The sequence below is a fragment of the Vibrio aquimaris genome (assembly GCF_009363415.1).
Lineage (GTDB): Bacteria > Pseudomonadota > Gammaproteobacteria > Enterobacterales > Vibrionaceae > Vibrio > Vibrio aquimaris.
Window position 1 is genome coordinate 1901856 of the sequence record NZ_CP045350.1, and the last position, 230686, is coordinate 2132541.

The 230686-nt window shown below is 42.2% G+C and carries 191 protein-coding genes, 1 other RNA gene and 3 pseudogenes (2 of these 195 only partly in view); 76 read left to right on the plus strand and 119 right to left on the minus strand.

Going from position 1 to position 230686, the window contains the following annotated elements; genetic code table 11:
- Window positions 1–1236: the 5' portion of a sensor domain-containing phosphodiesterase gene (locus FIV01_RS08885; RefSeq protein WP_152430684.1), read on the minus strand. It extends 1233 nt beyond the left edge of the window; 1236 of the gene's 2469 nt are visible here — the first part of the coding sequence; its start codon is at window positions 1234–1236; its stop codon lies beyond the left edge, outside the window.
- Window positions 1237–1426: 190 nt separating this feature from the next.
- On the opposite strand from FIV01_RS08885, the gene FIV01_RS08890 reads away from it, so the two are divergent.
- Window positions 1427–3658 carry a YgiQ family radical SAM protein gene (locus tag FIV01_RS08890; RefSeq protein WP_152430685.1) on the plus strand — a complete coding sequence of 744 codons (2232 nt, stop codon included), beginning with the start codon at window positions 1427–1429 and terminating at the stop codon, window positions 3656–3658.
- 71 nt (window positions 3659–3729) lie between these two features.
- On the opposite strand, the gene serC is transcribed toward FIV01_RS08890, so the two are convergent.
- On the minus strand, window positions 3730–4812 hold the full coding sequence (gene serC / locus FIV01_RS08895) for a 3-phosphoserine/phosphohydroxythreonine transaminase (protein ID WP_152430686.1): 1083 nt from the start codon (window positions 4810–4812) through the stop codon (window positions 3730–3732).
- Window positions 4813–4943: 131 nt separating this feature from the next.
- Window positions 4944–6206, minus strand: coding sequence for a DUF945 family protein (locus FIV01_RS08900; protein ID WP_152430687.1), 1263 nt, complete (start codon window positions 6204–6206; stop codon window positions 4944–4946).
- A gap of 437 nt (window positions 6207–6643) precedes the next feature.
- On the opposite strand from FIV01_RS08900, the gene FIV01_RS08905 reads away from it, so the two are divergent.
- Window positions 6644–7198: a hypothetical protein gene (locus FIV01_RS08905; RefSeq protein ID WP_152430688.1), complete on the plus strand. Its 555-nt coding sequence runs from the start codon at window positions 6644–6646 to the stop codon at window positions 7196–7198.
- A gap of 47 nt (window positions 7199–7245) precedes the next feature.
- Here the strand turns inward: FIV01_RS08905 and FIV01_RS08910 are convergent, their stop codons facing one another.
- Window positions 7246–7833, minus strand: coding sequence for a TfoX/Sxy family DNA transformation protein (locus FIV01_RS08910; protein ID WP_152430689.1), 588 nt, complete (start codon window positions 7831–7833; stop codon window positions 7246–7248).
- A 345-nt stretch (window positions 7834–8178) separates the two neighbouring features.
- Here FIV01_RS08910 and FIV01_RS08915 point away from each other — a divergent pair, with 345 nt between their 5' ends.
- From FIV01_RS08915 to FIV01_RS08945, 7 genes are all read left to right on the plus strand, one after another.
- Complete coding sequence (locus tag FIV01_RS08915) at window positions 8179–9099, plus strand: HDOD domain-containing protein (protein WP_152430690.1); 921 nt, start codon at window positions 8179–8181, stop codon at window positions 9097–9099.
- A gap of 28 nt (window positions 9100–9127) precedes the next feature.
- Window positions 9128–10042, plus strand: a complete 915-nt coding sequence (locus FIV01_RS08920) for a LysO family transporter (protein WP_152430691.1) — start codon at window positions 9128–9130, stop codon at window positions 10040–10042.
- Between the two features lie 105 nt (window positions 10043–10147).
- Entirely contained in the window at window positions 10148–10663 is a 516-nt protein-coding gene (locus FIV01_RS08925) for a hypothetical protein (RefSeq protein ID WP_152430692.1), read from the plus strand.
- 140 nt (window positions 10664–10803) lie between these two features.
- On the plus strand, window positions 10804–12450 hold the full coding sequence (panP, locus tag FIV01_RS08930) for a pyridoxal-dependent aspartate 1-decarboxylase PanP (protein ID WP_152430693.1): 1647 nt from the start codon (window positions 10804–10806) through the stop codon (window positions 12448–12450).
- Window positions 12451–12713: 263 nt separating this feature from the next.
- Window positions 12714–13568 (plus strand): MurR/RpiR family transcriptional regulator, encoded by an 855-nt coding sequence (locus tag FIV01_RS08935; protein WP_114784521.1) that lies wholly within the window; start codon window positions 12714–12716, stop codon window positions 13566–13568.
- 101 nt (window positions 13569–13669) lie between these two features.
- Window positions 13670–13936, plus strand: coding sequence for a GrxA family glutaredoxin (locus FIV01_RS08940; RefSeq protein ID WP_114784519.1), 267 nt, complete (start codon window positions 13670–13672; stop codon window positions 13934–13936).
- Between the two features lie 179 nt (window positions 13937–14115).
- Window positions 14116–15798: an aspartate:alanine antiporter gene (locus tag FIV01_RS08945; RefSeq protein ID WP_152430694.1), complete on the plus strand. Its 1683-nt coding sequence runs from the start codon at window positions 14116–14118 to the stop codon at window positions 15796–15798.
- A 44-nt stretch (window positions 15799–15842) separates the two neighbouring features.
- On the opposite strand, the gene FIV01_RS08950 is transcribed toward FIV01_RS08945, so the two are convergent.
- From FIV01_RS08950 to FIV01_RS08965, 4 genes are all read right to left on the minus strand, one after another.
- The gene (locus FIV01_RS08950; RefSeq protein ID WP_152430695.1) at window positions 15843–16520 is read right to left on the minus strand and encodes an ABC transporter permease; all 678 of its coding nucleotides are present in this window, start codon (window positions 16518–16520) and stop codon (window positions 15843–15845) included.
- Between the two features lie 3 nt (window positions 16521–16523).
- Window positions 16524–17264, minus strand: coding sequence for an ABC transporter permease (locus FIV01_RS08955; RefSeq protein ID WP_114784513.1), 741 nt, complete (start codon window positions 17262–17264; stop codon window positions 16524–16526).
- 114 nt (window positions 17265–17378) lie between these two features.
- On the minus strand, window positions 17379–18149 hold the full coding sequence (locus FIV01_RS08960; protein ID WP_152430696.1) for an ABC transporter substrate-binding protein: 771 nt from the start codon (window positions 18147–18149) through the stop codon (window positions 17379–17381).
- A gap of 64 nt (window positions 18150–18213) precedes the next feature.
- Complete coding sequence (locus tag FIV01_RS08965) at window positions 18214–18984, minus strand: ABC transporter ATP-binding protein (RefSeq protein ID WP_152431699.1); 771 nt, start codon at window positions 18982–18984, stop codon at window positions 18214–18216.
- Between the two features lie 613 nt (window positions 18985–19597).
- Here FIV01_RS08965 and FIV01_RS08970 point away from each other — a divergent pair.
- The 3 genes from FIV01_RS08970 to FIV01_RS08980 all read left to right on the plus strand — a co-directional run bounded on the left by FIV01_RS08970 (window position 19598) and on the right by FIV01_RS08980 (window position 24894).
- Entirely contained in the window at window positions 19598–21145 is a 1548-nt protein-coding gene (locus FIV01_RS08970) for a DUF3360 family protein (protein ID WP_152430697.1), read from the plus strand.
- Between the two features lie 283 nt (window positions 21146–21428).
- Window positions 21429–23705: a formate C-acetyltransferase gene (pflB, locus tag FIV01_RS08975; protein WP_152430698.1), complete on the plus strand. Its 2277-nt coding sequence runs from the start codon at window positions 21429–21431 to the stop codon at window positions 23703–23705.
- A gap of 187 nt (window positions 23706–23892) precedes the next feature.
- Complete coding sequence (locus FIV01_RS08980) at window positions 23893–24894, plus strand: lipid A deacylase LpxR family protein (protein ID WP_415846743.1); 1002 nt, start codon at window positions 23893–23895, stop codon at window positions 24892–24894.
- Here the strand turns inward: FIV01_RS08980 and FIV01_RS08985 are convergent.
- Window positions 24891–26771, minus strand: a complete 1881-nt coding sequence (locus FIV01_RS08985; RefSeq protein ID WP_152430700.1) for a methyl-accepting chemotaxis protein — start codon at window positions 26769–26771, stop codon at window positions 24891–24893. The two genes, FIV01_RS08980 and FIV01_RS08985, sit on opposite strands and share 4 nt — an antisense overlap.
- 226 nt (window positions 26772–26997) lie before the next feature.
- On the opposite strand from FIV01_RS08985, the gene pflA reads away from it, so the two are divergent.
- Together pflA and FIV01_RS08995 are read left to right on the plus strand one after the other, a co-directional pair.
- Entirely contained in the window at window positions 26998–27738 is a 741-nt protein-coding gene (gene pflA, locus FIV01_RS08990; protein ID WP_152430701.1) for a pyruvate formate lyase 1-activating protein, read from the plus strand.
- 67 nt (window positions 27739–27805) lie between these two features.
- Window positions 27806–28471 (plus strand): energy-coupling factor ABC transporter permease, encoded by a 666-nt coding sequence (locus FIV01_RS08995; protein WP_152430702.1) that lies wholly within the window; start codon window positions 27806–27808, stop codon window positions 28469–28471.
- 28 nt (window positions 28472–28499) lie between these two features.
- Here the strand turns inward: FIV01_RS08995 and FIV01_RS09000 are convergent.
- Window positions 28500–29228: pseudogene (locus tag FIV01_RS09000) on the minus strand (ISAs1 family transposase); the annotation flags it as partial.
- A 375-nt stretch (window positions 29229–29603) separates the two neighbouring features.
- Between FIV01_RS09000 and FIV01_RS09005 the strand changes: the two are divergent.
- From FIV01_RS09005 to FIV01_RS09025, 5 genes are all read left to right on the plus strand, one after another.
- Window positions 29604–30275 (plus strand): hypothetical protein, encoded by a 672-nt coding sequence (locus FIV01_RS09005; RefSeq protein WP_152430703.1) that lies wholly within the window; start codon window positions 29604–29606, stop codon window positions 30273–30275.
- A gap of 403 nt (window positions 30276–30678) precedes the next feature.
- A complete protein-coding gene (locus FIV01_RS09010) occupies window positions 30679–31176 on the plus strand; it encodes a YfbU family protein (protein ID WP_152430704.1) in 498 nt (165 codons plus the stop codon).
- 279 nt (window positions 31177–31455) lie between these two features.
- Window positions 31456–33390, plus strand: a complete 1935-nt coding sequence (locus tag FIV01_RS09015) for a PrkA family serine protein kinase (RefSeq protein ID WP_114784497.1) — start codon at window positions 31456–31458, stop codon at window positions 33388–33390.
- A 134-nt stretch (window positions 33391–33524) separates the two neighbouring features.
- Window positions 33525–34793 (plus strand): YeaH/YhbH family protein, encoded by a 1269-nt coding sequence (locus tag FIV01_RS09020; RefSeq protein ID WP_152430705.1) that lies wholly within the window; start codon window positions 33525–33527, stop codon window positions 34791–34793.
- Between the two features lie 10 nt (window positions 34794–34803).
- Complete coding sequence (locus FIV01_RS09025) at window positions 34804–36342, plus strand: SpoVR family protein (RefSeq protein ID WP_152430706.1); 1539 nt, start codon at window positions 34804–34806, stop codon at window positions 36340–36342.
- Between the two features lie 105 nt (window positions 36343–36447).
- On the opposite strand, the gene kdsB is transcribed toward FIV01_RS09025, so the two are convergent.
- From kdsB to FIV01_RS09050, 5 genes are read right to left on the minus strand one after another with little or no spacing between them, the layout of a single operon-like run.
- The gene (gene kdsB / locus FIV01_RS09030; protein WP_152430707.1) at window positions 36448–37200 is read right to left on the minus strand and encodes a 3-deoxy-manno-octulosonate cytidylyltransferase; all 753 of its coding nucleotides are present in this window, start codon (window positions 37198–37200) and stop codon (window positions 36448–36450) included.
- Complete coding sequence (locus tag FIV01_RS09035; RefSeq protein ID WP_152430708.1) at window positions 37200–37379, minus strand: Trm112 family protein; 180 nt, start codon at window positions 37377–37379, stop codon at window positions 37200–37202. Before FIV01_RS09035 ends, kdsB begins: the two co-directional genes overlap by 1 nt.
- Window positions 37360–38367, minus strand: coding sequence for a tetraacyldisaccharide 4'-kinase (gene lpxK / locus FIV01_RS09040; protein ID WP_152430709.1), 1008 nt, complete (start codon window positions 38365–38367; stop codon window positions 37360–37362). The genes FIV01_RS09035 and lpxK overlap by 20 nt, the downstream gene beginning before the upstream one ends.
- A 3-nt stretch (window positions 38368–38370) precedes the next feature.
- Window positions 38371–40119: a lipid A ABC transporter ATP-binding protein/permease MsbA gene (gene msbA, locus FIV01_RS09045; RefSeq protein ID WP_152430710.1), complete on the minus strand. Its 1749-nt coding sequence runs from the start codon at window positions 40117–40119 to the stop codon at window positions 38371–38373.
- 31 nt (window positions 40120–40150) lie between these two features.
- Window positions 40151–42250: a DNA internalization-related competence protein ComEC/Rec2 gene (locus FIV01_RS09050; protein WP_246210382.1), complete on the minus strand. Its 2100-nt coding sequence runs from the start codon at window positions 42248–42250 to the stop codon at window positions 40151–40153.
- Between the two features lie 146 nt (window positions 42251–42396).
- Here FIV01_RS09050 and FIV01_RS09055 point away from each other — a divergent pair, with 146 nt between their 5' ends.
- Complete coding sequence (locus tag FIV01_RS09055) at window positions 42397–42942, plus strand: DUF2062 domain-containing protein (RefSeq protein ID WP_114784483.1); 546 nt, start codon at window positions 42397–42399, stop codon at window positions 42940–42942.
- 85 nt (window positions 42943–43027) lie between these two features.
- On the opposite strand, the gene lolE is transcribed toward FIV01_RS09055, so the two are convergent.
- From lolE to lolC, 3 genes are read right to left on the minus strand one after another with little or no spacing between them, the layout of a single operon-like run.
- A complete protein-coding gene (gene lolE, locus FIV01_RS09060; RefSeq protein WP_152430712.1) occupies window positions 43028–44272 on the minus strand; it encodes a lipoprotein-releasing ABC transporter permease subunit LolE in 1245 nt (414 codons plus the stop codon).
- A gap of 1 nt (window position 44273) precedes the next feature.
- Complete coding sequence (gene lolD / locus FIV01_RS09065; protein ID WP_152430713.1) at window positions 44274–44960, minus strand: lipoprotein-releasing ABC transporter ATP-binding protein LolD; 687 nt, start codon at window positions 44958–44960, stop codon at window positions 44274–44276.
- Window positions 44953–46158, minus strand: coding sequence for a lipoprotein-releasing ABC transporter permease subunit LolC (gene lolC, locus FIV01_RS09070; protein ID WP_152430714.1), 1206 nt, complete (start codon window positions 46156–46158; stop codon window positions 44953–44955). The genes lolD and lolC overlap by 8 nt, the downstream gene beginning before the upstream one ends.
- Before the next feature lie 165 nt (window positions 46159–46323).
- Between lolC and FIV01_RS09075 the strand changes: the two genes are divergently transcribed.
- The 4 genes from FIV01_RS09075 to FIV01_RS09090 are packed head-to-tail and all read left to right on the plus strand — an operon-like array spanning window position 46324 to window position 51778.
- Entirely contained in the window at window positions 46324–46893 is a 570-nt protein-coding gene (locus FIV01_RS09075) for a PilZ domain-containing protein (RefSeq protein WP_152430715.1), read from the plus strand.
- A 7-nt stretch (window positions 46894–46900) separates the two neighbouring features.
- Entirely contained in the window at window positions 46901–50362 is a 3462-nt protein-coding gene (mfd, locus tag FIV01_RS09080) for a transcription-repair coupling factor (RefSeq protein WP_152430716.1), read from the plus strand.
- 52 nt (window positions 50363–50414) lie between these two features.
- A complete protein-coding gene (locus FIV01_RS09085) occupies window positions 50415–51188 on the plus strand; it encodes a peptidoglycan binding protein CsiV (protein ID WP_152430717.1) in 774 nt (257 codons plus the stop codon).
- A 44-nt stretch (window positions 51189–51232) separates the two neighbouring features.
- Window positions 51233–51778, plus strand: coding sequence for a GNAT family N-acetyltransferase (locus FIV01_RS09090; protein WP_152430718.1), 546 nt, complete (start codon window positions 51233–51235; stop codon window positions 51776–51778).
- A gap of 212 nt (window positions 51779–51990) precedes the next feature.
- Here FIV01_RS09090 and FIV01_RS09095 read toward each other — a convergent pair whose 3' ends face one another.
- The 4 genes from FIV01_RS09095 to FIV01_RS09110 all read right to left on the minus strand — a co-directional run bounded on the left by FIV01_RS09095 (window position 51991) and on the right by FIV01_RS09110 (window position 56707).
- Window positions 51991–53226 (minus strand): anthrax toxin-like adenylyl cyclase domain-containing protein, encoded by a 1236-nt coding sequence (locus FIV01_RS09095; protein ID WP_152430719.1) that lies wholly within the window; start codon window positions 53224–53226, stop codon window positions 51991–51993.
- A gap of 673 nt (window positions 53227–53899) precedes the next feature.
- Entirely contained in the window at window positions 53900–55240 is a 1341-nt protein-coding gene (locus FIV01_RS09100) for a S8 family serine peptidase (RefSeq protein ID WP_152430720.1), read from the minus strand.
- Between the two features lie 105 nt (window positions 55241–55345).
- Window positions 55346–55582, minus strand: coding sequence for a hypothetical protein (locus FIV01_RS09105; protein WP_152430721.1), 237 nt, complete (start codon window positions 55580–55582; stop codon window positions 55346–55348).
- A 465-nt stretch (window positions 55583–56047) separates the two neighbouring features.
- On the minus strand, window positions 56048–56707 hold the full coding sequence (locus tag FIV01_RS09110; RefSeq protein WP_152430722.1) for a glutathione S-transferase family protein: 660 nt from the start codon (window positions 56705–56707) through the stop codon (window positions 56048–56050).
- A gap of 122 nt (window positions 56708–56829) precedes the next feature.
- On the opposite strand from FIV01_RS09110, the gene FIV01_RS09115 reads away from it, so the two are divergent.
- Window positions 56830–57408, plus strand: coding sequence for a TetR/AcrR family transcriptional regulator (locus FIV01_RS09115; RefSeq protein WP_152430723.1), 579 nt, complete (start codon window positions 56830–56832; stop codon window positions 57406–57408).
- Between the two features lie 177 nt (window positions 57409–57585).
- Here FIV01_RS09115 and FIV01_RS09120 read toward each other — a convergent pair whose 3' ends face one another.
- On the minus strand, window positions 57586–58875 hold the full coding sequence (locus FIV01_RS09120) for an NAD(P)/FAD-dependent oxidoreductase (RefSeq protein ID WP_152430724.1): 1290 nt from the start codon (window positions 58873–58875) through the stop codon (window positions 57586–57588).
- A 464-nt stretch (window positions 58876–59339) separates the two neighbouring features.
- Here FIV01_RS09120 and FIV01_RS09125 point away from each other — a divergent pair, with 464 nt between their 5' ends.
- Window positions 59340–59795: a lysozyme inhibitor LprI family protein gene (locus FIV01_RS09125; protein WP_152430725.1), complete on the plus strand. Its 456-nt coding sequence runs from the start codon at window positions 59340–59342 to the stop codon at window positions 59793–59795.
- 47 nt (window positions 59796–59842) lie between these two features.
- Here FIV01_RS09125 and FIV01_RS09130 read toward each other — a convergent pair whose 3' ends face one another.
- Window positions 59843–62164 (minus strand): phosphocholine-specific phospholipase C, encoded by a 2322-nt coding sequence (locus FIV01_RS09130; protein ID WP_152430726.1) that lies wholly within the window; start codon window positions 62162–62164, stop codon window positions 59843–59845.
- 350 nt (window positions 62165–62514) lie between these two features.
- Here FIV01_RS09130 and FIV01_RS09135 point away from each other — a divergent pair, with 350 nt between their 5' ends.
- On the plus strand, window positions 62515–63993 hold the full coding sequence (locus FIV01_RS09135) for a BCCT family transporter (RefSeq protein WP_152430727.1): 1479 nt from the start codon (window positions 62515–62517) through the stop codon (window positions 63991–63993).
- Between the two features lie 64 nt (window positions 63994–64057).
- Here the strand turns inward: FIV01_RS09135 and FIV01_RS09140 are convergent, their stop codons facing one another.
- Together FIV01_RS09140 and FIV01_RS09145 are read right to left on the minus strand one after the other, a co-directional pair.
- Window positions 64058–65395: a hypothetical protein gene (locus tag FIV01_RS09140; protein WP_152430728.1), complete on the minus strand. Its 1338-nt coding sequence runs from the start codon at window positions 65393–65395 to the stop codon at window positions 64058–64060.
- Complete coding sequence (locus FIV01_RS09145) at window positions 65385–66818, minus strand: T3SS effector IpaJ family cysteine protease (protein ID WP_152430729.1); 1434 nt, start codon at window positions 66816–66818, stop codon at window positions 65385–65387. The genes FIV01_RS09140 and FIV01_RS09145 overlap by 11 nt, the downstream gene beginning before the upstream one ends.
- A gap of 473 nt (window positions 66819–67291) precedes the next feature.
- Here FIV01_RS09145 and FIV01_RS09150 point away from each other — a divergent pair, with 473 nt between their 5' ends.
- Entirely contained in the window at window positions 67292–67474 is a 183-nt protein-coding gene (locus FIV01_RS09150; RefSeq protein ID WP_152430730.1) for a YqaE/Pmp3 family membrane protein, read from the plus strand.
- Between the two features lie 80 nt (window positions 67475–67554).
- Here FIV01_RS09150 and FIV01_RS09155 read toward each other — a convergent pair whose 3' ends face one another.
- From FIV01_RS09155 to hinT, 7 genes are all read right to left on the minus strand, one after another.
- Window positions 67555–68307 carry a hypothetical protein gene (locus FIV01_RS09155; RefSeq protein WP_152430731.1) on the minus strand — a complete coding sequence of 251 codons (753 nt, stop codon included), beginning with the start codon at window positions 68305–68307 and terminating at the stop codon, window positions 67555–67557.
- Between the two features lie 106 nt (window positions 68308–68413).
- On the minus strand, window positions 68414–68950 hold the full coding sequence (ycfP, locus tag FIV01_RS09160) for an alpha/beta hydrolase YcfP (protein WP_152430732.1): 537 nt from the start codon (window positions 68948–68950) through the stop codon (window positions 68414–68416).
- A gap of 82 nt (window positions 68951–69032) precedes the next feature.
- A complete protein-coding gene (locus tag FIV01_RS09165) occupies window positions 69033–69902 on the minus strand; it encodes a phosphotransferase (protein ID WP_152430733.1) in 870 nt (289 codons plus the stop codon).
- Window positions 69903–69919: 17 nt separating this feature from the next.
- Window positions 69920–70510 (minus strand): penicillin-binding protein activator LpoB, encoded by a 591-nt coding sequence (lpoB, locus tag FIV01_RS09170; RefSeq protein WP_114784451.1) that lies wholly within the window; start codon window positions 70508–70510, stop codon window positions 69920–69922.
- A 69-nt stretch (window positions 70511–70579) separates the two neighbouring features.
- On the minus strand, window positions 70580–70969 hold the full coding sequence (locus tag FIV01_RS09175) for a YcfL family putative periplasmic lipoprotein (protein ID WP_152430734.1): 390 nt from the start codon (window positions 70967–70969) through the stop codon (window positions 70580–70582).
- A complete protein-coding gene (locus tag FIV01_RS09180) occupies window positions 70966–72360 on the minus strand; it encodes a COG3014 family protein (RefSeq protein ID WP_152430735.1) in 1395 nt (464 codons plus the stop codon). The genes FIV01_RS09175 and FIV01_RS09180 overlap by 4 nt, the downstream gene beginning before the upstream one ends.
- A 102-nt stretch (window positions 72361–72462) precedes the next feature.
- Entirely contained in the window at window positions 72463–72813 is a 351-nt protein-coding gene (hinT, locus tag FIV01_RS09185; RefSeq protein ID WP_114784444.1) for a purine nucleoside phosphoramidase, read from the minus strand.
- Window positions 72814–73215: 402 nt separating this feature from the next.
- On the opposite strand from hinT, the gene FIV01_RS09190 reads away from it, so the two are divergent.
- On the plus strand, window positions 73216–74385 hold the full coding sequence (locus tag FIV01_RS09190) for a DUF1887 family protein (protein ID WP_152430736.1): 1170 nt from the start codon (window positions 73216–73218) through the stop codon (window positions 74383–74385).
- Between the two features lie 52 nt (window positions 74386–74437).
- Here the strand turns inward: FIV01_RS09190 and fadR are convergent, their stop codons facing one another.
- Window positions 74438–75277, minus strand: a complete 840-nt coding sequence (fadR, locus tag FIV01_RS09195; protein WP_152430737.1) for a fatty acid metabolism transcriptional regulator FadR — start codon at window positions 75275–75277, stop codon at window positions 74438–74440.
- Window positions 75278–75968: 691 nt separating this feature from the next.
- Here fadR and nhaB point away from each other — a divergent pair.
- Together nhaB and dsbB are read left to right on the plus strand one after the other, a co-directional pair.
- Window positions 75969–77558, plus strand: a complete 1590-nt coding sequence (nhaB, locus tag FIV01_RS09200) for a Na(+)/H(+) antiporter NhaB (protein WP_152430738.1) — start codon at window positions 75969–75971, stop codon at window positions 77556–77558.
- A 120-nt stretch (window positions 77559–77678) separates the two neighbouring features.
- A complete protein-coding gene (gene dsbB / locus FIV01_RS09205; protein WP_152430739.1) occupies window positions 77679–78197 on the plus strand; it encodes a disulfide bond formation protein DsbB in 519 nt (172 codons plus the stop codon).
- An 81-nt stretch (window positions 78198–78278) separates the two neighbouring features.
- On the opposite strand, the gene FIV01_RS09210 is transcribed toward dsbB, so the two are convergent.
- Window positions 78279–81104, minus strand: a complete 2826-nt coding sequence (locus tag FIV01_RS09210) for a DNA translocase FtsK (protein ID WP_152430740.1) — start codon at window positions 81102–81104, stop codon at window positions 78279–78281.
- A 191-nt stretch (window positions 81105–81295) separates the two neighbouring features.
- Window positions 81296–81790 carry a leucine-responsive transcriptional regulator Lrp gene (gene lrp, locus FIV01_RS09215; RefSeq protein WP_114784432.1) on the minus strand — a complete coding sequence of 165 codons (495 nt, stop codon included), beginning with the start codon at window positions 81788–81790 and terminating at the stop codon, window positions 81296–81298.
- A 174-nt stretch (window positions 81791–81964) separates the two neighbouring features.
- Between lrp and ald the strand changes: the two genes are divergently transcribed.
- The gene (gene ald / locus FIV01_RS09220) at window positions 81965–83089 is read left to right on the plus strand and encodes an alanine dehydrogenase (RefSeq protein ID WP_152430741.1); all 1125 of its coding nucleotides are present in this window, start codon (window positions 81965–81967) and stop codon (window positions 83087–83089) included.
- A gap of 76 nt (window positions 83090–83165) precedes the next feature.
- Here ald and yfbV read toward each other — a convergent pair whose 3' ends face one another.
- Entirely contained in the window at window positions 83166–83618 is a 453-nt protein-coding gene (yfbV, locus tag FIV01_RS09225; protein ID WP_152430742.1) for a terminus macrodomain insulation protein YfbV, read from the minus strand.
- Between the two features lie 346 nt (window positions 83619–83964).
- Between yfbV and FIV01_RS09230 the strand changes: the two genes are divergently transcribed.
- Together FIV01_RS09230 and pta are read left to right on the plus strand one after the other, a co-directional pair.
- Entirely contained in the window at window positions 83965–85161 is a 1197-nt protein-coding gene (locus FIV01_RS09230) for an acetate kinase (RefSeq protein WP_152430743.1), read from the plus strand.
- A 110-nt stretch (window positions 85162–85271) separates the two neighbouring features.
- Window positions 85272–87416 carry a phosphate acetyltransferase gene (pta, locus tag FIV01_RS09235; protein WP_152430744.1) on the plus strand — a complete coding sequence of 715 codons (2145 nt, stop codon included), beginning with the start codon at window positions 85272–85274 and terminating at the stop codon, window positions 87414–87416.
- A gap of 68 nt (window positions 87417–87484) precedes the next feature.
- Here pta and FIV01_RS09240 read toward each other — a convergent pair whose 3' ends face one another.
- From FIV01_RS09240 to FIV01_RS09290, 11 genes and pseudogenes are all read right to left on the minus strand, one after another.
- Window positions 87485–88429, minus strand: a complete 945-nt coding sequence (locus tag FIV01_RS09240) for a glutathione S-transferase family protein (RefSeq protein ID WP_152430745.1) — start codon at window positions 88427–88429, stop codon at window positions 87485–87487.
- 132 nt (window positions 88430–88561) lie between these two features.
- On the minus strand, window positions 88562–89554 hold the full coding sequence (gene oppF, locus FIV01_RS09245) for a murein tripeptide/oligopeptide ABC transporter ATP binding protein OppF (protein ID WP_281361273.1): 993 nt from the start codon (window positions 89552–89554) through the stop codon (window positions 88562–88564).
- The gene (gene oppD, locus FIV01_RS09250) at window positions 89551–90522 is read right to left on the minus strand and encodes an ABC transporter ATP-binding protein (RefSeq protein ID WP_246210453.1); all 972 of its coding nucleotides are present in this window, start codon (window positions 90520–90522) and stop codon (window positions 89551–89553) included. Before oppD ends, oppF begins: the two co-directional genes overlap by 4 nt.
- A gap of 47 nt (window positions 90523–90569) precedes the next feature.
- On the minus strand, window positions 90570–91472 hold the full coding sequence (gene oppC / locus FIV01_RS09255) for an oligopeptide ABC transporter permease OppC (protein WP_152430747.1): 903 nt from the start codon (window positions 91470–91472) through the stop codon (window positions 90570–90572).
- A gap of 16 nt (window positions 91473–91488) precedes the next feature.
- On the minus strand, window positions 91489–92409 hold the full coding sequence (oppB, locus tag FIV01_RS09260; protein ID WP_152430748.1) for an oligopeptide ABC transporter permease OppB: 921 nt from the start codon (window positions 92407–92409) through the stop codon (window positions 91489–91491).
- Window positions 92410–92495: 86 nt separating this feature from the next.
- Window positions 92496–94121 (minus strand): ABC transporter substrate-binding protein, encoded by a 1626-nt coding sequence (locus FIV01_RS09265; protein ID WP_152430749.1) that lies wholly within the window; start codon window positions 94119–94121, stop codon window positions 92496–92498.
- A gap of 650 nt (window positions 94122–94771) precedes the next feature.
- On the minus strand, window positions 94772–96442 hold the full coding sequence (locus tag FIV01_RS09270; protein ID WP_152430750.1) for a pyridoxal phosphate-dependent decarboxylase family protein: 1671 nt from the start codon (window positions 96440–96442) through the stop codon (window positions 94772–94774).
- Window positions 96443–96694: 252 nt separating this feature from the next.
- Window positions 96695–98590, minus strand: a complete 1896-nt coding sequence (locus tag FIV01_RS09275) for a methyl-accepting chemotaxis protein (RefSeq protein ID WP_152430751.1) — start codon at window positions 98588–98590, stop codon at window positions 96695–96697.
- Window positions 98591–98907: 317 nt separating this feature from the next.
- Complete coding sequence (locus FIV01_RS09280; RefSeq protein ID WP_152430752.1) at window positions 98908–100422, minus strand: M20/M25/M40 family metallo-hydrolase; 1515 nt, start codon at window positions 100420–100422, stop codon at window positions 98908–98910.
- A 158-nt stretch (window positions 100423–100580) separates the two neighbouring features.
- Window positions 100581–102017, minus strand: a complete 1437-nt coding sequence (locus tag FIV01_RS09285) for a serine protease (RefSeq protein WP_152430753.1) — start codon at window positions 102015–102017, stop codon at window positions 100581–100583.
- 178 nt (window positions 102018–102195) lie between these two features.
- Window positions 102196–102675: pseudogene (locus tag FIV01_RS09290) on the minus strand (methyl-accepting chemotaxis protein); the annotation flags it as partial.
- 307 nt (window positions 102676–102982) lie between these two features.
- On the opposite strand from FIV01_RS09290, the gene FIV01_RS09295 reads away from it, so the two are divergent.
- Complete coding sequence (locus FIV01_RS09295; RefSeq protein ID WP_152430754.1) at window positions 102983–104008, plus strand: lytic polysaccharide monooxygenase; 1026 nt, start codon at window positions 102983–102985, stop codon at window positions 104006–104008.
- A 56-nt stretch (window positions 104009–104064) separates the two neighbouring features.
- Here the strand turns inward: FIV01_RS09295 and FIV01_RS09300 are convergent, their stop codons facing one another.
- From FIV01_RS09300 to FIV01_RS09320, 5 genes are read right to left on the minus strand one after another with little or no spacing between them, the layout of a single operon-like run.
- Complete coding sequence (locus FIV01_RS09300; RefSeq protein WP_152431701.1) at window positions 104065–104769, minus strand: ABC transporter ATP-binding protein; 705 nt, start codon at window positions 104767–104769, stop codon at window positions 104065–104067.
- 19 nt (window positions 104770–104788) lie between these two features.
- Window positions 104789–106072, minus strand: coding sequence for an ABC transporter permease (locus FIV01_RS09305; RefSeq protein ID WP_152430755.1), 1284 nt, complete (start codon window positions 106070–106072; stop codon window positions 104789–104791).
- A 3-nt stretch (window positions 106073–106075) separates the two neighbouring features.
- Window positions 106076–107290, minus strand: coding sequence for an ABC transporter permease (locus FIV01_RS09310; protein ID WP_152430756.1), 1215 nt, complete (start codon window positions 107288–107290; stop codon window positions 106076–106078).
- A complete protein-coding gene (locus tag FIV01_RS09315) occupies window positions 107290–108558 on the minus strand; it encodes a TolC family protein (protein ID WP_152430757.1) in 1269 nt (422 codons plus the stop codon). Before FIV01_RS09315 ends, FIV01_RS09310 begins: the two co-directional genes overlap by 1 nt.
- A complete protein-coding gene (locus FIV01_RS09320; protein ID WP_152430758.1) occupies window positions 108551–109684 on the minus strand; it encodes an efflux RND transporter periplasmic adaptor subunit in 1134 nt (377 codons plus the stop codon). Before FIV01_RS09320 ends, FIV01_RS09315 begins: the two co-directional genes overlap by 8 nt.
- A gap of 425 nt (window positions 109685–110109) precedes the next feature.
- Here FIV01_RS09320 and FIV01_RS09325 point away from each other — a divergent pair, with 425 nt between their 5' ends.
- On the plus strand, window positions 110110–112155 hold the full coding sequence (locus tag FIV01_RS09325) for a M4 family metallopeptidase (protein WP_152430759.1): 2046 nt from the start codon (window positions 110110–110112) through the stop codon (window positions 112153–112155).
- A gap of 54 nt (window positions 112156–112209) precedes the next feature.
- On the opposite strand, the gene FIV01_RS09330 is transcribed toward FIV01_RS09325, so the two are convergent.
- Window positions 112210–114024, minus strand: coding sequence for a ricin-type beta-trefoil lectin domain protein (locus FIV01_RS09330; RefSeq protein WP_152430760.1), 1815 nt, complete (start codon window positions 114022–114024; stop codon window positions 112210–112212).
- A gap of 584 nt (window positions 114025–114608) precedes the next feature.
- Between FIV01_RS09330 and FIV01_RS09335 the strand changes: the two genes are divergently transcribed.
- Entirely contained in the window at window positions 114609–115898 is a 1290-nt protein-coding gene (locus tag FIV01_RS09335; protein ID WP_152430761.1) for a sphingomyelin phosphodiesterase, read from the plus strand.
- Window positions 115899–116129: 231 nt separating this feature from the next.
- Window positions 116130–116792: a DUF4360 domain-containing protein gene (locus tag FIV01_RS09340; protein WP_246210454.1), complete on the plus strand. Its 663-nt coding sequence runs from the start codon at window positions 116130–116132 to the stop codon at window positions 116790–116792.
- Between the two features lie 66 nt (window positions 116793–116858).
- Here FIV01_RS09340 and FIV01_RS09345 read toward each other — a convergent pair whose 3' ends face one another.
- From FIV01_RS09345 to FIV01_RS09360, 4 genes are all read right to left on the minus strand, one after another.
- Window positions 116859–117536, minus strand: coding sequence for a hypothetical protein (locus FIV01_RS09345; protein ID WP_152430763.1), 678 nt, complete (start codon window positions 117534–117536; stop codon window positions 116859–116861).
- 297 nt (window positions 117537–117833) lie between these two features.
- Window positions 117834–118205 (minus strand): polysaccharide biosynthesis C-terminal domain-containing protein, encoded by a 372-nt coding sequence (locus tag FIV01_RS09350; RefSeq protein WP_152430764.1) that lies wholly within the window; start codon window positions 118203–118205, stop codon window positions 117834–117836.
- Window positions 118206–118490: 285 nt separating this feature from the next.
- Complete coding sequence (gene safD, locus FIV01_RS09355) at window positions 118491–119861, minus strand: sulfoacetaldehyde dehydrogenase SafD (RefSeq protein ID WP_152430765.1); 1371 nt, start codon at window positions 119859–119861, stop codon at window positions 118491–118493.
- Window positions 119862–119878: 17 nt separating this feature from the next.
- The gene (locus FIV01_RS09360; RefSeq protein ID WP_152430766.1) at window positions 119879–120706 is read right to left on the minus strand and encodes a sulfite exporter TauE/SafE family protein; all 828 of its coding nucleotides are present in this window, start codon (window positions 120704–120706) and stop codon (window positions 119879–119881) included.
- Window positions 120707–120905: 199 nt separating this feature from the next.
- On the opposite strand from FIV01_RS09360, the gene FIV01_RS09365 reads away from it, so the two are divergent.
- A complete protein-coding gene (locus FIV01_RS09365) occupies window positions 120906–122291 on the plus strand; it encodes an aminotransferase family protein (RefSeq protein ID WP_216649447.1) in 1386 nt (461 codons plus the stop codon).
- On the opposite strand, the gene pdxR is transcribed toward FIV01_RS09365, so the two are convergent.
- The gene (pdxR, locus tag FIV01_RS09370) at window positions 122275–123747 is read right to left on the minus strand and encodes a MocR-like pyridoxine biosynthesis transcription factor PdxR (RefSeq protein ID WP_216649448.1); all 1473 of its coding nucleotides are present in this window, start codon (window positions 123745–123747) and stop codon (window positions 122275–122277) included. The two genes, FIV01_RS09365 and pdxR, sit on opposite strands and share 17 nt — an antisense overlap.
- Window positions 123748–123892: 145 nt before the next feature.
- On the opposite strand from pdxR, the gene FIV01_RS09375 reads away from it, so the two are divergent.
- Complete coding sequence (locus tag FIV01_RS09375; protein ID WP_152430768.1) at window positions 123893–125533, plus strand: alanine/glycine:cation symporter family protein; 1641 nt, start codon at window positions 123893–123895, stop codon at window positions 125531–125533.
- Between the two features lie 46 nt (window positions 125534–125579).
- On the opposite strand, the gene FIV01_RS09380 is transcribed toward FIV01_RS09375, so the two are convergent.
- Both FIV01_RS09380 and FIV01_RS09385 read right to left on the minus strand, forming a co-directional pair.
- Window positions 125580–127775 (minus strand): sensor histidine kinase, encoded by a 2196-nt coding sequence (locus tag FIV01_RS09380; RefSeq protein ID WP_246210385.1) that lies wholly within the window; start codon window positions 127773–127775, stop codon window positions 125580–125582.
- A 15-nt stretch (window positions 127776–127790) separates the two neighbouring features.
- Window positions 127791–130007 carry a putative bifunctional diguanylate cyclase/phosphodiesterase gene (locus FIV01_RS09385; RefSeq protein ID WP_152430769.1) on the minus strand — a complete coding sequence of 739 codons (2217 nt, stop codon included), beginning with the start codon at window positions 130005–130007 and terminating at the stop codon, window positions 127791–127793.
- Window positions 130008–130361: 354 nt separating this feature from the next.
- Here FIV01_RS09385 and FIV01_RS09390 point away from each other — a divergent pair, with 354 nt between their 5' ends.
- Window positions 130362–131960 carry an ATP-binding cassette domain-containing protein gene (locus FIV01_RS09390; protein WP_246210387.1) on the plus strand — a complete coding sequence of 533 codons (1599 nt, stop codon included), beginning with the start codon at window positions 130362–130364 and terminating at the stop codon, window positions 131958–131960.
- A 32-nt stretch (window positions 131961–131992) separates the two neighbouring features.
- On the opposite strand, the gene FIV01_RS09395 is transcribed toward FIV01_RS09390, so the two are convergent.
- The 9 genes and pseudogenes from FIV01_RS09395 to FIV01_RS09435 form a co-directional block, all read right to left on the minus strand.
- Complete coding sequence (locus FIV01_RS09395) at window positions 131993–132688, minus strand: substrate-binding periplasmic protein (protein ID WP_172971828.1); 696 nt, start codon at window positions 132686–132688, stop codon at window positions 131993–131995.
- 80 nt (window positions 132689–132768) lie between these two features.
- Complete coding sequence (locus FIV01_RS09400; protein ID WP_152430772.1) at window positions 132769–133437, minus strand: type 2 periplasmic-binding domain-containing protein; 669 nt, start codon at window positions 133435–133437, stop codon at window positions 132769–132771.
- A 24-nt stretch (window positions 133438–133461) separates the two neighbouring features.
- A complete protein-coding gene (locus FIV01_RS09405) occupies window positions 133462–133641 on the minus strand; it encodes a hypothetical protein (protein ID WP_152430773.1) in 180 nt (59 codons plus the stop codon).
- A gap of 114 nt (window positions 133642–133755) precedes the next feature.
- Complete coding sequence (locus tag FIV01_RS09410) at window positions 133756–135099, minus strand: anthrax toxin-like adenylyl cyclase domain-containing protein (protein WP_172971829.1); 1344 nt, start codon at window positions 135097–135099, stop codon at window positions 133756–133758.
- 379 nt (window positions 135100–135478) lie between these two features.
- A pseudogene (locus FIV01_RS20740) lies at window positions 135479–135592 on the minus strand (GNAT family N-acetyltransferase); the annotation flags it as partial.
- A 111-nt stretch (window positions 135593–135703) separates the two neighbouring features.
- Window positions 135704–136945: an NRAMP family divalent metal transporter gene (locus FIV01_RS09420; RefSeq protein WP_152430775.1), complete on the minus strand. Its 1242-nt coding sequence runs from the start codon at window positions 136943–136945 to the stop codon at window positions 135704–135706.
- Between the two features lie 749 nt (window positions 136946–137694).
- Window positions 137695–138399 (minus strand): HNH endonuclease, encoded by a 705-nt coding sequence (locus tag FIV01_RS09425; RefSeq protein WP_152430776.1) that lies wholly within the window; start codon window positions 138397–138399, stop codon window positions 137695–137697.
- Between the two features lie 145 nt (window positions 138400–138544).
- Entirely contained in the window at window positions 138545–139189 is a 645-nt protein-coding gene (locus tag FIV01_RS09430; protein WP_152430777.1) for a hypothetical protein, read from the minus strand.
- 314 nt (window positions 139190–139503) lie between these two features.
- Window positions 139504–140250, minus strand: coding sequence for a hypothetical protein (locus FIV01_RS09435; protein ID WP_216649449.1), 747 nt, complete (start codon window positions 140248–140250; stop codon window positions 139504–139506).
- Window positions 140251–140824: 574 nt separating this feature from the next.
- Here FIV01_RS09435 and FIV01_RS09440 point away from each other — a divergent pair.
- The 8 genes from FIV01_RS09440 to FIV01_RS09475 all read left to right on the plus strand — a co-directional run bounded on the left by FIV01_RS09440 (window position 140825) and on the right by FIV01_RS09475 (window position 149098).
- Window positions 140825–143140, plus strand: coding sequence for a type VI secretion system Vgr family protein (locus FIV01_RS09440; protein WP_152430778.1), 2316 nt, complete (start codon window positions 140825–140827; stop codon window positions 143138–143140).
- Window positions 143140–144465: a hypothetical protein gene (locus FIV01_RS09445; protein WP_152430779.1), complete on the plus strand. Its 1326-nt coding sequence runs from the start codon at window positions 143140–143142 to the stop codon at window positions 144463–144465. Before FIV01_RS09440 ends, FIV01_RS09445 begins: the two co-directional genes overlap by 1 nt.
- A 10-nt stretch (window positions 144466–144475) precedes the next feature.
- Window positions 144476–145303 carry a hypothetical protein gene (locus FIV01_RS09450; protein ID WP_152430780.1) on the plus strand — a complete coding sequence of 276 codons (828 nt, stop codon included), beginning with the start codon at window positions 144476–144478 and terminating at the stop codon, window positions 145301–145303.
- Window positions 145304–145322: 19 nt separating this feature from the next.
- Window positions 145323–146153 carry a hypothetical protein gene (locus FIV01_RS09455; protein WP_152430781.1) on the plus strand — a complete coding sequence of 277 codons (831 nt, stop codon included), beginning with the start codon at window positions 145323–145325 and terminating at the stop codon, window positions 146151–146153.
- The gene (locus FIV01_RS09460; RefSeq protein ID WP_246210389.1) at window positions 146143–146997 is read left to right on the plus strand and encodes a hypothetical protein; all 855 of its coding nucleotides are present in this window, start codon (window positions 146143–146145) and stop codon (window positions 146995–146997) included. Before FIV01_RS09455 ends, FIV01_RS09460 begins: the two co-directional genes overlap by 11 nt.
- A gap of 203 nt (window positions 146998–147200) precedes the next feature.
- On the plus strand, window positions 147201–147410 hold the full coding sequence (locus FIV01_RS09465) for a hypothetical protein (RefSeq protein WP_152430782.1): 210 nt from the start codon (window positions 147201–147203) through the stop codon (window positions 147408–147410).
- A gap of 4 nt (window positions 147411–147414) precedes the next feature.
- Window positions 147415–148245, plus strand: a complete 831-nt coding sequence (locus tag FIV01_RS09470; protein WP_152430783.1) for a hypothetical protein — start codon at window positions 147415–147417, stop codon at window positions 148243–148245.
- Window positions 148235–149098, plus strand: a complete 864-nt coding sequence (locus FIV01_RS09475; protein WP_246210390.1) for a hypothetical protein — start codon at window positions 148235–148237, stop codon at window positions 149096–149098. The genes FIV01_RS09470 and FIV01_RS09475 overlap by 11 nt, the downstream gene beginning before the upstream one ends.
- A gap of 79 nt (window positions 149099–149177) precedes the next feature.
- On the opposite strand, the gene ffs is transcribed toward FIV01_RS09475, so the two are convergent.
- Together ffs and FIV01_RS09485 are read right to left on the minus strand one after the other, a co-directional pair.
- An RNA gene (gene ffs / locus FIV01_RS09480) (signal recognition particle sRNA small type) lies at window positions 149178–149274 on the minus strand.
- A 184-nt stretch (window positions 149275–149458) separates the two neighbouring features.
- Window positions 149459–150199 (minus strand): VP0952 family biofilm-associated protein, encoded by a 741-nt coding sequence (locus FIV01_RS09485; RefSeq protein ID WP_152430784.1) that lies wholly within the window; start codon window positions 150197–150199, stop codon window positions 149459–149461.
- Window positions 150200–150248: 49 nt separating this feature from the next.
- On the opposite strand from FIV01_RS09485, the gene FIV01_RS09490 reads away from it, so the two are divergent.
- Together FIV01_RS09490 and tesB are read left to right on the plus strand one after the other, a co-directional pair.
- Window positions 150249–150551 carry a DNA base-flipping protein gene (locus tag FIV01_RS09490; protein WP_152430785.1) on the plus strand — a complete coding sequence of 101 codons (303 nt, stop codon included), beginning with the start codon at window positions 150249–150251 and terminating at the stop codon, window positions 150549–150551.
- A 165-nt stretch (window positions 150552–150716) separates the two neighbouring features.
- On the plus strand, window positions 150717–151574 hold the full coding sequence (gene tesB, locus FIV01_RS09495) for an acyl-CoA thioesterase II (RefSeq protein WP_152430786.1): 858 nt from the start codon (window positions 150717–150719) through the stop codon (window positions 151572–151574).
- Window positions 151575–151580: 6 nt separating this feature from the next.
- Here the strand turns inward: tesB and FIV01_RS09500 are convergent, their stop codons facing one another.
- Complete coding sequence (locus tag FIV01_RS09500; RefSeq protein ID WP_152430787.1) at window positions 151581–152048, minus strand: Lrp/AsnC family transcriptional regulator; 468 nt, start codon at window positions 152046–152048, stop codon at window positions 151581–151583.
- A gap of 118 nt (window positions 152049–152166) precedes the next feature.
- On the opposite strand from FIV01_RS09500, the gene FIV01_RS09505 reads away from it, so the two are divergent.
- Window positions 152167–153231 (plus strand): PLP-dependent cysteine synthase family protein, encoded by a 1065-nt coding sequence (locus FIV01_RS09505; RefSeq protein WP_152430788.1) that lies wholly within the window; start codon window positions 152167–152169, stop codon window positions 153229–153231.
- Window positions 153232–153296: 65 nt separating this feature from the next.
- Here FIV01_RS09505 and FIV01_RS09510 read toward each other — a convergent pair whose 3' ends face one another.
- On the minus strand, window positions 153297–154184 hold the full coding sequence (locus tag FIV01_RS09510; RefSeq protein WP_152430789.1) for a Tim44 domain-containing protein: 888 nt from the start codon (window positions 154182–154184) through the stop codon (window positions 153297–153299).
- A 198-nt stretch (window positions 154185–154382) separates the two neighbouring features.
- On the opposite strand from FIV01_RS09510, the gene FIV01_RS09515 reads away from it, so the two are divergent.
- The 3 genes from FIV01_RS09515 (at window position 154383) to FIV01_RS09525 (ending at window position 157925) form a co-directional block, all read left to right on the plus strand.
- Window positions 154383–154973, plus strand: a complete 591-nt coding sequence (locus FIV01_RS09515) for a TetR/AcrR family transcriptional regulator (protein WP_152430790.1) — start codon at window positions 154383–154385, stop codon at window positions 154971–154973.
- A gap of 26 nt (window positions 154974–154999) precedes the next feature.
- Window positions 155000–156871: an MFS transporter gene (locus FIV01_RS09520; RefSeq protein ID WP_152430791.1), complete on the plus strand. Its 1872-nt coding sequence runs from the start codon at window positions 155000–155002 to the stop codon at window positions 156869–156871.
- Window positions 156872–157001: 130 nt separating this feature from the next.
- Window positions 157002–157925, plus strand: a complete 924-nt coding sequence (locus FIV01_RS09525; protein WP_152430792.1) for a YeiH family protein — start codon at window positions 157002–157004, stop codon at window positions 157923–157925.
- Here the strand turns inward: FIV01_RS09525 and FIV01_RS09530 are convergent.
- Entirely contained in the window at window positions 157922–158104 is a 183-nt protein-coding gene (locus FIV01_RS09530; RefSeq protein ID WP_152430793.1) for a hypothetical protein, read from the minus strand. The two genes, FIV01_RS09525 and FIV01_RS09530, sit on opposite strands and share 4 nt — an antisense overlap.
- Before the next feature lie 202 nt (window positions 158105–158306).
- Between FIV01_RS09530 and phnR the strand changes: the two genes are divergently transcribed.
- Window positions 158307–159008, plus strand: coding sequence for a phosphonate utilization transcriptional regulator PhnR (gene phnR / locus FIV01_RS09535; protein ID WP_152430794.1), 702 nt, complete (start codon window positions 158307–158309; stop codon window positions 159006–159008).
- A 17-nt stretch (window positions 159009–159025) separates the two neighbouring features.
- On the opposite strand, the gene menE is transcribed toward phnR, so the two are convergent.
- The 6 genes from menE to FIV01_RS09565 all read right to left on the minus strand — a co-directional run bounded on the left by menE (window position 159026) and on the right by FIV01_RS09565 (window position 166161).
- On the minus strand, window positions 159026–160396 hold the full coding sequence (menE, locus tag FIV01_RS09540) for an o-succinylbenzoate--CoA ligase (protein ID WP_152430795.1): 1371 nt from the start codon (window positions 160394–160396) through the stop codon (window positions 159026–159028).
- Window positions 160396–161382, minus strand: a complete 987-nt coding sequence (gene menC / locus FIV01_RS09545; RefSeq protein ID WP_152430796.1) for an o-succinylbenzoate synthase — start codon at window positions 161380–161382, stop codon at window positions 160396–160398. Before menC ends, menE begins: the two co-directional genes overlap by 1 nt.
- Window positions 161383–161474: 92 nt before the next feature.
- Window positions 161475–162341 (minus strand): 1,4-dihydroxy-2-naphthoyl-CoA synthase, encoded by an 867-nt coding sequence (gene menB / locus FIV01_RS09550; protein ID WP_152431707.1) that lies wholly within the window; start codon window positions 162339–162341, stop codon window positions 161475–161477.
- A gap of 15 nt (window positions 162342–162356) precedes the next feature.
- Window positions 162357–163151, minus strand: a complete 795-nt coding sequence (gene menH / locus FIV01_RS09555) for a 2-succinyl-6-hydroxy-2,4-cyclohexadiene-1-carboxylate synthase (protein WP_152430797.1) — start codon at window positions 163149–163151, stop codon at window positions 162357–162359.
- Window positions 163141–164856 (minus strand): 2-succinyl-5-enolpyruvyl-6-hydroxy-3-cyclohexene-1-carboxylic-acid synthase, encoded by a 1716-nt coding sequence (menD, locus tag FIV01_RS09560; protein ID WP_152430798.1) that lies wholly within the window; start codon window positions 164854–164856, stop codon window positions 163141–163143. The genes menH and menD overlap by 11 nt, the downstream gene beginning before the upstream one ends.
- On the minus strand, window positions 164857–166161 hold the full coding sequence (locus tag FIV01_RS09565; protein WP_152430799.1) for an isochorismate synthase: 1305 nt from the start codon (window positions 166159–166161) through the stop codon (window positions 164857–164859).
- Window positions 166162–166374: 213 nt separating this feature from the next.
- Here FIV01_RS09565 and FIV01_RS09570 point away from each other — a divergent pair, with 213 nt between their 5' ends.
- A complete protein-coding gene (locus FIV01_RS09570) occupies window positions 166375–167589 on the plus strand; it encodes a pyridoxal phosphate-dependent aminotransferase (protein ID WP_114787290.1) in 1215 nt (404 codons plus the stop codon).
- Window positions 167590–167706: 117 nt separating this feature from the next.
- Complete coding sequence (yfbR, locus tag FIV01_RS09575; RefSeq protein WP_246210392.1) at window positions 167707–168300, plus strand: 5'-deoxynucleotidase; 594 nt, start codon at window positions 167707–167709, stop codon at window positions 168298–168300.
- Window positions 168301–168309: 9 nt separating this feature from the next.
- Here yfbR and FIV01_RS09580 read toward each other — a convergent pair whose 3' ends face one another.
- From FIV01_RS09580 to FIV01_RS09595, 4 genes are all read right to left on the minus strand, one after another.
- Window positions 168310–169365 (minus strand): hypothetical protein, encoded by a 1056-nt coding sequence (locus FIV01_RS09580; RefSeq protein WP_152430800.1) that lies wholly within the window; start codon window positions 169363–169365, stop codon window positions 168310–168312.
- Between the two features lie 23 nt (window positions 169366–169388).
- Window positions 169389–171002: a methyl-accepting chemotaxis protein gene (locus tag FIV01_RS09585; RefSeq protein WP_152430801.1), complete on the minus strand. Its 1614-nt coding sequence runs from the start codon at window positions 171000–171002 to the stop codon at window positions 169389–169391.
- Between the two features lie 97 nt (window positions 171003–171099).
- The gene (locus FIV01_RS09590) at window positions 171100–171510 is read right to left on the minus strand and encodes a type 2 periplasmic-binding domain-containing protein (protein ID WP_152430802.1); all 411 of its coding nucleotides are present in this window, start codon (window positions 171508–171510) and stop codon (window positions 171100–171102) included.
- 9 nt (window positions 171511–171519) lie between these two features.
- Window positions 171520–172647, minus strand: a complete 1128-nt coding sequence (locus tag FIV01_RS09595; RefSeq protein WP_152430803.1) for a porin family protein — start codon at window positions 172645–172647, stop codon at window positions 171520–171522.
- Between the two features lie 375 nt (window positions 172648–173022).
- Between FIV01_RS09595 and FIV01_RS09600 the strand changes: the two genes are divergently transcribed.
- The gene (locus FIV01_RS09600; protein WP_152430804.1) at window positions 173023–173712 is read left to right on the plus strand and encodes a type 2 periplasmic-binding domain-containing protein; all 690 of its coding nucleotides are present in this window, start codon (window positions 173023–173025) and stop codon (window positions 173710–173712) included.
- Window positions 173713–174348: 636 nt separating this feature from the next.
- Entirely contained in the window at window positions 174349–175665 is a 1317-nt protein-coding gene (locus tag FIV01_RS09610) for an anti-phage deoxyguanosine triphosphatase (protein ID WP_152430805.1), read from the plus strand.
- On the opposite strand, the gene FIV01_RS09615 is transcribed toward FIV01_RS09610, so the two are convergent.
- Both FIV01_RS09615 and FIV01_RS09620 read right to left on the minus strand, forming a co-directional pair.
- Complete coding sequence (locus tag FIV01_RS09615) at window positions 175654–176670, minus strand: adenosine deaminase (protein WP_152430806.1); 1017 nt, start codon at window positions 176668–176670, stop codon at window positions 175654–175656. The genes FIV01_RS09610 and FIV01_RS09615 overlap by 12 nt on opposite strands.
- Before the next feature lie 345 nt (window positions 176671–177015).
- Window positions 177016–177621 carry a tRNA-uridine aminocarboxypropyltransferase gene (locus tag FIV01_RS09620; RefSeq protein ID WP_152430807.1) on the minus strand — a complete coding sequence of 202 codons (606 nt, stop codon included), beginning with the start codon at window positions 177619–177621 and terminating at the stop codon, window positions 177016–177018.
- A gap of 3 nt (window positions 177622–177624) precedes the next feature.
- Between FIV01_RS09620 and rrtA the strand changes: the two genes are divergently transcribed.
- The 3 genes from rrtA (at window position 177625) to FIV01_RS09635 (ending at window position 181538) form a co-directional block, all read left to right on the plus strand.
- On the plus strand, window positions 177625–178188 hold the full coding sequence (rrtA, locus tag FIV01_RS09625; RefSeq protein ID WP_152430808.1) for a rhombosortase: 564 nt from the start codon (window positions 177625–177627) through the stop codon (window positions 178186–178188).
- A gap of 103 nt (window positions 178189–178291) precedes the next feature.
- Window positions 178292–179626, plus strand: coding sequence for a DEAD/DEAH box helicase (locus tag FIV01_RS09630; protein WP_152430809.1), 1335 nt, complete (start codon window positions 178292–178294; stop codon window positions 179624–179626).
- A 310-nt stretch (window positions 179627–179936) separates the two neighbouring features.
- Complete coding sequence (locus FIV01_RS09635; protein ID WP_152430810.1) at window positions 179937–181538, plus strand: hypothetical protein; 1602 nt, start codon at window positions 179937–179939, stop codon at window positions 181536–181538.
- Window positions 181539–181613: 75 nt separating this feature from the next.
- Here FIV01_RS09635 and sohB read toward each other — a convergent pair whose 3' ends face one another.
- A complete protein-coding gene (gene sohB / locus FIV01_RS09640) occupies window positions 181614–182675 on the minus strand; it encodes a protease SohB (protein ID WP_152430811.1) in 1062 nt (353 codons plus the stop codon).
- An 89-nt stretch (window positions 182676–182764) separates the two neighbouring features.
- On the opposite strand from sohB, the gene FIV01_RS09645 reads away from it, so the two are divergent.
- The 4 genes from FIV01_RS09645 to FIV01_RS09660 all read left to right on the plus strand — a co-directional run bounded on the left by FIV01_RS09645 (window position 182765) and on the right by FIV01_RS09660 (window position 188793).
- Window positions 182765–183508, plus strand: coding sequence for a YciK family oxidoreductase (locus tag FIV01_RS09645; protein ID WP_152430812.1), 744 nt, complete (start codon window positions 182765–182767; stop codon window positions 183506–183508).
- A 120-nt stretch (window positions 183509–183628) separates the two neighbouring features.
- Entirely contained in the window at window positions 183629–184303 is a 675-nt protein-coding gene (gene imuA / locus FIV01_RS09650; protein WP_152430813.1) for a translesion DNA synthesis-associated protein ImuA, read from the plus strand.
- Window positions 184303–185706, plus strand: coding sequence for a Y-family DNA polymerase (locus FIV01_RS09655; protein WP_152430814.1), 1404 nt, complete (start codon window positions 184303–184305; stop codon window positions 185704–185706). Before imuA ends, FIV01_RS09655 begins: the two co-directional genes overlap by 1 nt.
- A 15-nt stretch (window positions 185707–185721) precedes the next feature.
- Complete coding sequence (locus FIV01_RS09660; protein WP_152430815.1) at window positions 185722–188793, plus strand: error-prone DNA polymerase; 3072 nt, start codon at window positions 185722–185724, stop codon at window positions 188791–188793.
- Window positions 188794–188883: 90 nt separating this feature from the next.
- Here FIV01_RS09660 and FIV01_RS09665 read toward each other — a convergent pair whose 3' ends face one another.
- Both FIV01_RS09665 and mlc read right to left on the minus strand, forming a co-directional pair.
- Entirely contained in the window at window positions 188884–189831 is a 948-nt protein-coding gene (locus FIV01_RS09665; RefSeq protein ID WP_152430816.1) for a chemotaxis protein CheV, read from the minus strand.
- Between the two features lie 125 nt (window positions 189832–189956).
- On the minus strand, window positions 189957–191174 hold the full coding sequence (gene mlc / locus FIV01_RS09670; RefSeq protein ID WP_152430817.1) for a sugar metabolism global transcriptional regulator Mlc: 1218 nt from the start codon (window positions 191172–191174) through the stop codon (window positions 189957–189959).
- A gap of 283 nt (window positions 191175–191457) precedes the next feature.
- On the opposite strand from mlc, the gene pyk reads away from it, so the two are divergent.
- Window positions 191458–192900, plus strand: a complete 1443-nt coding sequence (pyk, locus tag FIV01_RS09675) for a pyruvate kinase (RefSeq protein ID WP_152430818.1) — start codon at window positions 191458–191460, stop codon at window positions 192898–192900.
- A gap of 22 nt (window positions 192901–192922) precedes the next feature.
- Here pyk and FIV01_RS09680 read toward each other — a convergent pair whose 3' ends face one another.
- Together FIV01_RS09680 and cydH are read right to left on the minus strand one after the other, a co-directional pair.
- Window positions 192923–194077 (minus strand): patatin-like phospholipase family protein, encoded by a 1155-nt coding sequence (locus tag FIV01_RS09680; RefSeq protein ID WP_152430819.1) that lies wholly within the window; start codon window positions 194075–194077, stop codon window positions 192923–192925.
- Window positions 194078–194085: 8 nt separating this feature from the next.
- Window positions 194086–194178, minus strand: a complete 93-nt coding sequence (cydH, locus tag FIV01_RS09685; protein ID WP_152430820.1) for a cytochrome bd-I oxidase subunit CydH — start codon at window positions 194176–194178, stop codon at window positions 194086–194088.
- 133 nt (window positions 194179–194311) lie between these two features.
- On the opposite strand from cydH, the gene FIV01_RS09690 reads away from it, so the two are divergent.
- From FIV01_RS09690 to FIV01_RS09700, 3 genes are all read left to right on the plus strand, one after another.
- A complete protein-coding gene (locus FIV01_RS09690; RefSeq protein WP_152430821.1) occupies window positions 194312–194902 on the plus strand; it encodes a porin family protein in 591 nt (196 codons plus the stop codon).
- 479 nt (window positions 194903–195381) lie between these two features.
- Window positions 195382–196848 carry a sodium-dependent transporter gene (locus tag FIV01_RS09695; RefSeq protein ID WP_152430822.1) on the plus strand — a complete coding sequence of 489 codons (1467 nt, stop codon included), beginning with the start codon at window positions 195382–195384 and terminating at the stop codon, window positions 196846–196848.
- Entirely contained in the window at window positions 196845–196946 is a 102-nt protein-coding gene (locus FIV01_RS09700; protein WP_114787266.1) for a MetS family NSS transporter small subunit, read from the plus strand. Before FIV01_RS09695 ends, FIV01_RS09700 begins: the two co-directional genes overlap by 4 nt.
- 53 nt (window positions 196947–196999) lie before the next feature.
- On the opposite strand, the gene FIV01_RS09705 is transcribed toward FIV01_RS09700, so the two are convergent.
- The 16 genes from FIV01_RS09705 to yceD form a co-directional block, all read right to left on the minus strand.
- Window positions 197000–197425, minus strand: a complete 426-nt coding sequence (locus FIV01_RS09705) for a hypothetical protein (RefSeq protein ID WP_152430823.1) — start codon at window positions 197423–197425, stop codon at window positions 197000–197002.
- Between the two features lie 241 nt (window positions 197426–197666).
- Entirely contained in the window at window positions 197667–198101 is a 435-nt protein-coding gene (locus FIV01_RS09710) for an RDD family protein (RefSeq protein ID WP_152430824.1), read from the minus strand.
- Complete coding sequence (locus tag FIV01_RS09715; protein ID WP_152430825.1) at window positions 198101–199717, minus strand: PTS transporter subunit EIIC; 1617 nt, start codon at window positions 199715–199717, stop codon at window positions 198101–198103. Before FIV01_RS09715 ends, FIV01_RS09710 begins: the two co-directional genes overlap by 1 nt.
- Window positions 199718–200142: 425 nt before the next feature.
- The gene (locus FIV01_RS09720; RefSeq protein WP_152430826.1) at window positions 200143–200928 is read right to left on the minus strand and encodes a TatD family hydrolase; all 786 of its coding nucleotides are present in this window, start codon (window positions 200926–200928) and stop codon (window positions 200143–200145) included.
- Window positions 200919–201881, minus strand: coding sequence for a DNA polymerase III subunit delta' (gene holB, locus FIV01_RS09725; RefSeq protein ID WP_152430827.1), 963 nt, complete (start codon window positions 201879–201881; stop codon window positions 200919–200921). Before holB ends, FIV01_RS09720 begins: the two co-directional genes overlap by 10 nt.
- Window positions 201878–202513, minus strand: coding sequence for a dTMP kinase (gene tmk, locus FIV01_RS09730; protein ID WP_152430828.1), 636 nt, complete (start codon window positions 202511–202513; stop codon window positions 201878–201880). Before tmk ends, holB begins: the two co-directional genes overlap by 4 nt.
- Window positions 202510–203526 carry an endolytic transglycosylase MltG gene (mltG, locus tag FIV01_RS09735; RefSeq protein WP_152430829.1) on the minus strand — a complete coding sequence of 339 codons (1017 nt, stop codon included), beginning with the start codon at window positions 203524–203526 and terminating at the stop codon, window positions 202510–202512. Before mltG ends, tmk begins: the two co-directional genes overlap by 4 nt.
- On the minus strand, window positions 203520–204326 hold the full coding sequence (gene pabC, locus FIV01_RS09740; RefSeq protein ID WP_152430830.1) for an aminodeoxychorismate lyase: 807 nt from the start codon (window positions 204324–204326) through the stop codon (window positions 203520–203522). The genes mltG and pabC overlap by 7 nt, the downstream gene beginning before the upstream one ends.
- 76 nt (window positions 204327–204402) lie before the next feature.
- A complete protein-coding gene (gene fabF, locus FIV01_RS09745; protein WP_152430831.1) occupies window positions 204403–205647 on the minus strand; it encodes a beta-ketoacyl-ACP synthase II in 1245 nt (414 codons plus the stop codon).
- Between the two features lie 91 nt (window positions 205648–205738).
- Window positions 205739–205972 carry an acyl carrier protein gene (acpP, locus tag FIV01_RS09750; protein ID WP_004406112.1) on the minus strand — a complete coding sequence of 78 codons (234 nt, stop codon included), beginning with the start codon at window positions 205970–205972 and terminating at the stop codon, window positions 205739–205741.
- Between the two features lie 231 nt (window positions 205973–206203).
- On the minus strand, window positions 206204–206938 hold the full coding sequence (gene fabG, locus FIV01_RS09755; RefSeq protein WP_172971850.1) for a 3-oxoacyl-ACP reductase FabG: 735 nt from the start codon (window positions 206936–206938) through the stop codon (window positions 206204–206206).
- Window positions 206939–206961: 23 nt separating this feature from the next.
- On the minus strand, window positions 206962–207885 hold the full coding sequence (fabD, locus tag FIV01_RS09760) for an ACP S-malonyltransferase (protein ID WP_152430833.1): 924 nt from the start codon (window positions 207883–207885) through the stop codon (window positions 206962–206964).
- Between the two features lie 125 nt (window positions 207886–208010).
- Entirely contained in the window at window positions 208011–208961 is a 951-nt protein-coding gene (locus tag FIV01_RS09765; protein ID WP_114787255.1) for a beta-ketoacyl-ACP synthase III, read from the minus strand.
- Between the two features lie 5 nt (window positions 208962–208966).
- A complete protein-coding gene (plsX, locus tag FIV01_RS09770; protein WP_152430834.1) occupies window positions 208967–209992 on the minus strand; it encodes a phosphate acyltransferase PlsX in 1026 nt (341 codons plus the stop codon).
- Window positions 209993–210001: 9 nt separating this feature from the next.
- Window positions 210002–210172: a 50S ribosomal protein L32 gene (gene rpmF / locus FIV01_RS09775; protein ID WP_114787253.1), complete on the minus strand. Its 171-nt coding sequence runs from the start codon at window positions 210170–210172 to the stop codon at window positions 210002–210004.
- 31 nt (window positions 210173–210203) lie between these two features.
- Window positions 210204–210728, minus strand: coding sequence for a 23S rRNA accumulation protein YceD (gene yceD, locus FIV01_RS09780; RefSeq protein WP_152430835.1), 525 nt, complete (start codon window positions 210726–210728; stop codon window positions 210204–210206).
- A 154-nt stretch (window positions 210729–210882) separates the two neighbouring features.
- Here yceD and FIV01_RS09785 point away from each other — a divergent pair, with 154 nt between their 5' ends.
- Entirely contained in the window at window positions 210883–211470 is a 588-nt protein-coding gene (locus FIV01_RS09785; RefSeq protein ID WP_152430836.1) for a Maf family protein, read from the plus strand.
- A gap of 49 nt (window positions 211471–211519) precedes the next feature.
- Here FIV01_RS09785 and rluC read toward each other — a convergent pair whose 3' ends face one another.
- Together rluC and FIV01_RS09795 are read right to left on the minus strand one after the other, a co-directional pair.
- Window positions 211520–212470, minus strand: a complete 951-nt coding sequence (rluC, locus tag FIV01_RS09790; RefSeq protein WP_152430837.1) for a 23S rRNA pseudouridine(955/2504/2580) synthase RluC — start codon at window positions 212468–212470, stop codon at window positions 211520–211522.
- A 283-nt stretch (window positions 212471–212753) separates the two neighbouring features.
- Window positions 212754–212966, minus strand: coding sequence for a hypothetical protein (locus tag FIV01_RS09795; RefSeq protein WP_114787249.1), 213 nt, complete (start codon window positions 212964–212966; stop codon window positions 212754–212756).
- A 65-nt stretch (window positions 212967–213031) separates the two neighbouring features.
- Here FIV01_RS09795 and rne point away from each other — a divergent pair, with 65 nt between their 5' ends.
- The gene (gene rne / locus FIV01_RS09800; protein WP_152430838.1) at window positions 213032–215929 is read left to right on the plus strand and encodes a ribonuclease E; all 2898 of its coding nucleotides are present in this window, start codon (window positions 213032–213034) and stop codon (window positions 215927–215929) included.
- Window positions 215930–216231: 302 nt separating this feature from the next.
- A complete protein-coding gene (locus tag FIV01_RS09805) occupies window positions 216232–217791 on the plus strand; it encodes a SulP family inorganic anion transporter (RefSeq protein ID WP_152430839.1) in 1560 nt (519 codons plus the stop codon).
- Between the two features lie 49 nt (window positions 217792–217840).
- Here the strand turns inward: FIV01_RS09805 and rnd are convergent, their stop codons facing one another.
- The 8 genes from rnd to FIV01_RS09845 form a co-directional block, all read right to left on the minus strand.
- Entirely contained in the window at window positions 217841–218956 is a 1116-nt protein-coding gene (gene rnd / locus FIV01_RS09810; protein WP_152430840.1) for a ribonuclease D, read from the minus strand.
- A 189-nt stretch (window positions 218957–219145) separates the two neighbouring features.
- A complete protein-coding gene (gene fadD / locus FIV01_RS09815) occupies window positions 219146–220834 on the minus strand; it encodes a long-chain-fatty-acid--CoA ligase FadD (RefSeq protein ID WP_152430841.1) in 1689 nt (562 codons plus the stop codon).
- Window positions 220835–220948: 114 nt separating this feature from the next.
- Entirely contained in the window at window positions 220949–221806 is an 858-nt protein-coding gene (locus FIV01_RS09820; protein ID WP_152430842.1) for an alpha/beta hydrolase, read from the minus strand.
- A complete protein-coding gene (locus FIV01_RS09825; protein ID WP_152430843.1) occupies window positions 221803–222360 on the minus strand; it encodes a Slp family lipoprotein in 558 nt (185 codons plus the stop codon). The genes FIV01_RS09820 and FIV01_RS09825 overlap by 4 nt, the downstream gene beginning before the upstream one ends.
- Before the next feature lie 19 nt (window positions 222361–222379).
- A complete protein-coding gene (locus FIV01_RS09830) occupies window positions 222380–222682 on the minus strand; it encodes a chromosome partitioning protein ParA (RefSeq protein ID WP_152430844.1) in 303 nt (100 codons plus the stop codon).
- 22 nt (window positions 222683–222704) lie between these two features.
- Window positions 222705–223406 carry a tRNA (adenosine(37)-N6)-threonylcarbamoyltransferase complex dimerization subunit type 1 TsaB gene (gene tsaB / locus FIV01_RS09835; protein ID WP_152430845.1) on the minus strand — a complete coding sequence of 234 codons (702 nt, stop codon included), beginning with the start codon at window positions 223404–223406 and terminating at the stop codon, window positions 222705–222707.
- 8 nt (window positions 223407–223414) lie between these two features.
- Complete coding sequence (gene yoaA / locus FIV01_RS09840) at window positions 223415–225340, minus strand: DNA repair helicase YoaA (protein WP_152430846.1); 1926 nt, start codon at window positions 225338–225340, stop codon at window positions 223415–223417.
- 136 nt (window positions 225341–225476) lie between these two features.
- Window positions 225477–225677 carry a hypothetical protein gene (locus FIV01_RS09845; protein ID WP_152430847.1) on the minus strand — a complete coding sequence of 67 codons (201 nt, stop codon included), beginning with the start codon at window positions 225675–225677 and terminating at the stop codon, window positions 225477–225479.
- A gap of 196 nt (window positions 225678–225873) precedes the next feature.
- Between FIV01_RS09845 and purU the strand changes: the two genes are divergently transcribed.
- Window positions 225874–226707: a formyltetrahydrofolate deformylase gene (gene purU, locus FIV01_RS09850; protein ID WP_152430848.1), complete on the plus strand. Its 834-nt coding sequence runs from the start codon at window positions 225874–225876 to the stop codon at window positions 226705–226707.
- 49 nt (window positions 226708–226756) lie between these two features.
- On the opposite strand, the gene FIV01_RS09855 is transcribed toward purU, so the two are convergent.
- Window positions 226757–228769: an NADPH-dependent 2,4-dienoyl-CoA reductase gene (locus tag FIV01_RS09855; protein ID WP_172971830.1), complete on the minus strand. Its 2013-nt coding sequence runs from the start codon at window positions 228767–228769 to the stop codon at window positions 226757–226759.
- 198 nt (window positions 228770–228967) lie between these two features.
- Here FIV01_RS09855 and sppA point away from each other — a divergent pair, with 198 nt between their 5' ends.
- Window positions 228968–230686 carry the 5' portion of a signal peptide peptidase SppA gene (sppA, locus tag FIV01_RS09860; RefSeq protein WP_152430849.1) on the plus strand. 132 nt of this gene lie beyond the right edge of the window, so only the first 1719 of its 1851 coding nucleotides appear in the window; the start codon lies at window positions 228968–228970; the stop codon falls past the right edge of the window.

Here is a 230686-nt window from a genome sequence, read left to right on the forward strand (position 1 = left end):
ATTGCGATCATAAAAAGCCACTCGTTTATCTTGCCCTGAATGCAGTTCAAGTAATGCTTGAACTGCATGAGATAGCAGCTGCTTTGGCGCCATATCTCTTGAATATCTTATCGATACTCCAGTTAAACCCTGCTTTAAAGAAAGTGCGACAGAGCTTTGTGAATGCTTAAAGCTCTGAAAAAAGGTTTTTATGGCCTGTCTAATTAAACGTATACCTTGCTTCTTGTCAGCAATAGCCACTTTCATCACTACAGCAAAGCGGTCATCGCCAATATAACCAGCATGACTGATCAACTTATTTCCCAGTAAATAGCTGGCAAACTGGCGTTTTGTTTCCTGAGCATTAGGTTCTGGAAATTGTGGCTGTAAGGCGAGAATAATCTGAATGTTTTCTTGAGATATCGGCTGTGGATCATCTTCAATATTGTTAAGAAAAGCATCACTTGTTGGCAGTTGAGTCAGTAAATCCACCCCACCAGCTTGCCTGTCATCAACACATTGAAGGTGGTCAGATAAATCTGTACCTAAGCCCAAGAAATAAGACTCACCATTTCCCGGTGATACTTTATGGATTGTCAATTTTTGGGGGAACGTCGAACCATCGGCGCGTTTGGTTAAGATTAATCCACTCCAATGGCCGTTATTTTCTATGCCATCCCATAAATTCTTGTAATAGTCGCTACTTAGTTTCTCTGCATTAAAAACGCTAGTCTCTTTCCCTATTATGTCTTCAAGAACATACCCTGTACTCTTCTCAAAATGGCGATTACATGCCAGTATCCGCGTTTTTTCGTCCGTCACCAGCATGCCATGATGGAAGTTCTCAAACATCGCATAGAATATCTCTGCTGCGACAATATCGGACGGGATCACAAGGCAAGGTAACAAGGTCCCTTTTAATAAAGAATGCTCTTCTACTGTAATTTTAAATTCTACATAGCTAAAGAGACTGTCGGGTGTCATGATACAGCAGTGAAAATAACGAACCCTGTGTGTACTGATTGCCGCTCGAAGCACCTCGCGAGCCTTATTTCTTTGAGCTGGAGGTAAACGTTTCAATAATTCCTTGGCTGAAATAGTCGGTTGAGAATAGCCAAAAAGAGATTTCATGGCTTGTGGTTCACAACTGAACTCCTGAGTGGTGAGGTCAAGCTGCCAAGAATAACTCTCGTATTTGTGCCAACGAGATGTTTGCTGTGTATTGGATACTTCTTTACCTGAGTTTCCTTGTCCCATACAGACAGACCTATTGCTTCTAAACGTCTAATACTATGATGTTAACTGCTTAGCACGAGAATTTGCGTTAGGTGGTCTACAAGATTGGCATTTTCTAAACTGATAGATACTGTATTAGACAGCTTTATTGGGGTGGATAGAGAACAAACAAGTCGCTATAATTCGCGCTCCTTGAAGTAGAGACAATAATATGTACGCTAAGACCACTCCTATTCATGAATACAAAAAATACTGGGCTGAATGCTACGGTACCGCTCCGTTTCTCCCGACAAGCCGTAAAGAGATGGATGCATTAGGATGGGACAGCTGCGACATCATTATCGTCACTGGGGATGCTTATGTTGACCACCCAAGCTTTGGTATGGCCATTATAGGTCGATTGTTAGAGGCTCAAGGTTTTAGAGTTGGTATCATCGCGCAACCAGAATGGCACGACAAAGAAGCATTCACAACGCTTGGCCAGCCAAACCTATTTTTTGGCATCACTGCAGGCAATATGGACTCAATGATCAACCGCTACACGGCAGATCGAAAGTTACGCCATGATGATGCCTATACTCCGAACAATGAAGGCGGAAAGCGACCAGATCGAGCGACTCTTGTTTATTCTCAACGTTGCCGCGAAGCTTATAAAGGCGTTCCAATTGTGCTGGGTGGTATTGAAGCAAGTCTGAGAAGACTCGCTCACTATGATTACTGGTCAGATAAAGTGCGCCGTTCTATTTTGTTCGATGCCAAAGCCGATATTCTTTTATTTGGCAATGCCGAACGAGCATTAGTTGAAGTAGCCCATAGGCTCGCTGACGGCGAGGATATCGCCAGCATGACCAATATACGTGGTACAGTTGTAAACTTAGCCTCAGAGCCTGACGGCTATAAGATTATCGACTCTTCACGGATTGAAAAACCACGTAAAGAAGCCTTTATTCCGCCCAACCCTTATGCTGTTGAAGAAAAATGTGATATCAAAGCCAAGGATAAAGACGAGCAAGCAAAACCCATCACCATTCGTCCCTCACGTCACGACGCTGCAACAACTGCGGTACGTATACCGAACTTCGAGAAATTGAATAACGATCGTATTCTTTATGCACATGCAAGTCGTATTATGCATTTAGAAACCAACCCTTATTCGGGCCGTGCCTTGATACAACGTCATGGGGATCGCGAGCTGTGGGTCAATCAGGCTCCGATTCCTCTCTCTACCGAAGAAATGGATTATGTGTTTGGATTGCCTTATGCGAGAGTACCTCACCCTCAATATGGTAAAGCAAAAATTCCTGCCTATGACATGATCAAAACGTCCGTTAACATCATGCGTGGCTGTTTCGGTGGATGTTCGTTTTGTTCAATTACTGAACATGAGGGCCGTATCATACAAAACCGCTCTCAAGAGTCGATTCTAAATGAGCTTGAAGAAATCCGAGACAAGGTTCCGGGCTTCACCGGTACCATCTCCGATCTCGGCGGCCCGACTGCTAACATGTACCGTTTAGGCTGCAGTGATCCTAAAGCAGAGGCGAATTGTCGACGTCCATCTTGTGTCTTCCCAGGAATTTGTAACAAACTTAATACGGATCACAAACATACCATAGACCTGTACCGCGCAGCCCGTAAGGTCAAAGGCGTTAAAAAAGTCATGATAGCATCAGGTGTTCGCTATGACTTAGCTATTGAGTCACCTGAATATGTCAAAGAGCTGGTTACCCATCATGTGGGCGGCTATCTAAAGATCGCTCCAGAACATACCGAAAAAGGTCCGCTTGACTTAATGATGAAACCAGGAATGGGGACATACGATAAGTTCAAAGAAATGTTCGAAAAATACAGTGCTGAAGCCGGAAAGAAGCAGTATCTGATCCCTTATTTCATTTCCGCGCACCCTGGTACCGAAGATGAGGACATGCTTAACCTAGCTTTGTGGCTTAAGAAGAATAATTTCGAATGTGATCAGGTACAGAACTTCTACCCTTCACCTATGTGTAATGCAACCTCAATGTATTATTCAGAGACTAACCCTCTCAAACGAGTGAAGTACAAACAACGCGAGGAAGTGCCTGTAGCCAAAGGAGAACGGCAGCGCCGATTGCACAAAGCATTACTGCGCTACCATGATCCAGCCAACTGGCCAATCATACGTGAAGCATTAATCAATATGGGTAAAAAACATCTGATTGGAGATAAGCCGAGTTGTCTAGTACCAGAAGAAGATGTGCAAACCTTAACACCTGCCCAACGTAGAAAGTCTGGCCGTCATGGTGCAAACCGGTTTGCGACTAAACACACCACAAGTCAGCCTGGATTTGAAAAAATGCATGGTAAAGGGACTAAACCTAAGGGTAAGTTTGGCTCTGGAAGCAACCACAAGTCCAATAATAATCTGACTGATAGTAATACGAAGCGCAGCAAGAAAAGAAGATAAGAGCGGTCAATACTGGGGTTGAATGAAGAGCACTTGATAACAGAATCTCGTGCTCTAAATTTGACGGAGGTTTAAGCGTTATCTGCCGCAAACTCTCTCATAAACTCAACCAAGGCTTTTACACCTTCTATCGGCATTGCATTATAAATTGACGCCCGCATTCCTCCTACAGCTCTGTGACCTTTAAGCGAAACTAAGCCTCTCTCAGACGCTTGTTTAAGAAATACTTCATCTAATTCAGGTTTTGCAAGTTGGAAAGGCACATTCATACGCGACCGGTTTTGAGCATGGACATCATTACTATAAAATGCTGAACTATCGATATAGTCATACAAAATTGTGGCTTTCTCAATGTTAATTTGCTCGATGGCACTTACCCCTCCCTGCCCTTTCAGCCACTTAAAGACCAAACCAGATAAATACCAAGCAAATGTCGGAGGAGTGTTAAACATCGAGTCTTTTTCTGCCAATACCTTATAGCTCATAAAACTAGGTAAAAGTTCATAAGCCAAATCAAGTAGGTCGTCACGCACAATAGCAATACAAATGCCTGCGGGACCGATATTTTTTTGGGCTCCCGCATAAATAACACCATATCGTGAAACATCTATCTTACGCGAGAGTATGTTAGAGGACATATCAGCAACAATAGGTAATTTGGTATCAGGCAGATCAGATATTTCAATCCCATCAATGGTTTCATTAGGGCAAAAGTGGACATAAGCAGACTCAGGATCGATCTTCCAATCTGAGGCTTGTATCACTGCCACTCTGCCTTCTTTTGTGGTTTTTGCATCAACAAGGTCTACTTGACAGTACTTTTCTGCTTCTTTCACTGCGCTTTGAGCCCAGTAGCCCGCATCAACATAGGTTGCTTTTAGTGAGCTTCCAAGTAAGTTTAGAGGCACTGCCGCAAATTGTGCACGAGCACCACCTTGGCAGAACAGTACTCTATAGTTGTCTGGAATATCGAGTAAATCCCTTAGGTCCTGTTCTGCTTCTTCAGCCACTTGAATAAACTCTTTGCTTCTGTGACTGATTTCCATCACTGAAGTACCAAGCCCATTCCATTCAACAAACTCCGCTTGTGCTTTTTGCATTACTTCTTTAGGCAACCCAGCAGGGCCAGCACTAAAGTTATACACATTCTCCATTCCCAAATTCCTTGTCTACGCTTTTAATAGAGGTTTTATTGATTAATACCACGTTTTTTTGTACATAAAAAGCAAGAAAAGAGGTCTTAAGACCTCTTTTTAATTAAACAGCAAAAATTTACCGGTTAGGGCTAATTTACAGCTGGCAAGAACAGTTGTATCAGGGGTATTTTTTGACCACTTTCAAATACTAAATTACCATCTTTAAGCTCAGCTTTAAGCTGATAACCCTTATCATCTTGACCGATAAATTCCTGAACTAAAGCCTCATCAATGCTTTGTTTAATGAATGGGTATTGCTCTACAAGGCCATTCGAGAAGAAGGTGTCAATATCACCGCTCAAGGCAGGCAAAAGCTTAGCTGGGTTTTTCGTAATCTCACTCGTGCCTTCAGGAACAGACACTTTACCCACACTATTAAACTCACCAGCATCTCCCAGTGTCAATGTTGCTTTATTCACCGATAGGAAGAAACCTTTGTCGAATAGTGTATCCACATAAGGCATGGCGTGCTGGATGTCTTCAGGTGTTAAAGTCGGGCTGTTCTGATACAAGCTAATCAGGTGGTTAAAAGCATTACTGTCTAATCCACCAAACTCAACGTCAAGTCCTAAATTTTCTGCTTTACCTTCAGGCATTTCTAATTTAGATATATTGACAACATGCTGACTATCTACGCGAGAAGACGCCTCGTCTATCGATGAAGAGAATTCATACTTGGCCTCTTCCATATTAAATATGGAAGATTGCTGAGCGTCGGATATTTTCACATCTGAGATGCGTATTTCTTGATCACCCAACCAAAAGTTATCTTGCTTTCGGCCATCTCCTACGCCTTTAATTCCAGAAATCAACATTTTCTCTCCAGAATTAAAATCGATTTCAACCGAAGGCACATTGAGGTCATAGCTAACTTCACCGAGCACGGTTAAATGCCCTTTAAGAGTGGAAGCGGTCACAGAGATCATCGCAGCATCTTCACCTTCAGAAGACTGATGCCAATTACCCAGTTTTAGTGAGTAATCTGTGTTACCGTTGAGCTGGGTAACGGTAGTCAACTTTAATGGAAAGCGTTCACTATCCTCTAACGTCGACTCAGCTTTTAAACTCAAAAGCCCATGAGTAACATGGCTATTGACAACAAATTCCGTTGGAAAGCCATCCAATTCGAGTTCTTTTGCTAGGACGGGGTCATGTATTGTATACCGTGTTGTCACCTCTGAAGATAAATATCCCCTATCATAAGAAATTACTTCCGCTTTCAATGATTCATTGGTTAAATGCGCGACACCGTCCTTAATAACATTTTGGCCAATTTGACCAACAGCCAAAGGCCAACATAATGCTAACGCAATTGCGCCGCCAATAGCGCCATATTTTTTTAATTGATGCATGTTTTATCTTTACTCGAGTATTAATTACAGTTTACGCCAAAAAACTCTCTATTAAATCATAGCATTGGTGTTTTACCATATTATAAGTTTAACGATCCGCACGTTACACTCACTGGTACTAGTCTAGTCCACACGATCAAAAGGTGGGTCAATTCACTGTGAGGTTTTATTCCACCTCATAACACCCAATTGCAAAACACATTGTCTCCTTACACAAGTTATCCTCCCACTCAAAGTCAAAATTAAAAGATAAAGATGGGTAATGAATCTCTTTTTGAAATTCATTTTGGTGTAAATTTTGCTCTTTGATATAAAGAGTGACAAAACAATGACATTTTAGTGGTGTCATACCACGAGAATGCATTATGATGTTATGGTATGACAGTGCTCAGTCGCAATAGACCGAGGAAATTAACAAGAAAAGGTTTTTCTTTCATATGCGTAATAAAATCTTAGCTGCTGCCATAGTGCTAGCATCCGGTCAAACTCTTGCAGAGACGGACCCAAACAGCCCCGCCGTAATGAGTAACTTTAGCTACGATTACATAGAAGCCAGAATTGGAGCAAGCCCAGTAACCTTCGGTACTGCTGTAAGTAAGTCTGTCCACCCAAATGCTCACTTCATCGGTAGAATCGACTCTGAGTTCGAAGGAGATTATGATGCAGCCGCAGGTTTTGGCTTTCATGCTCCGATCAATAACTGGGCGGACTTTACTGGTGAAATGCTCTTCCGCGTAGTGGATTTTGATGGCAGAGAAGGCAAAGGCAGCGATACCGGTATGGAATTGAATTTAGGTGTTCGCCAGTGGCTGGGGCCTCAACTCGAAGTCGGAGGCAAAGCTGGTTACGTAAACATCGATAATGATGACGATTGGATTGGTTCTGCATACGCTCGCTTTCATGCGACAGAGCTATTTTCTATCGGGGGTGAAGTTAGGATCAACGACTTCTATGGCGACCAGCTAATGTTCACAACACGTTTTAAACTCTAATGATCAAAAGCCGAGTGACACTCGGCTTTTCTTGAACCTATCATTATTTAAATGCAACTTGCGAGCAATTGACGCTTACGCGGTTCTTGAATCAACTTCCAGTGTACGCCATCTATTGCACCGGCAAACTTCCAAAGTAGCTTCACATCAACATCATTGCCATATGTGGCTTTCACCTTTGAGAACACTTTAGGAGCACCAAGCTCAACAAACGTATCTACATCGCCAATACCGGATTTTTTTACCATACGCTCAAGCGTTAGTTGCATATTTGGCAAGTCACGTAAACGACGACTGGCGGATGATTTTTTATGATGTCGCTGAGAAACAGAAAATTGCATTGATTGCCGCACAATATCGTCAAGCTTTGCGCTTCTCGAAAGAAAAAGGCGCGTTACATCATAATAGTTCACCGTTGCTGTCGTCTGTTTTTTTACGTGACGGTATTTGGTACACCCCAACTGCATCAATTGCCTATCGAGTTGTTCTCCCCCCCGAATAAACACTTGCCCAGAACTAATCAAGGCAAACATGGCACCTTGTTTAAAGAGGCCCAGCCCACCAAACATTGAACGCTTTTGGAAACTCCCGAACTTATTTACATACGAGATAAAGTTTTGCTCTGTCATATCCATGATCCTTTTAAACCAGAAAACCCCGATTATTTGACGATCACCAGATGGCAGCAGATATAAGCGAAAAAATATACCTGTGTCAGAAAACCTCTAAGTTATGATTTGTTTTGACCTCTGACTCCAAGTCCATAAATGGTAGTTAACGATAAAAAATATGTCTATGCACAGATCACATCAATCCGGCTAGACTAGCTCTAAAGCGCGACTAAAATCACATAAAGTATCTTTCCATACTGAGTCAACATCAATATACACATATGCAAATCCATATTTTATATCAATGATTTGCATAATGATTACTATGCTAGGTAAAATATATATGGTAGAAGATAACGCTTAATTAGAATGAACCATCTGTCTTTTTTTTGGCTTCCCGAAAACGAGGAGCTCTTGATCAAAGGTATTGAGTCTGAATTCAATACCTTGGTAGAACATGCCATTACATCTGGTAAAATAACATTACCTCCAATCCCTGAAGTCGTACTAAAAATACAAAGGCTCTGTACTAAAGATTGCACGACTGTATTTGATATCGCTGATTGTTTGTTTGAAGATCCTGGCCTTGCCGCTATCGTTATCAGAGTAGCAAACTCAGTGATTTTTAACCGTCGTAATATTACCTGTACTGACATTGTCACAGCCGTTTCACGTCTGGGAATCTTGAGAGTTCGCGATATAGTCACGGCCCAAGCAATAGAACAACTTAAACATTCCGTAAATTTAAGTCGCGGATGCAATCAAATGCTTATAAATAGCGCCAGCACTTCACGAGAGCTTGCTGCAACTATGGTGATGGTGGCAAAGGGTTTCAAAGAAATCTCCCCCAGTGATTATGAGTACCTAGAGACAGATAAGGCATTGCTGACAGGGTTGCTAGCAGATATTGGGTTTTTCTGCATTGTTAGCGAATACCATACTTATCTAGAAAAAGGGAATTACCTAGATGAAGACATCGCATTTCAGGTATTTAACAACTTATGTGCTGGTGCGAGTGAACTGGTATTAAAACAGTGGGGTTTTGACCATGATTTTATTGATGTTGCAAGTAACAACGCCACTCAAATAAAGAAAGTTAATGTCAGCTACCTCGATGTAGCCCGTATTGCTAATCATATTCTCATGTTCCGCCGTCAAGATAACCAAATCGATGAACATACTGTCGAATTTGATGTTACGGGGGCAGATATACTATACAAATTGAGTAATTTGAGTGATATTGAGTTCAAATCAAAAATCAATGAACTCATCAGCGCTAGCGGTTTATAAACTAGGCTAGCCATTACTTAGGGATATCATGCCTACGGGAATGCTTTTTATTTTTGCCCCACTCCTTGTGGGGTACCTTATTCAAACGTCAAATACCGCTTTTCTCTCCGGAGTTAATCGGGCAACAAATTATTTAATTGTTGTTATCTTGGCTTTAATGGGATTGAGTCTGGCTTCACTAGATAATCTGGGTCAAAATCTACAGTTGATACTTAAGTATGTTGTTGTCTTCTCTGTATGTATTGGACTAAGCAACTTAGCGGCACTTCCAATCGTTGATAAGCTCTTCCCAATTAGGGTTGAAAGCAAAAAAAATACCCTTTCACTTTCAACTATGGCTTTCGAGTCAATAAAGCTAATTCTCTTTGTTGGCATAGGTCTGGTTGCGGGCAGACTTCTATACATAGATCTAAGCTGGGTGGATATAGCAAGTGAATCTGTTTTATTCGTTCTCTTATTTCTGATTGGGATTCAACTCAGAAATAGTGGGCTCTCCTTACGTCAAATTTTACTCAACAAGCAAGGAATGATCATTGCCATCACTATAATTACAACTTCAATTTTGGGAGGAGCTGTGGCTGCAGTGATACTTGACTTGGAACTTTATCAAGCACTCGCCATGTCTTGTGGGTTTGGTTGGTATTCTTTATCAGGGATTCTCATGGGGGATGCTTTTGGACCAATATTTGGCGGAGCGTCATTTATGATTGAACTAGTTAGAGAACTCGTTGCCTTAGTTATGATTCCACTGGTTATACATTCACGACCTAGTGTCGCTATAGGTTACGCAGGAGCTACAGCAATGGATTTTACATTGCCAATTATTCAAAGTACTGGAGGCGTTCGCTGCGTACCGATTGCCATTGTCAGTGGATTCATTTTGAGCCTATTAGTACCTTTATTGATGCTGTTCTTTGTCTCTCTTGTAGAGCAGATCGCATGATTTTATCTTTCATTTCATTATATTAATGACTCAGCCATGCTATACAATTTAATGAATAATATTGAGTGACTTAATAATATATAACCTTAGAAAAAAGGAATAATTATGACACGTCTACTGATTGCATTGTTGTTAGGAGCAACCTCTACCATGGTTGCCGCAGCCGACAATGCATGTTTATCCAAGAAATACGATGCTTACATTGATGCTTCTCTTCATTGGTATGAAGATTTAGCCAAGCTAACTAGCGAACAATTCCCTGACCTAAAAGAAGTCAGTGAATGGTTCTTAGAAGGTCGAAAAAACCATTTTGAGCTCAACAGAGCGGCTGTCCACTACTATTTAGAAAATGACCCTTCGAAGATTGCCGTAAACCAACCAGTCGAGTCTTGGCTCTTACTCGAGCAGAAAGATATTAAGACTTTATCGTCTCGCAGTGATGAATTAGGTCGACTGGCTCAAGTAACCTACAGTGATCGTCAATCAAAACCACATGACCAAAACTATGATCTTAGGTCTGCTTTTGCTGATTTGTTAAGTCATCCAACCAAAATTGATAGTGCACTTAAACGTTATAACCAAGCTATCAAAGACTTAGAAAGCATGTCATGTGAAACCTAGCCTTGGTGTCACTGCCAAGAATATTATCAAAGCAGTGACACTTCACATTGCCAGAGAAGATCAAGCAATTAACTCGGGACTTTAAACCGATTTTCGTTTAGATTGGCGCGGCAACAGAGTGACAAGAGCAAAGTAGTTGTATGATAACCAAACATAAAACGGCTGACGTAAGCTTCGACAGTCTGCTTAAAATATTTACTGTCCCTGAAGGGCCCGATTCAACACTGACTAAAATCGAAGAAAGGCTCTCGCAAAACCTTAATCAATTTTTACGTGAACATATTGTGGCAGAAGAGAAGCCCCTAAAAGAGATTGAAAAAGACTTCTTCTATTCCACTATTCCAGAGAGTCCAGAGTTTGTCTCTGAGCATACTCAGCACCTCCTTGATACCTTAGTTTCACACTCGGTTCATACCTCAGCACCAAGCTTCATCGGACATATGACATCAGCATTGCCCTATTTTTTGATGCCGTTGTCAAAAATCATGATCGCTCTCAATCAAAACTTGGTGAAAATAGAAACATCCAAAGCCTTTACCCCGTTAGAACGTCAAGTACTAGGCATGCTGCATCGATTGGTATATAACCAAAATGACGATTTCTACACAAAGTGGATGCACAGCGCACAACATTCACTCGGTGCTTTTTGCTCGGGTGGAACAATCGCAAACATCACCGCCCTTTGGGTTGCGAGAAACAATGCATTAAAAGCACAAGGAGAATTTCAGGGTGTAGAGAAAGAGGGGCTTTTCAGAGCGATGCAACATTATGGTTATCAAGGCCTTGCCATTCTGGTATCAGAAAGAGGACATTACTCTCTGAAAAAATCTGCCGATTTGCTGGGACTTGGCCAGCAAGGTTTAGTCGCGGTCAAAACCGACCATAACAATCGTATATGCCCACATGCATTGAACGAAAAGATTGTTGAGTTAAAGAAAAAAAATATCAAACCGTTTGCGGTTATAGGAGTAGCAGGGACCACAGAAACAGGCTCGATTGACCCTTTACCTGAGATGGCCGAGATATGCCGTGAGCACGACTGCCATTTTCATATCGACGCAGCTTGGGGCGGCGCTACCCTAATGTCAAATAACTACCGTTATCTCTTACAAGGTGTTGAAAAAGCGGATTCAATTACCATCGATGCCCACAAACAGCTTTATGTTCCCATGGGGGCTGGAATGGTTCTCTTCAAGGATCCCGAAGCCATGAAATCTGTTGAGCACCACGCACAATATATACTTCGAAAAGGCTCAAAAGACTTAGGCAGTCATACCTTGGAAGGTTCTCGATCCGGTATGGCGATGCTGGTTTACGCCGCAATGCATATTATTAGCCGCCCGGGTTATCAGCTGCTTATCGATGAGAGTATCGAAAAAGCCAAGTATTTTGCCACACTAATACAGGCGCAAGATGATTTTGAGTTGATATCAGAACCTGAGCTTTGCTTACTAACCTATCGTTATATTCCCTCTGAAGTACGTGAGGCACTTAAACTTGCTTCACCAGAGTGCAGAAAACACCTCAATGAGTTAATCAATGAACTGACTCAATTTATCCAAAAACGCCAACGAGAAACAGGAAAATCATTTGTTTCGAGAACACGTTTAAACCCGGCTCGCTGGGGTAAACTTAATACGATTGTATTTCGCGTCGTTCTGGCAAACCCGCTTACGGGACACGATATACTCAGTTCAGTACTAGAAGAGCAAAGAAACATCGCTCAGCAAGCACCCAATTTGATGGCAAAAATCCTAGCAACATCCCAAACCATTGAAGCGAGTTGAAAATTTCTTTCTAAATAAGTGTAACTTGCCTACCATTGGACCTCTTTAAGAGAAGGTTTTTGCAAAGATAAAGACTATTTTATCTCTTTGAGACATATTTAGTTTGAGGCCTGTCATGTTTACACTTATCGAAGAGTGTAAATATTACAGTAAACCTTAAGCTTGGGTTTATACTGGGCCACATGGCGCTGGTTGGCAATTGTACGTAAGTAATAACGCCTTAAATTATCCAGCAAGTTGTTCTCTATACCTTTGTGAACACTATGAATACAATAGAAAAAATTCAGAAAAATCTAGAAAACTTCAGCAAGTCGGAGCGCAAAGTTGCTGAAGTCATAATGGCATCGCCTCAAACCGCCATTCATTCTAGTATTGCTACTCTTGCGAAAATGGCTGATGTCAGCGAGCCGACCGTAAACCGCTTCTGTCGTAGGCTAGATACTAAAGGCTTCCCTGACTTCAAGCTTCATCTTGCTCAAAGCCTTGCTAACGGAACTCCTTATGTCAATCGTAATGTTGAAGAAGATGATGGCCCAGATGCCTATACACATAAAATCTTTGAGTCCACAATGGCCTGCTTGGATGTGGCAAAAAATAGCTTAGATTCTATGCAGATCAATCGAGCGGTTGATCTTCTCACTCAAGCCAAACGCATCTCTTTCTTTGGTTTAGGTGCATCTTCGGCCGTTGCCCGTGACGCTCAAAATAAGTTCATTCGCTTTAACATCCCTATCACCTGTTTTGAAGACATCGTTATGCAGCGAATGAGCTGTATTAATTGTACGGATAACGACGTCATTGTTCTGATATCACATACTGGTCGTACGAAAAGCTTGGTTGAGATTGCCAACCTTGCTCGTGAAAATGGAGCCACCGTTATCGCAATAACGGCGAAAGATTCTCCGTTGGATCAAGCGAGCTCTCTTTCCATTTCACTGAACGTCCCTGAAGACACGGATGTGTACATGCCAATGGCAAGTCGCGTCGTGCAAATGACAGTAATTGATGTACTGGCAACAGGCTTCACGTTAAGACGTGGTTCAGGCTTTAGAGACAACCTAAAACGGGTTAAAGAAGCGCTTAAGGACTCACGCTACGACAAATTATCTCACTTCTAAACAAATAGGTTTGACCTATCGAACCAACAGGTAAATGCCTCTTTATTTTTCAGCTCGATTCGGGCATAGTGGCGCCTATCAGAATAAAGGAGAATGACAATATGTTCGTAGTTATCTTTGGTCGTCCAGCCTGCCCTTACTGTGTTCGTGCAAAGGAACACGCTGAGACATTGAAAGCAAAACGTGATGACTTTAACTACCGTTATGTAGATATTCATGCAGAGGGCATTTCAAAAGCTGACCTTGAGAAAACTGTCGGAAAGCCAGTGGAAACTGTTCCACAAATCTTCATTGATGAAAACCATATCGGTGGCTGTGATGACTTTGAAGCGTATGCAAAAGAACATTTAGGTCTGTTTGACGCATAATCAGAATTTGTTGAAGCCGCTTAATATAGCGGCTTTTTTGTACCTGTTATTTAATCCTATTGCAAAATATTTGGCACAAGTCAGTAAATCGTCAATTATACAAATTAACACTTATCATTTCTCTTTATTAAGTTACAATTTGCTCACTTAATCTATGGCACCGAAGTAAGAGCTGCCCCGTGAACATTGATGTTTTATCTCTGCTTGAGCAAAACCCTATTCTACTAATTTTTGTTGCACTCGCTATTGGCTTAGCCATAGGAAAAATTCGCTTTGGTAATCTGCAACTCGGCAATTCCATCGGTGTTTTGCTCACTTCATTAGTCATGGGACATCTGGGTTTTACATTCAATGCAGACGCATTGACCGTCGGGTTTATGTTATTTATCTACTGCGTTGGCATAGAGGCAGGTCCCAACTTCTTTGGTATCTTTTTTAGAGATGGTAAGCATTATTTCATTTTGAGTATGGTGGTCTTATCTAGCGCTATTTTTATCACCTACTTTGCCAGCCATAACCTAGGTCTTGATTTCGGACTCTCTGCCGGAATGATGGCTGGTGCACTTACGGCAACTCCTGTGCTGGTTGGCGCTCAAGATGCTCTCAACTCTGGTCTTGCCACCACGCCACATGCTATGGACTTTTCTGAGGTGATTGAAAACTTATCTGTTGGTTATGCCATGGCTTACCTAGTTGGTTTGATCAGCATGATTGCCTTTGCCAAATTGCTGCCAAAGCTTCAAAAGCAAAATTTGTCCGACTCTGCACAGCAGATAGCACAGGAACGAGGGTTGGGAAGTAATGGACAGCGTAAAGTTTATTTGCCTATCATTCGCGCCTACAGAGTTGGACAGGAGCTCATTGACTGGAGCGATGGAAAAAACCTTCGCGAATTGGGTATTTACCGCCAAACTGGTTGCTATATAGAGCGTATTCGTCGCAATGGGATCCTTGCCCACCCTGATGGCGACGCAATTTTGCAGCAAGGTGATGAAATTGCACTGCTTGGATTCCCTGATAGCCACGCGAGGCTCGATCCTAGTTTTCGTAATGGCAAGGAAGTGTTTGACCGCAACCTCCTAGACTTGCGAATCGTTGAAGAAGAAATCGTGGTAAAAAGCGATGCTATGGCAGGTAAACGTCTCTCTGATCTCAACTTATCCGAATACGGTTGTTTCCTTAACAGAGTTGTCCGAGCTCAAATAGAAATGCCCATGGATCTCGATATCGTACTGGCTAAAGGAGATGTTCTTCAAGTGAGTGGAGAAAAGAGCCGAGTTCATGGTTTAGCAGAAAAGATTGGGTTTATTTCCATCCATAGCCAGATGGCTGATCTGCTGGCATTTTGCAGCTTCTTTATCCTAGGGATTATGTTTGGATTGATCACCATGACTTTTGGTCAGGTATCGTTTGGCTTAGGTAATGCCGTAGGCCTTCTCCTCTCGGGGATTTCGCTAGGTTTCTTACGAGCTAACCACCCAACTTTTGGTTACGTACCTCAAGGTGCCTTAAACATGGTCAAAGACTTAGGCCTAATGTTTTTTATGGTTGGGATAGGCCTGAGCGCGGGTGGGAAAATGTTTGAACACCTTGCCGAATTCGGCCCACAAGTGATTGGCCTTTCGTTCTTGGTCAGCGTTGTTCCAGTAGCTCTTGCTTACCTCGTGGGCGCTTATATCCTGAAGATGAACAGAGCACTGCTATTTGGCGCTATCATAGGAGCTCGAACCTGCGCCCCAGCCATGGACATAGTCAATGACTATACCAAGTCAACTATTCCTGCGCTTGGCTATGCAGGTACATACGCGATTGCAAATATATTAATGACATTAGCTGGTACCGTGCTGATTATATTGAGCTGAAGTTTCAGACATAAAAAGCTTCCTACAGGAAGCTTTTTTTATCTTTAGCTAAGCGGCCTCAAATAGACGAGAAATCGCTTTTCAGCCTGTTTAAAGCACCAAATAATAATAAAGGTCAAACACATATAGAAAAGGCCGGCCGTCAGAAACGACTCAAAAGGGGCGTAATAACGAGAATTAACAAGGCGAGCAGCTCCGGTCAAATCCACTATGGTCACAATTCCAGCAACTGCGCTACCATGAAGCATAAAAATCACTTCGTTACTGTATGCTGGTAGAGCTCGGCGCAAGGCACTGGGTAGAATGATACGACGATACGTCATTAGTGTACTCATTCCATATGCTTTGGCCGCTTCTACTTCCCCTTTAGGTAGCCCATTTATCGCACCTCGAATTATTTCTGCGGTATAGGCAGAAGTATTGAGAACAAAAGCCACTAGAGCACAGAACCATGCATTTTCCCAAAGAGTATCTTTGACAGGAAAAAACTGATCCATACCGTAATAAATGAGGTAAAGCTGAACTAAGAGTGGAGTGCCACGAAAAAAGTAGATAAAAGCCCAACTCGGCCCTTTGAACAAGTAGTGAGTACTATTACGTGCGATACCTAATGGGATTGCAACAAATAGACCAATAATAAGAGAAGCAACCACCAGCCAAGTCGTGGTCCAGAGCCCCCCGAGATAAATTGGTAAACTTTCAATGATCAGTGAAAAATCCATCAACTACCTCGTATGGATACTGAATTTACGCTCAACAAGTTTGAGTAACCCCGTTGAGACACTGGTAAAAAATAGAAAAATGACAGCAACTGTCATGTAAAAGGTAAATGGCATTTTTGTTGAGCCAGCAGCTAGTGCGCTCATACGAACCATGTCTTCTAAACCAATAATCGAGACAAGTGCCGTGGTTTTAAGAAGCACAAGCCAGTTGTTTCCAAAACCTGGCAGAGCATGGCGAATCATTTGTGGCAACAAAATACGACGAAAAGCGAGTGCTGAGCTCATACCATATGCCTTGGCCGCTTCCAACTCCCCTCTATCGACCGCCATGATAGCACCACGAAACGTTTCCGCCATATAGGCGCCAAAGATAAACCCAATGGTAAGAACACCTGCTATAAATGGGCTTACGTCGATATAGTCGGGTAAATATGAGGTCCACTCATGACTTGGGTCACTTGCAGTAAACCATTCATTTAGCCATTCGTTGATTGAATACAAACTATTGTTGAGTAATATTTGCCCACCGAAGAATATTAACATCATTAATACAAGATCAGGGATACCGCGAATAACAGTGGTGTATAACGTCGCAATCGCTCTCGCCCAGCGATAAGGTGCCATCTTTGCCAAAGCCCCCAACATCCCTAGCACCATCGCGAGCAGCAAAGAGAGCAGCGCGACTTCAATAGTCACTATGGCCCCTTTCAATATAGAGGCTTCGTATCCTTGTAAATCCAACATAGGTAAGTTCCTAAGCTCTGGGTTTAAATCATTGGTTAGTTCTGAATAACAGTTAGAATGAAAAAGACCGCTGACCTACCCCAGAAAGCACATCAGCGGGCCTTTTAGTCAAGATTATTGCCCGTAAACATCGTAGTCAAAGTACTTATCGGCAATCTTTTGGTATTCACCTTTTTCACGAAGTGATGCAATCGCTTCATCTAACTTTTCAGTCAAATCTTTGTCTTGCTTACGTACTGCAATACCAAAACCTTCGCCAAACCACTTAGGGTCTGTTAGTGAAGGCCCGACAAACTCGTACGCATCACCACCCGCTTTGTTTAAGACCCCTTCCTCAAGAGCAGAAGCATCGCCCAAGACAGCAACAACTCGACCATTTGCTAGGTCAAGATAAGCTTCATCAAACGAGCCGTAACGGACAATTTCCACTTTATCGCCATAATTATCAGTTAGATACTTATCGTGCGTGGTCGCTCTTTGTACTGCAATTTTTTGCCCATCTAGGTTATCAAAGTCTAGATTAGCCCCTTTTTTGGCAATGAATTTATTCGGGATAAGAGCATATTTTCCGGTAAAGTCTACCTTCTTCTTGCGCTCTTCTGTAATCGACATAGCGGCAATAATTGCATCGTATTTACGCGCTAACAGCGATGGAATAATCCCATCCCAGTCTTGTGCAACAATCTTACATTTCACCTTCATTTCATTACATAGTGCATTGGCCATATCAACATCAAAGCCCTTCAAAGAGCCATCGGCTTCTGTCCAACTAAATGGAGGGTAAGCCCCTTCAATCCCAAAGCGAACTGTCTTCCATTCTTTCGCTTGAACAAGCCCTGTCAATGCGGTCGCAGCGAGAGCCGCTACTACTAGCCATTTTTTCATTTCATACTCCTTTAAACATGATTTCTTAATATTTGCAGAATCTGTGGTACGGATTACAACAGACTCAGTAGATAGATGAGATAAATTGTTGTAAACGCTCTGAATCTGGGTTAGTGAAGAGCTTAGCAGGCTCACCCTGCTCTTCCACTAGACCTTGATGTAAGAACATGACGTGGTTAGAAACATCGCGTGCAAATGCCATTTCGTGCGTTACAACTAGCATTGTCCTGCCTTCTTCAGCAAGATCTCGCATTACACCAAGAACTTCACCCACTAGCTCTGGATCGAGTGCTGAAGTGGGTTCATCAAACAGCATCACTTCAGGATCAACGGCAAGAGCTCTGGCTATTGCTGCTCGCTGCTGCTGGCCTCCTGAGAGATGACCTGGGTAATAATCTTTCCGCTCATAAAGACCGACTTTTTTCAGAAGTAGCTCAGCATTCTCTATAGCTTGAACTTTAGGAACACCAAGTACGTGTACTGGCGCTTCAATAACATTTTCAAGCACCGTCATGTGCGACCAAAGATTAAACCCTTGAAACACCATTGCCAATCTGGAACGTATACGCTGGACTTGTTTTTCACTCACAGGCACAGACTCACCTTGACGATTGGTTTTCATTTGGATCAACTCTCCGTTAACCCAAATTTCACCGTTAGTGGGCGTTTCTAAAAGATTTACACATCGTAGGAAAGTGCTTTTACCTGAACCAGATGAACCAATGATAGAGATCACGTCACCTTTGTGAGCTTGAAGAGAAATTCCCTTTAGCACCTCATTATGGCCAAAGGTCTTATGCAGTTCCTTTATATTTAGCGCGGCTGCATCATTCATGCGCTCATTACTCCCTGTTTTATTATCGCTTATCCAAACAAAGAAGCTTGGCACTGAAAGGCTAAATTCAAGCCTTATCTCGCTACAAACTAGCACCGCACCGCTTAACATGCAACAAATCATTAACCAGTCAAAAATGAATTCATAGTCACGTTAAATACATTTAAATGCAAATATTTTGCAGAACCAATCCATCAATCGCATAAAAACAAAAAGAGCAGAATGGTTAGACGCTAAAAGAAATTAACATTTTTATAAAAAACCGGAACCATCTCAATAATTTAATCAATAGAGAGATAAATTGCACAATTGGTTGCTTAACGCCTCTCATCAGTTTGAAAATCACTTTCACTTTTTCAATTCTCAATTCCCTAAATCACCTGATATGTAGTTAACTTTCATATTTATTTATAAGGTGATCTAAATCAATTCACCTCCCAATATTGCGGTTTACACTCACACAAAAGATAAAACTCTCAATAAGAGAGAGATCTTTCTCAACTGTTGGCCCATTACTATTTATGGCCCCAGAAAAGTAGTTAAGCACATCTGTGTATCTACACAATTTACTTCTTTAACTACAAACACTCTCTATGCTAAATATGAGGAATCTATGTCAGACGCAGCCAAAACATCGCATTCTGATTCAGATATCGAAGCCAAAAGCTATCGTGATCTCCACCGTCCAGCCTCCCAGTTTAGATGTCGCACAGACTACTTAGACCATGAGCTACAGATAATGAAACCCCGACGTTTCGGCTTGAACTTACCCTTAAGAGATTTCAGGTTTGAACTTGAAGACCTTGTGCCCGCTCTAGCAGGAACACTGGGTATTATCGCCATGTATTCAGCAGTAATGATGTCTTGGGCTGAAGGACTTACAGCTGCTTGGGACCACATCAACTTAGGCAAAGATTTTGCCATCGAGGTCTCACGCGTTGAGATGCTTATTCCAGCGTTTCTATTCTGCATATTGGCTTCAGGAATAGTGAACCCCAAAGCAAACTTGGCAGGCAATCACGGCCCTATGATCCCACTGATAGGAACCATTGCACTCGCCGGTGCCCACCCTCTCGCCTTAGCCATATTAATTGGTGTATTTGGCCTACTACTCAGTTTCTTTAAAGGTGGTTCTAAGTTGGTCAACCTAACTTCTGAAGGAACAGCGGGGGGCTTACTCATTTTTCTCGGTTTAACAGGCACCATGAGCCAGATTAACGCTATCCAAGACTGGGCGGTCGGACTTCAATCTCCATCTATTGCCGCTGGCAGTATGGGTTATGTAGGCTTAGTGGTGCTAGGCATTACTATTTCTTTATACGCGTTATTAGCAAAACTTAACAAACGCTGGCTCGCGATACCTGTTTGCGCCTTTACTGGCTTAGCCGTTGCGCTAACATTTGGGGCTGGTTTTGACATAGAGTTTGTTACTGAACCTGGCCTGCCTAACCTAAACCCAGCTTATTGGTGGGGCAATACTGAGCAAGGCTGGATGCTTGGCCTACCAAACGCCGAACATTTTATCGCATCTTTACCTTTTGCAATATTAGCTGTCGCCATGTGGTCACCGGATTTCCTTGGTCATCGAATTTTCCAAGAATTAAATTACCCTAAGAAAACCGAAAAAGTACTCATGGATGTTGATGACACTATGACTATGTGCTCGGTTCGTCAGATGGTCGGCACAGCAATAGGTGGTGGTAACATTACTTCGTCATGGGGAACCTATATGATCCCTGCTGCTATTGCCAAACGCCCAATCCCTGCTGGCTCAATTCTTCTGGGACTGCTTGTGATACTCATCGCTATTCTCGGGTTTCCAATGGATATTGCAGTATGGCCACCTGTTATGCGCGTCGCTCTGTTGGTAGGTGTATCTCTTCCACTTTTAGAGGCAGGCATGCAGATGGTCAAAGACTGCAAAGACTCACAAGCTGCAGGGATTTGTATCTTTGGCTCTGCGATTGTCAATCCTGTTTTAGCTTGGGCACTGACCATGCTCCTAGATAATAATGGCCTAATTGGTGATAAAGAGCGGGCAAAGCGCCTATCCTTTGTAGATAAAATCATTATTCCAGTCAGCGTATTGGTTATCTGCTTAGCCGCCATGCTCGCCGTAGGCATGCTTGAAGGCCAATACGGTATTCAAGCTTGGCTTTAGCACCCTACCTTTTGAGGGCAACACTATTGTTGCCCTTATTTTTGTTTAAAAAGTTTATCATTTATTGATTTAGTTTAAGGTTTGCAGTTTTTTTTTAAACTATTGTAGATATCGAAGGCAAACATCATTCACGAGTAGCAATATTTATGGTGAGACTGGATCTGGATAAATTTAGCCCACTATACATATTGTTATTCAAAAATTGAGTGTCGTTCTTGTATTAGAACTCTGGTTGGCTCAACGGCTAGATAGTGCTCATTTAAATTAATAAGGTAGGTATGTCATGGCAGAGCAATTTGCTAAAGCTTGGGAAGGTTTTGCTGAAGGTGATTGGCAAAATGAAGTCAATGTTCGTAATTTCATTCAAAACAACTATACCCCTTATGAGGGCGACGAATCTTTTCTAGTATCAGAAGGGACTGAAGCAACAAATGCTTTGTGGTCCAAAGTCATGGAAGGAATTAAGCAGGAAAATGCAACCCATGCTCCTGTTGACTTCGATACGTCCGTCATTTCAACCATAACTTCACATCAAGCTGGCTACATCAATAAAGACTTAGAAACTATTGTTGGCCTACAAACTGAAGCCCCGCTAAAACGCGCCATCATTCCTAATGGTGGTATTCGCATGGTGGAAGGCTCGTGCAAGGCTTACGAACGCGAACTCGATCCTCAAGTTAAAAAGATATTTACTGAATACCGTAAGACACATAATGCAGGTGTTTTCGATATCTACACTCCTGACATTTTAAAATGTCGAAAATCCGGCGTACTTACTGGTCTTCCTGATGCTTATGGTCGTGGACGCATTATCGGTGACTATCGCCGCGTCGCACTTTACGGTATCGACTACCTAATGAAAGATAAGTTGGCCCAGTTTGCTTCGCTGCAAGAGCGTTTCGAAAACGGTGATGATTTACAAATGACGATGCAACTTCGCGAAGAAATCGCTGAGCAGCATCGTGCCCTTGGCCAAATGAAAAAGATGGCAGAGTTTTATGGCTTTGATATCTCTCGTCCGGCAGAAACAGCCCAAGAAGCGATTCAATGGACTTACTTTGGGTACTTAGCTGCGGTTAAATCACAAAACGGTGCGGCTATGTCACTAGGTCGAACTTCTACCTTCCTAGATATCTACATTGAACGTGACATTGCTGCGGGCAAGATTGATGAAATCAGAGCTCAGGAAATGATTGATCACTTTGTCATGAAGTTACGCATGGTGCGTTTCCTTCGTACGCCTGAATATGATGATCTTTTCTCTGGCGACCCTATCTGGGCAACAGAGTCTATGGGCGGTATGGGGCTAGATGGTCGCACACTAGTAACCCGAACTAACTTCCGTTTCCTCAATAGTTTATACACTATGGGTCCATCACCTGAGCCAAATATTACCGTACTTTGGTCTGAGCAATTACCTGATGGATTTAAACGATTCTGTGCCAAGGTTTCGATCGATACGTCTTCTATTCAGTACGAGAACGATGACCTGATGCGCCCGGACTTTGAGTCAGATGACTATGCTATTGCATGTTGTGTTTCACCTATGGTGATTGGTAAACACATGCAATTCTTTGGTGCTCGCGCTAACCTTGCTAAGACACTACTTTATGTGATCAATGGCGGTGTCGATGAAAAGCTTAAGGTCCAAGTTGGTCCAGAGATGCCCAAAGTAGCAGACGAAGTTCTCAACTTTGACAGTGTTTGGGAAAAATTGGACCTGTTTATGGATTGGCTAGCCAAGCAATATGTTACGGCGCTAAATAGCATTCACTTCATGCATGATAAGTACAGCTACGAAGCAGCTCTCATGGCCCTTCATGACAGAGATGTTCGTCGTACTATGGCTTGTGGTATCGCAGGGTTATCTGTGGCGGCGGACTCATTATCTGCTATCAAATATGCCAAAGTAAAACCCGTTCGAGACGAAGACGGCATTGCCATTGACTTTGAAATCGAGGGTGACTATCCAAAATTTGGTAACAACGATGCGCGCGTTGATGACATTGCCTGTGAATTAGTCGAAGTGTTCATGAACAAAATTCGCTCACTAAAAACGTACCGCAATGCTATCCCAACTCAGTCTATCCTAACGATTACCTCTAATGTCGTATACGGCAAAAAGACAGGTAATACACCCGATGGACGCCGTGCTGGAGCACCATTTGCTCCTGGTGCTAACCCAATGCACGGTAGAGATGAAAAAGGCGCTGTCGCTTCGCTAACTTCAGTAGGAAAACTGCCTTTTGCTCATGCAAAAGATGGCATTTCATATACTTTCTCAATCGTACCCAATGCTTTGGGTAAAGAAGAGGGGTCACAAAGAGCAAACTTGGCCGGTCTTATGGATGGTTATTTCCACCATGAAGCAGGGATTGAAGGCGGTCAACACCTCAATGTTAATGTTTTGAACAGAGACACTCTTGAAGATGCGGTGAAACACCCAGAAAAATACCCGCAACTGACTATCCGCGTATCAGGCTATGCCGTTCGTTTTAATTCTCTAACGGCTGAGCAACAGCAAGATGTCATAGCAAGGACGTTTACCGAGTCTTTGTAAACATTTGCTAATCCTATGACTTAAAGCCCCATTTCGGGGCTTTTTTCCTCAACCAAATTATCCCCACTTCCTTGATCTCTATAGCAAATAATAGACACATTGCACAAATGTCTATCCCAATCATCGATTAATCCAGACTATCCTGTACTATCAAGACTCTTATTAAATTATGAGCAAGCCAATGAAAATCAAAAGCATTCTTTTTACCCCTCTCCTGCTGATTTCATCTGTCTGCCTTGCATCGGAAAAATCTACGTTGGCATTTACTATCGATAATGATGGCATTTTCGGTGTGGACAAAGATTATACTAGCGGGCTATTTCTGACCTATTCCACAGGGGCGATTACGCCTTATGCTATTTTCAGCCCTCTTAGCCTGTCATACTGGGGCGGCACATCATTAGATAAATTAGAATTTCTCATTGGCCACAAGATGTATACGCCTTCAGATATAGAGGCCACAACCCCACAAATCAATGACCGGCCTTATGCCGGATACTTTCACGGCGAGTTTAACTACATCAGCTTACATCCGCAGCAAGCCCAACGATTTAATCTCACCATAGGGGCAACGGGAGAGGATTCATTAGCAGAAGAGTCTCAAGACATCGTTCATGGCATTGTAGGATCGGATGAGCCCAGAGGATGGGTTTATCAGGTTGATGAGGGATACGTCGGCAGTGTAGGGTATTTGACTCATATTAACCTATGGCGAGATACCGCAATAGCTAATACAGACTGGGAAATATCTAGTGTTTCAGAGGTCAATTTGGGCAACTTTCGTAGTGATATATCAACGGGGTTGATGTTTCGCTGGGGAGCAGATCTCGCTGGTAGTATGGGAGCAGCGAACATAGATAATGAAAATCCGTTCCGTGCTAGCATGCTAGGCGCTTCAAAGTCAGGATGGTTCGCGTATGGTGGGATTGAAGCAAGGTACAGATTTAATGATGTTACTATTGAAGGTTCTCGTCCCGGTGTAGATACCTATGCAGCCCTAAATGGACATAACGCTAATATTTATGATGTCACACTAAAGGAAGACCAAGCGACGGCTGTTGCTGGAATAGCTTGGTATAACGAGCATTTTGGTGCCACTGCCACTGCCACTGTAAAAACAGCAGATTATGAAGAAGCTGATAAATCTATCTACAGCTCAGGCAGCTTATCACTGTATGCTTTTTTCTAAATTGTAAATCTCTGGCAGTCACTATTTAGGCTGCCGGCCCTCTCCTCAACGACTTGACTAACAGAACGTAACTGCTCATTGTTTTGTTCCAACTCTTTCATCGCACTAGAGATTTGAGTCATGCTATCAGCCATCGACTGACTGGTCGTAACCAATTCCTTAATTGAAGCAAAAATAACATCGGTCTGATGAGAGGCGTCATCTGCTTTTTCAGTAATGGTATGCATCGCCTGCATGGCCTCATGTCCCTTTTCTTGCCCTGTCTTCATCGAAGTTTCCGACCGCCCCATATACTGAATGACCTCGGCGCTCTCTTTCTTCATTATGTCTATGGTCTCAGAGATCTCCGCCACTGCATCCACTGTTCTCACCGCAAGGCTGCGCACTTCATCTGCAACAACAGCAAAGCCACGTCCTTGCTCACCGGCCCTAGCTGCTTCTATCGCTGCATTCAGTGCAAGTAAGTTTGTTTGCTCGGCAATACCATTAATAATGTCCATAACAGAATCAACCTTAGCCGATGCTTCTTCTAACTGCTGAATGTGTCCCGCAGCAGACGTTAAGATGGTGCCAACTTCTTCTATCGACCCAATAGCAGCCTTGATAATACGAGCTCCATTCTCTGCAGACTGAGTGGAACTGCGGCTAATTTCAGCCACCAGCTCCAGAGATCCAGAGACTTCTTGGGTAGTGATACTGACCTCTTCGGTCGCAGAGGCCAGAAGCTCGGTTTGCCCTAGTACTTCTGATTGATGGTGTGCTAATAGATCTAAACCCTTATTCAATTCGGCCGCATTCTCTGATAGAGCTTCACTGCTCGCTTGCACCCCTGATACGAGTTCACCCAAGTTCTCACATGTTTCATTTATGCTCGATGCCAGTCGATTAAACTCATCGTTGGGGTTTTTAGTAAGCGTCATACGCTTAGATAAATCCCCTTCTGACAAATTATGCAGAATCTCTCGAGTCTTCGCTAACGAACGAGAAAGCGAACTACTTTGCATGATAAAGATCGATATGGTGAACACTGCCAATACAATACACGCCACCAAAATTGACCATACCGTTTGACCTGAAGAGTTTTCCGCTGAAGATTGATACTGAGCGCTGATGGTACCAAGCTCACCAGTAGCAGCAGCAATAATGCTTTTAAGCTGCATTTTTGTAGAAATGAGTTGCTGTTCGACACTACCCAGTTGTTTTGAGAGCTCACTTACCCTTTTAAACGTAGCTTTATATTGTTCGATTTCTTTTTCGTAAAGGTCCAACATTGCATACACATTGGACATGCTTTCAAATGCACCCATGGCGCGATTAAACAACTTAAGGTTTTTCTCATTAGGTTGAAGCAAATAATTTTGTTGGGATTTCACCATTGCCTGAAAATCAGAATTGAGCGTCACCATACCTGTCTCAGCAATTTTTTGTTCAACAATAGTGGCGAGCTGCTTAAGCTCTCCCAATTTCCCTTCTTCGATATTGAACCCCAACTCCTGTTTGAGACCTAACCAAGGGATTACCGCCGCTTCGAAATCACCAATACTCGTTGCTAATTCAGTCGCATAGCTCTCCAAACCCAGTGTGTTTAAGAGAGACAAGTCATTGTTAACGGCGGCAACGATATCCGAGATGTCCTCTTTCGCTTTTGCTACTTGAGAGCCTTGCAAATTGTCTAATTCACTACTCAGTATGAGAATCTTGCTTTGAGTTTGGTATATCGAAATCGATCCAGACGATATATCACCACTGCGATTATACTGCTCACTCATATAAGTCAGTCGAGAAGAAGTAAACACCGCAAGCATAATAAAACCTATGGTTAGCACCATAAGAAACAAGGTGACTTTTTGTTTCTGAGAAAGCGCAAGTATATTCATAGAACATCCTTTTACATCAGTTGATGTATTCCAAACTTGCCTAGCCGACTTGTATGTATATAGTTAAAAAATTGTACATTACGTGATATTTTCTTTAACTATATATTAGTCTATGTAACGCTTTTTTTGTTAGCTACTAGAAACTTAGCTTGATCCCCTTAAAAACCTATATTACCCCTACTTTTTGTAATAAAATAACGAAAAATAAATCGCCAGAGAAGAGTCTATGTCAACGATTGGTCGTATCCATTCTTTCGAATCTTGTGGAACTGTTGATGGACCCGGAATTCGCTTTATCGTGTTTATGCAAGGGTGCTTAATGCGATGCATGTATTGTCACAATAGAGATACTTGGGATACCCACACTGGTAAAGAAATAACTGTTGAAGAGATCATCAACGAAGCAAAGAGTTATCGCCATTTTATGAACGCATCGGGTGGTGGTGTCACCTGCTCTGGTGGAGAAGCCATGCTACAGCCAGAATTTGTGCGGGATTTTTTTCGTGCGGCTAAGGCTGAGGGTATTCACACTTGCCTAGATACAAACGGCTATATTCGTAAGCACAGTCAGGTTATAGATGAAGTGCTAGAAGCAACGGATCTCGTCATGCTAGACCTAAAGCATATCAATGACGAGGTGCATCATGATTTTATTGGTGTCTCAAATAAACGTACGTTAGATTTCGCTCGGTATCTACAAAAGATTGGGCAAAAGACATGGATACGATATGTAGTCGTACCAGGCTACACCGACAGCGCAGAAGATGCCCACCTTCTGGGAAGATTCATCCAAGATATGGACAACGTAGAAAAAGTGGAACTACTGCCCTATCACAAGTTAGGTGCCCACAAATGGGAGGCTTTAGGCTTAGAATACCCTCTTGAGGGTGTTGAACCGCCATCCAAGCAAACTATGGATAATGTGGTATCAGTTATTGAACAATATCACTCTAACGTAAAATACTGATTCCAAAACATCGTTATTTCATCAACAATGCCAGGACTATCTGGACTGGTATTTCGAGTAAATTGCTTTGCAACTATCAGAGCTGTGTTTCCTAACCATTATTCTGCTCTCTATTAAATGGGTGTGGAAGGATATTGCATTAAACTTAATGTCTAAGCTGCGCCTTGAAATGAACTTTCAGCATGTTACATGTGGGACTATCATTCTATTGGCCCTGTTATGGCCACTTGAAGCCAGTGTAAAAGATAACCTAACCATTCATTTCTTAGCGCTCACTACTTTAACCCTTATGTATGGCTGGCGAAGTGCTTGTGGTCTAACCATTGTAATTTCAATATCACTTTGTTTTTTCGGTCAAATTGATCCCTATCAATTACCCAGCTACATTGTTTTATCGGGCTTTATACCCATATTAATCAGTTACAGTGTTTTCTTGCTGAGCTACTTATATCTACCAAGAAATATTTTTGTGTTTATTTTTGTAGCAGGCTTCTTTAACGGCGCTTTCACTGGCAGCATGCACCTGTTAACGAATGCAGTTTATCTGCTATCTCTTGGCGCTTACGACTGGACGACCATATCAGATAACTATCTGATATTTATGCCTTTACTTGCATTCCCTGAAGGACTACTAAATGGTGTAGCAGTTACCATTTTAGCCGTCTTTAAACCAGAGTGGCTGCGTGTCTTTTTCGACCGAGATTATATCTACAATCATTACCGAGATAAGTAGCCTGCAGAACGCTATAGATTCCCCACTTTTTCACCACCTGACTAACGCCAGTACTTAATATTGCCGCTAGCATTGATGTATGCATCATGCATCGCTTTTGTTTTCCAACAATGCGTAGCTTGGTTGACTCTGCTCGAAACATATTCAGGCTCATATGACGTAAGCAAGACAGATTCTCTGCACCATGAGCTTTGTATATCTGACACACATCTTCATTCATGCTTACATCAAGCACCCAATACATTGACTCTATACCCCAATGTTCTCTAACTGTCATCGCAGCTTGCTCTGCGCTAATCTCTTTGGATCTGATGTAGTAACGATACTCTAGGTAGATTGCTTTTCCTTTCTCAAGGCAGAGGTTTTCAACCATAACAATGCTCTTTAAGCCTTTCCAGCGAGAGAAGTTACCTTCAATTTTCTTATTATCAAAGACATAGCATTGGCGAGACTCTATACGCCCATGCCCTTCTTCAAACGAGATGTCACCTGCCACACTTGCTCGCTGACATGAGAACGCCTTTTCTATCGCTTGTCAGAGTTTTCCTTGGTTACACTTAACCGCAAGCCAGTAATCTCCACCTTGTTCTACGATGGTTTGAAAGGCCATTGCATCAATAGTCACCAAAGCTCCCTTAATATCGAGCATATTTATCAATTCAGGGATTGCCTTTATTTCATTACCTTTTTGCTCGGTTTTTAGCTGGCCCAATACGAGCTTGTTTGATGAAGCATAAGTACTGATCATATTAAGTGACAATAAGTAACCTTAGCCCCTTGGCGTTGGTCAATAATTGTTTGAAAGTGTTCTTTGCAGTGGTCAATGTACATGGTGCTCTCGCGAAAAAGGGAGTATATGATCACGGCTAAATGTAATCGTCAAATCGTTCGTAATTTTGACTAAAAAACGTTCACGACCTCACCCTAGGTTACATACGACTAACTGCAATATGTCACCGACCGACTATGAAAAATCCTTTAGAAAAGTGTCCTAAAAAAGTTTCGTAGAACAATCTTAAGTTTTTGAGTGAGTAGGAAATTGACGGAACATTTCAGTTTTAACCATGTGATTTGAAGTTAGGCTTGGTCTTTAATGTTAATAATGTAATTAAACTTTTATGGTTGTATTGTCATGAGACCAACTGAACTTTCCCCCCATCATTGTACAAATTATCAAGGCTTATCTGGAGGCGCTTTAGAGTCAACCACTAATAGGTTAGAGGTTACTAGAGTCTCTAACGTAGAGGATAGATGGTTAGGTTTTATAAAGAATATACCCTTAATTGGAGATTCTATTATACGTGATGAATTGTATACACGTCCGATATCTAATATGCCAAAAGAAATCAACGAAATAAAGTCATCAATGATAGATGAAAAAGTAAAGGAAATGGTTGACGGATTACAATCTCTGAGAGATGAAAGTGGACATATTACACTTGAAGAAGAACGGAAGATTAAAGATTTAGCCGAGCTGAGTGTTCTTTCCATTTTAAGTGAAGGTGCTTCCTTGCAAAGAAACCATGAGATGAATAAAACGAGAGATAACATATCGATGTTATCTAGTTTCATATCATCCTTTATGAAAAAAGATGGAATTAAATATTCACATATAGTTGAAAAGAAGTCTCAAAGTATCATTGAAAATTACAATGACAATAAAATAAATGAATTCAATGATCTATCCATTAAGGATAAAAAATTTGTTTATGAAGAAGTTATAAATTCATCCTCTAAAGCAAACGCAAATCTATTGGATAAATTCGTAAAATCTGTTTGTGATAAATTATATGAACTAATTTAGATGATATTTTATATATCTCATTGAGAAATAGAGAGCCATCATTTTAAATGAGGGCTCTTATGGGGCCACTTGGGATCGGGAGTCGTCTTGATATTTTACTGATGACCAATCGCGTCACAACAGCGTAGAATTCAGAATTTACCTCAAGCTGCGACCATAACCTTAACCAGTACCGAAAAGCGAGTCGCCAAGTTTGATGATATCGCTGGTTTAAACAGTTGAGTGGCTGCGTGTCTTTCCGACCGAGATTATATTTACAATCATTACCGAGATAAGTAGCCTGCAGGACGCCATAAATTCCCTACTTTTTCATAGAAAACATGTGTTGAGATCATATTTATATCATTACCTAATCGATAAGCTGAACGCAGTGCAAAATTTATCAGACTTTAAAGGAAAGATTATGGAAATGACCAACGCTCAGCGTTTGATTCTGTCAAACCAATATCAGCTGATGTCACAGCTAGACCCAGAAAACAAAGCAAAATATTCTCGGCTCAGGAATATAGTAGAGCGAGGCTATGCTCTTCATTTGCGTGAGCTAGACAAGAACTTCGGCGTCCTCGACGAAGTAGAATGTAGAAAAACTATCGATGTGATGGAAATGTTCCATGCGATGCAAGAGTCATACAAGGGGCTAACACAAGAAGCTCAAAACAAGATTGAGCCAAGACGGCTTACCTTCCTTGGTTTTGATATGGCTACCGAGTCTGAGTATGTACACTATGTTCGCTTTCTAGTTTCTTCAGAAGGTGCGTATCCAAGCTTTGATCAAACTCATCAATTTAACGCTCAAATGCCAATGTTAGACAAATATCATCGAATGTTGGATGTTTGGCGTACATGTCCACGCCAGTATCACTTGTGTGATAATGAAATTACACGAATAATAAATGCCTGACTCACAGAGCGCTGCCGCTCGGCAGCACTCCACCTCAACAAGCCCACTTTCGAACAATTTCAAAAACTAACACATCCATCAATAAGTTTATTATTACAAGACGAAGTTTACTGCGTCTTAATGGCCTTACTTTAAGCAAGTGGTCAAACATCACAATTTGCAAATAAATACATATTTTTTAAGCAAAATTCTAAAAACCAACTACTCTTTATTATGAAGGGATTTGTTTTTTCTATGCGGGTTGATTGTCTGTAAGGCAGGTTCAGAGGGGAAGTCATTATGAGTATTTTCGACCATTACCAATCACGCTATGAAGCAGCCAAGGATGAAGAGTTATCTTTGCAAGATTTCTTGGCGCTTTGTAAAGATGATAAAAGTGCTTACGCTAACGCAGCAGAGCGCCTACTGATGGCTATTGGGGAACCAGAATTAATTGATACTGCGCAAGACCCTTGCCTAAGCAGAATTTTCTCTAATCGAGTAATATCTCGGTACGAAACATTTAAAGACTTTTATGGTATGGAAGAAGCAATAGAGCAAATTGTTTCTTACCTTAAACATGCGGCTCAAGGTCTTGAAGAACGTAAGCAGATTATTTATCTACTTGGGCCTGTGGGTGGTGGTAAATCATCACTAGCCGAAAAGCTAAAAGCACTCATGCAGCAGGTTCCAATTTATGTACTCTCAGCAAATGGGGAGCGAAGCCCTGTTAATGATCATCCATTCTGCCTCTTTGATGTGACAGAAGATGGTGATCTACTAAAACGCGAGTACGATATTGAGAAACGCTATCTTCGCTCCATTATGTCGCCATGGGCAGCGAAAAGACTTCATGAGTTTGGCGGTGACATCACTAAATTTAAAGTGGTCAAGGTACGGCCATCTATCTTGGATCAAGTCGCAATTGCCAAAACCGAACCTGGAGATGAAAATAACCAAGACATCTCCTCGCTGGTCGGAAAAGTCGATATTCGTCAGCTAGAGCACTACTCACAAGATGATCCAGATGCTTACAGCTATTCGGGCGCACTCTGTCGAGCAAACCAAGGGCTGATGGAGTTTGTGGAAATGTTCAAGGCACCAATCAAAGTGCTCCACCCTCTACTTACTGCGACACAAGAAGGTAACTACAACGGTACAGAAGGCTTATCAGCACTTCCGTTCGACGGTATGATCCTTGCCCACTCCAATGAATCTGAGTGGCAAACCTTCCGTAACAACAAGAACAATGAAGCTTTCTTGGACCGCGTATACATTGTAAAAGTCCCATACTGTCTTCGAGTTTCTGAAGAGATCAAAATTTACCAGAAACTGCTCGACCACTCAGAACTATCTAAGGCCCCATGCTCTCCAAGTACACTAGAGTTGCTGTCTCAATTTAGTATTCTTTCGAGACTTAAGGATCCAGAGAACTCTTCGATTTTCTCCAAAATGCGCGTTTACGATGGAGAAACATTGAAAGATACGGATCCAAAAGCAAAAAGCTATCAAGAGTATCGAGACTTCGCTGGCGTAGACGAAGGTATGTCTGGCCTGTCAACGCGTTTTGCGTTCAAAATTCTTTCTCGCGTTTTCAACTTCGACCAAACTGAAGTTGCAGCGAATCCAGTTCATCTTTTCTATGTTATCGAGCAGCAAATTGAACGTGAGCAATTCCCGCAAGAAACCGCAGAGAAATACCTAGAGTTTCTCAAAGGGTATTTGGTGCCAAGATACGTTGAGTTTATTGGTAAAGAAATTCAAACCGCGTACTTGGAGTCTTATTCAGAATATGGGCAGAATATCTTCGACAGATATGTCACCTATGCAGATTTCTGGATTCAAGATCAAGAGTATCGCGACCCCGAAACCGGACAACTGTTTGACCGTTCCGCTCTTAATAACGAGTTAGAAAAAATCGAAAAAACCGCAGGGATCAGTAATCCTAAAGATTTCCGCAACGAAATTGTTAACTTTGTACTTAGAGCGCGTGCAAGCAACAACGGGCAAAACCCAGTGTGGACCAGCTACGAGAAACTCCGTACCGTCATTGAGAAGAAGATGTTCTCAAACACAGAGGAATTACTACCCGTTATTTCCTTCAACGCTAAAACCTCTTCTGAGGATCAGAAGAAACATGACGACTTCGTTGCTCGTATGATGGAGAAAGGTTATACCGAGAAACAGGTCCGCTTGTTATCAGAGTGGTACTTGCGAGTACGTAAATCGTCTTGATAGCTAAGAAGCGTTTCCTCTTTGAAAAAGAGGAATACGGCCAATGAATTAGCAGCCAGACTTGACCATCTGGCTGCGTATTGGATGTGAGAACATACTCTCATTGTGAGTGTGTAAGATACGAGGGATGACTCATGGCGCAGTTTATTGACCGACGACTGAACGGCAAAAATAAAAGCGCGGTAAACCGCCAACGATTTTTGCGTCGTCATAAAGAACAAATCAAAGAATCCGTTGCAGACGCTGTCAACCGCCGATCAATTACTAATACAGAAACTGGCGAAGACGTTGCAATTCCTCACAAAGACATTAAAGAACCTATTTTCCATCAAGGCAAAGGGGGAGTTAAAGAACGCGTTCACCCTGGCAACGACCAGTTTATCACTGGAGACAAAATAGAACGTCCTAAAGGTGGAGGTCAAGGAGGTTCAGGCGAAGGGGACGCCAGCCCTGACGGTGAAGGCCAAGACGAATTTGTATTCCAAATATCCAAAGATGAATATCTAGATATTTTATTTGAAGACCTAGAACTTCCAAACTTGGAAAAAAACCAAATCAACAAAATCACGGAATGGAAAACGCACAGAGCGGGCTATCAAACCGCAGGGGTGCCTGCAAATATAGCCATTGTGAAATCGCTGCAACAGTCTCTCGCACGCCGAACGGCAATGACGGCAGGCAAAAAACGCATGCTTAGAGAACTTGAGGAAGAGTTAGATCAAGTTAAAATGAGCGAACCAGCTCAGCTACTGGAGGAAAAGAGGCTCAAGAAGGAAATCAAGGACCTTCGCAAACGCATCGATACGGTTCCCTTCATCGACACTTTTGATCTTAGATTTAAAAACTACGAACGCAAGCCTATCCCTTCTAGCCAAGCGGTCATGTTCTGCTTGATGGATGTTTCAGGTTCCATGGATCAAGCTACCAAAGATATCGCCAAACGTTTTTATGTCCTGCTGTATCTCTTCTTAACTAGAACTTACGAAAACGTTGAAGTGGTATTCATTCGCCACCACACTCAAGCAAAAGAAGTGGATGAGCATGAGTTTTTCTATTCACAGGAAACCGGCGGCACCATAGTGTCTAGTGCACTGAAATTAATGAAAGAAATTGTCACAGAGCGTTACCCAATCGGCGAGTGGAACATATACGCCGCACAAGCGTCAGATGGCGATAACTGGGCTGATGATTCGCCTAGATGCCGTGAATTACTCACCAAAAACTTACTACCTAACTGCCAATATTATTCGTATATAGAGATTACTCGCCGCTCTCATCAAACTCTGTGGCATGAGTATGAAAAATTGGAAGATGCTTTCGATAACTTTGCAATGAAAAATATTCGAAGCGTAGAGGATATTTTCCCCGTATTCCGAGAGCTTTTCAGAAAAGAAACGGCTTAGGGAGGCTATGATGGCAACGAAAACCAAAAAAGCGACTAAGAAAAAAACTCTGCCAGACGGCCCTGATTGGACCTTTGATATACTTGACCGGTATCATGCCGAGATTAAACGTGTAGCAGATCACTATCAGTTAGAGACCTATCCAAATCAAATCGAGGTCATCACTTCCGAGCAAATGATGGATGCTTATTCAAGTATCGGTATGCCGATTAATTACAATCACTGGTCGTTCGGTAAAAAATTCATTCAAACCGAGCAGGGCTACAAACATGGTCAAATGGGGCTAGCCTACGAAATCGTCATCAACTCAGATCCTTGTATCGCCTATTTAATGGAAGAAAATACCGTAACCATGCAAGCACTGGTAATGGCTCATGCATGTTATGGACATAATTCCTTCTTTAAGGGCAACTACTTGTTTCAAACTTGGACAGACGCGAGTTCCATCATCGATTATCTCTTGTTCGCTAAAAACTATATTGCGGAATGTGAGCAAAAGTATGGCGTTAAAGAAGTCGAAGAGTTACTGGATTCCTGCCACGCGTTGATGAACTTCGGGGTAGACCGCTACAAGCGTCCCGAGAAAATCTCGATTGCTGAAGAGAAGATGCGCCAAGAAGAACGTGAGACTTATCTTCAATCTCAAGTCAATGATTTGTGGCGTACTGTACCCAAAGGCAAGGTAGAACAGGAGCAGTCTAAAATTCACTTCCCCTCTGAACCACAAGAAAATATCCTCTACTTTATCGAAAAGCACGCGCCATTACTTGAGTCATGGCAGAGAGAAATTGTTCGTATTGTACGTAAAATCAGTCAATATTTTTACCCGCAGAAGCAAACTCAGGTTATGAATGAAGGCTGGGCTACATTCTGGCATTACACCATTCTCAATCATTTGTATGACGAAGGACTAGTCACAGATCGCTTCATCTTAGAGTTTCTTCACAACCATACCAGTGTGGTTGCACAGCCTGCATACAACAGTCCATATTTTAGTGGTATTAACCCTTATGCTCTGGGCTTTGCCATGTTCCGTGATATAAGAAGGATATGCGAAGAGCCGACTGATGAAGACAGAGAATGGTTTCCAGAACTCGTTGATACAGACTGGCTTGAAGCCGTGCACTTTGCGATGAAAAACTTCAAAGATGAAAGTTTTATTAGCCAGTATTTATCACCTAAGTTGATGCGAGAGTTTAAGTTATTCGCGATAACTGATGATGATAGGAAGAACTACATTGAAGTCACCGCAATACACAATGACACTGGTTATCGAGATATTAGAGAAAAACTGGCAGGACAATATAACCTAAGCAGTCTTGAACCTAATATCCAAGTCTTTAATGTCGATGTTCGAGGGGATAGATCACTTACTCTGCAATACGTGCCACATGACAGGATCCCTCTCGATGATAGCTATGAAGAAGTCCTAAAACACCTTTATCGCTTATGGGGTTTTGATGTCATTTTGGAAGAAGTGAAAGAGTCAGGACGAAGAGAAATTCTGACAACTTGCCCTAAAAGAAACGAGTACGATGGACAAATATAATCCCCTTTAACATCTAGTAAAAAAGGGAGTGCACCTATAATGTACTCCCTTTTTATCCCATCGTTCAATAAACATCGAAAAATAAAAGGTCCTAAAGAAATAAAGCTAGATCGTTTGCACGATTCGGCGAACAGCCTCTAGATCTTCTGGTGTATCGACACCTGCTGGCGGGACCTGCTTAGCAATCTCTACGTGAATTTTCTCACCATACCAGAGCACCCTAAGCTGCTCTAAACTCTCAATTTTCTCTAACGCTGTCGGCTCCCAGTTAATATAGGTATTTATAAAACCAGCTCGATAAGCATAAATACCGATATGCCTCATCAATGGCTGAACTATCGCCTTTTCAGTATTTGCAAAGTTATTACGATCCCAAGGGATAGTAGCTCGACTAAAATAAAGCGCATAACCTTCACTATCTGTAACAACTTTGACTGAATTGGGATTAAAAACCTCATCCTGATGAGATATTTCCACCGCTAACGTTGCCATCGGAGCCTGACTATTCGCCAAATTATTCGCGACTTGAGCAATAGTCACTGGTGGGATCAAAGGCTCGTCACCCTGTACGTTAACAATCACTTGATTGTCATCTATACGCATCGTTTGGATAACTTCAGCTAATCGCTCCGTGCCTGACTGATGATCAGTCGAAGTCATGCATACTTTACCACCAAACGCTTTAACGGCTGTTTCTACTCGTTTATCGTCTGTTGCAACAATAACTGTATCTGCTCCCGACTGAGTCGCCTGTTCATACACCAACTGGATCATTGGTTTTCCAGCGATATCAGCGAGGGGTTTACCAGGTAAGCGTGAGGAACCGTACCTAGCTGGAATGATAACTGTAAAGGCCACTACCTTCCCTCTTCCATATTCATTTGGCGCGCTTCTGGCTCTAATAAAACAGGGATACCTTCTTTTATTGGGTACGCCAAACGATCTAACTTACAAATCAATTCTTGTTTATCTTTATCAAATGTCAGTTTTCCTTTGCAAACTGGACATGCAACAATCTCAAGCAGTCGATGGTCCATACTGTTCCTTAACCTCTTTAATTTTATTTATAATCTGCGCTTCATCTTGGTGACAGAATGTCGCTGTTACAGGGAGATACCACCAGTTTTCTTCGGCATATTCACTGCACTTGACCGCATCTTTTTCCGTCATGATAAGATGCTGCCCTTGAGATGCCAAAGTGTGTAACTCACAAGGGTCAAAGTCTTGGTGATCGGCAAACCCTTGAGTTAACACTGGCTGAGCACCTAAGCTTTTGAGCGTATCAAAAAAGCGGGGGGGATGACCGATACCGGCAATAGCAACAAGTGACTCCAATTGGCCAACAGGAGCCTTGAAGTTCGTTTTTAAATTAACCGCTAGGCTGGGTGTTAGACTCATCATCATTTCACCAGCTTTTGATTCACCGCCATTAGCTACGATAAAGTCAACTTCTGATAATCGAGCGGTCGACTCTCGTAAAGGCCCTAATGGCATTAGATGCTCATTACCAAAACGGCGATGACCATCTACCACAACCAGCTCAATATCTCGCTCAAGAGCATAATGTTGTAGACCATCATCTGTAATAATAATGTCTACATCCAAAGGTAACAGCGCTTTCACTGCATCACAACGATTTGGAGAAACGGCAACCGGTGATCCAGTGCGCTGATAGATAAGCTTGGGTTCATCACCACAATGCTTAGTCGAAGTTTGCTCTTCAACCACTAAGGGATAATGAGGTGCCTTGGCACCATAACCACGTGATACTACTCCCGGCTTATACCCTTGAGCTTGAAGCTGCTCAATCAGCCAAATGACAACAGGTGTTTTTCCGTTTCCACCAACTGTAATGTTTCCAACCACAATTACAGGGACAGGTGCTCGATAACTCGCCTTCTTTCCTGATAAAAAACCATGGCGTCGCCTTCGGCTAAAAAAACCAAAAAGTCGGCTAAGTGGCCAGAATAATGGCCACACTATATAAAAGAGAAGTGATTTGCCAAACCAGATTTTGTGAATCATGGTTTAACCACCAAACTGAATTCTATGCAACTGAGCATATGCTCCATCTTTTTCCAATAAGCTAGCGTGACTACCTCGTTCTATGATTTCACCTTCATCAACCACCAGAATTTCATCAGCACTTTCAATGGTTGATAACCGATGAGCAATAACGAGTACTGTCTTGTTTTTTTGTAACTCATCCAACGCAGATTGGATGGCTTTTTCAGACTCAGTATCTAATGCCGATGTTGCCTCATCCAAAATCAGAATAGGAGCATCTCGTAACAATGCTCTCGCAATTGCTATTCTCTGGCGTTGTCCACCTGAAAGACTAGCACCATTTTCACCAATTACCGTGTCAAGGCCATGTTCCATGTTTTCAATAAAATCCATGGCATAAGCTAGACGTGCTGCTTGCTCAATTTGTTCACGGCTATACTCCTGCGTTGCTGCATAGGCAATGTTATTCGCAATTGTATCGTTAAAAAGATGCACATTCTGTGATACTAAAGCGAAATGATTACGCAGATTGGTCAGTTTATAATCTCGAATATCATGGCCATCAAGTTCAATACATCCAGAGTCTACATCATAGAAACGTGTAAATAGGTTTGCTATGGTACTTTTTCCTGAACCAGATCGGCCAACAAGTGCCACCGTTTTTCCTTGAGGTACTTCAAAATTCACATTGCGCAGAGCAGGTGCATCTTTCCCATCGTAAGTAAACGTAACATTTTTTACAGCCAACTCGCCACGGGCTTTGTCAATCTCATACTTTCCTTTGTCTTGCTCTGTCTCTAGGTCCATGAGCTCAAACAGCGTCTGGCTCGCTGCCATACCACGCTGAAACTCTGAGGTCACATTGGTCAATGCTTTAAGAGGTCTCATCAAAGCAAACATAGCAGAAAATACGACCGTAAACGTACCAGGCGTCAGCTGCTCTTTGATTGAATCAACGCTGGCTAAGAATAGCACCACAACCAAAGCAATAGAGGCGATAGTTTGAATTACCGGATTGGCAATCGCTTGTGCAGCCACCAACTTCATTGACTGTTGGCGCATCTGATTACTCACGATATCAAAACGCTCGCGCTCGACATCTTGACCACCATAGCTCAATACAACCTTATGCCCCTTTAGCATTTGCTCAGCGGAAGCCGTTACATGCCCCATAGTATCTTGCATATTCTTGGATATTTTACGAAAACGTTTCGAAACGACACTAATGCCCCATGCAACAATGGGAGCGACAATAAAGAGAACAAGAGATAATTGCCAACTATACCAAAACATTAATACAAGGAAGCCAATTATACTGGCTCCCTCTCGTACAATACTCACCAAGGCCCGACTTGTAGCACCAGCGACTTGCTCTGAATCATAAGTAATACGAGACAACAAACCTCCAGTGGACTCCTTGTCGAAATAGGAGACGGGCATATGCATAAACTGGCTAAATATCCGACGACGCATTAGCATAACAACATTACCCGATACCCAGCTCAGGCAATAGGAAGAGACAAAACCACTCGCGCCTCTTAAAAGCATCATACCGAATACAATAAACGGCAGTACTCGAAGGAAATTGGACTCTGCATCACCAAAGCCTTCATCAAGCAGAGGTTTCAATAATGACACCATATAGGTATCTGCTGCAGCATTAATGATAAGAGCAACAACAGCAACTGAAAGGCCAGCTTTGTAAAGGCGAATATAGGTCCAAAGGCGTTTAAAGGTTTGCCATGTTGTTTCATCTTGGTTTGAAGACATAAAACAGCTTTATTTGAAAGTATTATGGGCGCTATTCTACTCCCTTACGTAGCATCTGCCTATACCAAGACCGCCCTTTCACCTTCCTTAATGGCTCTACCTGCCAACTAGAATCATAAAAGCTGATACTCATTTGCCCATAGTTTCCCGTATCTAACCAAGCTACGCCTAATTGCTTGTATCGTTCAACGACCCTTGGGGCCGGTAACTGCCACTTTCCAGCTTTGGCTGTTGAAGCAATGGCCAAGTCTGGACCAACCATTTTTATAAATTGAGTCGTTGACGACGTTCGACTGCCATGATGAGGAACAATGATCACATCACTACCTAGTAGCCTCGGTTGCCTAATCAATATCCACTCTACAACGGCATCGATATCACCAGTTAGTAAAATTGACTGTCCATTATTTGAATGGGTGACTCTAACAACACACGAATGTGGGTTATAAGCCCTAGGCACAGCATTATTTGGCCATATAAACTCTATATCTAACGCTCCCCAAGTCATTTTTTGCCCAGCAAGGCACTCCTTACCATCCTTCAATACCTGACTACTTATTACCTGTTGAGGGCGCCATTGATCAATGAGCTCAGTCATTCCACCAGCATGATCATTATCTGAATGGGACAAAATAAGACTCTTTATTTGGCGTACCCCGTGATAGTGAAGAAAAGGTGTAATGACTTGCTCTGCAATACTGCTTTCCTGCCAAGCAATCCCTGTATCATAAATAATCGCTTCTCTATCTTGTTGAATAACAACGGCTAGGCCATGGCCAACATCAAGTACAAAAACTTGCCATATAGGCTTAACTCGCCATTCGATCAAAACCGCTAACAGACATAGAAGACACAAAATTTTCCCGTAATTACTTAAGTAAGGTGCTAATAACCATAGGGAGAAAAGAAGGCATAACCAAGTCACTTGCTCGTTTGATAAAGCAAACCAAGTTTCTTCGGCAAAGCTCATCGCATATAGGGCAGGTTGAATTGATAAGTCTGCCCAGCTCCAAAGAAAAGTAATGTTAGCCCCAATATCGAGGATAAGTGCCATTAGGGACACTGGAACCACAAAAAAACTAAACCATGCTACAAATACAAGATTGTAAATAAAACTACTTAAGCTAACTCCATGAAAAAAGACCGCTATTGCTGGCATCATACCCACAACCAAAGCACTCTGAAGTATCACGGCTTTTTTCCAATACGAAACGTGAGTCCTTTTTTGCGTTGAAAAGATCAAAATCACAGCGACGGCCCACATAGTAAGCCACAAACTCATTGACGCTGTTGAAAATGGGTCCAGAAATAATAAAAAGGAAAAAATGAGTAACCATTGATAACTTTTAGGCACTCGATTAGAAGACATGGATAAGACAGACACAAAGCAACAGGCAATGACCGCCCTTTGCGTAGGAATTGAAAAACCTGCGAGCCATGCGTAGCAGACGCTACACAAGATCGCCACAACCATCGGAGTACTTCTCCAACGAAAAAACATCCGAAAAAGCAGTTTGCCAACAAACCAACCAATACCGAACACAATCCCAATGTGCAGTCCAGATATCGCAATTAGATGACTGAGACCACTGGCCTTAAGTTGACGCTTTACCTCAGGGGATAATTCATCTCTTATACCAAAGGTCAAAGCCAGTATTACTCCTTTGCTCATCAAGGAATCTATTGAGTTTTTCACTTGGTTGTACCAAGAAAAGCGCACAGACCCTGAATTTATAATCCAATAGCTATAGTCAGCTAATACACTGCCTCGGCCTACCACGCCCTGCTGCAAAGCAAACTTCTCAGCATCGAATCCAACATCATTAAGGTATCCAGTTATGGGCTTTAGTTTGATTTTTGCTCGTATTTTGTCATTAGAAACAAGAAAGATAGGTGACACTAACCATATGCTGGGTCTAAGAGGGCCTAAAATGGACTTTCCGTTGATAGCAGTGATAGTTACTTTACCGTGAAAACCGTGATTTATTTGCTTAAAAAAGCTGTCAACCTCCGCATTTATGGTAATATTTGGACCATCTTGGAAAAGGATCTCTTGCTGATAGCAAACACAGTTAATGCGTATTATGAGTATTAAGCAAGCAATGAGTAATCCAACACACCATTTTAGCAATTTTAACCTTATACTGAGTATCAGAATCAATACACAGGGAAACACCCATGGCCATGATGGCGCGGTCCACCAAAACTGGGCGGTCGAGATAAGGAAACAAAACGAAATGAGTGTCCAGTAATTTAAAAAGAGAGTCATATTTCCCTATGCCAAGAAAACTCATAAAACGTTTTATGCCTGACCATGAAGTCATAAAACGCCAGAAAGCATTGAAAATTTTTGGTAACGTGCTTTACAACCCTAACCTCTGGTGCCTGAATCGTCGTTCAGCTTCAGGGGCGTTTGCCGTTGGTTTGTTTATGGCTTTCGTACCTTTACCAAGCCAAATGATTATGTCAGCTGGCTTAGCGATTGTATGTGGTGTTAACCTTCCTCTGTCGGTCGCACTTGTTTGGGTAAGCAACCCGATAACTATGCCCGTACTGTTTTACTTTGCTTATAAAGTCGGCGCTGTGGTTATGCATACCCCTCCGCAACCCTTTCATTTCGAGTTATCGTGGGACTTCATCATGCAGCAAATGAGTACCATTGGTCCTCCTTTCATACTAGGCTGCATGATTTGTGGCATTGTCTCAGCCATTGCTGGATACTTCGGTATCAAAGCACTTTGGCGCTATTCTGTTGTGAGAAGTTGGCAGCAAAGAAAAATCAGATTAGGTAGGTTACTAAAGAAAGGAAAGCGCAAAGATTAGGTTTTCGATGAATGGTTAGATTTAGTAAAACTGACATGTCATACAAAGATTAAAGGGCCCAAGTGGCCCTTTAATCTTTGTGCTTTTATTTAGAACTTAGGACTAAAGCTGGGTTAAGTTTAGATGCACGAGAAGCCGGATACCAAGTCGCAAGTAAACTCAAGATAATCGCCGTTCCTGACACAAGCGCTATGTCTGTCCAGACAATTTGAGAGGGCAGAAAATCAACAAAGTAAATATCACCAGAGAGGAATCGATGCCCAATGGCTTTTTCCAGTAATGTGATGAGATAAGTCAAATTCGCTGCAACCAAAACACCGAATACACTGCCTACTAAGCTACCTAAGACTCCAGAAAAAACGCCTTGCCAAATAAAAATTCGCTTCACCAAGCCATCCGTCGCCCCCATTGTTCTTAATATCGCAATTTCTCCCGCACGATCTTTTACCGCCATCATGAGCGTCGATACAATGTTAAAGCTAGCAACACCGATTACGAGAACCATAACAAGATACATTATCGTCCTAACAAGTTGAATGTCTCTATACAAAAAGCCATATTCTTGTTGCCAACTGCGCAGATACACATAAACATCTAAGGTATTACCTGCTTCACGTACAATTTGCGTTGCATTGAGCACATCAGAAACTTTCAAGGACACACCAGTAACAGCATCAGTAAGCTGAGCATATTTCTGAGCATCTTCTAAAGGCACGATTGCAAGGTTATGGTCAATCTGCCCGTTGAGTTTAAGCAAACCAGCAACCTTAACTCGAACTCGCTTTGGCGCTTGTACTCGAGTAGTGGAACCTGATGTCGGGATCATAAGTGTAAGATAATCGCCTTCTGACACTCCTAAATACGTCGCGACTCCTTGACCCAAAATCACCTGTTGTTTGCCAGGCATAAAGTCTTGCCATACCTTGCCATCCACATAGCGATTGATACTAGACACCTTAGATTCCAACTCTGCGTCCACTCCACGAACTTCCAGCGCTTTGACTTTATTGCCTTTTTCTGCCAACGCTGTAATGGTTACATAGGGAGCAGCCGCTTCAATTTTGGGGTGCTTTTCAGCTTGCTGCATCACAGATTGCCAATCGGAGATAGGTCCTCTTACCCCTTCAAACTCACCATGAGCAATGACTGATAGAACTCGATCCTTGAGTTCTCTCTCAAAGCCATTCATTGCCGACAGTCCTATGATAATGACCGCGACACCAACTGTGATACCGATAGTGGAAGACAATGAAATAAACGACACCATTTTATTTCGCCGCTTGGCACGACTAAAGCGGCTACCAATTAATAGTGATAATGAAGAAAACACACTAGACTCCCTCCATATCAAGCAGCAAACCATCTTGCATGTGTAACTGCTTATCCATTTTTGCAGCTAACTCTCCATCATGAGTCACCACCAGAAATGCCGTTCCTGATTCTTGGTTTAACTCGCGCATTAGATCGTAAATTGACAGCGCCGTTTGGTAATCGAGATTGCCAGTTGGTTCGTCAGCAAGCACTAAAGACGGGCTGTTAACAAGCGCACGAGCTATCGCAACGCGCTGGCGCTCTCCCCCAGACAACTCGGAAGGCCGATGGTCCAAGCGGTGACTTAATCCAACTTTATCAAGTAAAGCTTTAGCGGCCTGTTTAGCTTGGGTTGATTTTTCTCCGCCAATCAAAAGCGGCATGGCGACATTTTCTAGCGCGCTAAAATCGGCCAAAAGATGATGAAATTGATACACAAAGCCAAGATGCTGATTACGAAGCTTGGCTTGCTTATTCGAATTCAAGGACGCAATATTCTGCCCAAGAATACTTACCTCTCCTTCTGTTGCATCATCAAGCGTTCCCAGAATATGCAGCAAAGTACTTTTACCAGACCCTGACGAGCCAATGATCGAAGCCAGTTCACCTTTTTGTAACTCAAAGCTAACCCCTTTAAGGACTTGAGTGTCAATCGAACCTTCTCGATATGTTTTACAAATATTATGACATTGAAGGAGGTTATTCATATCTCAAAGCCTCAGCAGGTTTAATAGAAGATGCACGATAAGAAGGGAAAAGCGTCGCCAATAAACTCAGAGCAATGGCCATTACGATCACAGTTCCGATTTGGAAAGGGTTTACTAATACAGGCAGTTGACCTCCAACCGAGAGCAAAGCAACACCAGCACTGTCGAGTATAGAGTTGAGGTTAGTAGCCAACAAAACACCCAGTCCTCCCCCAATAATTGATCCAAGAACACCACTGCTCGCCCCTTGAACCATGAAAACACCTATCAACTGAGACTTTGTCATACCTTGAGTCTTCAATATGGCTACTTCTGATTGCTTTTCCATTACCACCATAATAAGAGCAGATATAATGTTAAACGCAGCAACGCCGATAATGAGACCAAGCATCAAACCCATCATATTTTTTTCCATTCGAACCGCTTGGAATAGCTCACCACGTTGATCTCGCCAGTCTTGCCATTTCCAGCCATCTGGCAAGGCTTTACTTCCCAGCTCGCTGACAACAAAAGGATCATCAAAGAATAACCGCCAACCTGTGATTGTGTTTGTGGGTAATCGAAGCAAGCGCGCTGCATCATCGATGTGGGTCACTATTAGCTGGGAGTCCACATCTGACCCTGTATTATAAATACCAGCTACGGTGAAAATTCGTTGACTTGGAATGCGACCAAGTGGCGTAAACTGACTTGCACTTGTGACCATAAGACGCACTTTGTCGCCAACCGAGACTTTCAACCCTCGCGCCAAGCTTTGGCCAATAAAAACATGGTACTGGCCTGTCTGAAGAGAAGAAAGCCTTCCAGCAACCAAGAAAGACTCAATCGGATCGTGGTCGTTAGGCTTTACGCCTATCAATAAGCCGGCAGATAGCGTGTTGGCACTTTGAATAACCGCTTCTCCTTGAACAATAGGCTCTGGTAAAGCTGAACTCGGCAATTGCTCAAGAAAGTCAGGGGGGGAAGTATTCGGTGTTCTTCCGTCAGCATGAGACACTATCGCTTGGGGTAAAACGCCCAAGATGCGGCCTTTCAATTGCGCTTCAAAACCGTTCATTACCGACAGTACCGTCACCAGAGACATCACACCAATGGTGATGCCCGCCGTCGACATATAGGAAACAAAACGGCTGAACCTATCACCCGAGCGTCCACGTAAATAACGAACACCAATAAAGGCAGATACAGGATGGAACATAGTTATAACCAAAAACGTTTGATAGCCGTTACTGTAACGATTTATCGCCCTAGGTTGTAGTCCTTATTCGCTAAAATGGCGTCAAATTATGCACGAAACAACGAGATATCTTGATTAGTTGCTGCTTATGACGATAATCAAGACATAGCTTTAAGGAATTTGCGTATGTCTGAGCAAGAATATTTTACCGTGCATCATAAAATGTCCGTTAACGTCGAACCTTTACCCAGCAATGAGGTTTTACCAAGTTATGAGCAGTTCGAACGTGAAATTCCTGCCCCCTTTCTTGTCGCGAGTGAATTCAGTCATCTCGATATTTTAAACGATCATGCTCGAGCCGAAATGAAGAGTATTGATTTCAAATACGTGATTGATTTACTTGATGCGCAAAACTCAAAGCTTAATTTGCTCTTGACCTTTATGCTTTCTCAGCAAGACAACGAGCAGTATCGCTATCAAACCTCGTCTTTTGGTGCCAGCAAATTCTGCTACAGCGCCGATTCTGCCCTATCTGTGGGAACAAAGGTCAGGGTAAAGATGTTTATTGAACACCCTGCAACCGCCGTTTACTGTTATGGACACGTCGAAAGTAACGACAAAGATGGTGATGATTTCCTAATCACGATAAAATATGATTTACTGCGTGACCAAGACGAAGATCTTTTGATCAAAGCAGCACTCTATCAGCAACAGAAATTACTCCGTCAGCGCTCAAGAGATCGCGACAAAAAATAATCCTACTATGCCTATTACATCACTTTTCAATCTGGTCAGTTCATCTGGAGCCGGAGATAAAAAACAGGTCGGTAATTTGCAAGGTGCTAGCCTAGCACTTGCGGTTGCTGAACTCGCTAACCAGCATGATAGCCATACCTTATTGGCTGTCGCGGATCCACAAACGGCCCTTAAGCTGTTACAAGAAGTCGAGCAATTTACCGATCAAGAAGTGTCACTGTTTCCAGATTGGGAAACGCTTCCTTACGATAGTTTCTCACCCCATCAGGAAATTATTTCTGATCGCATTGCCCGTTTGTATCGCCTTCCCACCCAGAATACGGGCATCACGATTGTGCCAATCAGCACATTATTGCAAAGACAGTCTCCCCGAGACTTCTTAATGCAGCATACCTTGATGGTAAAAGTCGGCGATCGCTATTCTTTGGAAAAGCTGCGTATTCAGCTTGAAAAATCCGGCTATCGCCATGTGGACCAAGTGTTCGGTCCCGGAGAATACGCAAGCAGAGGCTCGATTCTCGACCTTTTCCCAATGGGTTCTAATGATCCATTTCGGATTGATTTTTTTGATGACGAGATTGATACGATACGCACTTTTGACCCTGAAAATCAGCGCTCGATTGAAGATGTTCAAGACATCTGTTTGCTCCCAGCTCATGAGTTTCCTACTTCGGAAGGCGCGATTGAAGACTTTCGTATCCGCTGGCGCCAGCGCTTTGAAACTAGAAGAGAGCCCGAATCTGTTTATGTCCAAGTCTCTAAAGGGATCTGGCCTGCCGGAATAGAATATTGGCAACCTCTATTTTTCGATCACACAGAAACCTTGTTTGACTATATCGCAGATGATAGTCAACTGATCACTGTCGGCGATTTAGAAGGCGCAATAGATCATTTCCTATCAGATACAGAATATCGATATGAGCAGCGTAAAATCGATCCATTACGCCCCCTACTTCCACCTGAAGAGCTGTGGCTTAAAAAAGATGAATTGTTTAGTCACTTTAAGACCTTGCCTCAGGTGCATTTATCGACAGATGCCATCGTAGAAAAGCAGGGCCGGGTAAATCCAACCATCCAAGCTTTACCTACACTTGCTGCCCAGCACCAAAACAAAGAGCCATTAGCCGCACTGCGTCAGTTCAGTGAATCTTTTGCTGGTAAGGTCATGTTCTCTGTCGAATCCGAAGGTCGCAGAGAAGCTTTATTGGAGCTTTTACAGCGCATCAAACTTCGTCCTGTTGAATTTGATAGCTTTTCTGCGGCGATACAGGCTGACAGTAAATTCGCCTTAGTCCTAGGCGCGGCAGAACATGGGTTTCTGTTTGGCGATCAACAACTGGCGCTGATATGCGAAAGTGACTTATTAGGCGATAGAGTGATCCAACGTCGCCGAAAAGATCGCAAAACCACCAACAGCGATGCTGTTATTCGTAACCTTGCAGAACTCAAATCAGGTCAGCCCGTTGTCCATATCGATCATGGAATTGGGCGTTATATCGGTTTGCAAACGCTTGAAGCCGGTGGCTTAAAAACAGAATACGTCACCCTAGAATATCAAAATGAGGCAAAACTCTATGTACCAGTAGCGTCTCTGAATCTGATCAGTCGCTATTCTGGAGGCGCTGAAGAATCAGCACCTTTACACAAGTTAGGAGGAGAAGCTTGGGCTAAAGCTCGGCGCCGCGCCGCTGAAAAAGTACGTGATGTTGCCGCAGAGCTGCTCGATGTCTATGCCAAACGCGAGCTAAAGCCAGGGTATAAATTTGCGCTCGATCGCGACCAATACGCCACGTTTAAGGCGGGTTTCCCATTTGAAGAAACCGACGATCAGTCCATGGCGATCAACGCCGTGATGTCAGACATGTGCCAAGCCAAAGCAATGGATCGCCTCGTGTGTGGTGATGTTGGCTTTGGTAAAACAGAAGTTGCCATGCGAGCTGCGTTTGTCGCCACAGACAATGGCAAGCAGGTGGCGGTTTTAGTCCCAACAACATTGCTTGCCCAGCAGCATTTTGAAAACTTTAGAGATCGTTTTGCCAACCTACCAATTCGGGTTGAAGTACTCTCTCGTTTTAAAACCGCCAAAGAACAAAAACAAGTTCTTCAAGATATTGAAGCAGGTAAAGTAGACTTAGTGGTCGGAACCCACAAGCTTTTATCCGATGACATTAAGTTTAACGATCTCGGTCTTCTAATTGTTGATGAAGAACATCGCTTTGGTGTCCGTCAAAAAGAGAAAATGAAGGCAATGCGAGCAGATGTCGACATACTGACCCTCACCGCAACACCAATTCCTCGAACACTGAACATGGCGATGAGTGGCATGCGTGATTTGTCTATCATAGCCACGCCTCCAGCCAGACGCTTAGCGATCAAAACTTTTGTTCGCCAGCACGACACTGCTGTTGTTAGAGAAGCGGTTCTGCGTGAAATTATGCGTGGCGGCCAAGTTTACTTTTTGCATAATCAAGTCGAAACCATTGAAAAAGTGGCAGCCGATCTAGAAAAGTTAATCCCAGAAGCTCGAGTCACTGTCGCTCATGGTCAAATGCGTGAACGCGAGCTTGAGCGGATCATGAATGATTTCTACCATCAGCGTTTTAACCTCTTAGTGTGTACCACCATTATTGAAACTGGTATCGATGTCCCAACAGCCAATACCATCATAATGGATAGAGCTGATAACCTCGGGCTGGCTCAATTACATCAATTGCGCGGCCGAGTTGGGCGTTCACACCATCAAGCTTATGCCTACTTACTCACCCCCCATCCAAAGGCCATGACTAAAGATGCAACCAAACGCTTGGATGCCATCGCCTCGCTGGAAGATCTTGGGGCAGGCTTTACGCTCGCGACACACGACCTAGAAATCCGTGGCGCTGGTGAATTGCTTGGTGATGAGCAAAGTGGTCAAATTCAATCTGTTGGCTTTACCCTTTACATGGAAATGCTTGAGCAAGCGGTTGAAGCATTGAAAGACGGTAAAGAACCTTCTTTAGATGAACTATTGCGAGAGCAAACAGAAGTGGAGATGCGCCTGCCTGCTTTGCTCCCTGACGACTACATCCCAGATGTCAATACACGCTTATCTATGTACAAACAGATAGCAAGTGTCTCTGAACCCTCAGAATTGGAAGATCTCAAAATTGAGTTAATTGACCGCTTTGGTCTTTTACCTGACGCAACCAAAAACTTACTCTCAGTGTCTGAAATTAAACTCGAAGCAGGCAGCCTGAAAGTGAAGAAAGTTGAAGCCCATGACAAAGGTGGATTTATTGAGTTCTATCCGGATGCTGACATTAATCCGACCTATTTAGTTAAACTATTGCAATCACAACCACAAAAATTCGCAATGGAAGGCCCAACTAAGTTTAAGTTTACGGTACCATTAGTGGACAGACGTAAGCGGATTCAATTTGTCAGTGATATGTTGGGAGAATTCCGCCGTAACCTTCTACCACAAGCCTGATGAGTTCAGGCTTAATTAATTCAAGGTGATCGCACCTTATTTTGGAGTTGCAATGAAAAAGCTGATCCCACTACTACTTCTCGTTGTCGCTATGCCTTCATGGGCACAGCGTCAATTTGATATAGAAGTGATCATTTTTAAACGCGCATTAAATCCGGAGCAAACTGCCGAGTCTTGGCCAGATTCTCTTCCTGAGCTATCAATGGATAAGGCCGGCTATTTAAATGATACCAATTATCGTAGTCGAAAAGGGGTCACTCGTTTACCTGCTTCCTCATACAAACTGACTCCTCAAGTGAACAAATTAAGAAGTCATGCTGGCTTTGAGGTTCTCACCCATATGGCTTGGCGACAAGGAGACGGTAATCGCTATCGTGCACCAACCTTCCGTATTAAGGCAGGACGAGATTTCTCTGGACAGTTTAACCCCGATGGCAGCCCTAAAGGTGCAGACACAGGAACCGAAGTCATTGATGGCGTCACTGAAGAAAATATTTCTCGGCCTTTGTATGAGCTTGACGGCAAGTTACAAATCTACGTTGAGCACTATCTCTATGCAGATGTTCAACTTGACCTCAAGCGGTCCACGACTCGGGAAGTGAAACTGGAAGACAACCCATTGGTGTTTACTGAAATCAGTAACCTAGAAGGCGATGACACAGTACAAGCAGGTATGATGGAAAACATCACACCAAGGATTCATACCGAGCAGTTTCTTAAAAGCTACCGCATGGACCAAAAAAGACGCATGCGCAGCACTGAAACTCACTTTTTGGATCACCCATTACTTGGGGTCATCATTCAAGTAAGACGCGTACCTGAGTAATTGTTGTACACTTAACCTGCTGTTTGTTCATCTAAAAGGGTGTTATGAAACCAGACTATCAGATTATTACCGCCAGATTGGTTTTAAAATTGATACCTCAAGAAGATGACGAGCAGCTCACTCAGTGTGTCCTCTCCTCGCCCGGTTTACACCGATGGATAGACTGGTGTCATCCGGCTTTTTCACTCGATGATGCAGAAAAGTTTATTCTTGCCACTCGCCTCAATTGGGTAAAATCCGAAGCTTATGGATTTGGTCTTTACACCCGTAAAGACCATAGCTTTATCGGCATGGTTGCAGTCAATGAGCTTTACCACACTTTCAATATGGCCAGCATAGGCTACTGGCTTGGCGATGCTTATCAAAAGCAAGGTTACGCAAAGGAAGCGGTAGACGCACTGGTTGAGTTTTGCTTTTCAATTCTCAAGGTTACTCGCATCGAAATCGTATGCGACCCCGATAATGTGCCAAGTCAAAAGCTTGCCAAGTCATGTGGGGCGAGTTTTGAAGTCAGCGCGCCCAATAGATATATCTATAATGGCTTGCCCAAACAGGGCTTGGTTTACGCTATCCTTCCACCCGAATCTTAAGTTCTAATAACTCCATTTGATTCTCTTCAGATACTGAAGGCATTAACATTAGTTACTCATAAAATATTATTCGAGTTAAACTCACAATAAGGGGAAAAGATATAACTAATAGTAATGAAACAAACATCGAAATTTTTAATAGAATATAAAGTGCCAAGAAGACATACTCTTATTAGCTCATCGATAAGCGGGGCTTTATCTTTGTGGAAAGTTTAATTGGTACTTGTTTTCCTAGCTTGCAAAAAAGTACTAAGATTTCGAGATGCCTCTTCGAAGCTTAGACTCCTCGCTTGAGAAACTTTCCGCTCCCACTTAGGATTAGTAGGAACAGAAAAGCCATGGGTTTTAGCGTGCTTTACAAACACAGCAAGTTGGTCTGCGTTTTCTATTATATGAACAGTTTCATAACCTACCATGCCTTCAGGCATAAATACAGTAATCGGATAATTAGAGGCTGTATCGGTGGCTGGACTGCCTGAATCAGCATTATGATGAACTACTGGATTTCCATTTTTCCCAACCGTTGCCAAGTTTAGCTTATCGATCATCTTGGCTATTCTTGGTGTTGCATTACCAATTGCTTGGCCAGAACTACCTTTAGTTTCATCTTCTTTGGCAAAAAAGTGCCCAGGAGTAAATTCTTCTCGTTCTTTCTCTCTGAACCTCTTTTTATAGGTTTCAGACACATCGCTATAATGCACACGCTTAACCGGTAGATTGTCCTCTTTAGCCAAATCAAGATGCTCTGCTTTAGGAGCAATAAACATTAGATCGTAGTCTGCGGTTAGTGGCTGGTTAGTTTTTGGGTCAGCAAGGACTTTAAGAGGCTTTCCATTGTGTGAGATCTCAAATTTGTCACCTTTTTTCTCAGCCTTATATTCAAGCCCGGCGGAAGTGATTTTAAGAATATCATCTTTACCCTGTACTTTTTCTACCGCAATAGTTTTATTACTCACCAACCAACCTAGACGGGCCTGAGACAAGCTTAAGTTAACCGCTACTGCATCGCCTTGGTTTAAGCAGCTTTGGACACTTGCATTGTATTTTTCGACTTGCTGTTGAAACTTTGGCTTATCATTTTGAAGTGTGGTGTGGAGCTTACTAAAGTTTTGATCTACACAGATAAAGCCAGCTTGGGGCCCATGGTTAGAAGACTTTCCTTTTATGGCAAAACCTTTCGTTGGGTACCCCTCCTCTATTAGCCCAGTTGACATTCTATCCACAGGACGAAAAGAGATGATCTGCTGGGTCTCGTGAGCAACTTGTTGTAGCGGCAGCAGATGGGTTTTAACTATGCCAGACTTCTCGGCTATATTGTCAATCAACTGATTAGAAGTTAACGGTTTATCCTCTCTCAGTTCACTAAAGCCTTGTGCTTTGAGCAAAGATTTAAATGGATCTTTTTCTGGTTTTTTCGGGGGCAGAGTTAATGAAGACTCCTTATTCACTGCAGCCCTAACATGCTACGACTTTGCGTCACTAGAACCATCCAACGAAACCGACCTTGTGTGACCTAATCGACTTATATGGGGTATGGATGCTGGAAACTTTGGCATTAAAGACACTTCTGTTTTTGGAATAAATCCTATGATTTGATAAATATAAATTAGCAATCTATCAATAAGTAAAAAACAGAAAAAAAGTGAAATCGATTGAACGGAGATTTTAACTAGAAGCCGTAACAGTAGCGTACCAACAACGAAAAGTAGTTATCCCAATGAGAACAATATATTAAATATAGATCACTCTCGTAAGGACACTTTGCCTGTAACAAAATAATTTCCAATCGTCTGGTAACTGTGGATAGGAATAGCTAGCCGAGGAATAAATCTAAAAAAAGATAAAGAATAGAGAACGTGTAGGAAGATACACAAAGGTGCGTGTCCAATTCGAAGAGCTAATTAAAGACACACTAAAAGGGCTTAGGTGATCCAGATAATGTGCCCAGTCATGCGGGATACAATTTGAAGTCAGCGCGCCTAATCGATATATCTATAATGGCTTACCCAAACAGGGCTTGGTTTACGCTATCCTTCCGCCAAAACCTTAGCCGCAAGAAAAATGACCCAAAGAGCGCTTTCTTCGAGTCATAAGCGAGTTAATCGTTTATTTTACTGAATTCTATTTTGGTTGATGCCCTAAAATATAGGCTAATGCTTTGTCAGCATCGACCAACCCTAGCCCTGTATTCGATGCACCCAAGTCAGAAATACGAGTGTTTATCTTAAGTGCCTGAGTGACCTTGCTGGCTGCATTTGATGCTTGTTGAGGATGGTATTCTTGATAGGCCTGCCATAATAATGCACTTATCGCGGCAAGTTGCGGCGCAGCAAAAGAGCTGCCTGATTCAAAGTTGCCTGTCGACCAAGTATAAACTGCATCAGCGGGTGTGCTGAGACTTGTCGATACAGCCAAAACGTTATCGCCCGGAATCGTTGCACTTAATGCGATTTGATGAGAAAAAGTGTCTAGATTGATGGCCAGCAAAAGATTATCGTTATCGGTATAAATGCTGGGCAAAAATTCTTTAATTAAGCCTAAATCATAGGAAAATAAATTTCCGGTCGCCCTCAAACCAAGACTTTGCCTTAACGGGGTGACATTCGACTCTAAGTCTGTCCCTGTATTACCAAGAGATTTGGTGACGATTGTGCGACTGAGAATATGACTTAGCTGCTGAGAAAACTGTGGATCTAACTCGTTATCAAGAGCGAGAAAAGCGCGACTCATATTGATGATGTGGATATCCGTTCTACTTTGGAGATAAGTCATAGCTTGATGGTAAGTACTCGATTCAGCACTTATGGGAATAATCGTGGCCTCAGGCGCAATAGCAAGAATAACATCAATCACAGAGTTGCCATGGTTAAGCTGTACCGGATCGCCAAAACTTTGTATGGCTTGTATATTGGCATTTGGATAGTGCTCAACTTGCTTGGCGAGCAATACAGGATCAAATAAGTCAAACACAGCAATTTTAATATTTGCCCCTTTATATGCATTTGTAAGAGCATGAGAATTTAAATCGAAGCTCGGATGTACGCTGAGTACGAGCTGATTGATCCTATGCCTGAGATTATTGATTGTAGATTTAGCTTTATCGAACTCAACTTGATTGCTTGTCTGGTACTCCTCTGATTGAAATGATAATAACAATGTCGCCAAATCTAAAAAATCAGTTATTTTCTGCCCCCAACGATGCATGTCAAGTTCATTAAAAACATAATTAGCATTTATCTTACGATAATCGATATTACTGTAGTTTTGTAATAATAAAGAAACCTCTTCTTCCCATGTCCAGAAGGTAATGCGCTTTAATGTTTCCAGCGCTGCTTGATCCTCGGCTTGATTATTTGAAGACGGGTATTCACTTGCTGATATTGGAAAGACATTAAATAACAAAACCAACAATAAAACATTGGTGAAGCGATTTGTTTTTTTATAATTAAATCTATAGAACATACACTAGTCCTTGTGCGTCATTGTTCCAATTATGTTATATGGTTAGATGTCGATGTCAAATTTAAATAATAAACGACGCTAAATGATACCTAATTTATATATTTGTTAGGCGGAGACCTTTTGGGATTTATTCCATTTCATCAAAGACAGCATATATAGGCCCAGTAACACATCAATTACTCCACAAAACTCAGTCCACCATGATGGTGCCACCGAGTGACTATATATTGTCGTATGTATGATGTCATAAATACCATGACCAATGAATGCTTGTGCCAGCAAGGCTAAGCTTTTCATCCGACTTATTTTATACGCTAGTCCTGCCGAGGCGATAAAAAGCATACCAACAATTACCTCATAGAACAGCGGATAATAATCATTCGAATAGACGGAAAAGCACCAATAGTAAACTGGGAAAGTCGCCAATAAAATCGGTTATGCTATGTTGTAATTTTCATGACCAGTTTTTTTAAGATAGAAGATCACAAAGACAACAACAGAAGCCCCTACTGCTAATGCGTAGTAATTTATCATGAGTTGTTATTCCTAACATTTTTAATAGCCAATAAACTAGCCCGAGAACTCGGAACACACAAGATGTATTAGAAGTGATGTTGAAAAGCCGTAGCAATATTCAATAAACATCTCCCCTTAAACCTAAGTCGCAGACAACATATTTCAAAATTGGTCGAACATCAAGACAATAATAAATTTGATTTAGACAATTTATTTTTCTCTTTACTGGTTTGTCCGATACTTTGAAAAAATGGATTAATTTTAAGAGAGGCACTTAAGAATTACGGTGTTCTAGGCCCAGCTATTTATCTCTGCTGCAATTAAAACCTCCTGGCCACTTTTTCGACAGCGCATCCTTAATAGGTAGCTCTCAAGTTTTGGGTATAGAATAAAAAATGCTTTAGCATCTGAGAGTTTTTCTAAATAATCTAGAATCGGTGTTAGAAGAGCATCTGCTATGCTATACCGTTCACCACATATAAAAGAGTTATCACCCAATTGTTGATTCAAAATGCTGAAAGTTTCTTCAACTTTAGGTTTGGCTTGTTCAATTTTGTCCCAGCGGATTTCTCCATCTCTACCCTTTGGAAAACTAAATTCTAGTAAATAATCCCTTATCAGAGCCTTGTCGATATAGGTAGAGATGCCTGCACACCATTGGTCTACTTGAGCTCGTTCAAAGTGGTGACTGGGTTGGAGATTCTTACTTGAGAATTCACTATCCAAATAGCGACAAATAGTGGCAGATTCAAACACTTTCCGTTCGCCATGTATTAGAATTGGGACCTTACCGAAAGGGTGTAACCTGTAATGAGTAACGCCTTTATACTCCAGAGAATAACCTGGAAAATCGAAACCAAGACTGTAGTTAATTCCTTTTTCTTCACAACACAAAGCAACGGCACGAACAAAAGTACTGTATTGCGCACCAATAATGTAAACACCTGACAACTTACTGTAACTCCGTAGTTTTTTTGTTATGAACTCATGTTAAATCCCCTCAAAATATGTTCAAGAACATATTTTGTATTAGAATGACACGTCCAATTCTTTGACTTTAAATGAGATTATCAATGCCTTGGAAGCCGCAACATACGCTTGATACACGAGAAAAAATCCTATCAAGTGCTGCTAAATTATTTACTCATAGAGGTTATGACGGAGTGGGCATCGACGAAATCATGTCTGATGTAGGCTTAACTCGAGGGGTATTTTATATGTACTTTTCTAGTAAGTCAGACCTCTATTGTGACGCGCTTTTAAAAGCTGCGCAGCATAGCCGTAACCAGTTATTACTTCATTGTAAGGGTGATGACGGGCTACTTGAACAGGTCGAGCAATACCTTAGTGTCGAGCATAGAGAAGGAAAGCATGCCTATTGCCCACTAGCCTACTTGGTAACAGACATAGCCCATCAGGACGAAAAAGTAAGAGACACTTACACTCAAATCTTTCAAAAGTTTGTAATGCAAATTCAAAATCAAGGCAATGGAGCAGTTAACCACAGAAAAGCCATACAATCAGCAATAATGATGATTGGAGGACTGGCTGTATCTAGAGCCTTAAACGACGATGAATTAGCTAAAGAAGTTCTAGTATCATGTCAGAAACAATTAGATACGAAAGATGATTTAGTCGAGTATCGTGAGTAAGGACCGAGAAGAGAGCTACTCGCATTGTCCATACAGCAGCTTTTCATTGAGGTAGAGGTCATACCGCTTGTGGCCTCCCACTTATTGAGTCTTTTAAAAAAAGCGGCATACCAAAGGTATACCGCCATTAAGTCTTTCCCTGCAATACTAGTGTGTTCGCGTATCAGCAGGCGCTTCTTAGTGAAGCTTTAGATTTGGGCGTAATACTCGGTTAATCCTACCCATAAGAATAATTAACGCAGTTTTGAATACGCCATGCAGGGCCATTTGGTGCAAGCGATACAGGGAGATATATACCACTCTAGCGATTCGACCTTCAATCATCATTGATCCTTTGGTCAGATTCCCCATCAAGCTGCCGACTGTAGAAAACTTACTTAAAGACACCAAAGAGCCTTTGTCTTTATAGACATAGGGCTTGAGTTCGCGACCATTAAGCTTGGCAACGATATTGGAAAATGCTCTACTCGCCATCTGATGGGCGGCTTGTGCTCTTGGTGGCACGAAAGAGCCATCGGCCTGAGTGCATTGGGCCAAGTCTCCGATAACAAAAACATCGTCATCTAAGGTCGTTTGCAGAGTCTCTTTGACAATCAGTTGGTTGATACGGTTAGTTTCAAGGCCAGCGATATTTTTAACAAAATCTGGCGCCTTAATTCCTGCTGCCCAGACCATGATTTGTGCAGGGATTTTTTCACCCTCTTTGGTCATCAGTCCATCAGGGCAGGCTTCGGTAACCATAGTTGTGGTGCGGACATTGACGCCAAGCTTAGTTAATTCTTGATGCGCTGCCGACGAAATACGAGTTGGCAGCGCAGGTAGAATGCGCTCGCCAGCTTCAATTAAGTTGACGTTTAATTTGCTTGAATCTAAGTCCCCAAAACCATAAGTTCGAAGCTCTTTTACCGCATTATGAAGTTCAGCGGATAGCTCGACTCCAGTTGCACCCGCGCCTACAATGGCAATATCAACCGAACCATGACCATGCTTAGCATGCAGCTTCAAGAACTCATTGTTCATTTCCGTTCTGAATTTGGATGCTTGGTCTGTACTATCGAGAAAAATGCAATGCTCACGTACACCTGGAGTATTGAAGTCGTTAGAGGTAGAGCCCAGCGCCATAATCAGAATGTCGTACTCTAATTCACGACCTGGCATTAACAACTCATCATGTTCATCTTTAAGTTCGCTAAGGGTGATCACCTTTCGCGCTCTATCGATGTCTTTGAGACTGCCCATTTGGAAATCGAAGTGATGATTTTTAGCATGAGCACGATAACTCAGTGCATCGACCCCTTCATCGAGCGATCCTGTTGCTACTTCATGCAACAAAGGTTTCCACAAATGACTGGCTTTACGATCCACTAGCGTCACTTTCGCACGCCCTTTACGGCCTAAGGTCCGGCCAAGTTTGGTAACAAGCTCTAAACCACCTGCACCGCCGCCCACTACGATAATTCGAGTCACAGCAACTATCCTCTAGAAAAATAAAAATAGGTGTCGAGCCGATATCTCGCCTCGATAAAATTTGCTTAATTTCTCGCCAGCCTGCTCTAATTAGATTGAGTCTTACGGCAATCAAGGCGTGTAGAGGTTTTATTTATCAAGTAAGCCACGTTATTCAAATAATGTTTCGCCTTCGAAAGGCTTTCAAGATTTTAGTCTTGCTTGGGCAAGTTTTGACTTGCTCTCATTTTTTGATTTTTATCAACATCCTTATGATAGAAGTCATTATATAGGGCAGGATAGGCCGCGCAACTAAAGATTGTCTTAAGGGGCGTGAAATTTCATTGATTGACCTATAAAAGTTTCACTTACCGTTTACCTTTGCTCAGAGACAAATATCATCGCTGATTTCACCTCTACATTCATGGTTTTTTGCTATTCGATTATTTAGTATAGTTAGACGTCACAAACCTTGAGTTCACTCCATGATGAGACCATACACGCTAAAAACACTGCTCATTTTGTCCTCTTTTTGGCTTGGTGGATGTGCACAAAGCACCCAAGCTGTCGAGCCAAGCCGTACCGAACTCAGCACTGAAACACAAGGCTCAAAAGAGCCTGCCAAAACACAAAGAAGCGCTGAGTATATTTCCTGCTCTCAAAAAGCCCTAGCAAGATTGGATTACACTCGCTGCCAGAGTGCCGAGTTACAAAGGGAAGACGTTCTCTTAAACCAAGAGTACCAATCGGCAATTAAGCGAATCCAAACCTTTAGGCATGAAGATTTAAAACATATGCAAAATTTATGGATTAAGTATCGTGACGCAAAATGCAATTTTTTCTATCACAAAGAGAGCGGTTCTGGTGGGCAAAATGACGCGATGGACTGTTACATCGACATGAGTCAGCAGCGAACTGATGAGCTTAAAGCACTCTTTTAAAAGTAGGCCTTACACAGTATAAACTATACAAGGCCTTAGTATGGGTTTTACTGATTTTGCAAAGCTATTAGCTCAGGCTCTTGGCTAAAGTTGCCCAGTTCGGGATCAGTACAAGCTTTAAAATTATGCTCATGATCAACTTCGATGCGACCAGCCGCTTGGAGAGAAAAGTTACTACTTGTACTCGAGGTGATCAAAATATCATACCAATTGTGCTTTTTCGCTTTATAGCGAATGTGTTCTACTTTGCTTGATTTAACTATAAATGTCTGCGGCTTTTTACCATAGACATTATCAGAAATAGTAATCTCTTGATCTTGTTTGGAGCGATTTTCAATCTTTATCGATAAATGAGGATCCTTCTTTCCTGATCGCTTTTGTTTATGTTCAATGCTGATATGTGGCATCTCTTTATGGTCAGCCGAATTCCCTTTTACACGACGAATAAAACCGTTGGGACCATAAGTCATGAGGTCAAAATCTGTATGTTCCCCTATTTTCCATTTGTCCGAAACTGTCGGTTCAAGCAAATTGCTGCCTTTACCCCCTACCGTATATTGACGCGGCATTGTCATGTCGTAAGGACTATCTTCCGGTGCAAGAAATTCATTTTGTTCTGGCTCATTTTTAGCAAGGTAGTTATACGTTTGATAGACAATACCTTGCTTCCCTAAGTTATGGCACTCTAGCCCAACCGCACTTTTGGTAAACCTTATGTCGACTTTCGGCTCATAGGGTAATTGGCATGATGGCCGAGAACCATTTGGGTTAACTACTGGCAACCCAACAAGGTTCATCTGAGGTTTTTTCCGTTTACCATCTTCGGTATATCCTGATTGGCCAGCATGTTCTTTTTGGGCATCAAGAGCAGCTTGATATTTTTTCTCCGCCTCCTCAAAGGACACTTGTTCTGGCTCGCTGTAATCACCTTCGCGGTGGGAAAAATCGAAACAACTCGTCATGTCACCACATACACTCCTCCTCCACTCTGATATGTTGGTTTCTTCCACACCCGTTACTTTCTCTAGAAACTGTAAGACCGAAGTATGGTCGAAAACCTGAGAGTTGATGTTTCCACCAACACTCCATGGAGATACAAGATAACAAGGTACGCGAGGTCCAAGCCCATGTGAGGCATTGTTTACGAAATCACTCACATCTCGGGATAGAGCGATACCGCTGTTATACTTTCGATAGTCAACATCATAGTAATACTCGTTATTAGTGCTTACGTTGGACTTACCATAAACCATGCCATTTGGAGTCTTATGGGGTACGGAAGGAGGAGGCATATGGTCAAACAAACCATCATTCTCGTCGAAATTAATGATAAGTACCGTTTTTGACCATACTTCCGGATCGGACGTCAATATATCTAATACTGCTGAAGTGTACGCCGCTCCTTTGGTTGGAGTCGAGCCCGATGGATGTTCGGAAAATTCTTGCTCTGTAATTATCCAAGTCACTTTTGGTAAGCCTTCGGCATAGAGTTCTTCAAACAGATCAATTGAGCGCTTTTCTTTATCGTAATCTTCACCAATTCCTTTTTGGAAGATAGGATCACTCTGATTCTCGTTGTTTGCCTTTATAAAGCTTGTAAACCCAACCAGTGGGTTATCGCCAAAATTATTATTACGATTCTGAAGTACTCGCCATGAAACCCCCGCTTTTTCAAGCCTTTCGGGGTACGTTTTCCAATCGTAACCATCAGCGACATCACCCCAGCTATCATGGCTATTGGTAATGGCTGGACCATGTTTTTTTTGGTGTGGGTCTATCGTACCAGTCCAGTGCATCACTCTATTTGGGTTAGTGCCAGTTTGTGTTGAACAATAATAAGCATCACAGAGTGTAAATGCCTTAGCAAGCGCAAACTGAAACGAGACTTCATTCTCAGTAAAATACCCCATGGTGCGATCCGTTTTATGGGGTAACCATTGGTTCATTTTGCCATGATTATACGCATATTGTGCATTGTCGTAATAATGAGGGGTTCCCGCAAAATATTCATAGCCCATGTCTTTATCAGTACTGAAGTACCAAGGGAGTAGCGTTTTCTTGTATGTATCGTCATTGTCTGGATTTTTGTTATGTTGATTCCATACATAATCACCATTTGTTTGCACTAAGGGGAACCGATCCGCAAAACCACGAACGCCAGGCATTGTTCCAAAGTAATGGTCGAATGAGCGGTTTTCCTGCATTAGAATGACAACATGTTCTACATCTTTAATTGAACCATGCTTTCGACTCGCTGGGATAGAAAGCGCCCTATCAATGCTTGCAAAAACATTTGGTGAGGAAGCGACTGAAGCAGCACTAATTGCCGCTGTTTTTTTAATGAATGTACGTCGATTACAATTAATCATTGTTAGTCCTGTCTAGTTTAACGAAAACGTATTCTGTATTTCGAACCAAGAATTTAGGCCTAAGAAATGACATATTGATTAACTTATTATTTACATAAAGTTATTGACAGAAATTTAACTTCTCAATCCCCAAGGTAAACTCAAAACAAAAGTTAAACCGCACTCTCCTTGCCTAGTGTGCTCTATCACTCAATTGTCCCCATCAATTAAAGCTGAGTCATGCTATACACGCTGATTCTATTTCGATATCGGAGAACCGTTAGACATGAGGGACCAAATTAAGGTAGTTTTACAGACCCTGTCGATCGCCTAACTGTGATCACAAAAAACCAGAAACCATGGAGTATGAGATGAGCGTTTTAAAAACATCAGTACGCACGCAAAGTGTTAGACTAGATAGCTCAGCTGTGAGTATTATTGTTATCTGTGTACTTATGTTTGTTTTTGTCTCCTTTCCACAGGTCACCATTAGCTATCTCGCTCATCTAACTCAATCAGCGATTAACCAATTTGGCCTTGATCTGCTACTTATCTCAAGCTTTATGGTGTTGCTCGTTGTCGGACTCAGTATAAGCCCAGTAGGCAAAATACGTTTGGGTGGGGAATTAAGCATACCTGAATTTAGCACATCAAGTTGGCTCGCAATGTTGTTTACCGCTGGGATGGGCTCTGGTCTTATCTTTTGGGGAATTGCTGAGCCCTCTTTTCATGCCGCTAACTTGCCTGTATTTGCACAAAACTTAGGAGATAATACCGACACAGCCTTGGCAATTACTTATTTCCATTGGGGGATACATGCATGGGCGATTTATGCCATCACAGCACTTGCTATCGCGTGGTTTAGTTACAATAGAAAGCGCACCTTACACATATCATCGACATTTACTTCTAAATCAAAACGAGGTTGGTACTCTGTCGTCGATTGGATGGCTGTCATTGCGATAATATTTGGTGTTGCTGGCACGTTTGCTAACGCTATTGCACTGATTCAAACCGGCTTAGAGCAAACGTTTTCAAGGTCCATAGATTCATTCTCTTTTCGATATAGCTTGCTTATCGCCATTGCAATCTTGTTTACCGCATCATCCTTATTAGGACTGCAAAAAGGCATTAAGCGGCTAAGCCTTTTCAATACAGTAATTATGCTTGCTATGGTTATTGCAGTATTCGTCCTTATCGACCCGATACAAACTCTAATTCGAATCACTTCATCATCGCTCGCTTATATCCAGCTTTTACCAAAAGTCTCTTTTTCCATCGAGCCTCAGTCTCACAGCTGGAGCCTAGGTTGGACTATCACGTATCTAGTATGGTGGATTGCATGGGCTCCTTTCGTTGGGCCTTTTATCGCAAGGATCAGTAGAGGTAGAACCATTCGGCAGTTCTTAGCCTGTGTCGTGCTTATTCCAACCCTAGCTTCCATTATTTGGTTTAGTACTTTTGGAGGCGCTAGTCTTGACAGTGATTTTAGCTCACAGGTCATAGGCTCTGTAAGCAAAGACTACACTCAGGGTTTATTTGTTTTCTTTGAGCATCTGCCCTTGAGTCAAATATTTTCAATCGCAGCCTTAATCTTATTGGTGACTTTTATCATCACAAGCGCTGACTCGGCATTGTTTGTTTGCTCTATGCTAACCAATACTGATAGTAATAGAGCCAAGCTGATATGGGCAATCATTCTAGTCTTGCTCTCGGCGTCACTACTTTATGACAATGATGTTGAGCTTAACAAACAAATAGCCATAGCAGGAGCGCTTCCCTTTACTTTAGTCATAGTACTTCAAGTCATGATTATGTTGCGAGATATACTAAAGCACTCCCAAGTATGATACGCTCGAAGCAAACATCACCAAGATCATGTGATGTTTGCTTTTTCGGCTCCAGATTATGAGCTTAAAACCCTATAAGCTGGCTTAGTGCTTTGACTTCACGGCTAAAGTGAATACTTTGAGCTGGGTAAACTGCATTGTCTCTCACACCACCTCTCACTATATCAAGCTGCACTCGATCTCCAGTATTCCTTGGTGGAAGGATACTCAAACCACTTTCGTGAACCGTCATTTGGCCAGGAAAGCTCCCTGACTTGAGAACTTGACTTGAACCTGGTTTTGCCACACCTCGCGTTTCTTCCATAAGAAGATGGTTGGTATTACTTAGCTGAGCAAAACTTCCATGAGGGAGCCTGCCTTCTACCAGTAACTTTCCTGAAGCGTCATATCCTCTAGCCTCAGAGAAACGAACCGTATCTCGCAGCTGTGGGACAATATTGGCAACACCATTAGAAGACACTCGAGCTAATTGCTGAGCGGACAAATGCTGCGATAGCGTGCTGCCCACTTCAGTACCAATTGCTCTGGTTGCATCTTGAGCAATCGATCGAGTTTGATTGAAGCTAAGACGATTGCCGGAAAACCCTCTTTCGACACTGCTTCTGTGGTTTACACTCTGTGCACTGGCGTTCGTATTTTGCTGCAAAGCCTTTTTCTGGGCTTGCCTAAACTCATATTGTTGAACCATTTCAAGTGAACGCTGTGCTTGCACCGCTTCAATCTCACGAAGGCGAGTTTGCGTTGCGATTGCTTGGCGCTGCTCTTGTTCGGCAATTCTTATTGAGGCTTGACGCTCAGCCTCTGCATATTGCGCTTTTCGCCTCATTGAATATTCAAGGTCCTGCTGCTTGACACGTGCATCTAGAGCAGCTTTTTGTTCTTGCTCTTTAACATGGCTTTTCACTGCCTTGCGTAAAGCGTCGGTTTGCGCATCCGCTGATAACTCACTTATGCCGTTTACCACACGTTCAGCCTTAGATTGAGACAGACCGTGACTTTTCAGTGCTTCAATTTGAACCTGTTTCGTATTCTCTTTTTTTGCTTTTTCTTCACGCCAAGCCGTCAACCTTTTATCTTCTTTTTGTATCATGCCTTCCACCTTACTTTGAGTAAGGGCATAAGGTGTGGGAGACGAGACTGGCTTTGTCGTCTTTGGAGGCTTTCTTGCTAAATCACCCTCAATTTTTTTCTTCAAATCCGCGCCTTCACCAAGTAAGCGACTCATCAATGATGGGCTGCCGATAGACTGCAAAAGCTGCTTTTTGTCCTGAATTGGTACCAAGAGTAATATTGAGTTAGACACACGGCTTGGAGAGTGTCGGTAGATTGTTGCTAGTGCACCGTGTTTGGCTTTTCCGCTGCTGCCAAGAAGGTTTAATTTAGGATTTCCACTAGAGGCCAAGAAGGTTTAATTTAGGATTTCCACTAGAGGCCAGCTGCACGATATCCTGCATAAAAGCGGGCATGGTACTTTCTTTCCTGTCGCGGTAGTCGGAATACATTCTGTCTACTAGAACCTCAAAGCGAGAGTTATTCCCTCTAGGGCCATTTAATAGTGAAATAACCTCGCTTCTATGACCCTTATCCAGAGCTTGGCACAGAAGACTCAACCCACTGTTTCTTATTTCTTTTGCCGCAGGTGTTTCTTTACTATGGTAATACTCATCTTTGTCAGGTAAAAACAAGGCATAGTGCGCAGTGTCTATCATAGCGCGGCTTTCTTTAGGTGAAAGTGGGCTCTCTGACTCAAGCTTTTCCTCAAAATACTGCAAGTTGTGCAATGTATTTGGTATTGAGTCACTTTTAAGTGCTTCTAAGTCGTGAAACGAAGCAGGCCCTTGCATTTGTTCATCATGGGAAGCCGAACACTGATCTGCACCTTCAGCTTTGGAGCTTCCTTGAGTTGATTTATTTCCTTGATCAGAGCTTCCTTCGAACGCCTTGTGTCCTCCCGATGCAGAGCTGCTCTGATGTGATGGTTCATTCGCCCCACGACCACTTGGAGCCGAACCCGTGTCATCATCATCCTTGTCTCGTCTTTGATATTTTTTACTAGACTCGGTATCTACCGCATCATTTTTATCTGGATCATTAGTTTTTCTTTTCTTCAGTTCAGAGTTATCGAGAACAACAGAAATACCAGTATCATAATATCCAATAACTCGACTCGTTTTTTTTGCATTGGCATTTAGTTCATCAAAATTAGCAGCATTCATCCCTGTTCCTGGATCCATATAGCTGCCATCAGGCCTCATGACAACCCAATGCAGTCCAGCAGGAACACCTACTAAGGAAACTGCAACCGCCCTCATACGATAAGCTCCTGCGTCCTCAGGCGTTTCCTTTTGCACCTCAGCGTTCATTCCGCGACATTCTTGCTCCACTTGAGGATAAAAATAGGACAGGGTTGAGGTGAATATCGAACCATTTTTGGTAACTCTGGCATCTAAGCCAAGTAAACGGGATGCCGTCACTATGCCTTGTGGCATAGAATAACCAGCTTTACTCAACTCCTTCTGCTGAGTTCGGTATGACGTCGAGCCACTGGTAATCATGTAGATATCTTCTTCACATGTATTACTTAAACTAAGTTTCTCATCCGTGATAGTAGTTTTCATGTTAGGAATGCCTGGCATGTCTTCGACTCCAAGTTCCTTTGCTGCCACCAACAGTGAACACGCACCGCAAGAGTTTGTGTGAATTTGCTTTCTAGCCAAATGCTCAGTGTTGGCTTGAGTGTGTTCTGGTGCTGTTTTGGATTCACTTGAAGAGGTTTCGAACTGAACTGTATCTGAAGGTGCTGGGGAGCCTATAGAGTTTAACATATGTGGGTATACCTAACTATGAGAACTGGTTGCGTCGCTCCTAATTTAATTACAAAAGTATCATTTTAGATCATGAAAAATCACTACCAATTGTGACTTAACTTGGGCTGACTGGCTAACGAATACGCATGATAAGTTTATTTTAAACCTTACTTCTATATACCATTTAAAATTTAAAACTTTGTATATTTATATGGTACTTTTCAAAAACCATTAACAAATAATATAAATTACTGATTGAAAAAATTTAACGATTGTTATTTAAAATAAAAGACATAATAGGGCCTATACTATCTGAGCGGGAAATTTCAATACTGAAATTAGGGGAAAACTTCAAGATAAAATATAATTAATAGCATAATTAGCATAATTAGCATAGTTTGTAATTGTTCTGTCCATTGACAGAACAAGCGGTTAATAAGAGAATTACTACTCGTTAAATTATTGAAATTAAAATACTTTTAGGATTTTTTATGAATAAATTTTTACTTATCATTTTATGCTTGTTGTTGCCACCTGTTGCCGTTGTGTGCAATCGAGGGCTAGGAAAAGATTTTTTTATTAGTTTTGTACTCACCCTATTCTTTTTCATTCCTGGTATCATTCATGCATTTTATTCTACCATGGAAGTGGCTAGACGAAGACGACGTAGATAAAAACCTTTGTATCTAAGTATTTAACACTGACACACGAAATATCTATTCTATGTGTCAGTTTAATTTATATAAGTTAAGCTCTAGACTAGTTGCCAACCTTTATACTCTATATCACTTACATTAACTACTTCAAATTCTTCATCTTTCGATGTAGGAGATGGACCAGTGTTCCAAACACTAACGATTGCTGGCTTGGTATCTACCCCAGCCCCATACTTTGAATCAAACTTTTCACGATCATCGTCATTATTAAAGTTGTAAACCTTATTAAGTTGACCATCGATAACTGCGCAACCATTTGAGTGATGGATAAAATTCATTGCATGAGAATAGCCTTTATCTTTTACTGGCACAGTAATAATTGCTCGTTCTCCTTCAGCGACTAATTCACTTAATAGTATGGTTAGAGGCTGATCTTTTTCTAGTGTTTGTGACTTTACATTTTCTACATCCATACTAATCGAACCTTGAGCCGTTTCAGTTGCAACAAAGTAGTGGTTAAAGTCTTCTCGAGCCAAAGCATCTAAGTTTCTATCCACCGCTTTACTGCAATAGGTGCAGTTTCGGTTTAAAGCCATTTGGTGATCTTTTATGAGTGATAATGCATTGGCGAACATGCCACTTACTTTATTAGGGTTAGATGATTGAGATATGTATGTTAGAGCAGCATTAAGCCCTCTAGCAGCTTGAGATTGAAAGTCCGCAGAAAGATGCTGCCAGTCTTGGGTACCACTAGTGTAATCCGGATGAAAAGTATAATCTTTTGGCAGAGACAAATCAGATGGAATATCACTTACAGAAAGCGATTCAAAGGAGTCAATTCTTTCTATCATTGCTACCTCCAAGGTATGTTTTATATTACTATCTTGAAGAGATTTATATAGTAACACTTGACCACCCGCTATCCGGTCAATACCTTAGATTAGAGCAAATATTATCTTATCGAAATTTCTCTATTGCCTTTGAATGCTGAGAAATTTTTTTAAATTTATGGCTCTGAGTAGCGTCCCAAATAATATCGTAATAGCTTTCAAGCTCTGCTGACGTTTTCAGGTTATCATGTACTTCATCGTTTTCTGACAAAATAACTAAGCACTGGTTTTTGTTCTTAGTACGAAATTCTTGCACGCACTTAGTCGCAATATCATGGTACTCTTCAGGTCTGTCGATACGCCCTTGCATAGTGAGTTCTGGATGAAGGTTAGGATTAAAGATCACCTGCTTAATCCCACATAGAAATCCAATACGCTCGGACCAGTAACCTCCTAGACCAACACCACAAATGATAGTCTTATTTCTATCTTCTGATTGTTCAATAGCCTTGTGTACTTCCTTGAGAAGATGCTGCATATCATGTTTTGGATGTAATGTACTGTAGTTAACAAAACGAACATCTTGATCAATAAATTGTAGTTGCAAGACTTTTTCGTGGTTGCCGGGGCTGGTAGAGTCAAAACCGTGTAAGTATATAATCATTCTAAGATCCTCTGTTCACTCAACAAATCTAACACAAAAAATAAGGTTATAAGGAGACTTCAATCTAAAATACATCGAGAAGTTAAGCTTGGTCAGATTGTGAAACCAGCAAATCACCGAGCGTTTGCGCTTCAGTTAAATACCTTTCTTGCCCCTTTAACTGATAAGCTAACAGATACCACAACATCGCCATCACCTCAGCCCTTGGTTTCCAAGCCATAACCCCATTAACCCAGTCATCAACACTTTCGATACCTCTAAACTGACAGTATCGATAAACCGACTCTAGTGGTTTCTCATTTGTCACACCTATCGTTATCGCTAGATCGAGTCGAGGATCAGACACACAGGCGTATTCCCAGTCAATCACCTTATGTCCTTCAGAGTGTTTAACCATGTTATAACCGGCAAGATCAAAATGACAAAGCGAGTGGATAGTGTTATCTAAACTTGGTACGTTACGCCATTGTTGATACAGGTCTCGGTACTGGTCTAACTGCAACTCTTCACGCAGTAACATCCAGTAATGATCGACCCGAGCAGTATAGTTAAAAGGGACGGTCGGCACTTTGGTAATATCAAAATTATGAATCTTGGCCAGTGTTTTCAATAAGGAGTCAAAAGGTAGGTCATCCGTAAGTGGCTCTCCTTCAATCCATTCCACCAACAAACCGTATTCATTAAGATAAACGGGCTTAGGAGCAATACCAGTATCTTTGATGAGAGAAAGAATTTGTTGTTCATGAAATCTAGAAATCGACAAGGCTTTGGTGATGTGGGTGCTGGGGCGCCAGACAAAACAATCGCTACTGTGAGTTTTGACTTTCCAGCAGCGATTTGTCAGCCCTCCGGTCAGCGTCTGAGCATATTCCGGAGGAGTCGAAAAGAAGTGATCTAATGATCTCAGTGAAGTATCAAGCTGACAGGCTTCCTGCCAGGCCATTATTGCCATTGATCACTCCTATAGAATTACAGCCCCAAGAAGCTTTTCGACTCTTGTTTACGGATTTCTGTTTCATCCGCCCATTCGATTAAACCAGTTTTTAAGTCCATAAGACGCATGGTCATCTTATAGTATACATCTTTATCACTGCCTCCGGTTTTCGCTATGCTCGATAGGTTTCCATACAGCATATATTGTGCGCCAACCATCTGGCCAAACTGGATCGCCGTGCTCTGATTAACTAACTCATCATTATTTTGAAAGTTAAGTTGTTCACGAACCGCTTCCACTCTGTCCATATCAACAAAGCGGAATTTACCCGAATTGAGCATTTTAGTACTGATAGTATCAGTGATAGACTCAGTATCGATATGCTCGCTCGTTTTGTTCTTAATTTTTTCAACAAAAACGATTGGGCGAGAGTTATTGGTTATAGCAGCAACCGATCCAGACATCATCATGCTATCAACCATTTCTGCAGCAATCTTTTGCAAATCCGTTGAACCAAAATCAATCGTTGTGGTTTCAACAGCTTGTGCGTCACCGTAGCTAACTTTATTAGAGCAGCCACCTAGTAAGACAGCTAAACCAAGTAATGCTATAGCGCTTTTTTTCATTATTAGTTCCTCAATTTCATTCAATAGTTTGAAAGTAGATTAAAAGGTAGAATACCGAAGTCTTGGGCTTTAGTTATCGCTTTCTCGAATCTGAATGCGGAACTGTGTACCATTCGGATTCACTGAAACTTCTGAGATAGAAATAGTTTCCATTCCTCGTACAACGGTTTGTCGCCAAGGGCCAAGCTTAGTGTTGACCTCTAACCCACTATCATCGTACCAATAGAAGCGATACTGAATGTGCTGATCGCCTTTATATTGGCTAGTGACTCTCACCACGCCTCTCGCTCGTCCATCAACCTGAGCGGTCGATATGTCGTCAATGTGTAGACGTCCAGCTAACACGTTATCACCAAATAAAACGGTTTGCGATGCTCCATCTATACGCAAGCCCGCGGTGTTGCTTGAGCACCCTACTATGATAAAACCAGCCAACGCTGCAATAAGCCATTTTTTCATCTAATGTTTCCTAACTGTTTATGCCATATAATGGCATTACCTCCCTGCCGAGAGACCCAAACCAAAGCAGTTCGACCTGCTTTCAACTCAAATTGGTAATCTTGCTCATTTACCGTCACCGTTTGCTGACCAGGTTCGACTGTCATGCTACTGCTTTTGATTTGTCCTGGAAGAGTTAACCAACTTCTGGTGTCAGGCTGCTCTGTCAAGGTATTCCAAATATTCACTAATGCACTACCCAATTGGTCTTCATTAGTGGCATTTCTGCGCAATTCATCTTTCGCCCAAACGCGAAGTGCTTGGCGAATAATGATCGCTGGCATTCTCTCAGATAAATCATATTGAGCCATAGCATTGACGTCCGTCATCAAGTCACTATTGAGCTTGGTCTGATTCAACTGAGTGGCGGGAAAATACTGGCTATCATGGCGCCCGTAGTGCGGCAAGGCGATAGTATATAATACTAGATTATCACTGCTATCGAACAAAGGAAGAGTTTGTTTCCACCCCTGCAGGGCATCCACAACCCCTTGCTCTTCAATGACGATGACTCTTGCTTTGTCACTTTCAATGAAACTCGCTTTACCATAACGTTTTTCTAACATGGCTAAGTCTTCATTCATGCCTAATCGTTTCGCGACGCGCTTGGCACCATCAATAACGGCGGCGTTATCAGGCATCACAGCTAATGCTCGTCGATAATCGACATAAGAGTCATTGAGTGCTTTATCTGCCTCATACAATAATGCAGACAGATAAAGCAAATAGCCATTTTGTACCGCTTGGAGTGTTTTGCCTGCATCTGGATAATTAGAGAGTACGCTTCCAATGTTTGGGGTTAAACCTTTGGATTGCAAATCTTTTTGAGCGGATTCTAGTTCCTTTTCTCTTTCTTTTCTCGCTTGTTCTTGAACCTGATTTGCGCGACGCATTTCAATAATCGCGCCCTCAAGATCGTTATTTTTAAGGTAATTTAAGCCAAGGTATAAATGTAAAAAGCCAAGTTCATAATCTGCTGGCCGGTAAATATCCAAGTTATCGTTAACAGCGAGTGAACCAACACTAGTTGCCGTTTCTGTAATGGAGATAGTTGCTTTGTCTTGCTGAGCTCTCACAGCTTGATCACTAAGCTCAAACGCAGATTTACTTTCGCTATATTGTTGGTTAAGCAGGTAGACACGGCCTTTTTCCATATTGTCCAAAATATCTCCAGCGACTTGCTCAGGTAAAGCTTGTTCTGCTTCTTGATACTGGCCTTGCTTAACCGCCTGATAAAGCTCGTTGTTTTGCGCACTATAGTGGCTAAATAGATTGCCCGCTGAAAAATTAGCGCAGGCAGTAAGAACTGTTGAGCCTAATACCACTAATGCGATTCGAACCTGTTTATGCACTTGGTGCTCCGAATGAGTTATTAGTTTTTGTTATCGTCGCTTCGACAGTGGCAATCATAAAAAGTTTACATGATTGCCATTATTTGTTGCCTAATACCAAATTTAACTGACCAAAATAGGGCCAAGTGGTCTTCCACCTAACAAGTGCATATGTATATGGTAGACTTCCTGACCACCATGTGGATTACAGTTCACAATTAGGCGATAGCCATCTTCAGCAATACCCTCTTCCTTTGCCAATTTGCGTGCTACGGTAAACATTCTACCCATAGTAAGTTCATCAGACTCTTCGATATCGTTGGTAGTTGGAATAAGCTTATTAGGAATGATCAGAATATGACTCGGTGCACGAGGGTTAATATCTCGAAAAGCAGTCACCAGATCATCTTGATACACCACATCGGAAGGTATCTCTTTACGAATTATTTTACTGAATATGGTCTCTTCAGCCATGAAGCACTCCATTACTTTTAATTAGCTTGAAATAATGTCAGGGAGTATGCGCCAAACGCAAAAAAATCACAATAAAAACGGTGTTCACTACCTTCTGTCTAAGTGATAGTTATCGATAGAACCACATTCCTAGAATATGAAACATATACTTTTCGTACATATGAGAAGCCTAAGCGTTTTAGTTCGAACCCCATTCGTGTCGATATAACACGCTAGTCATACTATCAAATTGCTTGCATGAATTTAAACCACTCATTTTGTCAGAACTATGCAAATTATCCATTTGTAGCGGTCAATTTCCCCTTGGGCTCTTGTTTTTTAGACTCAGCATCTTTATATCGTTACTAAGGCTTGTGCTCAGATCTATTTCACATTTTTACAAGCCAACCATAAGGAGACTATATGGCAGTCCATGTTGGCATCATTGACCAAGACCCGATTCGTTTGGTAACTCCTCTATTGGATAACCGTACCATCAGTAATCACATTGTTTTTATTGGCGTGAAAAGTCAGATAGCTATGTACCAAAGACTTGAGCATGTTCTTGCCAAAAGAAATATCACAGCCGAGTTTTTTGAGATCCCTAATGTCGCCAATACATCAAGGATTAAGCGTGCTGTGGGTATCTTAGCCGACGATCTAAGTTCACGTGGTGAAGAAGTCAAACTCAATGCTAGCTGCGGGCTAAGACATCAGCTCCTATCAGTTTATGAAATTTTTCGTACATTCCATTGGCCAATCTTCGTCGTTGAGCCAAATACCGATAGGTTATGTTGGCTCTATCCAGATGGCAAAGAGGATACGCAACTTGAAGACCGCATTACAATAGATGACTACCTAACAGTGTTCGGCGCTCGGGGTGAGTTCAACCAGCAAGAATTGCCTGCACAGCTTGATCAAAAACTCTATGAGCTGGGAGAAAAATGGGCAAGTAATGCCCTAGAACTAGGCCCAGGTCTTGCGACACTCAATTATCTCGCAACAACCTGTAGAAAAGAGCAAAGACTTAATGTCGAGTTGTCAGAAAAACAGCAAGGATACCGCGAACTGAATATGCTTCTTAGTGATTTAGTAGAAGCACACATTGCCAGTTATTGTGATGGTGTACTTACCTTTGCTAATGAAGACGCTCGCCGATTCTCAAATGGTGAGTGGTTGGAGACTCTTGTGCATCGGACAGTACGAGACATTCAAAAAGATATTCCAACGATTCAAGATCATTCTCTCAATGTTCAAGTGTATCGTCAGCTCGGAGACCGAGAAGTAAGAAATGAGTTGGATGTTGCTTCTGTCGCAAACAACAAACTGCACATCATCGAGTGTAAGACCAAAGGTATGCGTGACGATGGTGATGATACTTTGTACAAGCTCGAGTCCCTGCGCGACTTACTGGGAGGATTACAAGCGCGTGCTATGCTAGTCAGCTTTAGGCCTCTACGATACAACGACATCACTAGAGCGGAAGATCTTGGGCTTGCTCTCATTGGGCCTGAAGAACTCAAAGACTTAAAAACGCATTTAACCTCTTGGTACAAAGAGGCCGGCGGCTATGATGACTCGGATATTGGCTAGATAAAAACAGGCCGCTTTTGCGGCCTATTTTTTAATTGAGCAGGGAAGACTATCAAGTATCATCTTCTGTAAAATTGGTAGGTAGTGAGTTTTTCATCTCATTCCAAATCTGCGCACTTTCCATACCATAGTGTCGGACAACAACAATGATGCGATCCCGGTTACCTGTCTCACAAACCTCCAAGAGGTCACGATAAAACTGCAATGCGAGTCTTCTGGATTCTGGATTGGAGAAGTAGTAGCTGCCAACGCGATCGTACAGCTTCTTCAAACCATTAAAAATCAAACCATAAATCTGATTGCCAGAGTGGAATGCCAAACGTTGAAAAAGCATATAATCATAGAAGTTAAATGTTTTCGCGATGAGAGTTGCATGACGTTTTGCTTCATCGCGCTCGCTATCATCTTTAACAAATTGTTGGATCTTCTCTGCATAGGGTGACGAAGCCATAAAATCTTCCCAAGACTCAGACGCGAGAAGGCTTTCACAAGACTCAATCACACTGCTTATCGTACGCTCGGAGTTCTCTTTATTAGCTTTAAATGCATAACGCATGAAGATAGGACTAATGTTAGTCCGTGCAGCAAGAAGGTCTTCCACGATGGAAGTAGCATTATCCGCATCCAGAGTCATCAAGGTATCGAGGATATGTAGCCCTGATGTTTCCATAAATTGATTCACTTTAGTTGGCTTACCATGCTGAATGGTCAGCCAACCATCGCGAGCAAGGCGTTGTAGCACTTCCCGAAGTGTTGTTCGAGTCACCCCAATCAGCTCGGAGAGCTCACGTTCAGCGGGTAAAATAGAACCCGGAGGGAAACGCCCTTTCCAAATACTCTCAATGATGTATTTTTCTGCAAAGCCTGCTGGGCTCTTTGCCTTAATGACCATTTATATAGCTGTCCAATATTCTGATTTATAGGGTCTAATAGCACTCATCATACCACTAGTTTTTGTGTATCGGAAACAGGACAATCGCAAAGAAAGTGTAAAAATACGTATAGAGCAAAAAATCTAATGTTAATTATGCAATTATAAGTTTACTTGTTTATTTCAACATGTCTTAAGTGGTATTTTACTCTGTACAAAAACATAATTAGTCATTGATTTATTTAAAATTAATCCTTATAGCCTCGATATCATAGTTACAATCTATTAAGCATAATTTTGCCAGAGTAACCCATCAAGACTGCATTATTTGGACTTCTAGTCGCATAGCTGACATGAATTGTTTTTTTTCACAACTCTTAGCCCTTTTTAACGTAACTGGGATCCCGTTTTTAGATAAAAGTCCGCTAAGATTTTTATCATTAACGTGTTTATTATTGACTAAATTAACGTGAGGAGTAGAGTTGCGACCAAAGTAAGGAGTGCTTGTTTTTCTCGGGAAATAGCTTTAGCTGGATCAAATGATAGAAACCATCATTTTCATGCTAAGTAACTGATGAGTAATATCTGTTGAAACATTTATATTGTCAACACCCTACCTTTTTAGGGACGAATACGAACCAATGTTTTACAGGCTCTGAGTGATAAGCACCCAAAGTGTCTATTCATCATAACATTTAAGAGTATCAATATCATGCCAATGTCGCTCGGCAATGCTTTCATTAAGAACTTCTTAGGCAAAGCACCAGATTGGTATAAAGTTGCCATTATTTTATTCCTGTTAATCAACCCTATTGTTTTTTTCTTTTTTGACCCTTTTGTAGCAGGATGGCTACTGGTAGCTGAATTCATTTTCACCTTAGCTATGGCATTAAAGTGCTATCCACTCCAGCCTGGAGGGCTGCTCGCTATAGAAGCGATTGCGATTGGAATGACGAGTCCTGAACAAGTTAAGCATGAGCTGGTCTCTAATATTGAAGTTTTGCTTTTACTGATCTTTATGGTGGCTGGCATTTACTTCATGAAGCAGTTGTTGCTATTTATTTTTACCAAGATCTTACTCGGTATTCGATCTAAGAGCCTACTTTCTGTTGCTTTCTGCTTTGCTTCTGCATTTTTGTCAGCATTTTTGGATGCATTAACCGTGATTGCCGTTGTGATTAGTGTCGCTGTCGGCTTCTATGCTATCTACCACAAAGTTGCCTCTGGCATACGCTCCAGTGCTTCTCATGACCATACCAAGGATGATCATCTATGTGAGTTAACTCGAGACGATTTAGAAAACTACCGAGCTTTTCTACGTTCACTGCTAATGCATGCTGGTGTCGGAACTGCTCTGGGTGGCGTGATGACCATGGTTGGTGAGCCACAAAACTTAATCATAGCCGATCAAGCAAGCTGGCAGTTTGGTGAATTTATCATTCGCATGCTGCCTATTACCGCGCCTGTATTTGTATTTGGCCTTTTGACTAGCATCCTAGTAGAAAAATTAAAAATCTGCGGATACGGTAGCCGGTTACCCGATAACGTACGCAAAATATTGGTCGATTTTGATAACCAAGAGAGAAAAAATCGCACAAAACAAGACGTTGCCAAACTTTGGATTCAAGGCATCATTGCCATCTGGCTAATTCTAGGCCTGGCATTTCACCTAGCGGCGGTTGGCTTGATAGGCTTGTCTGTTATTATTTTAGCTACATCATTTACTGGTGTTATCGAAGAACACTCTCTAGGTAAAGCATTTGAAGAAGCGCTCCCTTTTACTGCCCTTCTTGCAGTGTTCTTTTCCATTGTCGCTGTCATTATTGACCAACATCTTTTTAAACCAGTGATCGATACGGTGCTGCATGTTGAAGATAAAGGAGCACAATTAGCATTGTTCTATATTGCCAATGGTCTTCTCTCTATGGTTTCAGACAATGTATTTGTGGGCACAGTTTATATCAACGAAGTTAAGACTGCTCTAGTGGAGGGTATTATCACACGTGATCAGTTTGATCTACTTGCTGTTGCCATTAACACAGGAACAAACCTTCCATCAGTCGCAACGCCAAACGGCCAAGCCGCGTTCCTATTTTTGCTGACATCAGCACTCGCGCCATTAATCAGACTTTCATATGGACGCATGGTCATAATGGCGTTGCCTTATACTGTAGTGTTAACACTGGTTGGCCTTGCTGGAATCGTTTTCTTTGTAGAACCTATGACAGCTTGGTTCTACGAATTAGGCTGGATTATTCCGCATTCAGAAGTCCCGACTCAAATCATGCCAAGTGGTCACTAAAAACGGTATGGTTGCATGTAGCGTTTGAATCACTGAGTGTAAAAGTTTTAGTTGAATGTGAAACTTTTACGAGGTAAAAAGCTCTGATTAGTCGGAGCTTTTTTATAACAGGACAGATCTGTGAACACCCTTCGTACCCTCAATACCTCTTCTAAAACTCGTCTTGCTTGGCTTTTACTGTTAGTCTCGGTCATTTGTTTTGAAGCCAGCGCCCTTTTTTTTCAACATGTTATGCTGTTATCACCTTGCGTAATGTGTATTTACGAACGGGTCGCAATGTTTGCGGTTGGCGGCGCTGCATTGATTGGCCTGATAGCGCCAAGTAATACTTGGGTTCGCTGGTTAGGGCTTATCGCTTGGGGTGCGAGTGCATACAAGGGGCTAATGTTGGCATTAGAACACGTGGATTATCAGTTTAACCCTTCTCCTTTTGCAACTTGCGATCTCTTCGTGACATTTCCTGACTGGGCTCCAATTAATCAATGGGCGCCATGGCTATTTGAAGCCTATGGTGATTGCAGTGAAGTCGTGTGGCAATTTTTGGGATTATCTATGCCACAATGGTTAGCGGTTATCTTTGCAGGTAATCTCGTTGCTCTGGCATTAATCACTATTGCTCAATTTGTGAAAGAAAAATAGCCCCCCAGATTTGAAAAAGAAAAAGCAAGAGTTTCACAAGTCTTGCTTTTTCTACCAAGCCATAACTAAATCCGTCACCAACTAATTGACTTCTCTTCCCGGCGCAGGAGCCAAAACTTCACGATTACCATTATGCCCCGGCGCGCTAACAATTCCGTGAGACTCTAACTGTTCCACAATTCGAGCCGCTCGGTTATAACCTATCTTGAACCGACGTTGAACTCCAGATACCGAGCCTCTGCGAGATTGAACGACGTGCTCAACCACTTGGTCAAATAACGGATCCATTTCTTCTTCACCTTCGGGTTTCTCACCCGGTAACAATGCTTCTGGGCCTTGATCTCCATGGGTGATCTCATCGATGTAATTCGGTTTACCTCTAGCTTTCCAGTTACTCACCACAGCATGTACATCGTCATCAGATGCAAATGCACCGTGCACTCGTACCGTATGGCTGGACCCTGGTGGTAAATAAAGCATGTCGCCCATTCCGAGAAGGGATTCAGCTCCTCCTTGGTCCAAGATGGTCCGTGAGTCAGTTTTAGTAGAAACAGTAAAGGCAACCCGCGTCGGGATATTAGCTTTGATCAAACCGGTAATAACATCAACGGAGGGACGCTGTGTCGCTAGAATCAAGTGAATACCGGCAGCACGAGCTTTTTGAGCTAATCTAGCAATAAGTTCTTCAACTTTTTTGCCAACTACCATCATCAAGTCGGCAAATTCATCGACAATAACAACAATATAAGGAAGCTTCTCTAATAGCGGAGGAAGCTCGTCCATGCTATCACCATCCTGCCATAGAGGATCATGGATTGGATGACCCGCTTCCGCTGCCAGCTTCAACTTATCATTAAAACCTTTGATATTTCGAACCCCGAGTGCCGACATCAGTTTGTAGCGACGTTCCATCTCCCCAACACACCAACGAAGTGCATTTGAAGCATCCTTCATATCGGTGACAACTTCAGATAACAGATGAGGTATACCTTCATAGACCGACAGTTCGAGCATTTTAGGGTCGATCATAATAAAACGTACATCTTCTGGCGTCGCTTTATAAAGCATACTCAGAATCATGACATTCACGCCAACCGATTTACCTGAACCTGTTGTACCAGCAACAAGCACATGCGGCATTTTAGCTAAATCTGCCACGACAGCTTCACCTGCAATATCTTGCCCCAACACAACCGTTGTTGGAGATTTAGCGTCAGCAAACTGAGTACTGGCAATAACATCAGAAAAATAAACCGTCTGACGACTCATATTCGGCAGCTCTAGTCCAACATAAGGTTTGCCGGGAATAACCTCTACAACACGAACCGCCATTGCAGATAGCGAACGTGCCAAATCCATCGATAGGCCTGAAATACGACTAACTTTAACACCTGGCGCCAGATCTAGCTCGAATCGAGTAATCACTGGACCTGGGAATATGCCCACAACCTCTGCTTTTATTTTGTAATCCGCAAGTTTAGATTCAACAAGCCTCGCGATGTTTTCTAAAGCTTGACGATCTATAAAATTTTCACGCTTTTCGGGATGATAAAGCAGCTCCAGTGTTGGCATAGGCTCTACAGGTTTTGGCAGGTTCACCTCTTGCTGAACAAGGAAAGGATTTTGCTTAGCGGCAACCTTAGTTTGAGCTTCCGCGACAATACCTTGAAAAGCGGCAGAGTCATCGTCAACATTTTGATTCAATGAAAGTGGCTCGGCCTCCAATACATCAAGGTTTTCTTCTTCAGCAACATCAAATGTAGAGATCTTTGGCTCCATCATCTCTAATTTGTCATCTATATCGAGCTGTTCCAATTCTGTGGATTCTATGGTCGGATAATCTTGCAGGTCATCTTTGAACGGTTCAGAAAGCTGCTCATTTTCTACTTTCGCAACTTGTGATTGTTCTTGAGTACCCACATCATAATGCTCTGATTGACTATTACTAATATCCTGACTTTCTTGAGGCGCATAATCATTCTCATGTTGAGCGGCGGCATCTAGCTCTTCAATGGTCGCATCAAGTTGCTTAGTCCGCTCGAACATAGACTTAATATCGTTATCAAATACATCAGGTGCAGCTTCTATCTCAATAAACTCTGACTTAGCAGGCTCAGAATCAGGTATATGGATATTAAATTGCCTTTCTTGCCGCTGTTCTGTTTCGAGAACAGAGTCAGTGTTAAGTTCAGGCTCTTGTGCAGGTAAAGCATTATTTTCTTCTGGTTCTGTCAGTTCAGGTTGAATAAGCTCATCTTTTTCCCCGCGCACTTTATTAGCTACCAGTGTAAGACAATAAATTGTCCACTCACCGAGCCTGTCAACAATCGTCAGCCATGAAATCCCTGTGAGCAGGGTAAAACCCGCTCCCCATAGAAATAGGAATACTAATGTGGTTCCAAGGATGTTGAGTATAGGTAGCGACAAGCTTGTTAGCACGTCACCTACCACGCCGCCCGAGGAAAAATACCAAATATCATCAAAATTGATATCAGCAAGCCCACAGCTGGTCATAACCAGAACCGTTAGACCTAACAATCGCGTTCCCCACAGCAAGAGATCAATCGGCTCGCTCTCTTCACGTTTACTGAAGACAACCCAAGCGGTGGCTGCGGCAATAATGGGGATTGTGTATGCTAACGAACCAAAAGTAAAAAATAGGGTATCAGCAATCCATGCCCCCACAATACCTCCCGCATTGTGAATATCTTGTCCCCATGCAGTCTGCGACCAAGATGGGTCAGCTGGACTAAATGTTAATAGTGCCACTGACAACAAAATTGAAGCCAATACTGTCACAATTAAGCTGCACTCTTTTAAGCGCTGGGGGCCATCGAGGCGTGATACTTGTGACTCATCCCCAGTTTTAATGATGGTTTCAACTTTATTTTTGCTGTCTTTGAACATAACCCACTTATCAAATGCTTGGTACCAACCTAGGTATCAGGAGCAATAAAACCTACCTATTTGGTTAACACTATAAGAAAAAAATAGTCCGAGAAGCCACGCCTCTCGGACTATTAATTTAACCATATCAGGACTTAAAACCCAATTGCCTTAAGTCAGAATACCGAAAGGCCTATGCCAATACCTAAAGCTTAGCGTGTTTTAATCACTAACTGATTTGTTTGTTTCACTTCTTCCATAACGACATAAGTTCTTGTGTCATTAACTCCGGGAAGGCGTAAAAGTGTATCGCCCAACAACTTTCGGTAGGCACTCATATCCGATACACGAGTTTTCAGTAAATAATCAAAATCACCTGAAACTAAGTGGCACTCCTGAATATCATCAAGTTTTTGTACCGCTGTATTGAACTGCTCAAACACGTCTGGTGCTCCACGGTTCAATGTAATCTCAACAAAAACCAACAGTGACGCATCAAGAAATTGCGGATTAAGTAAGGCTGTGTAGCCTGTAATGTACCCTTGACGCTCCAAACGACGAACACGTTCTAAACACGGTGTTGGTGAAAGACCAACTCGTTTGGACAATTCAACGTTTGAAATACGACCATCTTTTTGCAACTCATTAAGAATGTTGCGATCAATACGGTCAAGATCCTTAGACGGCTTCTTATTGTTGTCTGCCATTTTTTATTCCACCTTATTACTTCCTTGCAAAAAAATATACTACAACTTTTTAATATTCAGTATCAAATTTTATTCAATCATATCTATACTAGATATTAATTCGATAGAATTCCCCTACACATAGTTAATATAACCATTATAGTTAAAACAACCAATATAAAATGAGGAGTCAGGATGATCATTGGCGTACCAAAGGAAATCAAAAACCATGAGTACCGTGTTGGCATGATCCCAGCGAGCGTTCGTGAACTAGTATCGCAAGGCCATCAGGTTTTTGTCGAAACCAAAGCCGGTTCAGGCATTGGCTTTTCCGACGATGATTACATCGCTGTAGGCGCATCCATTCTTCCTACTGCTGCTGACGTTTTTGCGCAAGCAGAAATGATTGTAAAAGTTAAAGAGCCTCAAGCTGTTGAACGTGCAATGCTCCGTGAAGGGCAAATATTATTCACCTACTTGCACCTAGCACCAGATTTTCCACAAACTGAAGAGCTAATCAAGAGCAAAGCTGTCTGCATAGCATATGAGACTGTAACAGATAATATGGGTCGCTTACCACTACTTGCACCTATGTCTGAGGTAGCGGGCCGCATGTCAATCCAAGCTGGCGCACAAACTTTAGAAAAATCTCACGGTGGACGCGGTCTACTTCTTGGTGGCGTCCCTGGTGTTGAACCAGCAAAAGTTGTTGTAGTTGGTGGTGGTGTAGTTGGTGCTAATGCTGCGCGTATGGCTGTTGGTTTACGTGCAGACGTAACCATCTTAGACCGCAATGTTGATACACTTCGCCGTTTGGACGAAGAGTTTCAGGGTCGCGCTAAGGTTGTCTACTCAACTGAAGATGCAATCGAAAAACATGTATTAGACGCTGATCTTGTTATCGGTGCAGTATTAATTCCTGGCGCCGCAGCTCCAAAACTCGTCACTAAAGAACACATTGCGAAAATGAAACCTGGTGCAGCCGTTGTTGATGTTGCGATTGACCAAGGCGGCTGTTTCGAAACTTCTCATGCCACAACACATGCGGAGCCAACCTACATTGTGGACGATGTTGTGCATTATTGTGTTGCAAATATGCCAGGTGCTGTTGCTCGCACTTCAACATTCGCTCTCAACAATGCTACCCTGCCATACATTGTTAAATTGGCGAACAAAGGCTATCGCGAAGCATTGCTAGAAGATAAAGGTTTCTTAGAAGGACTAAATGTAATTCACGGTAAAGTGACCTGTAAAGAAGTTGCAGAGAGCTTCGACCTTGAATACGTAGAGCCTTCCGATGCGATTGCAATGTTCAACTAATTTAGTTAGACAGTAACAAAAAAGCGCTCAAACTAATGAGCGCTTTTTTACATCAAATACACTCAAAGAAGTTAACTTAAAACCACCTTTCAAGTGCACTTTTATCAAGCTGGCGAAATGCGCGATTTAGAATATGGGCCAGCTCTTTATATCTAGGCTGCTTTTTCATCGGCTCCAACGCGAGACCACTCTCTACGATTTTCTCATGGATCTCTCTATACCATCCCGCTAATGCTGGTGGAAGTTGCGTATTCGCCCGACTTCCAAGCCACCACATTCCTTGAATAGGCAAGCTAATTGCGAATAAAGCGATAATAACCGCTTGGGGCATTGACTGATAATTGCTAAATACCATCTGTGTGAGCACGCTGATTGCTGCGATGGCTGGCATGACTTTCACCCCATATCTGGTTGCTTTTATAATTCGCTGTTCTGGGAATAGCAAATTAAGTTCCTTGCGCATAGGCCAAGTATCCATGTACTTTTGTCCATCTCTAAGGTTATGCACTAAACCGACTTTGTTACTCATAGGGCTCTCTCACTACACTAACCTACCTGCAATAACCAAAAAAAATTTTAAGGATTAAAAATTTATCGCAATAAGTTGACAAAAATTAATATTCTTTCAAATTTTTTTGTTATCATTGACTATTATCGTCATCCATTGCAGGCCTACATACTCATTGTTGCTGTTATTTAGCATTTAAGCAACTATTGAGGCCTATCTGCAAGGGGGATATGGGCAGTGACAGGCAGCACTGCTGTCTTTATATACGGAAATTGACTTATTATTCAAGATTAGTATGCAGCTGAACGAGCTTCTTCTATTCTTGTGATTGATTTTTATCCTAACTGATTATTACAGGTAGCCACTCATGTCTAAGCTGGTTTTAGTTTTAAACTGCGGTAGTTCTTCCCTTAAGTTTGCGGTTGTCGATGCCGAAAACGGCAACGAGCACTTAACAGGTCTCGCTGAATGCCTTCACCTTCCAGAAGCACGTATAAAATGGAAGCTTGATGGTAAGCACGAAGCTCAATTAGGAGAAGGTGCAGCCCACGATGAAGCCCTTTCATTCATCGTTGAAACTATCCTTGCTTCCAAACCAGAGCTTGCTGAGCAACTCAAAGCCGTTGGTCATAGAGTTGTGCATGGTGGTGAGAAATTTACTCAATCAGCCTTGATTAATGATGATGTGCTAAAAGGAATCGAAGATTGTGCGACACTGGCACCGCTTCACAATCCCGCGGCAATTATTGGCATTAAAGCGGCTCAAAAGGCCTTCCCTAACCTACCAATGTCAGCCGTATTCGACACCGCCTATCATCAATCTATGCCTGAAGAAGCATACCTATATGCCCTTCCATATAGCCTGTATAAAGAACATGGCATTCGTCGTTATGGTATGCATGGTACTTCTCACCTTTTCATTGCGCGTGAAGCAGCAAACCGTCTAGGCAAAGCAGAATCTGAGCTGAATATCATCAACTGTCACTTGGGCAACGGTGCATCAGTGTGTGCGATTAAAAACGGTAAATCCGTTGATACTTCAATGGGCTTAACTCCCCTTGAAGGTTTGGTAATGGGCACTCGCTGTGGTGATCTAGATCCAGCGATTATCTTCCACCTGCATGATACTCTTGGATACTCGGTAGACAAAATCAACAATATGTTAACTAAAGAGTCAGGCTTAGCTGGCCTGACGGAAGTAACCTCAGATTGTCGTTTCGTCGAAGATAACTACGGGACTAAAGAAGAAGCAACACGCGCGATGGACGTATTCTGTCATCGTCTAGCAAAATATGTTGCAGGCTACACAGCAACACTCGATGGCAGATTAGATGCTATTGTATTTACAGGCGGCATTGGTGAGAACTCAGGCCCAATTCGTGAGATGGTATTAAACCGTCTCGGTGTATTTGGCATTATAGTCGACTCAGAAGCAAACCTTAAAGCTCGCTTCGGCGGTGAAGGCACAATTACAACTGCTGACAGCAGAATACCAGCCATGGTTATCTCTACCAATGAAGAGTTAATTATCGCTGAAGATACAGCTCGCCTATCAGGCCTTTAATTAGTGCAACCGGCTGGCATAAGTGTCAGCCGGTTTTTTACTAGACTTACACCTATTTCAATCAGGTAATAGGGTATTGAGTCTTATATAGATAAAAAGGTAGTCTAAGAATGTCTCGTACTATTATGCTTATCCCTGCCAGCGCTGGTGTTGGCCTAACAAGTGTTAGCATGGGCATCTTACGTGCAATGGAACGTAAAGGTGTTAAAGTTTCCTTCTACAAGCCTATTTGTCAGCCTCGTTCCGGTGGCGACCAGCCTGACCTAACATCGACAATAGTCGCACACAATAGCGACATGGAAATAGGCCAATCTTTAGCCATGTCCGTTGCTGAAAATTTAATCGGCAACGATAACATGGATGAACTGCTTGAAACAGTGGTCGAACGCTATAACCAAATTAATAAAGACTCTGATGTAACTTTAATCGAAGGATTAGTCCCTACGCGCAAGCATCCATTTGCAAACCAAGTCAACGCAGAAATTGCGGCAACACTTGGTGCTGAAATTGTTCTCGTTGCGACACCAGGTACAGATAACCCTGCTCAGCTTAAAGAGCGCATTGAAGTTGCCTGTTCAAACTTTGGTGGCACTAAAAACAAAAATATTTCGGGTGTGGTCATTAACAAGCTGAATGCGCCAGTGGACGAAGCAGGACGTACTCGCCCTGATCTTTCAGAAATATTTGATGATGCAGACAGTGCACAGCAAAATGAAATGAAGGTGATGGAGATTTTTAATTCATCACCCATTCGCGTACTAGGTTGTGTTCCTTGGAGTATCGATCTCATCGCTACTCGTGCCATTGATATGGCCAAGCATCTAAAAGCCGATATTGTCAATCAAGGCGATATCTATACTAGGCGCATAAAGAGCATTACTTTCTGCGCTCGCTCATTACCCAATATGATCGAGCACTTCAAGCCAGGATCTCTACTTGTCACTTCTGCAGACCGTCCTGATGTTATTGTAGCGGCCGCACTGGCAGCCATGAATGGTGTCGATATTGGCGCCGTGTTACTTACAGGTGGCTACGACATACCTGAAGAAATTGTTGATCTTTGCAAGCCAGCATTTGACACAGGTTTACCAATATTTAAAGCTCAAGGTAATACTTGGCAAACATCATTAAACCTTCAAAGCTTTAGCTTGGAAGTACCTGAAGATGATAAAGAGCGTATCGAATTCATTAATGAGCATGTTGCCGGACACATCGACGGTAACTGGATTGAATCGCTCACCGAAGGCACACACAAATCTCGTCGTTTAAGTCCTCCCGCTTTCCGCTATCAATTGACGGAATTTGCGCGCAAAGCAGCAAAACGTATTGTTCTTCCCGAAGGTGATGAGCCAAGAACAGTCAAAGCGGCTGCTATTTGTGCAGAGCGTGGCATTGCTGAATGTGTTCTGCTTGGTAATCCAAAAGAAATTAAGCGCGTTGCCGAGCAGCAAGGCGTCGAGCTTAACTCTGGCGTACAAATTATTGATGCCGATGCCATTCGAGAAAATTACGTCGCTCGACTAGTCGAACTACGTGGTAAGAAAGGCATGACGGAAGTCGTTGCTAGAGAAAAACTGCAAGACTCGGTATTCTTAGGCACCATGATGCTCGAAAATGATGAAGTTGATGGGCTTGTATCAGGCGCAGTGCACACCACCGCGAACACGATAGTACCTCCATTCCAAATCATTAAGACAGCGCCGAACGCTTCTATTGTTTCGTCGGTGTTCTTCATGTTGCTTCCTGACCAAGTACTGGTTTATGGCGACTGTGCGATTAACCCTGATCCTACTGCTGAGCAGCTCGCAGAAATCGCTATTCAGTCTGCCGACTCTGCCGCTGCATTTGGAATTGAGCCTCGCGTTGCGATGATCTCATACTCTACTGGTGAGTCAGGTAAAGGCGCGGATGTTGATAAAGTTCGCGAAGCAACCAAACTTGCTAAGAAGAAACGTCCTGACTTAGTCATCGATGGCCCTCTTCAGTACGACGCGGCAATTATGGAAAACGTAGCGGCTTCTAAAGCACCTAATTCTCCAGTTGCAGGTAAAGCCACTGTGTTTGTCTTCCCAGACCTCAACACAGGTAATACGACCTACAAAGCAGTACAGCGTAGTGCCGACCTTGTGTCTATCGGCCCAATGCTGCAAGGTATGCGTAAGCCGGTCAATGACCTGTCACGTGGTGCATTGGTCGACGATATTGTCTACACAATTGCACTGACTGCGATACAAGCTGATCAAGAGCACAACTAATTTACCCACTAACATTCAAAGCAGCTATTTTTAGCTGCTTTTTTATTATCTACTATCATCGGTTTACACTATATACTATCCCTACAATGAGAAGAGTCTAGATCTAAACTTGGGCCTCTAGGAACAACTTGAGTCGGATTGATACCCGTATGGCTAAAGTAGTAGTGACGTTTAATATGATAAAAATCCACGGTTTCAGCCACACCACTCATTTGATAAAGTTCTTTCATGTAACCATAAATATTAACGTAATCAGCAATGCGTTGCTTGTTGCATTTAAAGTGCCCAACGTAAACGGCATCAAAGCGAATTAACGTTGTGAAAAGTCGCCAATCTGCCTCTGTCAAAACCTGTCCAACAAGATATCTATGGGTTGCTAAGTGCTTGTCTAGGCGGTCTAAAGCATTGAACAGCTGTTCAAACGCCTCTTCATAAGCGTCTTGAGTAGTGGCGAAACCACATCGATAAACCCCATTGTTGATATTCACATAGATATCAGAATTCCATTCATCAATGGCCAATTCTTGTTCTTTCGGGTAATAGTCTTGGTGGTTGCCCGTAATCTCGTTAAATTCGCGGTTAAACATACGAATAATGTCTGCAGACTCATTACTTACAATCGTTTGATGCTGCTTATCCCATAACACTGGCACAGTTACACGCCCAGTGTAGGTACTGTTAGCATGGGTATAAATTTGATGCAGTCGAGTATATCCATACAAGGGTTCAGGAGTTGCAAAAAGCCAACCTTCACTCATCATATCTGGGCTCACTACAGTGACATCAATGTGACTTTCTAAATTTTTCAGTTTTCTAAAAATTAACGTTCTGTGCGCCCATGGGCAAGCAAGTGATACATATAGGTGATAGCGCCCAGATTCTGCTTGAAATTTTGCACCTGAGTCGTTTTTAACCCAGTCTCTAAACCCAGCATCTTCACGAACAAAACGCCCACCACTTTTGGTCGTGTCATACCATACATCATGCCATTTTCCATCTACTAACTTGCCCATAACTCAGTGTCCATTTTTATGTTAACTAGGTTGAGTATAAAAAAAGCCAACCGATTCAAAAGCAGAATCAGTTGGCTTTGTTGTTCGAATAATTTGAACTTTATTTAATAGACGATTAACGGTTAATCAGTGTCATACACTCTCTTGTAAACAAGACACGGCATGCACATCATTTCCTTGAATTGATGGCTTTCTTTCAGCACAAGCCTGAGTAGCTTGTGGACAACGAGTACGGAATACACAGCCAGAAGGTGGGTTTATTGGCGAAGGTAAATCGCCTTCAAGCATCTCAATTTCCTTACTGCGCTCAAGTTTTGGATCAGGAATTGGAACCGCTGACATAAGTGCACGTGTGTATGGGTGCTTAGGGTTGTCGAACAAGGCTTCCGCCTCTCCAAGCTCAACTGCATTGCCTAAATACATAACCAATACTCGATCAGATATATGCTTCACAACCGATAAATCATGTGCGATGAACACTAACGACAGCCCAAGCTCTTTCTGTAACTCTTTTAGTAAGTTAACCACCTGTGCCTGGATCGATACGTCCAAAGCAGATACCGGCTCATCACAGATGATCATTTTAGGCTTTAAAATTAGCGCACGAGCTATACCAATTCGCTGGCATTGACCACCGGAAAATTCGTGTGGGTAGCGATTGATCACATTAGGTAGTAGGCCTACTTTTGTCATCATCCTCTTGACCTGAACTTTCACTTCTTGCTTTGAAAGTTCAGGATAAAAAGTCTCTAGTGGCTCAGCAATAATATCGCCTATGGTCATACGTGGATTCAATGATGCCAAGGGATCTTGAAAAATCATCTGAATTTCTTTGCGCGTTTCGCGGCGCTGAACTTCCTGCATTTTGGTAAGATCTTGACCTAACCAAACCACCTCACCATCGGTCGCTTCAACTAAGCCAATAATTGCCCGAGCAAACGTCGATTTACCGCAACCGGATTCTCCGACTACACCAAGAGTCTCTCCTTCGTATAGCCGAACATTTACACCGTCAACTGCTTTTAAATTGGCGGGTTTTGCCCATGGCCAAGCTGACTTGGCTGCAATACTAAAATGAACTTTTAAATCAGAAACGTCCAAAATTACTTTCTTGTCTGTACTCATCTTTTCCAAGCCTCCCATTCTGAAAAACATGCTCTTTGACGACCATTTTCAAAAGCTGTCAGTACAGGAGCTTCTGTCTTACAACGATTCATCACTCGATGGCAACGCTCTTGATAGGGACAACCAACAGGCAAGTTAAGAAGGTTGGGTGGATTACCCGGAATAGTTGGTAGAATATCACCTTCAGTATCTAGACGAGGGATCGCTTTGAGCAGCCCCTCTGCATAGGGGTGACTCGGTTGATAGAAAATTTCATCGACCGTGCCATACTCCATGGTTCGACCTGCATACATCACCAAGACTTTATCACATGAGCCTGCGACAACACCTAAGTCGTGAGTGATCATGATGATTGCCGTATTGAACTCGTGCTTAAGCTCGTTTAGCAAGTCCATAATTTGAGCTTGAACCGTCACATCCAGCGCTGTCGTAGGCTCGTCAGCAATTAAAAGCTTTGGCCGGCAGAGCAGAGCCATTGCTATCATAACACGCTGCCGCATACCGCCAGAAAACTCATGTGGAAACATAGTAATACGTTTTCGCGCTTCTGGTATTTTAACCGCTTCTAACATGCGCACCGATTCTTCAAACGCTTCCGCTTTTCCCATCCCTTTGTGTAGCATCAATACTTCCATTAATTGATCACTCACTTTCATGTATGGGTTAAGGGACGTCATAGGGTCTTGAAAAATCATTGCAATTTGTTCAGCTCGCACCCTATTGAGTTCTTTTTCTGGCAAATTAAGGATTTCTTTACCTTCGAATAAAGCGCTACCTGAAATAATGCCATTTTTCGCTAAAAGGCCCATGATAGCGAATACGGTTTGAGATTTCCCTGAACCTGACTCGCCAACAATACCCAGTGTTTCTCCCTGATTAAGAGAAAAATTCAAATCATTAACTGCAGTAACAATGCCATCTTGAGTGGTGAATTGAACACGCAGATCTTTGACATCTAATAAGCTCATCATTGCTTCCTTAATCTTTATAGATTTTATAATTTATTGCTTTTTAATTATCTGTCTTTTGGATCGAGCGCATCACGCAAACCATCACCAACATAGTTAAAACAAAACAGTGTTACGACCATGAATGCCGCAGGGAATATAAGCTGCCAAATGGCAACTTCCATTGTTTGAGAGCCCTCTTGGAGCAGAGCTCCCCAACTCGTCATTGGTTCCTGTACACCCAAACCCAAGAATGATAAAAACGACTCAGTTAAAATCATGCTTGGGATAAGTAAGGTGGAATACACAGCAACAATACCGAGTACATTAGGTACAATATGGCGCGTAATAATTTTCCATTTGCTCACACCAGATACATATGCAGCTTCAATAAATTCTTTGCTGCGTAAACTCAAGGTTTGACCGCGCACGATACGAGCCATATCTAACCAAGCAATGGCACCTATAGCGACGAAAATTAAAATAATGTTTCGGCCAAAAAAGGTGACTAAGACAATGACCAAGAACATAAACGGCACAGCGTATAAAATTTCTAATACACGCATCATAACGCGGTCGGTTCTGCCGCCAATAAAACCTGACGTAGCACCATAAAGAGTACCAATCAGTACAGCGACAAATGCGCCCATAACACCGACCATGAGTGAGATTCGGCCACCAATTAGTGTTCTTACATAAAGATCTCGCCCTAAACTATCCGTACCAAACCAGTGTTCAGCACTTGGTCCGACATGCATCGCATACCAGTCTGTGTCATCGAAGGTATAAGGCGCTACCATAGGCAAGAAAATAACGGCCAGAGTCATAAGAAATAAGATAAACAGGCTTATCATTGCTGCACGATTTCGCATAAAACGAATACGAGCATCCTGCCAAAGACTGCGACCTTGAATTTCTAGTTCTTCAGAAAATTTCTCTATCGCTTCTAGGTTTTCTTTTTTTGTTAACATACTTCCAACTTCCTTGTTAGTAGCGAATTTTTGGATCTATCATCGCTAGAAAAACATCGACTATTGCATTGAATAAAATGAAAAGGAAACCGATTAAAATCGTTATTCCCATCACCAGCGAATAGTCTCGGTTGAAAGCGGCATTGACGAATAGTTTACCAATTCCCGGCAAACCAAATATGGTTTCAATCACCACTGACCCAGTAATAATGCCGACAAAAGCAGGCCCCATGTAGGACACAACAGGAAGAAGCGCAGGTTTCAATGCATGCTTGATGATGATGTATCTATAGCTTAAACCTTTTGCTCTGGCAGTGCGGATAAAGTTACTGTTCAAAGTCTCGATCATTGAACCTCTTGTAATCCGAGCAAAAGTTGCCACATAAAGTAAAGACATACCAACAATAGGTAAAAGCATATACTTCAAAGAACCGTCAAGCCATCCACCAGCAGGCAATACCTGTAGCTTTATTGAAAATATATATATAAGTAGAGGAGCTAAAACAAATGATGGTAGAACTACCCCTAACATAGCACTTGCCATAAGCAAAAAATCAAGCCAAGTATTTTGTTTTAAAGCAGCAAGAGTTCCAATAGTCACCCCTGATATAACAGTAAATATGAATGCAAATAATCCAATTTTTGCTGATACAGGAAGAGACTCACTAATTAACTCGTTCACCGTATAATCTTTATACTTAAATGAAGGGCCGAAATCACCGACGATTATATTGGATAAATAAGTGGTATACTGTTCGAATACAGGCTTATCTAGGCCATATTTGGCATTAATATTGGCCATTACTTCCGGAGGCAAAGGACGCTCACTAGAAAATGGATTTCCCGGTGCAAAACGAACAAGGAAGAAAGAGACAGTAATCAACACTAACATTGTCGGTATTGCTTCCAGTACTCTTTTGGCAATAAACTTTATCATAGTTTTTCTCTTGTTATATAGATTGTTCAAGAAATAAAAAGGGATTAGGTTACACCTATCCCTTTAAAATACTTCACGACTTGTTTCTATTTCTCTACAAAATATAAATCTTTTGAAAAAACATTATTTTCAGGGTTTTTCATAGGGTAACCACCAAGAGAAGGATTAACCAAGCGCGCATTAACATAATGATATATCGGCATAATAGGCATATCCTGAGCTAATAAAGCTTCTGCATTTTTGTAATCTTTGGAACGTTCTTCCTCTGATGTAGCCAAGAGTGCATTATCGATTTCACGATCGTATGAAACACTGGAATAATTAGGATAGTTTTGTGAATGTCCTGACTTCATTATGGACAAGAAAGTTGAGGCCTCATTATAGTCCCCACACCATCCTGCTCGCGAAACCTCAAAATTACCTTGTCGTTTATTATCCAAGTATGTTTTCCATTCTTGGTTTTCTAATACCGCGTTTACGCCCAGAGTTTTCTTCCACATAGATGATATTGCTACTGCAATTTTCTTATGGTTATCGTTCGTATTGTATAATAAATTGAAGGTTAGAGGATTGTCCTCACCATAACCTGCTTCCTTTAAAAGTTGTTTTGCCTTCTTCACGCGATCACTTTGAGTCCAACCTGCATACTCAGGCATTTCTACACTTAACCCATTAGTAGCTAACGGCGTAAAGTTATACGCAGGTGTTTCACCTTTACCGACTACCAGATCGGAAATTATTTTCCTATCAATGGCGAAGGATAGAGCTTTCCTTACCTTAATATCATCGAAAGGCTTTTTCTTTGTATTAAATTCGTAATAGTATGAACATAAATATGGTGTTACTTTTAAGCTTTCAGGATAGTCCTTCTTGATGCGCTTAAAATGCTCATTCGGCATTTCATATGTCAAGTCTATTTCACCAGCTAAAAAACGGTTCATTTCAGCAACATAGCTTTCAATGGGTAAGAATGACACTTTTTTAATTACTGTATTATCGGCGTCCCAGTAATTAGGGTTTTTTGTTAAAACAATACGTTCATTTACAACCCACTTACTTAGTTTATATGCTCCGTTACCTACATAGTTTTCCGGACTTGTCCAAGAATCACCCAGCTTTTCAACTACAGCCTGATTTACCGGCTTCATAGATGTGTGACCAGTCATAGTAACAAAGTATGGAAGAGGCTTATCTAGCGTCACTTTGAGGGTATAATCATCGACTGCAACAACGCCCAAACTCTCGGGCTTTTTAGCTCCAGATATAATATCGGCAGCGTTTTGCATCGTTGTCATTTCGAGATATGAAGCGTAAGGCGAACCAATAGATGGGTCTACAAGACGCCTCCAAGAATAGACAAAATCACTTGCTTTTACTGGGTCTCCATTTGACCACTTAGCTTTCTCTCTAAGATGAAAAACCCATGTTTTATTATCAGATGTCTCCCAACTCTCCGCCACACCGGGGATAGTGTTACCATTTCCATCCTGAATCACTAAGCCTTCGAGCAAATCTCGAATAACGTTACTTTCTGGTACGCCTGATACCTTCTGAGGATCTAAAGATTCAACTTCTGCACCGTTACCACGAACTAATTCTTGCTTCTCTGCTAATTTAGTACCCGATGGTACATTTGCGGCAAAAGTTGAGGTGGCGGCAAGGGTAATAGTTGCCCCAAGAAGAAGGGCTTGAGTGATCTTATTCTTGTACATGCGTAAACTCCGAATTTTTCAATTTGCATCCATGACGTCTTCGTAAGCCTACTTATAAGAAATAGTGATTTAGCATTGTTTAGTGTAATAATTAAGCACAAAACACCAAAACCTTACGAAGATTGCAGCACACATTATCAACCCTCGATTCGATTTGCCATAAAAATGTAGCAAAAAACCGCTTAATTCTCCGATCAATGCAACATTTTGAAAAAAATATTATAAAAGATATAAAAGCTGACTCATTACGAAGCTTTATTATTTAGATATAAATCACAGCATCAACATGTATAGTTAAGTGTCTCCATTTCGGACCAAGTGTTCAAATAAAAACCAACAAAGGTAACAATATAAAAACACAAAACTCTATAGATCATAACCTTTATATGTTTTTGTAAATTAACCCAGCGGATATCAAGCTTCAATGATCTTGCATTCTAATTAAATAACAAGCGTGTTAACCGAGTTGAATTCATGTTTCTGGCGGCTCTATGTTGGGGGTTGGTGTCTTTTAGCGGCAGTCAATATCTTGTTGAACCTGACGAACGTAATCGTTTCTTTGTACCATCCACTCTCTAGCGGCACTTGGCACATCAATTTATTTATGTCAACTAACGCCGCCGCGAGAGCAACATCACTATTGTAGAGAATCAGTAAAACAAACGACAGAATTCATCAATATCAGTTCTTGAGGTGTAAGGGTTAAGAAAAACCGCCTTTTCACCCGGTATAGCCAAACAATTACCAGTGTGATTATAGTCTGTGTGAGTAATAGAATTTACCCAATTTGTTTTAAGACCTTTTCCTCTTCTATGATTGAAATGTTGACGATGATAGCAAGATACTTGGTTAATTTTATCCTCATCAGCCTTATTAGCTTTCAGCCCGATTTCGTTTAAATACACCTCTGATACCGGTCCGTTCAGTTCTGGGTATAACCGAAAAGCTACCGACGGACCATGATTAGAGGGACACACCACTTTACAGCCATCTATCTTTTCGAGTTGGGCGCGCATGTAATTGGCATTTTGTAACCCATGAGCCAAGATAGTCTGATAACCTTCTTTACCGAGAAATTGTAAAGCTGAATAGGCAGAAAAGACTCCAGCTGCTCCTCGAGAACATTCGATCGTTGACTGAAGATATGTTTTACTCTTGAGCTTATCTTCAAAGTAAGAGAAATAGCTTGATTGCTGACGTAATGCCTCAAAATCTTGGTGATCCCTTACCATAAGCAGACTCGATGTATAGGGCGCATATCCCCACTTTTGAAAATCAACCGTAAATGAATCGGCTTCTTTTAACCCTTTCATCATGCTCTTCAAATACGATAAGCTCTTTAGCGTGGCAGGGTTAATCGCCAACGGGTTAGTGCCAATATCATAATCAAGAAAGAAGAGTAAACTCCATCCCACCGCTGCATCGACATGAATGTGAGGAGCACGGGGAATATGATATTTACGACATAAACGCTCAGTAGTTAGGCGCACCGAGCTAATATCATCAATAGCAAAAGTATCTGTAGTGCCACAGGTTAACATTACCGCCGGGACCATAACCCCTTTCTTAAAGCATGCATCCAATTGGCGCTCGAAATCATCGAGACAAATTTGGTTGTTTCTGTTGATACGAACCCGAGTAACTTGATTACCAATATCGATTCCCATCAAAGCTAAATTAGTCATGTTTGAATAATGACCCGATTCAGTATTGAACATACAAAAACTTCGACCCGCAATACCCTCGAATTTCGACGTTGGAAACGTCTTACGTAATCCAAACAAATAACCGTAAAGGTTACAAAATGTTCCTCCCTGAGTGAACAATCCTCCAGCATATATTGGATCATAACCAGCAAGAGAAGCTATCTGACGAATGACCATGTTTTCCAGCTCAACGGCCATACCCGCGTATTCACTGTAAACTAAATTGGGATTTTTGACTGTGGCTAACATAGCACCGTGTATCGCGGGATCACAGGGTGTTGAAATGACATTTTCAACCGATTTTGGATCCTGCCAATCCTTGCAATGATGAGCGACGAATAACGCAAGGGGATCAAAAGCATTGATCTGGAGCTGCATTTCATCTGGTATCTCTTCGCGTTGCTTTAATGCCTTATTAAGGTGTTGGCCTTTTTCATTAGAAAAAGGACTCTGACCATTAACCAACATTTCAATATCAGGAGAAGAAAACAGGGGCCATAATCGTTTATCACGACTAAAGAAGCATCGCATCACCTGCTGATATTTATCGATGAAACCTCTGGACAAAGTATTTTCACCTACAGGATTTTTGGGGAATGTAGAAACATAAGCCATGCTTATTCTCCTTCTATCATTGATAATGATCCATTTATCATTTACATACGCAGAGCAAAATAAGTCAGCCGCAGCCAAGCGGCTTAAAAAGCAATGCAATATGAAATTTAGGCCTTAACTTGAGCCATAAGGACTCGGCAACGACTATGTTAAAAGGCCCTGCCTTCAATAATGTGGGCCACCATCTTCTGGTGCAAAGCACCGTTTGCCGAGCATGTTCTTACCTCAAGAGTTTATTCCTGAGGCACAAGATTACTTCAGTTTGAAGTTGGCTACTAATCTTTCAAGTTCATGGTTTGAGTCGCCCAAAGATTCTGTGGCTGATACCGTTTGTTGCCCACTACTTACCAGAGAATCGACGATTTCGCGAATGGATAACATGTTACGACTCAATTCTTCTGCAACCGTGCTCTGCTGCTCTGTTGCTGCAGCGATTTGCGTACTGACATCATCAATCTCTTTAACTGAAACTGTCATAACACCCAAGCTTTCTGAAACCTCAGAAGTTTTTTCAGCGGTTGACTGACATTGCCCTTTAGTGGCTTCCATTGCACTCACCACTCGATCAGTTCCATCAAGCAATTGGCTCAACATATCCGAGATCTCAGAGGTGCTATTTTGTGTTCTTGCAGCTAGAGCCCTGACTTCATCGGCGACAACGGCAAACCCCCGACCTTGCTCTCCCGCCCTAGCAGCTTCAATGGCTGCATTGAGAGCGAGTAAATTGGTTTGTTCGGAAATCTCACCAATCACGGTGAGTACGTCGCTAATACGATTGGCATCTTTCTTCATACTTCCTATACGACCAGCCATATCCTCAACTTCAGTAACCAAGGTACTCACCGTTGAAACAGCGTTGTTGACAATACTCAATGAAGATTGTGCTTCTGAACTGGCTGCGTCAGTGATTTTATTTGACTGTTGAACACTCTCCGCTACTGTTCGCGCACTTTCACTCATTTGAGTGATAGCAGTCACGACTTGTTCCGTTTCGCTCGAATGGTTAAGAAGCTTAGCCTCATTATCTCGCGCAGTATCTCTGAGTTCACTGATATTGGTGGAGATATTTTCGCTCGCTTGAGAGATATTGAGCATCATGTTTTGTAGGCTTTGTACAAACTCATTAAACCCCTGACTAATCTGCCCTAAATCATCCCTGCTAGTGACTTCAAGACGCTGAGTAAGATCTCCATTTCCTTCAGAGAGGTCAAGAACCGCAGCTTTGAGTATTAGTAAAGGTTTGTATGCATAGTGGATAATAATAAAAATAGCTCCAAAGCTTATAACAAATAACACAGTCCCCATAAAAATCGCTTCACGCTCCGCTTTATCGACTTCAGCGAGCGCTGTTGCCTTATCCACAAACACCATCAAGGTCCAGTACATATCATCAGCTAAATTGACCCTTTGAAAATAGCCGTCAAATTGTATGCCGAGGTATGGAAAGCTCAGGTGTCCACTTTGCTGATTGGCGAACATCTGTTCCATCTGAGAGAAATTAGCACTGACCTGTGACGGTGTTTTTCCTATATCATTTGGATCATCACTAGCAAAAAAGACCGCATTCCTATCGGTCAGCGTTGCAGCGCCACCTGCAAAACGCATATTGCTCACCCTATCAATAATTTCTCCAAGTTGAATATCACCGAGAAGCACCCCGACGACAATATCATCTTGTTTTATCGGCATGGTCACACTAACAACCTGGTCTCCTGTCACTTTATCCTGATATATATTCGTTAGGGCGGCAGATGATGCATTCTTCGCTGCTTTGTACCAACTCCTAGTTCGAAAATCAAAGCGACTGGCGTTTTCAATCGACATATAATTGCGACCATCTTCGTAAGTGACAATCACATTTGCGAAACCTGCACTTTGAGCCAGTAAAGTGACCAATTTCTGATTCTCTTCTATTGTTAACTTCGTACCGAACTGCTCTGCACCTGAAGCAATTGCATCGATGCGAAACTTCATCATCTGCTCAAGTTCGGTAACATGAAAATTAAGCTTGTTTTGAGTTTCACTCACCAATCCAGTGATCATTTTTTCTTTCATGGAGAGTATGTTCAAAGTGCCCAGAATGGTCAGAGATAGAGTGACAAGTAACCCTACCCCAAGATAGATACGAGTTTTAAAACCAATATTCATTACGCTTCCTCACTATATGTACGAGCGAACAAAACAACGTAAGGATGCGATCAGGTCCGTTATTATTTGTAGGCTATTCACTTTTGTTCAGTGAATACTTGAGTCTAAGCTCATAGTCAAACCATCAATACACCCAGCCAACACTATAACCTTAGCTTCATATCACAATTGTATGCAACAAATATTATATTGTTTTATTTTTCGCTGTGAGAATAAATAGTTAGGAGAGGTTCAAGGAAAGGAAAACTTACTTATTTGACTAAAAAGACACTTTAATTGGTGGGATGGCACAACCTAAAGCCACCCATACATCAAAACTACCGAGTCGATGCCTCTAATGTCATACCGGAAAATGACGAATAACCATTCAACAACACGTAATATGTCCCTGGAGACGCATTCGTAAAGGTGCAAGTTTCATTATTACCGTATCGATATGGACGACAATCCCAGTTTTGCTTGCTGGCTTTAGAACCAAACTTTACATACAGATCCATGTCGCCAGATCCACCCGATGTTTTGATATCTAGGGTTCTAACAGAGTCCAACTCGAAGGTGTACAAAGTTTCACTTCCTGTAGCGCCTGTTAATCCAGTGACCGGTACACCGTCTTTTAACACCTTATCTGTTGGAGGATTGTCACCGTTAGCATTACCCATCTCAACTGCATATGCTAAACCCAATTTGGTAAATTTTGTCGCATGGGCACCTGTAGAGTCTGAGTTATCAAGAGTATCTCTGTAGGTATGAATGTGTCGATTAGAATCACTAAACTTTGATTCAAACGGCATAGCAGCTGAGTAGCCCGCATTATGCCATGAAGCATGGTCCGAACATGCATATCCACAACGATCATAGCCATAGCTTAGAGATGGCAAATACTCATCAAGCAAATTGGTAAGTAACTGAGTTAAGCTGCTATCGGTATAATCCGTGATGAAAACAATGTCCTGTGCAGAGCCTTTGTGATTAGTCATGTCTAGCTGCAATACAGATACCACATTTTTGCCTTGCGAACGATAGGTATTGGCAATATCTTGCGAACCCCTTAAACCGACTTCTTCCGCCGCGTAAGCCATAAATGCCATAGAGCGCTTTGGAGCAAAATTATTTTCTGACAATACTCGTATAATCTCAGTGACACTAGCAATACCCGATGCATCGTCATCTGCACCTGGTGCAATTGAGTTTTCATTGGTTCTAGGCCCAATGGTGGAATCTAGATGGCCTCCCATGACCACCCACTCATCCGGATGTTCTTTTCCCTCAATAGTCAAAATTACCGATTTCTGGTTATATCTACTGTGAGAAAACTGAGTGACATTCGAATTTGCAAGCCCTGACGTTAAGGTTCTCCATTCATTCGCAATCCAATCAGATGCTTGCGCACCAGATGTGGTGGTGTAAAACCTATTGTTAAAGCTCATCAAAGAGCGAATGGTTTGGGTAATTTCAGCTGAGCTTACCTGCGAAAGCCATGGTAAGACAAGCGCCTGTTGAGATAAGGTTGGAATGGTAAAACTATCCAAAGTTACAGGCATAGCGCTTGCCAACATCGCACTTTGTAGTGATGGGTGGACCATGTAACCACCACAGCGATGGTGCTTTTCATGCATGTCATGCGATAGACCCGCTAACTGAGTTTCATCCAATTGTCCCACCCAGGCATGACCATTATTAGCCAAAGAGGCGGGCAATACAGATGTTGCTCCAACTGCCGTAATGGTCTCCGCCGCATCTGAACCTATAGAAACCCATACTTTATCTGCCGAGATTGCACACATCGAGGTAAAAGAAAGTGCTATCCCCAAGCATGTTTTTGAGTATTTCATTATCCCCTCCACGGGACTTTAGAAAACATCCAAAACTTAGGATAATTACTTATATTTTGAGAATTATTCCATTTACAGTGAGGCGTTATCTAAAGTTGTCATATTTATATCATTAGATAAATAAAAAAAGGGGTGCCAAAGCCCCCCTAACCATGAATCTATTTTTTATAGACCGAAAGTGTCACTCCAGAGAAACTGCTGTATGCTCTAAGCATCACGTAAAGGTCTTCGCTCGCATTCACAGCGTCACAAGACTCCGTACTTCCCGAGCGATAAGGTCTGCAGTCATAGGTACTGGTCGTTGGTGGTTGTCCTGTTCGTACATACAAGTCCGCATCCCCTGTGCCAGAAGCGATGGAAACCGTGACATCAGACGTCCGATTTGCCGCACGAAGAACAAACATTTTTTCTTCACCCTTAGTCATGGACAGGTTTGAAAGTGGCGTATCCAAACTTAGTTCAGTGGCGCCGTCACCTGGAGGCTGTCCCACAGAACCGTCAGGTAAAACACCGTTAAAATAACTGGAAACTTTCGGCCAAATCTTACTGATTTTCACTCCTTGGTTCTCACAACCACCGAAGTGATGCAGCGCGATCGCCTTGTTGTTCGCCGTTGTTAATACTGGTGATCCCGAAGAGCCACCAATGGTGTCACAAAAGTAACCCGTATCTGTATTGGAACCACGCCCATTCGCGGAGGCCAGATCAATTTGGCACATTCCTGAGCCATTTTTATCACTCTCAATTGAAAGCTCTTTAGGGTTACCTGAACCATGCTGAGGAATATAAATACCATCACCATAAACGGGCTCAGATGCATCTAACCCAAGATAACCAAACGATGATATTTTAGCGAAATCATCGACAGTAAATAAGGTGTAATCTAAGGTATAATCTGTGCTGAGTATTTCATTACCCATGACTTTGACGGTTGTTGCCATGGAACCATTGCAGCTGGTTCTCTGGTAGTTAAACCAAACTTCAGTATTTTTTAATTCAGACGCACTTTCCACACAATGGTTATTGGTGAACATATGGTTATTGGGTCCAACACGCCAAGCAGTACATAGACTTCTACCATTGATCAACAAACGTGCTACTGGCGCACTCCAAGCGACTTTATCTGGGTGGGAGTCTTCCCAGCAAGCAACATCACGACGTTCATTGACACCACAAGTTGACTCTTCCCCTATGACTTCCCGGCCGGCCATATAATGGTCCAATTCAAATCGCCCATACTCGCCATTCGAATTTGCAACTAACTCGATAGTCAAAGATTCACCTGAAATCGATTGAGCATACCAATTACTTTGACTTTTATCGTACTCAACCGTTTCTCCTGATGTGGGAGATTGGATTCTTATAGAGGCACCTTTGGGTAAAATCAGCTCTTTAAAGTGGAGCTTTACAAATGTAGCCCCCTTGTGTTCGATAAGTTGAGTCGATTTAAACCCATCTACCGCTTTAAGCTCAGCCTGTGTTAAAGAGTATTTAATCTCATCTGCGATAACAGGTAAGCTTGTGTCTGCCACTCCAAATGTAGGTGTAGATAAAAACGCCAAAGCCAATCCGACGCTGCATAAGTTCATCTTCATCGATAAGTCCTTTTTTTGGTTTATTTTTATATTCCCAAATTCAAACTTATGCTCTACAAAACATTACGCAACAAATTTTATATGCACAATTTTGTAAACTTTGGTATACAGACAACTTGTCAGCTATGAATAAAAAGACACTTAGAGAGTGCCTTGATTGATTAAAATATATTTAAAATCAGAGCCTAAAGGTTGACACTTTTGTCATTAATTCGCCTAATAACTCCTTAACCGAACCCGCTTCTTGTGAACTTCCCTGAGCGCTATTAACTAATTGATCGGAAAATTCTTTAATAAGTGTGACATTCTGCGTTATCTCATTAGTAACATGAGTTTGCTGTTCTGCGGCAGTCGCGATTTGAGTTGCCATATCACTGATATTTTTCACTGAATTGTTAATCTCTTCAAGAGCAACACTCGCTTTGTCAGCATCTTCAACAGAATGTGTTGCGAGTTTAGAGCTGTTCTCCATCAATTTTACAGCATTAGAGGTTGTTGCCTGCAGTGTGTCAATCGTTGCTTTAATTTCCTCGGTCGAATCATGAGTTCGTTGGGAGAGTACTCGCACTTCATCAGCCACAACAGCGAAACCTCGACCCTGCTCTCCTGCCCTCGCCACCTCAATCGCAGCATTAAGCGCAAGCAAATTGGTCTGCTCTACCTTAATTAGCTACTTTTAACCTGCACACCTATTAGGCTTTAGTTGTTAGTCTAATCAATTGCAATGAGCGGCAATTGTTTAGTGTCTTTATTCGATAAGATAATTTGAATTTGAAGTGACTCGAATCTGATTGAATATTTCAACAAATATTTCCATATCTCTGAGTACAGGCTTCCAAATTAGCAGAGTAAAAAGATATTAATTGAGTTTTACCGAGATAATCGTGGCGTTACTGCTAGGTTGAGATCGTTGGGTACACATACATTGTGCCTTAAGGCAATAACAATATTTGCAAGGAGATATTATGAAACCCTGCATAACGACCTATCTAATTATTTCAAGCCTATTGGCCTTCTGTTCGTTAACCGTACACGCCCATGGCTGGGTAGAATATCCGAACGCTCGACAAAATATTTGTTACCTTGATGGGGGATTTTGGGAGGACCGCATCCCAAACGCTGCATGTCAAGCTGCATTCGATCAATCCGGAGCTTTTCAGTTCGTACAACGTAACGAAATTGCGATAAACGTCAGTCAATATTGGGATATGGAGCAAGTCAAAACATCAATACCAGATGGAAGTTTGTGCAGTGCAGGTGACCCTGCCAAATCAGGACTCAATATCACATCACCCGACTGGCAAAAGACGCAAATAACACTGGATTCAAACCATCAATTCAAACTCATATTTCATGCAACAGCCCCTCATAATCCTTCATATTGGGAATTCTACCTTAGTAAACCCGAGTATGACGCTACCTATCCACTAACATGGTCAGATTTGGAATTGGTCGATACAGCAGGAAATATTGCTGTCGATTCAAACAGCAATTATGAAATCACCATTGCCCTGCCACCGAATAGAAGTGGAGACGCGATTCTGTTTACCCGATGGCAACGTGAAGATCCGGCAGGAGAAGGCTTTTATAACTGCAGCGATATTTCGTTTACCTCTAATAAGAGCAGCCCTGAACAAAATTCACTGGCTAATGAACTAGATAATACGCTCTCCGTGCTCAATTACTTCATTCCCTTTAACTTCGGCCCTGCAGAAGTTGGAGATACAATACGTTTACGTATATTCAATTTAGAAGGCCAAGAACAACACGATATCTCTCTAGTGATTACCGACCAACATATTCAGCACGGCACTTGGCCAGCAGAGCTTGCAGCCAAGTTTAATAGTCATAACAATCAAGAGTGGTATATCGGCATTTGGCACAAAGGAATGAATCATTATATGTTTGATTCTCATAACTTATATGCTAATCAGGTTCATGGTCCATCCGCCAAGTTTAACTATCAACTATCTCTGATTAAAGGCCGATAGTCTTGCAAGCGTTGATGATATGCGCCGATTCATCAGATGAATCAGCGCATGTTGATTTATATTTCCACGGCAACAGGTTTTCTATCAGACACAAGTTTACCGTCTTTAATAGTGATAACACGTTTGGTACGCTCGGCTAGGGAGTTATCATGAGTCACTATGATCAAAGTCCGGCCCTGTGAATGTAATTGATTGAATAAAGCTTCGATTTCTGCGCCAGACTTTGAATCCAGAGCACCCGTAGGTTCATCAGCCAATATAATTTGCGGGTCGTTAACTAGGGCTCGAGCAATTGCCACCCTTTGCTTCTGGCCACCAGACAATTGGTTTGGCTTATGCTCCATACGCTCGCCCAAACCTACCTGCTTAAGTAGCTCACCAGCACGACGCTTACGCTCTTTAGCTGAGATACCTGAATAGACCAAGGGAAGAGCAACATTATCTAACGCCGTCGCGTATTCGAGAAGATTAAAGCTTTGAAACACAAAACCCACTTTCTGATTACGAATTTCCGCCAACTGGTTACTCGTCAAGGAAGCAACATTTTGACCATCAAGCTCGTAACTCCCTTGGGTAGGTTTATCCAAGCAACCCAAAATGTTCATTAATGTCGACTTACCCGAACCTGATGGTCCTAGTATGGATAAAAACTCTCCTTGAGCAATAGTTAGACTCACTTTGTCCAACGCTCTAACTTCTGTATCTCCACTGGAATAGTATTTACATATGTCATTGAGTTTAACCAGTAAATTTTGAGCCATATCTGTATTACTCTCTGAGTTATTCACTCTGCAAGGCCTCCATTGGCGTAACTTTAGCTGCTCTGCTAGCCGGTAACCAAGCCGACAAAACACCGGTTACGACCAAAGTGCAAACCACAATTGCTACCACTAGCCAAGACAGTTGTGGGATTGGATTACCAAGATGTTCGTAAAGCATGTTGCCTTCGAGATCAATCGCGGCAATAGTCCATACGAGTAAGTAAGTGGTGATGAGCCCGAGCCCTCCTCCAATCAACATAGTGGCCAACGACTGAACTAAATAGTGCAAGCGAATCGCTGTCGGCGTTGCACCTACAGCCATACGTACACCGATATCTCGGGTAGAACGTTTTACTGTTGCATACATAACATTAGCGATTCCTACTCCAGCAACCGCCAGAGTAACAAATCCAATGATGCCTAAAAAGCTCTGCAGACCTACAAGAAACTGACGCATGCTTTTTTGGTCAAGGAACCTATCTTCCACCTGAACAATCTGTCTGTCTTCGACGCTTGCGCCATGCTTACGAGCCAAAACTTGACGTATAGTATCTGCAAGCCTAATGCGATCCACCCATTGATGGGGCTCAACATTGATTGCAGAAATATCAACATCAAGGTGATAACGTTTCCATGTTTCAAGAGGGACAAAACTTGAATAGTCGATAGGGTAGCCCTGCTCTATATCGGCACTATTTTTTTTCAAAACCCCAATTACTGTAAATTCCTCATCGCCAATTTTAACTTTTTTACCCACAGGGTTTACTTCGAGCGTCACAGTATCAAACCAGCTCTCACGCCCCTCTGGGTTAAAAAAATGGGCCGCTATTGAATACCCTAGTACAACCACTTTACGTTGCTCTCGCTGATCAATCACATTGAACCAGCGGCCGCCGTTGAGAAGTTTAAGATTAGTCATAGACTGAAATTCATGGCCAACAGCCAAAGGCTGACGCCATGTATATTTATCCCCAACAGTTATATCCTCTTCCCACATTGCAGTTGATGCTACTGACTTTACCTCTGGAAGAGACTTTACAATCTCGGAATCATCAAGTTTTAGCTCCAAAGGCTTGCCCGTATAAAAACGGCCAAAGTCGATAGTAGCAATGCCTCCCGTTAGATAAATGAGATTGCCATTACCATTTTGCGCGGTTTTCATTACACCAAGGCGGATCCCTTCACCCACAGCCAGCATGCCTGCAATACATAAGGTTGCCCACGCAACCGCTAGAACCGTCAAAGCAAATCGAATTTTCTCTGACACCATTTCTTGAAAAATTTGTCTTATTGGCAACAACATGATTTAAGCCTTTGCACTTAAAGCAACAACGGGAGTCAAACGCGATGCCCTTCTTGCTGGAAAATAAGAGGCAAGAAACGCAAGACAGAAAGTCACCAGCAAAGCGACTAAAATTGCCTGTAGAGTGACAGCTGGCTCACCTATCCATTCTGGTAGGGGCACCATAGACAAGATTCCTACTAAGCTCAGTGAAAGACCCAGTCCTACCGCGGTTCCTATAGCGACAAGAATTAACCCTTCAAAAATAAACTGGCTGAGAATTGTGTTTGGGGTCGCCCCCACTGCAAGTCGAACACCAATTTCTCTTGTCCTCTCTGTTACGGACAAAAACAGAATATTCGCCACACCAAGCGCTCCTACCGCCATGGTCATCACACCACTGGCAGCAAGAAATATCTGAATGCCCCTCAAAATATTGATGATTACATCAGACCTATCACTCATATCTAAAAACGACAAGGCGTCTCGGTCCATTGGGTCAAAATGGAGTCGCTGGGCATAAAATGCGATGATATTCTGCCTAAAAAACATCGTTTCTACATCATAAGCAGGCTTGGCTAAGATCATCCAAATTTTATCATTCCATAGGTCACGGTAACTGGTTTGAGGGATGAAGACTCTCCGACTATCACCAAATGAAATACCACTGCTTTCATCATCCAAAATACCAATCACCCGAAAAGGAATCCCATTGACTTTCACATCATCACCGAGACTCAACCCACCCATTTGTGCAAGCTGATCACCAATAATTGCTACTCTGGTGTGATTTTTAATGTCACTTGGAGAAATATTCCTAGATCCCAACCTGAGTTTACGTTTCATTAAAGGGAAGTAAGCCGAGTCAACACCTCCAACACCTGTTGCAAGTTGTTGTCCCAACATACTAGATACGTTAGCATCCCATTTTGCATAAACCGCAGAAGCACCGGCAACAAAATCAGCGTGTTTAAGCTGGTCCACATTGTCTTGTGATAAGCTAATTTCTCGTCGCGTTGGCATTCCTTGCCACGGCCTACTCGTTCTTGAAGGGAAAATGATTTGAGTATCATTGATCATAAAGGCAAATGATTGACTCTGCTTACGATAAAAGCCCTCACCTAACGCCATTAAAGTAACCACTGATATCATACCCCAAGAAATAGCCACCACTGCTAAGATACTTTTAGTACGATGAGCCATTATGGTCACCCATGTTTGTAACAATAAGGTTTTCATTAATGAAAGGCCTGTGAAATAGTCAGAATCGTTCCATCATCAAGCTGACCAGATGTATGTAACAGATCAATTCTCTCTTGCCAGTAGTTGTACAGATTCGTCTCCAAACCAACTTTGGCCTCATATAAGCGATTGTGAGCGTCAATCACATCAGAGGCTTCAGATTTACCAGCGTCATAAAGAGTCTGCTTACTTTTGAGCACTCTAGCATTAGAATCAACCAGAGAACTCGCCATCAATACACGCTCCCAATCAATGCTTACTTGGTTGTATTGCTGCCTAATTCTTTTCTCAATATCGATTTCTATCTTACGCTTGTATTGCTTCGCTTTCAGTACATTAAGTGATGCCGCCTCGACTTTGGCTTTCGTCGAGCCGTTGAGGTCAATGGGAAGATTCAAGGTTAGCCCAGCGTTAAACTCTCCATCTGAATTGGTATCGTCATCGCTATAACCCAAATTACCAGAGACGGTAGGATAATAGCCGCCTCGGGCTGATTGGCGAGCAAACTCACTTGATTTCACACTTTGTACCGCTGCCAACAACTCTGGACTCTTATCCATGGACAATTTAAGCCATTGAGATTCAGATTTAACCAGCATCTTCGGCTCTACAAGAGAATCCGTCTTAATCTGTTCTACATGTTCTGGAGTTTGATTAACAAGAGCAGCCAACTGCGCCATCTGAGAATTTAGATTGGCTTTCGCTTCAAGAATACTTGATTTTTCGGCGATCTGAGTGGCTTTTATCTCTTCAACGTCTACAGAGGTTACTCGACCAGCGCGATAACGCTTCTCTATTATTTTGAGAAGTTTATGGCCCTCGGCAAACTTCTTCTCCGCCAATAATAATTGACTTTGAGCACTGGCAACATTTAAATAAGCCGCGAGTACTTTTTGCGCCAAATCATCTCGTGCTTTCGCCAATTCTAGCTCGGTTTTGAGATAGTTGGCCTGTGCTTGATCAAGGTTTGACCACAAGCTGCTATCCCAAATTGTTTGAGATAAGCCCACATTATATGAGTTGGTATTATCGCTATCTTGGTTCCAATTCGATGAAGCCTTGGCATCAAGTGATGGAAGTAAAGCGCTGCGGTTTACTGAAACATCCGTTTCCCCAATTTGGAGATCTATTTGAGCCATTTCATAATCAGGATCATGTTTTTTTGCCAATTGCCACGCCTGGTCAATAGTTAAAGAAAAGCAGGAAGCGCTTGACGTTATCGCCAAAAACAAACTCGTTATGCTAAAAAGACGTTGACTAGCCATGATCACTTCCCATCATACTATTATCAATGACTTCTTCTCCCAAACTCACACCTTCAAGCACTTCGACCTTGATGCCATCTGATAAACCCAAAACCACTTCCTGTTGGTGAAAACCTTGTTCTGAATTATCTGCAATTAAAACATTGGGTTTAGAGCCCTCAAATTTCAACGCCCGTTCAGGTAGTGTTAAGACATCTTGAGACTTTTTAAGTGTGATTTTCGCCGTCGATGAAAAGCCTGACCGTAACGTCACATTGTCTGGAATGTTAAGTTGACCAACTTCTATTTCAAAGCCATTGTCAAAGCTCTTGGAAGTGTCCGTGTCATCTGGCGAATTAAGTTTTTCAGATTGAATAGCAACCTTGGTAATAACACCCTTAATTTCTATATCGGGATAAGGTGCAACCGATAAAGAAACCGGCATTCCTGTAATCAGCTGAGCCGCATCATGTTCACTGACACTACCTTTGAATATCATGCTATTCATATCAGCCAGAGACATAATTTCTGTCGCCGCTTGACTGGACGCTGTTGATATAATCGGCTCCCCAACCTCAACTTTACGATTCAAAACCGTACCACTTATTGGTGCCAAAATGGTAGAGGTCAAATGTTCATCACCAATTAAAGCTTCACCACTTTGAATCAACTCTAGGTTTTGCCGTTTTTGTAATACCGTCGCATTGGCAGACTTCACCTCGGAACGAGCGCTAACATACTCATCATAATTACTGGGAATAACACCTTGTTTTAGCAACTCAGCCAAATTTGATAGCTTTTGTTTGGCGGATTCCAACTCCGCTTCACTGCGCATCAACTCAGTAGACGCGTCCGTGAGAGCTTGAGGCGTAGGATTCGGACTGACTTTGACCAAAGGTTGGCCTTGTTTAACATCTTGTCCTACTTGAGCGTATATTTCGCCAACAATCCCTTCGATGGGAGATTTAATCGAAATGGCATGTGATGGCACTATCTTACCCACTGCCATTGCCTGTTTTTCAATCGTTCCTTTTTCGACGTTTAAGATAGGAAATGGATCTGTACTACTTGAAGAATGTAAATAGACCCAGACACCGCTGCCTATAAATACAATGCATGCAGTTGATATCAGCCAAGATTTAGCCATGCGTTAGTTCCATTAATTATTTGTGTAGCCCTATGACTACTTAGTTATATATAAGTTCCACCATGATATCGATGAACGGGTTGCATAGGCATAGCAATGAGTATTTTTTACATAGTTTTAACTTGACCGAATTTTTAAGACTCAGCAATCGACATCAGAATTCATCCATTATTTTTCTGCCTGTGTTACACAAAACCCTCAGAATAAAATTAAAAACAACAATAAGTTAAAGAATTATTAATAACAGAATTAAAATTATAAATATCTATCTTAGAACTAAGATCTCATTCTAAATAACAATAAGTTGAGCATTTTGAACCAACTACTCATATAAAATTAATTGCAGTTATTTTTGTTGGAAATGATCACTACTCTGGAAGCGCAATTTTTACCCCAACTAACTGAAATAATTACAAAGGTGAAGTATGCGTAATGTTCATTTACTTCTCTTGCTACCAATAACATTTGGCTCGCAAGCGGCAAACATAGTTGATCACTCGCAGATCGACCTCTCTCATATACTTAATCAGACAGCGTCTAAGAATTATTCACCATCTAGCCAGCCGCTGGCATATCGAGAAATTAATCATGTACAAGCAGGAAGCAACACTCTACTGCGAAAGCAGCAATTACATTTTGGTGTTCCTGTATACGGTCAGTCTATTGTTGCACAAGTTTCCAATCAGGGTGATATAACCCCTCTTGATGGACAAGTGCTCACAGGTATTGGCTCAGACATTGGCTCTACCATGCCTATGTTTAACGCCGACCAAGCCATAGACCTTGTAAAAGGCGCCAATACAGGCTTTGCATCTCGCCCGATTGGTGAGCCAAGGGCCAATCTAATGATCTGGCAAGACAAGCAACAAGTGGCTCATCTTGTATATAAAGTTGATCTTGTTGAAATGAAAGGCATGTCACCATCGAGACCAATTACATTAGTCGATGCCAAAAATGGGGAGATTCTTGATCAATGGGAAGGTATCGCATTTATCGAAGCAGAGGGCCCTGGTGGTAACCAAAAAAGCGGTAAATATTATTTCAGTCCCACGACACATTTTGGTGGTTTTGAAGTGAATCAGTACTGTCAAATGGACAGCCAAAATGTCAAAACTATTGATATGAAGAATCAACAGTATGGTGGCCAAGTACATCAATTTAGCTGTAACACAAACAGCAACCGAGCAGTCAATGGGGCATATGCTCCGATGAATGACGCGCAATATTTTGGGCAACGCGTATTTGATATGTATATGGATTGGCTAAACACTAAACCATTACAACAACAGCTGACCATGCGTGTGCATTACGGCACAAACTATGGCAACGCATTTTGGGATGGGCGGCAAATGACATTTGGTGATGGCAACCAGTCCATGTATCCACTTGCGACATGGGATGTCATTGCTCACGAAGTCAGTCATGGTTTTACCGAGCAGAACTCTGGCCTTGAGTATCGGGGGATGTCTGGAGGTATGAATGAGTCTTTCTCTGATGTTTCGGCCGCCGCACTTAGCCAATACGTAAATGGAAGTTTTAATTGGAAAATGGGTGAGCACGTAATGAAGTATTCCGATGCGATGCGATACTTCATTCAACCGAGCAAAGATGGCAGCTCCATCGATCATGTCAACCAATATTACAACGGAATTGATGTCCATAATAGCTCGGGTATCTTCAACAAAGCGTTCTATCACCTAGCCACGAGTTCTGGTTGGGACATCAAAAAAGCCTTCATTGCCTACGCAACCGCTAACCAATTATACTGGCGAGCAAACTCTAACTTTCAGCAAGGTGCGGAGGGAGTCTGTAAAGCTGCTGAAAAACTTGGGTATGAAAGCTCAGCAGTTTACAGCGCTTTTGCACAAGTTGGAGTTCAAGTAACAAATTGTACTTCAACCCAACCGAACCCTAATCCTAAACCAACGCCTACTCCAGGTATAAGTGAATTGGAAATCAATGTACCTACACTTGTCGACGCCAATGGTAATGACGAGCAACACTTTGTCTTGAAAAATGCGCCGAGTCAGGACATTTGGGTTCAAACCTATAATGGTTACGGTAACGTTGACATGTATGTTGCAATTAATCGACCAGCCTCTCTAGCAGACCATGATTGCGCATCCACAAACGCTGACAATGGTGAATATTGTGGCTTTAGTGGAGTCGGCCAAGCCGATGTATATATTATGGTTACAGGAGCAACTAGCTCATCGGATGCTTACGTCGGTGTCAGCGCTTATTTAGACGAGCAAGAACCAACTCCGCAGCCACAGCCACAGCCGCAGGATCTTTGTTCTACACTCAATGAGTGGTCAGCCAATGACTATTATCCGCAAGGTACTCAAGTCCAATATTATGGCAATAGGTTTACCGCCATTCAAGATAGTTGGGGATTAGACCCATACAGCTACTCAGATCCATATGGCCATTATTGGTATTGGGTATTTGAAGGAAGTTGTTATCAATAAAGATAAAAAATGGAGCTCGTTATTGAGCTCCATTGTTCATTCAGCTAACAGACTTTACTTCCAAGCCCATTGACTGCCATTCACATCAGCTTCTACAAGCCAAGTGTTTTCGTTCCATCTTAGAGCATTATCCAAAGCATTTTTGAGCTGGCCATTTTCGAAACGCCATTTTTGGTTAGGACGATCGCTACACTCTTCCATGGTTATGTTACGACTGTTTTGATCAAGACACATACCTGGTGCTGCTTTGCTTATTAACTTGCCAGCCGAGGTTAGCTGCCAATGTTGGTTATCGCCTGTATGACAACTCCAACCAAACACCTTAGCACCTGCTGAACCAGAGCTATACTCTACATCTAAACACTGATTGCGATGTGTTGACAGCTGCTTCCATTCCTGTGCAGGCTTCTCATCGTTTGAAGATGCTTCAAACAGAGTCGTCACAATCGACGTCATAGGTTGAGTATGACGAGACGCTCTTGGTGCTTGAGATTGCCAGCTAGTGGGTACAGATTGAGTTACGTCCCAGCTTCCTCTGCCATCATAGTATGATTTGGCAACGGCTTGAGGCGTTGGAGTCCACAAGAAGTCAGGGTGACGATTTTGGTACCACTCACCACCAATAATATTCCCCGATGCATCCAACTCTAAGTCATAGTAATATCTTACACGTGATACACCATCTAACTGAGGCTTATCATAATTTCTGTGTGTAGGGTTAGTTTCCACCATGTAGTCAACGACCATTTCTACTCCAACCACTGAAACCGCGCGCGATGAACGATACTTGGTAAACTTATCTTGTTTATAGTCGTCCATGGCAATTGTCACTTCTGCCGGATCATTCGATGCACGATTGGTTTCTGGGTTAAAGTACTTCACTCTGTAGCCCAAAATTGGTTGGTTCCATACTTGGTAATCATAAGTCGCATCCATGATCATGCTGCGGCCTGTAATACCAATCTGATTAAGTACTGATAAGTGCCAGCTCGCTGGGTTGTTATCGACACAATCTGGTTCGATAACTCGTCCGTTCTCATCTTTCGCTGGATCTTTAATGTTACAACGGCCGCCAATAAATCGGGTATTAAACGGAGCTCCAGACCAAAGTAAAGTGCCTAATGCTTTGATATCAGAAGGATAGAATTTGATCATCTCACCATTGGCATCGGGTACGTTGATTGATTTTTCAGGTCGAGGAAGCATATAAGCGGCGGCTGCCCAGCCATGGCAAAGTCCCATCCAACGTTCTACTCTGCCTTGAGACTCATAGTAGCCTTTGCCCGAATCCCAAGAACGCTTAGTGAGGGTAAAGTTGTTGTCCCCGACTAATAGATCGTATTTTTCTGCTGGTGACAATAGATGACGGTTTTCAATTGCGTAGCTATCAAGAGGTTTTATACTATGCGAGAAGTCATAATACTCTTGCCAATTTGATGCGTTGAGTTCTCTGTCGGCAAACCGCCATGCGGCCGCGCCAGAATAGAGTGGCCAGTACGTATCAGACCAAGGTTGAACCGACAGACGTTTCGAGTCTGGTGCTGCGTTATCCAAGTCTGTTAAGTTACGGATAAGGGCATTGCCGACATCGACTAATCGAGCTGGGTTATCATTACCCAAATTCGGTGCAAAGCGAGGGGCAAGCATAGGTTCTGCCCTATCCATAACAGTATCACGCATTTCAGTCCGAACTCGTTCAATGTCTTCAGCACTCATTGTCTGATAGTCGTCACCTTCTTTCGGGGGTAACCTATCCATAACTTCTTGAGGGTTTTCATGAAATGCTTTCATGAACTGTTCGATTTGCGTGTCGTCAGCAAGCGCAGCAAAAGGCACAGCAATAGACAACAATGTAAGTATTTTTTTCATTTTAAAACTCTACTCCATCAGATTTAGCACAAAAAAGTTGTATAGACATTCCAACTTTGCCAGCGGGTAGATTGAAGATATACATTCAGCAAATCAATAAAAAACTAGCATTAATTACTTAAAGCGTGAGTAAAACTAGCAAAAAACACTCTCATTAATCCAATGATTATGTATTAAACATTTCTTTACAAATCATTGACTTATAATAGTAAATCATCTCAATTGAGCATATTAATTTATATTGAGATAAAAAATTAAATTTTAATTAAGTTAATAGTAGGGTCTATTCGGGAGATGAACATCAACATTTGAGTATGATTTTTTATTACGATAACGTTATCGTATATCTACATGTGTTATTTAAACTATATGGGTAAATAGGCACTTATCGTCGCATATTTAATCAACTAATATTTTGAGTTACGAATATTGAGACAAGTCAACATTAGTATTTGAAGCTCTCGCTAAAAACCCCTTAAAGCTTTACAAATTTGTCACAGTTAGCAAAAAAGGTTAACAAAGCATATAAATATAGGTGAAATTAGTAAAATGCTTTAACTAAAATAATAAAAAGTTGAGCAGCAATGAAAAGACTATCTAATACCATAATATTACTATTACTCACATTCACTGCAAACGCAGATACTAGTATATATATATTAAATAATACGGAGAGTGAAATTGATTTCAATGTCATCGGTCTCTCTAGTTTAATAAATAGAAAGCACACAGAGCCACTCCAGCCCTATAAACAGACCTATGTAGCAGAGCTTAGCCGTTATTCTGGTGTAAAGGCAGGAGAAGTATATGATTTTTATATATTCTTAGGTGAGTCACATCTGTCTTTAGCTATAAAGTTGGAAGGAACCATTTGGGGGTCAAACATTTCTTATACTTTCGCTGATCCGGAATCCCTTGAATTGGATGAATATCATACTGATAGGAATATCTATGCAAAATTTAAAGGGAGATATCAATATTATTTAAAAGCAAGCTATACAGGAGGTTATGATGAAATCACTCTAGTAATCGATGAAATTAAGCCGCTTGAAGCCAGAGAACCAAAGACTCTTAATTTAGTAACATATAACGTATGGATGTTAAGTCATGTAGGTAAGTATATGAGGGAAAGAGATACTTTAATAGCAAGATCAAGAGAAATAAATACTCATGATGTCGTATTTACGCAAGAGCTATTCCGGTATGAAAACGTACAGAATATTCTCTGGACAATGCAGCAGTATTTCCCTTTTATAAGCAACAAACTCGATGGTGGTGGGATCAATACTTATGATGGTGGTGTGCTTACATTCAGCAAATACCCCATCGTTCAACAAGCTCAACATGTCTTTCAAAACTGTAAGGGTACCGACTGTTCAGCAGATAAGGGAATACTTTATACAAAAATCATGAAAGGAGACTCCCCCTTTCATCTTTTTAACGTACACCTTGGGGCATGGAACTCACAAGCTTATCGAAACATTAGAACACTGCAGGTCGGTGAAATATTTGCTTTTATTGACCAGCTAGATCTACCTAACAATGAACCCGTGATCATTGGAGGTGATTTCAATATTGCTAAACACAAATTTCCGTTAGATTTTGAGCAAATGCAAAGAGTGCTCGATTTGGAAGAGCCTACATTAGAGGGCTCACTTGAATACAGTTTTGATCCGTATCTCAATGAACATCTGAGTTATTCTGAGGAATCAGACCGAGAGCGTCTCGACTATATCTTATATCGAAACAATGGAAGTATCTCGAACAGCTCAAGTCAGATAATTGTACCACGCAATTTTCAAGAAGATATGTGGGGAGTTTGGGATTTATCCGACCATTTTGCCGTTAGTGCTCAATTTACAATAGCGGACTAAACTATAACTTCATTGAAGTAATACCTTTGTTTTATGTAATCAGTTAGTTACATAAGTTACTTGGCTGCAAACTGAGCTTGCAGCCTCATTTTATAAAAAAAGAAAAGCGACAAGAGGTAAAGGTAAGACTTTTCTTCAACTTTCATTTAGTCTAAAGACTTCATTATAAGTTATTGAATATAAATAAATTTTAGCAATAATACTATCAGTAAAAAGGAGTTTAAATTGAAAATGAAGTTGTCTATTTCTGCGCTACTTGCAGCATCAAGCACGCTATTAACCACTAATGCGTTTGCTGAAATTGAACTTGCCCAACTTGATCCTTCTCAGGTAACCATCAAAAGCCTTCAAAGCTCAGGCAGTGGCTGTCCTTTTGGTACTGTATCTTCAACTATCGCCCCTGATGGCAAGTCATTTGTACTTGGTTTTGATGAATATATAGCTGAAGCTGGACCTGATATTTCAAGACGTGAGAATCGTAAAAACTGTCAGATCACCGCAGTACTCGGAATCCCAAATGGATACGCATTTACATTAGCAGACGTTAACTATCGCGGATATGCCGACCTTGATGAACACGTAATGGCACAACAAATCTCGACTTATTTCTTCGCGGGTGAGCGTCAGGAAGCTCGACTAAGCTCAGCATTTTCTGGACCAATTTCAGAAAACTACCAAATCAGTGACCGTCTTGGCCTATCAAGCTTAGTTTGGTCTTCTTGTAACGCTACAGAACCCGTCGTAATTAAGTCAGAAATAAAAGTGGACAATCGCCGCAATCGTGACAATAGTGGACTAATCACTCTCGATACCATTGATGGTAAACTGACTCATAGCTATGGTCTAATGTTTAGAAAATGTGGTGATGTAAGCCCAACTGGTGAAAGAATCTAAACCAGCACATAAAAAACAACAATGGGGGCACAAGCCCCCATTGTTACTTATAGATCTTCAAATATTTTATTGGGTCGCGTTGTACGTAACTTGTCTTTCGCTATAACCCATATTCGCAGGGGTATGGTTTATATCAACCTGTATATTGCCCGAAATATCACCTTCAGAGCCATAAACTGGGCATGTCGCTACATGAGAAAGGTAGGTGGCTTCTTGTGGTTTCATAAAATAGTAAATTTGCTGAAGATTACACTCTCCAACCGTCATACCTTGTGATTGCAAACGAGCTCTCTGCTTATAATAATGCGGCGCTACATCAAGTAAGTAAGCAGGTTTAAGCGTGTAAACATTAACTTGATATTCATCGGTATACACATTCCCTGACTTATATAAGCCCGTATCATGACTGTAAAGTACATTCAGGTGCCAATACGCAAGCTCAGATTCATCACTTGGAAGCTCACCCGGTTTGGAGTATAAACACTGAAATTGGCTATGCGGAATATCTATCTGCTGCTGCATAGGCCCGCCTTGGCGTATCGATTGAACGCCGCAGCGGTGCAGAGTAAAGCCATTTTCAACCATACTTTCACGAGTTTGGTGCGCAGCTTCGAACTTATTGAATACTCCCTCTGGTGTTGTATCTGTAAACACTTGAGGGGTTTCAGTCTGAGGGGTTTCCGCTTGTACTTGGGCAGCTAAACAAGTAACGAAGCAAGCGGTTGCTATTTTTGTTTTCATCATTATTTCCTCTTATAAACCGCCGACAAATTACATCACAAAATACATACCAAACAGAGTAGGTATGTATTTTTGTGATATAAAACAAAAATGATTTATTTTATTAAATGAGAGACTTCTAAATAAAGACACACAATGAAAATTATAATTAAAATAAGTTTACCCAACACATGAAATTATTGTTTAATTTATATTCTTGTATTTAAGCAATTATAAATTTGGCAGTAAGTTCATTATTTATATTAATTTCTATTCATTTATAATGATGATAGGGACAATCTATTTAAGAATGTATTACTTCTAAACTTTTTCCCTAATAACATCTTCCTGAATATCGCTGATAGAGTTATTTTCCAGAATCATAACATCACTTTCCATGTGCATATTATGCACAACAAAAGGCTTGATTTCGATAATTGATGGGGCCACGACCCTAATGCTTTCTATACTACTAGAATCAACGTGGCGACAATGAACTACAACCTCACCTTGCAGTAAAATAAAAGTTTTTAATCGAGTGCCCTCATTGATACCTCTATGGTAGCTGTTTCCGCACCATGAGCCTTTTTTTCTTGTGAGGTAAACAAACTGCCCATAGTCTTTTATTGCAAAAGACTTTGTTTCCCCTCGATCGTCATAACCAATGTCATTAAACTCTCTAATTGTTATCATCTTATCTCCCTTTTAAAACTTCACTTACTGACTACTAACATTTAATTTTTCAATTTATGATTTTAATTTTTATTAAGAAAAAATGAAACCTTGACAAAGATATGATCAGTAAAATTGATAGGTAACAAGGGTTGTAATTTTAGATAAAGGATTATAATTTAAAATAGACAATACAGTACAAAAGATGAAAGGCTCTTAGAAAAGGCAACAAGATCCCAATTGGTGTAAACAGAAAAAGATGGTGCGACAATTTCAAATTGCACTGTCACACCATAGGGGAAGAGTTTATAGTACTAGCGTCTTAGTGACCGACATTTCTCTTATTGCATATTTTATCCCTTCTCGGCCGATACCGCTGTGCTTAACGCCTCCAAAAGGAAAATGTTCAGCCCTAAATCCAGGGCCATCATTGGTCGCGAGGGTACCAACATCAAGTTCATCGAATAGTCTATGTATTGTTCTCAAATCATGAGTAAAGACACCAGCTTGAAGACCGTAATCGCTGCTGTTTATGACAGGAATAATTTCATCGATAGACTCAAACTCACGCAATGGAATAACAGGGCCAAAGACCTCTTCAGTCATCACCGGACTATCATCTGGCACATTCTCTAATATAGTCGGAAATACAATATTGCCTTCTCTTTGTCCGCCAAGAGCAATAGTAGCGCCCATTTTCACACTTTGATCAATCACATCCTTGATTTGGATAGCAGATTGCTCATTGACCAGTGGCCCAACAAACGTTTCTTCTTTAGCTGGATCACCGACAACAAGTTCACTGCTGGCCTTAACCAGTATATCACGGAACTCTTTATAGACATTTTGATGGACAAACAGACGTTTCGCAGCTGTGCAGCGCTGGCCTGCGGTTGCGAAACGCTGTTGAATAGCGGCATTAACAGCTGCGTCAAGATCGGCGTCAGGCATTATAATAAGTGGATCACTGCCTCCTAATTCAAACAGCATTTTCTTGTAGCCGGCATGCGCAGCGATAGCTTCAGCCGCAGGATGACCTCCAGTAAAGTTAACCGCATTAACATCTGGATGACTCACTAACCCAGCCATTTGATCAATATCAGGTACGACAAGTTGCAGCACTTCTTTCGCAATACCTGCTTCGTAGCAAAGTTCGACCAACTTTGCTGCTGAACCATGATTAATCGGTGCTGGCTTAAGTATAATGCGATTTCCTGCAGCAAAAGCAGGGCCGATTTTATGCATTGCTATATTGATAGGAAAATTAAAAGGAGTAATACATAAAACGGTTCCAATGGGGGTGTAACGAACGACACCCGTTCTTCCTCTCGCAGGTGCATAAGCGTCTGAGTCCAGCACTTCCCCCTGAATTTGACGTGCTTCTTCACTGCAAGCAATGGTGGTATTAATCGCACGTGTCAACTCGACTCGGCTATCTGCGATGGTTTTTCCGGTTTCTTGCGTTATCATCATTGCTAAAGATTCAGCATGAGTTTCTAGTAAACTCGCTAGTTTACGCAAGATATCAGAACGCTGAAAAGCCCTCAGATTAGACTGTACTTCACGCCCTTTCTTAAGAGTTTCAAGACAGTTTCCAATTTCTTCTTTTGAACTAAAGTTAAAGTCACCAATACTCTCTTGTGTATAGGGATTTTTTACCTGATAAGCCAACGTCATAAGTCTTTCCTATTATTCTATTGAAGGTGTAAGGTGATAATTTGATAGGTTAACTGTCCGCCAGAAATAAACAGCGCCCACCACATCAAACGTAAAAATAAGGCTGTATTTACTTTAGTCAGTAAGAATACTCCCAACTTTGTTGCTAAAAAAGCTGCCACAGCAAAAATTATAATCAGACCTGCATTGTCGGAAAATGAAAAGCCCAGATAGAGAAACGCAGGTATTTTAGTCAAGTGAACAAAAAGCTGCATGATAGACTTGTTGGCAACAATGCTCTCTTTTGATAGGTCATCACGCATGAAAAATGCAGTGAGCAAGGGATCAACCGCACCTGCAATAATTCCTAAACTACCTGCTGCCAATCCTACCCAAAAAAAGCTCTTATCCTTAATCTTCAACATCGGCAATTTTTTAGGTCTAAACAATGTATAGACAATAAGCAAGAGTAAAAGATACAAAGCAAACAAATCACTGACCAGCTCCACAAGCAACCGAGTCGTCAATGCAGCACCTATCAAAGCACCAAAACAAAATGGTATGCACATTTTGACCGAGACTTCGCGGCGCAGTAGCCAAGCCCGAATTCCATTTCCGACAATCTGAATGGATGCGTGAATTGCAATTAATGGCCTTACTGGAATGAATATACTCATGCCAGTGAACATCAAAATTCCACCAGCACTCCCTGTCAAGCTCGATAGCACGGAAGCCAAAACCACCACCAAGGTAGATAAGGCTAAGGTTGAGGTTGACAGAGAAATAACGTCCATTGCTTGTTTTACTATCCAGTCATAAATAGAACCATTAATGTAGGTGACATAAACCATTGTTCGTAGAGCCAACAAACAGTTTTTTTGGTACCAGTACTGGACTTAAAATCTGTCTAAATCTGGCTCTATTAACCTCATCTTATAGGTCTGTAAACTTTATCTGCATACACAACACCTTAACTAAGCAAGCGGTGAGTTAGCCTGAACTAATGGTTCATTCATCGAACATCAGAGTTAAGCCGTTATAAAAAGTAGTAATCTTAAGGAGCTGATGATGAACGACATGGATATTCAATCACTGGTTGACAGCAATAATGAACACGTCTGGCACCATATGAAGCCGCACCAAGCTACGCCTATGATGATCGAAAAAGGCCAAGGCATGTATGTCTGGGATGTTCACGGTAAACAATACTTAGATGCAGTCTCAGGGGGCGTATGGTGTGTCAATGTTGGCTATGGTCGCGAAGAAATCGCCAATGCGGTTAGAGACCAACTAGTGACGATGAACTACTTTGCTCAAACAGCTGGTAACCTTCCTGCTACGCGCTTTGCAGAAAAGCTTCTTGAGAAAATGCCTGGACTTAGCCGCGTTTATTACTCCAATTCTGGCTCGGAAGCCAACGAGAAAGCATTTAAGCTTGTCAGACAAATTGCTGCAAAAAAATATGGCGGTAAAAAGCACAAGATACTTTATCGCGAGCGTGACTACCACGGCACGACCATCGCTTGCTTAAGCGCAACAGGTCAAGAAGAAAGACGCGATCAATATGGTCCATTTACTCCTGGATTTATCAGTGTCCCTCATTGTTGTGAGTATCGTTCTCAATGGGGCGAGACGGAAGATTATGGTCTTAAAGCAGCGAATGAAATTGAAAAAGTAATACTTAGAGAAGGGCCTGATACAGTTGGTGCCATTTGTCTTGAGCCTATAACAGCAGGAGGCGGCGTTATCGAGCCACCAGTTGGCTACTGGCAACGTGTACAAGAAATATGTCGCCAGTATGATGTTCTATTACATATCGATGAAGTAGTCTGTGGCCTTGGCCGAACGGGTAAGTGGTTTGGTTACCAGCACTACGGAATACAACCAGATATCGTCACTATGGCTAAAGGTGTGGCATCAGGTTATGCCGCTATCTCATGCACAGTGACGACAGAACGTGTTTATCAACTGATCCATGATCAAGATACAACCAGCCGTATGGATTTTTTCCGCGACATCTCTACGTTTGGAGGCTGCACCGCAGGACCTGTCGCAGCACTTGCTAACCTAGAGATCATAGAAAGAGAGAACTTGGTGGAAAATGCACGGATACACGGTGAATACCTGAAAGAAAAGATGCTTGAGTTGAAGAAAAAGCATCCCATCGTTGGTGATGTACGTGGCAAAGGACTCTTTGTTGGCCTTGAGCTTGTGCAAGACAAAGCAACCAAGCAGCCTGTTGACGAGAGTGTAAGCGTTGCAGTAGCAGCTCATTGCCTAAAACACGGCGTTATTATTGGCAGAACCAATCGCTCATTCCAGACACTCAATAACACCTTGTGTTTAAGTCCTGCGCTTGTCACTCAGAAATATGAAATAGACCTAATCGCACAGGCAATCGACAAGGCACTTACCGAAGTCGAAGAGCAATTACTCACACCAGCTTTGTAGGCGAAAGTACTTTCTCAACTGCATGAGATAATAGGCGGACCCCATCTTGGATGCGGTCCGTCTTTATTAGCGAAAACCCCAACCGGAAATATCGACTTGCCTCATATTTGCCTTTAGAGAGCTGATGAAAGTGTTGGATTCCAGTCTCGATATACACACCATGTTTTAATGCTTCTTTTTGTAAACGGACACAATCTAAACCTTGAGGCCCTTTAAGCCATATCGCACTGCCACCCATAGATGGTGCCATTTCAACACTAGGCATGAACTCTTGCAATGCTGTTTTCAGCAATTCATAACGCTCAGCATATCTAAGTTTCAGTCTATGTACCAAGGTATCGTGGTAGCCACCAGCTAGGAAAAGCGCCAATGCGCGTTGGTTATTGGCCGGCGTGTGGCGCATCATTAATCGCCTCAACGCACGGGCTTCCCGTATTAGATGCTCTGGTCCAACCAAGTAACCAACTCTCAAACCCGGTGCTAGCGTTTTCGATAAACTACCGACATAAATCACTCTGCCTTCGTTATCTAAACTCTTTAGTGCCGGGGTTGGCGTTGAATAGAAGTTAAGCTCACTCTCATAATCATCTTCAATGAGCACAAAGTCATGGTCAACCGCTTTCTGTAAAAGCTTAAGACGACGCTGTAACGGCATGGTGACTGTGGTGGGTGATTGATGGCTAGGTGTTACAAATACATAGTCACAATCATCGATCTTTTGGTTCACAACCAATCCGTCTTTGTCTACGTCCAACTCACAAAGGTTTGTCTGGTTAAGATCAAAAATGTGGCGAACATCGGGATAACCAGGAGTTTCTAGTCCGAGGCAAGTGCCAAGCCCTCCAAGCAATTGGCTCAACAGGTAAAGTGAATGCTGGGTGCCCACTGTAAGTAAGATCTCATGATTGTTACAGCGAACCCCTCGGCGCGCAAGAATGCGAGTCCTAAGCTGATCGATTAATAGCGGGTCATCTTCATCAACTCGGTCTTGCAACCACTCTTTTGCTTGTAGAGTCTGCGCTGCTCGTTGGGTACACTCCCGCCACTCCCTAACAGGAAAAAATTCAGGATCAGGTTGCCCATAAATAAATGGGTATTCACACTGCCTCCAAGCATCTGGTTTATGCAAATGATGTTGCCGAGACGGTACAAGTTTTAGTTTATTATCCCAATTGACACATGCTTCTCTTGGGGGCAAAGAAGAGTGGCTTGCCACTAGATTCTCGTCATAGGTAAAATGAACAAAGAATCCCTTTCTCTCTTTGGCAATCACATACCCTTCCTCAATCAGCTTTTCATAAGCTAGAACCACAGTATTGCGGGAAACTCCTAGCGTTTTTGCCAGTTCTCGGCATGAGGGGAGCGATTCGCCGCAACGAATGTGACCATCGAGGATACTCGTACTGATCATGTTCTTAATCTGGGTTTGCAAACTGGTACCCTTGCCGAATTTCATGTAAAATAGATGCTTCATTTTGTTATTATTATCAACAATTTATTAACTTATTGGCCCCATTTTTAACACACTTCTGGCTCTAAGAGTAATCCGACCTTTTATCTATGATGAGTCCTATGCTGTTAATAACGCAGGACTTTATGCTATGCATCTACATCCGCCTAATTCACCCCTTCGGGTACTACTTTGGTTTATACTATCCACTTTATCTTTTCCCTCTTTCGCCACAGAACCAAACCAAGCGCTTAACTTCGACCAGAAGGTCAATTCCTTCATTTCTCCTATTGCACAACAACTGTCTTCGATTGTTTTCTACAAAATTAGCTTGTTCGGTTATTCCGTGCCCATCATTGTTTTATGGCTAAGCATGGCCGCTGTTTTTTTCACCTTTTACTTAAACTTTGTTAATTTACGCGGTTTAGGGACGGCATTTCGCTTAATTCGAGGTGACTACACCAATCCAAAAGCGACCGGAGAAATTTCTCACTTTCAAGCCGTTGCTACCGCGATATCAGGGACTGTCGGGATTGGTAATATCGGTGGTGTTGCTGTTGCGATTACCATAGGTGGACCAGGTGCAACCTTCTGGCTCATCATGGCTGGCTTTCTTAGCATGTCGACCAAGCTGGTTGAATGCACTTTGGGTGTTAAATATCGAAAAGTGAATCCAGATGGTAGTATTTCCGGTGGTCCCATGTATTACCTTGAGCACTACTTAAAAAGTCGCAACTACCCAAGATTGGGTAAATGTTTAGGCGGCTTTTATGCACTCGCTCTGGTTATTGGATGCTTGGGAATTGGCAATATGTTCCAATCTAATCAAGCCTATGCTCAGCTTTTAGTCGTAACTGGGGAAAGCCAAAGCTTTTTTGCTGATAAAGGCTGGCTCTTTGGCGTGATTATGGCTGTATTGGTCGCTTTGGTTATTCTTGGCGGTATTAGTTCCATTGCCAAGGTTACCGCCAAGCTTGTTCCTATCATGGCGATTCTCTATGTGGTTTCTGCCTGCGTGATCCTGACCATGAGTGCAGAGCATCTACCCAATGCTGTATCGCTTATATTCTCGCACGCTTTTAGTCTCGAAAGTGCTACGGGCGGTGCGATAGGGGCCATTATAGTTGGATTCCAGCGGGCAGTGTTCTCTAATGAAGCCGGAATAGGTTCGTCATCCATTGCCCACTCTGCCGTACAAACTGATGAACCTGCTTCAGAAGGTCTGGTTTCTTTGTTCGAACCACTGATTGACACCGTGTTTATTTGTACTCTCAGCGCCTTGGTTGTTATCTCTACGGCTTATCCTACCGGTCTTATTCATGGTGAACTTGTCGGTATTGAACTTACTTCAGCAGTCTTCGCCCATCATATTACTTGGGCCCCTTACCCACTAGCCATTGCGGCTCTGCTGTTTGCTTTTTCTACCACCATTGCATGGTCATATTATGGATTGAAAGGATGGACTTATCTATTCGGTGAGAAGCGTCACTCAAAACTATTATTTAAACTTATGTTCTGCAGTTTTGTCGCTCTGGGCAGCATGATTCACCTAGATGCTGTGCTTCAGTTCTCCGATGCCTTGGTATTTTTAATTGCAGTGCCCAACGTCCTAGGTCTGTACTTATTCGCTCCACTGGTTAAACGCGAGGTCGAAGACTACCTAAACCGAATTAAGCTTGGAGAGATTGTAAACTATCGCCTTATGGGCGACAGCCTAGATAACCAACCAAGCCATAAGAGACTTTGGTATCGCATAACTAATCGCGCTCAATATAGGTCAGAGCAAACTTAAGTTAAGACGACAAAGAGCCTATTCAACAATAGGCTCTTTAAAGACTCTACCCTCCATCACGCATAGACTCAACGGCGCCTTCAGAGGTTTTATTCTCCGGAGCCACTAAAGGTAAGGTCAATGTAAAACAGCACCCTTGCCCTAGCTCACTAGTAACCTTGATATCTCCGCCCAGCAAGTCAATCACTAAGTTGTAAACAATATTCAAGCCTAGTCCTGAGCCACCTTGCCCTAAACGTGTAGTAAAAAATGGATCGAAGACTTTGCCGATATGCTCAGGTGCGATACCTTGACCATTGTCGGTTACAGTAATAATCGCTTTATCTTCAATTTGCTGCCCTTTGATCTCGATAGTGCGATGCTCATGACCAGTAAAAGCATGGACTAAAGCGTTAGACAGTAAATTCATCAAGATTTGTGTAAGAGGCCCGGGGTGACTATCCATATGAATGGCTTGTGAACATTCTTCAGTGAGCACCACTCGGCTACGTGACAGACTGGGCGTCATAGTTACCCTTAATTCATGCAAAACTTCATCCAGCTCGAACTTGCGGCGTTGGTAACTCGACTGGTCTACAGCAACTTGTTTAAAGCTTGAAATCAACTCTGCTGCCCTTCTTAAGTTACGTTCAATGCTATCAGCCGATTGGGCGCTTTGATCAATATAAGCATCGAGAGTTGAACGTCTAATCCCCTCTTTCGTTGACTCAATAAAAGTACTGTTAAACTCTTTTAAGCTGCTCGCTACCACAATGGCATTCCCTATCGGCGTATTAAGTTCATGGGCAATGCCTGCCACTAATGAACCAAGACCCGACAGTTTTTCTGACCGTACAAGCTCCTCTTGAGTCGCTTTCAACACTTCAAGCGCTTGTTGCAGTTCTTGTGTACGCTCATCGACTCTGTGTTCGAGCTCTATGGTTTGCTGGTTAGTTTTTTCAAGGTATTCCCGACGATCTTTCTCAGTAGCGGCGGCATGTTCAAACCAGTAATACCAACGCTGCGGAATCTTAGGAATAGATAGATCGCGATTTTCGGGTAACCCCTCAATAAAGTGCGCTAAGCGCATAGCGGGTTGGCTGAAATGCCAGTGCTGATATAAAACCACAATCAATAAGAGCAGCGTAAACATCATCGCCATAAAAATATGTGGCATAACAATCGCTAAAATATGATCGCTTAATTTTTCTTCCGTGATTTCGAGAACCAGCTTCCAGGGCGTATTGGGCAGATCGTAAGCGCTCCAATAACCGTTTTCGGTCTGATTGAGCACACCGTGTTCGGCTTTGTGAGCAGCGCCGATGGCAACCAAGGTGAGTACTCCTTCCTGCTTCACCACTTGCTTAGCACTAAGAAGTGCACCCTCACTATCAGCAACCACCAAACCTTGTTTATCGATGATGGTTAAGCGAGCAACGTCTATTGGCTGCTCAGTCAATATGTAATCGAGCACTTTTAACGTAATATCTGTGCCAACGGCTCCAACAAACCGCTCCTTATTGTAGACAGGGGCCAATAATGAGACCATCATCCCCTTCCCCCCCGCATCCAAATAGGGCGTGGTCCAAACATTCTTTTTCTCAGAGTTATTGCTGGGACCGACCAACTCAAGAGGGTAAGTGCCACCAGCTTGATAAATGACGTCTATCGCTTTATCCATATCGTCGGTATTGGTCGCAACGAGCAGATCCTTGTAGCTCAGCCACGGGTAGAGATAAGTAAGAGCTTGCTCATCATCATAGTAATAGCTCCACTGGAAATCCTTGTGTTGAGAATGAGTGGAAACAATTTCGGGCACCGCCATTAAAATAGTGCGTAGATCAAACGAATAATCACCAATATTTGACCTTACATAAAGTTGCCCCAGTTCTTGCCTTACCTCTTCGGGTAAATTTTCCCATGGGGCGTTTTTTACCGACCCGATTGTGTTCTTTTCAAGAAAGGTGAGGGCTGACTGACTGGGACTCAATTCTGGATACCGGTACGCTCCTTCGACGGCATTTCGCATCTTGTCTACATGATCGAACGACACAGATAAGGTTTTATTTAAGGCAATTAACACTTCAAGCGCTTTATGTTCCAGCTTATTAACTTCCTGAACACGCACCTCTTTACTCAAATAAAATGAACCTCCTAGAGTAAGGAGAACAATGAGTAACAGCACACCATAAAACATAAACTTGTGACGACTAATCAGTGCATCGGCACTCATTTGATCCCTATTCTGGTTAAAGTCCTTCATCTTGGAGTCCAATGGTTATTTATTCTTAGTGCGCTTATGAGAAAAATTAAGCAAATCCTCCAATATCATTGCTTTGGCAAATAGCCACCCTTGTCCTTCCTCACAGCCAAATTCCTTTAACTTCTCAAGCTGCTCTTCTGTTTCTATTCCCTCAGCGGTTAATTCCATACCTAAAGTTTGGCCCAAATTGACGATCATTTTCGCAATGCTGTCATCTTGTAGCATGGGATCAACGAAAGCGCGGTCTATTTTTAATCGCGTCGCTGGCAAGGTGTGCAGTACGCTCAATGAGGAAAAGCCTGTACCAAAATCGTCTATGGCTATTTTGCATCCCAATTGGCGGACTTTGTCTAACACTTTACATAATTCAGAAATATTCTTGGCAGCCACCGTTTCCGTCACTTCTAGCTCTAGTGTCTCGGGAGCTATGTTGTATTGTTTCATTGCCTTACGCAGTTGTTGTACAAAACCAGGGCCTTCTAGCTGAGTCGGTGACACATTAATCGCCATGGTTAATTTTGTGTAACCCGCCTGCTTTAACATCTGAAACTGCATACAACAGTGTTCAATAACAAATGTCCCAATACTAACCATTAACCCTGATTGCTCAGCTAGAGGGATGAATTGATCAGGAGGAACCAGTACGCCCGCTTTATTGCGCCAACGTAATAGAGCCTCTACACCTGAAAGCTCCATGGTAGACAACTTAAACTTGGGCTGGAACGTCATAAACAAAGCATTGTCATTGAGCGCTTGCTTGAGCTCTGCGAGTAAATGCATTCGATCGCGCGCATCTTGTCCCATGTCAGCAGAAAAGCTTACCGCCCCACCTCGGCAATATAACTTAGCTTGCTTTAAAGCCACTTGAGCGTCTTTGTAATGCGCAGATGAATCAAATTCCTGATCCTTAAGATCAACAAAACCAACACTTGCAGTGATCTTGAAAGGCTGTTCATCCACCACAAAGCTTGAATCAAACAAAGAAAGGATGTGGTCAGTTACTATATCCTGCTGAGAGCCAAGCAATGCAAACACATCGCTGCCAACTCGAGCCAAGAAGCAATGTGGGAAATATTTTTGTAAACGAGAAGAGACTGTAACTAATAAACCATCACCGGCCGAGTGGCCGAAGCTATCGTTAAAGGAAGAAAAGTCGTCGATGTCAATCAATGCAAGCCTAGCGTAGTCATTACCTGAAATCGCGGTGTAGCGGTACCTACGTAAACTGTTGAGATTTGCAATATCAAGAAGGGGGTCTTTAAAGGCTTGCTCTTCCAAACGATTATACAAAATGACATTATCGAACCCAATGGACAAATTCGCACAAAAGACTTCAAGTAAATGTTTATCTATGCTTTCTAATGGTCGACTAACGTCCACATAAGCCGCCATCCCTCGGCCACGTTCGGTAGAAAAATACAAAGTTAGCCCTTGCTCCAACAAACTTTGTTTACTGTCTAAACATTGCATGATGGAGCTTCTAATCGGCTCAGAATCAAGCGTTTCCAAAGAGGTTTGCACCAAGCTACTGTATCGCCCCGAGGCGGCGATAATCACCGGACCTGCCGACTTCTCACCTTGACTTTCTTGTGCGCAAATCAAACCGTCAGGCTCTATTTGCATGATCGCACTAATTTGCTTAACGGCTCCTTCAGCAAACATTTGCATTCCGTAGAAATGAGCGAGTTCCGTACTCGCCTTAACCACTTTTTCTAACCCTTGACGCATGAGTTGCTGGCTGCGAATTTGATTATAGGCTCGAATGGCACTGGTTAAGATAGTAAACAGCCGAATACGAGTAAGCTCTGGTTTCGTGCGATAATCATTGATGTCATAGCGTTGGATTGTTTCCATTTCAGGAGCATAACCCGGCTGGCCTGTACGTAATATAATACGTAAAGCATGCATATTGAGTTCTTCACGTATCACTTCAACCAGCTCTAATCCAGCTAACTCGGTTTCCATCACCACATCAAGTAAAATAACGCTAATATTATCTTCAGCAATTAGGACAGCCTTGGCTTGTTGGGCAGAATAAGCATGAAGGAGGTTAAGAGGACGATCTTCAACGATCAGATCTTTCAAGGCCAATTCTGTCGCGTGATGCACTTCTTCATCATCATCTACGATCAGCACCTGCCAGTAACGAGCCTGTGTCACGTCCGAGTCTTGCTCAGACACATCCTCGATAATAGGCATTAACTCATCAGAATCATTGCATTGCTTACTCATCGCTCCCTCATATAATTGCAGTGATCTGAACTATGAGTTTAGTCGTAGTTCGAGGCTGTTGCCTAACAAAGTCGACAAAGTAAGACGGCTGCTATTGACCTTAGGTTAATTAGATGACTACAATTGCGCCATCATTCCAAGAGAGAACCACGCCAATGAACAACTAAGCCTGTTATCCATTTCACCTTACTTATTGGATCTACAGGAATTAGTAGGCGTCGTTCACCTATGCATTCTCATTTTTTATCGTGTGCTTTGGCTACAAAACTGACGTTTAGTAGCGAGATAGGTTGCGGTTTATAACTCTCTAACCTGTGTTTGATGCCTGCTTTTCCTGTTTACAGGAGGCAAATTTTGACCATTTTTCACACTCATAATCTCAGTTATTCATTCGCTAATGGCGATAACCTATTTAAGAACCTTTCATGTACCATGGACAAGCAACGAGTGGGCCTCGTTGGACGCAATGGAATAGGAAAGTCAATCCTCGCTTCTATCATATCTGGAGGAGTCGCTCCTTCAAGTGGCGACCTCGTGGCGCCATCGAACACAGCTATTTTCCACCAGCAATCATCCGTTTTTCCAAAGGATGATGTTTCTATCGCCGAGTACCTCAATATGCATCATGTATTGGAAGCACTCGACCATATTCGAATGGGTAACTGCTCACAAGAGTGGTTTGATTTGATTGGCCAAGACTGGGATGTGGAATCTCTCCTTGAGAAAGAACTGATTAACCTGAGAATACCACATGATCTTTTATTTTCTTGCCGTCAGCTTAGCGGCGGACAATTTGCACGTCTGGCGCTTTGGAAACTGTTCAAGCAACAAAGTGATTTACTTATTCTCGATGAACCATCAAACCATATGGACAGTGTTTCTAAGCAATGGCTTATCAACACAATGGACAAGTTTTCAGGCGCCATATTGCTCATTAGCCATGATAGAAAACTACTCAATACCGTCGATGAGATATGGGAGCTTTCAAGTACAGGGTTAGAAATATACGGTGGTAATTACCAGTTTTATACTGCCAAAAAACAGAGCAAACAACTCGCTATTGAAAGACAGTTAGTCAATATCAAAAAAGAAAAGAAACATCTTGATATTCAGACTCAACGTAACCTCGAAAAAGCACAGCAACGCGCAACCAAGGGTAACAAGCTACGTAAAAGTGGTAGCCAAGCCAAAATGTTACTCAATGGCATGAAAGAAAGTGCTGAAAATAGTGCATCGAATCGAAGCAAGTTAGCACACACCAGAAGGGCACGACTATGCCAACAAGAGCAGCTACTCACAGCAAAACAAGATAAGTGGAAAAGCCAAAGGTTCAATATCCAAGATAACAGCAACACGACAACGGCTCGTCATTCTTATCTAAATGGTAAGCTCAAATTTGGCAATAATATTCGTTTAAACTTGCAGCTTTTCTATGGTGAAAAAGTACATATACAAGGCCCAAATGGATGCGGTAAATCCACTCTGTTAAAGACATTACTAGGCGAACTACCTCTGCGAGAGGGTGATATTTACACTAAGGGGCACTTTTGCTACTTGGACCAGAACTTAGCCATCATTGATCCAACGCTATCAGCTTTAGATAACTTCTGCTCACATGTACAAAATGTTCCTACTAGTGAAATGAGAACATTGCTAGCAGGTATCGGTTTTCGAGGCGACAATGTGTTTAAACCTGCATCTGTATTAAGCGGAGGTGAAACCATCAAACTTGCCATGTTAATCGTTAGTCATCAAACCAACCAACCGGTTTTATTATTGGATGAGCCAGATAATCATTTGGATTTAGACTCAAAAACTGAGTTGGCCAGCGCTCTAAAAAGTTACACAACTGGCTTTGTGTTGGTGACCCACGATGACAGCTTCGCCCATGACTGTGGCATTACACAAAGCTACGTCATGACAGATAGCAGTCTCGGTCTAGAGAGATATTGAACAGTTGGAAAGCCGATAATCAGCTTCTGCCTTTACTCAGCTTGCTCTGAGTGAAGGCGCACAAATTCTCGTGCCGAGTCTTCTAGTGGCTGCAAGAGGTGTGATTTGTTCAAACGAATATAATGATATAAATCTTCTGTATCTACCGGAGGGCTAGCAATTTTGATGTCAGGATATTGCTGTGCAAGAAGCGCATAACTTTGCAAAGGAGCTAGCCAAACGTCAGCTCTACCTGCCATGAGCATAAGAGCGGCTTGGTCAACAGAATATACCTTATGTAAACGTCTATAATCCTTGAGGACTTCAATATACCTGGTGCCATGCATAGTCACGATTGTCTTATCTTTGGCATCATCTAGTGTTTGGTAATAACTCCCATCTTTGGCAAATAAGTGTACTTTGATTTGCTCTAACGGAACATTAACTTTAATCAAGCCTGCTTCTTTATCTAACTGACCAATTCGTAAGTCCAAAGCATCATATTGACCCGTTATTATCGATTGAATTGCTCGTTCGTCAGGTAGGTAAGTCACTGTGTAGGGAATGCCCGCCCCCTGGTACACAGAAGTAATGACCCCTTCCACCGTCATGCCATACTTTGTCGTTTTATTCTCCCCTTTATAGCTCTCTCCAATCGCAATATTGATAACCTCTATATCTTGAGCTAGGGCATTATTTATTGGAAACAACACATTAATGACAAATAAAACAACTAAGACTTTCATCATTACATCCATAGGTCAAAACTGATAATAGCAAGTATAGCTACCGGCCAAATTCTGCTCATATCAAAAGCTTTAGTATTCGATTAATCTTCGTCAACCGATTTAGACCGATTAAATGCTTTAAAGGATTCTTCAAGCGGCTCGACAAGATGCGACTTTGACACATGAACATAATGATATAAGTATTTTCTGTATACTGAAGGACTCGCAATCTTGATTGTTGGAAATTCTTTTTTTGCTTTTAGATAGGCACTGTAAGTTGCTAGCCATAAATCAGCCCTTCCCGTGGTCAGCATTAAAGCCGCTTGCTTTTCAGATTTGACCAAGTGACGTTTCTTGTAAACTTTTACAATATCTGAATAACGGTTTCCTAGTGTTGAAACCAGTGTTTTATCTTTGACTTCATCCACGCCTTGATAAAAATCATCATTGATGGAGAGTAAATAGACATTCATTACAAATCCAGGAACATCGATTCGGATCAGCGTTTCTTCTTCATCCAGTGTATCTACACGAAGGTCAAGCGCATCATATTGACCTGATACCGCAGCTTGAATTGCTCTCTCATTGGGTAAATATATAAACTCGACGTCAATATCTGCAGCTTTATAAATAATTTTCAAGTCCCGCTCTAGTGTTAAGCCTTTGTATACTTCTCCCATCGCCACTTTGACTGAATTATCTGTGTTTGCCGATACTGAATTTGCAAACAATAGCAGGATACACAGTATTCTCAGGAACCATGTTTTCATTGTCTCCACCAGAAAACTTTCTCTTTATAAAACTATAGTGTGAGTTAACAAAAAGATCGCACCATCCGCTTTAAGGTTGTCTTCTAGCGCAGACCCTTTGTAAATGTCACCAATGGCAACTTTAATCGAATCACTGGCTTTGGCAAACACATAGTTAGGCGTAACAATGACGCAGAACAGTAAGCCCAGAATCCTTGTTCCCATTTTGTTTCCCACATAATATAAACCTTTATATCAATATAGCTTGTACAGAAACGAAAGTCGCCAGGGTTACATAGTATCGGCTTAGCTTTTGGCTCATTTGACCACTATAAAGCATCAGCCAAGGCTAGCCTTTCGTATTTGCATAAGTTGACTAATAGTTCGCGCAGCCTGTTCGAAGTTTTCACTTCTCGCTTGAGAAACTTTACGCTCCCATTTTGGATTGTTAGGCACTGAAAAATCATGAGTTTTTGCTTGTTTGACGAACTTAGCAAACTCATCGGCACTTTTTATTATATGGATAGGATTGTAATGTGAAAATCCCTCCGGCATGAATACAGTGAGTGGATAATTAGACGCCGTATCTGTGTAGGGATTTGCTGAATCTGTGCTGTGATGAACAACGGGATTACCCTTCTTACCAACGGTTGCCGCATTGAGCATATCGATCATTTTGGCAATCCTTGGCGTGGCATTACCTATAGCTTGACCAAAGCTACCTTTGATTTCGCTCTGTTTGGCAAAAAACTGTTTAGGAGTAAAGTCTTCTCCCTCTTTTTCTTTAAACCTAGCTTTATACATGGTGGATACATCAGAAAAGTGCACCCGTTTGACTGGTAAATTGTCTTCTATCGCCAGATCAAGATCTTCCACTTTTGGCGCAATAAACATGAGGTCATAATCAGCGGTTAGGGGTAATCCAGAGACAGGATCAGCAAGAACTTTAAGAGGCTCTCCTTCGTATGAGATCTCAAAATGATCACCCTTTTTTTCTGCTCTGTATTCAAGACCCTCAGAAAGTAGTTTTAGCACACCACTTTGCTTATGATCTTGTTCAACACTGAACACCCCATTATTTTCCAACCACTCAAAACGTTTTTGAGAAAGAGTCAAGTTCACAGAAATGGCATCGCCGCTTTTTATACACTCCTGTACATTCTCATTGTATATGGTTATCTGATTTTGACGCACATCATCGTCATCTCGCAGAGTAACATGCAGTTTACTCAACCTCTGCTCAACACAGATAAGCCCTGCTTGAGGACCATGATTGGAAGATTTACCTTTAATTGCAAACCCTTTGGTTGGATAGCCTTCTTCAATAAGCCCCGTTGACATACGATCTACGGGACGAAAAGCGATGATCTGTTGAGTCTTTCTAGCCACTGTTTGGATTGGGATCAAATGCCTTTTAATCATGCCTGTTTTACTTGCTAGCTTATTTACCAAATCGACTAAAAAGTCTGCACTCGTCTTACTTGATTTGAGAGAACCATCAGCCTTGATGAGAGGTTTAGATTGTTCTCTGCTTGGCTTTTCCATAGGGGGATGACATGAAGGCAGCGTGTCAGTCACATTGCGTACAGTCTTAACCTCAAATTGCGGAAATTCTTTTAAGTCGTCACTCGGTATATGCGTAACACTATCCGGTAGGTCAATAGAGGGAATTGATATTGGCAAACTTAGTGATTCCTGCTGTAACATTCATGTTGATGATATTTAATAAACATAAATAGTTAAACAGTCAATAATATATCCAAAGAAAATTAAATAAGTATAATATTTATTAATATTATTTGATTTTTATTGAAGAGTTTATAAGCAAAATGAATAAAAATACAAACCATATCCAGTATTGTAGTCTTTATAAATTTGTCTGATGTCTCCTATTTAAGCCAAACTAAGCCGCCTCTCCTGCTTGAGTTTATTCACCAAACGCACTTTCTAAACTTGCCTCTCTTGACCATTGTTGTTTTGGTTAACAAGTTTCCCCGAAATAAAAATTACTCCTTTAAACAAGGAGTAATTTAGCTTATTAATGCTGAGACTTTAAAACCTTTTATATGCCTTTCCACTCTGTAGATAGAACTGACATTAGTACTTTATCGACAAACTCACCATTGCGAAAGCCTGATTGCCGCATCACCCCCTCATGTTGATAACTAACATTATCTTTATAAAGTTACCCGAAAATACATACACTATCTATAAGATACTGTTCTATCGCGGTTAATTTAATATCCTACATTAAGGCCTATGATGCTTTTACTCACAGTGATTAGACTTAGCCAAAGGTCATGATAAACAAGGTATACAGACTCATTGCTGCCATCATTATGGTAATTAACCAACCAAACATCGACATCCAGACTGGGTGTTTATAGTCTCCGACAATAGCCGATTTACGGGCAGCAATCAGCATAATGCTTAATGTGGCAGGAAGAATAAAACCATTCAACGCACCCGCTACAATCAATAGAGTCACTGGCTTACCAATAAAGCAAAAAATAAGGCTCGACGCTAATATAAAGCCAATAATGAAACCTCGAGTATTGCGAGCAATAAAAGGGTGAAGGGTTTTCAAAAATGATACAGAGGTATATGCTGCCCCAATCACTGAGGTTATAGCAGCAGTCCAAAGCACTAAACCAAACAACTTGTAGCCGATGTTGCCTGCCGCATGCTGAAACATTGATGCTGTGGGGTTTTCAGGATCAAGCGTCACACCTGTACTTATGACCCCAAGTGCAGCAAGAAACAATATCACCCTAACGACAGATGCCAAGCTTATTGCAGAGATTGAGCCGCTGTTAACCTGTGGCAAGGCTTCTTGCCCTGTCACGCCAGCATCGATCAATCGGTGTGCGCCTGTAAATGTGATGTAACCACCAACAGTACCACCAACCAAAGTAACAATAGCCAACACATTGAGCTTCTCTGGCCAAACAGAACGATACAGCGCCTCACTGACAGGGGGCGAGGTCGAGAGCAAAACGTATAACGTCATTACCATCAGTGAAGCGCCCATCACTATGGTAAATCGGTCCATCTCTTTCGAAGCATCTTTTAATAAAAAGAGACTGATCGCAATCACTGCACTAATCGCTGCCCCTGCTACTGGCGTGATATTCGGAAATAAGACGTTCATTCCCATACCTGCACCGCCTAAGTTACCGATATTAAATGCCAGTCCCCCCAAGGCAACAGTACCAGCAATGACAAAACCTAAACCTGGTAACAGATCATTTGCAATGTCTTGAGCGCGCTTTTTCGAGACCACAATGACCCGCCATATGTTCAGTTGAGCGCCGATATCAAGAAAGATCGACACCAAAATAACAAAAGCAAAACTAGCGCCAAGTGTTTGAGTAAAGACGGTGGTTTGAGTAAGGAATCCAGGACCAACGGCAGAAGTTGCCATCAAAAAAGCAGCGCCCAAAATCAATGACCAGTTAAAGCCCCCTTTCGTTGACGGCTTTAAGATCGAGTCATTCACCGGTTGCTGTTTCACTTTATCTATAGACATGTACTACTCCTGTAATTATTCCTCTGCAGAGATCTGGATAGCTCCAAGAGCGATCCCTTCTAAGATCAAGTTACGCTTTGGCATTCAATGACTTCACCAGATAATCGACACTTCATCCTATCCATTTGTGGTGTAAGGGTATATCTCACATTGAAAATCTCTGGCATTGCTTGGGGGTAAATAGGTCAAACTGATAGCAGGGAATCACTTTCAGTGTCACTTATTGGCTATATTGCGCAATAAACTAGGTAGTACTTGCTTGGTCTCGCTGACGAAGATAGAAAGGGGTATGGCGAATATAAATAATTTTTAACTCCAAAAACAAGTCACATAAGGAAGTTAAAAAGGTAATGGCGGAGGAAAGCGTTAATACAGGCGGCAAGGAATGGTGTCGTTGAAAGCATAAGCTGCCCTAACTTAAAAGTAGAAAATGTTCTATTCTGCGCTTCCATTTAATCGTAAGGATTATTGTAAAAGAAAACTACTTACATATTTCAAGACTAAAATGCAGACCCCATAAGCAACGTAGAGCAACTGATTTTACACGTCTGAAAAACATTCATACGTAGCTTTTGGACAAAACTGAGTCAGTTATATTACTAAATTAGAATATAACTGATTAGTCCACGTATGGAAAAGTAATAACGCCTGCAATAAGGTGCCCGATGCAAAACCAACAAAGAACACCGAACCTCATACCAAAACCGCCGAGTGTAATGGGTCACCTTGATTGCTTTGTTGTATGTGTCTTAAACCTTGGTACCTAGCAAAGCAATTAAAGCATCGACTGATATTGGAGGGTGTGTTCTATGTAATATTCCATGGCAATTAGGGCATAGTGGCTTTAAGTCTTTAACTGGATCAACTTCATACTCTTGCTTTATCTCAGCAAGTGAGACTTCATGATGCACGTGTATAAAGCCCTTGCCGATGTCACCGTAAACATTTTGAAAATCAAAGTTGCAAACATAACATTTGCAGCCATAGTGAGATATACACTTAGCTCTGGCATCGGGGTTACGTTCATAAGCATTCACTGAGATTTTCTTCGTTGCGCCCTCAGTATAAGTGTCTGGATTCACAACCTCTTCTATTGCAGTAACATCTTCATGTTCAGAGGGACTTAAGGCGTACCAAAGCCCACCAACTCCAGCTAAGTGCTTGTCCTCAAGGATCCAATCGAAACTTTTAATTTTGGCTCTGCCAGTATCAGTTTCATCGTATTGCATCGGGAACGTCTTTAAACTATATCCATGATTCTGAATCAGAGATACATGCTCCAGTGATTGCTTCCTACCCGCACCTTTCCAGCTCTCATCAAAGATTAATCCGTCTTTGTGTACATCCCAATGACCAAAAACCACGAATTTTTCATCGTGATTAACGAATGACCAACTCCAATTCCAGTTTCTGCAGGTTGCCCCCACAGACTCCATAAATTTCTTTCGACTCATTTGAACTACCTAATCAAATAAAGCATATAACGCTTTGCTAACGGGCGATAACGCTATACCACCCAACTTAAAATTTGTGTCCTAAACGCTGAAACCAATTTGTATTGAAGTCGCAAAGCGTTAGAAGTCCCTGTTAAGTAATTTGTTATGTTTCGGCTTCCCAAAAGTACATTTTACTAGGGTATTTGCCACTAGATGTAGAATACTGCATCTTATCCAATGCAGTACAAGTTCGCAGAGATAGGATGCTTGAAGCTTTGAGCAAACAGCCTTTAAAATTGTGCTTGTAGGGAAACCTATCGTGAACGCTTAACCCAACTAGTAGTGGATTCATAGCCGCCCAAATTGATATCAACTTGGGGTGTTGATTGCTAATAAGCATCAGACGCTCCTGCACGTCTCCACCAAGTAGACCTTGCTTATCATAGTTATCTGTTGCGCTATGGAGAACATCCCTGACCGTAAGACTATCATTTATAGGCACATCTAACTGCCTGTCTAGCTCACTCAAATAGAAATCAAAATCCTTCTTGTTGTCCTGTATATAGGTTTGGTCATAGTGGTGCTCATCCAGCGATCGTTGTGATTTGACTTGATACATCAATACTGAGAAAGCAAGAAACGCAATAATCGGTGAGTAGATACCACCAAACGCACTTCCCATTTCAGCCCAACTAGAATGCTCGCTCCAAACCCCAATGCCAAACTGGTATATGTAGATTAGTATTGGTGCAATCAAAATAACGATTAGAACCAAATTCGCGAGTATTTTTATGTACCTATCTTTCACAGTAACTCCCAGAAACATAACGCTTTATAGACGGACTTTTTCCGTCTTTGCATTCCGTCTATGTTGCTGCCATTAATTATGAAGCTCAACTGGTATCAACCTGTTATGTGAATCGGCATATGTTGTGGGGTCGAATTACGGAAAAATTCCGAATACGAGATCAAAGTACGGATTAGATTAACTTGGGCTATTGGTGTACTGCTTAGGTGTTCCGTTTGCAGGTTCTGAGAAGTTTTGGGGCACTTCTGAGCTGCGAAGTGACGGCTATGAAGGTTCTGGACATTTCATAGTGAGGATTAAAAGGACAGGCACCATTAAATGGTTATGCTTTGAGTGTTGGATACCATCTCGCGATATTTTGAGACATTTGATAGGGCCTCTTCTAACGATTGCTTATTGTGACTTTCTTCACCAGATGTGAGGCTGACTATAGTATTAGCACACATAGTTCCTCCAGATACCTGACCATCGGTAAGTCTTGAACAAGATCTAATATGCTCAAATGTTACTGTAGAAATCTCTTCAGAACAAGAAAGTTTAAGCTGTTCAATTTTCGGCCTAATGATGTTTAATATTGTATTGCCGTATTCTAATGCTTCATCCCTAGTTGGGATTCGGCCCTTATGGATGACGCTATTCCTGAACCCTGCATCTTTGCTTGAAAGTAACTCTGGCGCCTCTCCAAATTCACTAGCCCAAAGAAACAAATAAGCACCAAGCTGCCTTTCGGATTGATTAGATACTTCTTTCCATGTTTTAACAAACACATCAGTTTCAAGTTTTCTTTTTACGCAGAATACCTTAATACAAAACTCATAAAATCGCTCCATGCTTGACGTAAATGACGATATTGCCTCGCGGTAATAACCATCGATTATCGCATTTGCACCAATGTCGAATAGAACTTCGAATTTTTGCTGCTGGAGGATAGTTACTGATTTGTGTCCACGTGAACAACAAACCTCATAACGCCCGTCATCTCTGAATTCTAATGTTGCAAATTCAAAAGTAGGCTTTCCTAGCTCTTGAAAACACGTCATACAAGGCAGAATTAATTTCATTGACACAATCCTTAGGAGGAATAACAGCTATTAGATAGACAACCTCTACCAGAACTTGTCCATTTAAAACTCTTTACGTAATCCTTTGAACCATTTATCCATCTCAGCCAAGCTTTGCACAACCAACTGTATATAACTCTGCGTAGGATAAGCAGTTCACAAAATGCAGACACTATCGTGCCTAATACACCATAGTAAACTATGTACATAGTTTACCATTACCAATAGTAGGTCAATAAATGACAATCGTAACGAGTCAAGATTGTAGAGCTAAGCAACTTTGGAGCAAAACCACGACCAGATACAAAGCCGCCCAACCCCACACTGCAAACCCCATCACAAAACCACAATTTTCTGCTGAGGGTAGAAACCGTCACTTTCACTACCCTCGCGGTCTCCTTAAATACCCTTCTAAGCAAATACACTATTAAGTTAGTTACTTTGTCAGACTCTTTTATCGTTCACTCAGTGGTTTAGCACAGTGATGATTTCCATATAACTTGTTACAGTTCAGCCATTTAATATGCATTTATATTGATTTCCCGCAGTGGTTGGGTCATAAGAGTGAAGCGGTATGGCGAATGATATTGAGTTTAGCTTTGAAGTCTCTGGGTTTTTAGGGTCGTTCAAAGTAGAAAGTTTTCGGGTGACGGAGGCTCTGTCGGCCCCGTTTGAAATGAGCCTGACCGTCTTATCAGACAATGATGACATTAGCTTTGAGGCGCTGAGCAGAAAAACTGGCGTGCTGAGTGTTTATGGTCAAGGTTTAGCGGCGGCTCGCCAGTTTAATGGCAGCGTTTCAGAGCTGAGCTATTTAGGCTCTGGTCGGCGTTATTCTCGCTATCAGATCACCTTGGTGCCTCAACTTTGGTTTTTGACCCAGCGCCAAGATTGCCGCATTTTTCAAAATAAAACCGCGCCAGATATTATTCGCCATGTTTTTGATGATGCGGGGATGAGCGATTACCGCTTTGAGCTGGCGGGCCAATACCAAGAAAAAGACTATGTGTTGCAATACCGCGAAAATGACCACCATTTTGTTCAGCGTCTTTTAGCCGAGCATGGCATGTGGTTTTACTTTGAGCACAGCGATGCTGCGCATACCATGGTGATTGTTGACAGTAACGACGCTATTCCCGAACTGATTAGCACGCCGCTCAACGCTTCTTATATCGGGCCTATGCTGTTTCACTCTCAAGGCGGCGGTGTGTCTGACAAAGAGCACATTTTCGACTTAGAGCAAGTACATCGCGCCCTCACCAGTGATGTCAGCTATAGCGATTACAACTACCTCACCCCGAAAATACCGCAAAACAAAACCGCCCAAGACGGCGTAAATACCGATTTAAAGCGCTTCGATTACCCTGGGCGCTACACCTCACCTGACTTTGGCGCTCAGCGCAGCAGTGAATGGATGTCGGAATACGTGGTAGATAGCCATCAAATTCATGCCTCAAGTAATATTATGCGTTTGGCCTCAGGCTTAAGTTTTGAGATAAGCGAGCATCCGCGCTCCTCAATCAATCGTGATTACCTAATGCTCTCTGTGATGCACCTTGGTGAAAACCCTCGCGTGCACGAAGAAGAAGGCGGTGATGCCCCAACCCACTATCAAAATCAGTTTGTGTGTCTGCCGCGTGATGTGACTTATCGCGCGCCGAAAGTGGCCTCCCCTGTGGTTGATGGTCCGCAAACGGCAGTCGTCGTTGGGCCTGCGGGAGAAGAAATCTACACCGATGAACTTGGGCGAATTAAAGTGCAATTTCACTGGGACCGTTACGGACAAAGTGACGAACACAGCTCATGCTGGCTGCGAGTCAGCCAATCAATGGCTGCGCCGAACTGGGGCGCCGTGTATCTGCCGCGCATCGGCCATGAGGTGGTGGTGACCTTTTTAGAAGGCGATCCTGATAGGCCGCTTGTTACAGGCGCTGTGTATAATGGTTTACACACCCCACCTTATGAACTTCCCGAGCATAAAACTCGCACCGTTTTTCGCACTCAAAGCCATAAGGCAGACGGTTACAACGAAATGCATTTTGAAGATGAAAATGACCAAGAAAAGGTGTATTTTCACGCGCAAAAAGACATGAAAACCGACGTGCTGAATAATCGCTACCGAGATATAGGGAATGATGAAGAGCTTGAAGTGGGCCGAAACCAAGAAAATAACGTCCATGGCGATCGTAAAGAAACCATTCATGGCCATAAAACTTCAGAGACAAAACAAACGTTTAAAGAGCAAGTCGACCAAGACGTAACCGTTACTTACAACGCCAATGAGCAAAAGCAAATCGCAAAAGATCAACACAGATCGATTGATGAAAACCGCCTAACCAAAATAGGCCAAAACTTGTCTGTCGAAATTGGTGGCAAAGCGAGCCTTGCGGTGCTTGAGGGGTTATCAGCCAACATAGGCGCCGACGATTCATTGCAAGTGGGCGGTAATTTGAATGTCGATGTACAAGGCAACACCTCTTTTCGCGCCGATGGTGAAACCACCATTATTTCTGGAGATGAAATCAAAGTTCAGGTCGGCTACGCGGGATTAATCCTAAAAAGTAGTGGTAATATAAAGCTTTACGGCTCTTCCATTACCATTGATGGCGCAGCGCAAACCACGATCAACGGCGGCAATGTGGCAATAAACCCAGATAAAGGAAGTGCAAGGCTCAATGTCGCGCCGCCTTATGAGTCTTTTATGCGTTACAACCAGCGCATTGTGTTGCAAGACCAAACCACAGGGGCGGTTCATGCCAACAAAGCGTACAAACTCGTGTTTGAAGATGGTAAAGAAATCTACGGTAAGACCAATGCTAAAGGGGAAACATCCTTGATTAATACCAAAGATTTACAATCCTCATTTGATATTTACTGGAGAGAAATTTAATGAGCGACGATTTATGGATTTACGCTGGCAGCGCCCAAACTACCGATGCCAAAGATAAAGAGCCAGTAGTGATGCACGCCCCTGCCGGTAATATGTTTTGGGCCGACGATCAAAGCGGGCAAAATCTTGATATTCAATTTGCCGTCAATGGCAAAAAAAGCCCTTCTCTGCCTAAAGAGTTTACGCCAAGAGCTACCTTGATCCCCAATACGGTTGACGAAACCTGCAACTCGTTAGAGCTTTATTTAAACGGCCAACGTCACACCTTAGTAGAGCGGATACCAACAGCTGACATCACAGCCCCCGGCGATTTAAGAGCCGCGATAATGACGTGCCCTGTAAAATCAAAACCATACAAGCCACTATTGACTGTTGATGAAAATAGCGACAACGAATATCTCAATATCTATAAGGCAGATGATTCTCTTGATTTACCTGAGAGTAAACTTGGAGAAACCTACCATATTGACGATATGCCAGAGCCAGTCATAGCCGCGATATATCAAACGCTCAGCAACAACTCTCTCTTACAAAATACTGTTGCAACCACTTTAAATGAGGGGACAAACCAATATAAACTGTTTGATTACTATAAAGAAAAATATGGCTATGAGGCTGCCAAAGGATATCTGAAAGAATTAATTGCAGAAGGCCGCTTTACGGTTATCAGAGTTAAACAGTGGGGAGGGAAACTGGGTATAGCATTCAAAGGAGATGCAAGAACGCGACGCTTTCTTACCTCTGTTAACTACGGAATTACCCATGATAAAGTATCTGTTTTAAGAACTTATGTCGAAATATCAGCAGGTAACGGCCTTAAAAACACCACTAGTCAGATGTTTAAAGAAGCCATCCCATGGAAGGGAGGCAATATTATTGGATTCGTATTTGCTACCTCATTTGATGTATACGACTTCTTTAAGAAAGACATTGGAGAACAAAACATTGCTGAATTTGCAGGGGCGTTGGGAATAACAACTCTTAAAGTTGCTACCGCCTCATTTGGGGCATTAGGCCTTACTGCCGGATTGATATACTTACTCGGTTTGGGGCAGATCATCATACCCAGTGCTCTTGTAATTGGGTTCGGTTTAGTTGCTACAGTTTCGGTTGGATACCTGATTGATTATGGTGATACTTCAGCAGGGATTAAGGAAAAAACGATGAAGGTTTTAAAGGAGGCATTTCCTGATCTAACTACAGGTAATATACTAGATTACTTTTTTTCAGATGCGATTGATAAAAGCATCGATTATGAAGAGAATAAAATAAACCAATACATAGGCCAACAAGCAATGAAGGGCTCAGGAATGTTAGGATTTTAATGGAGTCATTATGCAAAATCAAACCATGAGCGAGAAAATGATAGGAATAAGAAATTGCTATTTTTTATTCTTCTCTATATTTGGAATACTACAATTAATAGTATTTTTCAGTAAAAGTAGCTTCTATCCGAAGACACCTATATTAGTGTTTTTTATAGTATCAATACTATACTCAATATTTATACTGAACTCTACCATAAAAAACAAAACAAACCATGTGATTTATCTATTTAATTTAACCTTCTCTTATTTAATATTTTCGTTATTAGTAATAATAATATCTCCAATTGTAATAAACGCAAAAGGATTATATGACATCCACATTATATTCTCTTCCATTATAATTTTTTCTCTTACTATAGGGTTGATACTAGGCTGGTATTTTCTCAACCATAGAGACTTTAGAAAAATACAAGAAGTCATTAAGATTAGAGAGAATGACATTGAAGTAAAAAGTGTTAATTTCTGGTCTGAGCTAAGTCTAGACAAGGCACCTTGGCTAAAGAAGCCTCTTCAGGCAGTCAAATATGGATTTGTATCCTTTACAGTTTTTATTGGTGGTTCTGCTGTTGGTATATCGCTGGCCATTGCAGAGGGTCTAAAGCGTTCTGATTTGCTTAGTTCCTCCATTAACACTCACGCTTTTCTCTTTTTTATTCTTGGAGTTCCTGTTGCGCTTGCGAGTGGTATCTTGTTGTATCCTCTACTTTCACACTTATACCGTTGGCGTAAACTAGTCACAGAGATTAAGCAAGAATATGGCAGTTACACCGTGCTACTGAACTTAGACAACAAGCCTTATTCTGAGTTAAAAGCAGATCTTGCCAAAAGCCTCTGACTAGTTTTACTGGAGAGTTATGGAAGTTACTTCATTAAAAGATAAAATATCTAACTTAAGAAAATGTTTATTGATTCTATTTTCTTTTTTTTCTTGCGTATGTCTAATGCAGTTTATGGTTTTGGATGAAATTAATATATTAGCTATATCTCCAATAATAATATACTTTATTATATCCTTATCATTAATAGCTCCTATCTTTTTTTGCAGTAAAAAACATATATTAAAGCATTTGCCAGATTATCTAATGCTTATTATTTTATATTCTATATATGTTTTCTATAATTTCATATTGTCTTCTGTTTTTATTAGCATAGAGAAGCCATATGATGCTAACTTTATGCTATCTTTTCTGATGTTGTTTTTTTTATGTTTTGGTTTCTTAGCTGGGAATTTTTTCACTAAAAAGCGAGATAATACCTCATTTGAAAAAGAAACCATTATAAGAGGAAATGAAATAGAACTAAGAAAATTTAACCCTTGGGCTGACCTTAGTCTTGATAAAGCACCTTGGTTAAGAAAACCACTTAAAGGTCTTCATTATGCTGTTGCTGTTTTCATCCTACTTATTGATGGTTCTGCCGCAGGCCTTTCTATCGCTATTGCAGAGGGTTTAAGGCGATCAGGTATTTTAGGAGACGATATCAATACGCATGCCTTCTTATTCTTTACTATGGGTGTACCAATTGGAATCGCAATGGGCGTTGTTATCGCACCATTAATTTCATACTTATACCATTGGCGAAAACTACTCAAGACGGTTAAAAAAGAACATGGTAGTTACACTGTTTTGTTGAACTTGGAAAAGAAACCCTATTCTGAGCTAAAGCAAGAGTTGAGTGAAGGTTAAAGTGGAAATTTATTCAGATGATGATTATAATCCTAAATCTATAAGGTCAGGTATTACAGGCATTTCTGTCATAATGGCATTATTTCAATTCCCGTATGTTTTTTTAGAATCTTCTTTTCATTCATTAGCTTTCTGCTGGCTATCATTACTACTACTGATTTTTTTTAAAATTTTCATTTATACTCGCTTTGGTATGGATTTTTTAAAGAAAAGAGTTTTTTCACAAGCAGTATTAATATCCTATGTTATGATTGTATTGACAATGTTTATATTAAACTTGGTGATATTGGACTCCAAAAAAATTTCTGACCCAAACTTTTACATGTTTATATTTTTGATAATGTCATTAATTTGCGGAGTATTAACTGGATTGTTTTTTAGTGATAAAGGAAATCTGTTTAATAAACATAATATTAAAATAAGAAACAACGAAATAGAGTTAAGAAAGCTTGAGTTTTTTAGTGTTTTAACTTTAAAAAGAATGCCTTTTCTTAGAGTACCATTAAGAAAGCTTCGCAATATTATCGCTATTTTAGCTGCGCTTATCGGCACCGGCGGTGCTGGCATTGGAATAGGGATTGCGGAGATGCTTAAGCGGTCAGATGTGCTTGCCCCTGATATGAGTGTACATGCGGTGCTATTTTTCAGCCTTGGTATCCCAGTTTTATTTACATTTGGCATATTGATTTACTCTACAATGACATACCTATCCGAATGGCGTAAGTTGGTCGCGAGCATAGATAAAGAGTATGGCGAACACAAGATAATCTTCAATTCCAAAAAGAAGTCGTATAAGAAGATTAAAGAGATAATGGCAGAGTCAGGTTCTAATGCTAACGGATAGAGCTAAGCGATAAAAGCACTAGCATACCAGAGTATATGGGCGATATAGCATGCAGCGCTGTTGGTCAAATCACTGAGAAGAGCAACAGCGCCCAGTTCTATTAACCCTAGAAAACAAACCTTATTCTGAGTTAAAGCAAGAGTTGACCAGCTGCAGTAGTTTTGGGGTTAGGTATAATAGCGACGATATCTTTTGGATGGATAATGGATCAAATAGATAGGGAAACTGATTTTAAAAATAATTCAATGGGATTTTTAAAAGATGCATTTCCTAATTTCACTACTGAAACAGTACTTGAGTATATGTTTGGTGATGCCGTTGAAAAAGGTATTGAGTCAGAGCAACAGAAAATTGATCAGTATATTGGTGAGCAAGCACTAAAAGGCTCAGGAATGTTTGGGTTTTTGAGGTAAGATTGTGAATAAAAAAGACATAGAGGAAAGAATTGATAGATCTAGAAAAGCTATATTGGGCCTTTTTGGGATTTTCGGAACAACAGAGTTACTAAAGGTTTTAATCACAAAAGATATCAATTTTTTATCAATATCCTCTATGGCTATATATCTTTTAGTATCAGTCTCATTTATTTCATTATTATTTATATGCCGGAGGAAAAGTCTAGAAGTTAACTTTGTTGAATATAGTATAATTTCTTTCGTTTATATAATATATACATTATGCAATTTTATTTTTTCATCCGTATCAATGCACATATCCAAAGCGTTTGATATTCACTTTTATCTTTTCATTTTTTTAATTTTATCTTTACTTCTAGGTTATTTACTAGGGCGAATTTTTACTCATAATCAAGATCTAACATCAATTGGAAAAGAAGTTATAGTAAGGGAAAATGAAGTTGAGTTAAGACATTTTAACCCATGGGCTAGACTCAGCCTAGATAAGGCTCCTTGGCTAAGAAAACCACTCAAACATTTGGGTTATGCTCTGGGGGCTTTAATTATGCTCATTGGTGGCTCTGCAGCAGGCCTGTCGCTGTTGATTGCAGAGGGTTTAAAACGGTCAGGAGTTATAGGTGTCGAAATTGATACATATGCCTTCTTATTCTTTTCTATCGGTATGCCAATCGGAATAGCAGCAGGAGTCTACCTAGCGCCATTATTTTCTTACTTTAATCATTGGAGAAAGTTGATTCTAGGATTAAAAAATAAATATGGGAATTATACTGTCATCATAAATCATGAGAAGAAGCCATACTCTGAGATAAAGCAAGAGTTGAGTGAAAGTTAAAGTGGAAATTTATTCAGATAATGATTTCAAGCCTGAGAGCTTAAAATTAGGTTTAGTGCTGGGTTGTATGTGTCTGTTGCCATTTCAAATCGCTTTTTTGTTTAGTGATATTTTTATCCTTCCAAAGATATCTTTTATCGTGTCATCGGTTATATTGATTTCCATACCAATTTTTTTATTTTCAAAATTAGGAAAAAAAATAACTTATAAAAGAGTTGAAATGGGCATGATTGGCATTAATTATCTTTTGTTCGGACTTTATTCACTAATAGTAAATTACACATTTATAGAATCAAAAGAGCTTTTTGACATTAATTTTAACATGTTTATTATATTAAATGCCTCATTATTGATGGGTGCTGCAACTGGCGCTTTTTTTAGTGATAAAAAATTTTTCTTTGAATCAAAGAAAAACATAGTCCTCAGAAAAAATGAAATAGAATTAAGAAAGATTGATCTTCTCGGTATCCTAACTTTAAATAAAATGCCTTTCCTGAGAAAGCCTTTGACAAAAGCTAAAAATGCTATCGTTGTATTAGCGTGTATAGTGGGCACCGGTGGCGCAGGTATTGCCATGGGTATCGCTGAGCTGCTTACACGTTCTGACATTCTGAGCCCAGATCTAGATACTCATAGTGTCCTATTCTTTATATTTGGCGTGCCTGTTCTATTTACCTTTGGTGTAATTATATATGCAATGATGTCATACCTATCCGAATGGCGTAAGTTAGTCGCGAGCATAGATAAAGAGTATGGCGAACATAAGATAATCTTTAATTCCAAAAAGAAATCGTATAAGAAGATTAAAGAGATAATGGCGGAGAAAAGGGTTAATACAGGCTGCGAAGGATGACTGTAAAAATGGATTGGTAAATATATTGTGTTAGGTGCGTGATGAGTACAGACTTATGTTGCAAACAACAAATTGGCGGAGACCCCAGCCACATCTCGGCACACAAGTCACTCGCTGCGGCTGCTTCCTTCCGGACCTGACCGAGTTCACGAGCTATTGTTGCGAGAGGACCAGAGCCTCCATAGATACACAGCCTTGGTAGTTCCAAGGTGTGGAGAGATTATGTGTCATCGTTATGCCCAATTCAAGCAAAAAAAGTGAAATACGGAGGATTTCCTGTTAAGTGCTTAGGAGTTAAACAATTCTCACCGATAACGCTGACTTTTCGGCCTATTACTCTGCGAACACGATTGGCTCATCTTATAGTTCGGTTTCCTCATCAAAGCTGCGCAAGACGTAATCTGTCATCCATGCCGCTCCTAGCAAGCATACCCAAAGTACAAAAACGGGGTTAGGGACATCAAACCAAGGGGCAACAATCAAAGTTGCAAAACCGACAGTCGGTAAAGTCCAGCATAAGAGTTTGCGCCAATTAAAGGTTTTTAACTGCGCCATGCTTTGTATGCACGCCACCATGCCAGTTAAACATAAGGCAACCACCACGGAGTCACCATAGCCTGCAACCCATAGCGGGAGTATCAAACCTAGTGCCCACCAGCAATGTTTATCACTTGAAGGCCAACCTTGCACTGCCCACCAAATCACAATCACCGATAGGGCTTGAACTAGGGTCATCATAGGCTCGCCAGCAAGCTTTCCCCCTGCTTGGGTGATCATCACGCCAATTTGCAACGTCACCACAATCAAAGAGACGGTCACTAACACACCAAAGCTGCTGCGCCTTGAAAACACCACCATAAGTAGCGGAAATAAAATCCATTGGCTGATCGAAAGCGAAATCGGTTGATAAGCCAAAGTCATCCCATAGGCAGACATAGCAGCAATCAACACAATGCCGCCAATGACTCGCTGCGGAAACACCCATATCACAGGGATCAGCAAAGCAAGCAGGGCAACCTCTTCTTGACTGGCGCTGACTGTCAGCGCACACAATACGGCAAGTAGGCTTGTGATCAAAAACTGAAAGGTGGAAAATACCATGCCCTCTCCTTATCCATTCCTTGGAAAATTGAACTAGGACACAATCAGTATGGACCAGTTTTTGATACAAATCTTTGCGGTGATTCACCAAATTCCTCGTGGAAAAGTAACCACTTATGGTGAAATCGCCAAACTAGCGGGCTATCCGGGGTATGCAAGGCATGTCGGCAAGGCGCTTGGCAATCTGCCAAAAGACTCGACATTACCTTGGTTTAGGGTCATCAACAGCCAAGGAAAAATATCGCTCAAAGGGGAGAATTTGGCGCGCCAAAGAGCGTTATTAATGGCTGAAGATATTGAAGTCAGCGGTGAGGGTAAACTCTCTCTTCGAAAGTATCGCTGGCAGCCTTAATCGCCAATGTGGCTTGATTTATGATGTTTCAGCCTTATGTTCCCCTGCTATAAAACTCACCCAATATCTTGAAAATATTTTTATCATTTTTGCCTTAATTTGCTGTTTAAGTTATCAATTTGAGCTTAGAATAAAGCTATATTGACCAAATTATTAAGGTGTAAAATGAGTCAACCTTTAGACGAACTGCTTGAGTTACTAAAACTAGAGAAACTGGAAGAAGGGCTGTTTAGAGGTCAAAGTGAAAATCTAGGTTTGCCTCAAGTCTACGGAGGTCAAGTGATTGGTCAAGCACTCTCAGCGGCGCGCTACACCGTTGATGACGATCGCACCGTTCACTCATTTCATAGCTATTTTCTCTACCCTGGCGATCCGGAAAAGCCGATCATTTACGATGTAGAAACACTAAGAGATGGCCGCAGCTTTAGCACGCGAAGAGTCAAAGCGCTGCAATCAGGTCGACCTATTTTTTACCTGACCGCTTCATATCATGGTGAGGCGCCCGGTTTCGAGCATCAAAATGCCATGCCAGATGTCCCTGGGCCCGAGAACTTTTTGTCGGAGTCTGAACTTGCTAAAAGCATTGCTGATCAGTTACCGAAAAAGCTTCAAGCTGTCTTTTGCGGTGAAAAACCAATAGAGACTCGACCAGTTAAAGTGGTTAACCCTCTCAAACCACACAAGGAAGACCCTAAACAGTATTTATGGATTAAAGCCAATGGCTCAGTGCCAGAGAACCAATTGATCCACCAATACTTACTTGGTTATGCCTCCGACTGGGGCTTTTTGGTTACCGCACTGCACCCACACCAAGTGTCACTAATGACACCTAAGTTTCAAGTCGCCACCATAGATCATTCTATCTGGTTCCATCGCCCGTTTAAAATGGATGAGTGGCTGCTCTATGTTATCGAAAGCCCCACCGCCAGTAATACTCGCGGCTTAGTTCGCGGGGAGATCTACAACCGACAAGGCGATTTGGTCGCTTCAGCCATTCAAGAAGGCGTAATGCGGTTTAAGTAACCGCATTTAGTTGATTGGCAGTGCTGTGGTGTATTTAAGTGGCTCCATAGCAAACGTTGAGGTAACGTTGGATATTCCGGTAACACAGTTCACTAGCTTTTTATAAAAACTATCAAAGCACTGCATATCCTTAACTTGCACCTTCATCATGTAATCGTATTCACCCGCCATGCGGTAGAACTCCATCACTTCAGGGAAGTCGCTTGCCGTGCTAACAAAATGGGTATACCACTCATGAGAGTGATCACTGGTTTTAACGAGTACGAAGGCGGTGAATGACAAATTGAGTTTATCTGGGTTGAGCAGTGCTACGCGCTTTTCTATCACCCCAGATTCTTCGAGTTTTTTTAGTCGCTTCCAGCAAGGCGTAGTGGTCAAATTCACCGCTTCAGCTAGGTCGTTAAGTGATAACGTACTATCTTGCTGTAGCAAAGCTAGGATCTTCCTATCAACTTTATCCAGTTCTATACTCAAAAGAGACACCTTATGAAAAATTTTTCTCCAAATAAAGCAGAATAGAAGAAAATAAGCAAAGTTTTTCCGCCATTTTATAGGTAAGATATCAGCTTTAAGTGGCCAAGGATGGTATAGCATGTGTAAAGATCACCAATGGATTAATGACGCGATAAAAAAAATTGAAGCCGACTTTCAACGCTCGGCCGACACCCACCTCATCAAGCTTGATATACCCTGCTTAACAGACATCGATATTTACTTAAAAGATGAGAGTACCCATCCAACTGGTTCGCTTAAACATCGCCTAGCACGATCGCTGTTTCTATATGCCCTTTGTAATGGCTGGATTGGCCCTAAAACCACCATCATAGAATCATCGTCTGGTAGTACCGCCATTTCAGAAGCGTATTTCGCACGTTTGATTGGTTTGCCCTTTATTGCGGTAATGCCAAAGTGTACGGCCAAGAAGAAAATAGAGCAGATTGAATTCTATGGGGGTAAAGCGCATCTTGTGGATCGCTCCGACCAAATCTACGCCGAATCAAACCGGTTAGCCGATGAACTCAATGGTCACTATATGGACCAATTTACCTATGCAGAGCGTGCAACCGATTGGCGCGGAAATAACAACATTGCCAATTCCATTTTCAGCCAAATGATGCTTGAAGCTCATCCTGAACCCAAATGGATAGTCATGAGCCCAGGCACCGGCGGCACATCCGCAACCATTGGTCGCTTTATTCGCTACCAGCAACATCAAACTAAGTTGTGTGTCGTCGATCCTGAAAATTCCGTTTTCCATGCATTCTTTAAAAGCGGAGATCCCAATCTCACCAGTGATCAAGGCAGTAAGATTGAGGGGATAGGCAGGCCACGTGTTGAGCCTAGCTTTATACCGGGTGTGATTGATGAAATGCGCACCATTCCAGATGCAGCGTCTGTCGCCACAGCCCATTGGCTAGAAAACATCATTAATCGCAAAGTGGGCGCTTCAACCGGAACCAATCTATTCGGCGCGATACAACTTGCCAGTGAGATGAAATCTAGTGGAGAAACAGGGTCAATTGTCACTTTGCTGTGCGACAGCGGAGAACGGTATCTCGATACCTATTTTAATCCCGATTGGATAAAACACAATGTCGGCGATTTACAGCCCTACCTCAGAAAATTAAGCCAGTTTGAGCAAACCGGCCAAATTTAACGTCTACTTCGCATACAAAAACGCCCAAGCGTGTTGCTCGGGCGTTTGATTGGAAATTACGAAGTTTAACCTTGTATACCAACAATTAACCAAGGAGCATTGTCAGTGGTCAAATCACGCTCTAGATGCCAAATATCTTCTATGTTTTCTTCAATATTTTCAACTGCATCACGGTAGCGGCCACTGAACTGAATACTAAGCTGAGCCTTGCTACCATCATGATTTGCTCGAACAATTTCAGCATCAACATACATGACATCGGTATGCTGCTCACCTTCAAGTTTTGCACGCTCTTGCTGAAGGTCTGCAAACAAGCTTGGCGAGACATATTCCTTTATGGTGTCTAACTGGTTGTGATTCCAAGCTCCTTGAAGAATACGGTAGTGTTCACGTGAACCGTTGATAAAAGCCGCTTGATCAAAACCTGGTGGATAGTTGTGAGGGACATCTGACGTAGCACCAAAGCCAAATCCACCTTGCGCACCTTGTTGAGGTTGCTGAGGCTGCTGCTCGAAGTTATGAACATTAGGCTGCTCAAACTTTGCTGCGCTGCCGCCAAACGCAGGTTGCTGTCTTTGTTGATTCATGCTGCCTTGTTTGGCTCCCAGCACGCCTTTCATAAACTTGAAAATGACAAAAGCAATAAGGCCCATGATAAGAATATCCATAAATTGAATACCCTCAAAGGCGCCGCCAAAGAAAGCCGCTAAAAGACCACCAGCCAGTAAGCCACCCAATAAGCCACCCATTAGCCCCTTTTTGCTTGAGCTTGGCGATTTGGTCGCTTGGTCCTTACCTATGGTATTGTTGTTCTGCTGTTTCTGCTTTGGCGCTGGAGCCGTTTTGTAGCTTTTACCAAATGACTTGCCACCACCGAACTTCTTAGCTTCAGCGATCGGAGTAATGGCAACAGACACCATTAACAGGGCAACAAGGGAGAAAAGTTTTTTCATAGTTTTAGTTTGCCTTAGGGTTTCTCAAATGAGGTAATAGTTATACTAACTCTGCAATAGTAGCGTGTGTATCACAAGATGAAAATACTATCAATGTAGAGACATGTATCAAAGTGTTGCAAATTCCACAATTAGTCAGTTGCGCTGGGCTAACAGCCTGATAGAATATCGAACATCGTTCATTTTCGACATTTTGCCATGGCCCGTAGAAACGACCATACACGTGAAGAGCTTATATCTATCACGTTAAACACAGTTAAGGATTTCCTTAATGACAACTCTTATCACGAGCTAAGCCTTCGTAAAGTCGCAAATATGATTGGTTATGTACCCAGCACATTGGTTAACGTTTTTGGTAGCTACAATCTGCTGTTACTTCATGCCGTCGCTCAAACGCTAGACGAGTTAGCGAGTGAAGCTAAAGAGGTTGTCGAACAAAGCCCTGATACTAAAACCGCTTTATACCAGCTTGCTTATTGCTATCATGATTTTGCGAAGACACACCCCCATCGATGGCAGCTCATTTTTGAGCACAATATGAATGGTGAAGTTTTGCCAGAATGGCAAGCAGAAAGAATCGCCAATATGACGGGCATGCTTGAGCAACTTCTATCTCATTTGGCGCCTCAGAGGACTAAGCAGGAAGTCCTGCAAGCTAGCCGCGTTCTCTGGTCCGGTGTGCATGGCATTACTTTACTCAGTGTTGACGATAAGTTTTTTGCCGCAGAGCCAATTGACGGTAAGAAACTGATAGACGACTTGCTGTCGAGCTATATTGCCAACTGGTAAGCGCCCTCTATAGGAAAAGGAAATCCATGCCACATAAGCAAACGTCGCTGTTAGGAAAAAGGCGATTTCTTCCTTACTTTATCACTCAGTTTTTCGGCGCATTCAACGACAACATTTTCAAAAATGTCTTGTTGCTATTTGTTGCTTTCGCAGGCGCTGATGCCCTTCCCATATCCAGTGATCTTTTTATCAATCTAGCTGCTGGGCTATTTATCCTGCCTTTTTTCCTGTTTTCTGCATCCGCTGGCGTGTTAGCCGATAAATATGAAAAGTCTTGGTTCATTCGTAAAGTAAAGCTGGTCGAAATTGGCATAATGTGTCTTGGCGCAATTGGCTTTATTACGGAAAGCTATATTATCCTTCTTATTTTGCTGTTTTTAATGGGCACTCAATCGGCCTTTTTTGGACCAGTCAAATACGCTCTCTTACCCCAGCAATTAAAAACCAAAGAGCTAGTACCTGGCAACGCGCTCGTAGAGACGGGGACTTTCCTAGCCATCTTACTTGGAACTTTGGGAGCTGGCGTTATCGCATCGGCGGAAGGAGCGAAGTATATTGCTGCCGCTGGGGTCGTTGTTTTCGCTTTACTGGGATACATGGCAAGCTGCGCAATTCCCACCGCAGCGCCAAGTGCTCCTGATCTTAAGTTTCGCTGGCAGCCAATTAAACAACTTCGTAATACTCTTGCCATAGCCAAATCTGATCGGTCTGTTTTTCAAGCTTTGATGGCAATCAGTTGGTTTTGGTTTCTAGGTGCAGCCTACCTCACTCAGTTTCCCAATTTTACTAAAACCTACCTCAATGGTAGCGAAAGCGCAGTGTCCTTTCTTTTAGCCCTTTTTTCAGTCGGGATCGCTCTGGGATCGCTCGCTTGCGATAAACTATCTAATCATCGCATTGAACTGGGTATCGTGCCTTTAGGCAGCATAGGTATTTCTGTCTTTGGGTTGAGCATGGCACTGTCGGTGCCAAACCAACTCCCTGAAATGCTGACTTTCAGTGCCTTTATTTCTTATTCCCCCTTATGGCCAGTGTTTGCTTCACTGCTTATGCTAGGTATCTCGGGCGGCATTTTTATTGTCCCTCTCTATGCGTTTATGCAGCACCGAGCAAAGGTTAATCAGCGCGCACAAGTTATCGCTGCGCTTAACATCTACAACTCGCTCTTTATGGTTGGCAGTGCCGTATTGGGTATTATTTGTCTCACCGTCATTGGAATGAGTATTCCCACGCTTTTCTTGCTTTTAGCAGCCATGAATATCTGTGTCGCTATCGCCTTGTTGCTTAGACTTCCTGTACGCACAGTCCGTTTTATGACTTGGGCTGTAACACATACTATGTATCGCGTTAAGCATAAAAACCTACATCACATACCAGAAAAAGGCGGCGCGCTCATTGTATGTAACCACGTCAGCTACATGGATGCCCTGCTCCTCAGTGCTGTATGTCCCAGATTAATTCGCTTTGTGATGGAAGAGGAATATGCCAATCTACCGCTTCTGCGCCGGTTCCTAAAAAGAGCGGCGGTAATACCCATATCAGCGTCTAGCCGCAATTCAATACGTGATGCATTTCGTGAGACTGAGCAGGCTCTCAAACAAGGAGAACTAGTATGTGTTTTTCCTGAGGGCAAATTGACAAACACAGGAGATATGAATGAATTTATGCGTGGGATGGACATTATCCTACATAGAAGCCCAGTACCTGTTATTCCGATGGCACTAAAAGGGTTATGGGGTAGCTACTTCAGCCGCTACAAAGGAAAGGCTTGTCAGGGTTTTCCCTCTCGATTTTGGTCAAAATTGGAGGTTGAAGCTGGACCTGCTGTTGAGCCAAGCGATGCAACCTCTGAGCGCATGCATGCCGAAGTTTCTAAGCTACGAGGAGACTGGGAGTAGAATTGATGATATATCTGATCAAGATAACCGCTGTGTTCAGGTTTTCTGAACAAGGGTTAAAACAAATTAAATCTATTTCTTTACCTGAGTCCGCTACACTTTAGCGCTATTTATGAAAAGTACTTTGTCGATGAACCAAATAAAAAACCAACTTGTATTCTGGCTTGCCTTAATTGCTTGTCTGACTCCTTTTGTTACGTCACCAACTGCACTTATTATCGGCTTTTTGCTTGCAACACTAGGCTTAGTACCTCACGAGTTTAACCTCGCTAAGATCACTAAAAAGTTGCTCGCATATTCTATTGTCGGTTTGGGCTTTGGTATTCATTTTAATGATGCGTTGGCCGTAACTTCTGATGGTATTGGTTTGATCGTCGCAACCATTGTCGGAACGCTTCTCATCGGCTGGTGGACAGCAAAAGCATTTAAGCTAGATAAAAAAACTGGCTATTTGATTTGTTCTGGTACCGCAATTTGTGGTGGTAGCGCCATAGCAGCCGTCGCACCAGCTATAAAAGCCAATGACGGGCAAATCGGCTTATCTCTGGCGACTGTGTTTGTGCTCAACTCACTAGCTCTGTTTATCTTTCCTGTTATTGGCCATGCCGTTGGTCTTGACCAACATACCTTTGGAACATGGGCTGCCATTGCTATCCACGATACCTCATCTGTGGTGGGAGCCGCCTCCGCCTATGGGGAAGAAGCATTAACAACAGCCACAACACTCAAGCTCGCTCGTGCACTATGGATCATTCCGGTCGCATTGTTCAGCGCTTTTCTGTTTCGTAGTGACTCTAGAAAAATCACCATTCCCTACTTCATCTTGTTTTATTGCCTAGCCATTGCCGTTAGTGATCTTCTCCCTCAATTTGAATTCGTTTATCAGACCGTATTTGATATTGCCAAAAAGGCACTAGTCATTTGCCTATTCTTGATTGGCTGTGGTATTTCAGTGGAGAAGCTTAAATCAGCCGGACCTAAACCTCTGGTGTTTGGTGTGACGTTATGGATCGGGATCTCATGTAGTTCACTGGCTTGGCTTTTGCTGACTTAATGCTCATGGAGCTTCAACTTACTCACTCGACTTTGTCGCTTGGGCTTGAATTCTAAGAGTAAAGAGATAAGCATAAGAAATGCTGACAATTCGACTAATGCTCTCATTAACCCTTCACTTTGCGTAGCAATGAAGATTTGGAGCAGAGTCGCGAGCACTATGATGATTTTAGCTGCCATCTATATATCCATATTCAAATTCCGTAGTGTTTATTATGAACTAAGGTTATAAGAATCGGAAAGACACATTTGAACTATGAAAGATCCATTTTAACTAAGTTTTGCTTTGCATTAGGCGTTTACAATTTATGTTAATCACACATAATACTCTCAAGTCATGTGACAACCGCTTATAGCAACAAAGCGGGTAATAGGAAGCCAGATGCAATACGTTAAAATAAAAGACTCGATTGTTGAACAAATTGACACTGGCATGCTCTCTCCGCGCCAAAAACTGCCGTCAGAGCGAAAGCTTGCAGAATCATTTGATACAACTCGCGTCACCCTGAGAGAGGCTTTATCGCTTCTCGAAGCTGAGGGGAGGATTTATCGTGAGGACAGAAGGGGTTGGTTTATATCACCACGGCCACTGCGCTACGACCCAACTCAAAGCCCAAGCTTTTCAGATATCGCCCAGGCCCAAGACCGTTCGCCAGCAACTGAGTTAGTGACAGCGAAAAGTATAATGGCCAATAAACAAGCCACAAGCTTATTACACCTGCCACCTTTCTCGGATGTTTATCATGTAGAACGTGTACATTATTTGGAAAAACGCCCCGTTGTTTATGTGACCCACTATATCAACCCAACCTATGTTCCAAATATTTTGGACTACGACTTAACACATTCGCTAACCAAGATTTATCGAGATCACTTCAGTGTCGTCTATAAAAGAAGTCATTACCGCATTTCAACTAGCACATTGCTCGGAGAAGTAGCGCTAGCGTTACGCGCAACCTCAGGTACTCCAGCTATGGTCATTGAACGAACCAATTACAACCAAGACGGTGATATGATCGACTGTCAGATAGAATATTGGAGGCACGATGCGATTAAGATTGAATCTGTCGCCGCTCTCGTCTAACTAAAGGCGCTAAACCATCAGTTATTAGCCTGCCGCCACACCCATTGATTCACCACCAACCGTGAGATCTTAATACCATGACTTTGGAGGTTTTCCGGCATGTCATAATAGGCAATTGGCCACTTGAACTTAATTAATTCTCGGCTGAGATACTGTTCAATATCGGCGATATTTATACCCTTATCACTTTTAATAACAGCAACTGGTCTATGGCCGTATTCTTTATCTTCAATAGGCACTACGATCGCTTGAATAACGGTAGGAACTTGATTTAATACCGCTTCAATTTCTTCACAGTGTATGTTTTCACCACCCGATACAAAGAGGTTATCTGCCCTACCGATAACATTCAGCTCATCGTTTTGCCACAACCCTAAATCTTTAGTATCAAACCAAGCGTCATTAGTAATAGGGATAATGTCACCTTGCTGATAATATCCGCTAGCTAGCGTTTCGCCTGAAATATAAATCCGCTGGCATTTTAGCTTTACATGGCGATGTTTAAGTACTTGACCGACACCATTACTGCCATCAACTTTCTTCGCTGTCACCGTTGATGCCGCTTCTGTCATTCCGTATCCAACCCAAGTTTCAACACCTAACCGCGATGCTTCCTGACACAAAGATAATGGTATGTGGCTGCCTCCAAGAAGCACATGGGAAAGTCCTTGCACTGCTTTATTTTCCAATGCTCTTTGCAGCTGGATTGGAACAAAAGAAGCGTGTGTCACCCCAATCAGATCGCTTGTTAATTCTCCACTAGCGAGCTTTAAAGCCGCTCCACTGTATAACCAGCGATAAACGATAGCCAATCCAGACACATGATACATGGGTAGACTGAGTAACCAAGTGTCATCCTTGGTAAATCGCAATGTATCGATTAAACCTGACGCGGAATAAAAATGCTGACGAGACGTGTGGACAACCGCTTTGGGTTTGCCAGTTGATCCTGACGTAAATATTATCGACGCTGGTCTGTCTTGATCATACTCTCGCGCAAAGTTCTCAGAAGAGAAGGCTTGTGAGTCAATACGAAATGACCCCACCTCTGACAAATTAGGATCCATACTGCAAACTTTTGCTGGTACTTCGCTTGGATATAGAGTTTTCAACTTGGTATCAAAGTCTGCTCTTGTTTGCGGCATAACCAGAGCACAGATTGCCCCTAGCTCCATACACGCCAAATAAGCCAGCAATATTTCTAAGCTGTTTTTCCCCACGCACGTCAGCACATCTGCAGATTTAATACCTTGACTAAATAAGCTCGCAGCAACACTGTCCACTAAGTCATCAACTTCAGACCATGTATAATCTTTACCTTCCGACTTTAAGGCGACAGAGGAAGGACGTGACTGAGCCCATTCCTTAACAAGAGAGCGATTAGCCACTACACCTGCCACACTAGCTGATGCTGCTCTAATTTAGAAATTGGCAAGTCGCAGCCTGGCCAGCTTACCTCTAGCTGCTCAGCAAACAAACCTACTGTATCCAACCCGGGAACTTCATCCGGTAACAGCCATTGAGACAGCCGCGCTAGCTGTGTTAATCCTATTGTTGACTCTATGCTCGAACTAATAATAGGCTTAATACTCAAAGCCTTAGCAGCTTCTATCAAGGCAATACAATCTTGCACTGAACCAAGGAGTGTTGGCTTGATAATGATAGCCTTAGCCCCATCAAAATCTTGGAGTTTAAAATCAGGCTTGCGCACCGCATGTTGAAGTGTTTCATCCCACGCAATAGCTATTCCAGTATTAATCGCAAACGAAAAGCTATCTCCCGGTGCTTCACATGGCTCTTCAACAAAAGCGATTCGTTGACGAAGAGACGGCGCGACTTTTTTGGCAAACAGCTGAGCTTGTTCCGCCGTCCACGCGCGATTAGCATCTAACCGCAAAGTAAGATCGGGAATAGATTCCAGCAATAAACTCACAATCAATCCATCACGGATCGGCTCATACAGACCCACTTTCACTTTGGCAACTTTCTGCCCTGTCATAGTACTTAACCTGTGCAATAGATCATCAGGGTCACCCGAACACAAAGGCGCTGCCTGATAACAGCCTTCTTCAGGCAAACACTTGTCCAATTCTAGCTGCGCCATAGATAGACCAAAAGCGACCGATGGATGCAAAGATTTATAATCAAACCTCTGACCATTTTTCCAAAACGTTAACTTCTCTACTAATTGTGGATAAACATCCTCAATGCTTTCGTGGCTAAAACCCGGTAAAGGAGCAACTTCTCCCAAACCGGTTTTTCCATCCATTTCCAGCACAACCACAAAGCCCTCTCTTTCCGTGAGTCTCTGCTCTCTCAGTACCACACCACTGTCCATCGACAGCTGATAGCGAAAAAGTTTGGCTGTTCTCATATCCATATACCTTGTAGTTACTTTTGTATTCGTCAGCGTTCACTAACTTAGGGTACCCCAAAAAAGTAGAGAGTTATTCGCTTCCCATTTTGCTATGGATTTCTCGGAAACTGCTCAAAGTCCGGTCGACGTTTTTCATTAAATGCATTACGACCTTCTTGGCCTTCTTCAGTCATGTAGAACATCATTGTCGCATTGCCCGCCAACTCTTGCAGGCCTGCTTGCCCGTCGCAATCTGCATTCAGCGCTGCTTTAAGGCAACGAAGCGCCATTGGACTATGTTGCAGTGTTTCTCTGCACCAACGTACGGTTTCTTTCTCCAACTCCTCCAAAGGAACAACCGTATTCACAAGGCCCATGTTGAGTGCTTCGTCCGCATCATAAAAACGGCACAAAAACCATATTTCACGAGCTTTCTTCTGACCAACAATTCTCGCCATGTAAGCGGCGCCCCATCCACCATCGAAGGATCCAACTTTAGGGCCTGTTTGACCAAATTGCGCATTATCTGCGGCAATGGTTAAGTCACACATCATATGCAGCACATGACCACCTCCAACAGCCCAACCCGCGACGGACGCAATAACAGGCTTGGGGCATGTTCGTATTTGGCGCTGGAAATCCAATACGTTCAAATGATGAGTTCCAGAGTCATCCTTATAGCCACCGTAATCACCGCGTATTTTCTGATCGCCTCCTGAACAAAACGCTTTTTCGCCAAGACCTGTAAGTATAATGACTCCGACTCTTTCATCATAACGAGCATCCGCCAGCGCTTTCATCATTTCCTTAACCGTCTGAGGACGAAAAGCATTATGAATCTGAGGGCGAGCAATGGTAATTCGCGCAATACCATCTTCCGATTTGTGGTACTGAATATCCTCAAAGTCATTGGCGCAATCATTCCAATATACTGGCGCGTACAATTCCTGCTCCGAAAGACCGACTGTTTTTGACATCATGACTCCTGTTAATTAGGTAGCATCTAATGATAGGGCTCTAACATTAGATTTAACAATATTAGTAAAGGCTTGCGGATCCTCAATATGAACATTGTGACCGACTTGTTGAATACAAGTGTACGGCAAGCCACTACTTGCATTCAGTTGTTTGAATTTCTTGTCTTTATCACCGCATATGCAGTGTATGGAAACGCTAGAAGTTTTGAGAATATCAAGCAGAAAATCTTGTTTCGCTAATGTGGTCGCTAACAACATAGAAGCGACTGATGAACCAAAGTTTTTCGCTCTTTTTCTGACTAAATCTGTTTTCTGTGCATCACTCAAAGATTGAAAAACAATCTGTTGATACCAGTCTTCAAGGACAGTTTCTATGGTTTCGTGGCTAAAACGGTTAGCCCAGACTTTGTCATTAATTAGGCGCTGCTTTTTATGTTCTTCATCATCAAGACCGAAATGGCCGGACTCACAAATCAGCAGTTTAATGTTAAAGGCGGAGAAATATTCGTTAGCGAGCCCTGCCATCACGATTCGAGCCCCCATTGAGTAGCCCACTAAAACTATGGGCGCTTGTTCAGGAACTTGGTGAGACAGAACATTAGATATTTGATCGCAGCAAGATTTAAAATCGGCGCAATGTACGTTTTTGCTTCGGCCATGCCCGGGAAGATCGATGCATAAAACTGGGTAGTCAGCAAGAAACTCAACACATTGGGCCCAATCATCACTGTCGCCAAGAAATCCATGCAGGCAAACAATAACGGGCAAAGATCTGCGGTGGTCACTATTATAAAAACGGCTAGCAAGCATCGAAATACCCTACTAACTCTTTTAACTGCTTTGATGCTTGTTCTGGAGGTGTTATCACCTCAACCATTAGAGTACCTTCCCCGTTGGTTAAATGCTGTTTAACAACGCAGTTGTAGTCTGCAAGGCTGTTAGGTTGCTGATACTTGAGTCCAAACTGCTTTGCCGCATATTCAAACTGATACCCATGTGGCATCTGATAGAGCTGGCGTTTATGTGCTTTAGAGACAGGAAGCAAGTCAAAAATGGCTCCACCATCATTATTGATGACAACCAATACAACAGGCGTTTTTGTATCAGTAAACAAAGCCAAAGAATTAAGATCATGTAGAGCAGAAGTATCACCGAGATAGAGGATACTTGGCCTATTTGTCGAACACACTATCCCTGCAGTGGTAGCCACTAATCCGTCGATACCTGATGCGCCTCTGTTACTATAAACTCTCGTGTTAGGGATAACGCCGAACATATCAACCAGACGAACAAATAAGCTGTTCCCTAGTACGACTTGCGTATAGGCTGGCAGGTTTTCCAATGTGGTAGCTAGACCTATTTCAGTCGGAGCTTCGTCTGGTAATACATAATTATCAATCAGGCTACGAACTTTTAGGCAGCAAATATCAAGCTCTTTACACCATGACTCTATGGCGGGACTATGCCCTAGCGCGGACAGATAGCTATCAATCCATGAACAAATCTCAGATACGTGATGAATTTGAGCCACATGGCTAGGGTTATTACGCTCAGCTTGCAGAGAAACGTAATGATATTGAGCTTGTTTTTCTTTAACTTGGATCTCGACCCACTGGATAAGCCTTTTTGAAACAAAACGGGCGCCAAATTGGAGAATAATGTCGGCTCGGCTAATCAGCTTTTTGTATTTAGCACCACGTAACCAAACATCGTAATGTGCTTGAGAGCTCGACACTCCAGATTGAGGATCGCATAAACAGGGCCAACCTATGATTTCCGCAAGCTTCTTCGCTAGTTTCGCTTCCTCCAAAGAGACATCACCTACTAAAATCACACCTTTTTTTTCAAAAAGCCCTAAGTTTTGAGCAAATAAGCTCGAATGAGATACTGACTTACAACTGAATGGATGACCTGATTTCCACCATATATCAACACTGTCCATGTAGGTCTGATGAACACTCTTTGGTGATGATTCATACAGTGGTTCAGGGAATGGACAGTTTATGTGAATGACGCCACCGTCTGTTTCTTGCTTGTACATCAGTTGATCTACAGAAGTCAAAAGCCAACTAAGCGGCACAGACTCGCTAGGACTGGGAAGATTGATTGCGTGCCTAGCATGAGATGAGAATATACTGGTTTGATTTATTGCCTGATTCGCCCCACAATTGATAAGCTCAACCGGCCTATCTGCGGTAATCACAACTAATTTCTCACCGGTTAGATTTGCTTCTACAATCGCCGGCAACAAATTCGCTACAGCTGTTCCAGAGGTAACAATAATGGCAACCGCTCTTTTGCTGGCTTTAGCAAGCCCGAGGGCCATAAATGCCAAGCCACGCTCATCAAAGTGAGTATGCAGGGTCAGTCTCGGATTATCACAAGCTTCTATAACAAGAGGGGTAGACCTTGAACCTGGCGCAACACATACTTCCTCAACATCAAGGCGAGTAAGCTCTTCAAGCAGAACTTGGCTCCAAATTCGATTCATAGCAGATTGCGCTCTATCCTTCATCTAAGAAACCGCCTCCAGTTGATGGGAGTCATCAAACAGAGAAAGTAACGTCGACATCTTTTTGTCCAACTCATCCCACTCATCAGTAGCAACTGACCCAGAAACAATTCCTGCTCCTGTAAAAAGCTCAATTTCATTCGCTTTCACTAGTGCACTTCTGATGGTGACACAAAACTCGGCTTGATGACGGCCGATAAAGCCCAAAGAGCCTGCATACCAACCTCGATGGAAAGGTTCATACTGCTCAATAAACGTCATTGCGTCTTTGCGAGGCAAACCGGCAACAGCAGCAGTAGGCTTTAGCGCGTGCAATAATTCCACAGCACTAGTGTTGGGTTTGAGATGAGCATAAATATTACGTTTAAGATGCTGTACTTTGCGCAGCTTAATTAAATGAGTGTCACTATCTGTATCAATTTGACTGGTGTATGGAATCAGACGTTCAACAATATCATCGACAACATGACAATTTTCATGTCTATTTTTGGTATCCATACACAACCAATTCGCTAGAGCCATATCTTTGGAAGCACTCGCTCCTCGGCCAGCCGTTCCTGCTAAAGCCTCTGTAGAGAGGTTTTGCTGATGTTTTACGAACAAACGTTCAGGGCTAGAACCAACAAAACTGCACGATTCATCCATAGAAAACATAAAGTGAAAGCTGTTGTAATTGTTAGCACGGCTCGATTTAAGCAGCTGTGCAGCACTAGCTACACCATTAATTTTTAGAGTGGTTTTACGCGCCAGCACTACTTTTTTAAATGCTTGACTATCAATACCAGTCAGAACTCTGTTCACAAGCTCACACCAACCTGCTCTGTCTGGGCAATGTGTAAGCTTGCTGACATTGATAGATAAAGGCGGTATCGGAGGCAGTTCTGTGACCACTTTTTTCAGTTGGTCCAGAATATCTTGTCTATCTTGATTTAAATTGACTGCGATAGACCACCGCTTACCCTCTCGGATTAATTCTATCAATGGCAAAACAAAAAAATGCGGTGTGGGGATACAATCAGAAACATATGGCTTATTGAAGGGGCTACCTCCCCATACACGCTGATCTTTAGCTAATGAGTCAACGTCGATAGAACCAGAAAAGACCGTCAACTGGCCTAAAGCCACCGTCTCTTGATGGGCATCACGAGACTGCCAGTAAAACTTGGGATAAAGGGACTGAGCGTCGGCCCAATCAATGCTGTCAATATTCGGCGCCCCTTGAAAGCGGTACACCAAGCGTTTTTGATCGGACTTTGCTGTTTTTACACTCTCAATTAGATGTCTAATTGCTTGTCGAAACAAGGACACAACTCCCCCTTTACCCATAGAGCTTTAGGCCAATTTTACATCGCCCATTGTTTCATTGCCCCAACTCAGATCAATGTTATCGCTCAGGATATAGCAAATCCTTCAAATAGAGTTCCAAGTAACAAAATACGCATTAATGCAGTTTTTTATTCTAAAAAATATGTTTTTGATGTAGTTTAATAAAGAAATCAAAACATTTTTAGGTTGTATACAATGCAAGATATCGAGATGTCGTCAAAACTCGATAATGTCTGCTATGACATTAGGGGACCTGTACTCAAACATGCTAAGCGTATGGAAGAAGAGGGGCATAAAATTCTAAAGCTCAATATTGGAAACCCTGCTCCCTTTGGTTTTGATGCCCCAGACGAAATTTTGGTTGATGTGATTCGTAATTTGCCCACTTCCCAAGGCTATTGTGATTCAAAAGGAATCTACTCCGCGCGTAAAGCGGTAGTGCAATATTATCAGCGCAAAGGTATTCGTTCTCTGGACGTGGAGGACGTCTACATAGGCAATGGCGTTTCGGAGCTTATCGTAATGGCTATGCAGGCACTACTGAATAATGGTGATGAGATGTTGGTGCCCTCTCCTGACTATCCACTTTGGACAGCCTCTGTTGCACTCTCAGGAGGCAACGCTGTGCATTATCGATGTGACGAACAATCAGACTGGTATCCAGATTTAAACGATATACGTAAAAAGATCACACCTAAAACTCGCGGAATCGTATTGATCAACCCAAACAATCCAACTGGCGCGGTTTATAGTCGTGACTTTTTATTGGAAGTGATTGAAATTGCTCGTCAGCATAAACTCATCATCTTCGCAGATGAAATATACGACAAAGTGCTTTACGACGGCGCAACTCATACCTCAGTCGCAACTCTTACAGAAGACCTCTTGGTGGTCACTTTCAATGGCCTATCCAAAGCCTATCGCGTGTGTGGTTTTCGTGGTGGCTGGATGTTTATCACAGGCCCCAAGCATCTCGCTCAAGGTTATATTAACGGATTGGAAATGCTCGCTTCCATGCGCTTATGCGCCAATGTTCCAATGCAGCACGCTATTCAAACCGCACTTGGCGGATACCAAAGCATAAATGAATTGATCCTTCCAGGCGGACGATTGCTAGAGCAGCGCGATCGCGCTTACGAACTTATCAACCAGATACCAGGAATATCATGTGTTAAACCCAAAGGGGCCATGTATTTGTTCCCGAAAATCGATACCAAGATGTATAACATCAAAGATGACCAGCAAATGGTGCTCGACTTCCTAATTCAAGAAAAAGTTCTTCTGGTGCAAGGATCTGGTTTCAATTGGCCTGAACCTGACCACTTTAGAATAGTAACCCTACCACATGTCGAAGACTTAGAAATGGCAATAGGACGCTTTGAACGCTTTCTTTCAACTTATAGCCAATAATTCGGTAAGCTTAGTTATTTGGATAAAGAGTACTGGATAAGTACTCTGCTTACTGAAAGGAAGGGGCTTAATAAATTGACCTACAATTAAAACAAACAAGCATAATTGGGAGTCATCGTGGAACAAAGTACTTTTATGGCATGGGTGACCCGCATGCCGCTAATAAAACGCTGGGCCTTGATGCATTGTTTTCAAGAAGAAAATGTGTCTGAGCACTCCCATCAAGTGTCAGTGATCGCACATCTTCTCACTGTGATAAAAAACAAACGTTACAATGGTTATTTAAGCCCTGAAAAAGCCGCAGTTGTGGCGATTTACCACGAAATTTCTGAAACAAAACTTCAAGATATCAATTCAAAGACCAAATACCATAGCCCTGAATTTACTGCAGCCTTTAAGAAACTTGAGGATATTGCTGAACAAGAATGTTTAGAAACATTGCCTGCTGATTTGCGTGATGAATTTGCAAATTTGTTAGTACAGAAAAATGTAGAAGTTGAGTACAAAGCGATAGTCAAGGCTGCTGATATCCTTGCTGCTTATATAAAGACATTAAATGAACTGAGATTTAACAATAATGAGTTTTTGCATGTTAAAGAAGGCCTAGAGCCACGTATCGAGCAGTTAATTGCAACCATGCCTGAAGTGAAAGATTTTATGGATATTTTCTGCGATAGCTGCACAACCACTTTTGACAAAATCTCTGGCTGAAAATGTCGTTTAGAAACCTTTGGTATCAAAGCTAAAACCAAAAAGCACAAACCGCTCAATCTCACTGGAGTAATTGTTTTTTGCGAGACCTGTTTGTAATTTAAGCTTGACGCTTTTAGATAGGTTTTTAACAAAACCAAGGTGGTGCGACTGATACTGAACTTCATTAAGTGATTTTGAAAGCGAGGCTCCTGTATTGGGCTGTTGGCTTAAAATACCAGTGTAATCATTCTTGGCATCACTTTTTCCAAACGTATAGTACAGTGTCCAAGTTTTAGAGGGCCTAAAGGCGGCATGCATTCTTAGCCGATACCCATCAAAAACCGTATACACATCCTCTTTATAATCATTTACTGTGTATTTAAATGAAAATATAAACGGTTTAATCGGAACATTAAGTACAGCGTTGTAATAGTATGAGACTTTGTTTTCAAGCTCGACGGTATTTGGTAGACCAACTAAGCTGCCCTGAATGTTACTCAGGGTTGAACTTGTAAAATCTACTCTTGTTTCAGCAAAGCTCAAGATAGTTGAAAAATACTTCCACTTACTACGAAACTCAGCGCCATAAGGAATATGCATATCGAGCGTATTTGCCCCCAGCTCATTATTGTTTGAACGTCCAGAAATTACACGAAGATGGTGCTTGTCCCAGTCATACCGCCACTGAAAACCGTCATAGGAAGTAACATTTAACGGAGTGACTTCTCTTTGCAAAGATAACCAAGGGTAACGCATCGCGTTATAAACATTTTCATTGAAAATATGCAGTCGTCCTAGTGCGAACCAACCTAAAGGTTCAATAGTTTTGGCGGCATAAACCTCTGAAACTTCAATTTCATCTTCATACAATCTAGAGAGAAAACTGGTGTGGAAGACAATGCTGTTCTCCTGCCAAGATTCATCGAGTGTAAACTTAACGTATGAATCGCCTATGCTTTCTCCTTTAATATAGTTTTCATCGACAGGCGCATAAAATATATTGCCACTAAATGTCGCATCAAGCCCATAGCTAGGTAAAGCTGTGAGCGCTATTGAACCAGAAATTAGATAGCGTAGAAGCATCGATCGCAAACTCGATTTACTCATTATTTGGAAAATTGGCTAATAGCTTGTGACAAGTCAGAAGACAAATCAGCCAATTCAACCGATAGATCACCGACTTTTCCTACAGTATCCAAGGTTGTCCCTATAGATCCTCGCGAGTTGACTGTATTCGATTTTACTTTTTCCGTTGCGCGCATTTGTTCTTCCGTCGCCGACTTAATTGAAGCACTTTGAGCCTGAATATCCTTCACCTGTTGAGAAATCAATTGTAGTGATTCCCCAGCTTTAGATACCATTTCCGCGTTCGACAACGCTCTGTCTTTGGAGGTTTCCAGTACCGAATTGGCGCTTTGCACTGATTCTATCAAGTTACTTAACAACGTATTAATTTGCTCCGTTGATTTCACGGTTCGTGACGCAAGCTCCCTAACCTCTTCAGCAACAACAGCAAACCCTCGACCTTGCTCGCCTGCACGAGCAGCTTCTATCGCAGCATTCAAAGCAAGTAGATTGGTCTGATCAGCAATATCATTAATCACGCTGAGTATGCTGGTAACGTTTTCAGTATCTGACGCCAAGTTTTGTATGACTGAAAAGGTGTTTTGTAGGTCTTCTTGTAGCTGTTCAGATTGAGTGACTGAACGGTTCATTTTCTCTTCACAAGAGTTCAGCTCTTGCTCTGCTTCGATAATAAGATCAGAAGTTTCAGTAGTCGACGTCGCCACATGCTCAACACTATGTGCTAAGGCCGACATCTCATCCACCAGCTCATTGGACAAGTTGTCCAAGTCTTCCATCGCCTGACTAGAGCTAGAAGTGCTCACCTTGAGTTTGTCAGAGATGTTCAGCATCGGATTACAAACGGCTACAACGGCCGCGACTGACTTTTCTAGGTTGGCAATAAACGCATTAAAATTTTGCGCAAGCTGACCTGTTTCATCATTACTTTTTGGTTTGAGGCGATAAGTCAGGTCTCCTCGTCCTTGGCTTAACTTAGCTAAGTTATCTGAGATATTTAGAATGGAGAAGGATACATTTCTTGCAATTAATTGCGCGATAACAATAACGAGTAACACAGAGATAGACGATATGGCTAGAATAATTTTTAATTGATTCTCAAGCGCTTGATTACTTTCTATTGCGAGCTGGTTTAATTTGTTACGTTCCTCTTCTACCGCTACATCAATCTCAGCAACAAGCTTTTCGTAGATGGTACTTTTTTGGTTTGCTGCTTGACTGAGTGCCTCAAAACCCCCTTCAAAATCGCCCCCAAGCATGGCTTGAGATACCATCTCTGATAAGCGAACATATTCACTAAGGTCGTCTAATACTTGCTGGTCAACGGTATCAGAGCTAGTGACTAATAAATTGAGCTTTTGAGCCAAAGCATCGGCACTTTCGCGTGCGTCATTTAAGATATCTTCATCACCAAAGGTAACACTTTGAGTGAAGAGATCTTCAACTCCTTTGATGGCAAAGCTGGAGAGCTCAGCAGCAATAGTATTGGAAAATTGCTGTCCCGTAAGTTTGTCTAAAAAGACAGTATTGGAAGAAATCGAGCTAATGTTAAGAAACCCAATAGATAGGAATGCGCATAGCGCAATGGCAGTAATCGAATGAATCTTCATTCGGATAGAGAGATACATTGACTTCATAGTGACTCCAAACACCAGCGAAGAGGCTTAACACAGAGACAGCAGCTAAGCCTCTCAACATTTAAAATTCACCAACAATTTTGACGTTTTTATCTACCTAAAACTCACCGATAACTTTGACGCTGTCCGTCACACTGCTTTTATCGATATAGCCAATCAAGTCGGGATTATTTGAAATTAGCTGGATCACATCACTGTCGCTATCGACTTCCTTCGGAGGTGTTCCTTTTCCCGTAAAGATAAGCTTAGACCAATATGCCTTATACTGTGAGCTTGATTTACCCACAACATTTTGGTTGAACTCACCCGCAAGTGCACTAGATGACGAATGTGCAATTGGGATGATAGGCTTACCATCAGGTAGCTTTTTGTCCAAATTCAAATAGATACGTGATATTTGCTCTTTGTCTAACGCTGCTGAGCTCGACTTGTTAACAATCACTGCGATTGCTGACACCGCTTGGGCCGAAAAAAACAACGATACGAGTAGAGTAAGTACTGTTTTCATGTGACCCCCTTAAAATATTATACTGATGCCAGATCTGAAGAACTGAGTGTCTGTGTTGGCATAATCATCATCGGTAAAGCCATACTCAAACTTCAAAGCCGCATTCGAGTGGAAATCATAGCGAAGCCCGATAATATGTGTTTTATCTTCAGCCACGACTTGGTCGGTAAATGCTTTTGCACTAGAGTAGCGCGCATCCGTTGTGGCGATTTTATCCAAGTCATTAGTTTTATCTGAACTTGAGTACGAATAGTGGAGCGTGTATTCGTTATATCGATAACCAAGCGTTGCCAAAAAGCGATCGTCTTCAGCAATGGAGATTACATCATCATCAAATCTCACCTCGGCGTATTCGACCCCAAAATAGTAGCTGCCTGGATCATAATACGCAGCCACCCCTGCGATATACCCGCCCATATCGGTTGCCAAAAAGGCATTAGGGAAATCTGAATCAAAAGCGCTATCTAGTTGAGATATTTGGGCATCTTCGTTTGAATTAGTAACAGTAAGCTCAAACTGTGAGTATATTAACTTAGTTTTGATGTCTCCATAATTGAGATCAAAGTTGGAGATGATGTCATACTTACCTGATAGGTCACCGACACTCAATGTCACTTCTCGTTTCCCTGAGCCTAAGTAAACCGCATAGTCAAACGAGCCAAAATTATTGGTGTAATAAAAGTTAATACCGTCATAGTTGGTTACGTTGGCAGCATACACTTCTATTGGCGGCGATATCCAGCTGTACGCATAACTCACATCTAAGTATTCAGAGTAAAAGTAAAAAGGTGCTCTTAGACGACCGAATTTAACGTCAGCATTATCGTTTATTTGGTATTTGACATAAGCCCACTCGAATTCAGGGTCAAAATCGTTTTTGCCCCTTGCAACCAACTGAACTGTCGCACTTAAGCCATCAGATAGATCCGACGAGCCTTGTAGACCAACCACTGATAACTGATCCATTTCTAGCTCGTCTGTCAAATTATCGTATGTTTGACCACCCTCGAAAGTTTTACCGGCCGCAATGGTTGCATACCCTCTCCAATCTATCTCAGCGAATACTGTCGCTGGGCTAAGAATGCACACACTGCTGAGCGCTAAGGTGAATTTATTTATATTTCCTAGCTTTTCCATTTTTCCCATCCTTTGTGTTATCGACATGTGGAATAACTTAATGATTAACATTGAGTAAACACATCAATCCTTACCAACATAGTCTAAAAAAACACCATTCGCTAAATGAAAAATTAACCTATTATTCTTTTTTTTATTGTGAGAATTATCAGATCGAATAATTTAGGATGCTAAAGTGAGAACTATTGATAAAACAGAACAAACTCTATCACTACATTCATAGGTCAAAAGCGCACTTGCTAGAAAAAATTGAGACGTCAGCAAAAGCTTATATGAGGACCAAGTCTATACTACAAAAGAACTGAAAAATTCCTTCTCTGCAAAAATACTTATTCGAACTATAGTTTAAAAATAGATCCAGATTGTGAGGCCGTTATGAGTCGTTGGCTAGTGAGTATACTTTTAATGTCTTGGTCATATGCACCAATATCGATTGCCGAAGATAAGGAGTCAATAAAAGTGGCCATCGGCAACATTTATCGTGACCAAGATGCCACATCTAAATACGGTATACAGGTGGAGAAGGACCTTCAGGCTATCTATTCTGGCGCAGGTCTTGACGCCTCGTTTATCTATTTGCCCAACGAGAGAGCGATTCAGTCGGTTATATCAGGACAGTACGACGCTCTCGACATGAGGGTAGATGCGCTAGAAAAAGAGCAAGAGTTATTAAAAGTCAATGTACCTCTAGTCACCTTCGACATCTATTTGTATACGATAGACGGTAGTTTTTACAATAATCTAAACGAACTTAAAGACCAAACTGTCGTGTCTTACCATGGTACTCGGTATACTAAAGTGTTAAAAAATTATAAACACCTTTATCTAGTTCACAATGCCAAGCAAGCAGCACTAATGCTCAGCAAGGGAAGAGTGTCCGTTTGGCTTGCCCCTGAAGTTTCCTATTTTTTCATCAAAGACCAGTTCCCTGATATAAAAGTATCTAGTTCGAGAATCGCTCGAGGCAATTTGTACCATTATATTCATCGCTCCAATGCCCACATACTTGATAAATTGGAAGCCTCTGCAAAAGAGTACGTCAAGTCAAAGGCTAAGGAAGAATAAGTATTTGGCACTCTTCGACCACTTTCATACCCTGTTTATCACTTTAGTTTAACTGTTGTTTTCTTTGTTACTTTCATTATTTCTCAGTCAGTTATGCAACCTACGTAACCATATATAAGACAAGTTTATTTGGTATTTTATAACCAGCTTACTCACTGCCTATGGTTATTGATAATGCAAGCCTCTGATTTATCGAGAACAGCTTGTTCAAAATTCAACTCAGTATCGTTTCATAAAAGCTCAGGTATCTGATGGCCACTCGTTATAAGATGCCATGAGAAACGCAACCTTATTCTGGTACTTTGCAAAGGGGGTACTATCGATTCCATCGATCCACTCTTGCTAGGATTTCTTCCCAAATATATACGAAATATGTTCTTCCCTTATGCCAGCGTGCACTCAGGTAAAACTTTAGGTGATTATGTACTACTTGAAATCAAAACCAACGCTGAACATGAAAGTGACTTATCAAAGCTGATAGCAACCTGCCCACTGCGTCCATCTAGGCACTCAAAATACGTCAATGGAATTCGTCAACTCATGTGGTTTTAGATTGTCATTGGTTGAATACTGTCTGATCTTTGTAGTTTCTCAAGTTTTTGTGTACGGTATCATAAAACCCTTGGGAAAATATTTATGACATTCCAAATCAGCAGCTTATGGCATGAACGACATGATGATGAGCATAAGATTCGTCGTGATGATCATCGGACCCCTTTTCAACGTGACCGAGCAAGAATACTCCACTCAGCCGCATTTCGGCGCCTGCAATCCAAGACACAGGTGCATGGAAACAGCTTCGATGACTTTCACCGTACACGGCTCACACATTCTTTAGAAGCAGCGCAACTTGGTAGCGGTATTGTCGCTCAAATAAAGAAAAAACAGCCCGAGTATCGCGAATTGTTACCTAGCGACAGCCTGATTGATTCATTATGCCTTGCGCATGATATTGGACATCCTCCCTATGGGCATGGAGGAGAAATTGCACTGAACTACATGATGCGAGATCATGGTGGATTTGAAGGAAACGCCCAAACATTTCGTATCGTCACTAAACTCGAACCCTACACTGAACATTTTGGAATGAATTTAGCTCGGCGGACACTACTGGGATTAATTAAATACCCTGCGTTACTGAGTGAAACTTGCTCTAGCGAAACTCCAAAGAGTGTGACACATCAAAGGCAACTTAAAGCTAAACAGTGGTCTCCCGCAAAAGGCTTGTATGATTGCGATCAACCTCTATTTGACTGGGTATTATCACCATTAAATAAATCAGACAAACAACTGTTCGGGCAAATTCTTTCTGAGCCAAGAGAAAAACATCAACATAAAAAAACCAGTTTTAAATCTATAGATTGCTCTATCATGGAATTAGCGGACGATATTGCCTATGGAGTGCATGATTTAGAAGATGCGATTGTTCTTGGAAAAGTGACCCAAGCCCAATGGGTTGAGGGGGCTCAAGACGCTCTTTTAAACTGCGGGGAGCCTTGGTTTAGAGCACATATAGAGTCTGTCACCAATATGCTGTTTTCCGGCATTCACCATCAGAGAAAAGACGCGATTGGCGGTATAGTAAATGTGTTATTGACCAGTATTTCAATTAAACCTGTTAATGCTATTTTCGCCAGCGATTTACTCGCCTTTAATGCTTACCTAAAACCAGAAATGGCCACTGCATTACAAATACTTAAACAATTTGTCCATGACTATGTTATCCGTGTACCACAAGTACAGATTGCTGAGTATAAAGGACAACAAATTATCATGGATATTTTTGAAGCACTCAGTGCTGATCCCGAAAGACTACTTCCTATTTCGGTTCGCCAAGATTGGCAAGCAGCCCAGAGCATTACGGAGGGTTATCGTGTGATCACCGATCACATATCTTCCATGACTGATGGTCATGCTCAAAGGCTTCACCAGCAGCTATTTTCATCCTATTGAACGGCTTGAAAACTCCTCTAAGACACGCTGCATACGATGCTTTTCGCTTTCACTAACAAAACTTGCTTCTATGGCATTTTGCGTTAACTGAGTCAATTCATCCTCTGTCAGTGAATGACTCTGCGCAACAGCAAGAAAGTTATCCGTCATATAGCCGCCAAAATAGGCAGGATCATCTGAGTTAATCGTAACGCAAAGATTTTGCCTTAATAAATCAACCACATTGTGTCGCTTCATCTCATCAAATACTTTAAGTTTTATATTTGATAATGGACACACAGTCAGAGGCATACGAGACTCAGCCAGCAAACGGACCAAGCGGCTATCGTCAGAGCATCGAACTCCATGATCAATACGCGAAACTTTTAGTAAATCAATACTATTATATATATTATCTACCGACCCCTCCTCTCCTGCATGTGCTACTGTTAAAAAACCTTCTTTAATCGCTTTAACAAATACTTGAGTAAATTTCTCAGGCGGATGACCAACCTCCGAAGAATCTAACCCCACAGCAATGATTTTATCCTTATGTTTTATTGCCTGCTCTAAAGTCAAAAAAGCACTCTGCTCATCCAAATGGCGTAAAAAACACATAATAACGCGACTGCTAATGCCCATTTTTTGTTTACCGTCTTCAAGAGCGCGATGAATTCCATTAATCACAGTATCAAAGGAAATACCTCGTTCAGTATGAGTTTGTGGGTCGAAAAAAATCTCAGTATGAATTACGTTATCTTGCTGACAGTGAAGTAAATACTCCCAAGTCAAGTCATAGAAATCTTGCTCATCAATCAGTACGTTGGCGCCTTGATAATAAATATCTAAAAATGACTGAAGATTAGTAAATTGATAAGCAGTCCTAACTTCTTCTGGTGTGTTAAATGGCAGAGGAATTTTATTTCGTTTGGCCAACTTAAACATCATCTCAGGTTCTAAAGAGCCTTCGATATGCATATGCAACTCAACCTTGGGTAACTGACGAATAAATGTATCTTGATTCATGCACTTGTCTCCATTCCATTAGTAGACCGCAGAGAGGATTATTTTTTCAAAATCGAAGAGTTGCCCACATACACAGCCGCTAATGTCATGATTTCCATACATGATGTGCTGTTAACGGTCTAATGATCTGAGTGCAGTACGCACGCCTTATTGAGAGTATTGTTACATGAACAGAAAAATGCAACTAGATGAATAAAAACATACAGAACAAGGTCAATGACACATGACCTATTTTATTACCGACATGATTCTGATGATGAGGAGAACTAAAAGTGTGAATAGGCGTTTAAATTCATTTATCTAGGTTTGTACAGAGCACAATAAAACACGACATCATATTATCTATCATGAATAATTCCGCTTAAATATACCTGCTGGCATATTACTAATTTGAAAGTCAATCATATGATTAAAAGCATCAAGTAATGGCGAGAAATCACGCTCGGGTTCAAGCAAGGACAAAAGGTGATAACCAGCCTCTACTGTCGATAGGCTATTGTTGCTAGGGGCTTTGCGGATTCGATAATTACCCTTTAAATCTTTGGGTAAGTGAATCATAGGCAATTTTTTTAAGTTGCTCGATAACTGCCAGATTTTATAGGCTTTTTTCCAAGTGCCATCGAGAATAATAATACGTACTTTACTATTGTTACTCATCGCTTCTTTTGCTGCAGAGACACCTGAAGACAAATCACTCGGATAAAGAATAAAATGTTGCACATCACTTTCACACAGCAATAGGTTAAACTCCACATGTTGAGTAAAGTTTTCACCTTGGAACAAATAACATCCTGCTAATGAAAGCGTTAGGATCTTTGCAGTCCCCATAGGCTTCTTAGCTTCTGTAGGATGCTGTAGAATGATCAGTTCCACATTGGCTGACAGGCTATGTATCCACTCACAGATGCAAGCTTTGGTTGACTTACCACATTGTAAACAATATCGAGACATAGAGTGCGCTTATTTCTTTTACTGGTTGTAATTAGCTTAATTTGCTTGTGTGTACAATTTGAACCTTTAGCTAACCTGACATATTGGCAAAATGAACTCATCGAACAAGGCCAGTGGTGGCGGATCCTAACAGGAAACTTTACCCATACCAACTGGATTCATCTAACTATGAATATCCTTGGCCTCTGGGTAATTTCCTACTTGTTTAGGCCCAACCCTAAATCATTTATTTGCGTCTTGCTAATCGTAAGCTTATCGGTTGGTATACTTAATCTTACAACGTCTATGAGTTCTTATGTCGGCTTGTCAGGAACGCTGCACGGTATTTTCGCCTACTATGCACTCTATGAGTCTTTGTCTGGTAGAAAAAGTAGCTGGTTGTTAGTTCTTGGGGTAGTGGTGAAAACAGGCTGGGAAATGACCATAGGCGCATCTCAAACCACAAGTGAGTTAATTAATGCCGCCGTCGCAGTAGAGTCTCACCTATTTGGCATATTGACAGGGCTCATCCTAGCTCTTATTGCCAACAAACATAAGTTGCTCGCAATATTCAAACCTCCACAATAATAATTTCTGTTGATGTTGGCCAACAAAGGACTCACAATAGCGCCTTTTTGCAGCTCATTATGGCTGCGTGAGCATGAGCTCAACTTATTACAGAGACATATTTATGGGTTTTACCTCTTTAGGCCTTTCTGCTCCAATCCTTAAAGCCATAGGTGATCAGGGTTATGACAAGCCCTCACCAATTCAAGAGCAAGCAATTCCTGCAGTCTTAGCAGGAAAAGACGTAATGGCTGCTGCGCAGACTGGCACAGGCAAAACCGCTGGTTTTACTTTACCAATTCTTGAGCTTCTTGATAATGGGCAAAGAGTCAAACCCAACCATGTTAGAGCGCTAGTATTAACACCAACACGTGAACTGGCTGCCCAAGTACAAGACAATATTTATAAGTACAGCCGGTATCAAAAGCTAACGTCTAACGTGGTTTTTGGTGGTGTCAAAATCAACCCACAAATGATGAAGCTTCGAAAAGGTACCGATATTCTTGTCGCAACCCCAGGCCGTTTACTCGATTTATATCAGCAAAATGCCATTCAGTTTTCGCAGCTGGAAGTACTTGTATTAGACGAAGCTGACCGCATGCTAGATATGGGATTTATTCGTGATATCCGCAAGATACTGGCATTGCTACCACAAAAACGTCAAAACCTTCTTTTCTCTGCCACCTTTTCTGATGAAATTCGACAACTCGCGAAAGGTTTAGTCAACAATCCGGTTGAAGTCTCTGTTGCTCCCGCAAACTCGACAGCCAACACGATTGAACAGTCTATCTACCCAACAGACAAGCGAAAAAAAGCACCTATGCTGTGCAAATTAATCCAAGAAGGCGACTGGAAACAAGTCTTGGTTTTTTGCCGAACAAAACATGGTGCAAACCGCTTATCTTATTACCTCAATGGCCAAGGTATTACTGCTGCGCCTATTCATGGGAATAAAAGTCAAAATGCTCGAACCAAAGCACTGGCCGATTTTAAGTCTGGTGAAGTTCGTGTATTGGTTGCAACTGATATCGCCGCACGTGGCATTGATATCCCCCAGCTACCACAAGTCGTTAACTTTGAACTACCCCATGTCGCCGAAGATTACGTACATAGGATTGGCAGGACAGGTCGCGCCGGAGAAGTTGGTAAAGCGATTTCTTTAGTAGAAGCGGCTGAAGCTAGCGAATTGTTCGCTATCGAAAAGCTTATCCAACAAGTTTTACCTCGTCTTGAACTAGAAGGTTATAAAGCGGTCAACGAACTGCCTAAATCCAAGCTAGATACTCGACCAATAAGACCTAAAAAACCTAAAAAGCCCAAAAAACCTAAAATCGACCATATTGATGGCCAACGCTCTGGTGATAACGCTAGAGGTCATAAGCCCGCTGGTAAAAACAAACGTCACTATGGGAGCAGCACAACACAAAATAGAAACAGCAAAAGCGGTGCTAACGGCTAGTGGTTGTTCTCTTTGTCCAGACTGTATATACAGTAAAACATCGTATTAATACTTTGACTCAGACAACCTATATTTAATTGTATCTTCCCAGATGTGCAATCAAGTTCTTATTGAAGTCTTGTTATGAAATAGTGCGAAAAACTCTGATGAGAGATGAGATTTTTAAATTTCAAGCACTTTTACGGCCCTGACATTGACCGAATGAGATAATGAAAAGTTATTATCGATATTTCATAAATAATCTCGTGAATATTTTACGGTCAATAAACATACTGAGCATAACGTGTAAGTACTATATGGTAGACTTAAAATGCAACCAGGTTTTCAAACTCAAAAAACAGCTAGTGCTGATAATATTCGTCACTCTGAAAATTTAGGCAACAGTGACAATCAATCCCTAAATGTTATTTCAGTAAGTTCAGTTTCTGAAAAAAAAATCCATGACTTAATTGAAAAGATTATATCTTTGAACTTGAGCTCTTCTGTAGACAGGAATAATGTAGAAAAACTGACACTCAATCTAGATAACTACCTTAACGAGCAAGACAAAAGCCAGCGACAGCTTTCATCTGCCCCCTCAAAAGAAGCTAAAAACTCGCCACCTCCACCTCCACCTCCGCCGCCTAAATCAACTAATAATAACGTGGCCCCCCAGGGTAGAGAGGCTCTATTCGCTGAAATAAGAGAAAAAGGGGCTACTGGCTTACGAAAAACAAACCTGACTGATAATACAGTGAAAGGGACACCGCCAACTAAATCGGCTAATACTAACGTGGCCACTCAGGGTAGAGAAGCTCTATTCGCTGAAATAAGAGAAAAAGGGGCTACTGGTTTAAGAAAAACAAACCTGACTGATAATACAGTGAAAGGGACACCGCCAACTAAATCGGCTAATACTAACGTGGCCACCCAGGGTAGAGAAGCTCTATTTGCTGAAATAAGAGAAAAAGGGGCTACTGGTTTAAAAAAAATAAGTAAGCAACCAATTCAACACACTAACAACAATGAAGGCTCTAACATCAGTAGCCATAACCCTCTCATTGACGGTATGTCAGAAAAAGGAAAGCAGCTGCTGTTTGAAAATCCAGACCAAATTCTAGACCAGGCCGGTCAATTGTCGGATGCAGATAAAAAAGCCATTGCAGCATTTACGAGTAAGATGATTGTTCATGCAGCTAAACCAGATATTCTGGGTGAACTGAAAAAGCAGATCGGTCATCTACCAGCCAATGAAGTTACCGAAAAACACATTAGTGCTATGCCAGAGTATTGCCAAGACTACTTTTCAGTAATTAGGCCTTATACCCATGATATACATACTTCTGTTCCCTTTGGTAATGCGCTATGTAGAAAGGCTGAGAAGGAAAACTATCAAAAAATCGATGCTGGTAGTGAAATGATTCATTTGAAAGGCAAAACCCCACAGAAACATCAAGGCCAACAGCAAACCCAATGGCAAAGTGTAACAGAAGTGATAGAAAAGCTTCAGATAAATAAGCGCTTAGAAGCAACATCATGGCATGAAAAAAGTGGGACAGTAGTTAGAACACCAAAAGAAAGCAACTCTGTTTTTGCTGAAGCACAAGAAAAGGCATCCAAGAGCTTAGATAATGAAACGCGTTCTGCATTGCTTAAAAATAACTATGAAAATCAAGTGACAGCAGCACTTAAAGAGGATCCTATATTCAGCGGCTTATTCGCAAAAATAGATAAAGATGCAGCACAGAAACTAGAGTCAGAATTTCGTGAGAGCATCAAGAACCCTGAAACTTTAGAAAAAAGCATTGGTGACTTTGTGCTGAACAAGTTACAAACACAATGTAAAGAGTTTACTTATACAGGTCTAACCGCTGAAAATGAGTCACTTCAACAAGAAATTGAGCGCCTGAAGGCACTGCTAGCTCACCGTTAAGATATACTATTTCAGCTAGGTATTAATCGGTAAGCCCTCAAAAATGAGGGCTTACTTTTTAATAGCGGCTAGGCATTACACTATCGGACGTTGGCCTCGGTCAATAAGCTTCAACAAAACATTATCAGCGGCTTCTCCCGCCAAACCCGCTAGCTTTGATGTAAGCTTTTTCTTCTCAACATAGCGAATCGATAATACGGTCTTATCTTTACAAGCCGCTACGACCAAATCATCAGAGGTACAAACTTCATCAACAAGGCCTAGCTCATGCGCTCGAATACCAAACCAATGCTCTCCAGTTGCGACTTTCTCCAACTCTAAAGACGGTCGACGTTCACGGATAAAGTCTTTAAACAAATCATGAGTGTCTTCCAACTCTTGCTTAAATTTATCGCGAGCTTTATCTGTATTTTCACCAAACATGGTCAGAGTCCGCTTATACTCTCCAGCAGTCAGTTGTTCATAATCAATATCATGCTTTTTCAAAAGCTTATTGAAATTTGGTAGCTGCGCGATCACTCCAATTGAGCCCACAATTGCGAAAGGAGCAGAAACCAACTTGTCTGCAATACAAGCCATCATGTAACCACCACTGGCGGCAACTTTATCAACAGCAATCGTTAATGGCAGTTGAGCGGCTTTAATGCGATCGAGCTGAGAAGAAGCTAATCCGTAGCCATGTACCATACCGCCACCAGACTCTAAACGCAGTAAGACTTCATCTCCCTCTTTCGCAACAGAAAGAATCGCTGTGACCTCCTCACGCAGAGAGGAAACTTCTTTAGCATCAATGCTTCCTTTAAAATCAAGCACGAATAAGTGAGGCTCTCTTTTACCATCAAGATCCCCTTCTTTTGACGCTTGTTTTACTTCCTTTTCTCTGACTTTGAGCTTTTCTTTTTCCTGCTTCTTTTCCGCTTTATCACGCGCTTTAAGAAATGCAGAGTCATGCAAGTGATGTTCAAGCTGCTCGACTGTCTCTTTATTCTGCTCAGTTAGATTGGTGATTTCTAGTTCACCTTTTGCCGCGCCGCTTTTTCCACCTACGGTTTTAGCAACCACTAACAGTGCAATCACGGCAACGACCACGGTTACAATCTTGGCCAAAAACAGCCCATAGTCCAACAAAAATTCCAATGTAATATCCCCTAAGATGCGAATTAGTGTATTGTAACCATCATCCTACTGATTCATAAAGCAGAACGTAACAATTAAGGACATATGACGTGAATTATTCTATTCCCTCAGATGCGTTACAAGGAAAAATCATACTTGTAACAGGCGCTGGTGACGGCATCGGAAAGCAAGCGGCGTTATCCTATGCTCAACATGGTGCCACTGTCATATTGCTAGGCCGCACAGTCAAAAAACTTGAACAGACTTACGATGAAATTGAAGCACAAGGCTTTCCCCAACCAGCCATCATTCCTCTGGATATGAAAGGCGCATCTAAACAAAATTATCTCGATATGGCCGACACTATTGGCAGTCAATTCGGTCGCTTAGATGGCGTTTTACATAATGCCAGCTTGTTAGGTGTATTGAGCCCATTCGATCAAATTAGTGAAGCAACATACGATGATCTAATGCAGGTGAATGTCAAAGCGCAGTTTTTAATGACACAAGCTATATTACCACTTCTGCATAAATCCAATCACGCGAGCCTTATTTTTACTTCTTCCACTGTGGGCCATAGCGGACGCGCGTTTTGGGGAACTTATGCCATGTCAAAGTTCGCAACCGAAGGTATGATGCAAGTCCTAGCCGATGAACTCAGCGATTCTCATATCCGAGTAAATGCGATTAACCCTGGCGGCACAAGAACAGGAATGCGTGCCAAAGCTTACCCTGCTGAAGATGCCGATTTGCTCAAAACACCCCTAGAGATCATGCCTTTATATCTCTATTTGATGTCGAATCAAAGTCAGGACATCACAGGGCAATGTATTGATGCTCAACCCAAAAAATAAATTCTTCTTTTATTCAACGCCTTGTTAACAAACAAGGCGTTTTTTTACCCGTTTACCTGCCTTGTCTCTTGCCGACTAATCATAAAAACATATACTGTATACATATACAGGTATTTTGTTATGTATGAATTAATCGAACATCTTAAGAAAAAACAATGGCTTTGGCAGGGAAGCTCTGAACTGCAATCTAAGGGAGTTTATCCAACCGGTTTTAAGCTTTTAGACGAAAGGCTAGAGGGCGGTTTCCCGCATCATGGCGTTGTAGAGTTGCACTCAAGTTCAGGTATAGGAGAGCTTCGATTATTATGTCCTCATTTAAAGAGTAATCATAAAGGGAGGCTATCGGTATTCATTCAGCCTCCAGGGAATCTCTCAGCACAGCACTTAATTACCCAAGGCATTGATCTAAACCATATCCTATTGCTCTACCCCAAAACTTGTAAAGAAGCGTTATGGGCCGCTGAGCAATGCCTTAAAAGCGGAGCTTGTAGCAATGTACTTCTATGGCACAGTCAACCAGAAGTGCATCATGTTCGCCGCCTTCAGGTTGCCAGTGAAACTGGCAATAGCCTGTCATTTTTGTTTAAAGAATCCAGCACTCTTTTCTCTCTACCTGTTAGTTTGAGCATGACACTTATACCACACGCTCATGGGTTAGAAATAACCATCACTAAACGTAAAGGAAGCTGGTCACATTCAAGCTTTTTAATCGATATGAGAACTTACTGGCCCTCCCTTGCAGAAAAAGAGCACCATAATGTTGTTCTACCTTTTCGGAGGCGTAAGCAAGGCTAATGAGGCAATTATGGCTTTACCTACACTTCCCAAAACTACAACTGGATACCTTGTACTCAGACAAGGATCTTCAACCTCTGGTGGTTCTTGATACGAAGCGCTTTCAAATCGTACAATCGAATAATACGGCTCAACAACAAGGCATTCAGAATGGTATGGGCCTTGGCAGCGCAAGCACACTTTGCCCATCACTTTTAGTGCATCCTTATGATGAAAGCGTCGAACAGCAAGCTCTTTTAGAGATCGCTCAATGGCTTTATCTTGTCACCTCTGATCTTGTCTTATTTCCACCCAAAGGACTTTTACTTAAACTAACAGATATGCTTACTCTATACGGTGGGCTTGAATCTTACTGGCATACTGTTTCTCACCACTTACAATCCCTCAACATCCAATTTTGTTATGCCACGGGCTTTTCTCCATTTTCAGCTATTTTACTGACCAAATTAGGTCCAAATCTCCTCACAGAAGACCAAGATGCTATCAATATCAACCTGAGAGCCTGTCCTATTTCTGCAACAGAACTGAGTAAAAAGCAGGTTGAAAAGCTGTCTCGTGTTGGTGTGATTACACTGGAGGATTTACTTAAACTTCCAATCTCTGAAATTGCTAGGCGGTTCGATATTGAACTAGTGAACTACATTGGCAAGCTGACGGGCCAATTCAAACACCCAGTGGATTTTTACCATCCACCAGAAGAGTTTCATCACTACCTAGAGCTACTCTTTGATATCGATAATAGGCAGTGGCTAGAAAAGCCCCTGAGGAAACTGCTTGTCAAGCTTGAGCACTTCCTTACATTACGCAGCCAAGTCGCTTATGAACTTGAATTACAACTGCACCAGCGTGACACCGCATCAGAAGTTGTTACTTTAACATCAGCATGTGGTGACTACCTAGCTGATCGGTGGGAAAAGCTCAGTCAGCTGACGATGGAATCTCTGCAGCTTAGTGGTTCTGTCCATGCTCTAACACTTAAAGTCATTCGTAGTGGTGAACTGGAATCTATCAGCCAAGATATTTTCTTCGGTTATAAAGGCCAACAAACACCTCTCGAACTTATCACAACTCTACAAGCCAAGTTAGGTAAAACGCAAGTATGTAAGATAGCGCCAACTGATGACCCGAGACCAGAAAAATCTACCGTACTTTGTTGTCCGGAGAAGACTGTTTCAAATGACTCTCAAACAACTGGACTAAGACCCTCATTCGTACTCAAAAATCCAGAACTCTTAGTGGACAAAGTCACCATTTTACATGGCCCCGAACGTATTGCTACTGGTTGGTGGGATGGTGAAGAAGTCACCCGGGATTATTTCATTGCGCGCAGTGAAAACGGTCGTTGGTTATGGGTATTTCGAAATCAGAAAATGCAATGGTTTCTCCACGGAGTATTTAGCTAAGCAAGAGATTAAGTCATGAAATATGCTGAACTATTTTGCCAAACTAACTTTTCATTTCTTGTAGGCGCTTCTCACGCAGAAGAGCTGATTCTACAAGCAGACTTTCTGCGTTATCACTCGCTCGCTATTACCGATGAATGCTCTGTTGCGGGCGTGGTAAAAGCCTACAATGCCATCAAAACACATAAACTCAATATTCAGCTCATCATTGGCAGCATGTTTTGGTTACATCAAGAGTGTCAGATCATCTTGCTTTGCCCAAATCGCAAAGCCTATGCAGAATTATGTCGGGTTATCACTAATGCGAGAAAACGCTGCAAAAAAGGAGATTATCAACTCGCCGAGTGGGACTTGATGTCAATACGCCACTGCCTCATTATCTGGTTACCTAATCACACCAAAGACAACCAAAAATGGGGACACTGGTTGACTCAACATCACCAATCTAGGCTGTGGTTAGGCGTGCAGCGCCATCTAGGATCAGACGATAAGCAGTACCTTACTCACTGTGAGCAACTTGCTCACAGTTTTATGCTGCCCATAACCGCTGTCGGTGGAGTATTAATGCATACTCCAAGTCGGCTGCCTTTGCAGCACGTCTTAACATCAATCCGGCACCAAAGCAGCGTTGAAAATATCAGCCGATACCTTTTAAGTAACTCTGAGCGAAGTCTGCGTAGTAAAGACAAGCTTTCTCGGTTATTCAAAGCACAATGGCTAAGAGAGAGCGTCCATATCGCCAAAAAATGCCATTTTAGTTTATCGGAATTGCAATATGAATATCCAAGTGAACTTGTACCTGTGGGTACAAGTGCGATGTGTCACCTGAGAAGTTTGGTTGAAAAAGGTAAGCGGCGACGCTTTCCTGATGGCATACCTGATGACATTAAAAATACCATAGACAAAGAGCTCAATCTTATTGAAAAGCTTAACTACCCATATTATTTTCTGACCATCCACGACATTGTTCAGTTTGCCCAGAGAGAAAATATTCTCTACCAAGGAAGAGGCTCTGCAGCCAATTCGGTTGTCTGCTATTGCCTCGAAATTACCTCTGTAGATCCAAGGCAAATTTCGGTACTTTTTGAGCGTTTCATTAGTGAAGAGCGCGATGAACCGCCGGATATTGATGTTGACTTTGAACACGAACGTCGTGAAGAAGTCATTCAATACATTTATCAAAAATATGGCCGAGAGCGTGCAGCACTTGCCGCCACCGTGATCACTTATCGATTTAAAAGCGCTGTCAGAGATGTAGGCAAAGCGCTTGGGATTGAAGAGACTCAACTCAACTATTTCATCAAAAATGTTAATCGCCGCGATCGCGAGCTTGATTGGCAAACGCAAATTGTTGAACTCGGTTTGGAGCCAAATTCACTCAAAGGTGAGCAATTTATTTCCTTGGTTAATAGCATCCTTGGGTTTCCTCGTCACCTTTCACAGCATGTCGGCGGTTTTGTTATTGCAGCAGGCCCTCTTTATGAATTAGTCCCTATTGAAAATGCAGCCATGGCTGATAGAACCGTCATTCAATGGGATAAAGATGACCTTGAGAGCCTTAAGCTGATGAAAGTAGATGTGCTTGCATTGGGTATGCTCAGCGCGATTCAAAAATGCTTTAAACTGATTAAACGCCTACATAATCAATCATTAACTATCGCACATATTACGAATCTAGAAGACGATAGAAATGTATATGAAATGATTCAACAAGCAGACACCATAGGCGTCTTCCAAATTGAATCTAGAGCACAAATGAGTATGCTACCTAGACTCAAACCGAAGACTTATTACGATTTAGTCATCCAGATAGCCATAGTTCGGCCAGGTCCAATCCAAGGGGATATGGTCCACCCTTTCCTCAAACGGCGAAACGGTCTAGAGTCTGTTACTTATCCTTCAGAAGAAGTGAAAGAAGTGTTATCACGCACAATGGGCGTACCAATTTTTCAAGAACAGGTGATCAAATTAGCTATGGTAGCTGCTGGCTTTAGCGGTGGTGAAGCAGATCAGTTACGCCGAGCTATGGCCTCTTGGAAAAAAAATGGCAAGTTACTCAAGTTTCGCAAAAAACTAATCCAAGGAATGCAAAGCCGTGGTTATGAGAAAGTATTCGCTGAGCGCCTATTCGAACAAATACTTGGATTTGGTGAATACGGCTTTCCAGAGAGTCACTCCGCTTCATTCGCAGTCTTAGCCTACTGCTCAGCATGGCTAAAGTATTACCATCCTGAAGTTTTTTATACGTCGCTTCTTAATAGTCTTCCCATGGGATTTTACAGTGCATCACAACTGGTCCAAGATGCAAAACGCCACAAGATCATTGTCCTACCTATTTGTATCAATCACTCTGTTTATGATCACCAAGTAGTACAACATAATGGCGGATTAGCAATCAGGCTTGGATTTCGTCAAATCAAAGGCTTTAGTAAACAAACCAGCCAACGTCTTCTCAAAGCTCGCGGCTCCGCAGCATTTCAAAATCTAGGACAACTAAAAAATATTGGCTTGAATCGACAAGAGTTAGAACAACTTGCCTCAGCCAACGCCATGTCATCAATTGCCAATGATCGCTTTCAAACGCGTTGGGAAATAATAGATTCGTTATCAGATTTACCTTTATTCAAAGAGTTACAAGAGCCTGAAGAAAAGAGTCTGCCTAGTCCATCTGAAATGCAGACCTTACTGGAAGATTATGCTGCAACTAACCTATCCCTTAACAAGCATCCGATAACAGTTCTGGAGAAGGCCAACAAACTTGGGCGATTTGTCCGAGCAAAAAATCTGATACAACTTCCCCATGGATCTCTTGTGACTATCGTCGGTGTGGTAACAGGTAAACAATCTCCCGGAACTGCTGCAGGTATCACTTTCCTAACACTAGAAGATGACACCGGCAATATAAATGTTATCGTTTGGCAGGCAACAGCTAGAGCTCAAAAGAAAGCTTATCTAACAGCCAAGGTTATGATGATAAAAGGGGTATTAGAGAAAGAAGGACAAATCACACATGTGATCGCAGGAAAACTCATTGATATCACGGATAAACTTAGTCATTTGACCACACATTCTCGTGATTTCCATTAATGCCGAATATTTCATAGAGATCGTATCGAGTTTTCAATACACGCAGCTGTCGTTTGCAGGTTTTTGTCTTTAGTACCAGCAAACTATTCACTAGCTAGATAACACATCTCGCAGCCTATCCTGTGCAACCTGCACCAGCAAGTCTGGTTGGAATTTGGATATAAAGCGATCACAACCCACTTTTTTGACCATAGCATCGTTAAAGCTACCACTGAGAGATGTATTCAAAGTCACATACAGGTCCTTGAGCTTAGGATCATTACGGATCTCATAGGTAAGCTTGTAGCCATCCATCTCTGGCATTTCCGCGTCTGTTATCATTAACAGCAACTCACGCGGGACATCTTTACCTTCTTCGGTCCATTGTTTTAGAAGCTTTAATGCTTCAAGTCCATCACGACACTCCAAAATGTTGAGCCCCAGTTGTGATAAACATCCTTTGACCTGAGAGCGCGCTGTCGAAGAGTCATCCACGATTAGAACATTTCGACCCACCATTTGAGCCGCAAGATCTTCATCAAGCACACCTTCAGAGATGGATACATCATACTCAATGATTTCTGCCAAAACTTTCTCGACATCGATTATCTCAACAATGGCCTGATCCTCATTATCTTTAATGTGAGTAATTGCCGTTAAGTAATTGGCTCGACCAGCAGTTTTAGGCGGGGGTTGAATTTCGGCCCAAGTCGTATTGATAATGTTGCGCACTTGCCCAACTAAAAACCCCTGTATGGACCTATTGTATTCTGTGATAATAAGATTGTATTCCACATCTTCTTCACGAAGAGGAGGAAAACCAATGGCACCGCGAAGGTCAATCACTGGTACAGGAACCCCGCGCAGAGACGCAACGCCTGTAATATGATGATGACAACCCGGCATCTTAGTCAATGGAGGAACTTGAATTACCTCACGGACTTTAAATACGTTGATGGCAAAGATCTGCCGACTGTTTAGGCGAAATAGCAATAGCTCAAGCCGGTTTTCACCCACCAAGTTGGTTCGCTGATCAACGCTATTTAAAACTCCAGACATACAACTTCTCAACTACTACGTAATATATCAAAAATAGACTAAAGCTGGCCTAAACCAAAATAAACCTGTGCAACTAAAATACTATATGTTCGCAAAAAAGGGATAAATACCCATAATAACAAAAGCTAACCTTCAACAACTTTCATTAATAATAAACCATCATAAAGGGCTTGTTTGATTAAAGCGGCGCCTGGCATTGTTGCTTGCTTGTAAAAACGAGATTCTACAACCTGTAGACCTTGCTGATAGACAGGCAGGCTTTGCTCCTTTATGCAGCTTTGAATCGCTGGGTATAAAATGCTTTTCGCCTGATTGATTGCTCCGCCAATCAATATCTTCTCTGGATTAAACAAATTAATCACTATCGATATTGCAGTTCCCAGATAACGACCAAGTTTTTCTATCACCTCAACAGCTAAAGCGTCACCGTTAGCGGCAGCTTCACAAATGTCTTCAATAGAAACTTCATCAATGCTTGAGAGTATCGAAGGCTCACCTTTAGCAAGCCTCTCGTTTACCTCATCTCGAATAGCTTGAGAGCTCGCCACTGTTTCTAAACACCCTCGGTTACCACAATGACAAGGCTTGCCATGGGGATCAATTTGAATGTGACCCAGCTCGCCTATATTTCCATGACGCCCCAGAAGAACACGGCCATCGAGAATAATACCCGCTCCGAGGCCATGATGAATTGAAATAAGTACTGAGTTATCATTATCCTGAGAATGACCAAATAGCTTCTCGGCTAAAGCCCAAGCACGAGTGTCATTGGCAACGAAAACTGGCAAACCTGTGGCTTTAAATATTTCAGGACCCAGAGCCAAATTTTCAACATTGTAGTGAGGCATTTGCATGACAATGCCTTTTTCTGAATTGACCAAGCCGGGTAAAGTTAAGGCTATGCTGGTTACGCGACCAAGCTGCTCAGCGTAACTCTGAAAAAATTCATCAATTTCATGTAATAACCGAGATAAAACATCCTCTTGGTCAATCTCATGAATATCAATCTTAGTATCGATGAGCACCTCACCACCAAGCTCGTGCAAAGCGATGGTGAGATAACCACGACCAAGGCGCATAGAAAGAAATTGCCAATCCTTGTTATTGACCTGCAGACCAACAGCTGGTCGGCCTCGACTGATCGCTTCTTGAACCGTTGTTTCATGAATCAAGTGCGCTTCAATCAATTCACGAGTTATTTTGGTAATACTGGCAGGGGCTAGCTCACTCTCTTTGGACAAATCAATTCGGGAAATAGGACCTTTTTGATCGATAAGTTTATATACACGGCCAGCATTGACCTGCTTAATGTGGTCAATATGACCTGGTTGAGCCATGTACATAGGATGCTCCGAATATCAACAACATCGCAATTTTTTTACTTTGCGAAGTAATTGTGAAGGACTTTACTAAATTGCCGTGACAGCCATCACGTATAAAGATGATTGTTTGAGCGTTTCATCAAATTGCTAAACAAATCCGACATTTGACACTATATTTTTTTGCATTAATAAATATGTGCACACTTAATTATCTATATCTCCCACAATTCAGTATTTTGCATATACTCAAGTAAGGCTTGCGTCCAAAAGCCACTTAACTCCCATTGTGATCAAGGATGATGCCATGACCTGCATTCAAAGAAGAACGAAAATAGTCACTACACTAGGTCCTTCAACCGACAAAGAGGGCATGTTAGAAGAAGTCATAAAAGCTGGTGCGAATGTCGTTAGAATAAACTTTTCTCATGGTTCAGCTGAGGAGCATGTCGAAAGAGCAACACAAATACGCAGTATTGCCGCAAAATATGGTACTCATGTAGCAATATTGGGTGACCTACAAGGCCCCAAAATACGTGTTTCTACCTTTAAGGACAACAAGATCCATCTTTCTGTTGGCGACACTTTTGTACTTGATAGTGACTTACCGAAAGGCCAAGGGAATCAAAACGCAGTAGGACTAGATTACAAAGAGCTTCCAAGGGATGTATCTGCGGGTGATATCTTGCTACTCGATGATGGTCGTGTACAACTGGAGGTTACCAAAGTATCGGGCAACCAAGTAGTTACAGCGGTCATTGTCGGCGGACCATTGTCAAATAATAAAGGTATTAACAAAAAAGGGGGGGGCCTATCCGCTGATGCACTAACAGAAAAAGACAAAAATGACATTATAACTGCCGCTCAAATCAAAGTGGACTTTTTAGCCATTTCCTTCCCAAGAAATGGCGAGGACATGAAATATGCGAGGCGTCTTGCACTTGATGCGGGCCTTGAAGCAAAACTTGTCGCCAAAGTAGAGCGAGCAGAGACCGTAGAAAGCGAAAAAAATATCGATGATATTATTCTCGCCTCAGATGCTGTTATGGTTGCGCGTGGAGACTTAGGAGTCGAAATAGGCGACCCAGAGCTGATTGGCGTGCAAAAGCAGCTCATACGCCGAGCACGAAGCCTTAATCGAGCCGTCATTACAGCAACACAAATGATGGAATCCATGATAGAAAACCCAATGCCAACACGAGCAGAAGTTATGGATGTGGCAAATGCAGTGTTAGATGGAACCGATGCCGTCATGTTATCTGGCGAAACAGCAGCAGGAAAATACCCTCTTGAAACAGTTCGGTCAATGGCTGAGGTTTGCCTAGGCGCTGAAAAAATGTCGGCCATCAACCGCTCGACATACAGAATGGATACTGTCTTTGAAACATGCGTCGAAACCATTGCGATGACGACCATGTTTGCAGCCAACCACTTAAAGGGAGTTAAAGGAATAGTAACGGTTACAGAGTCAGGTTGGACTGCTCTTATGATGTCAAGGCTCAGTTCAGGATTACCTATTTTTGCACTATCGCGTAACGAAAGTACACTGAATCAAGCCGCCCTATATCGAGGTGTGACACCCGTTTATTTTGATTCAACAAGTGATTCAGGTTTGCCTACCGCCAAAGATGCGGTTCAGCGCTTAAAAGACAAGGGCCTACTCCATAATGGAGACCTTGTAATAATTACTCTTGGAGACGTCATGGACGTAGTGGGTTCAACCAATTGTATGCGAATACTGTCCGCATAATGCGCTTGTGTGCACTACATAGTTAGCTATGGTGAAAATGAGAAGTTATTCTGGTCGATACAGAAGCGTACATTTCAACAAACCGGAATCCAGCGTCAAGCCCCATTTGATAGTCATGTAACAAAGCCTCTCTTTCACTCATCAAGGAGCTCGACAAAAGCGGCCTTGCGGGTTTTATCTGTACGATGAAACAATCATCAGGAGGGTTATGCAGAAAATCTTGGGTCAAAGAATAAGTCTGGTAATGAACCATCAGCATATCTGCGAGTCCGGAGTCAAACTTCTCTCCTAGTAAGTAACTTAAGCGGTAAATATCTTCAGCACCAAACAACCACCGCCCACCATTAAGAGCTTCAAGGTGAACATGCCTGAGCTTTTCTTCTTTCGAGCGCTGCAACTGCTCTGTGAAAAAACTTGCCCAATCTTGCTTCCAGCTTGATAACTTTTGCTGCCATCTTTCTTGAACAAGATTGAAAGAGCCCCGATACCATTGCGTGTTGTCATTACGCATTTCTTCTTCAACTTCGGTTTCTAAATCCTCCCCCTCTGTCCTTATGACAATGATGCAACGAGCCTCTTTACGCCAAGCCTCTTGAACCGGAATGGACGCCGACACCCCTCCATCAACATATATCCCATGCTCAAATTCAACCGCTTGGTTATACAATCTAGGAATCGCGCACGTCGCAATCATGACCTTACGCCAATCGTCTTGCAACATAGGCAAGTAATGGTCGAATAAACGGCTGGTATCCGTCACCGCCGCAAAAGCTTTTCTGTCTGCAAGTACTTTTCTACCCATATCTATGTCTAACTTGTATGGATAGTCACTTATTTTATCTACAGCCCAATCTATTCCTAGATGCTGCTTGCGCCTGATGTAACGAAAGAGATTAAAAAACATAGGATCAGTGGTGAGGTCCAGAATGAACGCGCGTCCTATTCCCTTCTGGCGACAAAGAAAGCCGCACAGGTTAAGCGCTCCAGCAGAAGTGCCATAAAAAACATCAAAGGGGTCGAAATTAGAGAGAAGAAAAGCGTCAAGAACGCCGGAAGTAAAGATGCCGCGTTGCCCCCCACCTTGAGCCACAAGCGCATTTTTTCCCCCTGTATACTTGGCAAGGCGAATAGTGTCTAATTCAATAGTCGCACCCGTTACAATGCCGCTATTGCTCATCAGCAGGCCTAAACGGACGTGATGGCGACTACACCAAAACCGATAAGTATAGTAAATACGATTACTGTGATGGCTATCGCATACTTTAACTCAAGTTCCATAAAGCACCTCCTTGTTATGTAACAAAGTAATAACACCCTTGTGAAGTATCTTCAAATATTCCCTTTTTTTTGCGCGTAATTATGATGTTAGTATCACAATTACTAAAATGTCTTGTTCCAAGGGACTGCTATTATGAGCAACAAGATTAAATATTTTATCACCATAATAATAACCTTATTCTCGACTTCCATTTGGGCTGATGTCTATCTGACTCCTTGGGTAGGATACACAGGAGGTGGAAAAGTCATTGCCCAAAATGAGATGATTTATGACTTGGAAGGCTCGGCAAGTTATGCCATTACCGGAGAGATTGACTTACAAGACGGAAGAATTGGGCTTTTCTACTCTAATCAAGGCACAAACGTCGACGATATCAACTTAGAATCAAACATACACTATCTCCAATTTCAAAGCAGCCTCTACTATCCGACAGAAGAAGTCTCATTTTATTTGGGTATTGGATTAGGTGCATCATATATAGACGCGGATTGGGTTGACGATGAGTTGGGATTCTCAGCCAGTATTTTCGGCGGGTTTGAGTACCGTTTTCACGATAACTTAGCTCTAAATACTCAGCTGCGCTGGCTGGGGACCGTGGTTGATAACGATACCAGTGGTATATGTAACTTATCGGCGTCAGAATCCGATAACTGTATTATTAAATTCAAAACAGATTGGATGAATCAGTTTTCTGCCAATTTGGGACTTACTTGGAATTTTTGACCTTAACGAGAAGACTCTCTATAAAGCTTTCAGCTGAGGTCAAACTACCTTTGTTCACAATGGTTACGTTCGAGGTTTGCAGGTTAACGGTCAGCGCTAACCTATCGTATATCACATACTACGCTTAATTTTCATACTCACTTACCTATTTTAATTTAACTGCAAGATCTTAAATTACTTTTTACACATCTATACTATTGCGTTAAGTCATTTTAGTAGTTAATCTTTTTATTACATAAAGCTGATTATTTCAGCTTTGATAAACACAAACCCAAAAAAAAGCATAAAAACCTAGTGTAAGGTGGCTTTATCAGTACAAATGGCTTTATTGTTATTTATTATAAGTGATTCTTTATTATAAATACCATCTATAAAGTTATATCCACTTTTATGTACTGGGTGCGGCAAGCTAACGTTCGGCTAACGCATTACTTTCGTCGCTTTACCTATAAGATATTGGATTTACAGGAGTCCTATATATGAAAAGAGAACAGTGGGGATCCCGAGCTGGCTTTATTTTAGCCGCAGTAGGGTCGGCGATCGGGTTGGGAAACATATGGCGTTTCCCATACATGGCTTATGATAATGGTGGTGGTGCTTTTTTTATACCCTACCTTTTTGCCATGATCACAGCAGGTATCCCCTTCATGATACTCGAGTTCAGTATGGGGCAAAAATACCGAGGAAGTGCGCCTCGAACCCTTGCTAAAATTCACTCTAAGTTTGAATGGCTCGGATGGTTTCAAGTAGGGGTTGCCGCAGTAATAGCCGTGTACTACGTAGCCGTTATTGGTTGGGCTATTTCTTATTTTAGTATGTCTTTTGATCAAAGCTGGGGCAGCGACACTAATGCTTTCTTTTTTAAAAAGTACTTAGCACTGGGTGACAACTCTCCAACTAACTTAGGTAGCATACAATGGAAAATAGCCGCCGCTATGGGAATTGCTTGGGCTATTACATATGCTGCTATTGTTGGTGGCGTGAAATCTGGTATAGAACGCGCCTCAAAAATTATGATGCCAATCCTCTTTATTATGGTTGTGCTGCTCATCGCCCGAATGGTTTTTCTGCCGGGAGCGCTCAACGGCATAAACTACATGTTCGAGCCTGACTTCAGTAAGATATGGGACGTAAAAGTTTGGGCAGCGGCTTACGGGCAGATATTTTTCACACTCAGTATCGGGTTTGCCATCATGCTCGCCTATTCCAGTTACTTACCTGAGAAATCAGATATTACCAATAATGCCTTTATGACTGTCCTCATAAACTGTGGATTCTCAATTTTAGCCGGTATTATGATCTTTTCAGTGCTGGGCTACATGGCTTTCGAGCAAGGAAAGCCTCTTACTGATGTCGTTTCAGCAGGGGTTGGTCTGGCATTTGTCACTCTGCCCGCCGCAATCAATCTACTGCCTGCACCTTATATCTTAGGGCCTCTGTTTTTCTTTGCTCTTGTTGTCGCTGGACTGAGCTCGCATATTTCAATTATGGAAGCCGTAACTTCCGCCATAATGGACAAATTGAACTGGAGCCGCAAAAAAGCCGCAACAATAGTCATAGGCACTGGCGTCATTGTATCGATGGCTTTTGCAACCAATGGCGGGTTGCTCCTTCTTGATCTGGTTGACCATTTTGCCAACAATGTCGGAATTATGGCTGGTGGATTAGTGGAAATTGTCTTGATGGCATGGCTTCTAAACAGGGTCGCTGACGTGCGTCAATACGCCAATGATATCTCGGATTTTTCAATCGGGACTTGGTTTATCGTCTGCCTTAAGTTCATAACCCCAATAATGCTTGCCATTATCCTAGCAACCAAGCTACACACACTATTCACCGAAGGTTATGGTGACTACAATCTAACTTTAGGCTGGGCAATGATAGCAACGCTATTTATTATTGGTGTTTTAGTTAATGCGACAAATAAACAAGGGGAATCTCTATGACTACTGGAGCAATTATTATGATGGTGCTGGGACTAGGGCTTACTTGGGGTGGGGCCGCCATTTGTATGATAAGAGCAATGAATAAAAAAGAGTCATAAGTTCCTTTCTAATTAAAAATGCCGACATAGCTATGTCGGCATTTTCGGATGAGCTAGAATGTGTACTTAACGCCAAGTGCTCCACCAATCTGTAGTTCTGCACCACCATGTAAGTCGAGTTCTGGATGGACTTGTCCGTACATGTCCCAGTTTTTATGGAAGTTCCAGTTCACACCAAGAGGAACTCGGGCTCCAAACTCGTCGTGGTCCCACTCACTCCAAGCCCCTGCGCCAACATACCAGGTAAAAGGTACATCCGCATCAAATTTTCCCCTAGCAAATACGTAATCGAAAGCAGCACCATCATTACCTAAAGTAAGGCGATACTTATCATCCAATTCAACAACTGCACTCAAGTCTTGATCGAATGCCATGCCTGCAGACCACTGATGAGTAGTTCCACCTTCTGCCGAAGCTGTTGCACTAGCGGCTAAAATAGCACCAGATAGAACACTTCTGAGTAGGATATTTCTTTCCATTACTCTATTTCTCTAAGCTAATAAAACACCGTTCAAATCTACAGGCAAGAAACCACCATATGTCAGGAAAAAGTAAAACTAGGTTATGTTAACAACAATAATAACAATATAAAATTGAAGAAAAAGCCTCGCTCTAGGAACCCGTTATATCACTAATAAACTCACACAAATTTTGCAAACAGCAAAAACGCCACTCACTTTTTAAGCGAGTGGCGTTACACATATAATAGGTATTTTGCTACTAGGTTAATTCATGGTAAGGCGTCTTGTTGAACAGATAGAACTGCAGCCCAGCATAAACTGGGTAAACACCTAACGATGCCACAGTAAGTGTAATCTTAATCAGCTCTTTCCTTGAGTATGCCCTTAAGCTAACTTGGCTGTATACCTCTTTTACACTTAGTAGGTATTTTCCTAACGTTAAACCTAAGAGTTTAAAACAAATCAAGCAGTAAGCGACATAGACTCCAATAAAAGTGATCATGGCTAAGATTATCAAACCTAACATTAGCGGTAAGGCTTTGTCGTCGTTTAAAGATAAACTAATATCCGTCCCGCTAAGTACCTGATGCATGAAAAACATGAGGCCAGAGAGCAAAACTTGTGCGAACATTTTAGCTATCAAGATGTCGACAACAAATGCCCCTGTCCTCCTAAATTTTTCCGCTACTGTCATTACTTACCAAGTAAAGCGTTAATCTGAGATTTATAGCCAGCAGCTTCGGCACCATAGATAACCTGGATGCCCGTATCGCCGACTTTAACTAACCCTTTAGCGCCAAGCTCTTTGGTCCAGTAATCATTGTCTTTAACTAGCTCACCATCTTTTACTGTAATTCTCAAACGGGTAATACAAGCATCAACATCCACAATATTATTTGCTCCACCAAGCGCAGTCACCATGAGCGTCGCTTTTTCACTATCACCAGCGCCGCCTTTTGACGCATGATAATCTTGCTTAGAGACCACAGCAACCGCACTCCCTTTACGCCCTGGAGTCTTGATATCAAATTTTAAGATGTACCAGCGGAAAACGAAGAAGTACACAAACGCGTAAGCGATTCCAACTAACGGAATATAGAACCAATTGTTCTCTACACCTGTTAGTCCAGGAAGCATGCCGAACAGAGTGAAGTCAATGAAGCCTCCACTGAATGTCATGCCAACTTTTACATTCAACATGTCCATTAGCATAAATGACAAGCCAGCTAGAGGGACATGGATGGCATAATACAGTGCTGGTGACAAGAACAAGAAGGTAAACTCAATAGGCTCGGTAATACCAGTTAAGAATGCAGTCAGAGCAACAGAAAAAAGTAGACCACCTGCCGCTTTTTTGTTTTCTTTGTCCGCTAGGGTATACATAGCGTAAGCTGCTGCAGGCAAGCCAAACATCATGAAAGGAAATTTACCCGTCATAAAGTTAGTTGATGTAAACTGAGAGAAATCACCGCTCGCAAGAGAGTTAAAGAAGATGTTTTGAGTACCTTTAATCACTTCTCCTGCAATTTCTGCAGTACCACCAATCTCTGTTTGCCACAAAGGTAAATAGAATACGTGATGCAAACCAACTGGAATCAATGAACGCTCAATAACACCGAAAATTAGGGATGCCACATAACCATGACCTGCTGCTGTCATTTCACCAAGAGCGGACCCGATAGCACCAAAGGCAGCACCGAAAAATGGCCAAATAAAGGTTAATACAATGCCGTAAAAAAGCGCTGCAAATGCACTGATAATAGGCACGAAACGCGCGCCACCAAAGAAGCCTAAGTAATCTGGCAGCTTCACATCATGGTATTTATTATGAAGAACTACTGTAATTGCACCTGCAATCAATCCCCCAAATACCCCCATGCTTAATGTATTTGAAATACCCAGAATATCAGCCAGTACGCCAGGGTATTGTTTACCCATCAAAATAACAGTGTTACTTTCTATGTTTATCATATTCGCCACTACCAAAGTCTTGGCAATAGCGACATTCATAACGAGATATGAAATAAGCGCAGCCAAGGCTGCCGCACCTTTTTCTGCTCGTGCAAACCCCACGGCAATAGCCAGAGCAAACATAACGGGTAGATTAGCGAAAACTATCCCCCCTGCTGCCGTCATTACTTGAAGAAAGCTATTGAGTACACTTCCATCCTGAAGGGCACCGATATGGTATGCCTCTATCATTGTCGGGTTAGTAAAACTGCCGCCGATACCCAACATTATGCCTGCTGCAGGCAATAATGCTATGGGTAGCATTATTGCTTGAGAAAGTTTACTAAAGAAACCTTTCATATATATGCTCCTGAAAAATTATAAGAATTCTTGGGTTCTAACGGCACACCCCCGCAGCCTTAAATGTTAGCACCCGTGGAAAATGTAACCACATATGACAGTATATTTTCCGGCTCTAAATATATATTGATGGTAAACAAACTTTCTAGCCGCTTACGAAAATAAGTTTCAAACTAATAGATAGATCACAGTCTAAAAATGGGGTATTTACTACGAATAACAACATAAGACATTGAAAGATAATACAATAAATAGAGGCAATATTAATTTTATAGTAAAAATAAAATCACACACCTTGTTATTTCACGTAACAAAATTACATTCAACCCATGTTAGCCCCACGAGTTCAACACTTTTAGTAAACAAGCATGATATTTCTCATTATCGTGATGTTTAACATAAAAAAGTGATCTTTCGGTCTTTTTTTACTCATAACTATTTTTTTGTCGAAAAAAAAGATTGTGGAAGTTTTTGCTGGTTTTAAGTCCAACTTCAGCGACTGACACTCCCTTTAGCTGAGCTATATAAGAAGCCACTTCCACAACGTAGGCTGGTTGATTTTGTTTTCCGCGATGAGGAACCGGCGCTAGATACGGCGAGTCCGTCTCTATTAATAAACACTCTAACGGAAGCGCTTTGACAACCTCTTTCAATTCGGTTGCCTGTTTGAAGGTTACAATACCTGAGATTGAAATATAAAAGCCTAAATCTAACGCTGCTTTAGCAAAAGCTAAATCTTCAGTAAAACAGTGAATCACACCTTGGCATTTTTTTGCGTTACCTGCTCGCAAAATATCCAAAGTATCTTGTCTCGCTTGTCGAGTATGAATGATTAGTGGCTTATCTATCTCTACCGCCAGTTCCACATGTTGCTCGAAGCGTAACTTTTGCAAATTTTTAGTTTCAGGTTGATAGTGATAATCAAGACCAGTTTCACCAATTGCGACAACTCTAGAATGCGATGCGAATTTATAAAGGCGTTCTAATGAAAATTGACTCTCAACATCAAGGGGGTGGACACCGCATGAAGCATAGACATTATCAAAAGGTTGAATTAATTCCATCATATGAGGAAAGGCATCCAAGGTTACCCCTACTGAGAGAATGTCAGTGACATTCGATGCTTTTGCCTTTTCAATTACCTCATCAATCCCTGAATGCAGGTTACTGTAATCCAATTTATCTAGGTGACTATGAGAATCTATGAACATACTTCCTCGTTAAGCTTGATTAACCAATCCAGAATTAGCAATTCACTATTAAGCCCTGAGTATTCTCTGAGTTGCTCTGTTAAATTGCTCAAATTTTCTGTTTGTTGAAAGAGCTTCTCATAGCTTAAGTAGTGTATAAGCTCTTTTGCAATGGGGGAAAAGTATGGTGCATCGAGTCCAAAATGAAGCTTCTGTGCGTCAGTGAGTATGTACCACATCCAATTCAAAGACTCTTCGTGAGAGCTAGCGAGTTGCTTGGCCAAAGCGATCATATCACCACGATTCTTAAGCACATCCAATAGACCTAATTCTATTTGCTGATAAAGCGCTTCTTGTCCTTTATCCAAAAATAACTGAATAGTGGTGGGCGCATTACCGTTGATATGTGCGATATGAGGAGGGATATTCACTGACACTTTCTCACTTAACCAATCAGCGACTTCGTGCGCCGAAGGTTTAGTAACTTGCCACCTTTGACATCGGCTACTCACCGTCGGAAGCAACCGGTGTGGCTGATAAGAGATAAGTAAGAACATACAGGTACCCGAGGGCTCTTCAAGAGTCTTTAAAAGCGCATTTGCGGCAGATTCTGTCATTGCCTCGGCTGGCTCGATGATGAAGATACGCTTTCCAGATAGCTGCGATGACTCCTGCGCTAATCGATTACAACCTCGAATTTGGTCCACACTGATTGATTTAGCACTTTTCTCCGGCTTAATAAGATGGTAATCGGGGTGGTTGTTTACCTGCATTAACTGGCAACTATGACAAATACCGCAAGCTTCACTAGCATAGTTGCTACACATCAAAGCTTGAGCAAATGACGAGGTCAACGCTTCAGTAGCCAAACCTAGATGAGAACTCAGCAAAACGGCATTGGGAAAGGTGTCCTGCTCTAGGCTAGACTGCCATTCCTTCCAAATGCTACTTAACCATGGATACGTGGATATCATTGATGCCGTTTTAACCATTTTCTAAGTTGACTTTGTATATCACTGGCAACAGCATCAATGCTTTGATTTGCATTGATGGTGACTACCTTGTCATCACTAGACGCTAATTCGAGATAACGCTCTCTTGTGCGCTCGAAGAAACTCATATCCATCTTTTCAATGCGATCTAGCTCACCTCGGCCTCTCGCTCTGGAGAGGCCAAGCTTGGGGTCAATATCAAGATAAATGGTCAAATCAGGCTCAAACTCACCCAGCGTTGTTTGTTTAAGATCTTGTAATGTCTTAAGTGGGAGCTGCCGTCCACCTCCTTGATAGGCTTGAGAAGACATATCATGTCTGTCACCAACCACCCAATGACCAACAGCCAACGCAGGCTTAATTACATTTTCAACCAACTGAACTCGAGCAGCATACATGAGCAAAAGCTCGGTCATATCTTGAAGTGATTCACCCTCATGATCTTGTTTGACCAAAGTACGCAACTTTTCCGCCAATACCGTACCACCTGGTTCCCGTGTAGTTTGAATGTCCTCTATGCCTTCACTTTGAAGCGTATCAAGTACTGTTTTAATCGCTGTACTTTTACCCGCGCCTTCGAGACCTTCAACAACAATGAATTTAGCTTTGTTCATTTATTACTTCTTAACTGTTTTAAATAAGCACGAACGGCTCGGTTATGTTCTGCCAATGTTTTTGAAAACACATGGCCACCATCCCCACTCGCGACAAAATAAAGATAGCGGCTATCTTCTGGGTTTAATGCTGCTTTAATTGATGCTTTACCTGGCATAGCAATGGGAGTTGGCGGTAGACCAAAAATAGTATAGGTATTATAAGGAGTTGGCGTTCGCAGATCTTTCTTGCGAATATTACCATCATACTTATCTCCCATACCATAAATCACGGTCGGATCGGTTTGCAATCGCATTCGCTTATTAAGTCGATTAACAAATACGGCTGCCACTCGCTCTCGCTCTGATTCTACTGCCGTTTCTTTCTCAATAATTGACGCTAGGATTAAAGCTTCATAAGGCGAGTCAAGTGGAAGGTTTTTCTGACGTAAAGGCCATTGATCGTCCAGTACTTGTTGTAGTTTATTGGCTGCGCGCTTTAATATATCGAGATCAGATGTACCCACAGTGTAATGATAGGTTTCTGCAAGCAGCAAGCCTTCTAGCTTATTCTGTTTTACACCTATACTCTGCGCAATTTGTGCTTCTGTCATATTTTGAGCTTTATGGTCAAGGTGTGGAGCTTGCTGCAGGGACTCAAGCCATTCAGAAAATGTCGATCCTTCAACAAAAGTAATGGCAAATTGATGCTCCTTACCTGTTTGAAATAGCTCCAAAGCTTGCTTTAATGTCATTGTTGGTATCAGTAGATAAGTACCAGCTTTGACCTCAGCCAATTGTGGATAAAACCTGTGTACCAATGAAGTGAGTTGATTAGGTTCGAGTAGTTTCTCACTTGTAAGCTCCGATAATACTCGGTTAAAGCTCGCACCTGGCTCAATGGTATATATTCGCTCTTTGTCTAATATCAGTGCTTGGTTTACGTATTGTTCCATGCACTTTGTTAAGTAGATATAACCAGCACATGCCAGCGCTATAACACTTAACAACAGTAAGGTGACTCTTTTTACCACTGGTTAATCATCTCCTGAATGTTTTTTGTTATTGGACCTTTCGCATAATTTCGCTGACCAATGGCTTTAACAGGTGCCACACGAAGGAGGGAGTTCGACATAAAGACTTCTTCCGCTGCATATAGCTCTTTAAGTGAGTAGTTCCCTACTCTCACCTCTATGTCATTCTTAGCTGCTGAATCAATGATAACACGTTGCATCACTCCCTTTACGCCAGCGTTAGTGAGATCTGGCGTATAAACAACCCCTTGATTAATCCAAAAAATATTAGCCATTGTAGTCTCAATGACATTATCTTTGATATCAAGCACAATTCCATCTGAAAGACCTTTGTCATCCATTTCAGACTTAAGTAATACTTGCTCAAGCCGATTATTATGTTTGTGCCCTGCAAGCATAGGATTATGCCCAAGACGTTTGGAGCATATACCTAACTGAACACCTTCAGTCATCCAGCTTGCATAATGAGCAGGGAAATCAAAAACACTGATGGTAACATTGGGCCCTTTTACTTTATTAGGGCTGTACCCACGGCCGCCTTCACCACGGCTGATATGAAGTTTAATGCCGGCTTCAGCTTTCCCAGTACTGGCATCTCGCACCCAGTCTTCGACTTGACTCCAATTGGGGGGAGAAACACCAAGCAGCCCCAAACATGATTGCATCCTTTCTTTATGCAAACCCCAATATTGTACCTGCCCGCCTTTAACCAACATGGTAGTAAAACAACCATCACCATATTGGAAAGAGCGGTCATGCAAAGAGATCGTCTCTGCTTCTCGTCCATTTACCCAGTACATATATTCTTCCATAGATAAAGAAACGGCCCAATGCCTGCGCATTAAGCCGTTTTATCACAAATTACTCTCAGACTCTTTAGATTTTTTTAAAGACCAAAGAACCGTTTGTTCCACCAAAACCAAATGAGTTACAAATCGCATAATCTGAACTGATTGGCTTAGCAGTGTGTGGGACAAGGTCAATATCTTCTAGCCCCTCTTCACAATCATCTAAGTTAATCGTAGGCGGCACCATTTGATCAACTAAAGCCATGACAGTAATAATGGCTTCAACAGACCCTGCGGCACCTAAAAGGTGACCTGTCATAGACTTAGTAGAAGATACTTTTACTTGTTTCATGCCTTCTTCGCCTAGCGCACGGCGAATACCTTTAGCTTCTGCCACATCACCGGCAGGTGTTGAAGTGCCATGAGCGTTGACATAGCCAACTTGGGTACCTGTAATGTCAGCATCACGCATTGCCGCTTCCATCGCCAGAGCACCACCAGAGCCGTCTTCACTTGGAGAGGTCATATGGTAGGCATCGCCAGACATACCAAAACCAACAAGCTCAGCATAAATTTTGGCACCTCGAGCTTTTGCATGTTCATATTCTTCAAGCACGATAACACCAGCACCGTCGCCTAAAACAAAACCATCACGCTCTTTATCCCAAGGACGTGATGCTTTCTCGGGTTCTACGTTGCGAGTAGATAGCGCTTTAGCAGCACCAAACCCTGCCATGCCCAGCGGTGTTGAAGCTTTTTCTGCTCCACCTGCGACCATAGCATCAGCATCACCGTAAGCAATCATACGAGCAGCATGGCCGATGTTGTGAAGACCAGTGGTGCATGCTGTTGAAATAGCGATATTAGGACCACGAAGGCCACGCATGATCGATAAGTTTCCAGCAACCATATTAACTATGGTTGACGGGACAAAGAAAGGACTAACTTTTCGCGGCCCTTTTTCGACCAGAGCGGTATGACCCGCTTCGATAAGGTCAAGCCCACCGATACCTGAGCCTATAGCCACACCAACGCGTGCTGCGTTGTCATGATTAATTTCTAGGCCTGAGTCATCAAGAGCTTGAATACCTGCTGCTATGCCGTATTGGATAAACAAATCCATCTTACGGGCGTCTTTCTTTGACATGTATTCTGTGCAGTCAAAACCTTTCACTAACCCCGCAAAACGAGTTGAAAAGTTTTCTGTATCAAAGTGCTCGATACTAACGATACCACTTTGACCTTCTAGCAGGGCTTTCCACGATGATTCTACTGTGTTGCCGACCGGTGACAACATACCCATGCCAGTGACAACAACACGACGCTTGGACACGATTTTATTCTCCGGAATTGATATGATTCTATGAAAGGTATAGAAGAGTTAAAAAGAACACAGGCGGCCAGAAGGCCGCCTGGGAGAGATATTACTGAGCGCTGTTTACATAGTCGATTGCAGCTTGAACAGTTGTGATCTTCTCAGCTTCTTCGTCTGGAATCTCAGTGTCAAATTCTTCTTCTAGAGCCATTACTAGTTCAACAGTGTCTAGAGAATCAGCACCTAGATCGTCAACGAAAGAAGCTTCATTTTTTACTTCTGCTTCGTCTACACCTAGCTGTTCAACAATGATTTTCTTTACGCGTTCTTCGATGTTGCTCATTTTTCTTTTCCTTTACAGATTTCGCTCAATGCGATGGTTCCGTAGTTTATTCGAACTATTGAAAGTTGCAAGGGGGTACTTGCTGGTCAAACCACAAATTTCGCGATTTTTACCGAAATTCAATACATTTTTGACTTATATCATGCACAAATCTTGTGCACATAGATGCGACACATCACAAACTATAGGCTATTTTCCTACAGTAAATAACCAAGTTCGTTCAGCTTAGCATCAAACCATATACATGCCGCCATTAACGTGCAAAGTTTCGCCCGTAATATATGCAGCTTCTGGAGAGGCAAGGAAAACAACTGCTGACGCAATTTCTTTAGGATCTCCAAGACGACCGGCAGGAACATTAGATAAAGTCGTTGCTCTTTGCTCGTCGTTAAGCGCTTTCGTCATATCCGTTTCAATAAAACCAGGTGCAACAGTATTTACTGTCACACCACGAGATGCAACCTCACGTGCCATGGACTTAGTAAAGCCTATCACGCCAGCTTTAGCAGCCGCATAATTAGCTTGTCCAGCATTACCCATTGTACCGACAACCGAGCCGACATTAATGATACGACCGGAGCGCTTTTTCATCATGCCACGAAGTACTGCTTTTGACATGCGGTAAATTGGCGTCAAGTTGGTATCAATGATGTCATTCCACTCGTCGTCTTTCATGCGCATCAGTAAGTTATCGCGAGTGATACCAGCATTGTTCACCAAAATATCGATGGCACCAAACTCATCATTGATATTTTTTAGAGTTGCTTCAATTGATTCGACATTGGTCACATTCAGGGCAAGACCCTTACCTTTGTCTCCTAAGTAGTCACTGATCGCCGCTGCTCCATTTTCAGAAGTCGCTGTACCAATCACTGTTGCTCCCCTTTCAGCCAGAAGTTCAGCGATAGCACGACCAATACCACGGCTCGCACCTGTCACCAAAGCAACTTTGCCTTCAAGATTCATCATAATTGCTATTCCTCAAATATTTACTTAACCGCGTCAAGTGATGCTAAATCATTAACCGCTGCACCGCTGAGCGTTTTAACAATTCTCTTTGTAAGACCAGTCAATACCTTACCTGGGCCAAGTTCAAACAGTTTTTCAACGCCTTGATCACTCATATGCTGCACACTTTCCGTCCAACGAACTGGGCTGTAGAGTTGACGAACCAGTGCATCTTTAATTTTTGCTGGATCCGTTTCTGCAGTCACATCAACATTATTGATAACGGGCAACTGAGGTACATTGAATTCGATTGCCTCAAGCGCAATAGCGAGTTTGTCTGCTGCTGGTTTCATTAGTGCACAATGAGATGGTACAGAGACTGGTAAAGGCAATGCCCTTTTAGCGCCGGCTTCTTTACATAATGTCCCAGCTCTTTCAACAGCCTCTTTGCTGCCCGCAATTACAACTTGACCAGGTGAATTGTAGTTCACCGGAGAAACAACCTCCCCTTGGGCTGCTTCTTCACATGCTTTCGCAATGGATTCATCGTCAAGACCTATGATGGCAGACATCGCGCCTGTACCAGCTGGCACCGCTTCTTGCATTAACTGTCCACGCAATTCAACCAATTTAATGGCCTGCTTGAAATCAATAACACCAGCGCAAACCAAAGCTGAATATTCACCTAGGCTATGGCCTGCGATACAACTTGGCTGCTCCAAACCTAATTCTTGCCATACTCTCCAGATCGCTACTGAAGAAGCCAGCAAGGCAGGCTGAGTGCGAAACGTTTGGTTCAAATCTTCTGCAGGGCCATCTTGCACTAGAGACCACAGATCATAACCTAACGCCTCGGAAGCTTCTGCGAATGTGTTTCTTATTACATCATACCGCTCGCCAAGCTCAGCAAGCATACCAACAGCTTGTGAGCCTTGACCTGGAAAAACGATAGCAAAATTGCTCATTCTATTTACCTTTAAAAAGTAACAAACAAACGATGCCTATTTCTAGAGCCCATTTCGCACACCACTTTTGAGATGGCAAAAAGGGAAACTCTAGACATCAAAAACTTAACAAAATATACGTTAGCTTAGAATTTAACTAACGCAGAACCCCACGTGAAACCGCCACCGAAGGCCTCAAGCAAAAGCGTTTGACCTCGTTGGATTCGACCATCTCGAACCGCTTCGTCCAGAGCCGTCGGAACTGTTGCTGCAGAGGTATTACCATGCTTATCAAGGGTTATGACTACTTGATCGAGGGACATAGATAACTTTTTAGCCGTCGCAGATATGATCCGGTAATTCGCTTGATGAGGCACAAGCCAGTCTAGTTCAGATTTGTGCATATTGTTGGCTGCTAGTGTATCTTTGACCAACTTTGAGAGCTGAGTAACCGCAACTTTAAACACTTCGTTACCCGCCATGTGCAGCCATTTGTCTGCATCTTTTCCACGTTCAGGTACTTCTAAGCTCAATAGCTCTCCAAAACGGCCATCGGAATAAATGTGCGTGGATAAAATTCCTGGCTCTTCACTAGCGCCAACAACAACAGCCCCAGCACCATCACCAAACAAAATGATTGTTGAACGATCGGTGGGGTCGCATGTTTTCGACAAGGTATCAGAACCTATAACCAAAACATTTTTACACATACCCGTTTTAATATGCTGATCAGCAACAGACAAAGCGTAAATAAAACCAGAGCAAGCTGCTGCAATGTCAAACGCTGGGCAACCTGAAACACCCAGCTTGGCTTGCACCTGACACGCAGACGATGGGAAGGTGTGGCTACTACTGGTTGTAGCGACAATGATAAGATCAATATCATTGGTTTGAATTCCCGCCATTTCAATAGCATGTTGTGCCGCGATAGCTCCCATATCCGCAACCGTTTCATTCTCAGCAGCAATACGTCTCTCTCGTATCCCAGTACGAGTTACGATCCAATCATCACTTGTATCTACCATTTTCTCTAAATCTGCGTTAGAACGCACCTGAGATGGCAGGTAGCTGCCAGTACCTAAAATTTTGCTATACATGAAGACTAATAATGCCTCTCGAGTAAAACCGCTTCCAAACGATCGCTAATACGGCTTGGTACTTGTCGTTTGACCTCGTGTAATGCTTCGCCAATTGCATTGACAAGAGCTTCTACATCAGCACTTCCATGGCTTTTTATTACAATGCCGCGCAATCCTAACAAACTTGCGCCGTTATACTGGTCGGGGTTCAGCGTTTTCAGATCATTAAACAACCCAGAAAATAACTTTCTTGTGATCCAACCCTTTATCGATGAGGCCATCATACTCGACCTCAGCTTGTTGATAAATATCTGCGCCGTACCTTCACAAGCTTTAAGGCAAACATTACCGACAAAACCATCGCAAACGACCACATCAGCCACATCACTAAGGAGTTGGTTACCTTCAATGTAGCCAATGTAATTAATCGAGTTGGTTTGAGAGAGCATCTCAGCACAGCGTTTTACTAAGTCGTTTCCTTTAATTTCTTCTGCACCTATATTGAGAATGGCGACGCGAGGAGAACGCTCCAAGTATTGTTCAGCAAGGGCGCTTCCCATAATAGCGAACTGAAACAAGGAGTCTGCATCACTGGAGACATTAGCGCCAAGATCTAACATCCAAGTATTAGCACCTGACACAGTAGGAAGCGCAGAAATCAGTGCCGGACGATCTATCCCAGGTAAAAGTTTGAGTTTAAAACGCGACAGCGCCATCAAAGCCCCAGTATTACCACAGCTCACACATGCATCCGCTTCGTGCTTTGCGACAGCATCGATGGATTGAGACATCGAAGTACCATCACTATTTCTTAACGCTAGGGAAGGTTTTTCGGTATTAGAAATGACTCGGTCGCTATGCTGAACCACCAAGCGTGAATTGGACTGATAACCAAGTAAAGACAGTTGTTCAGCGATCTGGACACGATCGCCTATGAGTATCACTTTTAGCTCAGGGAAATGCGACAATGCCTGCACGGCGGCAGGCACTGTAACGCGAGGACCGAAATCCCCGCCCATTGCATCAAGTGCAACGGTTATATTAGGCAAAGGTCAACCTTACTTGTTGATAACCTTTTTGCCACGGTAGTAACCTTCAGCAGTTACGTTGTGGCGCAGGTGTGTTTCACCTGAAGTCGCATCTACAGATAGCGCGGCTGTGTTTAGGGCATCGTGAGAACGACGCATGCCACGCTTAGAACGTGATTTCTTGCTCTTTTGTACGGCCATTGACCCTACTCCTATGTTAACGCTTAAAGAACTAATTCTTTAAGTTTTTTAAAACATCGAATGGATTCGGCTTTTCTTCCACAATTTCTTCTGGAATTTCACCAAATACCAAATTGTCTGATTGAACGCTACAATCCGCATCTTCATGCTTGGCAATTTGAGGTAAGTTTAGAATGAACTCGTCTTCAACTAACTGTATCAAGTCTATTTCACCGTACTCGTTCAGATCTACCAAATCGTACTCTTCCGGTGCATTTTCTTCACTTTGTTCACCTTTGTAAGGTGTGTAAGTGAATTCTACTTCGCATTCATGAGCGAAGTTCTCGTTACAGCGTTGACACTCTAAATCAACTTCGATGTTAGCTTTACCAGAGATAACAACAAGTCGCTGTTCATCTAACTCAAATGACAATGACACTTGAGCGTCGCGTTTAACGCCTTCAACTGATTCGAATAAGCGCTTAAAAAGGCTGACTTGGATGATACCATCGTAGTCTAAGCGTTTCTGAGCAGCTCGAGCCGGATCAACTGTTCGCGGTATTTTTACCTTTTGCATAGGGCGCGAATTCTATCTTCCTATTCATTTTTAGTCAAAGGAAAAGGGCAAAAAGTTATAGTTTTTTTCATTGCTATCAAAACACCAGAGACGAGGAGTACAATATGTTTTAATCTTTTCGCATCTGATTAAAACTAAATTGTAATAACAAAATATGGCAAATTTCCAACTTGTTCTCGCTTCTACCTCTAAATACAGGCAGCAACTTATCGCTAAGTTATCTGTTCCTTTTATCACAGCGTCACCTGATTGTGATGAAACTCCGAATGAAAACGAAAGCCCCGAATGCCTCGTAAAACGACTCGCTAAAACTAAAGCAGAATCTTGCACTGTCACCCAACCCAGCCTAGTGATCGGCAGCGATCAAGTGTGTGTCATTAACGGTGAAATTATCGGCAAACCTAACAACCGCCAAACGGCGATTGAACAGTTAAGTCGCCAAAGCGGAAAAGTCATCCAGTTTTTTACCGGCCTAGCCATATACAATAGCACCAGTAAACAATCTCATGTCCACCTAGATACTTTCTGCGTTCACTTTCGAGAACTCACGCAAACCCAGATTGAATACTATGTCGACACAGAAAAACCTTATGACTGTGCGGGAAGCTTTAAAAGTGAGGGATTAGGGATAGCCTTGTTCAAAAAGCTCGAAGGCAAAGATCCAAATACACTAATTGGACTGCCACTAATTGACTTGGTCGACATGTTATATAAACAAGGCATGGACGTATTAACGCCCTAAACCAATTGGAATCTCAAACTAGTAGCCCGCAGTATGCAGGCTACTTATTTCATGTAAGTTGACGTAAGCCAACCAGCACTCTAGAGAGTTTCTCTTCCATTGGCGCATCAACCTCCATCCACTGGTCATTCGATGGGTGCTGAAATTTGATATTCGCAGCATGAAGAAACAACCTATCTAGGCCTACTTGAGACATATAGGCGTCAAACCTTCTGTCACCATAACGGTCATCCCAAGCGATTGGGTGACCAGTATATTGAGTATGTACTCTAATCTGGTGAGTTCGCCCTGTAATTGGACTGGCTTGAACAAGCGTGGCTTGAGAAAACTTTTCAATAATTTTGAATCGCGTTTCTGAGGGTTTTCCTTGAGCGTTAACTCGTACTATGCTGTTGACTTCGTTTTTCAGCAATGGCGCTGTCACTTGTTTACAATTCGATTTCCATTGCCCCATGACTAGGGCAAAATAGTACTTTTGCACTGTTTTAGCACGAAACTGCGCCTGAAGATGACGAAGTGCTGACCGCTTTTTAGCAACCAACAATATTCCTGAGGTGTCCCGATCAATACGGTGCACTAACTCGAGAAAACGTGATTGAGGTCTAAGGGCTCGCAGTGCTTCAATTGCTCCAAATTTAAGTCCACTTCCACCATGAACAGCCGTTCCTGAGGGTTTATTGAGAACGAGGATATGGTCATCTTCGTAGATAATTAGATGTTCAAGCTCTGCCACCTTATTAAGCTTGGTGTTTAGTGGTTGCGACTCTTCCTGCTTTTCTTCAATAGTGACTGGAGGAATACGGACTATATCTCCTGCTTGAAGTTTATATTCCGCCTTAATTCGCTTTTTGTTCACGCGAACTTCCCCTTTGCGCAAGATTCTGTAAACCATGCTCTTGGGAAGATTTTTAAGTTGGTTACGTAAAAAGTTATCGATACGTTGACCAGCCATGTCTTCATCAATATCGACAAACTGGACTTGGGTTCTAATTTCACTCATCTAGGCATTCTATCACTGAGGCGACGGTAAATTCACGTTTTCTGAATACTAAATTGCTCATTCCCTTTTAAGGCTGATTTTATTGAGGCTGAGCTTAAAAACTAGTCATAATAATTATTGCTTTAGCAAGAAAACATCATTTTTGTTAAAAATCAGCAACTTAAAAATATATAAAATAGGTTTTTTAACCTTTTGTGGTAAAGCAGATTGCTGAGTTTAGTGGGTACTGCTATAGTTCACACCTGCAATGGATGCTTAGGTTCTATTTTACAAAACCTAATCATTATTGAGCAAGATATTGAGTAGCGGCTATTTTACCGAAATGCAGCATATGGCGTAAGACATTTTGAGAATTAGTCAAGATTGTTGCCCTACTCAGAACTCTTTCATGTTGAGTATTATCCGCCACAATATGCGGCTCACAGGCAAAGCGTTTGTGAGGCTGATGTGCCCAAAGAGCACCCCTCCAGCCGGGAGGCTGCACAGATTTAGCCATGGGGTCAGGCACCTTGAAAGAAGCTTAAAGGCAACAAAGCCATAGAATGACAACGAGATTTATTAATGAAAAGAATGTTAATTAACGCAACTCAGAAAGAAGAGTTGCGTGTTGCTTTGGTCGACGGTCAAAGGTTGTATGACTTAGATATCGAAAGTCCAGGGCACGAATCAAAGAAAGCAAATATATACAAAGGTCGTATCACGCGCATTGAGCCAAGTTTGGAAGCCGCGTTTGTCGACTACGGCGCAGAAAGACACGGCTTTCTGCCCCTCAAAGAAATCGCACGTGAATACTTTCCAGAAGGCTACACCTACCAAGGTCGTCCTAGCATAAAAGAAGTGCTAACCGAAGGCCAAGAGGTCATTGTTCAGGTAGAAAAAGAAGAGCGTGGAAGCAAAGGAGCAGCCCTAACAACATTTGTTTCCCTTGCTGGTAGCTATCTTGTTCTAATGCCGAACAATCCAAGAGCTGGCGGTATCTCTCGTCGCATCGAAGGGGATGAGCGGACTCAACTTAAAGCAGCTTTGAGCACCCTAGACCTTCCTCAAGGTATGGGGCTTATTGTTCGTACTGCTGGTGTTGGAAAGAGTGCTGAAGAGCTAGAGTGGGATCTCAATGTCCTTCTCAATCATTGGGGAGCGATTAAGCAAGCCTCTGATGCTCACCCTGCACCTTTGCTTATACATCAAGAGAGCAACGTGATTGTGCGCGCTATCCGAGACTATCTACGCCGTGATATTGGTGAGATATTAATAGATAGTAATACTATTTATGAGCGTGCTCTGGACCATATCCGACTGGTACGTCCTGACTTTGTCAATCGAGTTAAAAAATACGATGGCGAAGTCCCTCTGTTTAGTCACTACCAAATCGAAAGTCAGATAGAATCGGCTTTCCAAAGGGAAGTTCGACTTCCTTCTGGCGGATCAATTGTCATAGATCCGACCGAAGCACTTACCTCTATTGATATCAACTCTGCTCGCGCAACTAAGGGCGGAGATATCGAAGAAACAGCACTAAATACCAACCTTGAAGCAGCGGAAGAAATCGCACGCCAACTGCGTCTTCGTGATCTTGGTGGTCTAGTCGTCATCGACTTCATTGACATGACACCTGTTCGTCATCAGCGTGAAGTAGAAAATCGCCTTCGTGATTCCGTTAGACTGGATCGTGCACGCGTTCAAATCGGCAGAATTTCACGCTTTGGACTGTTAGAGATGTCGCGCCAGCGCCTAAGTCCATCTCTTGCAGAAGCAAGCCATCATATCTGTCCTCGTTGTAGTGGTACAGGTGTCGTACGTGATAATGAATCCTTAGCACTGTCTGTTCTTCGTCTAATCGAAGAGGAAGCACTTAAAGACAACACAGCCCAAGTACTTGCCGTTGTTCCTGTCCCAATAGCGTCTTATCTTCTCAATGAAAAGCGTCGCTCTGTAAACCATATCGAGCGTATTCAAGAAGTGAAAATAACGGTTGTTCCTAATTCAGATATGGAAACACCACACTTTGACGTGATTCGTGTTCGCGAGGGGGAAGAGTTTGACCTACTGTCTTATTTACTTCCAAGTAAATTGGAAGCAATTAAAGAGGCAGAAAGTAAAGAATCGACAGAAACTGACGCTAGACCAAGAAAACTTGAAGAGCCGGCATTAAAAGGCTTCGCAGCACCGTCTCAGTCCGCACCTGTGCCAAAGCCGTCATCAAAGACGTCCAGCAAAGTACAGTCCGGAAATAACCAGCCAGGTCTGGTGACTCGATTCATTAAGGCTGTAGGACAATTCTTATTTGGTTCTCCAGAAGAAAAAAGTGAGTCAGACTCTAAGCAGGCGATACCTCCACAGAAAGACACTCAACGTAACAATCGCAATCGTCGTAATCGTAATAACGATCAACGTCGTCGTAACAGTAGGGATAACCGTAAAGAAAATCGCGACGATAAGCGTGAAAGCCGCCATAACAAGCAGCAAAGTGAAGAGTTCAACACTGACGTAAAAACCTCTTCTACTGAGCGCAAGCAGCAAAATCGTAAACCCAAGCAGGAACGTCGTAACAAACAACGTGACGATATTAATGCAACTAAGGTCGCTGAAGAAGGCCTAAAGCTCGCCGCTGAAGCACAAAGCGAAGAAAAGCCTAAGCGTGAAGAGAAAACGGCCAAGATTAAAGAACGTCGTCAACGTCGCAAGTTAAGTAAGCAAGTCCGAGTCAAAGACCAAAAAGCTCAGTCTGTTGCGGCTGAAGAAGTGAAAGACGTTCAAGCAGTCACTACTCAAGATACAGCTTTGGAGCACAGCGATGCAACATCAGTTGAAGAGGTAGAACAACCAAAGCAACGCCGTAATCGTCGTTCGCCACGCCATCTAAGAGCGAGTGGTCAACGCAGAAGACGGGGCCGTGATCGTCGTCCTAACCCATTTAGGCTTCGTAAAGGTGGTGTGGCATCACCTGAAATGGCGATGGGTAAAGTGATGCCAAGTTATGGTATTAGTAAGCCGCAACCAAAACAGGTCGATAAACAAGCTACTAGCACACCACTAGAGAAAATTGGCGGCGTGTTGTGTCCTGAAATGGCGATGGGTAAAGTGATTATTAGCAGTAACACTCCAGTGCAGGCTGACCTACAATCGCCAGTTTCCACACAAGTTACAACTCAAGTAGACGCCGTACCTCCAGGTAGTAAAGTCGATGATATATCGATTGAATCACCTATTACGACACCGAGCCCTGAAGAGGTTAAAACACCCTCATTAGAGGAAAAAGCTCACTCTGAGATTGTTTTGCCTAAAGCGTTTAAAGGCCATGCCTCTGCACCTATGGCAAAGGCTCCTGGCGGGACTGAGATGAAAGAAATAACCGTCATCGCAGCTCCCTTCCGCGAACGCAGATACCTGTCTAAAGGTGCAGGTAGCCAAGTTGCTCGCAATCAATCTAGTGCCAAAATGGCTCGACCTCAGCGTTAACCACTAATGACAGCATGTATCAATCAGCCCCTTAACTGGGGCTGTTTTTTTTGATTATTACAAAACAATAATGATATTAGACAAACTGGTAGTAGCTCTTACAGTTAACGGTTGATTCATTATTGAACTTAATCACATTTTTAGGTAGCATGCACCCGTCTAATTTTTAGCTTTTTCTTAATTTTCAATGCTCTTTTTCTACTTATTTTGCTTTCATGAAAACTGAGTCAGAGCCTATACTTTTATCTATTAATTTATCGTTATCTTGCTATCCGGATAACTTTTACTAAAACTGAGCAAACATGTTTGAATTTCCACAATTTTCAAAACACTCTGTAAAAAATGATGTGTTATCCGGTTTGACCGTTGCACTTGCATTAGTCCCTGAAGCGGTTGCTTTTGCTTTCGTTGCTGGTGTCGATCCTATGGTCGGACTCTATGCGGCCTTTATTGTTGGGTTAGTTACCTCTGTTTTTGGTGGTCGTCCAGGTATGATTTCCGGAGCAACTGGCGCAATGGCTGTCGTCATGGTGTCTCTGGTCGCTTCTCATGGAGTACAGTACTTATTTGCAGCTATTATGCTAGCGGGCCTTCTTCAAGTAACAGCTGGCATATTTAAGTTGGGCAAATTTATTCGTATCGTCCCTCATCCCGTGATGATAGGGTTTGTAAATGGCCTAGCTATTGTGATCTTCCTCGCTCAACTAGGCCAGTTTAAAGTTCCCGATGTTACTGGCGCCCTGACCTGGCTTCCACAAGATCAAATGATGCTGATGCTAGGCTTAGTTGCTCTAACCATGGCCATCATTCACTTTTTACCTAAGTTCACAACCGCGGTCCCTTCTTCACTGGTCGCTATAGTTAGCGTCACAGCATTGGTTGTTGGTTTGGATTTAGAGACCAGAACTGTGGTTGATTTTCTGAGGACCATGTCAGGCAATGATCAAGCAACATTGGCTGGCTCGCTGCCTACATTCGCATTACCTATGATCCCCATGACGCTTGAAACGCTTCAAATCATTCTCCCATATGCCATTATTCTTGCAGCAATCGGGCTGATTGAGTCTCTTTTGACACTCACTGTACTGGATGAAATGACTAATACACGAGGCCAGTCAAACAGAGAATGTGTCGGTCAGGGCATGGCGAATATTACCTGTTCTGTATTTGGCGCCATGGGCGGGTGCGCCATGATTGGGCAATCAATGATTAACGTCAATTCTGGAGGACGTGGTCGCCTTTCTGGTATTGTCGCGGCTATTGCCCTACTGATGTTTATTTTATTTGCATCAGCGCTTATCGAGATGATTCCTCTCGCGGCTCTTGTGGGCGTTATGTTTATGGTGGTGATTGGCACCTTTGAATGGGCAACTTTCAAACTCGCTCGCCGAGTTCCAAAACAGGATTTCTTCGTTATCGTACTTGTTACTGTCGTTACTGTATTAACTGATCTTGCAATCGCTGTTGGTGTGGGTGTTATTGCGTCAGCGCTAATGTTTGCTTGGCAACATGCAAAACACATATACGCCGACACAAAAATAAATGATGAAGGCTCCAAAGAGTACAAGATTCATGGGCCAATCTTCTTTGGCTCAACCGCCAACTTTCTCGAGTTATTCGACGCTAAAAACGACCCCACAGATGTTATTGTTGACTTTGCTGACTCAAGAGTAACCGATCATTCAGCGATCGAGGCGATCGAGACACTTGCGGAAAGATATTCATCAGTCGGGAAGACACTTCATTTACGTCACCTAAGCCCAGACTGTCGAAAACTACTCGACAAAGCAGGAAGCTTAGTCGAAATCAACGTTAAAGAAGATCCGAGCTATAAAGTCGCTACTGATGTACTAGCTGGTTAGCAAATAGCCCAACTGGGTGCTTTCAATTGAAAGCACCCTATATCACTATCTACAATAATTTATTTAGCTTTTCACCAAGCAAATCTAAGCGCCACCCTTGCATCACATCAGGTAACTGTTGTGGATCACGGTTTTTCTTCCACACCCATGAAATCAATTGATTGAGCTGTTTCTTAGACGCTAAGAATTCCGTTGCTAAACCGGAAGATTGAGACACTTTTTTTACTTCATCTTTAAGCGCTTTGAACTTATGTTTGTATCTCGGCAAATCCATTAAGCGCTCTATCCTATCAGGATAGTCCGTCGTCGATTGCATCTGAGCTGCTTTGACAATGGAGATAATACGCGCGCTATGGCGTTCAACAGAGCGGCTATCTAGCCCTTCATCTTCCATACTTTGTTTACTCTGCAAACCCAGCTTAGCAATCGAAAGTAAGTCTTGTTCCTTAAATATGAAGTTCAAAGCTAAATCGCGACGTATCGCCTCTTTATATCGCCAAGCAGCGAGAGGTTTCAAGATGGCGAGCTCTTGGGGTTTTAATTGCCAAGCACCTTTTACATCGAGATAAACGTTATCAGGGTCAACTTTTTTGATTCTTTTGTGAGAAAGCAGTTCGCTTTCTTGTTGAGCAGCATTCCACCACCCCGATTGGCTCACCGCCTCAAGTAATTTTTCATACAGGGGAAATAAATAAAACACGTCAGCCGCCGCATATTCGAGCTGCTTACTTGTCAAAGGTCTCGCCAACCAATCGGTACGAGATTCACTTTTATCAAGAGAAATGTCTAAATAGGATTCGACCAAGGCTGCAAAACCAGTCGACAAACCATGCCCTAGAAATGCCGCCATAATCTGGGTATCGATCATTGGGACTGGTAAACATTTGAAACTATTATTGAAAACTTCCAGATCTTCCCCACAAGCATGTAGTACCTTAAGCACAGATGTGTCTTGTAAAAGATCAATAAACGCCGACATATCATCAATAACTGTAGGGTCGATTAAGGAAAGGTGTTCACCATCATACAACTGAATGAGGCCTAGTTGCGGGTAAAAAGTGCGTGTTCTTACAAACTCAGTATCCAACATGACTGAGCTTGATTTTCTTGCTCTTTGACATACTGAATCTAACTGCTCCGATTGGGTAATGATCTGATAATTCACAAAACTCTCACTGTGAGTAACAAGGCAAGTTAGACATGTTTTTAAAATATCAACAAACCTTAGAATCGATAAAGAAAAATGCCGACTCATGTAGCCGGCGTTCTTTATCACTTGGTATCTACTTATTTATATTTTACCCTTTTATGGGTGAGATATCCGATAAGTATTTGGTTCTCTTTGTATTTAAATCTAGCTGACTTTGTCGAGTTTTGCATCATTCTCTTCCCGCAGCACACGTCTTAGTATTTTTCCAACGTTTGTTTTGGGTAACTCATCTTTAAACTCGACCAACTTAGGTATTTTATATCCCGTCATATGCTGACGACAATGAGCAATGACTTCATCTTTGGTTAAGCTAGGATCGCGTTTAACTACATAAACCTTTACTACCTCTCCAGACACGTCATGCGGTTGACCGATAGCGGCGACTTCCAAAACTTTGCCATGCAAGGCAACAACATCCTCAATTTCATTAGGATATACATTGAAACCAGAGACCAAAATCATGTCTTTCTTGCGATCAACAATATGGATTAACCCTTTATCATCAAACCTGACAATATCACCTGTTGAAAGCCAGCCATCGCCATTAATCACTTCCTTGGTCGCTTCAGGTCTCTGCCAATAACCTTGCATCACCTGGGGGCCTCTAACTTGAAGTTCACCTACCTGAGTGTTAGGCAGCACCTTGCCTTGTTCATCAATAATACGAACTTCTGTTGAAGGCACAGGTAGGCCAATTGCTCCGGTATATTCCCCCGCATCGTATGGGTTTACCGTAACTAAAGGTGAACACTCTGTAAGGCCATAACCCTCTAGCAGACATACTCCAGTGGTTTTCTTCCACTGTTCAGCGACAGCTTTCTGCACAGCCATACCACCACCAATTGCTAATTTTAGTTGGCTGAAGTCAAGTTCATGGAAGTCTTCATCATTGACTAGAGCATTAAACAAGGTATTAACACCTGTTATTGCTGTAAAACGATTTTTCTTCAGCTCTCTAACAAAACCAGGGATATCTCTCGGGTTGGTAATTAAGAGATTACTGCCTCCTAATTCAAGGAAAAATAAGCAATTTACTGTTAGGGCAAAAACATGATATAGCGGAAGCGCTGTAACAATTGACTCTCTGCCTTCTATTAACACAGGTCCATACATGGCTTTAGCCTGCATGACATTAGCAATCATATTGCTGTGGGTTAAAATCGCGCCTTTGGCCACTCCAGTCGTACCACCTGTATACTGCAAAAAAGCAATATCATCCCCAGACATAAAAGGCTTAACATATTGTAGGCGGCGCCCTTTTTGTATCGTCTTACGCATTGAAATTGCGCCGGGCAAGTTATATTTGGGTACCATCCCCTTGACGTACTTAACCACAAAGTCAACCAAAGTTCCTTTAGCTCTGGGGAGCATTTGGCCTAGACTGGTTAATACCACATGCTTAACAGAAGTTTTTTCTACCACCTGCTCCAGCGTGTGGGCAAAATTAGATACGATAACAATCGCTTTCGCTTCTGAGTCATTAAGTTGGTGCTCTAGCTCTCGCGGCGTATATAGAGGATTGACATTGACTGCAATAAGACCCGCACGCAAGACTCCGAACAAAGCCACTGGATACTGCAAAAGGTTAGGCATCATCAAAGCAACTCGATCGCCTTTCTGTAACTTCAGTTCATTTTGCAAGTACGCTGCAAAGGCACGACTACGTTCTTCCAATTTACGGAAAGTCATCACCGAGCCCATATTTGTAAACGCTGGCTGATCAGCAAATTTCTGCACTGACTGCTCAAACATTTCAACTAGAGACGGATAATGATCTGGATTGATGTGCTCTGGCACATCGCTAGGATAACGAGACAACCAAGGTTTATCCACGACAATACTCCTTGAAGTAAGTGGGCTGTTATCAATCTAACGCCATATATATTCTAATCGGCCCGTATTACAACACAGCCACATAACTAGGGCACGAAAGGCTCGGCTACTAATTTAAATTCTGTTAACCAAAGCAAAAATTAGACTAGATACTCTAGATGAGGATTCTAAATGACAGTGATGGCCACCTTCAACGGTCGTGACCTCAACACAACTCTTTTCTCCCTCTAGTTCCTGACGTAGGTATGGGAAACCATTTTTACCCAATACAACTAAATGAGGACACTCTATATTTTCTCTTATCGACTGAGCGTGTTGAGGAGACATACGGTAGAGAGACTGGCCTTGCAACTTTTCATCATGCCGCCATAGCCAGCCTTCTGGTACTTGCTTAAGCCCTCGTTGCACTATTGGGCTAATGAGGTTTGAAGAAATTCGATTGATCTTAGCCCGTACTTCAACGGCATCATCTAACGAAGAAAATGGTCGACTCACTCTGCTGCGAACTTTTAGCCTATGCAGTATACCTTCCCTAAGGCGTGAGACAGAATTCTCACTATCCTCGGACAAGGGACCGCGTCCTTCGATCTCAACAAGCGCACTCACTTGCTCTGGAAAAGCTGCACTATAACAACTTGCAATCAAAGCACCAAGCGAATGACCGACTAATATCAGTTTCTTGGGTGATAAATTTAATAAAAATTGATAAACGTCATCAATATAATCATGAAATGGATAAAAGTTGTTACCCGATTTATGGCTAGATTGACCATGACCAAGCAGGTCAATGGCACATAGATGAAGAGTCGGTTCTAATCCATGTAGCTCTTTCATAACGGATTCAAAACTGGCAGCGTTGTCGAGCCAGCCATGTATAAACACGATGGAACAATCAGCACAGTGACTGTAACCATACTCAACTGCACTAATGTATCCCTCTGCAAGGGAGTATCGTGTATTTCGAAAATTCATTTAACTTCTTGTATCACAACACCTTGTCGTGTGCCGCGAGTGATTTCACGGCAATAGAGACTGCGACAAGAGTAACGGTAAGGGCCGAAATCATTATGAATAATGACTCGCTCTTCAATTTTCCATAAATGGTAGCTTTTTACTTTCATCACAGGAAACTCATAACTATAGTCGCCTACGGGTGCAGTTTCTTTATCACCATTATCTCCAATTAACGTAATCAAGCGTCCTTCGGACAGCTTTACAGGGTCAGCAAAGCCTTGAATGTAAGCGACAAAACGCCCTTGTGGCTCTTGATTGATATCCGGTTTACCACTTGAGCCTATCGGTAAGTTAACCACCTCGACTCTGGTTGTGTCTTTTAAGTTAGTTACATGAGCAATCACTCCACCCAAGCGAAGTTCCTGAGTGACATCCAATGATTCTCTCCAGTTTGAGTAACTGGTCTGTACATTAGGATTAGTCGATACCAAGTCTTCCGGTAAAGTACTACAAGCACTCAGTGCGATAATAAGAAGTGTGAGTACAGAACATTTAAATACGTTTGATTGCATAGGGAGCCTTTTGAATCAGTTAAATATAAAGGTCAACGCCTAAAAGCTGCGACAGCTCTTCGCGCTTTGTTTGGTTCATCACATTCATATACTCTGCCAGAGCTTTTCTTCCATGTCCTTCAGGAAGATCGTACTGAAGTTGTGCGTTATGGATATCTGACTCGTCAATACGACGGATGGAATGCGCAACGGCGCTGGCCACTTTACTTGGCTGATCAACGGGTGTTTTACTGTGTGATTTTTTTACTCCATCTTTTTTTCCAGTTTTATTGGCTTTATTTGGCCCTGGAAGGGATGGAGGTAATCCATTGATAGAAACCATACTCTCCCCGTGTTAAGTCCTCTTATTCTCTACCAGGCAGCTTCTTCCATGCTACTTTATCACGTAAGTAAACCGGACTGGCTTCTTCAACGGTTTCCACATTGCCCTTTTCAAATTCAAACTTGGCCAACACAACAATATCTTCAGCATCTGGGTACAGAATATTACCCGTCACAATATCGAATTGAACAGTATCCAACGACTCTTTATAAGCATCCCAACCTGTGCCAGCTGTAACCCAAGATATATCATCGGTTTGACTATTATCAGCAACTACAGCAGGAGGGATCACAGCCTCGTCATCGACAGAAGCCCAAGTGCCATCTTCTTGACGCATAAAACGCCCCCAATACACTTCACTCATGCGAGCGTCAATCGCACAGGCTACATGCGTTGCACCCATATTACGGTAACTACCTTGAGCCATCGCCTGTAATGTGGAAATACCAATCATAGGCAGCTCAGCTCCAAACGCTAAACCCTGTGCAATACCAATGCCAATACGGACCCCAGTAAAACTACCTGGACCTCGACCAAATGCCAACGCATCCAACTCATTCAAGCTAAGACCCGCTTCTTTCAATACTTCGTCCACCATAGGTAGAATTTTCTTCGTATGATCTCGAGGTGCAACTTCTCTACGTACGTACACAAGATCATTAACAAGTAATGCGACAGAACAATTTTCAGTTGCTGTATCTAAGGCAAGAATTTTTGCGCTCATTGAATTCTCTAACTATCTGTTTCTTTAATTTGTGCAAGAAAATCTTGCACGACTGCCAAATCTCGCGTTCTGGGAATTGGCGGTAAACTGGCAAGAAAAACTCCACCATAATCCCGAGTGACCAGCCTGTTATCACAAATGATCAACACACCTTTATCTGTTTTATCCCTAATTAAACGCCCTACTCCCTGTTTCAAGGTGATGACAGCGTCTGGAAGTTGAACCTGTGAAAATGGCTGACCTCCTTTTAACTGACAGTCCTCAATTCTTGCTTTAAGTAGAGGATCATCAGGTGCTGTAAAAGGCAACTTGTCGATAATAACACAGCTGAGGGCATCACCTCTAACATCAATACCTTCCCAAAATGCGCCTGTTGCAACCAGTAAGGCGTTCCCCAGTTCCATAAATTCACTTAGAGTTTTTTGTTTACTGGTTTCTCCTTGCATTAGCACAGGGATTGATAAGCTATTGCGAAACCTTTCAACCAATTCTTTCATCATATTATGAGACGTACACAGGAAGAAGCATCGACCCTGATTTTTTTCAATCACTGGCCCTAACATAGACGTTAACTTATCCGCCATATTAGGGCTATTAGGTTCAGGTAAGTAGCGAGGAACACACAACTTTGCTTGAGTGTGGTAATCAAACGGACTAGCCAAGGCTAACTCAGTACCAGCCTTAATACCAAGCCTAGAGGTAAAGTGTCCGAAGTCTCCGTTTACCCCTAAGGTTGCAGAGGTGAAAATCCAAGCACCTTTTGTTTGTGTAATCTGCTCTTGAAATTTATCAGCGACCGACAAAGGAGTGATATGCAAGCTAAAATGGCGAGGTGTTGTCTCATACCAATATGAGTATCCAGTAATGGAAACATCACACAATCTAACTAGGCTAGCGTGTATCGCACTAGCTCTCTCATAAGCTGTGTCAAGAAGCTGACTACGACCAAGCGCTAATTTTAGTACTTCGATACAAAATTTAAGCGTCTCGCGCAAACGCTCAAGATCCCTTTCAATTGAAGCAGACTGTATAGCCTCGCGCCAATTACCTCTATAACCAGGCTCCCCCAACGCAACCCTGAGATCCATTGCACCTTGTAGCAACTTCTCCCCAACTTTTTGTAACTGACGCATGTCTTTAGCTTCAGCGCGATAAGCGATTTCAATATCTTTAGACAATTCTTGGATCTGACGACTAGACAATGATTGACCAAAATATTGACTGGCAATATCAGGTAACTGGTGTGCCTCATCAAAAATAAAAACTTCAGCTTCGGGAATAAGCTCACCAAATCCAGTTTCCTTTATCGCTAAATCAGCCAAGAAGAGATGATGATTGACCACAACTACATCGGCATCCATGGCTTTTTTGCGAGCTTTGAGAACAAAACAGTCTTGATAGCTGGGGCAATCTTTTCCCAAACAGTTATCATTGGTTGAAGTGATTGTGGAAATTACGGGGCTATCTTCAGCAATATCACTGCATTCACCCAGATCACCACTTTTCGTTTCACTCGACCAGGACCTCACTTTAACCAATTGACTAAGAAAGTTAGTGTCTGTTCCCTCACCATGGCTTTCGACCATCTGGCGACTTAAACGATCAAGACATAAATAGTTTGACCGGCCTTTTAACAGAGCGACTCGCCCGCCAAAACCGAGAGCATCAGTCACTAGGGGTAAATCACGGTGAAACAGTTGCTCTTGGAGATTTTTTGACCCTGTACTGATGATGGTCTTTTTTCCACTTTGCAGTGCTGGAATAAGGTAAGCAAAAGTCTTTCCCGTTCCTGTGCCCGCTTCAATAACCACTTGCTGACTGGATTGAATCGCAGTGGAAACGGCTTCAGCCATCTGTAGCTGGGCTTTTCGCGGTTGAAAGCCCTTAATTACTTTACCTAAGGCACCTTCAGCTGAAAAAATTTTTGAAATCATCAAGTAGGAATGTGAATCTGAGATTGGGTAAAAACGGATTATGTCAGGTTCAAGCTCGCGATGCGAATTTAAATAGAGTGAACAAATGCACACGCCTCTTCTCAAAAGAGGATGTGAACTTTTTACTTTCAGTTACTTAGCGTCGATTCAAATAACGCGAAAGCCAAGCGGGGCCTTCAAACTCATTTTGGCAATCTGTCATTGCACGAGCAGCTTCACTGGGCGATGCTCTGTTTTCCCACATTTCATTGAGAAGTTCTTCATTAAGCTCTTGATCGCCAATCAGCGCACTTACTCTTTCGCAGTACAACTTGCGCGCAAGTAGATCTCTGTCCATATCTACTACCTCTCGGGCTGACACCAGGCAGTTTCTCGACAAATTCACCCAGCCAATCGGTTAACTAGGATTAATGCTTGAAACTGTCACAACATTAGGATAATTGTAGTCAGTATAGTTACAGACCGCTTAATAATTTAGCGCCAAATTTCAGTTATTCGTCACAAACAACATAATTCACGGAAGTCACATCCCAATGGAAAAGAAAACACTACTTACTCATTGTAAAGATGCGCCAGGCCTTATATCAAAAGTAACCAACATCTGTTACAAACATCAGCTCAACATTATTCACAACAACGAATTTGTAGATAATACGAGCGGTCACTTTTTCATGCGTACTGAACTGCAAGGGTACTTCAACGATAGTATACTCCTTGATGAACTGGATCAGGCTTTACCTCAAGGGGCGTCACGAAAGTTAGTTGGGGCTAATCGAAAACGTATCGTGATTATGGTGACCAAAGAAGCACATTGCCTTGGCGATATTCTAATGAAAAGTTACGATGGGAGCCTCAATGTTGATATTGCTGCTGTGGTGGGTAATTACGATATTCTTCAATGCCTTACAGAAAAATTTGATATTCCCTACCACTATATCTCACACATAGGATTAGATAGGGAAGAACATGAGAAGAAAATGCTTGAGGTGATTGATCAATACAACGCAGATTTTCTTGTTCTAGCCAAATTTATGCGTGTATTAACACCTTCTTTTGTTGAAAACTATCGCCATAAGATCATTAACATTCATCACAGCTTTCTCCCTGCGTTTATTGGCGCTAGGCCTTACCAACAAGCCTATGATAGAGGTGTAAAGATCATCGGAGCGACCGCCCACTTTGTCACCAATGATCTCGATGAAGGCCCTATCATCAAGCAGGACGTCATACCTGTTGATCATAACTTTAGCGCGGGAGATATGGCGCAAGCCGGACGCGATGTTGAAAAAAGCGTTTTGAGTAAAGCATTAAATAAAGTGGTCAATGACCATGTGTTTGTGATGGGAAATAAAACCGTCATACTTTAATCTATACACGGGAAGACCTTAAATAAAGGCCTTCCCGCTCAACTTTAATTTACAGCTTTATCGCCAGCTCTACTCCTTGACGAATTGCCCTAACTGCGTCCAATTCTCCAGCGTGATCTGCACCGCCAATAATGTGGAGTTTATCGCCCATTTGTTGCCATTTGTCTTCAAAAGGCCTAACCGACTCTTGACCAGCACATATTATAACCTTATCAACTTCAAGTAATTGGGTTTTGTTGTTACAGGTAATATGCAAACCTTGCTGATCAATTTTGTCATAACTCACACCGCCAAGCAGGTTTACCCCTCTTTTCTCCAAAGTTCGCTTGTGAATCCAGCCTGTTGTTTTTCCCGGTCCTTTACCCACTTTTCCTGCGCGGCGCTGAAGAACCCAGACATCTTTTTCAGTGTGAGAATCTGGATATGGGAACAGACCTCCTGGATGAGAAATATCTTTATCTATTCCCCAATCGTGGAGCCAATCATCGAGGTTATGACCAGACGGCTCTGTTAACATGGTAGCCACATCAACACCAATACCACCAGCGCCCACAATCGCTACTTTTTCTCCAACATAAGCTTTCTCTTTGATCAATGTTTGGTAATCGATAACTTTCTCAGGGTTTTCAACTCCTTCGATCTTAACCTTACGTGGCTCAACGCCAGAAGCCATGACAACCTCATCATACTCAGAAAGTAAATCAAAGTTGGCTTTTGTCTCAAGGTGAAGTTTTACACCCGTTTCATCGATTTGATTTGCAAAATATCGAATAGTCTCTCGAAACTCTTCTTTTCCTGGGATCTGCATAGCGAGGCGGAACTGTCCACCAATTCGATCGTTTCTTTCAAATAAATCAACATGATGACCTCGCTTGGCTAAGGTCGTAGCACAGGATAGCCCAGCTGGTCCAGCTCCAACGACAGCAATATTTTTTGGCGAGCTGGTGGGAGTGACTCTGAGCTCATCTTCACGGCAAGCAAGCGGATTGACTAAACAGCTTGCCCTCTTACCTTTGAAAACATGGTCTAAACAAGCTTGATTGCATCCAATGCAAGTGTTGATTAAATGAGCCTGTTCATTTTCCGCTTTCACTACAAAATAGGGATCAGCCAAGAACGGACGTGCCATTGACACCATATCTGCATGACCGCTAGATAAGATACGCTCTGCCTCTTGCGGAGTGTTTATACGATTACACGTCACTATTGGAACAGAGACATGTGGACGAACCTTTTCCGTTACCCAAGTAAAAGCACCACGTGGCACTTGCGTCGCAATTGTAGGAATGCGCGCCTCATGCCAACCAATCCCAGAGTTGATTATAGTCACTCCCGCTCTCTCTAGCTCTTTTGCTAGAATGACTACTTCATCAAACGTGCTGCCTTCTTCGACTAAGTCCAGCATGGATAGACGAAAAATGATAATAAACTCTTTCCCAACTGCTTGTCGCATCGCTCGGACAATCTCTAGTGGGAAGCGAATACGATTCTCATATTTCCCCCCCCAATCATCGTATCTAGTGTTGGTTCGCTTACAGATGAATTGATTAATTAGATATCCTTCTGAGCCCATAATCTCAACCCCATCATAACCGGCTGATTGGGCAAGTACGGCACTATTAGTAAAAGCTGCAATAGTTTTCTTTATTTGCCGATCACTCATTTCACTCGGAGCAAAGCGAGCAATGGGCGCTTTGATAGCAGATGAACTTTGAGAAAAGGGGTGCATTGCATAACGACCAGCATGCAAAAGCTGAAGCGCGATTTTGCCGTCATGCTTATGAACAGATTCAGTGACGATTTTGTGGGCTTTAGCGTGTTTTGGCTTGCTAAACTCAGCGCTAAACGGATGGAGTCTGCCCCGTAAATTGGGAGAAAAGCCTCCTGTCACAATCAGACCAACACCACCCTTTGCACGCTCGGCATAAAAAGCAGCCAGTTTTCCCAGCCCCTCTTTATGTTCTTCAAGGCCAGTATGCATAGAGCCCATCAAGACTCGATTTCTAATCTGAGTAAATCCTAAATCCAAGGGCTTTAACAAATTTGGGTACATAGCAGACATCACTTTATTATCTTATTCTGGTCTGACCACAATAGATTTGACTGCGATTAAAATCAAACAAGTGTTTACATTTTTGTAACACCGATCAATCTTGTAGTTGTTCAAGTATACTAGTTTAAGTAGGATGTATATCTACTCACACTTTTATGCTCAAGCGTATCTAGATTTATACCTGTGCACATGCGCAGTGGAGCCAGAATGAAAAAAATATTCAAGTATATTGGCATGATTTTCAAAGGCTTTTGGAAAGCCATCACCTTTGTTCGCCTTGCTTTAGTGAACCTCATATTCCTAATTACACTCGGACTTTTGTATTTCATATACTCAACCGGTGGTTCGGTAACACCGAGCGTTGCTCAAAAATCAGCTCTCGTTCTCAATATTTCGGGCCCAATTGTAGAGCAATCTCGCTACGTGAACCCAATGGATTCAGTTGCTGGTTCTCTATTCGGTGAAGATATACCAAGCGAAAATTTGCTATTTGATATAGTAGACACCATTCGTCATGCCAAAGATGATGAAAAGATCACTGGAATTGTGCTGGCTTTAGGTAACATGCCGGAGACAAACTTAACTAAGCTTCGCTACATAGCAAAAGCAATTAATGAATTCAAAGCTTCTGGCAAACCCGTTTACGCCGCTGGCGATTTCTACAATCAGAGCCAATACTACCTTGCCAGTTACGCAGATAAAATTTATCTAGCTCCAGATGGTGCAGTACTCATCAAAGGCTATAGTGCCTATTCAATGTACTACAAAACACTATTAGAAAAGCTTGATGTAAATACGCATGTTTTCCGTGTTGGCACCTATAAGTCAGCTATCGAGCCATTCGTACGTGACGATATGTCAAAAGCCGCAAAAGAGTCAGCCTCACGCTGGCTGGGACAACTTTGGGGGGCTTATGTCGATGATGTCGCGACCAATCGCCAGGTTTCAAAACAAACACTAAACCCGAGCATGAAAGAGTTTTTGGCCCAGTTAGAGGAGCAAGATGGTGACCTTGCAGGTTTATCTCTTGAGCTTGGACTAGTCGATGAGCTTGCTACTCGTCAACAAGTAAGAGCCGACTTAGTTGAAGTGTTCGGCTCTAATGGAGAAGATAGTTATCAGCATGTCGATTACTACCAATATATGACTACCCTAAAACCTGAGTTTGATTCTGCAAAAGATGACATCGCTGTAGTCGTTGCAAGTGGTGCCATTATGGATGGCTCACAGCCACAAGGTACAGCAGGCGGTGACACAGTTTCAGCACTTCTTCGTCAAGCTCGAAATGATGATAACGTTAAAGCGGTAGTGTTGCGTGTCGACAGTCCAGGAGGCAGTGCATTCGCATCTGAGGTAATACGTAACGAAATACAAGCGCTAAGGGAAGCTGGTAAACCGGTCGTCGCATCTATGTCAAGCTTGGCTGCATCTGGTGGATATTGGATTTCTATGAGTGCAGATAAAATTGTCGCTCAACCGACAACACTGACTGGCTCAATTGGTATTTTCAGTGTGATTACTACTTTCGAAAAAGGACTAAACAAGTTAGGAGTCTATACAGATGGTGTTGGTACTTCTCCTTTTTCAGGTGTTGGTATAACAACTGGCTTATCCAAAGGAGCAAGCGATGCACTTCAACTCGGCATTGAGCATGGATACCATCGTTTTGTTAATCTAGTCAGCGAAAACAGAAATATCGATATCAATAACATGGACAGCATAGCTCAAGGCCGTGTATGGACAGGACAAGATGCAGAAAAGTTTGGTCTAGTAGACAAAATGGGGGACTTTGATGACGCAATAACCTTAGCCGCCGAGCTCGCCAAGTTAGATGATTACAACTTATATTGGGTTGAAGAGCCACTGACACCAGCCCAAGAATTTATTCAAAACTTGATGAATGAGGTTAAAGTCAAACTTGGTCTA

Excerpts from the sequence above, each read along its gene's own strand:
- lolC (WP_152430714.1), bottom strand. The coding sequence starts at position 46,158 with ATGTTCCATCCTGTATCTGCCTTTATTGGTGTTCGTTATTTACGTGGA.
- FIV01_RS09375 (WP_152430768.1), top strand. The coding sequence starts at position 123,893 with ATGCATCTACATCCGCCTAATTCACCCCTTCGGGTACTACTTTGGTTT.
- FIV01_RS09300 (WP_152431701.1), bottom strand. The coding sequence starts at position 104,769 with ATGGCTCAAAATTTACTGGTTAAACTCAATGACATATGTAAATACTAT.
- FIV01_RS09335 (WP_152430761.1), top strand. The coding sequence starts at position 114,609 with ATGAAAAGACTATCTAATACCATAATATTACTATTACTCACATTCACT.
- FIV01_RS09305 (WP_152430755.1), bottom strand. The coding sequence starts at position 106,072 with ATGTTGTTGCCAATAAGACAAATTTTTCAAGAAATGGTGTCAGAGAAA.
- FIV01_RS09275 (WP_152430751.1), bottom strand. The coding sequence starts at position 98,590 with ATGAATATTGGTTTTAAAACTCGTATCTATCTTGGGGTAGGGTTACTT.
- serC (WP_152430686.1), bottom strand. The coding sequence starts at position 4,812 with ATGGAGAATGTGTATAACTTTAGTGCTGGCCCTGCTGGGTTGCCTAAA.
- FIV01_RS09805 (WP_152430839.1), top strand. The coding sequence starts at position 216,232 with ATGTTTGAATTTCCACAATTTTCAAAACACTCTGTAAAAAATGATGTG.
- FIV01_RS09055 (WP_114784483.1), top strand. The coding sequence starts at position 42,397 with ATGCCAAGAAAACTCATAAAACGTTTTATGCCTGACCATGAAGTCATA.
- FIV01_RS09165 (WP_152430733.1), bottom strand. The coding sequence starts at position 69,902 with ATGGCAATAATGGCCTGGCAGGAAGCCTGTCAGCTTGATACTTCACTG.
- safD (WP_152430765.1), bottom strand. The coding sequence starts at position 119,861 with ATGACGTTGGCTTATCAGGTAAAAAATCCCTATACACAAGAGAGTATT.
- phnR (WP_152430794.1), top strand. The coding sequence starts at position 158,307 with ATGCAATACGTTAAAATAAAAGACTCGATTGTTGAACAAATTGACACT.
- rpmF (WP_114787253.1), bottom strand. The coding sequence starts at position 210,172 with ATGGCCGTACAAAAGAGCAAGAAATCACGTTCTAAGCGTGGCATGCGT.
- lpxK (WP_152430709.1), bottom strand. The coding sequence starts at position 38,367 with ATGATTCACAAAATCTGGTTTGGCAAATCACTTCTCTTTTATATAGTG.
- tesB (WP_152430786.1), top strand. The coding sequence starts at position 150,717 with ATGAGTCAACCTTTAGACGAACTGCTTGAGTTACTAAAACTAGAGAAA.
- FIV01_RS09785 (WP_152430836.1), top strand. The coding sequence starts at position 210,883 with ATGGCAAATTTCCAACTTGTTCTCGCTTCTACCTCTAAATACAGGCAG.
- FIV01_RS09380 (WP_246210385.1), bottom strand. The coding sequence starts at position 127,775 with ATGAAGGACTTTAACCAGAATAGGGATCAAATGAGTGCCGATGCACTG.
- FIV01_RS09490 (WP_152430785.1), top strand. The coding sequence starts at position 150,249 with ATGGACCAGTTTTTGATACAAATCTTTGCGGTGATTCACCAAATTCCT.
- FIV01_RS08900 (WP_152430687.1), bottom strand. The coding sequence starts at position 6,206 with ATGCATCAATTAAAAAAATATGGCGCTATTGGCGGCGCAATTGCGTTA.
- FIV01_RS09615 (WP_152430806.1), bottom strand. The coding sequence starts at position 176,670 with ATGAATCAAGATACATTTATTCGTCAGTTACCCAAGGTTGAGTTGCAT.
- FIV01_RS08950 (WP_152430695.1), bottom strand. The coding sequence starts at position 16,520 with ATGGATTTTTCACTGATCATTGAAAGTTTACCAATTTATCTCGGGGGG.
- FIV01_RS08970 (WP_152430697.1), top strand. The coding sequence starts at position 19,598 with ATGTCAGACGCAGCCAAAACATCGCATTCTGATTCAGATATCGAAGCC.
- FIV01_RS09845 (WP_152430847.1), bottom strand. The coding sequence starts at position 225,677 with ATGGACAGAGATCTACTTGCGCGCAAGTTGTACTGCGAAAGAGTAAGT.
- yceD (WP_152430835.1), bottom strand. The coding sequence starts at position 210,728 with ATGCAAAAGGTAAAAATACCGCGAACAGTTGATCCGGCTCGAGCTGCT.
- FIV01_RS08920 (WP_152430691.1), top strand. The coding sequence starts at position 9,128 with ATGCCTACGGGAATGCTTTTTATTTTTGCCCCACTCCTTGTGGGGTAC.
- FIV01_RS08910 (WP_152430689.1), bottom strand. The coding sequence starts at position 7,833 with ATGGATATGACAGAGCAAAACTTTATCTCGTATGTAAATAAGTTCGGG.
- FIV01_RS09210 (WP_152430740.1), bottom strand. The coding sequence starts at position 81,104 with ATGTTCAAAGACAGCAAAAATAAAGTTGAAACCATCATTAAAACTGGG.
- lrp (WP_114784432.1), bottom strand. The coding sequence starts at position 81,790 with ATGGCAGACAACAATAAGAAGCCGTCTAAGGATCTTGACCGTATTGAT.
- FIV01_RS09175 (WP_152430734.1), bottom strand. The coding sequence starts at position 70,969 with ATGAAAAAATGGCTTATTGCAGCGTTGGCTGGTTTTATCATAGTAGGG.
- FIV01_RS09830 (WP_152430844.1), bottom strand. The coding sequence starts at position 222,682 with ATGGTTTCTATCAATGGATTACCTCCATCCCTTCCAGGGCCAAATAAA.
- FIV01_RS09705 (WP_152430823.1), bottom strand. The coding sequence starts at position 197,425 with ATGGAAAGAAATATCCTACTCAGAAGTGTTCTATCTGGTGCTATTTTA.
- FIV01_RS08985 (WP_152430700.1), bottom strand. The coding sequence starts at position 26,771 with ATGAATATACTTGCGCTTTCTCAGAAACAAAAAGTCACCTTGTTTCTT.
- FIV01_RS09630 (WP_152430809.1), top strand. The coding sequence starts at position 178,292 with ATGGGTTTTACCTCTTTAGGCCTTTCTGCTCCAATCCTTAAAGCCATA.
- FIV01_RS09280 (WP_152430752.1), bottom strand. The coding sequence starts at position 100,422 with ATGAAATACTCAAAAACATGCTTGGGGATAGCACTTTCTTTTACCTCG.
- FIV01_RS09820 (WP_152430842.1), bottom strand. The coding sequence starts at position 221,806 with ATGAATTTTCGAAATACACGATACTCCCTTGCAGAGGGATACATTAGT.
- FIV01_RS09690 (WP_152430821.1), top strand. The coding sequence starts at position 194,312 with ATGAGCAACAAGATTAAATATTTTATCACCATAATAATAACCTTATTC.
- FIV01_RS09085 (WP_152430717.1), top strand. The coding sequence starts at position 50,415 with ATGAAAAAGCTGATCCCACTACTACTTCTCGTTGTCGCTATGCCTTCA.
- FIV01_RS09440 (WP_152430778.1), top strand. The coding sequence starts at position 140,825 with ATGGCGAATGATATTGAGTTTAGCTTTGAAGTCTCTGGGTTTTTAGGG.
- FIV01_RS09035 (WP_152430708.1), bottom strand. The coding sequence starts at position 37,379 with ATGGACCATCGACTGCTTGAGATTGTTGCATGTCCAGTTTGCAAAGGA.
- ycfP (WP_152430732.1), bottom strand. The coding sequence starts at position 68,950 with ATGATTATATACTTACACGGTTTTGACTCTACCAGCCCCGGCAACCAC.
- FIV01_RS09315 (WP_152430757.1), bottom strand. The coding sequence starts at position 108,558 with ATGGCTAGTCAACGTCTTTTTAGCATAACGAGTTTGTTTTTGGCGATA.
- menB (WP_152431707.1), bottom strand. The coding sequence starts at position 162,341 with ATGTCAAAAACAGTCGGTCTTTCGGAGCAGGAATTGTACGCGCCAGTA.
- mlc (WP_152430817.1), bottom strand. The coding sequence starts at position 191,174 with ATGTACATGGCTCAACCAGGTCATATTGACCACATTAAGCAGGTCAAT.
- FIV01_RS09435 (WP_216649449.1), bottom strand. The coding sequence starts at position 140,250 with ATGAAATTAATTCTGCCTTGTATGACGTGTTTTCAAGAGCTAGGAAAG.
- FIV01_RS09855 (WP_172971830.1), bottom strand. The coding sequence starts at position 228,769 with ATGTCTGCTATGTACCCAAATTTGTTAAAGCCCTTGGATTTAGGATTT.
- FIV01_RS09660 (WP_152430815.1), top strand. The coding sequence starts at position 185,722 with ATGAAATATGCTGAACTATTTTGCCAAACTAACTTTTCATTTCTTGTA.
- FIV01_RS09795 (WP_114787249.1), bottom strand. The coding sequence starts at position 212,966 with ATGGCTAAATCTGTGCAGCCTCCCGGCTGGAGGGGTGCTCTTTGGGCA.
- FIV01_RS09655 (WP_152430814.1), top strand. The coding sequence starts at position 184,303 with ATGAGGCAATTATGGCTTTACCTACACTTCCCAAAACTACAACTGGAT.
- FIV01_RS09425 (WP_152430776.1), bottom strand. The coding sequence starts at position 138,399 with ATGAGTCGAAAGAAATTTATGGAGTCTGTGGGGGCAACCTGCAGAAAC.
- FIV01_RS09600 (WP_152430804.1), top strand. The coding sequence starts at position 173,023 with ATGAGTCGTTGGCTAGTGAGTATACTTTTAATGTCTTGGTCATATGCA.
- FIV01_RS09635 (WP_152430810.1), top strand. The coding sequence starts at position 179,937 with ATGCAACCAGGTTTTCAAACTCAAAAAACAGCTAGTGCTGATAATATT.
- FIV01_RS09115 (WP_152430723.1), top strand. The coding sequence starts at position 56,830 with ATGCCTTGGAAGCCGCAACATACGCTTGATACACGAGAAAAAATCCTA.
- FIV01_RS09015 (WP_114784497.1), top strand. The coding sequence starts at position 31,456 with ATGAGTATTTTCGACCATTACCAATCACGCTATGAAGCAGCCAAGGAT.
- oppF (WP_281361273.1), bottom strand. The coding sequence starts at position 89,554 with ATGAGTACAGACAAGAAAGTAATTTTGGACGTTTCTGATTTAAAAGTT.
- cydH (WP_152430820.1), bottom strand. The coding sequence starts at position 194,178 with ATGGAACTTGAGTTAAAGTATGCGATAGCCATCACAGTAATCGTATTT.
- FIV01_RS08925 (WP_152430692.1), top strand. The coding sequence starts at position 10,148 with ATGACACGTCTACTGATTGCATTGTTGTTAGGAGCAACCTCTACCATG.
- FIV01_RS09405 (WP_152430773.1), bottom strand. The coding sequence starts at position 133,641 with ATGGGAACAAGGATTCTGGGCTTACTGTTCTGCGTCATTGTTACGCCT.
- FIV01_RS09465 (WP_152430782.1), top strand. The coding sequence starts at position 147,201 with ATGGATCAAATAGATAGGGAAACTGATTTTAAAAATAATTCAATGGGA.
- fabD (WP_152430833.1), bottom strand. The coding sequence starts at position 207,885 with ATGAGCAATTTTGCTATCGTTTTTCCAGGTCAAGGCTCACAAGCTGTT.
- hinT (WP_114784444.1), bottom strand. The coding sequence starts at position 72,813 with ATGGCTGAAGAGACCATATTCAGTAAAATAATTCGTAAAGAGATACCT.
- FIV01_RS09135 (WP_152430727.1), top strand. The coding sequence starts at position 62,515 with ATGAGCGTTTTAAAAACATCAGTACGCACGCAAAGTGTTAGACTAGAT.
- oppB (WP_152430748.1), bottom strand. The coding sequence starts at position 92,409 with ATGATAAAGTTTATTGCCAAAAGAGTACTGGAAGCAATACCGACAATG.
- FIV01_RS08890 (WP_152430685.1), top strand. The coding sequence starts at position 1,427 with ATGTACGCTAAGACCACTCCTATTCATGAATACAAAAAATACTGGGCT.
- lpoB (WP_114784451.1), bottom strand. The coding sequence starts at position 70,510 with ATGAAAAAAAGCGCTATAGCATTACTTGGTTTAGCTGTCTTACTAGGT.
- FIV01_RS09455 (WP_152430781.1), top strand. The coding sequence starts at position 145,323 with ATGGAAGTTACTTCATTAAAAGATAAAATATCTAACTTAAGAAAATGT.
- imuA (WP_152430813.1), top strand. The coding sequence starts at position 183,629 with ATGTATGAATTAATCGAACATCTTAAGAAAAAACAATGGCTTTGGCAG.
- nhaB (WP_152430738.1), top strand. The coding sequence starts at position 75,969 with ATGCCAATGTCGCTCGGCAATGCTTTCATTAAGAACTTCTTAGGCAAA.
- fadR (WP_152430737.1), bottom strand. The coding sequence starts at position 75,277 with ATGGTCATTAAGGCAAAGAGCCCAGCAGGCTTTGCAGAAAAATACATC.
- FIV01_RS09295 (WP_152430754.1), top strand. The coding sequence starts at position 102,983 with ATGAAACCCTGCATAACGACCTATCTAATTATTTCAAGCCTATTGGCC.
- pyk (WP_152430818.1), top strand. The coding sequence starts at position 191,458 with ATGACCTGCATTCAAAGAAGAACGAAAATAGTCACTACACTAGGTCCT.
- FIV01_RS09585 (WP_152430801.1), bottom strand. The coding sequence starts at position 171,002 with ATGAAGTCAATGTATCTCTCTATCCGAATGAAGATTCATTCGATTACT.
- FIV01_RS08915 (WP_152430690.1), top strand. The coding sequence starts at position 8,179 with ATGAACCATCTGTCTTTTTTTTGGCTTCCCGAAAACGAGGAGCTCTTG.
- FIV01_RS09150 (WP_152430730.1), top strand. The coding sequence starts at position 67,292 with ATGAATAAATTTTTACTTATCATTTTATGCTTGTTGTTGCCACCTGTT.
- FIV01_RS09350 (WP_152430764.1), bottom strand. The coding sequence starts at position 118,205 with ATGATAACAATTAGAGAGTTTAATGACATTGGTTATGACGATCGAGGG.
- FIV01_RS09400 (WP_152430772.1), bottom strand. The coding sequence starts at position 133,437 with ATGAAAACATGGTTCCTGAGAATACTGTGTATCCTGCTATTGTTTGCA.
- FIV01_RS08955 (WP_114784513.1), bottom strand. The coding sequence starts at position 17,264 with ATGTTGGATTTACAAGGATACGAAGCCTCTATATTGAAAGGGGCCATA.
- FIV01_RS09570 (WP_114787290.1), top strand. The coding sequence starts at position 166,375 with ATGCAAGATATCGAGATGTCGTCAAAACTCGATAATGTCTGCTATGAC.
- FIV01_RS09020 (WP_152430705.1), top strand. The coding sequence starts at position 33,525 with ATGGCGCAGTTTATTGACCGACGACTGAACGGCAAAAATAAAAGCGCG.
- FIV01_RS09285 (WP_152430753.1), bottom strand. The coding sequence starts at position 102,017 with ATGAAGATGAACTTATGCAGCGTCGGATTGGCTTTGGCGTTTTTATCT.
- FIV01_RS09765 (WP_114787255.1), bottom strand. The coding sequence starts at position 208,961 with ATGTATAGCAAAATTTTAGGTACTGGCAGCTACCTGCCATCTCAGGTG.
- menC (WP_152430796.1), bottom strand. The coding sequence starts at position 161,382 with ATGAGAACAGCCAAACTTTTTCGCTATCAGCTGTCGATGGACAGTGGT.
- FIV01_RS09340 (WP_246210454.1), top strand. The coding sequence starts at position 116,130 with ATGAAGTTGTCTATTTCTGCGCTACTTGCAGCATCAAGCACGCTATTA.
- pabC (WP_152430830.1), bottom strand. The coding sequence starts at position 204,326 with ATGTACTGGGTAAATGGACGAGAAGCAGAGACGATCTCTTTGCATGAC.
- FIV01_RS09505 (WP_152430788.1), top strand. The coding sequence starts at position 152,167 with ATGTGTAAAGATCACCAATGGATTAATGACGCGATAAAAAAAATTGAA.
- FIV01_RS09025 (WP_152430706.1), top strand. The coding sequence starts at position 34,804 with ATGGCAACGAAAACCAAAAAAGCGACTAAGAAAAAAACTCTGCCAGAC.
- FIV01_RS09145 (WP_152430729.1), bottom strand. The coding sequence starts at position 66,818 with ATGTTAAACTCTATAGGCTCCCCAGCACCTTCAGATACAGTTCAGTTC.
- FIV01_RS09590 (WP_152430802.1), bottom strand. The coding sequence starts at position 171,510 with ATGAAAACAGTACTTACTCTACTCGTATCGTTGTTTTTTTCGGCCCAA.
- msbA (WP_152430710.1), bottom strand. The coding sequence starts at position 40,119 with ATGTCTTCAAACCAAGATGAAACAACATGGCAAACCTTTAAACGCCTT.
- yoaA (WP_152430846.1), bottom strand. The coding sequence starts at position 225,340 with ATGATTTCAAAAATTTTTTCAGCTGAAGGTGCCTTAGGTAAAGTAATT.
- tmk (WP_152430828.1), bottom strand. The coding sequence starts at position 202,513 with ATGAACAAAGCTAAATTCATTGTTGTTGAAGGTCTCGAAGGCGCGGGT.
- pdxR (WP_216649448.1), bottom strand. The coding sequence starts at position 123,747 with ATGAAATTCGGCAAGGGTACCAGTTTGCAAACCCAGATTAAGAACATG.
- FIV01_RS09825 (WP_152430843.1), bottom strand. The coding sequence starts at position 222,360 with ATGCAATCAAACGTATTTAAATGTTCTGTACTCACACTTCTTATTATC.
- FIV01_RS09595 (WP_152430803.1), bottom strand. The coding sequence starts at position 172,647 with ATGGAAAAGCTAGGAAATATAAATAAATTCACCTTAGCGCTCAGCAGT.
- FIV01_RS09720 (WP_152430826.1), bottom strand. The coding sequence starts at position 200,928 with ATGTTCATAGATTCTCATAGTCACCTAGATAAATTGGATTACAGTAAC.
- mfd (WP_152430716.1), top strand. The coding sequence starts at position 46,901 with ATGCCTATTACATCACTTTTCAATCTGGTCAGTTCATCTGGAGCCGGA.
- FIV01_RS09155 (WP_152430731.1), bottom strand. The coding sequence starts at position 68,307 with ATGATAGAAAGAATTGACTCCTTTGAATCGCTTTCTGTAAGTGATATT.
- FIV01_RS09520 (WP_152430791.1), top strand. The coding sequence starts at position 155,000 with ATGCCACATAAGCAAACGTCGCTGTTAGGAAAAAGGCGATTTCTTCCT.
- FIV01_RS09610 (WP_152430805.1), top strand. The coding sequence starts at position 174,349 with ATGACATTCCAAATCAGCAGCTTATGGCATGAACGACATGATGATGAG.
- FIV01_RS09385 (WP_152430769.1), bottom strand. The coding sequence starts at position 130,007 with ATGAGTAAGCAATGCAATGATTCTGATGAGTTAATGCCTATTATCGAG.
- FIV01_RS09700 (WP_114787266.1), top strand. The coding sequence starts at position 196,845 with ATGACTACTGGAGCAATTATTATGATGGTGCTGGGACTAGGGCTTACT.
- FIV01_RS09345 (WP_152430763.1), bottom strand. The coding sequence starts at position 117,536 with ATGATGAAAACAAAAATAGCAACCGCTTGCTTCGTTACTTGTTTAGCT.
- rluC (WP_152430837.1), bottom strand. The coding sequence starts at position 212,470 with ATGAGTGAAATTAGAACCCAAGTCCAGTTTGTCGATATTGATGAAGAC.
- tsaB (WP_152430845.1), bottom strand. The coding sequence starts at position 223,406 with ATGAGCGCAAAAATTCTTGCCTTAGATACAGCAACTGAAAATTGTTCT.
- fabG (WP_172971850.1), bottom strand. The coding sequence starts at position 206,938 with ATGAATCTTGAAGGCAAAGTTGCTTTGGTGACAGGTGCGAGCCGTGGT.
- FIV01_RS09125 (WP_152430725.1), top strand. The coding sequence starts at position 59,340 with ATGATGAGACCATACACGCTAAAAACACTGCTCATTTTGTCCTCTTTT.
- FIV01_RS09320 (WP_152430758.1), bottom strand. The coding sequence starts at position 109,684 with ATGGCTAAATCTTGGCTGATATCAACTGCATGCATTGTATTTATAGGC.
- oppD (WP_246210453.1), bottom strand. The coding sequence starts at position 90,522 with ATGAGCTTATTAGATGTCAAAGATCTGCGTGTTCAATTCACCACTCAA.
- FIV01_RS09665 (WP_152430816.1), bottom strand. The coding sequence starts at position 189,831 with ATGTCTGGAGTTTTAAATAGCGTTGATCAGCGAACCAACTTGGTGGGT.
- ald (WP_152430741.1), top strand. The coding sequence starts at position 81,965 with ATGATCATTGGCGTACCAAAGGAAATCAAAAACCATGAGTACCGTGTT.
- FIV01_RS09450 (WP_152430780.1), top strand. The coding sequence starts at position 144,476 with ATGCAAAATCAAACCATGAGCGAGAAAATGATAGGAATAAGAAATTGC.
- FIV01_RS08905 (WP_152430688.1), top strand. The coding sequence starts at position 6,644 with ATGCGTAATAAAATCTTAGCTGCTGCCATAGTGCTAGCATCCGGTCAA.
- FIV01_RS08960 (WP_152430696.1), bottom strand. The coding sequence starts at position 18,149 with ATGAAAAAATGGCTAGTAGTAGCGGCTCTCGCTGCGACCGCATTGACA.
- FIV01_RS09100 (WP_152430720.1), bottom strand. The coding sequence starts at position 55,240 with ATGTTCTATAGATTTAATTATAAAAAAACAAATCGCTTCACCAATGTT.
- FIV01_RS09580 (WP_152430800.1), bottom strand. The coding sequence starts at position 169,365 with ATGCTTCTACGCTATCTAATTTCTGGTTCAATAGCGCTCACAGCTTTA.
- purU (WP_152430848.1), top strand. The coding sequence starts at position 225,874 with ATGGAAAAGAAAACACTACTTACTCATTGTAAAGATGCGCCAGGCCTT.
- menD (WP_152430798.1), bottom strand. The coding sequence starts at position 164,856 with ATGAAGGATAGAGCGCAATCTGCTATGAATCGAATTTGGAGCCAAGTT.
- lolD (WP_152430713.1), bottom strand. The coding sequence starts at position 44,960 with ATGAATAACCTCCTTCAATGTCATAATATTTGTAAAACATATCGAGAA.
- FIV01_RS09695 (WP_152430822.1), top strand. The coding sequence starts at position 195,382 with ATGAAAAGAGAACAGTGGGGATCCCGAGCTGGCTTTATTTTAGCCGCA.
- FIV01_RS09485 (WP_152430784.1), bottom strand. The coding sequence starts at position 150,199 with ATGGTATTTTCCACCTTTCAGTTTTTGATCACAAGCCTACTTGCCGTA.
- FIV01_RS09710 (WP_152430824.1), bottom strand. The coding sequence starts at position 198,101 with ATGACAGTAGCGGAAAAATTTAGGAGGACAGGGGCATTTGTTGTCGAC.
- oppC (WP_152430747.1), bottom strand. The coding sequence starts at position 91,472 with ATGTTAACAAAAAAAGAAAACCTAGAAGCGATAGAGAAATTTTCTGAA.
- FIV01_RS09075 (WP_152430715.1), top strand. The coding sequence starts at position 46,324 with ATGTCTGAGCAAGAATATTTTACCGTGCATCATAAAATGTCCGTTAAC.
- FIV01_RS09510 (WP_152430789.1), bottom strand. The coding sequence starts at position 154,184 with ATGAAAAAACTTTTCTCCCTTGTTGCCCTGTTAATGGTGTCTGTTGCC.
- FIV01_RS09325 (WP_152430759.1), top strand. The coding sequence starts at position 110,110 with ATGCGTAATGTTCATTTACTTCTCTTGCTACCAATAACATTTGGCTCG.
- pflA (WP_152430701.1), top strand. The coding sequence starts at position 26,998 with ATGTCAACGATTGGTCGTATCCATTCTTTCGAATCTTGTGGAACTGTT.
- FIV01_RS09230 (WP_152430743.1), top strand. The coding sequence starts at position 83,965 with ATGTCTAAGCTGGTTTTAGTTTTAAACTGCGGTAGTTCTTCCCTTAAG.
- FIV01_RS09265 (WP_152430749.1), bottom strand. The coding sequence starts at position 94,121 with ATGTACAAGAATAAGATCACTCAAGCCCTTCTTCTTGGGGCAACTATT.
- FIV01_RS09620 (WP_152430807.1), bottom strand. The coding sequence starts at position 177,621 with ATGTCTCGATATTGTTTACAATGTGGTAAGTCAACCAAAGCTTGCATC.
- FIV01_RS09090 (WP_152430718.1), top strand. The coding sequence starts at position 51,233 with ATGAAACCAGACTATCAGATTATTACCGCCAGATTGGTTTTAAAATTG.
- FIV01_RS09445 (WP_152430779.1), top strand. The coding sequence starts at position 143,140 with ATGAGCGACGATTTATGGATTTACGCTGGCAGCGCCCAAACTACCGAT.
- holB (WP_152430827.1), bottom strand. The coding sequence starts at position 201,881 with ATGATATCCACGTATCCATGGTTAAGTAGCATTTGGAAGGAATGGCAG.
- FIV01_RS09005 (WP_152430703.1), top strand. The coding sequence starts at position 29,604 with ATGAGACCAACTGAACTTTCCCCCCATCATTGTACAAATTATCAAGGC.
- menH (WP_152430797.1), bottom strand. The coding sequence starts at position 163,151 with ATGCTTGCTAGCCGTTTTTATAATAGTGACCACCGCAGATCTTTGCCC.
- FIV01_RS08935 (WP_114784521.1), top strand. The coding sequence starts at position 12,714 with ATGAATACAATAGAAAAAATTCAGAAAAATCTAGAAAACTTCAGCAAG.
- FIV01_RS09130 (WP_152430726.1), bottom strand. The coding sequence starts at position 62,164 with ATGATTAATTGTAATCGACGTACATTCATTAAAAAAACAGCGGCAATT.
- FIV01_RS09515 (WP_152430790.1), top strand. The coding sequence starts at position 154,383 with ATGGCCCGTAGAAACGACCATACACGTGAAGAGCTTATATCTATCACG.
- rne (WP_152430838.1), top strand. The coding sequence starts at position 213,032 with ATGAAAAGAATGTTAATTAACGCAACTCAGAAAGAAGAGTTGCGTGTT.
- FIV01_RS09525 (WP_152430792.1), top strand. The coding sequence starts at position 157,002 with ATGAACCAAATAAAAAACCAACTTGTATTCTGGCTTGCCTTAATTGCT.
- FIV01_RS09270 (WP_152430750.1), bottom strand. The coding sequence starts at position 96,442 with ATGGCTTATGTTTCTACATTCCCCAAAAATCCTGTAGGTGAAAATACT.
- FIV01_RS09310 (WP_152430756.1), bottom strand. The coding sequence starts at position 107,290 with ATGAAAACCTTATTGTTACAAACATGGGTGACCATAATGGCTCATCGT.
- pflB (WP_152430698.1), top strand. The coding sequence starts at position 21,429 with ATGGCAGAGCAATTTGCTAAAGCTTGGGAAGGTTTTGCTGAAGGTGAT.
- FIV01_RS09680 (WP_152430819.1), bottom strand. The coding sequence starts at position 194,077 with ATGAGCAATAGCGGCATTGTAACGGGTGCGACTATTGAATTAGACACT.
- FIV01_RS09190 (WP_152430736.1), top strand. The coding sequence starts at position 73,216 with ATGGCAGTCCATGTTGGCATCATTGACCAAGACCCGATTCGTTTGGTA.
- yfbV (WP_152430742.1), bottom strand. The coding sequence starts at position 83,618 with ATGAGTAACAAAGTCGGTTTAGTGCATAACCTTAGAGATGGACAAAAG.
- FIV01_RS08965 (WP_152431699.1), bottom strand. The coding sequence starts at position 18,984 with ATGAATGATGCAGCCGCGCTAAATATAAAGGAACTGCATAAGACCTTT.
- FIV01_RS09330 (WP_152430760.1), bottom strand. The coding sequence starts at position 114,024 with ATGAAAAAAATACTTACATTGTTGTCTATTGCTGTGCCTTTTGCTGCG.
- FIV01_RS09530 (WP_152430793.1), bottom strand. The coding sequence starts at position 158,104 with ATGGCAGCTAAAATCATCATAGTGCTCGCGACTCTGCTCCAAATCTTC.
- FIV01_RS09240 (WP_152430745.1), bottom strand. The coding sequence starts at position 88,429 with ATGGGCAAGTTAGTAGATGGAAAATGGCATGATGTATGGTATGACACG.
- FIV01_RS09105 (WP_152430721.1), bottom strand. The coding sequence starts at position 55,582 with ATGCTTTTTATCGCCTCGGCAGGACTAGCGTATAAAATAAGTCGGATG.
- pta (WP_152430744.1), top strand. The coding sequence starts at position 85,272 with ATGTCTCGTACTATTATGCTTATCCCTGCCAGCGCTGGTGTTGGCCTA.
- FIV01_RS09715 (WP_152430825.1), bottom strand. The coding sequence starts at position 199,717 with ATGAAAGGTTTCTTTAGTAAACTTTCTCAAGCAATAATGCTACCCATA.
- FIV01_RS08940 (WP_114784519.1), top strand. The coding sequence starts at position 13,670 with ATGTTCGTAGTTATCTTTGGTCGTCCAGCCTGCCCTTACTGTGTTCGT.
- acpP (WP_004406112.1), bottom strand. The coding sequence starts at position 205,972 with ATGAGCAACATCGAAGAACGCGTAAAGAAAATCATTGTTGAACAGCTA.
- panP (WP_152430693.1), top strand. The coding sequence starts at position 10,804 with ATGATAACCAAACATAAAACGGCTGACGTAAGCTTCGACAGTCTGCTT.
- FIV01_RS09365 (WP_216649447.1), top strand. The coding sequence starts at position 120,906 with ATGATGAACGACATGGATATTCAATCACTGGTTGACAGCAATAATGAA.
- FIV01_RS09420 (WP_152430775.1), bottom strand. The coding sequence starts at position 136,945 with ATGTCTATAGATAAAGTGAAACAGCAACCGGTGAATGACTCGATCTTA.
- FIV01_RS09010 (WP_152430704.1), top strand. The coding sequence starts at position 30,679 with ATGGAAATGACCAACGCTCAGCGTTTGATTCTGTCAAACCAATATCAG.
- FIV01_RS09395 (WP_172971828.1), bottom strand. The coding sequence starts at position 132,688 with ATGATGAAAGTCTTAGTTGTTTTATTTGTCATTAATGTGTTGTTTCCA.